This is a genomic window from Mucilaginibacter sp. PAMC 26640 (genome assembly GCA_001596135.1).
Lineage (GTDB): Bacteria > Bacteroidota > Bacteroidia > Sphingobacteriales > Sphingobacteriaceae > Mucilaginibacter.
Genome location: CP014773.1, coordinates 461,372 through 692,057 on the forward strand (window position 1 = coordinate 461,372; position 230,686 = coordinate 692,057).

205 protein-coding genes, 2 tRNA genes, 3 rRNA genes and 1 pseudogene (2 of these 211 cut by a window edge) are annotated in these 230,686 nt (G+C 44.3%); 117 read left to right on the plus strand and 94 right to left on the minus strand.

Features of this window, described 5'->3' with window-relative positions:
* Nucleotides 1–145, plus strand: the end of a protein-coding gene (locus tag A0256_02025; GenBank protein AMR30283.1) for a Tat pathway signal protein. It extends 938 nt beyond the left edge of the window; the window shows 145 of its 1,083 coding nt (coding positions 939–1,083); its start codon lies beyond the left edge, outside the window; the stop codon is at nucleotides 143–145.
* A 124-nt stretch (nucleotides 146–269) separates the two neighbouring features.
* Nucleotides 270–1,271 (plus strand): aminoglycoside phosphotransferase, encoded by a 1,002-nt coding sequence (locus A0256_02030; protein ID AMR30284.1) that lies wholly within the window; start codon nucleotides 270–272, stop codon nucleotides 1,269–1,271.
* On the opposite strand, the gene A0256_02035 is transcribed toward A0256_02030, so the two are convergent.
* Entirely contained in the window at nucleotides 1,255–2,079 is an 825-nt protein-coding gene (locus A0256_02035) for a hypothetical protein (GenBank protein AMR30285.1), read from the minus strand. The genes A0256_02030 and A0256_02035 overlap by 17 nt on opposite strands.
* A 107-nt stretch (nucleotides 2,080–2,186) precedes the next feature.
* Between A0256_02035 and A0256_02040 the strand changes: the two genes are divergently transcribed.
* Nucleotides 2,187–3,041 carry a 6-phosphogluconate dehydrogenase gene (locus A0256_02040; protein AMR30286.1) on the plus strand — a complete coding sequence of 285 codons (855 nt, stop codon included), beginning with the start codon at nucleotides 2,187–2,189 and terminating at the stop codon, nucleotides 3,039–3,041.
* Nucleotides 3,042–3,065: 24 nt separating this feature from the next.
* Here A0256_02040 and A0256_02045 read toward each other — a convergent pair whose 3' ends face one another.
* Entirely contained in the window at nucleotides 3,066–3,308 is a 243-nt protein-coding gene (locus A0256_02045) for a hypothetical protein (GenBank protein ID AMR30287.1), read from the minus strand.
* 262 nt (nucleotides 3,309–3,570) lie between these two features.
* Here A0256_02045 and A0256_02050 point away from each other — a divergent pair, with 262 nt between their 5' ends.
* From A0256_02050 to A0256_02065, 4 genes are all read left to right on the plus strand, one after another.
* A complete protein-coding gene (locus tag A0256_02050; protein ID AMR30288.1) occupies nucleotides 3,571–5,625 on the plus strand; it encodes a 1-hydroxy-2-methyl-2-(E)-butenyl 4-diphosphate synthase in 2,055 nt (684 codons plus the stop codon).
* Between the two features lie 186 nt (nucleotides 5,626–5,811).
* Nucleotides 5,812–6,831 carry a hypothetical protein gene (locus tag A0256_02055; protein AMR30289.1) on the plus strand — a complete coding sequence of 340 codons (1,020 nt, stop codon included), beginning with the start codon at nucleotides 5,812–5,814 and terminating at the stop codon, nucleotides 6,829–6,831.
* A 179-nt stretch (nucleotides 6,832–7,010) separates the two neighbouring features.
* Nucleotides 7,011–8,084: a hypothetical protein gene (locus A0256_02060; protein ID AMR30290.1), complete on the plus strand. Its 1,074-nt coding sequence runs from the start codon at nucleotides 7,011–7,013 to the stop codon at nucleotides 8,082–8,084.
* A 267-nt stretch (nucleotides 8,085–8,351) separates the two neighbouring features.
* Nucleotides 8,352–10,253, plus strand: coding sequence for a molecular chaperone DnaK (locus tag A0256_02065; protein ID AMR34398.1), 1,902 nt, complete (start codon nucleotides 8,352–8,354; stop codon nucleotides 10,251–10,253).
* Between the two features lie 1,640 nt (nucleotides 10,254–11,893).
* Here A0256_02065 and rrf read toward each other — a convergent pair.
* The 5 genes from rrf to A0256_02090 all read right to left on the minus strand — a co-directional run bounded on the left by rrf (nucleotide 11,894) and on the right by A0256_02090 (nucleotide 17,394).
* Nucleotides 11,894–12,005: ribosomal RNA gene (rrf, locus tag A0256_02070) — 5S ribosomal RNA — on the minus strand.
* A gap of 299 nt (nucleotides 12,006–12,304) precedes the next feature.
* Nucleotides 12,305–15,188 (minus strand): 23S ribosomal RNA (locus tag A0256_02075).
* 275 nt (nucleotides 15,189–15,463) lie between these two features.
* Nucleotides 15,464–15,540: transfer RNA gene (locus tag A0256_02080), tRNA-Ala, on the minus strand.
* An 87-nt stretch (nucleotides 15,541–15,627) separates the two neighbouring features.
* A tRNA-Ile gene (locus tag A0256_02085) sits at nucleotides 15,628–15,705 on the minus strand.
* Nucleotides 15,706–15,864: 159 nt separating this feature from the next.
* A 16S ribosomal RNA gene (locus A0256_02090) occupies nucleotides 15,865–17,394 on the minus strand.
* Together the 16S, 23S and 5S rRNA genes with 2 tRNA genes alongside form the textbook arrangement of a ribosomal RNA operon.
* Nucleotides 17,395–18,503: 1,109 nt before the next feature.
* Between A0256_02090 and A0256_02095 the strand changes: the two genes are divergently transcribed.
* From A0256_02095 to A0256_02135, 9 genes are all read left to right on the plus strand, one after another.
* On the plus strand, nucleotides 18,504–19,433 hold the full coding sequence (locus A0256_02095; protein AMR30291.1) for a hypothetical protein: 930 nt from the start codon (nucleotides 18,504–18,506) through the stop codon (nucleotides 19,431–19,433).
* Between the two features lie 26 nt (nucleotides 19,434–19,459).
* Nucleotides 19,460–19,795, plus strand: a complete 336-nt coding sequence (locus A0256_02100; protein ID AMR30292.1) for an RNA polymerase Rpb6 — start codon at nucleotides 19,460–19,462, stop codon at nucleotides 19,793–19,795.
* A 157-nt stretch (nucleotides 19,796–19,952) separates the two neighbouring features.
* The gene (locus A0256_02105) at nucleotides 19,953–21,152 is read left to right on the plus strand and encodes a phosphopantothenoylcysteine decarboxylase (GenBank protein AMR30293.1); all 1,200 of its coding nucleotides are present in this window, start codon (nucleotides 19,953–19,955) and stop codon (nucleotides 21,150–21,152) included.
* Nucleotides 21,149–22,042 (plus strand): hypothetical protein, encoded by an 894-nt coding sequence (locus A0256_02110; protein ID AMR30294.1) that lies wholly within the window; start codon nucleotides 21,149–21,151, stop codon nucleotides 22,040–22,042. The genes A0256_02105 and A0256_02110 overlap by 4 nt, the downstream gene beginning before the upstream one ends.
* Before the next feature lie 397 nt (nucleotides 22,043–22,439).
* Entirely contained in the window at nucleotides 22,440–22,715 is a 276-nt protein-coding gene (locus A0256_02115; GenBank protein AMR30295.1) for a hypothetical protein, read from the plus strand.
* 312 nt (nucleotides 22,716–23,027) lie between these two features.
* Complete coding sequence (locus A0256_02120; protein AMR30296.1) at nucleotides 23,028–24,731, plus strand: single-stranded-DNA-specific exonuclease RecJ; 1,704 nt, start codon at nucleotides 23,028–23,030, stop codon at nucleotides 24,729–24,731.
* A 132-nt stretch (nucleotides 24,732–24,863) separates the two neighbouring features.
* Nucleotides 24,864–25,604, plus strand: coding sequence for an ABC transporter ATP-binding protein (locus A0256_02125; GenBank protein AMR34399.1), 741 nt, complete (start codon nucleotides 24,864–24,866; stop codon nucleotides 25,602–25,604).
* Between the two features lie 113 nt (nucleotides 25,605–25,717).
* A complete protein-coding gene (locus A0256_02130; GenBank protein ID AMR30297.1) occupies nucleotides 25,718–27,253 on the plus strand; it encodes a hypothetical protein in 1,536 nt (511 codons plus the stop codon).
* Between the two features lie 55 nt (nucleotides 27,254–27,308).
* Nucleotides 27,309–27,692 carry a hypothetical protein gene (locus A0256_02135; protein AMR30298.1) on the plus strand — a complete coding sequence of 128 codons (384 nt, stop codon included), beginning with the start codon at nucleotides 27,309–27,311 and terminating at the stop codon, nucleotides 27,690–27,692.
* A gap of 55 nt (nucleotides 27,693–27,747) precedes the next feature.
* Here the strand turns inward: A0256_02135 and A0256_02140 are convergent, their stop codons facing one another.
* Nucleotides 27,748–28,605, minus strand: a complete 858-nt coding sequence (locus A0256_02140; GenBank protein AMR30299.1) for a dihydropteroate synthase — start codon at nucleotides 28,603–28,605, stop codon at nucleotides 27,748–27,750.
* 139 nt (nucleotides 28,606–28,744) lie between these two features.
* Here A0256_02140 and A0256_02145 point away from each other — a divergent pair, with 139 nt between their 5' ends.
* The 3 genes from A0256_02145 to A0256_02155 are packed head-to-tail and all read left to right on the plus strand — an operon-like array spanning nucleotide 28,745 to nucleotide 30,884.
* Entirely contained in the window at nucleotides 28,745–29,227 is a 483-nt protein-coding gene (locus tag A0256_02145) for a hypothetical protein (GenBank protein ID AMR34400.1), read from the plus strand.
* Nucleotides 29,224–30,375 (plus strand): DoxX family protein, encoded by a 1,152-nt coding sequence (locus A0256_02150; protein ID AMR30300.1) that lies wholly within the window; start codon nucleotides 29,224–29,226, stop codon nucleotides 30,373–30,375. The genes A0256_02145 and A0256_02150 overlap by 4 nt, the downstream gene beginning before the upstream one ends.
* Nucleotides 30,372–30,884 (plus strand): shikimate kinase, encoded by a 513-nt coding sequence (locus A0256_02155; protein AMR30301.1) that lies wholly within the window; start codon nucleotides 30,372–30,374, stop codon nucleotides 30,882–30,884. The genes A0256_02150 and A0256_02155 overlap by 4 nt, the downstream gene beginning before the upstream one ends.
* A gap of 282 nt (nucleotides 30,885–31,166) precedes the next feature.
* On the opposite strand, the gene A0256_02160 is transcribed toward A0256_02155, so the two are convergent.
* The 7 genes from A0256_02160 to A0256_02190 all read right to left on the minus strand — a co-directional run bounded on the left by A0256_02160 (nucleotide 31,167) and on the right by A0256_02190 (nucleotide 35,699).
* Entirely contained in the window at nucleotides 31,167–31,403 is a 237-nt protein-coding gene (locus A0256_02160; protein ID AMR30302.1) for a hypothetical protein, read from the minus strand.
* A gap of 16 nt (nucleotides 31,404–31,419) precedes the next feature.
* Entirely contained in the window at nucleotides 31,420–31,929 is a 510-nt protein-coding gene (locus tag A0256_02165; protein AMR30303.1) for a phosphoribosyltransferase, read from the minus strand.
* 121 nt (nucleotides 31,930–32,050) lie between these two features.
* Nucleotides 32,051–32,452: a hypothetical protein gene (locus A0256_02170; GenBank protein ID AMR30304.1), complete on the minus strand. Its 402-nt coding sequence runs from the start codon at nucleotides 32,450–32,452 to the stop codon at nucleotides 32,051–32,053.
* Nucleotides 32,453–32,485: 33 nt separating this feature from the next.
* Nucleotides 32,486–33,562 (minus strand): hypothetical protein, encoded by a 1,077-nt coding sequence (locus A0256_02175; protein ID AMR30305.1) that lies wholly within the window; start codon nucleotides 33,560–33,562, stop codon nucleotides 32,486–32,488.
* A 65-nt stretch (nucleotides 33,563–33,627) separates the two neighbouring features.
* Complete coding sequence (locus tag A0256_02180; GenBank protein ID AMR30306.1) at nucleotides 33,628–33,843, minus strand: hypothetical protein; 216 nt, start codon at nucleotides 33,841–33,843, stop codon at nucleotides 33,628–33,630.
* 86 nt (nucleotides 33,844–33,929) lie between these two features.
* Entirely contained in the window at nucleotides 33,930–34,655 is a 726-nt protein-coding gene (locus tag A0256_02185; protein AMR30307.1) for a transcriptional regulator, read from the minus strand.
* Between the two features lie 93 nt (nucleotides 34,656–34,748).
* Complete coding sequence (locus A0256_02190; GenBank protein AMR30308.1) at nucleotides 34,749–35,699, minus strand: NAD-dependent epimerase; 951 nt, start codon at nucleotides 35,697–35,699, stop codon at nucleotides 34,749–34,751.
* A 360-nt stretch (nucleotides 35,700–36,059) separates the two neighbouring features.
* Here A0256_02190 and A0256_02195 point away from each other — a divergent pair, with 360 nt between their 5' ends.
* Nucleotides 36,060–37,067, plus strand: a complete 1,008-nt coding sequence (locus tag A0256_02195; protein AMR30309.1) for an aspartate-semialdehyde dehydrogenase — start codon at nucleotides 36,060–36,062, stop codon at nucleotides 37,065–37,067.
* 200 nt (nucleotides 37,068–37,267) lie between these two features.
* Here the strand turns inward: A0256_02195 and A0256_02200 are convergent, their stop codons facing one another.
* Nucleotides 37,268–38,506, minus strand: a complete 1,239-nt coding sequence (locus tag A0256_02200) for an ABC transporter (GenBank protein AMR30310.1) — start codon at nucleotides 38,504–38,506, stop codon at nucleotides 37,268–37,270.
* A 142-nt stretch (nucleotides 38,507–38,648) separates the two neighbouring features.
* Here A0256_02200 and A0256_02205 point away from each other — a divergent pair, with 142 nt between their 5' ends.
* Entirely contained in the window at nucleotides 38,649–39,365 is a 717-nt protein-coding gene (locus tag A0256_02205) for a hypothetical protein (protein ID AMR30311.1), read from the plus strand.
* Between the two features lie 52 nt (nucleotides 39,366–39,417).
* Here A0256_02205 and A0256_02210 read toward each other — a convergent pair whose 3' ends face one another.
* The gene (locus tag A0256_02210) at nucleotides 39,418–39,771 is read right to left on the minus strand and encodes a [Fe-S]-binding protein (protein ID AMR30312.1); all 354 of its coding nucleotides are present in this window, start codon (nucleotides 39,769–39,771) and stop codon (nucleotides 39,418–39,420) included.
* A 93-nt stretch (nucleotides 39,772–39,864) separates the two neighbouring features.
* On the opposite strand from A0256_02210, the gene A0256_02215 reads away from it, so the two are divergent.
* From A0256_02215 to A0256_02225, 3 genes are all read left to right on the plus strand, one after another.
* Nucleotides 39,865–40,392 carry a hypothetical protein gene (locus A0256_02215; GenBank protein ID AMR30313.1) on the plus strand — a complete coding sequence of 176 codons (528 nt, stop codon included), beginning with the start codon at nucleotides 39,865–39,867 and terminating at the stop codon, nucleotides 40,390–40,392.
* 8 nt (nucleotides 40,393–40,400) lie between these two features.
* On the plus strand, nucleotides 40,401–41,948 hold the full coding sequence (locus tag A0256_02220) for a methylmalonyl-CoA mutase (protein ID AMR30314.1): 1,548 nt from the start codon (nucleotides 40,401–40,403) through the stop codon (nucleotides 41,946–41,948).
* Nucleotides 41,949–42,255: 307 nt separating this feature from the next.
* Nucleotides 42,256–43,680: a chromosomal replication initiation protein DnaA gene (locus A0256_02225; protein ID AMR30315.1), complete on the plus strand. Its 1,425-nt coding sequence runs from the start codon at nucleotides 42,256–42,258 to the stop codon at nucleotides 43,678–43,680.
* Between the two features lie 172 nt (nucleotides 43,681–43,852).
* On the opposite strand, the gene A0256_02230 is transcribed toward A0256_02225, so the two are convergent.
* Together A0256_02230 and A0256_02235 are read right to left on the minus strand one after the other, a co-directional pair.
* The gene (locus A0256_02230; protein AMR30316.1) at nucleotides 43,853–44,062 is read right to left on the minus strand and encodes a hypothetical protein; all 210 of its coding nucleotides are present in this window, start codon (nucleotides 44,060–44,062) and stop codon (nucleotides 43,853–43,855) included.
* On the minus strand, nucleotides 44,062–44,280 hold the full coding sequence (locus A0256_02235; GenBank protein ID AMR34401.1) for a hypothetical protein: 219 nt from the start codon (nucleotides 44,278–44,280) through the stop codon (nucleotides 44,062–44,064). Before A0256_02235 ends, A0256_02230 begins: the two co-directional genes overlap by 1 nt.
* An 88-nt stretch (nucleotides 44,281–44,368) precedes the next feature.
* On the opposite strand from A0256_02235, the gene A0256_02240 reads away from it, so the two are divergent.
* Both A0256_02240 and A0256_02245 read left to right on the plus strand, forming a co-directional pair.
* Entirely contained in the window at nucleotides 44,369–44,824 is a 456-nt protein-coding gene (locus A0256_02240; protein ID AMR30317.1) for a hypothetical protein, read from the plus strand.
* A gap of 428 nt (nucleotides 44,825–45,252) precedes the next feature.
* The gene (locus tag A0256_02245) at nucleotides 45,253–46,131 is read left to right on the plus strand and encodes a hypothetical protein (protein ID AMR30318.1); all 879 of its coding nucleotides are present in this window, start codon (nucleotides 45,253–45,255) and stop codon (nucleotides 46,129–46,131) included.
* 195 nt (nucleotides 46,132–46,326) lie between these two features.
* On the opposite strand, the gene A0256_02250 is transcribed toward A0256_02245, so the two are convergent.
* The gene (locus A0256_02250; GenBank protein AMR30319.1) at nucleotides 46,327–48,009 is read right to left on the minus strand and encodes an energy-dependent translational throttle protein EttA; all 1,683 of its coding nucleotides are present in this window, start codon (nucleotides 48,007–48,009) and stop codon (nucleotides 46,327–46,329) included.
* Nucleotides 48,010–48,672: 663 nt separating this feature from the next.
* Here A0256_02250 and A0256_02255 point away from each other — a divergent pair.
* The 5 genes from A0256_02255 (at nucleotide 48,673) to A0256_02275 (ending at nucleotide 54,059) form a co-directional block, all read left to right on the plus strand.
* The gene (locus A0256_02255; GenBank protein AMR30320.1) at nucleotides 48,673–51,216 is read left to right on the plus strand and encodes a Clp protease ClpC; all 2,544 of its coding nucleotides are present in this window, start codon (nucleotides 48,673–48,675) and stop codon (nucleotides 51,214–51,216) included.
* A 488-nt stretch (nucleotides 51,217–51,704) separates the two neighbouring features.
* A complete protein-coding gene (locus tag A0256_02260) occupies nucleotides 51,705–51,974 on the plus strand; it encodes a hypothetical protein (protein AMR30321.1) in 270 nt (89 codons plus the stop codon).
* The gene (locus A0256_02265; GenBank protein AMR30322.1) at nucleotides 51,975–52,454 is read left to right on the plus strand and encodes a hypothetical protein; all 480 of its coding nucleotides are present in this window, start codon (nucleotides 51,975–51,977) and stop codon (nucleotides 52,452–52,454) included.
* A gap of 3 nt (nucleotides 52,455–52,457) precedes the next feature.
* Nucleotides 52,458–53,069: a hypothetical protein gene (locus A0256_02270; GenBank protein AMR30323.1), complete on the plus strand. Its 612-nt coding sequence runs from the start codon at nucleotides 52,458–52,460 to the stop codon at nucleotides 53,067–53,069.
* Between the two features lie 453 nt (nucleotides 53,070–53,522).
* Nucleotides 53,523–54,059, plus strand: a complete 537-nt coding sequence (locus tag A0256_02275) for a hypothetical protein (GenBank protein ID AMR30324.1) — start codon at nucleotides 53,523–53,525, stop codon at nucleotides 54,057–54,059.
* A gap of 133 nt (nucleotides 54,060–54,192) precedes the next feature.
* On the opposite strand, the gene A0256_02280 is transcribed toward A0256_02275, so the two are convergent.
* On the minus strand, nucleotides 54,193–55,896 hold the full coding sequence (locus A0256_02280; GenBank protein AMR30325.1) for a hypothetical protein: 1,704 nt from the start codon (nucleotides 55,894–55,896) through the stop codon (nucleotides 54,193–54,195).
* 312 nt (nucleotides 55,897–56,208) lie between these two features.
* Between A0256_02280 and A0256_02285 the strand changes: the two genes are divergently transcribed.
* The 3 genes from A0256_02285 to A0256_02295 all read left to right on the plus strand — a co-directional run bounded on the left by A0256_02285 (nucleotide 56,209) and on the right by A0256_02295 (nucleotide 58,896).
* Nucleotides 56,209–57,060, plus strand: a complete 852-nt coding sequence (locus tag A0256_02285; protein ID AMR30326.1) for a 4-hydroxy-3-methylbut-2-enyl diphosphate reductase — start codon at nucleotides 56,209–56,211, stop codon at nucleotides 57,058–57,060.
* Nucleotides 57,061–57,088: 28 nt separating this feature from the next.
* Nucleotides 57,089–57,802: a fatty acid desaturase gene (locus A0256_02290; protein ID AMR30327.1), complete on the plus strand. Its 714-nt coding sequence runs from the start codon at nucleotides 57,089–57,091 to the stop codon at nucleotides 57,800–57,802.
* A gap of 68 nt (nucleotides 57,803–57,870) precedes the next feature.
* Nucleotides 57,871–58,896 (plus strand): ferrochelatase, encoded by a 1,026-nt coding sequence (locus A0256_02295; protein ID AMR30328.1) that lies wholly within the window; start codon nucleotides 57,871–57,873, stop codon nucleotides 58,894–58,896.
* 55 nt (nucleotides 58,897–58,951) lie between these two features.
* Here the strand turns inward: A0256_02295 and A0256_02300 are convergent, their stop codons facing one another.
* The 9 genes from A0256_02300 to A0256_02340 all read right to left on the minus strand — a co-directional run bounded on the left by A0256_02300 (nucleotide 58,952) and on the right by A0256_02340 (nucleotide 66,806).
* Nucleotides 58,952–60,430 (minus strand): phytoene dehydrogenase, encoded by a 1,479-nt coding sequence (locus A0256_02300; protein AMR30329.1) that lies wholly within the window; start codon nucleotides 60,428–60,430, stop codon nucleotides 58,952–58,954.
* Entirely contained in the window at nucleotides 60,430–60,861 is a 432-nt protein-coding gene (locus A0256_02305) for a hypothetical protein (protein AMR30330.1), read from the minus strand. Before A0256_02305 ends, A0256_02300 begins: the two co-directional genes overlap by 1 nt.
* Complete coding sequence (locus A0256_02310) at nucleotides 60,858–61,088, minus strand: hypothetical protein (GenBank protein AMR30331.1); 231 nt, start codon at nucleotides 61,086–61,088, stop codon at nucleotides 60,858–60,860. The genes A0256_02305 and A0256_02310 overlap by 4 nt, the downstream gene beginning before the upstream one ends.
* 80 nt (nucleotides 61,089–61,168) lie before the next feature.
* The gene (locus tag A0256_02315; protein ID AMR34402.1) at nucleotides 61,169–61,723 is read right to left on the minus strand and encodes a protease; all 555 of its coding nucleotides are present in this window, start codon (nucleotides 61,721–61,723) and stop codon (nucleotides 61,169–61,171) included.
* 75 nt (nucleotides 61,724–61,798) lie between these two features.
* A complete protein-coding gene (locus A0256_02320; protein ID AMR30332.1) occupies nucleotides 61,799–62,707 on the minus strand; it encodes a LysR family transcriptional regulator in 909 nt (302 codons plus the stop codon).
* A gap of 199 nt (nucleotides 62,708–62,906) precedes the next feature.
* On the minus strand, nucleotides 62,907–63,650 hold the full coding sequence (locus tag A0256_02325; protein ID AMR30333.1) for a capsular biosynthesis protein: 744 nt from the start codon (nucleotides 63,648–63,650) through the stop codon (nucleotides 62,907–62,909).
* A gap of 4 nt (nucleotides 63,651–63,654) precedes the next feature.
* A complete protein-coding gene (locus A0256_02330; protein ID AMR30334.1) occupies nucleotides 63,655–64,707 on the minus strand; it encodes a dTDP-glucose 4,6-dehydratase in 1,053 nt (350 codons plus the stop codon).
* A gap of 73 nt (nucleotides 64,708–64,780) precedes the next feature.
* Nucleotides 64,781–65,800, minus strand: a complete 1,020-nt coding sequence (locus A0256_02335) for a UDP-glucose 4-epimerase (protein ID AMR30335.1) — start codon at nucleotides 65,798–65,800, stop codon at nucleotides 64,781–64,783.
* Between the two features lie 19 nt (nucleotides 65,801–65,819).
* Nucleotides 65,820–66,806: an NAD-dependent dehydratase gene (locus tag A0256_02340; GenBank protein AMR30336.1), complete on the minus strand. Its 987-nt coding sequence runs from the start codon at nucleotides 66,804–66,806 to the stop codon at nucleotides 65,820–65,822.
* 142 nt (nucleotides 66,807–66,948) lie between these two features.
* Between A0256_02340 and A0256_02345 the strand changes: the two genes are divergently transcribed.
* From A0256_02345 to A0256_02375, 7 genes are all read left to right on the plus strand, one after another.
* Nucleotides 66,949–68,169: a 3-deoxy-D-manno-octulosonic acid transferase gene (locus A0256_02345; GenBank protein AMR34403.1), complete on the plus strand. Its 1,221-nt coding sequence runs from the start codon at nucleotides 66,949–66,951 to the stop codon at nucleotides 68,167–68,169.
* 124 nt (nucleotides 68,170–68,293) lie between these two features.
* Nucleotides 68,294–69,112: a hypothetical protein gene (locus A0256_02350; protein ID AMR30337.1), complete on the plus strand. Its 819-nt coding sequence runs from the start codon at nucleotides 68,294–68,296 to the stop codon at nucleotides 69,110–69,112.
* Nucleotides 69,109–69,735 (plus strand): hypothetical protein, encoded by a 627-nt coding sequence (locus A0256_02355; GenBank protein AMR30338.1) that lies wholly within the window; start codon nucleotides 69,109–69,111, stop codon nucleotides 69,733–69,735. Before A0256_02350 ends, A0256_02355 begins: the two co-directional genes overlap by 4 nt.
* An 11-nt stretch (nucleotides 69,736–69,746) precedes the next feature.
* A complete protein-coding gene (locus tag A0256_02360; GenBank protein ID AMR30339.1) occupies nucleotides 69,747–70,373 on the plus strand; it encodes a hypothetical protein in 627 nt (208 codons plus the stop codon).
* Entirely contained in the window at nucleotides 70,374–71,468 is a 1,095-nt protein-coding gene (locus A0256_02365) for a glycosyl transferase family 2 (protein ID AMR30340.1), read from the plus strand.
* The gene (locus A0256_02370; GenBank protein ID AMR30341.1) at nucleotides 71,441–72,100 is read left to right on the plus strand and encodes a hypothetical protein; all 660 of its coding nucleotides are present in this window, start codon (nucleotides 71,441–71,443) and stop codon (nucleotides 72,098–72,100) included. Before A0256_02365 ends, A0256_02370 begins: the two co-directional genes overlap by 28 nt.
* Before the next feature lie 261 nt (nucleotides 72,101–72,361).
* Nucleotides 72,362–72,703 (plus strand): hypothetical protein, encoded by a 342-nt coding sequence (locus A0256_02375; protein ID AMR30342.1) that lies wholly within the window; start codon nucleotides 72,362–72,364, stop codon nucleotides 72,701–72,703.
* A gap of 163 nt (nucleotides 72,704–72,866) precedes the next feature.
* Here the strand turns inward: A0256_02375 and A0256_02380 are convergent, their stop codons facing one another.
* From A0256_02380 to A0256_02395, 4 genes are all read right to left on the minus strand, one after another.
* Nucleotides 72,867–73,679 carry an enoyl-ACP reductase gene (locus A0256_02380; protein AMR30343.1) on the minus strand — a complete coding sequence of 271 codons (813 nt, stop codon included), beginning with the start codon at nucleotides 73,677–73,679 and terminating at the stop codon, nucleotides 72,867–72,869.
* A gap of 112 nt (nucleotides 73,680–73,791) precedes the next feature.
* Nucleotides 73,792–75,504, minus strand: a complete 1,713-nt coding sequence (locus A0256_02385) for a DNA repair protein RecN (GenBank protein AMR30344.1) — start codon at nucleotides 75,502–75,504, stop codon at nucleotides 73,792–73,794.
* Nucleotides 75,505–75,692: 188 nt separating this feature from the next.
* Nucleotides 75,693–77,735: a hypothetical protein gene (locus tag A0256_02390; GenBank protein ID AMR30345.1), complete on the minus strand. Its 2,043-nt coding sequence runs from the start codon at nucleotides 77,733–77,735 to the stop codon at nucleotides 75,693–75,695.
* 77 nt (nucleotides 77,736–77,812) lie between these two features.
* On the minus strand, nucleotides 77,813–78,187 hold the full coding sequence (locus A0256_02395; protein AMR30346.1) for a transcriptional regulator: 375 nt from the start codon (nucleotides 78,185–78,187) through the stop codon (nucleotides 77,813–77,815).
* A gap of 345 nt (nucleotides 78,188–78,532) precedes the next feature.
* Here A0256_02395 and A0256_02400 point away from each other — a divergent pair, with 345 nt between their 5' ends.
* A complete protein-coding gene (locus tag A0256_02400) occupies nucleotides 78,533–79,306 on the plus strand; it encodes an MBL fold hydrolase (protein ID AMR30347.1) in 774 nt (257 codons plus the stop codon).
* Here A0256_02400 and A0256_02405 read toward each other — a convergent pair.
* The 3 genes and pseudogenes from A0256_02405 to A0256_02415 all read right to left on the minus strand — a co-directional run bounded on the left by A0256_02405 (nucleotide 79,290) and on the right by A0256_02415 (nucleotide 83,012).
* Nucleotides 79,290–79,712 (minus strand): histidine kinase, encoded by a 423-nt coding sequence (locus tag A0256_02405; protein AMR30348.1) that lies wholly within the window; start codon nucleotides 79,710–79,712, stop codon nucleotides 79,290–79,292. The two genes, A0256_02400 and A0256_02405, sit on opposite strands and share 17 nt — an antisense overlap.
* A gap of 249 nt (nucleotides 79,713–79,961) precedes the next feature.
* The gene (locus A0256_02410; GenBank protein ID AMR30349.1) at nucleotides 79,962–82,439 is read right to left on the minus strand and encodes a hypothetical protein; all 2,478 of its coding nucleotides are present in this window, start codon (nucleotides 82,437–82,439) and stop codon (nucleotides 79,962–79,964) included.
* Nucleotides 82,440–82,598: 159 nt separating this feature from the next.
* Nucleotides 82,599–83,012, minus strand: a pseudogene (locus A0256_02415) (hypothetical protein).
* Between the two features lie 182 nt (nucleotides 83,013–83,194).
* On the opposite strand from A0256_02415, the gene A0256_02420 reads away from it, so the two are divergent.
* Both A0256_02420 and A0256_02425 read left to right on the plus strand, forming a co-directional pair.
* Nucleotides 83,195–84,214, plus strand: coding sequence for a fatty acid desaturase (locus A0256_02420; GenBank protein ID AMR30350.1), 1,020 nt, complete (start codon nucleotides 83,195–83,197; stop codon nucleotides 84,212–84,214).
* A gap of 159 nt (nucleotides 84,215–84,373) precedes the next feature.
* Entirely contained in the window at nucleotides 84,374–85,312 is a 939-nt protein-coding gene (locus tag A0256_02425) for a hypothetical protein (protein AMR30351.1), read from the plus strand.
* Here the strand turns inward: A0256_02425 and A0256_02430 are convergent.
* On the minus strand, nucleotides 85,309–86,199 hold the full coding sequence (locus tag A0256_02430) for an AraC family transcriptional regulator (protein AMR30352.1): 891 nt from the start codon (nucleotides 86,197–86,199) through the stop codon (nucleotides 85,309–85,311). The genes A0256_02425 and A0256_02430 overlap by 4 nt on opposite strands.
* A 212-nt stretch (nucleotides 86,200–86,411) precedes the next feature.
* Between A0256_02430 and A0256_02435 the strand changes: the two genes are divergently transcribed.
* From A0256_02435 to A0256_02455, 5 genes are read left to right on the plus strand one after another with little or no spacing between them, the layout of a single operon-like run.
* A complete protein-coding gene (locus A0256_02435) occupies nucleotides 86,412–87,044 on the plus strand; it encodes an RNA polymerase subunit sigma-24 (protein ID AMR34404.1) in 633 nt (210 codons plus the stop codon).
* Entirely contained in the window at nucleotides 87,041–88,303 is a 1,263-nt protein-coding gene (locus A0256_02440) for a hypothetical protein (GenBank protein AMR30353.1), read from the plus strand. Before A0256_02435 ends, A0256_02440 begins: the two co-directional genes overlap by 4 nt.
* Before the next feature lie 6 nt (nucleotides 88,304–88,309).
* On the plus strand, nucleotides 88,310–88,852 hold the full coding sequence (locus tag A0256_02445) for a polyisoprenoid-binding protein (protein ID AMR30354.1): 543 nt from the start codon (nucleotides 88,310–88,312) through the stop codon (nucleotides 88,850–88,852).
* Nucleotides 88,853–88,879: 27 nt separating this feature from the next.
* Entirely contained in the window at nucleotides 88,880–89,809 is a 930-nt protein-coding gene (locus A0256_02450; GenBank protein AMR30355.1) for a hypothetical protein, read from the plus strand.
* A gap of 10 nt (nucleotides 89,810–89,819) precedes the next feature.
* The gene (locus A0256_02455) at nucleotides 89,820–90,257 is read left to right on the plus strand and encodes a hypothetical protein (GenBank protein ID AMR30356.1); all 438 of its coding nucleotides are present in this window, start codon (nucleotides 89,820–89,822) and stop codon (nucleotides 90,255–90,257) included.
* A gap of 138 nt (nucleotides 90,258–90,395) precedes the next feature.
* On the opposite strand, the gene A0256_02460 is transcribed toward A0256_02455, so the two are convergent.
* From A0256_02460 to A0256_02485, 6 genes are all read right to left on the minus strand, one after another.
* Nucleotides 90,396–91,640 (minus strand): amino acid dehydrogenase, encoded by a 1,245-nt coding sequence (locus A0256_02460; GenBank protein ID AMR30357.1) that lies wholly within the window; start codon nucleotides 91,638–91,640, stop codon nucleotides 90,396–90,398.
* A gap of 131 nt (nucleotides 91,641–91,771) precedes the next feature.
* Nucleotides 91,772–92,770 (minus strand): hydroxyproline-2-epimerase, encoded by a 999-nt coding sequence (locus A0256_02465; GenBank protein ID AMR30358.1) that lies wholly within the window; start codon nucleotides 92,768–92,770, stop codon nucleotides 91,772–91,774.
* Nucleotides 92,771–92,855: 85 nt separating this feature from the next.
* Nucleotides 92,856–94,433 carry a 2,5-dioxovalerate dehydrogenase gene (locus tag A0256_02470; protein AMR30359.1) on the minus strand — a complete coding sequence of 526 codons (1,578 nt, stop codon included), beginning with the start codon at nucleotides 94,431–94,433 and terminating at the stop codon, nucleotides 92,856–92,858.
* A gap of 152 nt (nucleotides 94,434–94,585) precedes the next feature.
* Nucleotides 94,586–95,533 (minus strand): dihydrodipicolinate synthase family protein, encoded by a 948-nt coding sequence (locus A0256_02475; protein ID AMR30360.1) that lies wholly within the window; start codon nucleotides 95,531–95,533, stop codon nucleotides 94,586–94,588.
* A 91-nt stretch (nucleotides 95,534–95,624) separates the two neighbouring features.
* Complete coding sequence (locus A0256_02480) at nucleotides 95,625–97,829, minus strand: hypothetical protein (protein AMR30361.1); 2,205 nt, start codon at nucleotides 97,827–97,829, stop codon at nucleotides 95,625–95,627.
* Between the two features lie 5 nt (nucleotides 97,830–97,834).
* Nucleotides 97,835–99,841 carry a six-hairpin glycosidase gene (locus A0256_02485; GenBank protein ID AMR30362.1) on the minus strand — a complete coding sequence of 669 codons (2,007 nt, stop codon included), beginning with the start codon at nucleotides 99,839–99,841 and terminating at the stop codon, nucleotides 97,835–97,837.
* Nucleotides 99,842–100,082: 241 nt separating this feature from the next.
* Between A0256_02485 and A0256_02490 the strand changes: the two genes are divergently transcribed.
* From A0256_02490 to A0256_02535, 10 genes are all read left to right on the plus strand, one after another.
* The gene (locus A0256_02490) at nucleotides 100,083–100,265 is read left to right on the plus strand and encodes a hypothetical protein (protein AMR30363.1); all 183 of its coding nucleotides are present in this window, start codon (nucleotides 100,083–100,085) and stop codon (nucleotides 100,263–100,265) included.
* A gap of 79 nt (nucleotides 100,266–100,344) precedes the next feature.
* A complete protein-coding gene (locus A0256_02495) occupies nucleotides 100,345–100,701 on the plus strand; it encodes a glycoside hydrolase (protein ID AMR30364.1) in 357 nt (118 codons plus the stop codon).
* Between the two features lie 98 nt (nucleotides 100,702–100,799).
* Entirely contained in the window at nucleotides 100,800–101,168 is a 369-nt protein-coding gene (locus A0256_02500; GenBank protein ID AMR30365.1) for a hypothetical protein, read from the plus strand.
* Between the two features lie 374 nt (nucleotides 101,169–101,542).
* Nucleotides 101,543–103,900, plus strand: a complete 2,358-nt coding sequence (locus A0256_02505) for a hypothetical protein (GenBank protein ID AMR30366.1) — start codon at nucleotides 101,543–101,545, stop codon at nucleotides 103,898–103,900.
* A gap of 1 nt (nucleotide 103,901) precedes the next feature.
* A complete protein-coding gene (locus A0256_02510) occupies nucleotides 103,902–105,338 on the plus strand; it encodes a hypothetical protein (protein AMR30367.1) in 1,437 nt (478 codons plus the stop codon).
* Nucleotides 105,339–105,343: 5 nt separating this feature from the next.
* The gene (locus A0256_02515) at nucleotides 105,344–105,556 is read left to right on the plus strand and encodes a hypothetical protein (GenBank protein AMR30368.1); all 213 of its coding nucleotides are present in this window, start codon (nucleotides 105,344–105,346) and stop codon (nucleotides 105,554–105,556) included.
* A 309-nt stretch (nucleotides 105,557–105,865) separates the two neighbouring features.
* Nucleotides 105,866–106,234 carry a hypothetical protein gene (locus A0256_02520; GenBank protein AMR30369.1) on the plus strand — a complete coding sequence of 123 codons (369 nt, stop codon included), beginning with the start codon at nucleotides 105,866–105,868 and terminating at the stop codon, nucleotides 106,232–106,234.
* A gap of 66 nt (nucleotides 106,235–106,300) precedes the next feature.
* Nucleotides 106,301–106,711, plus strand: a complete 411-nt coding sequence (locus tag A0256_02525; GenBank protein ID AMR30370.1) for a hypothetical protein — start codon at nucleotides 106,301–106,303, stop codon at nucleotides 106,709–106,711.
* A 184-nt stretch (nucleotides 106,712–106,895) separates the two neighbouring features.
* On the plus strand, nucleotides 106,896–107,633 hold the full coding sequence (locus A0256_02530; GenBank protein AMR30371.1) for a hypothetical protein: 738 nt from the start codon (nucleotides 106,896–106,898) through the stop codon (nucleotides 107,631–107,633).
* Entirely contained in the window at nucleotides 107,611–108,108 is a 498-nt protein-coding gene (locus tag A0256_02535; protein AMR30372.1) for a hypothetical protein, read from the plus strand. The genes A0256_02530 and A0256_02535 overlap by 23 nt, the downstream gene beginning before the upstream one ends.
* A 359-nt stretch (nucleotides 108,109–108,467) precedes the next feature.
* On the opposite strand, the gene A0256_02540 is transcribed toward A0256_02535, so the two are convergent.
* Nucleotides 108,468–109,670, minus strand: coding sequence for a hypothetical protein (locus tag A0256_02540; GenBank protein ID AMR30373.1), 1,203 nt, complete (start codon nucleotides 109,668–109,670; stop codon nucleotides 108,468–108,470).
* 186 nt (nucleotides 109,671–109,856) lie between these two features.
* Between A0256_02540 and A0256_02545 the strand changes: the two genes are divergently transcribed.
* Together A0256_02545 and A0256_02550 are read left to right on the plus strand one after the other, a co-directional pair.
* On the plus strand, nucleotides 109,857–110,561 hold the full coding sequence (locus A0256_02545; GenBank protein ID AMR30374.1) for a disulfide bond formation protein DsbA: 705 nt from the start codon (nucleotides 109,857–109,859) through the stop codon (nucleotides 110,559–110,561).
* A 268-nt stretch (nucleotides 110,562–110,829) separates the two neighbouring features.
* Entirely contained in the window at nucleotides 110,830–111,978 is a 1,149-nt protein-coding gene (locus A0256_02550) for an MFS transporter (protein ID AMR30375.1), read from the plus strand.
* Here A0256_02550 and A0256_02555 read toward each other — a convergent pair.
* From A0256_02555 to A0256_02565, 3 genes are all read right to left on the minus strand, one after another.
* Nucleotides 111,975–112,244: a hypothetical protein gene (locus tag A0256_02555; protein AMR30376.1), complete on the minus strand. Its 270-nt coding sequence runs from the start codon at nucleotides 112,242–112,244 to the stop codon at nucleotides 111,975–111,977. The genes A0256_02550 and A0256_02555 overlap by 4 nt on opposite strands.
* A gap of 239 nt (nucleotides 112,245–112,483) precedes the next feature.
* The gene (locus A0256_02560; GenBank protein AMR30377.1) at nucleotides 112,484–112,984 is read right to left on the minus strand and encodes a hypothetical protein; all 501 of its coding nucleotides are present in this window, start codon (nucleotides 112,982–112,984) and stop codon (nucleotides 112,484–112,486) included.
* Nucleotides 112,959–113,432, minus strand: a complete 474-nt coding sequence (locus A0256_02565) for a hypothetical protein (protein ID AMR30378.1) — start codon at nucleotides 113,430–113,432, stop codon at nucleotides 112,959–112,961. Before A0256_02565 ends, A0256_02560 begins: the two co-directional genes overlap by 26 nt.
* A gap of 236 nt (nucleotides 113,433–113,668) precedes the next feature.
* Here A0256_02565 and A0256_02570 point away from each other — a divergent pair, with 236 nt between their 5' ends.
* A complete protein-coding gene (locus A0256_02570) occupies nucleotides 113,669–114,382 on the plus strand; it encodes a hypothetical protein (GenBank protein AMR30379.1) in 714 nt (237 codons plus the stop codon).
* 2 nt (nucleotides 114,383–114,384) lie between these two features.
* Here A0256_02570 and A0256_02575 read toward each other — a convergent pair whose 3' ends face one another.
* Nucleotides 114,385–114,861, minus strand: a complete 477-nt coding sequence (locus A0256_02575; protein ID AMR30380.1) for a hypothetical protein — start codon at nucleotides 114,859–114,861, stop codon at nucleotides 114,385–114,387.
* Nucleotides 114,862–115,106: 245 nt separating this feature from the next.
* On the opposite strand from A0256_02575, the gene A0256_02580 reads away from it, so the two are divergent.
* Complete coding sequence (locus A0256_02580) at nucleotides 115,107–116,714, plus strand: hypothetical protein (protein AMR30381.1); 1,608 nt, start codon at nucleotides 115,107–115,109, stop codon at nucleotides 116,712–116,714.
* On the opposite strand, the gene A0256_02585 is transcribed toward A0256_02580, so the two are convergent.
* The 5 genes from A0256_02585 to A0256_02605 all read right to left on the minus strand — a co-directional run bounded on the left by A0256_02585 (nucleotide 116,711) and on the right by A0256_02605 (nucleotide 121,865).
* A complete protein-coding gene (locus A0256_02585; GenBank protein AMR30382.1) occupies nucleotides 116,711–117,628 on the minus strand; it encodes an AraC family transcriptional regulator in 918 nt (305 codons plus the stop codon). The two genes, A0256_02580 and A0256_02585, sit on opposite strands and share 4 nt — an antisense overlap.
* An 8-nt stretch (nucleotides 117,629–117,636) precedes the next feature.
* A complete protein-coding gene (locus tag A0256_02590) occupies nucleotides 117,637–118,530 on the minus strand; it encodes an NAD-dependent dehydratase (protein AMR30383.1) in 894 nt (297 codons plus the stop codon).
* 543 nt (nucleotides 118,531–119,073) lie between these two features.
* Nucleotides 119,074–119,529 carry a hypothetical protein gene (locus A0256_02595; GenBank protein AMR30384.1) on the minus strand — a complete coding sequence of 152 codons (456 nt, stop codon included), beginning with the start codon at nucleotides 119,527–119,529 and terminating at the stop codon, nucleotides 119,074–119,076.
* A 9-nt stretch (nucleotides 119,530–119,538) separates the two neighbouring features.
* A complete protein-coding gene (locus tag A0256_02600) occupies nucleotides 119,539–120,375 on the minus strand; it encodes a cytochrome C (protein AMR34405.1) in 837 nt (278 codons plus the stop codon).
* Nucleotides 120,376–120,941: 566 nt separating this feature from the next.
* Nucleotides 120,942–121,865, minus strand: coding sequence for a 2'-hydroxyisoflavone reductase (locus tag A0256_02605; GenBank protein ID AMR30385.1), 924 nt, complete (start codon nucleotides 121,863–121,865; stop codon nucleotides 120,942–120,944).
* A gap of 297 nt (nucleotides 121,866–122,162) precedes the next feature.
* Here A0256_02605 and A0256_02610 point away from each other — a divergent pair, with 297 nt between their 5' ends.
* The gene (locus A0256_02610; GenBank protein AMR30386.1) at nucleotides 122,163–122,555 is read left to right on the plus strand and encodes an HxlR family transcriptional regulator; all 393 of its coding nucleotides are present in this window, start codon (nucleotides 122,163–122,165) and stop codon (nucleotides 122,553–122,555) included.
* A gap of 854 nt (nucleotides 122,556–123,409) precedes the next feature.
* Nucleotides 123,410–123,949, plus strand: coding sequence for an AraC family transcriptional regulator (locus A0256_02615; GenBank protein AMR30387.1), 540 nt, complete (start codon nucleotides 123,410–123,412; stop codon nucleotides 123,947–123,949).
* Between the two features lie 397 nt (nucleotides 123,950–124,346).
* Here A0256_02615 and A0256_02620 read toward each other — a convergent pair whose 3' ends face one another.
* From A0256_02620 to A0256_02640, 5 genes are all read right to left on the minus strand, one after another.
* Entirely contained in the window at nucleotides 124,347–125,429 is a 1,083-nt protein-coding gene (locus A0256_02620) for a hypothetical protein (GenBank protein AMR30388.1), read from the minus strand.
* A gap of 134 nt (nucleotides 125,430–125,563) precedes the next feature.
* The gene (locus tag A0256_02625) at nucleotides 125,564–126,553 is read right to left on the minus strand and encodes an ABC transporter permease (GenBank protein AMR30389.1); all 990 of its coding nucleotides are present in this window, start codon (nucleotides 126,551–126,553) and stop codon (nucleotides 125,564–125,566) included.
* Nucleotides 126,554–126,567: 14 nt separating this feature from the next.
* The gene (locus A0256_02630) at nucleotides 126,568–127,341 is read right to left on the minus strand and encodes an ABC transporter ATP-binding protein (GenBank protein ID AMR30390.1); all 774 of its coding nucleotides are present in this window, start codon (nucleotides 127,339–127,341) and stop codon (nucleotides 126,568–126,570) included.
* Nucleotides 127,342–127,346: 5 nt separating this feature from the next.
* Nucleotides 127,347–128,156, minus strand: coding sequence for an ABC transporter permease (locus A0256_02635; GenBank protein AMR30391.1), 810 nt, complete (start codon nucleotides 128,154–128,156; stop codon nucleotides 127,347–127,349).
* Nucleotides 128,157–128,655: 499 nt separating this feature from the next.
* Nucleotides 128,656–130,194, minus strand: coding sequence for an alpha-N-arabinofuranosidase (locus A0256_02640; GenBank protein ID AMR30392.1), 1,539 nt, complete (start codon nucleotides 130,192–130,194; stop codon nucleotides 128,656–128,658).
* A gap of 172 nt (nucleotides 130,195–130,366) precedes the next feature.
* On the opposite strand from A0256_02640, the gene A0256_02645 reads away from it, so the two are divergent.
* Nucleotides 130,367–130,759, plus strand: a complete 393-nt coding sequence (locus A0256_02645) for a hypothetical protein (protein ID AMR30393.1) — start codon at nucleotides 130,367–130,369, stop codon at nucleotides 130,757–130,759.
* Between the two features lie 164 nt (nucleotides 130,760–130,923).
* Here the strand turns inward: A0256_02645 and A0256_02650 are convergent, their stop codons facing one another.
* A complete protein-coding gene (locus A0256_02650; protein AMR30394.1) occupies nucleotides 130,924–132,150 on the minus strand; it encodes a Bcr/CflA family drug resistance efflux transporter in 1,227 nt (408 codons plus the stop codon).
* A gap of 103 nt (nucleotides 132,151–132,253) precedes the next feature.
* Entirely contained in the window at nucleotides 132,254–132,631 is a 378-nt protein-coding gene (locus A0256_02655; GenBank protein ID AMR34406.1) for a glyoxalase, read from the minus strand.
* A 188-nt stretch (nucleotides 132,632–132,819) separates the two neighbouring features.
* On the opposite strand from A0256_02655, the gene A0256_02660 reads away from it, so the two are divergent.
* The 3 genes from A0256_02660 (at nucleotide 132,820) to A0256_02670 (ending at nucleotide 135,359) form a co-directional block, all read left to right on the plus strand.
* Nucleotides 132,820–134,130, plus strand: a complete 1,311-nt coding sequence (locus A0256_02660; GenBank protein AMR30395.1) for a gluconate transporter — start codon at nucleotides 132,820–132,822, stop codon at nucleotides 134,128–134,130.
* Between the two features lie 12 nt (nucleotides 134,131–134,142).
* A complete protein-coding gene (locus tag A0256_02665) occupies nucleotides 134,143–134,946 on the plus strand; it encodes a hypothetical protein (GenBank protein ID AMR30396.1) in 804 nt (267 codons plus the stop codon).
* Between the two features lie 95 nt (nucleotides 134,947–135,041).
* Complete coding sequence (locus A0256_02670) at nucleotides 135,042–135,359, plus strand: hypothetical protein (protein AMR30397.1); 318 nt, start codon at nucleotides 135,042–135,044, stop codon at nucleotides 135,357–135,359.
* 91 nt (nucleotides 135,360–135,450) lie between these two features.
* On the opposite strand, the gene A0256_02675 is transcribed toward A0256_02670, so the two are convergent.
* The gene (locus tag A0256_02675; protein AMR30398.1) at nucleotides 135,451–137,298 is read right to left on the minus strand and encodes a hypothetical protein; all 1,848 of its coding nucleotides are present in this window, start codon (nucleotides 137,296–137,298) and stop codon (nucleotides 135,451–135,453) included.
* A 336-nt stretch (nucleotides 137,299–137,634) separates the two neighbouring features.
* Between A0256_02675 and A0256_02680 the strand changes: the two genes are divergently transcribed.
* The 4 genes from A0256_02680 to A0256_02695 all read left to right on the plus strand — a co-directional run bounded on the left by A0256_02680 (nucleotide 137,635) and on the right by A0256_02695 (nucleotide 140,641).
* On the plus strand, nucleotides 137,635–137,994 hold the full coding sequence (locus A0256_02680; protein AMR30399.1) for a hypothetical protein: 360 nt from the start codon (nucleotides 137,635–137,637) through the stop codon (nucleotides 137,992–137,994).
* Between the two features lie 52 nt (nucleotides 137,995–138,046).
* Entirely contained in the window at nucleotides 138,047–139,075 is a 1,029-nt protein-coding gene (locus A0256_02685) for a hypothetical protein (GenBank protein AMR30400.1), read from the plus strand.
* 200 nt (nucleotides 139,076–139,275) lie between these two features.
* Nucleotides 139,276–140,115: a hypothetical protein gene (locus A0256_02690; protein ID AMR30401.1), complete on the plus strand. Its 840-nt coding sequence runs from the start codon at nucleotides 139,276–139,278 to the stop codon at nucleotides 140,113–140,115.
* Between the two features lie 52 nt (nucleotides 140,116–140,167).
* Nucleotides 140,168–140,641, plus strand: coding sequence for a hypothetical protein (locus tag A0256_02695; GenBank protein ID AMR30402.1), 474 nt, complete (start codon nucleotides 140,168–140,170; stop codon nucleotides 140,639–140,641).
* A gap of 116 nt (nucleotides 140,642–140,757) precedes the next feature.
* On the opposite strand, the gene A0256_02700 is transcribed toward A0256_02695, so the two are convergent.
* From A0256_02700 to A0256_02715, 4 genes are all read right to left on the minus strand, one after another.
* Complete coding sequence (locus A0256_02700; protein AMR30403.1) at nucleotides 140,758–141,570, minus strand: hypothetical protein; 813 nt, start codon at nucleotides 141,568–141,570, stop codon at nucleotides 140,758–140,760.
* A gap of 46 nt (nucleotides 141,571–141,616) precedes the next feature.
* Nucleotides 141,617–142,939: a hypothetical protein gene (locus A0256_02705; protein AMR30404.1), complete on the minus strand. Its 1,323-nt coding sequence runs from the start codon at nucleotides 142,937–142,939 to the stop codon at nucleotides 141,617–141,619.
* A 43-nt stretch (nucleotides 142,940–142,982) separates the two neighbouring features.
* Nucleotides 142,983–144,197 carry a hypothetical protein gene (locus tag A0256_02710; protein AMR30405.1) on the minus strand — a complete coding sequence of 405 codons (1,215 nt, stop codon included), beginning with the start codon at nucleotides 144,195–144,197 and terminating at the stop codon, nucleotides 142,983–142,985.
* Nucleotides 144,198–144,348: 151 nt separating this feature from the next.
* Nucleotides 144,349–145,314 carry a radical SAM protein gene (locus A0256_02715; GenBank protein ID AMR30406.1) on the minus strand — a complete coding sequence of 322 codons (966 nt, stop codon included), beginning with the start codon at nucleotides 145,312–145,314 and terminating at the stop codon, nucleotides 144,349–144,351.
* 208 nt (nucleotides 145,315–145,522) lie between these two features.
* On the opposite strand from A0256_02715, the gene A0256_02720 reads away from it, so the two are divergent.
* Nucleotides 145,523–146,095: a hypothetical protein gene (locus A0256_02720; protein ID AMR30407.1), complete on the plus strand. Its 573-nt coding sequence runs from the start codon at nucleotides 145,523–145,525 to the stop codon at nucleotides 146,093–146,095.
* Nucleotides 146,096–146,113: 18 nt separating this feature from the next.
* Here the strand turns inward: A0256_02720 and A0256_02725 are convergent, their stop codons facing one another.
* The gene (locus tag A0256_02725; GenBank protein AMR30408.1) at nucleotides 146,114–149,512 is read right to left on the minus strand and encodes a methylmalonyl-CoA mutase; all 3,399 of its coding nucleotides are present in this window, start codon (nucleotides 149,510–149,512) and stop codon (nucleotides 146,114–146,116) included.
* A gap of 161 nt (nucleotides 149,513–149,673) precedes the next feature.
* Here A0256_02725 and A0256_02730 point away from each other — a divergent pair, with 161 nt between their 5' ends.
* The 8 genes from A0256_02730 (at nucleotide 149,674) to A0256_02765 (ending at nucleotide 159,424) form a co-directional block, all read left to right on the plus strand.
* Nucleotides 149,674–150,990, plus strand: coding sequence for a polysaccharide biosynthesis protein (locus A0256_02730; protein ID AMR30409.1), 1,317 nt, complete (start codon nucleotides 149,674–149,676; stop codon nucleotides 150,988–150,990).
* The gene (locus A0256_02735; GenBank protein AMR30410.1) at nucleotides 150,987–151,640 is read left to right on the plus strand and encodes an FkbM family methyltransferase; all 654 of its coding nucleotides are present in this window, start codon (nucleotides 150,987–150,989) and stop codon (nucleotides 151,638–151,640) included. The genes A0256_02730 and A0256_02735 overlap by 4 nt, the downstream gene beginning before the upstream one ends.
* Before the next feature lie 4 nt (nucleotides 151,641–151,644).
* Nucleotides 151,645–154,650 (plus strand): hypothetical protein, encoded by a 3,006-nt coding sequence (locus A0256_02740; GenBank protein ID AMR30411.1) that lies wholly within the window; start codon nucleotides 151,645–151,647, stop codon nucleotides 154,648–154,650.
* Nucleotides 154,647–155,645, plus strand: coding sequence for a hypothetical protein (locus A0256_02745; protein AMR30412.1), 999 nt, complete (start codon nucleotides 154,647–154,649; stop codon nucleotides 155,643–155,645). Before A0256_02740 ends, A0256_02745 begins: the two co-directional genes overlap by 4 nt.
* Nucleotides 155,646–155,809: 164 nt before the next feature.
* Entirely contained in the window at nucleotides 155,810–156,583 is a 774-nt protein-coding gene (locus A0256_02750) for a methyltransferase type 11 (protein ID AMR30413.1), read from the plus strand.
* Nucleotides 156,584–156,813: 230 nt separating this feature from the next.
* Entirely contained in the window at nucleotides 156,814–157,731 is a 918-nt protein-coding gene (locus A0256_02755; GenBank protein ID AMR34407.1) for a sugar transferase, read from the plus strand.
* Nucleotides 157,732–157,962: 231 nt separating this feature from the next.
* The gene (locus A0256_02760) at nucleotides 157,963–158,205 is read left to right on the plus strand and encodes a hypothetical protein (protein AMR30414.1); all 243 of its coding nucleotides are present in this window, start codon (nucleotides 157,963–157,965) and stop codon (nucleotides 158,203–158,205) included.
* A gap of 109 nt (nucleotides 158,206–158,314) precedes the next feature.
* Complete coding sequence (locus A0256_02765; GenBank protein ID AMR30415.1) at nucleotides 158,315–159,424, plus strand: AI-2E family transporter; 1,110 nt, start codon at nucleotides 158,315–158,317, stop codon at nucleotides 159,422–159,424.
* A gap of 136 nt (nucleotides 159,425–159,560) precedes the next feature.
* On the opposite strand, the gene A0256_02770 is transcribed toward A0256_02765, so the two are convergent.
* The 4 genes from A0256_02770 to A0256_02785 form a co-directional block, all read right to left on the minus strand.
* A complete protein-coding gene (locus A0256_02770; protein ID AMR30416.1) occupies nucleotides 159,561–160,286 on the minus strand; it encodes a DNA repair protein RecO in 726 nt (241 codons plus the stop codon).
* On the minus strand, nucleotides 160,276–160,644 hold the full coding sequence (locus A0256_02775; GenBank protein AMR30417.1) for a diacylglycerol kinase: 369 nt from the start codon (nucleotides 160,642–160,644) through the stop codon (nucleotides 160,276–160,278). The genes A0256_02770 and A0256_02775 overlap by 11 nt, the downstream gene beginning before the upstream one ends.
* Nucleotides 160,645–160,677: 33 nt before the next feature.
* Nucleotides 160,678–163,629: a hypothetical protein gene (locus A0256_02780; GenBank protein ID AMR30418.1), complete on the minus strand. Its 2,952-nt coding sequence runs from the start codon at nucleotides 163,627–163,629 to the stop codon at nucleotides 160,678–160,680.
* A gap of 164 nt (nucleotides 163,630–163,793) precedes the next feature.
* Complete coding sequence (locus A0256_02785; protein ID AMR30419.1) at nucleotides 163,794–163,991, minus strand: hypothetical protein; 198 nt, start codon at nucleotides 163,989–163,991, stop codon at nucleotides 163,794–163,796.
* A gap of 77 nt (nucleotides 163,992–164,068) precedes the next feature.
* Between A0256_02785 and A0256_02790 the strand changes: the two genes are divergently transcribed.
* Nucleotides 164,069–164,845, plus strand: a complete 777-nt coding sequence (locus A0256_02790; GenBank protein ID AMR30420.1) for a 3-oxoacyl-ACP reductase — start codon at nucleotides 164,069–164,071, stop codon at nucleotides 164,843–164,845.
* Nucleotides 164,846–165,111: 266 nt separating this feature from the next.
* Here A0256_02790 and A0256_02795 read toward each other — a convergent pair whose 3' ends face one another.
* The gene (locus A0256_02795) at nucleotides 165,112–166,764 is read right to left on the minus strand and encodes a peptidase M28 (GenBank protein AMR30421.1); all 1,653 of its coding nucleotides are present in this window, start codon (nucleotides 166,762–166,764) and stop codon (nucleotides 165,112–165,114) included.
* Nucleotides 166,765–167,087: 323 nt separating this feature from the next.
* Between A0256_02795 and A0256_02800 the strand changes: the two genes are divergently transcribed.
* The 5 genes from A0256_02800 (at nucleotide 167,088) to A0256_02820 (ending at nucleotide 172,567) form a co-directional block, all read left to right on the plus strand.
* Entirely contained in the window at nucleotides 167,088–170,471 is a 3,384-nt protein-coding gene (locus tag A0256_02800) for an isoleucine--tRNA ligase (protein ID AMR30422.1), read from the plus strand.
* Nucleotides 170,472–170,855, plus strand: a complete 384-nt coding sequence (locus tag A0256_02805; protein AMR30423.1) for a molecular chaperone DnaK — start codon at nucleotides 170,472–170,474, stop codon at nucleotides 170,853–170,855. It begins immediately after the preceding gene.
* Nucleotides 170,856–171,461, plus strand: a complete 606-nt coding sequence (locus A0256_02810) for a peptidase A8 (GenBank protein AMR30424.1) — start codon at nucleotides 170,856–170,858, stop codon at nucleotides 171,459–171,461.
* A gap of 168 nt (nucleotides 171,462–171,629) precedes the next feature.
* Entirely contained in the window at nucleotides 171,630–172,061 is a 432-nt protein-coding gene (locus A0256_02815) for a hypothetical protein (protein ID AMR30425.1), read from the plus strand.
* 8 nt (nucleotides 172,062–172,069) lie between these two features.
* Nucleotides 172,070–172,567: a hypothetical protein gene (locus A0256_02820; protein AMR30426.1), complete on the plus strand. Its 498-nt coding sequence runs from the start codon at nucleotides 172,070–172,072 to the stop codon at nucleotides 172,565–172,567.
* Nucleotides 172,568–172,892: 325 nt separating this feature from the next.
* Here A0256_02820 and A0256_02825 read toward each other — a convergent pair whose 3' ends face one another.
* A complete protein-coding gene (locus A0256_02825; protein ID AMR30427.1) occupies nucleotides 172,893–174,329 on the minus strand; it encodes a pyruvate kinase in 1,437 nt (478 codons plus the stop codon).
* Nucleotides 174,330–174,398: 69 nt separating this feature from the next.
* Complete coding sequence (locus A0256_02830) at nucleotides 174,399–174,818, minus strand: hypothetical protein (GenBank protein AMR34408.1); 420 nt, start codon at nucleotides 174,816–174,818, stop codon at nucleotides 174,399–174,401.
* Nucleotides 174,819–174,969: 151 nt separating this feature from the next.
* Here A0256_02830 and A0256_02835 point away from each other — a divergent pair, with 151 nt between their 5' ends.
* From A0256_02835 to A0256_02845, 3 genes are read left to right on the plus strand one after another with little or no spacing between them, the layout of a single operon-like run.
* Nucleotides 174,970–175,206, plus strand: a complete 237-nt coding sequence (locus A0256_02835; GenBank protein ID AMR30428.1) for an acyl carrier protein — start codon at nucleotides 174,970–174,972, stop codon at nucleotides 175,204–175,206.
* A gap of 20 nt (nucleotides 175,207–175,226) precedes the next feature.
* Nucleotides 175,227–176,480: a beta-ketoacyl-[acyl-carrier-protein] synthase II gene (locus A0256_02840; GenBank protein AMR30429.1), complete on the plus strand. Its 1,254-nt coding sequence runs from the start codon at nucleotides 175,227–175,229 to the stop codon at nucleotides 176,478–176,480.
* Between the two features lie 8 nt (nucleotides 176,481–176,488).
* Nucleotides 176,489–177,214 (plus strand): ribonuclease III, encoded by a 726-nt coding sequence (locus tag A0256_02845; protein AMR30430.1) that lies wholly within the window; start codon nucleotides 176,489–176,491, stop codon nucleotides 177,212–177,214.
* A gap of 82 nt (nucleotides 177,215–177,296) precedes the next feature.
* Here the strand turns inward: A0256_02845 and A0256_02850 are convergent, their stop codons facing one another.
* Nucleotides 177,297–177,962: a hypothetical protein gene (locus A0256_02850; GenBank protein AMR30431.1), complete on the minus strand. Its 666-nt coding sequence runs from the start codon at nucleotides 177,960–177,962 to the stop codon at nucleotides 177,297–177,299.
* 225 nt (nucleotides 177,963–178,187) lie between these two features.
* On the opposite strand from A0256_02850, the gene A0256_02855 reads away from it, so the two are divergent.
* The 6 genes from A0256_02855 (at nucleotide 178,188) to A0256_02880 (ending at nucleotide 184,013) form a co-directional block, all read left to right on the plus strand.
* Nucleotides 178,188–179,054 (plus strand): hypothetical protein, encoded by an 867-nt coding sequence (locus A0256_02855; protein AMR30432.1) that lies wholly within the window; start codon nucleotides 178,188–178,190, stop codon nucleotides 179,052–179,054.
* A gap of 94 nt (nucleotides 179,055–179,148) precedes the next feature.
* The gene (locus A0256_02860; GenBank protein AMR30433.1) at nucleotides 179,149–179,727 is read left to right on the plus strand and encodes a guanylate kinase; all 579 of its coding nucleotides are present in this window, start codon (nucleotides 179,149–179,151) and stop codon (nucleotides 179,725–179,727) included.
* Between the two features lie 79 nt (nucleotides 179,728–179,806).
* Nucleotides 179,807–180,379 carry a nicotinate-nicotinamide nucleotide adenylyltransferase gene (locus tag A0256_02865; protein ID AMR30434.1) on the plus strand — a complete coding sequence of 191 codons (573 nt, stop codon included), beginning with the start codon at nucleotides 179,807–179,809 and terminating at the stop codon, nucleotides 180,377–180,379.
* 660 nt (nucleotides 180,380–181,039) lie between these two features.
* Nucleotides 181,040–181,900: a hypothetical protein gene (locus A0256_02870; GenBank protein ID AMR30435.1), complete on the plus strand. Its 861-nt coding sequence runs from the start codon at nucleotides 181,040–181,042 to the stop codon at nucleotides 181,898–181,900.
* 229 nt (nucleotides 181,901–182,129) lie between these two features.
* Complete coding sequence (locus A0256_02875) at nucleotides 182,130–182,714, plus strand: tRNA hydroxylase (GenBank protein AMR34409.1); 585 nt, start codon at nucleotides 182,130–182,132, stop codon at nucleotides 182,712–182,714.
* A gap of 180 nt (nucleotides 182,715–182,894) precedes the next feature.
* Nucleotides 182,895–184,013: a hypothetical protein gene (locus A0256_02880; GenBank protein ID AMR30436.1), complete on the plus strand. Its 1,119-nt coding sequence runs from the start codon at nucleotides 182,895–182,897 to the stop codon at nucleotides 184,011–184,013.
* A 75-nt stretch (nucleotides 184,014–184,088) separates the two neighbouring features.
* Here the strand turns inward: A0256_02880 and A0256_02885 are convergent, their stop codons facing one another.
* Entirely contained in the window at nucleotides 184,089–184,382 is a 294-nt protein-coding gene (locus A0256_02885; GenBank protein AMR30437.1) for a hypothetical protein, read from the minus strand.
* A 68-nt stretch (nucleotides 184,383–184,450) separates the two neighbouring features.
* Here A0256_02885 and A0256_02890 point away from each other — a divergent pair, with 68 nt between their 5' ends.
* Both A0256_02890 and A0256_02895 read left to right on the plus strand, forming a co-directional pair.
* The gene (locus A0256_02890) at nucleotides 184,451–184,828 is read left to right on the plus strand and encodes a hypothetical protein (GenBank protein ID AMR30438.1); all 378 of its coding nucleotides are present in this window, start codon (nucleotides 184,451–184,453) and stop codon (nucleotides 184,826–184,828) included.
* Complete coding sequence (locus tag A0256_02895) at nucleotides 184,825–185,805, plus strand: hypothetical protein (GenBank protein AMR30439.1); 981 nt, start codon at nucleotides 184,825–184,827, stop codon at nucleotides 185,803–185,805. The genes A0256_02890 and A0256_02895 overlap by 4 nt, the downstream gene beginning before the upstream one ends.
* Before the next feature lie 111 nt (nucleotides 185,806–185,916).
* On the opposite strand, the gene A0256_02900 is transcribed toward A0256_02895, so the two are convergent.
* Complete coding sequence (locus A0256_02900) at nucleotides 185,917–187,515, minus strand: hypothetical protein (GenBank protein AMR30440.1); 1,599 nt, start codon at nucleotides 187,513–187,515, stop codon at nucleotides 185,917–185,919.
* Nucleotides 187,516–187,521: 6 nt separating this feature from the next.
* Complete coding sequence (locus A0256_02905; GenBank protein ID AMR30441.1) at nucleotides 187,522–188,232, minus strand: SAM-dependent methyltransferase; 711 nt, start codon at nucleotides 188,230–188,232, stop codon at nucleotides 187,522–187,524.
* Between the two features lie 55 nt (nucleotides 188,233–188,287).
* Here A0256_02905 and A0256_02910 point away from each other — a divergent pair, with 55 nt between their 5' ends.
* Nucleotides 188,288–189,004 carry a hypothetical protein gene (locus A0256_02910; GenBank protein ID AMR30442.1) on the plus strand — a complete coding sequence of 239 codons (717 nt, stop codon included), beginning with the start codon at nucleotides 188,288–188,290 and terminating at the stop codon, nucleotides 189,002–189,004.
* A gap of 90 nt (nucleotides 189,005–189,094) precedes the next feature.
* Here A0256_02910 and A0256_02915 read toward each other — a convergent pair whose 3' ends face one another.
* From A0256_02915 to A0256_02945, 7 genes are all read right to left on the minus strand, one after another.
* Nucleotides 189,095–190,351: an aminotransferase gene (locus A0256_02915; GenBank protein ID AMR30443.1), complete on the minus strand. Its 1,257-nt coding sequence runs from the start codon at nucleotides 190,349–190,351 to the stop codon at nucleotides 189,095–189,097.
* 156 nt (nucleotides 190,352–190,507) lie between these two features.
* Nucleotides 190,508–191,242 carry a fatty acid desaturase gene (locus A0256_02920; GenBank protein AMR30444.1) on the minus strand — a complete coding sequence of 245 codons (735 nt, stop codon included), beginning with the start codon at nucleotides 191,240–191,242 and terminating at the stop codon, nucleotides 190,508–190,510.
* A 149-nt stretch (nucleotides 191,243–191,391) separates the two neighbouring features.
* Complete coding sequence (locus tag A0256_02925) at nucleotides 191,392–191,853, minus strand: aldehyde dehydrogenase (GenBank protein AMR34410.1); 462 nt, start codon at nucleotides 191,851–191,853, stop codon at nucleotides 191,392–191,394.
* A 256-nt stretch (nucleotides 191,854–192,109) separates the two neighbouring features.
* On the minus strand, nucleotides 192,110–192,745 hold the full coding sequence (locus A0256_02930) for a hypothetical protein (protein ID AMR30445.1): 636 nt from the start codon (nucleotides 192,743–192,745) through the stop codon (nucleotides 192,110–192,112).
* Between the two features lie 258 nt (nucleotides 192,746–193,003).
* Nucleotides 193,004–193,774 (minus strand): Ku protein, encoded by a 771-nt coding sequence (locus tag A0256_02935; GenBank protein AMR30446.1) that lies wholly within the window; start codon nucleotides 193,772–193,774, stop codon nucleotides 193,004–193,006.
* A 64-nt stretch (nucleotides 193,775–193,838) separates the two neighbouring features.
* Nucleotides 193,839–195,173 (minus strand): hypothetical protein, encoded by a 1,335-nt coding sequence (locus tag A0256_02940; GenBank protein ID AMR30447.1) that lies wholly within the window; start codon nucleotides 195,171–195,173, stop codon nucleotides 193,839–193,841.
* A 99-nt stretch (nucleotides 195,174–195,272) separates the two neighbouring features.
* A complete protein-coding gene (locus A0256_02945) occupies nucleotides 195,273–197,078 on the minus strand; it encodes a peptidase M61 (protein ID AMR30448.1) in 1,806 nt (601 codons plus the stop codon).
* 317 nt (nucleotides 197,079–197,395) lie between these two features.
* Between A0256_02945 and A0256_02950 the strand changes: the two genes are divergently transcribed.
* The 5 genes from A0256_02950 to A0256_02970 are packed head-to-tail and all read left to right on the plus strand — an operon-like array spanning nucleotide 197,396 to nucleotide 204,210.
* The gene (locus A0256_02950; protein ID AMR30449.1) at nucleotides 197,396–198,484 is read left to right on the plus strand and encodes an efflux transporter periplasmic adaptor subunit; all 1,089 of its coding nucleotides are present in this window, start codon (nucleotides 197,396–197,398) and stop codon (nucleotides 198,482–198,484) included.
* 5 nt (nucleotides 198,485–198,489) lie between these two features.
* On the plus strand, nucleotides 198,490–201,618 hold the full coding sequence (locus tag A0256_02955) for an acriflavin resistance protein (protein ID AMR30450.1): 3,129 nt from the start codon (nucleotides 198,490–198,492) through the stop codon (nucleotides 201,616–201,618).
* Between the two features lie 7 nt (nucleotides 201,619–201,625).
* Nucleotides 201,626–202,942: a transporter gene (locus A0256_02960; GenBank protein ID AMR30451.1), complete on the plus strand. Its 1,317-nt coding sequence runs from the start codon at nucleotides 201,626–201,628 to the stop codon at nucleotides 202,940–202,942.
* A gap of 36 nt (nucleotides 202,943–202,978) precedes the next feature.
* Nucleotides 202,979–203,362, plus strand: a complete 384-nt coding sequence (locus A0256_02965; GenBank protein ID AMR30452.1) for a hypothetical protein — start codon at nucleotides 202,979–202,981, stop codon at nucleotides 203,360–203,362.
* On the plus strand, nucleotides 203,359–204,210 hold the full coding sequence (locus A0256_02970; protein AMR30453.1) for an N-acetylglucosamine kinase: 852 nt from the start codon (nucleotides 203,359–203,361) through the stop codon (nucleotides 204,208–204,210). Before A0256_02965 ends, A0256_02970 begins: the two co-directional genes overlap by 4 nt.
* Before the next feature lie 199 nt (nucleotides 204,211–204,409).
* Here A0256_02970 and A0256_02975 read toward each other — a convergent pair whose 3' ends face one another.
* Nucleotides 204,410–206,041 (minus strand): apolipoprotein N-acyltransferase, encoded by a 1,632-nt coding sequence (locus tag A0256_02975; protein ID AMR30454.1) that lies wholly within the window; start codon nucleotides 206,039–206,041, stop codon nucleotides 204,410–204,412.
* 128 nt (nucleotides 206,042–206,169) lie between these two features.
* Nucleotides 206,170–206,904 carry an rRNA (cytidine-2'-O-)-methyltransferase gene (locus A0256_02980; protein ID AMR30455.1) on the minus strand — a complete coding sequence of 245 codons (735 nt, stop codon included), beginning with the start codon at nucleotides 206,902–206,904 and terminating at the stop codon, nucleotides 206,170–206,172.
* Between the two features lie 115 nt (nucleotides 206,905–207,019).
* Between A0256_02980 and A0256_02985 the strand changes: the two genes are divergently transcribed.
* Nucleotides 207,020–208,291, plus strand: coding sequence for a serine--tRNA ligase (locus A0256_02985; GenBank protein AMR30456.1), 1,272 nt, complete (start codon nucleotides 207,020–207,022; stop codon nucleotides 208,289–208,291).
* Nucleotides 208,292–208,481: 190 nt separating this feature from the next.
* Here the strand turns inward: A0256_02985 and A0256_02990 are convergent, their stop codons facing one another.
* Nucleotides 208,482–210,314, minus strand: a complete 1,833-nt coding sequence (locus A0256_02990) for a beta-N-acetylglucosaminidase (protein ID AMR30457.1) — start codon at nucleotides 210,312–210,314, stop codon at nucleotides 208,482–208,484.
* Nucleotides 210,286–211,917, minus strand: coding sequence for an amidohydrolase (locus A0256_02995; protein AMR30458.1), 1,632 nt, complete (start codon nucleotides 211,915–211,917; stop codon nucleotides 210,286–210,288). The genes A0256_02990 and A0256_02995 overlap by 29 nt, the downstream gene beginning before the upstream one ends.
* 135 nt (nucleotides 211,918–212,052) lie before the next feature.
* Between A0256_02995 and A0256_03000 the strand changes: the two genes are divergently transcribed.
* The 7 genes from A0256_03000 to A0256_03030 all read left to right on the plus strand — a co-directional run bounded on the left by A0256_03000 (nucleotide 212,053) and on the right by A0256_03030 (nucleotide 220,041).
* On the plus strand, nucleotides 212,053–213,909 hold the full coding sequence (locus A0256_03000; GenBank protein AMR30459.1) for a DNA mismatch repair protein MutL: 1,857 nt from the start codon (nucleotides 212,053–212,055) through the stop codon (nucleotides 213,907–213,909).
* 29 nt (nucleotides 213,910–213,938) lie between these two features.
* Nucleotides 213,939–214,655: a rhomboid family intramembrane serine protease gene (locus A0256_03005; GenBank protein ID AMR30460.1), complete on the plus strand. Its 717-nt coding sequence runs from the start codon at nucleotides 213,939–213,941 to the stop codon at nucleotides 214,653–214,655.
* 33 nt (nucleotides 214,656–214,688) lie between these two features.
* The gene (locus A0256_03010; GenBank protein ID AMR30461.1) at nucleotides 214,689–215,567 is read left to right on the plus strand and encodes a rhomboid family intramembrane serine protease; all 879 of its coding nucleotides are present in this window, start codon (nucleotides 214,689–214,691) and stop codon (nucleotides 215,565–215,567) included.
* Nucleotides 215,557–216,666 carry a hypothetical protein gene (locus A0256_03015; protein AMR30462.1) on the plus strand — a complete coding sequence of 370 codons (1,110 nt, stop codon included), beginning with the start codon at nucleotides 215,557–215,559 and terminating at the stop codon, nucleotides 216,664–216,666. The genes A0256_03010 and A0256_03015 overlap by 11 nt, the downstream gene beginning before the upstream one ends.
* A 4-nt stretch (nucleotides 216,667–216,670) precedes the next feature.
* Nucleotides 216,671–217,513 carry a hypothetical protein gene (locus tag A0256_03020; protein AMR30463.1) on the plus strand — a complete coding sequence of 281 codons (843 nt, stop codon included), beginning with the start codon at nucleotides 216,671–216,673 and terminating at the stop codon, nucleotides 217,511–217,513.
* 71 nt (nucleotides 217,514–217,584) lie between these two features.
* A complete protein-coding gene (locus A0256_03025; GenBank protein ID AMR30464.1) occupies nucleotides 217,585–219,075 on the plus strand; it encodes a cysteine--tRNA ligase in 1,491 nt (496 codons plus the stop codon).
* A 165-nt stretch (nucleotides 219,076–219,240) separates the two neighbouring features.
* A complete protein-coding gene (locus tag A0256_03030) occupies nucleotides 219,241–220,041 on the plus strand; it encodes a hypothetical protein (protein AMR30465.1) in 801 nt (266 codons plus the stop codon).
* A 69-nt stretch (nucleotides 220,042–220,110) separates the two neighbouring features.
* On the opposite strand, the gene A0256_03035 is transcribed toward A0256_03030, so the two are convergent.
* Both A0256_03035 and A0256_03040 read right to left on the minus strand, forming a co-directional pair.
* Nucleotides 220,111–221,073: an AAA family ATPase gene (locus tag A0256_03035; GenBank protein AMR30466.1), complete on the minus strand. Its 963-nt coding sequence runs from the start codon at nucleotides 221,071–221,073 to the stop codon at nucleotides 220,111–220,113.
* 5 nt (nucleotides 221,074–221,078) lie between these two features.
* Nucleotides 221,079–222,422, minus strand: a complete 1,344-nt coding sequence (locus A0256_03040) for a peptidylprolyl isomerase (GenBank protein ID AMR34411.1) — start codon at nucleotides 222,420–222,422, stop codon at nucleotides 221,079–221,081.
* 244 nt (nucleotides 222,423–222,666) lie between these two features.
* On the opposite strand from A0256_03040, the gene A0256_03045 reads away from it, so the two are divergent.
* Both A0256_03045 and A0256_03050 read left to right on the plus strand, forming a co-directional pair.
* Nucleotides 222,667–223,299 carry a hypothetical protein gene (locus A0256_03045; protein AMR30467.1) on the plus strand — a complete coding sequence of 211 codons (633 nt, stop codon included), beginning with the start codon at nucleotides 222,667–222,669 and terminating at the stop codon, nucleotides 223,297–223,299.
* Between the two features lies 1 nt (nucleotide 223,300).
* Complete coding sequence (locus A0256_03050) at nucleotides 223,301–223,885, plus strand: non-canonical purine NTP pyrophosphatase (protein AMR30468.1); 585 nt, start codon at nucleotides 223,301–223,303, stop codon at nucleotides 223,883–223,885.
* 1 nt (nucleotide 223,886) lies between these two features.
* Here A0256_03050 and A0256_03055 read toward each other — a convergent pair whose 3' ends face one another.
* Nucleotides 223,887–226,520 (minus strand): hypothetical protein, encoded by a 2,634-nt coding sequence (locus A0256_03055; GenBank protein ID AMR30469.1) that lies wholly within the window; start codon nucleotides 226,518–226,520, stop codon nucleotides 223,887–223,889.
* Between the two features lie 51 nt (nucleotides 226,521–226,571).
* Between A0256_03055 and A0256_03060 the strand changes: the two genes are divergently transcribed.
* Both A0256_03060 and A0256_03065 read left to right on the plus strand, forming a co-directional pair.
* Nucleotides 226,572–227,906 (plus strand): tRNA(Ile)-lysidine synthetase, encoded by a 1,335-nt coding sequence (locus tag A0256_03060; protein AMR30470.1) that lies wholly within the window; start codon nucleotides 226,572–226,574, stop codon nucleotides 227,904–227,906.
* Nucleotides 227,903–228,388 carry a hypothetical protein gene (locus tag A0256_03065; GenBank protein ID AMR30471.1) on the plus strand — a complete coding sequence of 162 codons (486 nt, stop codon included), beginning with the start codon at nucleotides 227,903–227,905 and terminating at the stop codon, nucleotides 228,386–228,388. Before A0256_03060 ends, A0256_03065 begins: the two co-directional genes overlap by 4 nt.
* 301 nt (nucleotides 228,389–228,689) lie before the next feature.
* On the opposite strand, the gene A0256_03070 is transcribed toward A0256_03065, so the two are convergent.
* Nucleotides 228,690–230,297, minus strand: a complete 1,608-nt coding sequence (locus A0256_03070; GenBank protein ID AMR30472.1) for a gliding motility protein RemB — start codon at nucleotides 230,295–230,297, stop codon at nucleotides 228,690–228,692.
* Between the two features lie 20 nt (nucleotides 230,298–230,317).
* Nucleotides 230,318–230,686, minus strand: the 3' end of a protein-coding gene (locus A0256_03075; protein ID AMR30473.1) for a GDP-mannose 4,6-dehydratase. It continues 768 nt past the right edge of the window; only the last 369 of its 1,137 coding nucleotides appear in the window; its start codon lies beyond the right edge, outside the window; its stop codon occupies nucleotides 230,318–230,320.

Here is a 230,686-nt window from a genome sequence, read left to right on the forward strand (position 1 = left end):
ATATCTTTCAGATTTTAAAAACGATGAAGAGATCCGCATGGGCATTCAATACGCTTTAAAAAATGGCGCCGCAGGTATTTCCTTTTTTGGCCATGTTACGCAAAGTGTGCTGGACCTGTTAAAGCAGGAGACGAGGGTAGTTTAGAAAAATTGTTCAGAACTATCGTCAACTATTGTGGACAAAATAAAATTCAATTAAGAGGAACTGACCAACTTTGTAATCAAAGGAAAAATTAGATTTGCCGCCCGAACAAATTTGCCTATCAACCATGACCCATTTGCCTGTCACTTGCTCAATACTTTCTGCAGATCATCTCGCGTCCCTTATCAAGGAGACGTATAACTTGAAGCCAGGCACTATTGGCAAATTGCTAAAAACAGGTATTAATCACAGTTATTTAATTGAGGACGCCGAACACAAATACATATTCCGGGTCTACAGTTTAAACTGGCGTACGCGGCTGGAGATCAACGAAGAGTTGCGGTTGCTAAACCTGCTTAAAGATGAAGGCATATCCGTTTCATACCCCATCGCTGCTGAAAATGGCGAGTATATAAACGAAATACCTGCACCTGAGGGTACGCGATACGGGGTGCTGTTTTCTTTTGCTGATGGCGAAAAACACTTGAATTTTCCGGCTGATCTTCATTTTAAAGTAGGGCAAACGATGGCCGGGATCCATCAACTCACACAGCATCTGGAGCTGCAGCGTATTACGTATACGCCAGAAGTAATCCTGCAAAATTCGATGCAGCATCTCAGCAGGTATCTTCCCGCAGCAACCAGCGAAATGGACTGGATGCTATCCACACAAAAATATTTACTGGCAGCAATTCAAAATGCCGATACAGCAGGCATCAGAACAGGTGCAGTGCATATGGATATCTGGTTCGATAACTTTAACATTACCAAAGATGGGCAGGTAACTATTTTTGATTTTGATTTCTGCGGAAACGGGTGGTTATGTTACGATATAGCTTACTATGTATTGCAGCTGCACAGCACCGAGAAAGATCCTACTGAACGTGATACCAAACTGCAAAGCTTTATGGATGGCTATGAATCCGTATGCCCTATAAGCGCCGAAGAGAAACGGCTATTACCATTGCTGGGGGTTAGCCTGTATTTTTTCTACCTGGGCATTCAGTGCGAAAGATTTGAAAACTGGTCAAACGTGTTCCTGAACGAAACATATCTTAAACGCTTCATTAACCTGCTGGTTAAAAAATATTTCGATGACCAGGTGGCATCGGCTAATTTATCCGCTTAAGCTTATACTTTAATTTTCCTAAAACCAGTAGCGTGTTTTTAGCATTGGGTTTCACCTCATATAGTTCTAACACGTCGTTCCTGAAAACGTAAGAATAGGCTTGCTGCTGATTGGTGAAGGAATCGAAGGTAACCAGGTCGAGATTTTGTAAAGCGTCGCGCTTCAAATCGCTTTCTGCCACATACTTCTTAAAGTGGTCCAGGCCGGTAACTGTTCCATCTTTACTAAAAGTAACTTTTGTATTTTGGGGCAAGTCCTTTAGGGTATAGTCTCCGGCAAACAGCACACTATTGATCGCGTAATTGAGTCCGTCGCTTACCGTTTCATCGGGATTGGTATGCTTTGCTTTTTGAAACACCGTTTTAAATAGCACTTTATTAAATACCTGGTACAGGATCAAAGTGGTGTCCTGTTTTGTAATGTTATAACCCAACTCATCCTCCCCAAAAACTACAGTTTTAGGTTTTTTACCGGGACGAAACCGCAACGTTATCCGGCCCGGCACATGATTGTCCCAGCCAACCGCAACCTGCAGACTATCACCTGAGACTTTGGCGGTATCTATCTGGATACCGTTTACACCCGGCACCAGGTCCACCGCTGCCAGCACAGAATGGGTTTGCTTCACCTTTTCGATATAATTGCGGCGTACCCACACTCCCTCATAAACAGGCTTTAGATGCTTTATCAGTTGTTGAGTTGGTGAAAAAGTTCCTGCTGGACTACCTTTTTTTAACGGCTTTTGAGGTGCCTGTGTGCACGATACAATGGCGATCAATAAAAAGCATCCAAAAAAAGCTCTTTTCATTTATGGGGAATTGGCGCTGCTAAAATACAGTAAAATATTACTGCATAAATAGCGATTAGTTACATCCTTTTTAAGTTTACTTTGTTAAGGATAACATAAGGACTAATATGAACACAACAAAAATTGGCTGGATAGGCCTCGGTTTAATGGGGATCCCCATGTCGCAGCAATTGGTGAAAGCAGGTTACCCCTTAACGGTGTATAACCGTAATAAAGATAAAGCGGCATCGCTTACAAAACAGGGTGCCGATATAGCAGGCACGCCCGGCGAACTCATCCAGAATACGGACGTGGTCATCATCATGGTAACGGATGATAACGCAATCAACGAGATCTTTAATGGTGATAGCGGACTGTTAAACGCAAAAACAAGCGGCAAGATTATTATTAACATGAGCACGGTATCACCGGCTATCAGTAAGCAAATGGGGGCATTGTGCAAACAGCAGGGCAACCATTACCTGGATGCACCGGTATCCGGCAGCGTTAAGCAAGCCGAAACTGCTGCCCTGGTTATTATGGCAGGTGGCGACCCTGCAACTTTTAACAAAGTGAAGCCAATTTTAGATTGCATGGGTAAAATGGCGCTCAATATAGGTGACATAGGTGCAGGCAACGCGGCTAAACTGGCCATCAACTCCTTGCTGAGCATTCATGCCCAAGCCCTGGCAGAAGCGCTGATTTTAGCCAAACGCAATGGCATAGCCCCGGAAACTTTATTGGAACTACTGAACAACGGCGCATTGGCTAATCCATTTATGAAAATAAAAGGAGAGGCTATCCTCTCGGACAATTACAAACCCGCTTTCTCTTTAAACAACATCGTTAAAGATCTTAAACTGGCTAAAGACATTGGGTTAACCACACCAATGGGACAAACAGCCTTAGAAACTTTCTCAGCCGCGCAGGGTGAGTTTGGCGAAGAAGATTTGATAGCGGTGATGAAGCAGGTGGAGAAATAGCGGTGGTCAATTAGATTTGATCAGCTAGACGTGCCTTTCAAAATTTAGTTGATAGATGGCGGTGCGGTGTTTCTTAATATGTTCTTTCGATACGTATTCAATCTCACCTCTTTCTTCCTGATCGAGCATTTTATCTATCATGAGCTTATACTCATTTGTTAGCTCCAAATCGATATGATGAGAATGAATTAAATCTTCATATTCATCAATGGGGATTATTACCGAAGTCTTTTCCCCGCTTTCGTTAGTAATAAACTGAGTTGCCATATTCAAATTTAACAAAATCTCTTTAAATTCAATTTATATATAGGAGGCATGAAAAGACCGTAATCATAGAGGCTCTTGATTCGTTAGAAGATGATTTTGATCCGGAAAAGCTCATCGAACGGATTTTAAACATATCTGAGATTAGATTTATCCATGGTTCCATATTGTTGGATATCAAGATATAGTTTATCCGCCATAATCCAAAATTCCATCCTTCCAACTATTTCCGTATTTTTGCAGCTTATTAATTCCATATCTGCAAATGAATGCTGATGCCTTAAAAATGCTGCCAGGCCGTTACTGTAATTCGTTAACCGAATACGCCCGCTTTGTTACCCGCGAGGTATTTATCGGCGATGTGCCCATGGGTGGCAACAACCCTATCCGCATCCAAAGCATGACGACTACCGATACCATGGATACCATTGGCACGGTAGAGCAGAGCATCCGCATGGTTGATGCCGGTTGCGAATACGTTCGCATAACTGCGCCCAGTTTAAAGGAAGCTAACAACCTGGCCGAAATAAAAAAGCAACTGCGCCAGCGTGGCTACACCGTACCATTGGTAGCTGATATCCACTTTACGCCAAACGCTGCCGAGGTAGCTGCCCGCATCGTAGAAAAAGTGCGCGTAAACCCTGGCAACTACGCCGATAAAAAGAAATTCGACACGCTGGACTATACCGATCTGGAGTACAAAGGCGAACTGGAACGCATCTTTCAGAAATTCACCCCGCTGGTAAAAATCTGTAAGGAATATGGCACGGCCATGCGGATTGGCACTAACCACGGCTCGCTGAGCGACCGCATCATGAGCCGCTATGGCGATACCCCGCAGGGCATGGTGGAAAGCGCCATGGAGTTTATGCGCATGTGCGAAACATTGGGCTATTACAACCTGGTGGTATCTATGAAAAGCAGTAACCCGCAGGTAATGGTGCAAGCCTACCGCCTGCTGGTACAAACTATGGTAGCCGAAGGTATGAATTACCCGCTGCACCTTGGTGTAACCGAAGCCGGCGACGGCGAAGACGGGCGTATAAAATCAGCCGTTGGTATAGGCACTTTACTGGAAGATGGCCTGGGCGATACCGTCCGCGTTTCCCTTACCGAAGAGCCGGAAGCGGAAGCGCCAGTGGCAATAGCCTTGGTGAACCGTTACACACAAAGGAGTGAGGTTTTCGGAGCGAAGATCGGCCTTGCTAGTGTTCCGATCCACGCACCGGAATCTTCGCACTTTGAAAAACACTCTCCCTACGAATACAAAAAACGCGAAACCTACGAAGCCAATGCTTTTATTGGCGGCCATATGGTGCCAAGAGTAGTGGTTGACCTGTCACGCGAAAATTTGAAGGATGCTGCGGTGATGAATGCCGCCGGTTACCTGTACTCACCACTGCTGGATAAGTACAACATGGCCGAGCAATCGGTAGATTTTGTTTACCTGGGCGATAGCCTGCCATCTTTTACTTTGCCTGGCAACCTAAAGCAGCTATATAATTATGCTACATGGTTAAAGCTGACTAATAAAACGCTTTGCCACCCCCTGTTTACAATAGCAGAATATATAGATAAAGATGCCGACCGCAGATCTGCCCTTAACCTGGTTACGGTAAAAAACAGCGATCTCGATACCGAATCGTTCGGACTGATCACCATGGATAGATCGCTTGTGTTTGTTTTAGAGACAGACGAACTCCACGGCATGGCCGATCAGCGTACCTTCTTCCTCAAATTGCAGGAGCTGGAGCTGGATGTACCCGTGATCATCAAGCGGAGTTATCAGTTTGAGTCGGATGGTCTGCAGCCCGAACGTCCGGAAGATAACTCCGGTCTCACATCTCACATCTCCTATCTCACATCTCAACTGCAGCTTTACGCAGCTACTGATCTCGGCGCCTTGCTGGTAGATGGCTTTGGCGATGGCGTTTGGATCGATGCACCGCAGATAGAAACCGCGGTGATCACATCAACAGCGTTCGGAATTTTACAGGCTACACGCTCACGCATCTCTAAAACAGAATATATCAGCTGTCCCAGCTGTGGCAGAACGCTGTTCGACCTGATGATTACTACCCAAATGATTCGCAGCAGAACCAGCCACCTGAAAGGCCTGAAGATAGGCATCATGGGCTGTATTGTAAACGGCCCCGGTGAAATGGCCGATGCCGATTATGGTTACGTAGGTTCTGGTACGGATAAGGTTACACTCTATCGCGGCAAGGAAGCGGTGAAGAAAAACATCAGCTCGGCTAATGCATTGGATGAATTGATCGGTATCATTAAAGGTGACGGTAACTGGTTGGAGCCTGCTTAAATTTGTTGCTAAAACAGGTGATAAGTTGTAGCTTTATTTCACTATGTCAGCCGGAATCATCCTTCATACCATCACCTGTATTGTATTTTTTCTGCTGGCATTTATTGCCCTCGTAAACCCTTTAAAAGTAAACGTAGTTGCCAACCGCTGGCTGGGCGTATTTTTCGTATCAGTGGGCTGCATGCTTTGAATGCGGTTTTATACGAAGCGCAGCTGGATCTGGCCTATCCCCGGTTAATTGGTTTCAATGAGCTGTCGCGTTTTGCCATCGCCCCGTCTTTGTACCTGGCTATCGTACAGTTCACTACACCGGGCAGCAAACTACCTGTTAACAGCTACCTCCATTTCATTCCGTTCGCAATTTTTTTTATATACATGGTGCCCGCCCTGTATTTTCCTGCTTACCAATTAATTGGCGGCCATTTTAGCTTGCCGCCAAGACTCAATTTTATAGCCGGACTGAGTATGCGGTGGTCGATAAATATACAATTGCTAGTATACTGGATACTTGCCTTTAATTGTTTGCGCCAGCATCAAAATCATATTCAACTGGTGGCATCTAACCTTTCACCGGTTAGCTTAAACTGGCTCAGGTATTTGCTGTTAAGCATTGGCGGCATGCTGCTTGTATTTTTTATTTCGATCATTTTTCAGGTCCAGGTAGGCCTGTCGGCTATTGCAACAGGATATCTGGCGGGTGCATTGATCATATTGTACTATGCAATTGCCCAAAAAGAGATCTATCCTTTTGAAGTAGCCGAACTAAAAGCCATCAATCAAATAATAATAGCATCCCATCAACCATCAAAACCTATTACGCAACGATTCGATGATGACCGCGCAACCCAGCTCCGAGCCAGGTTAGAAAAACTAATGACTGTAGACAAATTATATCTCGATAATGAGTTAAGCCTTCCTCAGCTTGCGGTGGCTGTTAATCTGTCGGTGCACGATCTTTCTTTTTTATTGAACGAAAAAATAGGCAGCAATTTTTTTCAGTTTGTGAACAGTTACCGGGTAGAAGAAGCCAAGCAGCTTATGCAATCCGGCAAGCACAAAAACTTCAATATTCTGGGTATAGCCTACAGCGCTGGTTTTAGTTCTAAAACCACTTTCAATACTGCATTTAAAAAAGAAACCGGCTTATCCCCCAGCCAGTTTATCGCTCAGCATAATAAAGTTGCTTCGGCTCTTTCGCAGTCTTAACCTGTTTTCTTCCCGGTAGCAACGCAACACTTTGCGTACCATACTTGCATTGTCGATTTGCGATTGGGCGACGAAAAATATTGCGTCTCTACATCACAAACACGTTCTGTTGGATAAATCCGAACGACGTACATTGCCCAGGTGCTTAACATTGTGCCAACCAATCAACACAATGTATTATGGAACGAAAACCTTTTTCCTCCCTTGCCTGGGCAACATTTATTGCTGCCGTACTGGGCGCTATCGTTTTCACCCGCGCAATCAGGGTCGCCCTGGGTGAGGATATATCACCGCTGATATTGTATGGCGTAGTGCTTATATATTTGCTTACTGTTTTTATATTAACCTTTGTTTGGAAAAGCAAAGCCAAAAAGGGCGCTATGGATAATACCAATCATACCGCTTTTTGGCAAAATGCTGTGCGTTACACACTCGCGCTGGATATGGTGATGTTTGGCGGACAAAAGTTTTGCCACCTGCAGTTTTACGTGCCATTAGGCATGCTCGACGATCCTTTTACAGCCATCCCCAATGAAATGCTGATGTGGGCATTCATGGGTCGCTATCATTCTATGGTGGATATCATAGCCTCGATAGAAATTCTTGGCGGCCTGCTGCTGCTGTTCCGAAAAACCCGGCTGGTGGGCGCTTTCGTGTTACTGCCCATGCTCCTAAACATCCTCTTGTTGGATCTCTACTACCTCAACTTACTGGTTCAGGTATATGTTACGCTCGAAGTGCTTGCATTAATTTACCTCATCCTGCTGGAGTACCGCAGACTGGTCGAATTCTTCCTGATCGCCAGCGGTAGCGCTCCATTGTATAATTTTCGCAGGCAAGGTGTTGGTTATGCCATAAAAGCATCAGTATTACTTATCCCCGCGCTCGCCCTGTCCATGCACCATTACCCAACCAACTACTCCGAAATAACCGGAAAATATGAAGTGAAGCGGGTAATCATCAACAATATCGATCAGACCCAGGCAGTTTGCCGGGACAGCGTGCTCACCCATGTCTTTATCGATCGCTACGACCTTGTTTTGGGCTATCCAGATTACAGAAACAAATTAATCGGAGCGTATAAGTACAACCCAAACACCAAAGAAATCTATGTAGCATTTCAATACCCCAGGAAAGATACGCTTAGTGCTACGATCACTCCAGGCAATGGCGAAATGAAAACGCTGTTTGGAAAATTAGGGGGTAAGGAATTGAAGTTGGAGATGGAAAGGGTAGCGCCGGTAAATAATTGAGTTTTTAGACATCGGCGAATTTGCAAGTAGAGATGCAAAATATTGCGTCTCTACGTTTTTATCTTCTCTTAACATCTGCACATCTGAAATCTGTACATCTGAAATCCGCACACCAAGTCTTCTGCCAACCTGTCACCACAGTGTAACACCCCCTGACTCCTTGTAACTTTACTGCCAATTCCACCTTTTTTTACTGCCATTAAGGTATTGGCACAACCATTGATAAATACGGTTAAGCACTTAATTAGTAAAAAATCAATCAATAATATGTCTAAAATAATTGGAATCGACTTAGGAACAACCAATTCCTGCGTTGCTGTAATGGAAGGCAACGAGCCTGTTGTTATAGCTAACAGTGAAGGTAAACGTACTACGCCGTCAGTAGTTGCTTTTGTAAACGATGGCGAACGTAAAGTTGGCGATCCGGCAAAACGCCAGGCTATCACCAACCCAACAAAAACTATATCTTCTATTAAACGCTTCATGGGTAACCAGTTCAACGAGGTTACTAAAGAAGCTGAGCGCATGCCTTACAACGTGGTTAAAGGTGACAACAACACCCCTCGTGTAGAAATCGGCGACCGTAAATATACACCACAGGAACTTTCTGCCATGATCCTTCAGAAAATGAAGAAAACTGCAGAAGATTTCTTAGGCCATGAAGTTACTGAAGCGGTTATTACTGTACCTGCTTATTTTAACGATGCACAGCGCCAGGCAACTAAAGAAGCCGGTGAAATTGCTGGTTTAAAAGTTCGCCGTATCATCAACGAGCCTACTGCTGCTGCCCTTGCTTACGGCTTGGATAAAGCACATAAGGATATGAAAATTGCCGTATTTGATTGCGGTGGTGGTACACATGACGTTTCTATCCTTGAATTAGGCGATGGCGTGTTCGAAGTAAAATCTACCGATGGTGATACACACTTAGGTGGTGATGACTTTGACCAGGTAATTATCGACTGGATGGCAGATGAATTTAAAAGTGACGAAGGTGTTGATCTGCGTAAAGACCCAATGGCTTTACAACGTTTAAAAGAATCTGCTGAGAAAGCTAAAATTGAATTATCAAGCTCAACTCAAACAGAGATCAACCTTCCATACATTACTGCTAATGATGGCGTGCCTAAGCACTTGGTTAAAACTTTAACCCGTGCTAAATTTGAGCAACTGGCCGACAGCCTGATAAAACGTACGATTGAGCCTTGCCGTACCGCATTGAAAAATGCAGGTTACAACGTTTCTGATATCGACGAAGTGATCCTGGTAGGTGGTTCTACCCGTATCCCTGCTATCCAGGATGCTGTACAAAAATTCTTTGGGAAATCGCCTTCAAAAGGTGTTAACCCGGATGAAGTTGTAGCTATCGGTGCTGCTATACAAGGTGGTGTATTAACTGGTGAGGTTAAAGATGTGTTGTTATTAGATGTTACCCCATTATCATTGGGTATCGAAACAATGGGTGGAGTAATGACCAAACTGATCGAATCTAACACAACTATCCCAACTAAAAAATCAGAAACTTTCTCAACTGCCAGCGATAATCAGCCATCAGTAGAGATCCATATATTACAGGGAGAGCGCCCAATGGCACAGGGTAACCGTACCATAGGTCGTTTCCACCTGGATGGTATTCCACCAGCACCTCGTGGTGTACCACAGGTAGAAGTAACCTTTGATATTGATGCTAACGGTATATTGCATGTATCTGCAAAAGATAAAGCAACCGGTAAAGAGCAAAAGATCCGTATCGAAGCTTCATCAGGCTTAACTGATGCAGAGATCAAAAAGATGAAGGACGAAGCAGAAGCGAATGCTGATTCGGACAAAAAGGCTAAAGAAGAAGTTGAAAAACTGAACGGTGCCGATGCCTTGATCTTCTCTACAGAAAAACAACTGAAAGAGTACGGTGATAAGATTCCTGCAGATAAAAAAGGCGCTATCGAATCTGGCTTAGAGAAATTGAAAGCTGCTTACTCAGCGAAAGATTTCGACGCTATCGAAACCGCACAGGCAGAATTAAATACTGCATGGACAGCTGCTTCTGAAGACATGTACAAAGCATCAGCAGATGGTGGCCAGCAACAAGGCGCTCCTGACGCAGGCCAGCCACATGCAGAAGGCAATGCTGACAACGTAACAGATGTTGACTTTGAAGAAGTGAAGTAATTCCCTTCAGTAAGATAACAATACCACAGAACCCCGGTTGAGCAATCAGCCGGGGTTTTGTGTTTAAATTAAATGGTAAAGATGCTGTTGTGAATGATAGGTTAGGTTCCGCCCCGCTTTCCGCTCATACTGCGCAGGCCTTAAGCACAAGGGCCGGTATCCGCTGCAATCAGGTTTATAGTGAACGGAAGGCTCCGATAGTCGCAGAGCAACTTTGGCAGAAAGACGCCTAATAATAGGGCTGACGAGGAATGGTACAAATGCTATTTCTGCGCGGCAGGCGCGAGCCAACAATCAGTTTCCGAAATGCAATGTTACACGATGTTTACAGCATGTCAGCAGAATAGGTTCGGCCGAAAGCGGGCAGAATAAAGTGGACTGAAGAATGGTAGGGGCATAGCAAACTTGCAGAAGCGAGGGGTTTGCGGGAACGCAAGTGGGGCAAGAATTTGCAGCCCGTGATGCTGCCCGCTTTGCAGGGTAAAGGCCCGTCCGCAAAGAAGCCTCTCTGCTGAAAGCACTTTTTGTTACTTTTTGGTGCAGCAAAACGGCGCAACCTTCTTGAGCACTTTTTTAAAATAAAACAGCGAAAAACTGGTAGCCCCCGCGGCAATGAGCGGAACTTGTTTAGTTAATTTACGAGAATATAATAAAAGACGGCGATATGTCCTGTGGGGTCCCGAAACAAGTTCGGGATGACGGCGGGGATAGGGAATGTATGCTGGGGGCGTGTCCTGTGGGTTCCCGAAACAAGTTCGGGATTACGGCGGGGGTATGTATGCTGGCTACCTGTCCTGTGGGGTCCCGAAACAAGTTCGGGATGACGGAGCGGGGGTAGGTATGCTGGGGGCCTGTCCTATGGGGTCCAAAACAAGTTCGGGATGACGGCGGGTGGTGTGCATGCTGGGGGCCTGTCCTGTGGGGTCCCGAAACAAGTTCGGGATGGCGGCGGGGGGGTGCATGTCGGCAACTTGTCCTGTGGTGTTCCGAAACAAGTTCGGGATGATGGCGTGGGTGTGTATGTTGGCAATATGTCCTGTGAGATTGCCACGCTATCGCTCGCAATGACATGGTGGTGAGGAGGACAGTTGATGCATGCGCGATTGCTGCCGGGTAACTTGAAACACGCGCGAGCCAGTAATCGGTTCCGAAATGCAATGTCACGGGATGTTTATAGCATGTCAGCAGAGCAGCTTCGGCCGAAAGTGGGCAGAATAAGTTGGACTGAGGGGTGGCTAGTTCATAGCAAAACTTGCAGAAGCGAGGGGTTTGCGGGAACGCAAGTGGGGCAAGAATTTGCAGCCCGTGATGCTGCCCGCTTTGCAGGGTAAAGGCCTGTGCGCAAAGAAGCCTCTCTGCTGAAAGCATTTTTGTTTCTTTTGATGCCTCAAAAGAAATAGCCCCCGCGGCAATGAGCGGAACGGGTTTAGTTAATTTACGAGATATAATTAAAAGACGGCAACCTGTCCTGTGGGTTCCCGAAACAAGTTCGGGATGACGGCGGGAGTAGGGAATGCATGCTGGGGGCGTGTCCTGTGGGGTTCCCGAAACAAGTTCGGGATGGCGGCGGGGGTATTAGTTGGAAAAAGGGGTATAAATAAAGAAACCCCCAAGCTTACGCAAGGGGGTTTAACTTTAAGATTGGGCACCGACCTACTCTCCCACATTTTACTGCAGTACCATCGGCTCTGGCGGGCTTAACTTCTCTGTTCGGAATGGGAAGAGGTGGACACCGCCGATATAGGCACCTGAATACCTTTTTGTTAGTATCAAGTAGTTAGTATCAAGTATCAAGACTTGATCTTAGCTACATCGCTAACGGTTTTTTATTTGTTTCTATCCATGCAGGGTAGTTATATCTTGATACTTGATACTAACTACTTGCTACTGATAGCAAACAATGACATATTATTGAAAGAAGTAAGTTTTAAGAGAAAACAACAGCTTTGTGTTGAGGTGTCAGAGGCAAGAGATCGGATTTCGGTCTTAGGATTGCTCCTGGTTCCCGGATCTTACGGTCTTGTATCTCTAACACCTTTAATTACCTGCTATGAGAAAGCTTCGGATTATTAGTATTACTCGGCTTTGATGTCACCACCTTTATACCTGTAACCTATCAACGTAGTAGTCTGCTACGATCCTCAATGGAAGTCTCATCTTGTGGCTAGTTTCGCACTTAGATGCTTTCAGCGCTTATCTATTCCCAACGTAGCTACTCTGCAATACAGCTGGCGCCATAACAGATTCACCAGAGGTTAGTCCAACCCGGTCCTCTCGTACTAAGGTCAGCCCCACTCAAACTTCCAACGCCCACAACAGATAGGGACCGAACTGTCTCGCGACGTTCTGAACCCAGCTCGCGTGCCACTTTAATGAGCGAACAGCTCAACCCTTGGGACCTTCTCCAGCCCCAGGATGTGACGAGCCGACATCGAGGTGCCAAACCTCCCCGTCGATATGAGCTCTTGGGGGAGATCAGCCTGTTATCCCCAGCGTACCTTTTATCCTTTGAGCGATGGCCCTTCCATGCAGAACCACCGGATCACTATATCCGTCTTTCGACCCTGCTCGGCTTGTCTGCCTCACAGTCAAGCAAGCTTATGCTATTGCACTCCGCGTACGGTTACCAAGCGTACTGAGCTTACCTTTGAAAGCCTCCGTTACCTTTTTGGAGGCGACCACCCCAGTCAAACTACCCGCCAAACAATGTTCGCCGTTTCCAGCGTTAGACACCAAATACAGAAAGGGTGGTATTTCAACGTTGACTAACATACTCCTGGCGAAGCATGATCACAGTCTCCCACCTATCCTACACATCCTGTATCCGATATCAATGTTAAGTTGTAGTGAAGGTGCATGGGGTCTTTCCGTCCCGTTGCGGGTAACCGGCGTCTTCACCGATACCACAATTTCACCGAGCTCATGGCTGAGACAGCGCCCAGATCGTTACACCATTCGTGCAGGTCGGAACTTACCCGACAAGGAATTTCGCTACCTTAGGACCGTTATAGTTACGGCCGCCGTTTACCGGGGCTTCGATTCAATGCTTCGAATTGCTCCTAACATCCCCTCTTAACCTTCCGGCACCGGGCAGGTGTCAGGCCATATACGTCATCTTTCGATTTTGCATAGCCATGTGTTTTTGTTAAACAGTCGCCTGGGCCTTTTCACTGCGGCTGATATTGCTACCAGCGCCCCTTCTCCCGAAGTTACAGGGCCATTTTGCCGAGTTCCTTAGCCATGATTCACTCGAGCACCTTAGGATCCTCTCCTCGACTACCTGTGTCGGTTTACGGTACGGGTTTTTATAACCTGAAGCTTAGCGGGTTTTCTTGGAAGTCTGATTACCTGAACTATTACCTTACCCGAAGGCTCAGTATACTATCAGCTTTCAGCAAGTCTGGCGTACTTAACTACCAAACCTATACCTACGGCCTTTAACGAACTATTCCGTCAGTTCGCGTCAGTGTCACTACTCCGTCACCGCATCGCAGTTATAAAAAGTACTGGAATATTAACCAGTTGTCCATCGGCTACGCCCTTCGGCTTCACCTTAGGCCCCGACTAACCCTGATCCGATTAGCGTTGATCAGGAAACCTTAGTCTTTCGGTGGGCGGGTTTCTCTCCCGCCTTATCGTTACTTATGCCTACATTTGCTTTTCTAATTCCTCCACAGTCAATTGTCTTTCCTGCTTCACCGGCAATTAGAATGCTCCCCTACCAGTATATCGTGAGATATAATCCATAGCTTCGGTATAACGCTTAATGCCCGTTTATTATCCATGCCCGATCGCTCGACTAGTGAGCTGTTACGCACTCTTTAAATGAATGGCTGCTTCCAAGCCAACATCCTAGCTGTCTGTGCAATCGGACCTCGTTAGTTCAACTTAGCGTTAATTTGGGGACCTTAGCTGATGGTCTGGGTTCTTTCCCTCTCGGCCATGGACCTTAGCACCCATAGCCTCACTGCAGTGTATATTATACAGCATTCGGAGTTTATCTGGATTTGGTAGGATTTGACTCCCCCGCACCCAATTAGTAGCTCTACCTCTGTATAACTTTACCACCACGCTGTTCCTAAAAACATTTCGGGGAGTACGAGCTATTTCCCAGTTTGATTAGCCTTTCACCCCTACCCACAAGTCATCCGGAAACTTTTCAACGTTTATCGGTTCGGTCCTCCAGTACCTGTTACGGCACCTTCAACCTGCTCATGGGTAGATCACAAGGTTTCGCGTCTACCTCCTCTGACTATACGCCCTATTCAGACTCGCTTTCGCTTCGGATCCGTGTCTTAAACACTTAACCTTGCCAGAGAAGAGTAACTCGTAGGCTCATTATGCAAAAGGCACGCCGTCACGGAACATGTCCGCTCCGACCGCTTGTAAGTACACGGTTTCAGGTTCTATTTCACTCCCCTGTTCGGGGTTCTTTTCACCTTTCCCTCACGGTACTGGTTCACTATCGGTCTCTCAGGAGTATTTAGCCTTACCGGATGGTGCCGGCAGATTCCCACAAGGCGTCTCCGACCTCGCGGTACTCAGGATACCACTATCCTATCATTCATTACCCGTACGCAGCTCTCATGCTCTATGGCCGGGTTTCCCACCCCGTTCCGGTTTTGTTTGATATTCATGTTGTGGTCCTACAACCCCGGATATGCCGTAACATATCCGGTTTGGGCTTCTTCCCTTTCGCTCGCCACTACTCAGGAAATCATTATTATTTTCTCTTCCTCTGCTTACTTAGATGTTTCAGTTCAGCAGGTTTGCGCATATTTGCAACTAATCTTCAATTAGTTAGGTTTCCCCATTCAGAAATCTGCGGATCAATTCATATTTGCTGATCCCCGCAGCTTATCGCAGCTTATCACGTCTTTCATCGCCTCTGAGAGCCAAGGCATCCCCCGTGTACCCTTTCTTACTTTCTTCTATACTTGTGATGCTTTTGCTCACCACTGTATGCTTTTTGATTATGCTGCCGTTTATCGTATCAAGTAGTTAGTATCAAGTAGCAAGACCGAAGTCCTGGTTACCTTTCAACCTTCCGTTGATCTTTTAAAGCCTGCAACAGTCCTCTACTGTTGTTTTCTCTTTAATTTACTTCTTCCAATATGTCAAAGAACGTTTTGCTTGTTCGTATCAAGTCGTTAGTATCGTATCAAGACTTATCTTGCTACTTGATACCAGCTACTTGCTACTGCGAAGCATCGTGGAGAATAACGGATTCGAACCGTTGACCCCCTGCGTGCAAGGCAGGTGCTCTAGCCAGCTGAGCTAATCCCCCTTTCAGATTCGTATGCAGTGCCTCGTATTGCGTATTCACACCTGTTGGTGTCTTGATACCTGATACTTGCTACTTAATACTCGCCTATCGTAGTCCCGAGCAGATTTGAACTGCTGACCCCTACATTATCAGTGTAGTGCTCTAACCAAGCTGAGCTACAGGACTGTTTTTTACCTACAATACTGCCACTCTAATGGCTGAACCACTGATGGCTTCATCTTCCGGGTTGTTTTTTAGAGTTAATAAGAAAATAATCATGCAGGTAACAATTCGTTACCGTTTACTTCTGAAAAAAGATTTTGTTGCTTTAGATCTGCGGATAATGCTCCAGAAAGGAGGTATTCCAGCCACACCTTCCGGTACGGCTACCTTGTTACGACTTAGCCCCAGTTACCGACTTTACCCTAGGACGCTCCTTACGGTTACGCACTTCAGGCACTTCCAGCTTCCATGGCTTGACGGGCGGTGTGTACAAGGCCCGGGAACGTATTCACCGCGTCATTGCTGATACGCGATTACTAGCGAATCCAACTTCACGGGGTCGAGTTGCAGACCCCGATCCGAACTGTGAATGGCTTTACGAGATTGGCATCCTGTTGCCAGGTAGCTGCCCGCTGTACCATCCATTGTAGCACGTGTGTAGCCCCGGACGTAAGGGCCATGATGACTTGACGTCGTCCCCTCCTTCCTCTCTATTTGCATAGGCAGTCTGTTTAGAGTCCCCACCTTAACGTGCTGGCAACTAAACATAGGGGTTGCGCTCGTTGCGGGACTTAACCCAACACCTCACGGCACGAGCTGACGACAGCCATGCAGCACCTAGTTTCGTGCTCCGAAGAGCTGATCCGTCTCTGGATCATTCACTAACTTTCAAGCCCGGGTAAGGTTCCTCGCGTATCATCGAATTAAACCACATGCTCCTCCGCTTGTGCGGGCCCCCGTCAATTCCTTTGAGTTTCACCCTTGCGGGCGTACTCCCCAGGTGGAATACTTAACGCTTTCGCTTAGACGCTGACCGTATATCGCCAACATCGAGTATTCATCGTTTAGGGCGTGGACTACCAGGGTATCTAATCCTGTTTGATCCCCACGCTTTCGTGCCTCAGCGTCAATCACACTTTAGTAAGCTGCCTTCGCAATTGGTGTTCTGTGACATATCTATGCATTTCACCGCTACTTGTCACATTCCGCCTACCTCAAGTGTATTCAAGCCCGTCAGTATCAAAGGCACTGCGATAGTTGAGCTACCGTCTTTCACCCCTGACTTAACTGGCCGCCTACGCACCCTTTAAACCCAATAAATCCGGATAACGCTCGGATCCTCCGTATTACCGCGGCTGCTGGCACGGAGTTAGCCGATCCTTATTCTTACCGTACATTCAGCTCTCTTCACGAAGAAAGGTTTATTCCGGTACAAAAGCAGTTTACAACCCGTAGGGCCGTCTTCCTGCACGCGGCATGGCTGGTTCAGGCTTCCGCCCATTGACCAATATTCCTTACTGCTGCCTCCCGTAGGAGTCTGGTCCGTGTCTCAGTACCAGTGTGGGGGGTCATCCTCTCAGATCCCCTAAACATCGTAGCCTTGGTAAGCCATTACCTTACCAACTAGCTAATGTTCCGCATGCCCATCTTAATCCTATAAATATTTGATCACTCTGCAATGCCGCAATGTGATGTTATGCGGTGTTAATCTCTCTTTCGAGAGGCTATCCCCCAGATTAAGGTAGGTTACATACGTGTTACGCACCCGTGCGCCACTCTCATCAGGAGCAAGCTCCCAAATCCCGTCCGACTTGCATGTATTAGGCCTGCCGCTAGCGTTCATCCTGAGCCAGGATCAAACTCTCCATTGTATAATGTTGTTGTTTGCTCCAAGCCCTATTAAACTCAATCAATAGAAACTTGTAAAAAAAAATATTCTCTTACATTATCCGCTATTTGATCTTTTAAGCTTCTTTTTTCTTCAGCTAACCGTCTCTCAACCGTTACGCTGCATAATTTTATTTTCTATCTCTTTTAAGAACTTGTTGAGTAGTCTGTCGCAGACTCCCTATATGTCATTACATCATTGCGATGCTTAAACTTTCATTATTTTGTTACCAGGAATTGCTCCCGGCCCCTAACTCCTTTTCCAAAACCGCTTCCGATTTTTTCTCCCTCGTTTTGGGATTGCAAAGGTAGAAAAGATTTTGTGTTTCGCAAACTTTATTTTTTATTTTTTGTTTGCCCCTTTTCTAACTCTTTTCAATGTACTACCGCTTCCTCGTTACCTCGTTTGCGGGGTGCAAAGGTAACAACCACAACCGTATTTCCAAACTACTTACTACTCTTTTTTTTGGTGTATCTTTAACACACTGTATATCAATAATAAAAAAATGAAACAATACCGGCGGGCAAGCGATGATGGCGATAGATAAGGGCAACCCATAAAAGCAAGACTACCTTAAGTTATACAAAATGGTATTTTCCCACCCTCATTCAAGTAAAGCAGCCTGGTGTATAAATTAGCTCACAGCTATCTTTTATAACCTAAAATGTCGCTCAACCGGTTTTTGCAGCGCCGCGTTAGCGATTGTAGCGGAAACCCCGCAGTGTAGTGACGCTTCTTTCAGCGGCACGAAACGAGGAGTTGCAGCGGAAAGCGCGGGCCGAAGGCAACGCCATAGCAATACGCATAGTACCTTATATATAATGATCTGCACAATTACATGCTCCCCATTCGTACTTTATATATACTATATACAGATATACTATATATCACATACCACCATTCATCAGATAGACCACCCGGCCTGCTCCTGCTCCGCTAACAGCTGGCAATAGTAGACTATCGCCATTACCCTCCACAACGTTAAAAGATGTTAAATCCACAGTCCTTATATATAAGGTACGAAAACCTCGTTATATATTCGTCCACTAAATAAATAATTGACTGATTTATAATATTCAACTATCTTTGCAAAATGTTTAAAAAACAACTACACATAATTTCGGGCGTACTGATACTTTTGATGATTACGCTTGGCAGTTGTAAAAGCAAATACGAAAAGCTAAAGGCCAGTAACGATAACGCCAAGAAATATTCTGAAGCGGTAAAGTTTTACAATAAAAAAGATTACAGCAAAGCACTTGGTTTATTTGAAGACCTGGTTACCTTATACCGCGGCCGTGCCGGTGCTGAAGACCTTTATTACTACTACGCTTATACTAATTATAAACTTAAGGATTATACCAGCGCACGTTATCACTTTAAAACATTTGCAGATACCTATCCTACCAGCCCAAGGGCAGAGGAGTGCCGCTTTATTGCAGCTTATTGCTTTTACCTGGATTCGCCGATATATTCTCTAGACCAGGAGAACACCACCAAAGCGATTGAGAGCCTGCAGTTGTTTATTAACCTTTACCCTAAAAGCGACCGTGTTACGGAAGCCAGTAAGCTGATCCAAAATCTGCGTGATAAACTGGAACGCAAAGCTTACGAAAATGCCAAGCTATATTTAACCATCGGTGATTTCCAATCAGCCGTGATTGCGTTTAACAACACCTTGCGCGATTACCCCGATACAAAATATGCTGAAGAGCTTGACTATTTAACGATACAGGCCCAGTACCGGTATTCGCTGGTGAGCAGCGAGCAGCGCCAGGAAGAACGGTTTAACCAGACCATTGGTTATGCAGACCAGTTTGCAGAGAAATACCCAACCAGCAAATGGGCAAAAGAAGCCGCAACGTACAAAAGAGACAGCGAACGCGGTATTGTTACAGCAAAACGGATTTTGGCCGAAATTGCCTACAACCCAAAACTGGCAGAAAAGGTTGCTAAAAAGGATACTACCAAAACCCAGCCACCAAGCATTAAGGACAGGGATAACCAGAAAATACCATATTAATATATAAAGCATTTTAATTAACAGACATGACAACCAACAACACAAATAAGCCAGCTGTAGCCAGCAGCACCGTAACACGTGACCTGCGTGAACTGGATGTGAAAACCGACAATATCTATGAGTCGCTTGTAATTATGTCAAAAAGGGCAAACCAGATATCAAACAATATAAAGGAAGAGTTACACCAAAAACTTTCTGAGTTTGCATCAGCAAATGATAACCTGGAAGAAGTTTTTGAAAACCGCGAGCAGATAGAAATCTCTAAATATTACGAAAAATTACCTAAACCTACCCTGGTAGCTGTGCAGGAATTTTTAGATGACAAGGTTTACTACCGCAACCCGAACAAAGAACAGCAATAAGCAGGGCAGGGCCCCCAACCCATTAAAGGGGGAGCTTTTGATTTGCCAGATATTTTAAACTCCCCCAAAGGGAGTTTTTTTTTGTTAATTTTACTTTTGTTTCGCTTTAGAAGCATTCAACTTCAACTCCCCCTTCAGGGGGTTGGGGCTCGATAATATGTTAGAATCTAAAAAGATTATCCTTGCAGTTTGTGGCAGCATAGCGGCTTATAAGTCGGCTACGCTGGTGCGTTTATTGGTTAAGGCCGGCGCGCAGGTGCAGGTGGTTATGACGCCGGATGCGACTAACTTTATCACGCCGCTTACTCTATCTACCCTTTCTAAACGCCCCGTATACAGCGAATACTTTAAGCCTGAAACCGGTGAGTGGAACAACCATGTAGAGCTGGGCCTTTGGGGCGATATGATGATTATTGCCCCGGCAAGCGCGAATACAATGGCCAAAATGGCTGGCGGATTGGTAAACAATTTACTTACAGCAGTTTACCTTTCTGCTAAATGCCCGGTATATTTTGCACCGGCAATGGATCTGGATATGTGGAAGCATGATGCTACACAACAAAACATCCTCCACATTAAATCCTTCGGTAATATATTGATCCCGCCCGGTAGCGGAGAACTGGCAAGCGGACTACACGGTGAGGGCCGCATGGCCGAACCCGAAGAGATTATATCCTTTATAGAAGCTGACATCATACAAAAACTTCCGCTGGCTAATTACAAAGTGCTGGTTACAGCCGGCCCAACTTATGAGGCGATAGACCCGGTGCGCTTTATCGGCAACCACTCCTCGGGCAAAATGGGCTTTGCCATTGCCGATGAACTGGCTTCACTGGGTGCAGATGTTATTTTGATTGCCGGGCCAACCGCACAAAAAAGCATATACAAGAGCATTACCCGTATAAATGTAACCAGCGCTGCCGATATGCTGTTAGCGTGCGAAACCAATTTTGCCCAAGCCAATGGCTGTATTATGTGTGCCGCTGTAGCAGACTATACCCCCGCTGATGTGGCTTCGCAAAAGATAAAAAAGCAAGATGGCGATTTGAACATCCAGCTAAAAAAAACGACCGATATTTTAAAAACCCTCGGCACTAACAAACGCGATGAGCAGGTACTGATAGGTTTTGCGCTGGAAACCAATAACGAAGAAGAACACGCTATTGCAAAACTGAAAAGTAAAAACCTGGATCTGATCGTACTGAATTCATTAAACGATGCCGGCGCGGGGTTTCAAACCGACACGAACAAGATCACCATGATTGACAGGAACCTGAACAAAACAGTGTTCGGACTGAAAAATAAAAATGAGGTAGCAAAAGATATTTGTGCTAAATTTATCCAACTGCTAAAATGATAAAACGCTACCTGCTTGTTACCACTTTGATATTTGCCTGCTGCCTGGCAAAGGCCCAGGATTTAAACGCGCGGGTAAAAATACTGGCGCCCAAAATACAGGCTAGCAACAAGCGCATTTTCGGCACACTGGAAACCGCCATGAAGGATTTCCTTAACGGCCGCAAATGGTCGGCAGATGTGATTGGTCCGCAGGAGCGCATTGCCTGTAACTTCGTGCTTACCGTTAACAACTGGGATGGCGGCAGCAATTTCAGCTGCGAACTGCAGGTACAATCATCACGCCCGGTTTATAATGCCAGTTATTCCACTACGCTGCTCAACATTAACGACCGCGATGTTGATTTTAGTTATACCGAAGGACAAACAATTGATTACAGTGACCAGAATTTTCAAAGCAACCTCAGCTCCATCATGGCGTTCTATGCCTATATCATCGTAGGGCTGGATTATGATTCGTTCTCGCGCTATGGCGGCAGCAATTATTTTCTGGCGGCCCAAAACGTGGCCATTACCGCGCAAACCTCATCCTTTAAAGGCTGGAAGGCTTTCGATAGCAATATCAATCGCTACTGGTTATCTGAGAATTTAAACAACAAGATCTATAATAACCTGCGCAGCATTATTTATGATTACCACCGCAATGGATTGGATGTAATGGCAGACAATAAACAGAAAGGGCGCAAAGCCATTCTCGCGGTTTTGCCCCAGCTTATCCAGGTAGACCGGAAGCGGCTTGGCTCTTATTTCCCGCTTGCTTTTTTCACCGCTAAGGATGACGAAATGGTATCAATTTTTAGCGGAGCGCCGCCGCAGGATAAAGCACAGGCCCGTAATATACTATCCCAAGCCGACCCAAGTAACGGTAATAAATACGAAACGCTGAAGTAAAGAGCAGCCCCACAGCCCCCTGAAGGGGGAGCATAATTTTACGTGTGGGGTAATTGAGTTTCATCCATTTTATTTTAATGGCGTTGCCTCCGGCCCGCGCTTTACGCTTCAACTCCTCATTCCGCGCCGCCGATAGAAGCGGTGCTTCATTCCGGGGTTTCCGCTGCAATCGCTAACGCGAAAATTACTCTTCGTCATGACTCTTAACAATACTCACTAGTTACGGGTTGATTTTCAAGACATTCCCGATCATTTCTTTGCTTCCATCGTACATCACAGGTAACGCTAAATCATATCAGGCAAGGTAAATCCATAATTGGTCTTGTAACAATTCGATACCTAGTGCACTCTAAATCAAAATATTGACATCATAAACCACAATACAAACCTGTAAATTATGGCAACAAAAGAATCATTCTCTATAAACGGTGAAAGCATCGTAAAAAAGGTAAAAGAACTTATTGCCGAGGGCAACGTTACCAAGATCACAATCACTGATCATTCAGGCAAGGAGATCATGAGCTTCCCTGTAAATTACGGGCTGGTAGGCCTGCTGGTCGCGCCGGTATTTGCCGCGATTGGTGCCGCTGCGGCATTGCTAACCGAGTGCACAATTACCGTAGAACGCGAAGGGGATAAACCGGGTGAAAAGGAAGAACTTACCAAGTTTTAGAAAGCCATCGCCCGGCTAACGCTACCAAATCAAAAATAACTTTGAGGCTTTAGTAAGACTTACCAGGTTTTGCTAAAGCCTTTCGCTTCCCATTCCTAATGGTTTAAAAAGACGGCTGATACATCGCCGCTGGGCTTAGCCTAATTCATCCTTCATAACGCTGTCCCCTCAATTAAAATCGTGTTCTCTATTAATGGTTCCTTCATTTCCATGTAGGCGGATCGATTCGCGTCTTTGTAAGAAATCTGTCAACCCTCCTTCCCCTTTCGGCCCAAAGCCCTATCTTTACCTAATTAAAACGGATACTAATTTATGGCTAAACGGTGGGTAATTAAAGATGCGGCAGATGCGTCTGTAGTAGAGCAATTGACTGAGCAGCTAAGTATTAGCCCTGTTTTAAGTAACATGCTTGCCCACCGCGGCATTAACGATTTTGAGGAGGCCCGTTACTTTTTCCGCCCCAGCGAACTTCACCTGCACGATCCTTTCCTGATGCAGGATATGGAAAAGGCTATTGTACGTATCGATGAAGCCATCGCTAAAGGCGAAAAGGTAATGATCTACGGCGATTACGACGTGGATGGCACCACCGCTGTTGCATTGGTATACAGCTTTTTTGCCAAACACCACGCTCATATTGCATACTACATTCCCGACAGGTATAAAGAGGGCTATGGCATTTCAACCATCGGCATCGATTACGCGGCCGCTAACGGGTTTGGGCTGATCATCGCTTTAGACTGCGGTATTAAATCGGTAGATAAGGTTGCTTATGCCAACACGCTGGGTATAGATTTTATCATCTGCGATCACCACTTACCGGGCGAAGAATTGCCGGCTGCCGTTGCAGTACTGGATCCTAAAAGATCAGATTGTCAGTATCCGTACAAAGAACTTTCCGGCTGCGGTATTGGCTTAAAACTGGTACAGGCTTATGTAGAAACGCATGATTTACCCTTTGAGGAAGTAAGCCAGTACTTCGACCTGGCCGCAATTAGTATTGCCTGCGATATTGTGCACATTACCGGAGAGAACCGGGTGATGGCCTATTTTGGATTGAAAAAGATCAACGAAAACCCCTGCATCGGTGTAAAAATGCTGATGGAGGTTGCCGGTCGCGGTACCACCTATACCATCAGCGATGTAGTATTTTTATTAGGTCCGCGTATCAATGCAGCCGGCCGGATAGATGATGCCAAACATGCAGTGGAACTGTTGATTGCCTGCAACGAGGACCAGGCCAAGGAAAAAGGCTTGCTCATCAATATCAAAAACCAGGAACGTAAAGGGCATGATAAGCAGATCAGCGAGGAAGCTTTAAGTATGATCGATAATGATGCAATACTCATCGGCCGTAAAAGTACAGTGGTTTTTAACGAAAACTGGCACAAGGGCGTAATCGGCATCGTTGCCTCCCGCCTTACCGAAAAATATTATCGCCCAACCATTGTGCTTACCCGGTCTAACGGGCATGTGGCGGGTTCGGCGCGCTCGGTGTTAGGGTATGACCTGTATGAAGCATTATGCGGATGCAGCGATTTGCTCATCCAGTTTGGCGGACACAAATACGCAGCTGGCCTTACCATGCGACCAGAGGATGTACCAGCCTTTATAGATAAATTTGAAGAAGTGGTGGGCAGCACCATAACAGATGAGCAGCTAATTCAGCAGATCCTGATAGATGCCGAGATCGCTTTAACGGATATCGACTCCAAATTCTTCCGGGTGATGAACCAGTTCTCACCGTTCGGGCCCGAGAATATGGCACCGGTGTTCCTAACCAAAAATGTGTATGTTAGCGGCAATCCGGGCTTAGTGGGTGGCAGTCACCTTAAAATGAGCATTATGCAGCCGGGTTCGGCCGCGTTTAGTTGCATCGCTTTTAACCATGGCGAATACCTGCCCCTGCTGAAATCTAATGTACTTTTCGACGTTTGCTACAGCATAGAAGAGAACATCTGGCGCGATCAGCGGAGTATCCAGTTGAATATAAAGGGAATAAGGTTTGGCGATTAGTGAATGGAGAATAGCGGTTAGTTAGCACTATAACCGGATATTAAGCGTTTATGCACACAAAGACCTCCGCATTTACAAATACACATTAATCACGAAAATCCATGAATCAGGAGAATCATGGTGCAGACAATTATGATCCTAAGAGCAGAAAACTTAGTTAAAAAATATAAGCAGCGCAGCGTTGTTAACGATGTTACCTTTAATGTAGCGCAGGGCGAAATTGTGGGTTTGCTTGGGCCAAATGGTGCCGGTAAAACCACCTCCTTTTACATGATCGTAGGATTGATTAAACCCAACGAGGGCAAGATCTTTTTAGACGACCAGGAGATCACCGGCGACCCGATGTACCGCCGTGCCCAAAAAGGCATTGGCTACCTGGCACAGGAAGCATCCGTTTTCCGTAAACTTTCCGTGGAAGATAATATTAAAGCCGTGCTGGAAATGGGCAAAATGCCAAAAGATCAGCAAAGCGACAAACTGGAGGAGCTGATAGATGAGTTCAGCTTACACAAGGTACGCAGAAACCGCGGCGACCTGCTAAGCGGTGGCGAGCGCCGCCGTACTGAAATTGCCCGTGCTCTTGCGGCCGAGCCCAACTTTATCCTGCTGGATGAACCCTTTGCCGGCGTAGATCCTATTGCCGTGGAAGAGATCCAGGCAATGGTAGCTAAATTAAGGCACCGCAATATCGGCATCCTTATTACCGACCACAACGTACAGGAAACGCTCTCGATCACCGACCGTGCCTACCTTTTATTTGAAGGAAAGATCTTGGAATCCGGCGTGCCGGAAATACTGGCCGCTAACGAAATGGTGCGTAAAGTTTACCTCGGCGCAAATTTCGTTTTGAAGAGAAAAACTTTTGCTCAATAATTTTATTTAGCTTTAATCCGCATTTTGTTCGGGCTTGTTCGGGCTTGTTCGGGGCATTTACAAAATCACGCTCCGCGAACAGTAAACACTAACCAAAAGAGAAAAGGGCAAACATGACCATCATTAATTCTGTATTTACCTGGTTCATGAAAAAACGGATCCACCAGATCGAGCTTTTCATGAAGTACCCAAACGAAGTACAAGAAGAGTGGTTTGAACGGCTGATAGCCGGTGCCGAAAATACCGAATGGGGTAAAAAGCACCATTATAAAAGTATTGAAAGCCTGGCTGATTTTAAACGCCAGGTGCCCATCCAGAATTATGATACCCTGAAACCTTACATTGAGCGGATGCTGAAAGGCGAGCAAAATGTACTTTGGCCCTCAGAGATCCGCTGGTTTGCCAAATCATCTGGCACCACCAGCGACCGGAGCAAGTTCATCCCGGTGAGCGAAGAATCATTGGAGGAGTGCCACTTTAAAGGTGGTAAAGACATGCTTACCATCTACTTTAATAACCGGCCCGATGCCCGCATATTTACAGGTAAAAGCTTAACCCTCGGCGGCAGTCACCAGATCAGTCAGCTAAACGCAGATGCGTCCTTTGGTGATCTTTCTGCGGTAATTATGAAAAACCTGCCCCTTTGGGCAGAATTCTATCGTACCCCACACCTGGATATTGCTCTGCTGGAAAACTTTGAGGAGAAGATAGAGAAAATGGCCTATGCCACCAAGGATGTAAATGTTACGAGCATTAGCGGGGTGCCTACCTGGAATATCCTGCTATTTAAACGCATTCTCGAAATCACCGGGAAAAAGAACCTGCTGGAGGTTTGGCCCAACCTCGAGCTGTATTTCCATGGTGCAGTAAACTTTACCCCCTACCGCGAGCAGTTTAAAAAACTGATTCCCGATGATGACATGTATTATATTGAAACCTATAATGCTTCCGAAGGCTTCTTCGGGATTCAGGATCTGGAAGAACCTGGAGATATGCTCCTGATGCTGGATTACGGGATCTTCTACGAATTTATGCCGCTGGAATATTTAAACCACGAGGATCCGATAACACTTACCCTGGATGAGGTAGAGTTGGGGAAAAATTATGCGCTCATCATCAGCACCAATGCCGGCCTTTGGCGCTATATGATTGGCGATACGGTTAGATTCACTTCACTGCTGCCCTACCGCATCCAAATTACCGGCCGTACCAAACACTTCATCAATGCCTTTGGCGAAGAACTGATCATAGACAATGCCGAACGGGCACTTGCCGAAGCTTGCGCGCAAACCGGTGCCATCATCCGCGATTATACTGCTGCCCCCGTTTATTTTAACGACGACGAATGCGGATCGCATGAGTGGTTGATAGAATTTGAAAAACAACCCGCCGAGTTTGAGCGCTTTGTGGATCTGCTGGATAGCACCCTGCGCCGGGTTAACTCCGATTATGATGCCAAGCGGTTTAAAGATATGGCCCTGCGCCGCCCCATAGTGCATAAAGTTGCGGAAGGCACATTTTTTAACTGGATGAAACAGAAAGGCAAACTGGGCGGCCAGCATAAAGTACCGCGACTGGCCAATAACCGCGATTACGTGGATGCCATATTGAAAATGCTGGAAACACCTGTGGCACTTTCAAAAAATTAATATTTATCAGTAGCGTTTTGTCTGCGTTGCCCGTAATGGTATAAAACCAACCACGATGAAAAAAGCTTTATTCTTTTTTACCGTAGCAATTTGCCTGGCAGCTTGCTCTAAAGATTATTTACCAAGCCCTGAAGTAGGTACCTGGGAACTCAGAAATCTGTCCCCCGGATGGGGAATCCCTCAAAATTTTGCCACCGGCAATGGCAACAAATACCAGTTCTTTAATAAGGGAACTTATCAAAAATATACTGAAAATAAAGTGGTTAACCAGGGTGACTACCGCATCAGCATTACCGGCAGTTACAACGGTTACAATAATGGCACTATTATTTTCACCAACCCCGAATACCAGGATGCTTTTGCCATAAAGGGCGATACGATTTTGATAGGCACCTCTGTTGCCGACGGCCCTACTTATACCTATGTCCGGATCAAGTAAACATTAGGTAATCTATTCGCTAGGGCTGCTCTGTGGTTAATAGGATAGCTATAGATTACCGATTTGTGGCTTGCCAGATCTTTACTGCTTCCACCGCTTCTTTTACATCGTGTGCTCTTAGTATATCAGCCCCTTTGGTTAAGGCGATGGTATTTAAAACCGTGGTTCCGTTTAACGCATCTGCGGCAGTGGTGCCTAATAAACCATAGATCATTCGCTTACGCGATATGCCGGCTAAAACCGGCAGCTGTAGCAAATTGAATTCGCCCATCCGATTCATCAGGGCATAGCCCTGCTCTGCAGTTTTGGCAAAACCAAAACCCGGATCGATGATGATATCGTGAACTCCAAGTTGTTTCAGCTGGTAAATTTTTTGCACGAAGTAATCAAATACCTCGGCAAAAACATTTTCATACTGCGCTTGCTGTACCATGTTTTGCGGGCTGCCCTTCATATGCATTAAAATATAAGGCACCCGTAATTTTGCAACCATGCCAAACATCCCTTCATCCAACGCCCCACCGGAGATATCGTTAATGATATGCGAGCCGGCATTGATTGCCGCCTCAGCTACTGCCGCTCTAAAAGTATCTATCGACAAAATTGCATCAGGAAATTCCTTCGAAATAGCGCTCACAGCCGGGATCAGCCGGTCGGTTTCTTCCTGCGTTGATATATCTGTGGCACCCGGACGGGAGGAATATGCGCCAAGATCTAAAAAAGCTGCCCCGTCAACCAACATCTTTTCTGCCTGCTTTAGTATACTTGTCGTATCTATCGCACGGCTGCCGGCGTAAAAAGAGTCGGGGGTAATGTTAATGATGCCCATCACGCTTGGAGATGAGAGGTCGATCAATTTACCGCCAGCATTCAGCGTAACTTTTTTCTGAAAAAATGTATCTTTAGCGGTCATTAAGTTCTAAGGATTGTAAATGTTATAAGTATCAAATTTACAACATCCGCAACCCTTACAACAACTATAACTTGTACAAACTTTGAGCAACACCGCAGCAGAATATGAAGCCGTTATTACCGTTTGCAAAGGCCTTTTCATGAAAAAGACCCGCGATTACGGTACCGCATGGCGCATTTTAAGGCCACAATCCATCACCGACCAGATTTTTATTAAGGCCCAGCGCATCCGCACACTGGAAGAAAAGAAGATCTCTAAAGTAGGTGATGACATTACCGGCGAATACATAGGCATTGTTAACTATTGCGTTATTGCGATGATGCAACTGGAGAGTACACCCGAAACGGCCTATGAATTGAAGCCAGATCATGTGGAGCATATGTTTGATGCGAAAGTTATTGAAACTAAGGAGCTGATGTTTGCCAAAAATCATGATTACGGTGAAGCCTGGCGTGATATGCGGATCAGTTCGCTAACCGATCTGATTTTGATGAAGATCCTTCGCGTTAAGCAAATTGAAGATAACGACGGGCATACCCTGGCATCCGAAGGGGTAAAAGCCAACTACCAGGATATGCTGAACTACTCGGTTTTTGCACTAATCAAACTGGGCGTAAAATGAAGAACGGATTAATTTGGTTTTGCAGGTTGGCTGTCGGCTTACTGTTCATCTTCTCGGGGCTGATCAAAGCGAACGACCCGCTGGGTTTTTCTTACAAGCTGGAAGAATACTTTGAGGTATTTCACCTTACCTTTTTAAATGGCTTTGCACTTGGCATGTCCATTATATTATGCGGGCTGGAAATGCTGCTGGGATTTGCTTTACTGGTGGGCACCCGTTCGGTAAAAGTGGTTTGGGGCTTATTGCTGCTCATCGTATTTTTTGGCTTCCTTACTTTTTACTCGGCCTTTTTTAAGGTAGTTCAAACCTGCGGTTGCTTTGGCGATGCCATACCGCTTACGCCGTGGCAATCGTTCGGTAAAGATATGGTGTTATTGGCTTTGGTGCTGGTGCTTTTTGTTAACCGTAAGATCATCCCCGCGCTGGTTAATCAAAAAACAGGGGATAAACTCCTGGTTACTGCCGCCGCACTTTCCATCGGTTTTGGCTTATACACTTACAACTTTTTACCAATAGTAGATTTCCTGCCTTATAAAGTTGGTGCTAACCTTCCGGATGAAATGAAAACTCCGCCCGGCGCCATACCTGACGAATATGAAGTTACCTATCATCTGAAGAATAAAAAGACAGGCGATACCAAGGTAATGAGCGATAAAGAATACTTAAAGACCGCCATTTGGAAAGATACCAACTGGCAGATTGAGGGCAACCCGGAAAGCCGTTTGATAAAAAAAGGCTTTCAGCCAAAAATTGTAGATCTGGCTATACAGGATGCGGAGGGCAATAGCTACAACCAGGAACTTTTATCCAGTCCTTTTTACAGTCTGTTTATTGTTGCTTACGATCTGGATGAAACAAACGCTGACGCAATGGGCAAAATCAACGCCTTAGCAGCCAATCTCATCCAAAACTATAATACCCGGGTGGTACTTCTTACGTCTAATGTACCGCAAAGTGCCCAGGCATTTGCCAAAAAATACAAACTGGTAAGCGAGCTGTTTTATGCAGACGGCGTACCATTAAAATCAATGGTGCGGGCTAACCCCGGAATTATGTTGATGAAGAATGGCACGGTAGTAAACAAATGGCATTATCATAGCCTGCCCGAATATGATGACCTGGTGAAACAATATTTTAGCAAGCCATGAACCGGATATACTTAATTGGCTTCATGGGCTGTGGCAAAACTAGCTGGGGCAAAAAACTGGCGGCAGGTTTGGGTTACGATTTTATTGATTTGGACCATGCTTTGGAGGCAAAGGTGGGCATGACCATACCCGAATATTTTTCTACCCATGGTGAAGATGCATTCAGAAAACTGGAGTCGGAAGTATTAAAGCAAACAGACTACGCCGAAAATGTGATCGTATCTACCGGTGGTGGATTGCCCTGCTTTTTCGATCATATGGAGTGGATGAACAGCAACGGCCAAACGTTGTATATCCAGCTATCGCCTAAAGCACTGGCCTCCCGGTTAGAAAATGCAAAAACACCGCGCCCGGTTTTACAAGGTAAAAAGGGGGAAGAACTGGTCGCTTTTATTGAACACAAACTGGCAGAGCGCGAGGGATATTATGCACAGGCAACACACCTGGTAAGCGGGATAGATATGAGTGTGGAGGGGCTGATGGAGATTGTGGGACTCAAGGCCATTTAGTATAATCCATACGGTTATCAATTCATACCGATAATGAAAATGGTGTCATCGGAGATGGCATAAAAGACAGAAAGTGGCTTACTGAGCACTGCCCTATGAACATCATTATTCAGCATGCTTTTAGGGTACATTAGCGGGAATGCTGATACTACTTTCTCAAAACGCTCCAGAAGTTTATAAAAATTGCGTACTTCCCGTTGCGTAAAAAATTTAGCAAAATGTACTCGCTAATATTAATCGAGTCCTCTATAGCTTCGTCTGTATCGTAAGCTAAATAGTTTGTCAAGCATTTTTCAGACGCTTCCAAAACTCTTCAGAAGATACGGTCTTGCCATTTTTGGCACTTTCAAGGCTTTTTGAGAGTCTGCCCCTTTGTGTATCGCTTAAGTCTGCCCACCAATCGCTATCGGATGTTGATTCTTTAACGCCGTCTAACATTGAAAGCATCTCTAAATCCGATAGTTTTTCTATCCAAGCGATCAGGCCTTTCCTGGTTTCTTGTATTTCTGATGCTGACATAAACAAATTTAACAATCTACATCAAATAAACCGCATCCTCTTCACCCGCTACATCTAATACAACATTAACGTGTTCTTTTATCACGGTAGAAAGTGCGATGCCGGCATAGTCGGTAGTTACCGGGAAGCTCTTATGATTTCTGTCGACCAATACTACCGTTCGCAATTTTTTCAGTGGTACATCCAGAAACACGCCGAAACCATAAGCGAGGGTTTTGCCGCTGTTCAGAACATCATCTACCAGCACAATTACCTTATTGCTGCATTCCTCAATATCAAAATTGATTTTTGCACTTAAACTTGTGCTTTGTTTTTCCAATTCGATGGTGAGCAGGCGACTTTTGAAAGGAGCTATCTCATCCAGTACAGCCTTTAACCGTTCAGCCACTTGGTTACCACGGGGCAAAATGCCGGCAATCAGGATCTCGGTCTCGTCGAAATTATCCTCCAGCACCTGGTAGGCAATACGATCTATCTTTTGCTGGATCTGCTTACTGTTTAATATGAGGAGTTTTTTATCTGGCATCTTTCTCTTGTTGGGAGGTTGTAAAGTTGGAGGTTGAATGTTTGTATTTGCAGCTTTGGTTTACAATTTAAAGGTAGAAATAACCCTATAAATTTGCAATTGTAAATCGCTTACAATAAAGCTACCCCTTCACATACGGATAATACACAAAATTTGCACCCTCCGGCACTACTACAAACAGACACATGAAATCATGCGGGTTTTTGTAGGTGGTTAAAAAGCGTTCTTTAAGTTCTTTTTTAATAATACCCCGCTCGGTAAATTCTTCTATTGTGGAGGCATGGATGCTCCACTCTGTGTTGAGTTCGTTGCGGTCCAGGATCACTTCACCCAGTTTGATCTCGTGCTGATGAGCTACAAAAATAGGGTGCAGTGACAAGCCTTCCAGCATGATCTCTACGGCTACCTCACGAATGCTTTCGTTAAACAGCTTCAGGTCGCGTTCCAGGCTTACCAGCGGACTTTCCTTTTTTGCTTTATTGGGTTCTCCGCCGGTTTCGTTCAGCAGTTCTTCAGGATCCATATCTTTATTAGTATGATGTTCTTAAATAGGTAATTATTCCTGCGGCGGCTTGGGCTTCATTTTTGCCGCATTAAATCTCGGCTTAAAACCTGCAGGTTTTATTGCTGGTTGCTCAACACCGGTACTTTCGTCAGCTGGCGTTTCAGTTGTTGGGGTCACGGGTTCAGCAGTATGATCAGAAACCGGTCCGGCAGTTGCATCTTCCGCTTTTTCCGCTGCCTCAACCTTGGGCGCTACCATTTTCATATTGAAACGTGGTTTAAAGCCCGCGGGCTTAGGTGCAGCCTCCGCTGGTTCTGCAGGTATTTGTTCAACCGGTTCTTCTGCTGTCTTAACTTCTTCCTTTTTAGAAATACCCTCCTCAGGTTTTGGAGTAACCATCTTGGCGTTGAACCGTGGTTTAAAACCCGATGGTTTAGCAGTAGGCTCTGCCGGTTGCACCTCTTCACTATCCACGGGTGCCGGCGGCTCCGCTGTTTTACCCTCTTCTGCGGCAATCGGTTTTGGAGCAACCATCTTCGCATTAAACCGAGGTTTAAACCCGGCTGGTTTTGCTACGGACGCTTCCGGTTGTTCCGGGGCGGGCGTCTCAGTTTGTACCTCTTCGTTTAAAAAAGTATCATCGGGTTTTACAAATTCGTCAACGGCTTTGGCCGTAACCATTTTTGGGTTAAACCTTGGTTTAAAGCCAGCCGCCTTAGCTGCAGGTTTTTCCGCTACTGCTGAATTTTGATCCGGCGTTTCGGCAGCTGCGTTTTGCCCAATTGGTTTATCCGCATTTTGGTCGGTAGTTTCATCCGCCGGCTTAACCACAGCGGCACTAAATTTTGGTTTAAAGCCTACTGAAGGTGTTGGGATGGTATCCGTAAGCGTATCTACTATAGTTTGCTCGGCCAGGCGGTTCTCCAGGTGCATTTTTTCCGGCTTTTGTTCCGGTGGCAGGTGATAGGTCTGCCTGAGTTTGTTGAACCAATATTTCTTGGTATGGTCGAAGCTTTTCTCGCCCATCTTCTCGAAGTGGATTTTAAATTCAGCAAACAAGTCTGGCTCACCCGCTTGCAAAGCAGTCAAGCTGATCCTCTTTTTCTGAAAAAACTCTTCGAAAGTCATATTTTTAAATTTGAGATTGGAGAATTGAGACAGGAGACTGCTGCCTCTTCCATCTCAACCCGCCTCTACAGTGCAACGTCAACGTCCAGCAGTTTAAAGCGGATCCCCTTATCGGTTTGATCCCACTCTTCGCGCTCCTCGTCGGTTGCATTCAGCAGTTTAGGAAACCATTCCAGTGGGAAAGCCTGCTGCTTACCGTCTGCTTTTTCAACAAATAGCAAACCGTTGGCAAAGGTTACTTTTACTTTCTTTTCCTGTTTCCGGGTTGATAGTAGTGGCATGATGTCAATTTAATAATGAAATGATTTGAGGATTTGAAAAGGAATACACTCATGAAATTATCCCATTTTCAAATCTTCAGATTAAATTATTCCGCCATATTATGGTATACCGCCTGCACGTCATCGTCTTCCTCAAGCCGGTCGATGATCTTAAACACATCAACAGACTGCTCTTCGGTTACAGCGATGTTTGACTGTGCAACGCGCTCCAGTTTGGCTGATTTGGTTTCGATGCCCAAGCCTTCCAGAGCCTTTTGCATCTTACCGAAATCTTCATAGGCGGCATGCAGTACCGCTATTTCGTTACCTTCTTCGTCAGCGTCAACAAAAAGATCTTCTAATCCGGCATCTATCAGTTCAAATTCCAGCTCTTCCAGGTCGCGGTCGCCCGGATCAAAGGTAAATACCGATTTGCGGCTGAAAATAAAATCCAGCGAACCTGTTTTACCCAATGTGCCGCCATACTTGGTAAAATAGCTGCGTACGTTGGCCACGGTGCGGTTAAGGTTATCGGTAGCGGTTTCTACCAATATGGCTACACCGTGCTGTGCGTAACCCTCGTATACAATTTCTTCGTAATCCTTTTCATCGCGACTGGTGGCGCGTTTAATAGCTGCCTCTACCCTATCTTTAGGCATGTTAACCGCTTTGGAGTTTTGGATAGCCGTACGCAGGCGCGAGTTAGAATTCGGGTCGCCGCCGCCGGCTTTTACCGCCATTACAATTTCTTTACCCAAACGGGTAAACTGCACCGCCATTTTGGCCCAGCGCTTAAACTTTCTTTCTTTACGGAATTCAAATGCTCTTCCCATATTGCCCCCGGCGCCCTAAAGGGGGAGCCGGATTTTTATTATTTTGTTATACCATTAAGCTCTTTATTCCCCCTTCAGGAGGTTAGGGGGCTTCTAAATTATTTTCTTCAAATTATCTAGCATATCGCTGGTCATTTTGCTGAGGTCGTATGCTATTTGCCAGCCCCAGTCTTGTTGTGCCTGGCTGTCATCTATCGATTTTGGCCAGCTGTCCGCAATTGCCTGGCGCGGATCGGTATCGCTGTAACTTATCTCAAAATTAGGCAAATGCTTTTTAATTTCGTCTGCTAATTGCTCTGGTGTAAAACTGATGCCGCCCAAATTATAACTGCTGCGGATGGTGATATTTTCTGCCGGTGCATCCATCAGGCTTAACGTGGCGCGGATGGCATCCTCCATGTACATCATTGGCAGTGCGGTATTGGCTGATAGAAAGCTTTGATATTTGCCTTTCTTTAATGCCTCATGAAATATATGCACGGCATAATCGGTAGTGCCACCCCCAGGTGAGGCGCGCCAGCCAATTAAGCCCGGGTACCGGATGCTCCGGACATCCAGGCCATGTTTACTGTGATAATATTCGCACCAGCGTTCGCCCGCCAGTTTACTAAAACCATACACCGTGTTTGGATCCATCACGCAATATTGCGGGGTATCGTACTGTGGCGAATGCGGACCAAATACCGCTATGGAACTCGGCCAGAAAACTTTGGCAGTTTTAAATTCAACAGCAAAATCAAGAATGTATAACAGGCCGGTCATGTTCAAGTCCCAGGCCATTTTGGGCTTTTGCTCCCCTACGGCAGATAATATAGCTGCCAACAGGTAAACCTGTGTTGGGCGGTGTTTATCAAACAGGTGGTGTAGGTTATCTTTATCCAGTACATTGGCAAATTCAAAAGGCCCGCCATTGCGGATAGCATAATTAGGGCTGTTGATATCAGATGCTATTACATTTTCGGCGCCATGAATGTTCCTCAAAGCGGTAACCAGTTCGGTACCGATTTGGCCGTTGGCGCCTATCACTAAAATCTTTTCGCTCATGCAGATGCAGGTTTAGGTACAAAGGTAAAAATTTGAGCGTAAACCGGAATTTTTTGTCTGCACACCAATCAAACCAACCAATACCATTCAGTGCCCGACTACCTATAAAACCAACGTTGTAAACTCTGCTAACCCTCAAAGTCGAGATCAGGCTACATTTGCATACCAGTTTGGTAGACATTCCCAAAAAAAATCGCATATTTGGAATTTAGTTAACACACCCCGGCTAGGTAACGCTGGCCGGCCATCTCTGCTTCGCAAAGAAGGTAAATACAAAGAGGACATACGCCTCTTTCACTGGGTAATTTAACTTTGCCGGATAAGCAAACAACAAAATAGTATATATTTAATAACTTAAAAATGAAAGTCGCAGTAGTAGGTGCCACCGGTTTGGTAGGCACTAAAATGTTGCAGATCCTTGAGGAACGCAACTTCCCCGTTACAGAATTAATCCCCGTAGCTTCCGCAAAAAGTATTGGTAAAGAAATTACTTTTAAGGGTAAGCAGTATAAGGTGGTTTCTGTTGAGGATGCGATAAAGCAAAAGCCGGATGTTGCCTTATTTAGTGCTGGCGGTAGCGCTTCTTTAGAGCAGGCTCCTATGTTTGCCGAAGCCGGCACTACCGTGATAGATAATTCATCTGCATGGCGTATGGACCCTACCAAAAAACTGGTAGTACCAGAAGTAAATGCAGCTGTATTAACTGCCGATGATAAGATCATCGCTAACCCCAATTGCTCCACCATACAAATGGTAGTGGCTTTGAAGCCCCTGCACGATGCCTATAAAATTAAACGTGTAGTAGTTTCTACCTATCAATCGGTAACCGGTACCGGCGTAAAAGCAGTTGACCAATTATTTAACGAGCGTAAGGGTATTGATGGCCCAATGGCTTATCCATATACTATCGACTTGAACGTGATACCCCAAATTGATGTATTCACCGAAAACGGATACACTAAAGAGGAGATGAAGATGGTGAAAGAAACCGTTAAAATAATGGGGGACGATAGCATTAAAGTTACCGCTACCACCGTGCGGATCCCGGTTATGGGCGGCCACTCGGAGTCGGTTAATATTGAGTTCCTGAATGATTTTGACGTGGAAGAGGTGAAAGCCTTGCTGGGCAAGTCACCGGGGATAGTGGTTACAGATGATATTGCTAACCTTAAATACCCAATGCCTTTGGATGCGCACGACAAGGACGAAGTTTTTGTAGGTCGAATCCGCCGCGACGAAACCCAGCCGAATACCTTAAACTGCTGGATCGTATCAGACAACCTGCGCAAAGGCGCTGCAACCAATGCCGTGCAAATTGCCGAGTATTTGGTGGCTAAACAGTTGATTGGACAGGCTGTAGAAGCTTAATACCAGCATCAAGATTCAAGACATCAAGAATCGAGAAATCAAGATTCAAGACATCAAGAATCAAGAAATTAAGATTAAAGACATTAAGAATCAAGATTTTGTAAATAAAAAAGGATCAGTTGTACTGATCCTTTTTTATTTACAATTGTGGACATACACAATTTCTTATCTCTTGATCTTACCGTCCTGAGTCTTATTCGTTACTCATACCTCAGCGCTTCCACCGGATCCAGCTTGGAGGCTTTTTTTGCCGGATAAAATCCTGACGATAAACCGATAATGGTACAAAGCAGTATGGCAGAGAACAGCCATAACCATGGCACAACAAAAGACCCGCTAATATTTACGGCTATCAGGTTCCCTGCTGCCATGCCCAATATGATGCCGCCAACACCTCCGATGAGGCAAATTACGATTGCTTCTATCAGAAACTGCTTACGGATAACCGAAGGCGTAGCGCCTAAGGCTTTGCGCAAACCAATTTCGCGGGTACGCTCTGTTACCGATACCAGCATAATATTCATTAAACCAATAGCTGCACCTATTAAAGTAATAAAGCCAATGGCAAAACCGGCAACGGTAATCCCCGCCAGTTGTCCGGAGAGTTCCTGCTGGATGGAGTCGCTGCGCGAAATCTCGAAATTATCGGCCTCACTGATCCGCAGGCTGCGGATGTTTCGGAATAGTGAAGTTGCCTCGCCAATGCTGGCATCCAAAACCGTTGGGTCTGATACCGATAATACCACCTGGAATGACGGTTTTGTGGTGGCTACGATCTGCCTTGCCTTTACCACCGGGATAATGCAAAATTTATCACCGCCAAAGCTATTGCTGCCCTTCGGCTGAAACACCCCGATGATGCGGAATTTGCTATTCCCCAATAGGATGGATTTGTTGATCGGGTCCTCGCTTTTAAAAAGTTTCAGCCTTATCTCGTCACCTATGATCACCACATTTGCACCATGTTCCAGTTCGGTTGCCGAGAAGTTACGGCCATAGGCCATTTTGTGCCCCGTGGTTGCCAGGTAATTTTCATTGGAACCGGTTACCGTAATATTGGGGTTGGTTTTAATACTGTTGTATTTGGCAACAGCAGTACCGGTAACATTCAGATCTATCCTGATCCGGGCCGGAAGCTTAAATGTTTTCTCAAATTTTGCGGCCTGTTCGTAGGTGATCACCGGGTACATTTTACGGTGCCCGCCATTACCGAAGCTGATACCTGAGCCCCTGTTTTGTATGGTAAAGGAGTTGGCACCCAGCCCTGCAAAGGCATCATTGGTATACTGCCTGATCCCTTCAATAGCAGTTAAGATACCTACCAGCGCCATAATGCCGATGGCAATAATTAATGCCGTTAGCGATGTGCGTAGCCGGTTACCCGCTATGGATTGTAAGGCAATGGCTATATTTTCTCTGTAGGTGGTTTTTACCGGCATGGCTTAAATTTAAGAAACTCGCAGGGATTTGACTAAGCAACACCCCCTTTTGTTACAGCGCGCAGCCGAATTAGTTACTCGGCAATAAATTTCGTTTAGTGCAAAACAAGTGCTATTTTCACGCAACCAAACACTTATTACTATGGGTAAAAAAACTTTGCTCCTGCTACTGATGATGATAAGCATCACATTGACCAGGGCACAAAACCCTGGCATCCGAACGGTGATCCGCCGAAATGTGAACCTGGACAATAAAATCATAAAAGATTCCAGCGGCGTTGTTGTACCCGCCGATGAATGGCACAAACGTATGGCAAGCGGAATATATAAACTGAGCAGCAATGCATTATCCGGCGACACGATGGTGCTGGTGCGGATGACCGAAGAAGATATAGCTAGGCGCCATGAGTGGATGCCTCCTCCACCGCCAAGTCCGGCCTTCCCGGTAGGTGAGAAAAAGGAACTTCCCAAATTGAAGGACATCAACGGAAATAAAATAGACTTTAAAGCATTGGAGGGAAAAGTAGTAGTGCTTAACTTCTGGTTTATCGCCTGCGAACCCTGTAAGATGGAGATTCCGGAGTTAAACAAGCTGGTGACAGAGAACCCGGAGGTAGTTTTTATTGCCGTGGGTTTGGATCTGAAATATGAGATCAAAGATTTTCTGAAGGTTACTGCCTTTAAATATCAGCAAACGTATGACGGGCGTGAATATGCCAGAAACCTGAGTGTAGGCAGTTACCCTACTAATGTAGTGATCGACAAAAAAGGCATCACCCGTTTCAGCAGTTCGGGCTATGGTACCAGCTCGATAATATTTCTGAGGAAAGCGCTTAGCCAGGCTAAAGCCGAAAACTAAAAAAGCTCCATTAGGAGCTTTCATATTCATTCTGCAATTATAATTTATAACCCTATACCGAAAACGATGTACCGCAACCGCAGGTGCTGGCAGCATTAGGGTTGTTAAAGGTAAACCCACGGGCATTTAAACCGTTCTGGAAATCAATTTGCATCCCTGCTAAGTACATGCCGTGTGCCTTATGCATATAAACTACAAGGCCTTCTATCAGGTAAACCTGGTCGCCATCTTTCTTTTGGTCGAAACCCAAAACGTAGCTCATGCCGGAGCAACCGCCGCCCTCAACACCTATGCGCAGGCCAAAATCATCATTAAGTTCTTGCTGATCTCTTAGTTTAAAAAGTTCGGTAACGGCACCTGGTGTAAAAGTTACAGGTGCAACAAGGGTTTCAACAGTAGCGCTCATCTTATTTTTAATTAACTATACAAATATAAGGTAAAATGCGGATTTTTGCAGCGCCATATTATTTATGACCCCTGCCTAACATTATAAAACTTTATGCTTTACAGCCTACTAACAGATATATTAAAATATACCGTTGCGGGTATTGGTGTTATTTACGTAGCCTTTTACCTGTTTAAGCCCTACCTTGATAAAACACAAAACTTACAGATCCTGGAGTTTAAAAAAGCGGTAAGTAATCAAACACTGCCACTGCGCCTGCAAGCCTACGAGCGACTGGTACTGTTTGTAGACCGGGTGAACCCCGCCAATTTGTTGATCCGCTTAGCAGGCAATGGCCTCTCTGCTGCTGAATTACATGCTGTTGTGGTAAACGAGATCCGTAATGAATTTCAGCATAATGTTACACAGCAAATTTACGTGAGTGCCAGGGCATGGGCAGTGATCAAACGTGTAAAAGATGACACCCTGAGTGTAGTGAACAGTGCGCTGCAAGCCCTGCCTGAAAATGCAAGCGGGTTGGATCTCGGCAAGATAACCCTTACCCATTTAGGCAAACTTGAAGAAAACCCATATGATATTGCCATCAACCTGATCAGGCAGGACCTGGAGGACCTGTTTTAAAAGCGACCATGGCCGATAAAAAATTCGTCAACAGCTCGGGCATTGAGGTAAAAGAGGTTTATACCGAACCCTCCGCCATGGATGAATTGCCGGGGCAGTATCCTTATACCCGCGGCATTCAAAAGGACATGTACCGCGGCAAACCCTGGACCATGCGCCAGTATGCTGGCTTCTCCACCGCCGAAGAAAGCAATAAACGCTATCATTATCTGTTGAGCCAGGGAACTATGGGGCTTTCCGTAGCTTTTGACCTGCCCACGCAAATAGGATACGACAGCGACCACGAATTAGCAGAAGGCGAAGTAGGCAAAGTAGGCGTTGCTATAGATTCCTTAAAGGATATCGAGATCCTTTTTGAGGGTATCCAATTAAAGGATATTACTACCAGCATGACGATAAATGCTACGGCATCCATCCTGCTGGCCATGTATATCGCGTTAGCAAAAAAACAGGGGGCGGATCTGAAGCAGATCTCGGGAACCATCCAAAATGACATATTAAAGGAGTACGCCGCCAGGGGTACCTATATTTATCCGCCTGTACCATCAATGCGGCTCATCACCGATATTTTTGAATACTGCAGTACGGAGGTACCCAAATGGAACACCATTTCCATCTCCGGCTATCATATTCGCGAGGCTGGTTCTACTGCGGTACAGGAACTTGCTTTTACCCTTGCAAATGGCAAAACCTATTTAAAAGCGGCTTTAGATAAAGGGCTTGATATCAACATATTTGCAAAACGCCTTTCCTTTTTCTTCAATTGCCATAATAACTTTTTTGAGGAAATAGCCAAGTTCAGAGCAGCGCGCCGTATGTGGGCGCATATGACCAAAGAATTGGGTGCAACAGACCCCGGCGCTCAAAAGCTGCGTTTCCATACCCAAACGGGTGGCTCTACCCTAACGGCACAGCAGCCCATGAATAACATTGTGAGGGTGGGGATGCAGGCAATGGCTGCCGTATTGGGCGGCACACAATCTTTACATACCAACGGGTTTGATGAAGCGCTTTCATTACCCACCGAAGCTGCCGCCAAAATTGCGCTACGTACCCAACAGATCATTGCCTTTGAAAGCGGTGTTACCGATACGGTTGACCCACTTGCCGGATCATATTTTATAGAAGCGCTGACAAATGAGATAGAAACCCAAGCCCAGGTGTATATTGACAGGATTGATGCTATGGGCGGATCTGTAAAAGCAATAGAGCAGGATTACATGCAGCAGGAGATAGCTGCCGCCGCTTACCAATACCAAAATGATATTGAAAGTGGTGAGCGGGTGCTGGTTGGGGTAAATAAATTTATTCAGCCTGAGGCTGTGGCAGATAGTGTTTTTAAAGTGGATGATTCCATCCGGCAGAAACAAATTGAACAAAAAATCCGTTTAAAGGCCTGGAGAAACAACGAAGAGGTTAGTCTGGCCTTGCAAAAATTAACAATTGCTGCCAAAGGAAAGGATAACCTGATGCCTTTTATTTTAACGGCTGTTGAGTGCTACGCTACATTAGGCGAAATAGCCGATGCGATGAGGGATGTATTTGGTGAATATTAACTAGCATATCGTTCTAGTTAATAATGTGTCCAATCTCATACTAAAAAGTATTCCACAAAATATACAAATACTAGGCTATAATTTTAAAAAGTGCGTTACAGCGATTCTGACGCATAAAATGCCCTTCTGCATGCGAAATATAGTGTTAATAACTTTAACACTTGCAATCAAAAGCGGTAATATTTATAAATATATTTCTCGGATTGTGTTTTATAATCCGAGATTTTTTAGAATCTTCGATGTTCCGAAACGGCCGAAACTATTGCACGCTGGGACACTGAAAATCAAATAATTACTAATACGAACTATGGAAAAAACTTGTACTACCGTTTGGAATAGCTGCTTGCTGATCATCAAAGACAACATACCGGCCCAGAGTTTTAAAACCTGGTTTGAGCCGATAAAAGCTTTGCGGATGGAAGGAAGCGTATTGACCATACAGGTACCGAGTTTATTCTTTTACGAATGGCTGGAAGAGCATTATGTTGGCCTGCTGCGTAAAACGATAAAGAAACAACTGGGTGATGAAGGAAGGCTGGAGTATAACATAGTAGTGGAGCAATCTTCTGCCAAACCTTATACCACTAACATGCCATCCAACGGCAATGGTGCCGAATCGAAGAATCAATCAATGCCGATACCCATTTCTATTAACAAGGACATCAAAAATCCGTTTGTAATACCGGGTTTGAAGAAACTGAATGTAGATCCGCAGCTTAATCGCAACTACACTTTCGAAAGCTTTGTTGAAGGTGATTGTAACCGGCTGGCCCGCTCTGCCGGTTATGCTGTTGCTGCCAAACCTGGCGGTACCTCATTTAACCCATTAATGATATATGGTGGTGTAGGTTTAGGTAAAACTCACCTTGCGCAAGCTATTGGTAACGAGATCAAACGCAGCCTGCCGGATAAGCTGGTATTATACGTAAGCTGTGAGAAGTTTACACAGCAGTTTGTTGATGCCCTTAAACACAATAACATAAACGATTTTGTGAATTTTTACCAGGCAATAGATGTACTCATTATGGATGATGTACATAACTTTGCCGGAAAAGAAAAAACACAGGATTTCTTCTTCCATATTTTCAATCACCTGCACCAAAGCGGCAAACAGCTGATCATTACATCAGATAAAGCCCCTAAAGACCTGGCTGGTTTAGAGGAGCGCTTGCTTTCACGTTTCAAATGGGGCCTTTCTGCCGATCTGCAGATCCCTGATCTGGAAACACGTATGGCTATCCTGAAGAACAAGATCTACCAGGATGGTATCGAACTATCTAATGATGTAATAGAATATGTTGCACATAACATAGATAATAATGTACGTGAGCTGGAAGGCGCTATGGTTTCTTTATTGGCGCAATCTACCTTAAATCGGAAAGAGATCGACCTGAACCTGGCTAAGCAGATGCTTAAGAATTTTGTAAAGAATTCCGCTAAGGAGATTTCGATGGAATATATCCAGAGCCTGGTTTGCGAGTACTTTGAAGTGCCTATTGATATGGTAAAATCACAAACCCGTAAACGCGAGATTGTGCAGGCCCGCCAGATCAGCATGTACCTGGCCAAGGCGCACACCAAGAGTTCACTCAAATCAATCGGTAATTTCTTCGGTGGACGCGATCACTCAACCGTGATCTATGCCTGCCAAACGGTAGAAGACCTCATCGATACCGATAAGAAATTCAAAGGCTACGTAGCCGATATCCAGAAGAAATTAAAGATGTCGTAAATTCGGCGTTGAGCATATTTGGAAGCCTCGCGATTGCGGGGCTTTTTTTGTTATGCATGTATTTCGTAGATCCCAATTTCAGCATCATCTACAAAGTTTGATATAGCAATTTCATGTTTTAAAAGTATTTCGGCTATATATGTGGTAGTCACATTCCCAGTACGCAGCCATATTATTTTTGGTGGAAAGGAATACAAGTTCTGTAACTCAGAAAATCCTCGTCGAAAGTCAATATAGTCAGCTCATTTGCTTTGGCAAATTGAAATATTGTAAAATCACTAGCGCGAGATGATAAGTCGATTTCGTCTACCGGGAAAATATGCCAGTAAGGCAAAAGCTTTTTTAAACGCCAGGAAATATTTGCGTCAGCCAGCAAACGCATTACGCAACCTTTACTATGCGCTCTTTATTCGCAGCATATGAAAGACAGGCCAAAATTTGCCCTTCATTCAATTGAGGAAAATCTTCAATTATTTCCTGGTGGCTCATCCCAGAGGCCAGCCAATGTAAAACATCGTATACAGTAATTCTAGTACCAATAATAACAGGCTTACCAAATCTTATGTTGGGGTCAACTTCGATATAATCTCTGTAATCAATCATATACGAATTTATGCAAAATTATACATTTACACACAATGAACTTATTTCCAATATTTTGTAATTTGCATCATCAACTCCGTCCACTATGAAAAAGCTAATCCTGCTACTGATCGCCATTGCCTTCGCTACCCGGGCTTTTTGCCAAACCGAAAAGGAAGAGATCAAGAAAAGCATCACCACCATGTTTGATGCCATGCGCAAAGGAGATAGCACTATGTTGCGCTCGGTGTTTGCGCCGGGCCTGGTATTCCAGGGTTTAAAGCCCCAGAAGGACGGAACTGTGATATTGATGAACGAAAACCCCAACGACTTCCTGAAATCCATCGGCACACCACATAAGGAAGTTTACGATGAACGGATTACCTGGGGCGACATTAAGGTTGATGGTCCCCTGGCGAGCGTTTGGACACCCTATAAATTTTATCTCGGCGGCGTTTTTAGCCATTGCGGTATTGACTTTTTCCAGCTGATGAAAACGCCGGCCGGCTGGAAGATCATTTATGTGATAGATACCCGCCGCAAGGATGATTGCCCGGAGTGAAGCAGGGAATCAAGCAAAATCCTTCGCTTACAATATTCAAGTTTTCTTTTTTTAATTTAACAGTTGCCATCCGATAGCTTCTAATGATTGATAGGCTTTGCCTGTAAAATTCGGCCACCATATACATAAAGCAGTTTTACATGTCGTTTCTCTCCTGATTTTTGCACCTTGCCCATCCCGCCTCTACCCATTTGTAACATTTTCAATATCAGCCGAAAGTAGGGTTACTATTGAGTGATGTTGCGTATCAATAATAAACCGATTCGGGTATTTCAATCCAAGCCGCCGGCAAGTATGCCGTTGGCTTTACTTGTTTCATAAAATATTGATTATCAAATATTTAAGTTGATAAATATTTGATAATCAATCGTAAAACAGGGTTACTATTTCATGGTCTCGGGTATCAATACCAAACCAGATAGATCATTATGAAAACAAAAATCATTATTATACTTGCGGCTATTGCTATGCTGGCCGCCTGTAAAGGAAAAATGCGTACCGATTATGAAGCGATCAACAACAGCAATGCGCAATCGGGCAGCGCCGATTCCACAAGTGTAGATGCAGACAGCCTGCTGTCTAAAGCGCCAAAATTGGTAAAGAGTGCTGATATTAGTTTTAAAGTGAAAAATGTGCAGCAAACCGGCGACTCCATTTCATGGCTCGCTACCAAATACAATGGTATGATCATGCACCATCAAATGACTTCCAATATTCAGAACAGTCAGGATATCCGCATCAGCGATGATTCTTTGATGAGGGTAGCTGCATTTAAAACAGTTGCCGACATGACCATTAAAGTACCCAGTACTAAGCTGGAAGAGTTTATGACGCGTGTAAGTCGCCTGGGCATTTATGTTACCTCCAGGCAGATGGATATTGAAGATCTGTCGCTGGATTATCTTTCCGATAAGCTAAAGCTCCAAAGCCGTGCAGAACTGGTGGCACAACAAAAGAAAGGCAAGATCACGATCAAAGATCCTCAAAAAGTGCTTTGGTTGAAAGACGACCTGGTAGACGGACAGATCAATAACCGCCGCATAGATGCCGCTGTAAAATACAGCACCATCAGCCTTGACTTTTACCAAAGCAATACTATTGTAAAAGAAATGATAGCCAACGATGATCCTTCGGCTTATCAGCTGCCATTTTTTAAACGTCTGCTGATGGCTGTAACGAATGGCTGGATGATCTTTACCGAATTAGTATTGGGCATCGCAAACCTGTGGGTGTTTGTGCTAATAGGTATTGGATTGTGGATGGCGTATAAGGTTTACAAGAAGAGGTTTGTGGAATTCAAGGCCTAGCAAAAAACCGTCATTGCGAAATACGACCCTACCTCTATGCGATGAATTGAAAATTGCAAGGCCGCTTGTCCAATGTAGAGATTGCTTCGTTCCTCCCATCGACAGAATAAAAAAACAACAAAGCCTGCGACTGCCGGCTTTGTTGTTTTTTTATTCTGAAAATTCTATACTTCTGAAGATTCTAATTCAGACATCCTAGCCCACCAGTTTCTTGTACCTGATCCTTTTCGGTGCTACATCACCTAAACGTTTCTTGCGGTTCTCTTCGTAATCGCTGTAGTTTCCTTCAAAGAAGTAAACCTGTGAGTTACCTTCAAAGGCAAGGATGTGGGTACAGATCCTGTCGAGGAACCACCTGTCGTGACTGATGACTACCGCACAGCCGCCAAAGTTTTCCAGCGCTTCTTCCAGGGAACGTAGTGTGTTTACGTCGATATCATTGGTAGGCTCATCCAGTAACAAAACGTTAGAGCCTTTTTTCAGCGTAATGGATAAATGCACCCGGTTTCGCTCACCGCCAGATAGTACGCCAACTTTTTTCTGCTGATCCGCACCGTTAAAGTTAAAGCGAGACACGTAGGCGCGCGAGTTGAGCGGTCGGTTACCAACCATAATGGTTTCCAGTCCGCCTGTTACGTTTTCCCAAACAGATTTATTAGGATCCAGGTCGTCGTGCATCTGGTCAACATACCCTAAAGCAACCGTTTCCCCTACGCGGAAAGTTCCGGCATCAGGTTCGTCCTGCCCGGTTATTAAACGGAATAACGTGGTTTTACCCGCGCCATTGGGGCCGATAATGCCCACAATACCCGCGGGGGGCAAGGAAAACGTCAGATTTTCAAACAATACTTTATCGCCATAAGCTTTGGTAACATTATTGGCTTCTATAACGATATTACCCAAACGCGGGCCCGGCGGAATAAACAATTCCAGCTTTTCTTCCCTGTCCTTTGTTTCCTCTGATGCTAACTTGTCATAGTTGGATAAACGTGCTTTCGATTTGGCATGTCGGCCTTTGGCACCCATGCGAACCCACTCCAGCTCGCGCTCCAATATTTTCTGGCGTTTGCTTTCGCCTTTTTCTTCCTGGGCTAAACGCTTGGATTTTTGATCCAGCCATGAGGAATAATTTCCCTTCCATGGTAACCCTTCGCCACGGTCAAGCTCCAGGATCCAACCCGCCACGTTATCCAGGAAGTACCTGTCGTGCGTTACGGCAATAACGGTTCCTTTATATTGTTTAAGGTGCTGCTCCAGCCAGTCAATGGATTCTGCATCCAGGTGATTCGTCGGCTCATCCAGCAACAGCACATCCGGTTCTTGCAAAAGCAGTCGGCATAAAGCCACACGGCGGCGCTCGCCACCCGATAATACCGATATTTTTGTATCCGGATCAGGGCAGCGGAGGGCATCCATGGCACGCTCCAGTTTAACATCCAATTCCCAGGCGTTAACGGCATCTATCTGGTCCTGCAGTTCGCCCTGGCGGCTCATCAGCTTATCCATTTTATCGGCATCGCTGTAATATTCTTCCAGTCCGAATTTCTCGTTGATATCTTCGTATTCTTTTAACAGGGCCGATGTTGCAGCCACGCCTTCCTCCACAATTTCCTTAACGGTTTTGTCGGGGTCAAGCTCCGGCTCCTGGCTCAGGTAACCTACGGTGTAACCTGGCGAAAAAACCACCTCGCCAATATTGGTTTTATCAATACCGGCAATGATCTTGAGCAGGGATGATTTACCCGAACCGTTTAAGCCAATAACGCCTATTTTGGCACCATAGAAAAACGACAGGTAAATATTCTTGAGCACCGTTTTTTGCGGGGGATAAACTTTGCTTACCCCAGCCATAGAAAATATGATCTTTTCGTCAGCCATTTTTCAGAATTGCTTTATAATGTATAAGATTTCAAATATCTCTTAATAAGATTTGAATACAAAATTAATGTAAAGGGAAATTTAAATACATCCGAGTTCTAGTGAGGCTATCCTTTGCGTTGTACCATTCAAACCCGTTATATCGCTTTGGGATCAAAACATAGGATTTATTTTACTTTACCGAACCGCATATGCAAAGTGTTTCTTCACTTTATAATATGGAATGTTTCAAATATGAATTTTTTCATGTAAAATTCATCCAATAACTTGTATATTACAATGCAAATCGTTTGGTTTGTGAGAAAGCGCACGTACGGTTCAGCGCAGTACCCCTACCATGCCGTATTGTCATAAAAAGTGACTAATTGCCCTGCGACTTACCTATTAAATGTTTATTTGGTGCCTAAATGAATATTTATCGAACGAACGAAGCATCCGGGAAGCAGGTATTAGCGTAATTGCAATAATAATCAGGTGGTTCCAGGTTTGGTATCTGAGTTTAAAAACGATTATTATGTTTGTTAAACAGTCGGCTTATCATTAAAGTGTCTGTTTATAGGAAAGCCAAAAACTTGGCAACATTGTTGATAAATCTAAAAACTATCGCCTTGACTAATAGAAACAAATTTATAGTTTAGGACGATCATAATCAGAAAGGTATATATGGAAGCTAAATTCTCGCCGCGGGTTAAAGATGTGATACAGTACAGCAGGGAGGAGGCATTACGCCTTGGCCATGATTATATTGGTACAGAGCACCTTTTGCTTGGCCTCATCCGTGATGGTGATGGCGTGGCAATCAAATTATTAAAAGGGCTAACCGTTGATACTGCTAAATTACGCCGCGCTGTGGAAGATGCCGTGAAAGGCACCATTGGCACCAACGTACATATAGGCAGCATCCCGTTAACCAAACAAGCCGAAAAAGTATTAAAAATAACTTACCTGGAAGCCAAGATCTTTAAGAGTGATGTGATAGGTACCGAGCACTTACTGCTATCTATCCTACGCGATGAAGATAATATTGCTTCACAGATTTTGATGCAATTTAACGTGAATTACGAAGTATTTAAAAGCGAAGTTGAATCGCATAAAAACGATGTTACCGACGAAATGCCGGGATCATCAACCGGTGGCGACGACGACTTTAAAGAAGATGATTCTTTTAGTCAGCCGAAAAAAGTGTCAGATATCAAGTCAAAAACTCCGGTACTTGACAATTTTGGCCGCGACCTGACAAAAGCTGCCGAAGAAGGTAAGCTTGACCCTATCGTTGGCCGTGAAAAAGAAATTGAACGCGTATCGCAGATCCTGAGCCGCCGTAAAAAGAATAACCCTATCCTGATAGGTGAGCCGGGTGTTGGTAAAAGTGCCATTGCAGAAGGTTTAGCTTTACGTATTGTACAGCGCAAAGTGTCTCGCGTATTGTTCAACAAACGCGTGGTTACACTAGATCTTGCTTCATTGGTTGCGGGTACTAAATACCGCGGTCAGTTTGAAGAGCGGATGAAGGCTGTGATGAACGAATTGGAAAAATCTCCGGATGTGATCCTGTTCATCGATGAGATCCACACCATAGTAGGTGCAGGTGGCGCATCTGGCTCGTTAGATGCATCCAACATGTTTAAACCGGCACTGGCCCGTGGAGAGATTCAGTGCATTGGCGCAACTACGCTTGATGAGTACCGTCAGTATATTGAAAAAGATGGTGCTTTAGATCGTCGTTTTCAAAAGGTAATGGTAGAACCTGCCACACCGGATGAAACCATCGAGATCCTGAACCGGATTAAAGAAAAATACGAAGAACACCACGGTGTTACTTATACGCCGGAAGCGATCAATGCCTGCGTTGCTTTAACAACACGCTACATTACCGACCGCTTTTTACCTGATAAGGCTATTGATGCTTTGGATGAATCCGGCTCACGTGTGCATTTAACTAATATCCACGTTCCGCAACAGATTCTGGATATCGAGCAGAAGATCGAACAAATCAAGATAGAAAAGAATAAAGTTGTACGCAGCCAGAAATACGAAGAAGCTGCCAAACTACGCGATACCGAAAAGCACCTCTTAGAGGAGCTGGAGCAGGCTAAAGCCGTTTGGGAAGCAGAAACAAAATCTAAACGCTACACCGTTTCTGAAGACAATGTTGCTGAAGTGGTGTCTATGATGACCGGCATCCCGGTACAACGGGTAGGCCAGGCCGACAGCCTGAAACTGTTAACGATGGGTGATACCATGGCTAATAAAATCATTGGCCAGGATGACGCGATCAAGAAACTGACCCGTGCTATTCAACGTACACGTGCCGGATTGAAAGATCCTAAAAAACCAATCGGTTCATTCATCTTTTTAGGCCCAACCGGTGTTGGTAAAACTGAGCTTGCTAAAGAATTGGCCCGCTACATGTTTGATACCGAAGACGCGTTGATCCAGATAGATATGAGTGAGTACATGGAGAAATTCGCGGTATCCCGTTTAGTGGGAGCGCCTCCGGGCTACGTAGGTTACGAAGAAGGCGGGCAGTTAACCGAAAAGGTGCGCCGCAAACCATACGCAGTTGTATTGCTGGATGAGATTGAGAAAGCCCACCCGGATGTATTCAACATACTGTTACAGGTATTAGATGAAGGCCAGTTAACTGATTCTTTGGGCCGCAAGGTTGATTTCAGGAACACTATCATCATCATGACATCTAACATCGGCGCACGCCAGTTGAAGGATTTTGGCCAGGGTGTTGGTTTTACTACAGCTGCCAAAACTACTCAGGCAGACGCACACTCCCGTGGTGTGATAGAAAACGCTTTGAAACGCGCTTTCGCTCCGGAGTTCTTAAACCGTATAGATGATGTGATCGTATTTAACTCTTTGGGTAAAGACGAGATCTTCAAGATCATCGATATAGAATTAGCGGCCTTATTTGGCAGAGTGAACAGCCTTGGGTACAAAATCGAATTAACCCTGGAGGCAAAAGAATATATTGCTGAGAAAGGATACGATTCACAGTTTGGTGCCCGTCCGTTAAAACGTGCGATCCAGAAATATTTGGAAGATCCAATTGCAGAAGAGATCCTGAAAGGTGATTTAACTGAGGGAGATACTATGGAAGTGGATTACGATAAAGAAGCTGACCAGATTAAGATCCTTGGCCGTAATAAACCGGAAGGTGAAGACAAAAAACCGGAAGAAGAGCAAAAACAATAAGCTAATGCTTTAACAATATCCAAACCCGTTTACGAAAGTAGGCGGGTTTTTTTGTTGGATTAAGATCTTGCTAAACTTTGTTGCCCTCCGTGCAGCACACCTGGCTAAATTAATACTGTAAGCAATAATTGATATATTGGTGCACCGTTAAAAAAAATAAATTTAAAATGGGCCTTAGATCTTATCAGATAGAACATAGTTTCAATCAGAAATATACGCTAAAGCCCAAAGCTGGCTTTAGAAAATGGCTTCGCAATCAACGGAACCGAAAAATCAGGCGGATAAAAAAGTCTGAAAAGCCTAATATTAAATATGAAGGATGGGAATATTAATTGACCCATGCTCAAAAGATCAAACATAAGGGGATTTCTTCAGCAACCCTGTACATCCAAAACTTAGATTCGTGGAGAATAACGATAAGGGCACAATTATTTCACGGCAACTGTAATAAATCCACTTTTCATTATACTCATTATAAAAATGATTAGATGAAAACTTTACTCACCCCATCAGAGCAATTACGATCTGTAAAAATTAACCGGATAGCTTACACCAGCCTGCTATTTGCGGCAATTGTTTTCTTAATTTTAAAAGACTGGCAAAGCGGCTTCATGATGCTTGGCATTAGCCTCATCGCCGACCCGTTTGATTACCGGGTTACCTGGACTAAACGGCCGCTGTGGCAGCGCAGCTGGCTTATTGTTCACCTGGTTATTTTGTTTGCAGCGATGTTCTATCTCATTATATCTAAACTTTAATTGGGCGAAAAAGAATTTTTAGGGCAGGTAAAGCAATGCCACGGGCTTATCTTAAAACTGATAGGGTTGTACGCCTATTCGTTAAACGACCGCAACGACTTATACCAAGAAATTTTACTGAACGCATGGAAAGGACTGGCGGGTTTTCGCAAAGAGGCAAAATTCAGCACCTGGCTTTACCAGGTAGCCATTAATACCATTTTTACAGCCAACCGCAAAACAAGGCCACTTAGTTATACAGACACGCTGGAGGATTTTATTATACCTGTAAATCAACAAACCGAACAAAAAGAGGATATACAACGGCTGTACAAAGCCATACGGCAGCTGGCAGAGGTGGATCGGATTATTATAACCATGCACCTGGAAGGATACGATAACCCGGAAATAGCAGATGTACTGGGGATCAAAGCCAACTATACAGGGGTTAAGCTGCATCGGATAAAAAGTCAACTGCAAACGATTTTAACACAGGACTAAATAATGGATATTGAAGAAGTTTGGAAAGCGCATAAAGCTGCAACTGCGGGAATTAACGATGTACACAGCGTAGATCAATTAAAACTATCAGGACAGGTGACCACTTTAAAGAAAATAAAGCGGGCATTGTTAACCAATATGTTATGGGGTGCACTTTGTATTATTTCGTACGTTTTAGTTATCTGTTTCTTTGCTTTTTGGCAGATACGGGTGCTATTTGCTATAACGCTGATATTTAGTTTGTGGGCAGTAGCAAGTGCACTTAAACTTTACCTGTCTGTGAATGATCATGTATCAGGAAACAGCCTGCTTGCCGAGCTTACGCGTAACCGCGATGCACTTAATTCGTGGATGCGCATGCAAAACAGGGTGGCATTATGCATTTACCCTTTTAGTGTAAGCGCAGGCTATATATGGGGCGGTGTGATGGGTTCGGGCAGGGATGTGGCATTTTTTATGAATAAGCCTATAGTGTGGCTGGCCCTTATTGTTTGTATTATAATGATGACGCCACTTGCTTATAAACTGGGAAAATGGTTGTTTAAAAAATCGTTTGGCAAAATAATTATTCAGCTGGATAAAGATATTGCAAGCCTTTCAGCAGACGCTGTTTAGCAGTTGTAAATGAACATAACAGGGAGAAAACCGAGTAATTTTACAGATGGATACGATGATTGGCTTTACTATCCAAACAGGTTTATTTTGGGAGCTGGATAACAAGATGGATTTTATATTGCCTTTCATCATCATCGCTTCGTTGGTTTTCGTTAGTATGAATCTTTTACTTACCAGCCGAAATGCCACCCCGCCAAAATGCTGATGATTTAAAAAGCCACTGCCGCTGATGGAATGGTAAGTTGGATTGAAAGTATACCGGTATCAAATCTGCCATTTTATATACAGTCTGGAAATATAATATAAAATCCGTTTGAATAAGAAACTGTTTTACTGTGATTCAGGCGATTTACCGGGTAGACAAAGGGTAAAAATACGGTATTGGGCAAATAAGTTTAGTGCTAGCTTTACAGTGTAATTAACCAATTCTTCACAATTTAATCCACAAATAAAATGGCAAAGCTTGATGACCTGATCCCTATCCCGGCTAAGGAAATAATGAACAAAGGATTGAGCTCCGCAGCTGAAACTACTATGCTGGCAGTCCTTGGAACACCCGGCTCACTTACCAAAGATTGTTCTAAGGGTGATCCGGTATACAACAAAAAACTTCTGACTGGTGTAGACATTGGCCCCTTTAAAGTTACCGGTTTGGCGTATGCCGTTGAATCTTTAAAGCAGATCTTCGCCCAGGTAAAGACCGAGCATCCGGATGTTTACGCTGGCGTAAAAACTGCAGGCATGTGGTGCGTAAGAAGTCGCCGGGCTAACCCCCATAAATTTTCAAACCACAGTTTCGGAACGGCAATAGATCTGTATTTCGGCAAAGGCGTGGTTGACCAGGGCGTACATCAAACGCACAGAGGTATCTATATTTTATTCCCTTATTTTAATGCCCACGGCTGGTATTGGGGTGCCGAGTTTTCGGGCGATTATGTAGATTCGATGCATTTTGAGCTGGCAGAAGAAACGATTTTGAAACATAAATAATAGCTTGCGGAGACTCGCTATCCTATATTGGCAGCATATTGTTGATATAGTTCTTAATAAACGAGCGTGTTCGGGCATATTCGGGCTGTTCGCGCTTGTTTTTATTAAAATGTAGCGCGAACAGAAACAGGTTTTAGTACCGCCAGCTTTTCAGATCAGCGCCTTTTGGTGCCCTGCCCCCTATTTCGTCCACCCATCGTTTAATAAACATTTGGTGATACCGCAGGCGGCTAATATAGTTAGGCTGGGTATGGTCGCCATTCCAGCAATGCTCGGCGCGGTCGCCGTAGTCAACCTGGCAGTTACAAACTGGGTTGCTCAGCTTTTTCAGCATATCCTCGGCACTATAAACAGCATTGTTTAGATAATAGGTGTCCATATCGCCCACGTAAATATGAATTTTTCCTTTTAACTTATCGCCAATTTTGGGCCAGTCGCGTTTTATGATATGGGTAAGGTCGAAATGTTCTTTCCAGTAATTCGCCACGCTGGTGTCAATAACACCTGTGTATTTGTCGTAGATCCGCTTGGGGTAGCCATCCTTATCCATCGGCGAAAACACAGCCTCCCAAATATCAAACTGGTCGCCACTGCGGCTGCGGGTGCCTAGTGCCAGTTCACGCTGATTGATCTCTTTCAAAGTAGCCTGAACATGGCCTAGATAATCGCGCTCGCCGGGGCGGGGCGTTTTCTTAAAGTCGCTTTCGGGGTAGTAGGCATTCTTGTCCTCATAAATATTCATGGTGGTGTAATGGTGAAAATCAACCGGATCAGGGCAGGCGGCATAACTGCCATTATATTCATCGGGATACAGCACCTGCACAGCCAGGGCCTCCCAGCCGCCGGTAGAGCCTCCATATACAAAACGCGCCCAGCCTTTACCGATTCCCCGGAAGCGCCGCTCAATCTCCGGGATCAGCTCATAGGTTATCGCATCGCCATAGGGACCAAGGTTCTCTGAATTCACTGCATAAGAGTCGTCATAATAAGGGTTGGCATGCTGGATCTCTATCGCCAGCACCCTCGGGAACTTGGGGCCGGTCCACAGCTTATAAAAGTCATACGCCTCCTGCTGCACAATACGGTTATAGCCCGTTATATGGAAACGGGCAGAAGTATCAGGCTTCAAACCAGCATCAGGTGGAGTTGCGCTAAAACCCTCAAAATCTGCCGGGAAATGTCCGTGGAATATAGCCAGCGGATATTTCACTTTAGGATGCTCCTCAAAGCCGCCTGGCAACAATATGTTTGCGCCGATATACATCGGCCTGCCCCAAAACTCGGTAAGCAGTTTACTTTGAATGCGGATATGCTTAATATATTTGGTATCGGCAGGTGATTTGATTGGCGGGATGATCTGGCTGATGTTTAGGGCGATCTCCTTATTAGCCATCGGGTCGATGTGCAATTTTACCGGCAGGGAATAGATATTACCCGGAGCCACGTTCCAGTGCTGGCCTTCGCCGCGGTCCATCGACAGCTTCACGGTTTGCCCCGTTTTTAGGTGAAAGGTTTCATACTTGTGCAGCAATACTTGTAGGTAGTAATCGCCTGCGGGCAGGTCCTTCAGTCGCTCAACCGGGTAGCCGAAGGCTTGCACATCTATAGTTTGGCTGGTTGCCGGCTGCCAATTCTCTACATCCACACCGAAAACCTGCTGGGTATTTTGCGCATCGCCTACCTGGAAACGGGGTTCGGCCAGGTTATTTTTGGAGACCAGTAAGAGTAACCGGCCATCAAGTGCCACCTGGTGCAGGGCGGGAGATATGGTAACTCTGAAAGTTTGCGCGAAAGCAGGTACGTAAATTAAAAGCAGCAGGTACAGGAATTTTTTCATGTGAGGGCAAGTTTACCCAAATATATAAAAGGATCTTAATGAACGGCCAATGGAATTTTCAAAGACAAGTTTGACTGCTTGCACCCGTTGGTTGCAACCAACGGCAGTGAAGTTGCACCTCTGGCGAGTTTACCAGCTTGGTACGGACCAGACCGATAGCACTAAAAAGCAGTAATACTTCATTACCGTCCCTTTAAAGGGGCGGCCGGCAAAAAGATGGAGGTTTTAGCTACAGTTTAATCCGCCCCTCTCTATATCCATCTCACCTTTTCTCTTTTACTATAAATATTAATAGCGTATTTTTGTATCCAAATGGGTGATTATCAGTTAAAGGTTACTATCGATCAGGATTCGGGCTTTTGTTTCGGTGTGGTATACGCTATCGATATGGCCGAAGAAATTTTGGCCGAAGATGGGTATTTATATTGCCTTGGTGATATTGTACACAATGACGAAGAAGTTGACCGGCTAAAGGCACAGGGCCTGCGCATTATTGAACATGCCGAACTGTTAAACCTGCGCGATGAAAAAGTATTGATCCGTGCACACGGTGAAGCACCCGAAACTTACCGGATTGCTTTAGATAACAACATTACCCTGATAGATGCCAGCTGCCCCGTAGTTTTAAAATTGCAAAACCGAATCAAAACATCTTATGATAAAGATGAGAAGATCCTGATCTTTGGTAAACATGGCCACGCCGAAGTGGTGGGTTTAGAAGGGCAAACCAATGGTAACGCACTGGTATTCCAGGACATTGCAGAACTGGATGACGTAGAACTTCCTGCCAGTTTTACCCTGTACAGCCAAACCACTAAAAGCATGGAGAAGTTTTACAATGTAAAGGATGAGTTGATCAGCCGCGGTTATGAAGTGAAGGCAAACGATACGATTTGCCGCCAGGTATCCAACCGGGACAAAGATCTGCCGGCGTTTGTAGCTAAATTTGATAAGATCGTTTTTGTATCCGGCAAAAAATCATCTAACGGTAAAGTGCTTTATGAGGTTTGCCGAAAACATAACCCCAACAGTTATTTCGTCTCCAGCGTAAGCGAATTGCGCACGGACATGTTTGCCCCAAATGACAGGATAGGTATAGCCGGAGCAACATCAACCCCCATGTGGCTTATGCAACAAGTAAAAGCAGAACTGGAAACGTATTAACTGCACGCTATTTGCTGTATACCAATTAGTGGAAAAATCACCTTCATATACCGGCCTGTTGGTTGCCATTCTGGTGATTGGCACTTGGATAACTGCCATCATTTTACTGATGCAATGGCAAGTAAACTTTGCCAACCCTTTGCTATACCTCTGCATACTGGTGCAAATGCACTTGTATACCGGTTTGTTCATCACCGCCCACGATGCGATGCACGGAACAGTAGCGCCGGATAAAAACATTAACAACGCTGTGGGGTATATCTGTACGTTTCTTTATGCCACTTTCTGGTATAAGCAACTTTATGGAAAACACCATATGCATCACAATAGCGTACACACAGCGGATGATCCGGATTACCACAACGGAGGATTCTTTTCCTGGTACGTGCGTTTCATCCGAAATTACCTCTCTATTTGGCAAATTGTAGTCATGGCAGCCTTGTTTAACATCTTGAAGCTTTGGATTCCACAAGCTAACCTGCTGCTTTTTTGGGTTGCACCCTCATTGTTAAGCACGTTGCAACTATTCTACTTTGGCACCTATTTACCTCACAAAGGCGAACACGACAATAAGCATCAAAGCCGCAGCTTTAGGCGCAACCATTTCCTGGCATTTTTCAGCTGTTACTTTTTTGGCTATCACTACGAACATCACGAAGCGCCCTGGGTACCGTGGTGGAAATTATGGCAAACCCCGCTGCCACCGGTACAGCATCGCACCGAGATTGCCCCTCATCATTAATTTGCAATAATAGGCGGCGGCTCAAGCCAATAGGGCCTATTTTTCTTACATTTGCGCACTTGTATATTATGGCAAAAAAAGGAGTTTTAATTGTAAATTTAGGCACACCGGATAGTCCGTCTACAGCGGATGTACGTAAGTATTTGGATGAGTTTTTAATGGATCCGCGGGTAATCGATGTAAACGCTGCATTGCGTACGGTATTGGTAAAAGGTATTATCGTACCTTTCCGCGCACCAAAATCAGCCAAACTCTACAGGGCAATTTGGGATGAGAAAACCGGATCACCGCTAAAACACTACAGCATTTTACAGCGGCAGCTTTTACAGGATCACCTTGGCGACGAGTATATGGTGGAATTGGCTATGCGTTACCAAAGCCCGTCTATTGAATCTGCACTGCTACGATTTAAAGAAGCCCTGATCAGCGAGATCCAGGTGATTGCGTTATTCCCGCAATATGCTTCTGCAAGTACAGGGTCTGTTTATGATAAGGTAATGAGCCTGGTGAAAGACTGGCAAACCATCCCTACCATCTCATTCGTAAACTCTTTTCATGATAACGAGCTGATGATAGAAACGTTTGCGGATAACGGCCGTAAATATCAGCCCGAAACGTACGATCATATTCTATTCAGCTTTCACGGCTTACCGCAGCGCCAACTAAAAAAATGTGACCATACCGGCAATTATTGCCTCAAAACCGATGGCTGCTGCAACACCTTAAACGATACCAATAAACTTTGTTACTCCGCACAATCGCATGATACGGCAAGACTGATTGCTGAGAAGCTGAACTTGCCTAAAGATAAATATTCAGTTTGCTTCCAATCCCGGCTGGGAAACGATCCATGGGTAAAGCCATATACCAGCGAAGTAATTGCCCAATTGGCTAAAGAAGGCAAGAAGCGCCTGCTTGTTTTCTGCCCCGCTTTTGTTGCCGACTGCCTAGAAACGGTTTTTGAAGTTACCGAAGAATATGGCGAAGAATTTAAAGCGCTTGGCGGCGAGCACATACAGCTGGTAGAGAGCCTGAACGATTCTCCGAAATGGATAGAAGCGATGGCACAGATGGTGAAGCCTGCTGCTCGTTAAACAGTAAGCGTCTTTACAAGCTGCGGCATTTCAACATCTGTTCGCCTTAACGGAATTAGGGGGCCGGGCTTAATTCGCTTACGATTTTAGCCGATAATAAGCATAACGGGATACCGCCACCCGGGTGTACGCTGCCCCCACAAAAGTAAAGGCCTTTAACGTTTGATGATTTGTTGGCATGACGCAGGAAGGCTGCAAACTGGCTATTGGAACTGGTTCCATAAATGGACCCCTTATAAGACGAGGTTTTACTCTCGATGCTTCGCGGATCGAGGATACTTTCGCCAACGATCAGCTTATCGATGTCCTCACTTAAAATACCCGTTAATTTTTCCAATATATTTTTCCGGGCCGATGAGATAAGCTGATCCCAATCCTGCCCGTTATTGGCCGGCACGTTGATCATCACAAACCAGTTTTCGCAACCGGGGGGTGCATCATCAGATTTGTATTTGGAACTGATATTGAGGTAAACGGTTGGGTCCCGGTAAATATCCTGCCGCTGCCAAATATGGTCGAACTCCGCTTTGTAATCTTTACTAAAAAAGATGTTGTGCAAATCCAGTTCCGGAAAACTTTTGTTAATGCCCCAATAAAATATCAAAGCCGAACTACTGCGTTCCTGACTGAGGATCTTGGCCGGGTGTAATTCGGGGTGTTTGTTCAAAAGGTTTTTATACGTGAACCAAACATCCATGTTAGATATAACCAGGTCTCCCAAAACATCTTTCGCCTTTATCTTTAAACCCTTTACCTGCTTGTTGATCACCACAATTTCCTCAACACGGGAATTATAATTGAACCTTACACCTAATTCCGCTGCCAGCTTAACCAGGCTTGTAGTAATGCTGTACATTCCTTCGTTAGGAAAATATGCACCGTAATGATGTTCCAGGTGTGGAATAACGTTTAATGTCGCCGGTGCCTGGTACGGATTTGAACCATTATAAGTGGCGTATCTATCAAAGAACTGTACTATCCGTTCGTCCTTAAAATAGGATGTATTAGCTTTGTGCATGGTACGAAAGGCATCGATTTTCGGCAACTTAAACACCGAGCGTATCGTATCCCAGCGCAGATAGGTTTGGAGCTGATGTAAGGATCGCTCTAAAAAAACATGGTTGGTAATGGTATAGATGCCGCTGCTATTGGCCAGGTATTTTATAACATTAATTTCAGGCTCAGCAGTTGACCGGTTAATTTCCCGGGCAAATTTTTGCGTATTCGCGTTGGCATCTATGCGCGTGCCGTCCTCATAAAAGTACCGGCACACTACGTCCAGTTTTTGGTACCGGAAGTAGTCGGATGGCTTTTTACCGGCCAGTTCAAAAATTTCCTCTACATATTGCGGCATGGTAAACAGGCTGGGGCCTGCATCAAAACGATATCCGTTTTGATCTATTTCGGAAAGTTTGCCACCAGCATAACCATTGGCTTCAAAAACCTCAACAATATAACCTTTTACTGCCAGCCGGATGGCGGTGGCGATGCCCGCGATTCCGGCACCAATGATTAAAGCTTTTTTTTGCGGCATTAAAAATCACAATTAAAGTTTTCTGCAATGAGCAATTGCTTTAGTAAGATATCACCAGTTAAAGCGAGGTGAATTATTTGCTTTTGGGAAATTGCCGAGGCTAATTGAATTGCATCCAAAGTTCGTAAACCCCTGGTTCCGTATTTTGCTACCAAGCGTTGCGCCTGCTTTAAAAGCAGTGTATCAATTTCAATTATATTAAAGTTCTTAAAATCCTTGTCAACCAGTGATAGAAACATTTCCGCCTCGGGGAGAACCAAATGCCCCATCCTCACTTTTTTAAAAATTGCTGAATAAATCTCAACCGTAGTTAATTCAGAAATATAGATACCAAAGCCAGGATTCGCGTTTAAGAAATTCAGAAGTTTATTCGTATCATCTTCCTGATGATATAATTTGGTAAGTGATGAGGTATCAAAAAAAACATTCACAGTGCACTTGTTCTCTCTTCAATTACAGCATCGGCCAAACTTCCTTTTAATTCTTTGAGTATCTCCCGACCTTTGGCGAAAGAAAAATCATCGACCGTTAAACGTTTTCCCTTATTTGAAATATCTTCATCCAAAAAAGTGACAACAACCTTTACAGGTTTATCAATCGTCACTGGTTTATCCAATGTCACGGTGCCATTTTCGTATGTTCCACTTAATTGAACCATAATCAAATTTAACAAATTGCATGTGAAATAAAAGGAGGAACTTTTTAAATTCCTCCTTTTTAATTAATGAAACCATAAGCTTACGCTTCTTCGTGTACACCTTCTCCAATTTCCTCAATCGTTTTGCGATTAAAGGCATCAAGATCCTTTGGTGTGCGGCTTGTTATCAAACCATTATCTACCACTACTTCTTCATCTACCCATTCTGCACCTGCATTTTTCAAATCAGTTTCCAAAGATGGATAAGAGGTAAGGCGGCGACCGCTGATCATGCCTGTCTCAATAAGCACCTGCGGACCATGACAAATTGCTGCCACCGGCTTGCCTTCGTCTAAAAATGCCGATACGAAGGCTACCGCGTCTTTATTTTGACGCAATTTGTCAGGATTTAAAACGCCGCCAGGTAATACCAAAGCATCATAATCATCCGGGCTTACGTCACTCAAATTCTTATCCACATCAACCTCAATACCCCAATCGGTTTCGTTCCAGGCTTTTATCTTGCCACTTTGTGGCGATATGATGTGTACTGTTGCACCCGCTGCTTCCAAAGCCGCTTTAGGGCTGGTAAGTTCTACTTGTTCAAAGCCCTCTTCTGTCAGAAGAGCTACTTTCTTGTTATTTAAATTTGCCATAGTAGTTTTTGTTTTGCTATACATTAACTACAGGGTAACAAAATAATAGTTTTATGAAAATGAAAGCTGATATTTTTATGACTGACCGGCAGCTACATGATGCACCGCGTAATTGATAAAATTACTGGTGAGCCCATTGTCCTCGGTTCCCTTTCTGCGGATAAAGTAAAAATCACGGGTGATCTTGAGTCCTTCTATCGGCACTTCCACGAGCTCGCCCTCCGCCAGCTGGCGCAAGATAGACGGGCGCGGCATAAACCCTAGGCACTGATCTGCCAACAGAAAATTCTTTAGCGCCTCTGTACCCCCCAGGCGAATCTTCACTGCCAGATCTGCAGGTTTTATATTAAGAGCGGAGATGGCCTTTAATAGCGCTGTTAATGTTCCGGAGCCCCGCTCGCGCAGTGCGACAGGTGTTTTAACAAACTGCTTTAACGTTAATGATTTCCCGGCCGGCGGACTTTTAGCTGAACAAACAGGGATCACTTCATCACTCATAAAGTGCTTGTAGGTAACGGTAGTTAATTTGCTGTCGGCCTCAATAATACCCAGGTCAACTTCGTGGTTCAGCAGGGCATTCAAAATATATTCTGAATTACGGTTAACAAGCTGTACACCCACATTGGCGTATTCCCGCTGAAACCCCGAAAGGATATAAGGCAGAATGTAAAGCGCTATGGTAGTACTGCCCCCCAGGCGCAAATGCCCGGCGGCATTAGAGGTGTTACTGAGGATAGAAAGATCATACTCTATCTTCCGCTCAATTTCCGTAGCCTGCTGCAGGTATTCATTTAATTTGATGCCTGCTTTGGTAAGCAGGATACTGTTACCCTTCCGCTCGAACAGAGGCACTTTATACTGATCCTCTAACGCTTTGATATGCTTACTGATGGCCGGCTGCGTAACAAACAGCACATGTGCTGCTTTACTGAAACTCAGGTTGGCAGCAACTTCCATAAACACACGATGAGCGAAAGAGATCATTCGGCTAAGTTAATAAACGATACGGTTTATTACAGGAAGATTAGCCAGTCTACATCTGGTTGCTTTTAAACAGCCGCTACCTTTTAGGAGTTGCCACCCCGACGAAATACAATTTGAATATTCAATAAAAAAAGGGAATCAACGATGCTGATTCCCTTTTAAAGGTTAGTTAAACTTTAACGATAGACATTGGTTGCTATCAAAACAGCATCTTATTTTTGAGCGGATAATCATCAAGGAGTTTCTCCAGGTATTCAGTAGTCAGCGCGTCTTCAAAGGCCGCGGCGTGGCGCGGGTGATGCATATCACTTGCAATAAAATCAACCATTTGCTGATCTACCAACTCTTCGGCCATCTTCTTTGTTGGCTTGCCGTAGTATCCGGTTAATGAAATTGTATTGATCTGGAGATTGCAACCCCAGCTACGGATCATCCTTAACCGGTCGATATCCATGTAAGGGTAACGTTCCGGATGCGCCAAAATTGGTTTATAACCAGCGTCCCGCATTTTTTGAATAAGTTGGATCACATTTGGGGCCTCATTAATGAACGACAACTCAAAGAGTACGTAATTATCTGCACCCATCGTAAACAACGTTTTTTCGTCTATCCGCTTTTCAAATGTTTCATCCAGGTAATGCTCGGCTGCCGCTTCCACCTGTATATCAATGTTTTGTTTTTTTAATTCCTCTTTAAGTATAGCAAGTGCATTAGATATCGATTCCCTGTCATTACGGTAATAATCTACCATGACATGTGGCGTGGCAATGATCTTTTTTATTCCCAGCTCCATCATCTTTTTTATCAGCACGATAGATTCTTCAGGAGTTTGGGCACCGTCATCAATTCCCGGCAAAACATGCGAATGCATATCTACCAAAAGAGGCCCGTAATCAAGGGTTCTTACTTTTTTTACTTCCTTTTTCTTAAAAAAACCAAACATTTATCTAGCGGTTATTATATTGTTCACTGTAATACTCCTGGTAGTGGCCGGATGTTACATCGCTCAGCCACTGTTCGTTCACCAGGTACCAGTCAACCGTTTTTTCCAGTCCTTCTTCAAAAGTAATAGATGGTTCCCAACCCAATTCATTCTTCAGCTTGGCAGCATCGATAGCATAACGCAAATCGTGACCTGCGCGGTCGGTAACATAAGTGATCAGTTGTGCCGATTCGCCATCTGCCCTGCCTAATTTTTTATCTAATATACTGCAAAGTAATTGGATCAGGTCGATATTTTTCCATTCGTTATGCCCGCCGATATTATAAGTGGTACCGGTGGCCGCTTTATGGAAAATCAAATCGATGGCCCTTGCATGGTCTTCTACCCATAGCCAATCACGAATGTTTTCGCCTTTTCCGTATACCGGAACAGGTTTTTGCTGCTTAATATTATGAATTGCCAACGGAATGAGCTTTTCCGGGAAATGGAATGACCCATAGTTGTTAGAGCAATTGGATATAACGGTATTCAGCCCGTAGGTATCATGATAAGCTCTGACAAAATGATCTGAACTTGCTTTTGAGGCCGAGTAAGGGGAATGCGGATCATAAGCGGTTTTCTCCGTAAACATATCGGTATCGCCTAGCGTACCATACACCTCATCGGTGGATACGTGATAGAAACGCTTATTTTCCAGGTCGTCCTTCCAGAGGTTTTTAGCCGCATTTAATAAGTTTACCGTCCCGACAACATTGGTCATTACAAATTCCAGCGGATTGGTAATTGAACGATCCACATGCGATTCTGCCGCCAAATGGATAACTGCATCCGGCCGTTCTGTCTCAAATAAATTATTGATGTAGCCAAGGTCAACAATATCACCTTTTATGAAACGGTAATTAGGCTCATTCTCTATATCTTTTAAGTTGGCCAGGTTACCGGCGTAGGTCAATTTATCCAGATTGATGATCTGGTAATCCGGATAGTTTGTAACAAAGCGCCGCACAACATGCGAACCGATAAACCCCGCCCCACCGGTGATAATGATTTTTTTCATTTCGAAAACTTATTTAATTAAAGCGCAGTACCTGCATACTGCAAGTACCGTGCTAATGTTGTTATGTTGGAGATTAAACAGGGTTTTGCGCCAGGTAGTTTTCCCACTTCCAGGCCGATGACATCATCGCATTGATGTCCAGCTCTGTTTTCCATTTTAATTCGTTGGTGGATTTGGTTACATCACCCCATACCTGCTCCACATCACCCGCGCGTGCAGGCCCAATCTGGTAGTTAAGTTTAACCCCGGTTGTTTGTTCAAAGGCCTTTATAACTTCCAATACCGATGTTCCGGTCCCTGTTCCTATGTTAAATACATCAAAACCTTTAAAGCTATCCTTTTCGGCCAGTTGAAGTGCTGCAACGTGGGCCTTACCAAGATCTACAACGTGGATATAGTCGCGGATATTGCTACCATCCGGCGTATTGTACTGGTCGCCAAAAACGGTTAGTTTTTCGCGCTTACCGATAGCTGTCTGCGTAATAAAGGGAACCAGGTTCTGTGGCACACCAATTGGCAGCTCGCCAATCAGCGCTGATTCGTGCGCGCCAACAGGGTTAAAGTAACGAAGCGAAATAATTTTGTAACTACTGCCTGCAGCAATAACATCTTTTAAAATCTCCTCGGCTATTTGCTTGGTATTGCCATATGGCGATTGGGCAGCCTTCACCGGTGCATCTTCTGTTACAGGCAACGTATCGGGCTGGCCGTAAACGGTACAGCTGGATGAAAATACAAAATTAAGCGCCTTACCTTCGTAAGCGTTAAGGATGTTAATAAGCGAATAGAAGTTATTCCGATAGTATTTTAACGGCAATTTTACCGATTCGCCCACCGCTTTGAACGCAGCAAAGTGAATGATACCACCAACTTCCGGCTCCTGTTTTGCAAAATCTAATACAGCTTGCTCGTCGCAAAGATCCAAATTGTAAAAAGCAGGCTTATAACCGATTATCTTGGCAAGCTGATCTAAGATCTTAATGCTGGAGTTAGACAGGTCATCAATAATTACCGGTTCGTAACCTGCATTTACCAATTCTACTACCGTGTGCGAACCAATAAAGCCTAAACCGCCTGTAACCAATATTTTCATGTTATTGTGTTGAAGTTACTTAGTGTTTGTTAAAATAGGTAAAATCCTTGTGCTGAATTTCCGAATCAGGCAACGATTTAAAATATTCATAGGTGATTTTCAAACCCTCACTGCGTGATACCTTTGGCTCCCAGCCTAAAATAGCTCTTGCTTTGGTAATGTCCGGGCGGCGCTGTTTAGGATCATCCGTAGGCAAAGGAAGGCTGATCATCTGTTGATCGGTTCCCGTCAATTTGATGATCTCTTCACCAAATTCGCGAATAGTGATCTCATCCGGGTTACCGATATTCATTGGCTGCGAGTAGTCGCTAAACAACAACCGGTAAATGCCTTCAATCAAGTCGTCAACATAGCAAAACGCGCGTGTTTGCGATCCGTCACCAAACATGGTTAATGGTTCGCCACGCAAGGCCTGGCCTATGAACGCAGGCAGCACACGGCCATCATTTAGGCGCATGCGCGGGCCGTAAGTGTTAAATATTCGCACGATACGGGTTTCCAAACCATGGAATGTATGGTAAGCCATGGTGATGGATTCCTGAAAACGCTTAGCTTCATCATAAACACCACGCGGGCCAACCGTATTCACGTTACCCCAGTATTCTTCAGGTTGCGGGTTAACGGTAGGGTCGCCATAAATTTCTGAAGTGGAGGCGATGAGCATGCGGGCATTCTTCGCTTTAGCTAATCCCAACAGATTGTGGGTACCCAGCGAACCAACTTTTAAAGTCTGAATAGGTATTTTTAAATAATCAATGGGGCTTGCCGGTGAAGCAAAGTGCAGAACATAGTCTAACTCACCCGCAACATGCACAAATTTTGACACATCATGATTATAAAACTCGAAATTCTCCAGTTTAAACAAATGTTCGATGTTTCGCAGGTCCCCGGTGATCAGATTATCCATCGCAATTACATGAAAATCTTCTTTAATAAACCTGTCGCAAAGGTGCGATCCCAAAAAACCGGCCGCACCGGTTATTAAAATACGTTTACGTGTTGCCATTAATTATGTTTTTTGTTGATATGTGATAAGTTACAGTTTGAAGTAGCCAGGTAGATCCTTTCGGAATTGCCAACCTGTTACTATTTTGCAATTAATGTTATTACTTTTACCGTCCGACGAAGATAATAATTACAAATTTAAAATGCTTGTACTATATAACATTGGTATTACATTATATTACTGGCTGGTATATTTTGTTTCGTTTTTCAATACTAAGGCAAAGTTGTGGGTATCCGGCCGGCAAAACCAGCAAATACAACCCCTTACTTCAAGCATTTGGTTTCATTTTGCCTCACTTGGCGAATTTGAACAGGGTCGCCCGGTTTTGGAGCAAATGCGTATCGCTTATCCATCTAAACCTATAGTTGTCACTTTTTTTTCTCCTTCGGGTTATGAGATCAGGAAGAACACACCACTGGCCGATGCAGTATATTATTTGCCTCTGGATACCGAAACAAATGCCAATAAATTCATAGCGACTATTAACCCTGTATTGTCTGTTTTCACCAAGTATGAATACTGGTACCATTACTTCAATGAGTTACATCATCAACATGTGCCACTCTATCTCATCTCGGGGATTTTCAGGCCCGAGCAGGTTTTTTTTAGATGGTACGGCGGCCTGCACCGCAAAATGCTTAAACTGGTTACCTGGTTCTTTGTACAGGATATCCCCAGCAAACACTTACTGCAAAGCAGGGGAATTACCAACGTAACCATCAGCGGCGATACCCGGTTTGATAGGGTTTGGGCCAATGCACAGCAGCCAAAAGCATTGCCGGAGATCGCCGGATTTAAGAACGGCCAAAAACTATTTATAGCCGGCAGCACCTGGCCGGCGGATGAACAGCTGATTGCTGCTTTAATAACCAAACACCCCGACTGGAAATTCATCATTGCCCCACATGAAATTGGCGAAGTACGAATAGGCAACCTGGTAAACCTGCTATCACAGGAAACAACCGTAAAATATTCACAACTCACAACTCACAACTCACCACTCACCACTTTGGTTATCGATAACATTGGTATGCTTTCCTCGCTCTACCAATATGCAGATATCGCTTATATAGGAGGCGGCTTTGGCGCAGGCATCCATAATACCCTTGAAGCTGCGGCCTTTGGTATGCCCGTGATATTTGGGCCGAAATATGCGAAATTTAAAGAAGCAAAAGATCTGGCAGAACTGAACGCCGGGTTTAGCATCAGTAACGAGGAGGAACTATTTAATATAGCAGACAAACTAATAGCGGATGAAGCATTCAGGCACCTTACATCTGCAACAGCCAGAAAATACGTGGAAGAGCATACCGGGGCAACAGAGGCCATTATGAAATACATTATAGGGAAGCACCCATTTTAAACTGATTTCTTTTTAAATTATCGAGGTACATTTCTGAATTCTTTACGCCAATCATCTGCGCACACGTTAGTTAAATCAACAGCCAACAAACCTCCATACCCAATTTTTACTTAATATTGCCATTATGGGCTTTTTACATCTTCCCGGTATCGGCACAGCACATTATCATGAGTACGGCAGCGGCTCAAAACCTATGCTGGCTTTTCATGGTTATGGCATGACGGGGAGGCAGTTTCACGTTTTAGAGCAGTCGGTTTTGCAGGCGTACCATGTTTATGGCTTTGACCATTTTTTTCATGGTGAAAGCAAGCTAACCAACTGGACCGAAGCGCAGATCACCGCCGGCATGCCCAAAGCCCTGGTTAAGCTTTATGTAGAAGAGTGGTTTAAACAATATGGCAGACAGCGGTTTTCGGTGATGGGTTATTCTATCGGAGCCAACATTGCGCTGATCCTGGTAGAAGAATACGCCGAACTGATAGACAATATTATCCTGATGGCGCCTGACGGCCTTTCGGTTTACAAAGGATTTCATTTTTTAACGCACAAAACAACCGGCCGGTTCTTCTTTAAAACCGTAACCAAAAGCAAGTGGCTGGCACCATCGCTGATCAAAGGCCTGAAAAAAGTTGGCTTTATAGATGATAGCTTGTTTAATATTGCTTACAATGAGATCGACACCGAACAAAAACGGCAGGATGTATACTATACTTTAAACCTTATCCGCTTACTAAAACCCGATACCGCCAAAGTTGCGCAGTTGATTAACCGGCACCACATCCATTGTAGGCTGGTTTTTGGAAAGGATGATAATTTATTTCCCAAGAGTGCTGCAGTGCCCTTTTTAAATACACTGGATAAAGCCGATGTGCACGAAGTATCCCTTGGCCATTGGCTGGTGGTGAAAGAGTTGGATGACTATTTAGTAAATTTACCGCAATGATAGCCGCCCGCCGCAAAAAATTCCTGGCCAACCTGTTTGCCAAATACATGCATTACCGCATGCGTAAAACATTTCACAGGCTGGTGGTGGTTAATAAAATTACGCCGAAACCGGAGCACTCAGTATTATTACTCTGCAACCATTTTGGTTGGTGGGATGGATTGTGGGCTAATTACCTGGCCTACTGGCACCTCTTCCGTAACTCCTATATCATGATGCAGGAAGATCACCTGCAAGCCCGCATGTGGCTGAACCATTGCGGTGCATTCTCTATTAACCGCAGTTCGCGGGAGATGATCAGATCGCTGCAGCATGCCGCGGAGATACTGAACGACCCGGAGAACCTGGTGATCGTTTTCCCGCAAGGCGAACTGATCTCTAACCATACGACTGAGATAAAAGTTGAAAAAGGAATTGAGCGCCTTATTAAAAACATTAAGGGCCCCTGCCAGATCATTTACAATTGCGCACTGATAGAATATTTTGAAAGCCTGAAGCCATCGGTATATTTCCACATGGTGGATTGCGGTTTGGCAGGAGAACTCACCTTTGACGAACTGAGCGAAAAGATTAATTCCGCACACCGTGAGGCCTTAAAGGCACAATTAACCGTAGCACATTAGGAAAGCATAGCATGTTATATCCAAAAAAAAATGCGGTTGTTAAATGGGTATTTGATACCTATGTGAAGTGGGCGGTAAGCCGCCAGTTTCATGAATTGCTGTATGATGAAATTGCTGTAGATAAAAACCGGTCGGTACTTTTGGTGGGCAATCACTTTAGTTTTTGGGACGGGCTGATCTTGTATTCCATCAGCAAAAAACTGTTCCGTAAAAAATTCCATGTGATGATCCTACAGGAAACAGCAACTCGTTCGGGAATACTCAGGTATGGTGGTGCGTTTTCGGTAAGCAAAAATTCGAAAGATCTAATTCGTTCGCTGGATTATGCAGCGGAATTGCTTGCCGAGCCAGGAAACCTCGTGCTAATGTTTCCCCAGGGAAAGCTATATTCGAATTTTGTGCAAAAGGTTAATTTTGAAAAAGGTATCCTGCGGATCATTAAAAAAGCTGAAGGCAAATTTCAATTGATCTTCGCTGCAACTTTTATTCAATACTTTAAACATAAACAACCCAACGCAACCGTTTATCTTAAAGCAGAAAGTACCAGCTATGCTAATAAAACCATTGACGACCTGCAAACCGCCTATCAACAGCACTATGACATCTCCAAAAAACACGAAACTGAAATTGAAATCTAAGTGATCATAGCCCTGCTCGTCTCCTTTATTTTTTTGATCCTGCGGTTTACGGTAACCCTGTTCAATTTTTTATCAAACCCAAAACTAACCCGGGTCAGCAAACGGTATGCTGATAAAATTTCGATCCTTATCCCCGCCCGTAACGAGGCGGAAGATATTTTAACACTGCTGGAATCTATCCACCAGCAGGAATACAGCAACTACGAGGTGCTGATCCTCGATGATAACTCATTTGATAACACTTACCAGGTTTGCGCCGACTTTGTGGAAGACCACCCCCGCTTTAAAATTATTAAAGGAGAAGCGCTCCCTCCCGACTGGCTGGGTAAAAACTATGCCTGCTACCAATTGGCGCAGCAAGCTACCGGCCGCTACCTGCTTTTTTTGGATGCTGACGAGAAGGTAAGCAATGGGGTGATCAACAGTACCATTCACCGGATGCAACTACGGAGACTGTCCCTGCTCAGCCTTTTTACCAATCAGGAGATGCGCAGCCTTGGCGAAAACATGGTTGTACCACTAATGCATTTCATTTTGCTGAACCTGTTGCCCCTGCGTTTGGTTTATTTGGTAAAAAGCGCATCCGTATCTGCCGCCAGCGGGCAGTTTATGCTTTTTGACAGCCAAACCTATCAGGAATACCAATGGCACCAATTGGCAAAAAACAAGGTGGTGGAAGATGTAGAGATTATGAAGCTGGTTAAAGCTTCGGGCTTGAACGGTGAGGCTTTGCTTGCTAATGGTATGATCAGTTGCCGGATGTATAAGGGCTATAATGAGGCCATTAACGGTTTTGGTAAGAATTTCCTGGCGGCCTTTAATTACAATATTTTTGGCTTTATGATCTATCTGCTGCTAATCATGGGCGGCCCGGTAGTGATTTTAATGGCAGCCAACCTTAATTTAATTTTTATCATGACCGGACTAATTATACTTACCCGCATCATGATCTCATTATCTGCCGGGCAAAAAGCTTGGAAAAACGTAATTTTACATCCTGTACAAATGATGAGCCTATTGCTTATAGGGATCACATCCATTCAAAAACACCTCAGCAAAACCACCGTATGGAAAGGCCGAAAGATCTCAGTATAACACCCCGCGCCGCCATTGCTGTAATTGTGCTGTTCCACATAGTGGGCCTTATGGGATTGGTGCTGCCCTTAACCCGCCCATTGTTCCTGCAAATAGTGCCCTGGCATATTTTGCTGATGCTGCTGGTAATCATATCAGGTCATAAAAATTTTAATGGTAAGTTTGTTTTTTTCATCTCCCTCATATTTATATCGGGCGTTGCGCTTGAATGGATAGGCGTACACAAAAACTGGATCTTTGGCGTGTATGATTATGGCTCCACGCTGGGCCTCAAAATCTTCGACATTCCCCTCACCATTGGTATTAACTGGTTCCTGCTCATATATGCCGCAGGGATAACTATGCAGCGCAGTAGACTGAAAGGTATATTACCAAGAATTGCTGTAGGCGGCTTAATGCTGGTTGCGTTGGACCTACTGATAGAACCGGTTGCCACCCGGTTTGACTATTGGCACTGGGCGGGAAACACCATTCCCTTCAAAAATTATTACTGCTGGTTTTTGGTGAGTGTTGCAATGCTGTTCGTATTCGAAAAATTTCAGTTTAAAAAGCAAAGCATTGCCGCCCCTGTGCTGCTGGCAACACAATTTATCTTCTTTGGCATCCTTGCAGCTATTATTCTCTTCTTTTAACCAACGTTTGCTGTGTGGGAGCAAGACCTGCTTAAATAAGGATAATAGAATTTAGATATAAGGCACCTTAAAATTTGATCAAACTCGAAAACAAAACACCTCTATCCAAGGCTTTGCGTTGCATTTTTTTTACGTAAGAAGTCTGAAAAAAAGTATTTAAAAATTTTGATTAAACCTTTCCATGGTAAAACAGTTCTATAAGAATATACATAAAACCATATGAAACGAATTCTATCTATTTTATGCCTTGCAATATTGGTATTGACAGCGGCATCATGCAAAAAGGAAAATGTAGTAGCTCCGGGAGCTATAACTTTTTTCACTAAAGCCAATAATTGGACAACGGCAGATAACGGTATCACTTACACAGCGGATGTTCCTGTTCAAGCCATCGACAGTTATTATGATTCAAATGGCGCCGTATTGGTTTACAACGATTTAGGATCGGGCGAATATGAGCAACTTCCTTCCGTTTACGGCGGCATCACCTACAGGTTCACGTATACCTTAGGGCATGTGTACATTGATGCTCAAAACAGTGATGGCGGTTCAACTACCCCAATCCCCCCAAATTTGAATTTGAAAGTAGTATTGATTGACTAACAGTATAAACAGGAAAGGCGCCAAATAGGCGCCTTTCCTGTTTACAGAACTCATCGCTGCGGGTTACGAAGCAATCTCTAAAGCTTTGCATCACCGCTATACTTATCTAGAGATTGCTTAGTAACTCGCAATCACGATTTAGTGATCGCGGTTGAGCGTAAATTTATTTCTCCATTTGCTCTATCACGGCAGCTGTTACGCCGGTAAAAGAAAATCCACCATCGTGGAAAAGGTTCTGCATGGTAACCATTTTGGTCAAATCGCTAAATAAGCTTACGCAGTAATCAGCGCACTGGTCTGCATTGGCATTTCCCAGCGGACTCATCTTTTCTGCGTAGTTGATAAATCCATCAAAGCCTTTAACACCGTTACCCGCAGTAGTACGGGTTGGCGACTGCGAAATGGTATTTACACGTACATGTTTTTTAACCCCATACTGGTAACCAAAGTTACGGGCAATACTTTCCAGGTAGGCTTTGTTGTCGGCCATGTCATTATAGTCAGGGAATACACGCTGAGAAGCAATGTAGGTTAAGGCCAAAACAGAACCCCATTCATTAATGGCATCCATTTTCATAGCCACCTGCATAACGCGGTGAAAACTTAAAGCTGATATATCTAAACCCTTGTGCGTAAAATCGTAGTTATTTTCTGTATACGGGATGTTTTTACGCACGTTCACGCTCATACCGATTGAGTGCAGTACAAAATCTACACCGCCGCCAAAATGCTCCATGCTTTTGGTGAACAGGTTGGTTACATCCTCGTTGCTGGTTACATCAGCAGGAATAACAGGGGCATTACATTCCTCTGCAAGTTTATTCAGTTCGCCCATACGCAATGCAAGCGGCGAGTTGGTTAAAACTATCTCGGCCCCCTCGGCTACGCAACGCTGTGCTACCTTCCATGCGATAGACTGCTCGTTCAACGCCCCGAAAATGATCCCTTTTTTACCTTTTAATAAGTTGTAAGCCATTGTTTTTAGTTTTATAGTGCGCCAAAGTTATAAATTAGTTCCAAGTTTGCAGTTGGCAGTTTGCAGTTGCCCATAGTTTTCTGTTAACTGCACGCTCTTATCTGCAAAATATCTAGCCTGCAAGTAACTCCCTGGCATTTTGGAGCGCACTTTCGCCCGGCTTATCACCGCTCAGCATTTTGGCTATTTCAGTAACGCGCTCTTCGTCGGTTAGTTTTTTAATGCGGGTTTTGGTTATTGCTTCCGTATCATCTTTATAAACAAAGTAATGGCTTTGGCCTTTGCCTGCTATTTGCGGCAAGTGAGTTATGGTGATCACCTGCAGATTCTGCGCAAGTCGTTCCATCACCTGGCCAACTTTATTGGCCACTTCACCGCTTACACCCGTATCTATCTCATCAAATATTATCGTTGGCAAGGCGGTATACTCCGCAATGATAGATTTGATGCTCAACATTAACCTGCTCAATTCACCGCCAGATGCTACCTTGCTCATATCAGCCAGTGTATGGCCTTTATTGGCGGAGAAAAGGAAGCGGATCACGTCTAAACCGTTGGCCCCCAGCTCCGCTGAAGTTGAATTGCCCTGACTGTTTGCAATAGCTCCCCCTTTAGTGGGTTGCGGGGCCAGCGAACTTTGCTCAATTTCCAAAACGGAATTGACCATACCCATTTCGGCCAGGTTCGCCAGTACTTTTTTAATGATCACCGGGATAACCTTTTTGCGGTTGGCAGACAATTGTGCCGCTAGCTTGTCCAGTTCAGCCTTGGCAGCGCTGATCTGTTTCTGTAACTTCTCAACCGCTTCGTCGCCAAACACCGCCTGCGCAATTTTTTCAGACAGGTCATTTTGGATCTCCAGTAGCTCCGCATTGCTATTTACGCGGTGCTTTTTCTGTAAATTATAAAGCAGGCTTAACCGTGTATTTACTTCTTCTGCGCGGGCATCGTCGGTTAAAGTTTTTTGTTCGATGCCTTCAATTTCAGCAGCGATATCTTTCAGCTCAATAAGTGCGCTTTTGAGTCGCTCATGTAAGTCTTCTACTTCGGTATTAAATTTTTCTACAATAGATAACTGCTGACCCGCCTCTCTTAGTTGTATAATGGCACATGTCTCTCCTTCGTTCATCAGGAAGTGGGCACCCAGCAGGTTACGCTTTATCTCGTCGGCATTATTTAAAGTAGCAAGTTCCTTCTCCAGCCCATCCTGCTCGTCGGCAGCGATGCCGGCTTTATCCAACTCATCAAACTGGAACTGGTAGTAATCCAGATCGGCCTTAGCTTTATCGTTCTGCTCTATCAACTGCTGCAATTGCGTAAGCGATTTCCGGTAAGCTTTGAACTTTATTTGATAGTCTGTTAACAGATCCTGATGACCAGCTACGCCATCAACCACTAAAAGCTGAAACTCGGGGTCGTTAATCTCCCGGGTGGCATGCTGCGAATGGATATCGATCAGTCTTTCGCCAAACTGCTTAAGCAGTGTTAAATTAACCGGCGTGTCGTTGATGAACGACCGGGATTTACCATCGCTGGAAATCTCGCGGCGCAGCACGGTATCGTCCTCGTGGTCGAGGTCGTTATCCTCAAAAAATGATTTTAGATGAAAACCATCGATCCTGAACGAACCTTCTATCACGCATTTTTTTTGCTGGTTAAAAAAATAGCGGCTCTCGGCACGCTGACCAAGAATCAGCGAAAGTGCACCCAGAATAATAGATTTACCTGCACCTGTTTCACCGGTTAGGATATTGAGCCCTTTATCAAAGCTGATCTCCAGGTTATCAATCAGTGCGTAATTTTGTATGGTTAGCTTTTGAAGCATAAAAAAAGTGCCCTCTTTTTTAAAAGCACTAAATTACAAAAAGATACTTACCTAAAAGTTTTACTCTTTAAAAATGCTAAAAAAAATAGCGAGGCATTGGAGCAGTTGCTGTTAGCAGAAGCAGTTCATAACCGCAGGCTCCCTTTGCGAAAGCCTGCGGCAACAATTTCATATAGACTGAGTGTTATTTACGGTTTAACCGGTGCTGGTGGCGCGTCAATCTTTACTTCGGTATTGTTATTATTATTGTTGTTGTTATTATTGTTGTTGTTGTTGTTGTTATTATCATTCTCCAAGCGGAAAGTTTTATGGCTGCTGCTATATTGTTTCATCTTGGCTTTAAATTGCGGTGAGTTAGTGTAAGTGTGCAAACGCTCAGTTGCTTGTTTCAACAATTCCTTTTGCTTTTTAATCTCCGGATTGTCGGCGTAGGCCCGCATCTGGCCACCTAGTCTACGCATTTCTTCCTGCTGCTGCTTTATCTGCGGATTATCGTAGGCCTGGCGTATGCTGTCGCCCATGGCACGTAATTTTTCACTCTTACCCACAAACTCGTCCGATTGGTAGAAGCTTCTCATTTTTTCACCTAAATCGCTCATTGCTTTTGTTTGCGATTTGATCTCTGGCGACAGGTTGCTTTGTAATTCGTCCTGGTATTTGCGGTAGTTCTCGTTGCGGTCGTCGTTATAATCGCTTTTGATGCCGTACTTGGCTTTTAATTTAGCGTTCATATTCTTAAACTCGGTTGAGTTAAAGTATCGCTCTATTTTTTTGCCCAGTACTTCCATTTGCTTGCCGTAACCCTCCACATCCGGATTTTTACTGATCTTCTCAAAGTCAGCACCCAGCTTTTCTTGCTCTGCCGTAATCTTCTTAATCTTATCACTGTTGTAAAAAGCATCAATTTCTTTACCCCGTTTATCTATGTCGGCACTGAAATTCTTAAACTTATCGCTGTCGTAATATTTGCTGATCTCGGCAGCATGTTTGTTTACTTCTGCAGTCAATTTGTCCAGCTGCGGATCGTTGATACTAAAAGTTTGGTAAACATCACCGCTATTGTTGTACAGATGCTTTTTAAGCTTTTGAGTTTTGAATGCGGTTGTTTTAAATTTTTTATTATCTGATTTGTCAGCCTTTTTTAGGGTAGTATCAGCAGGGGTGAACAGGCTTTTCATTGCTTCTGCCGGTTTTATGGCTTTAACAGTAATTTTGCCGTTCTTAATTTCGGGGTTTAGCCAGGCAATGCTGCTTAAGCTACCGGCTAATAATAATATGGCAAGCACCAAATGGCGTATGTTGCCTGTTTTTTGTTGAGTTTTCATGATGCGTTCAATTCGGGTTAATAAATAATGTTTTTGGGTGCTGGCGGCCAAAGCCAGCTGCAGGTTGCTTCGCCTGCTTTCTTCGAGCTTTAAAAGGGCCCGGGCATACACCAGCGGCTTATTTGTGGTTTGTACCACCAGGTCATCGCAGCAATTCTCTCGCTCTGTGTTTATTAAACCACTGATGACTTGTGCAAAAGGATTAAAGAACAATAAGGAATTGATTACCTGCTGCAGCAGGTTGATTAAATAGTCATTGCGTTTAATATGAGCGAGTTCGTGTAATAAAATAGCTTCCGTTTCTGCAACAGAAAGGTTGGCAGCCAGCGAAAATGGTAAAAGGATGATAGGTTTAAGGTGACCGATCATACAGGGTACATCAACAAGCGAACTAAAATTAACCCTGACGTAGCGGCGTATGTTCAGTTGCACCGAGAAATCGTCTACCAGCCATTGCAAATCCCCCGCCGGGAACAAGGCCTTTTTAATTTGATGCAACTTTAGCCTGCAATAACTCAATTTAAGCAGGTTCACCATTAAACCTGCGGTATAAAGGATAGAGATGTAGGGCAGATAGGCTTCAATTACATAGTAGTATCGATCTGCCTGCGCCGTAAAGGGCGAAAAATGATTTTTTAGGTCTGCCATAGAGATAACACCTGCTCCGGGCGTTTTAACAGCCGGGTGCCAGTTTAAGTTAACCGCCTCGTTAAACAGGGTAACCAAGAACCAGGCTGCAATAGCCAGCATAGCGGTTGCGGCCAAATTATACTTTTTTATAGCCGATAAATCAGGAAGACTGCTTAGTGCTGCACGCAACAGTATCCATATCAATAAACCCTGCCATAAAGAATGTAAAATGGCAATACCTAAAACCTGGCTGATGTTGTAAAGAAGAAACTGCATAAATCTTAAATGCTAAATCCTAAAATCTAAACGCTAAAAACCTAAAACTCCTAAATCGCTAAAACCAAATCCGAAAGCTATTCCCCTTCCCCAAACCTGGTCAGGAAATTCTTGATGGCGTCGATCTCATCTTTCGATGCCCGGTGCTGTCCCAGCGCCTGGATCACCAAATCGCTGGTAGAGCCTTTAAACACGGTAGATAAGATCTTATCCAGCGCGCCCTGTTGTGCCTGTTCGCGGCTGATCAATGCCTTGTACAAATGCGTTTTCGCTTCGGTGTTGCGTTCCACCAAACCCTTTTCATGCATAATCTGCATAAGTTTCAGGGTAGTCGTGTACCCCGCTTCTTTGTTTTTGGCAAGTTCCTCGTGCACGTCGCGTACCGTACACTCGCCCTTTTTCCAAATAACCTGTAAAATTTCCAGCTCGCTTTCTGTTGGTTTCAGTTCCATTTTTCCCTATTACGAATTCCTTCGTACAAATATCTACGATAACTTTCGTATATGCAAATTTTATTTTATTCTTTTTGGTATGATGTTGATTTAACACATAGAGAACAGAAATCTACATTTTGTTTAGCACAGAGCAAGGCAAAGCTTGGTCGAGTTATTGTTTTTTCAAAACGCAATTATTAGTTCACTAACTTTTGAACGTTTTTATTGACTATTGTTTTATTGCCGCTGCGGTAAATTGGTTTCCGACTAATAGACATCAACCATCTCCCCGCGTTACAGCTTATTGTCATTATTATCCCCTTATTTTTCAAAACCCTTTATGCCCCGTATATTTGCAGCACTATGGAAATTTTTGCATTGGGTGAGGGCTCCTATTCGGTTGATGTTACTAAAAAGTTTATTCCTTTTAACCCGGAAACAGAAAACCGGCGCGACCGCCCGGGATCGTTATTTATCCATGTGAATCCTTTCCTCATCAAAACCAATGATGACCTTATCTTGCTAGATGCCGGCTTGGGGTATAAAGACACCCGCGACGAATTATTACTTCATCAGCACATTCGCAATGCCGGTTTTGATCCGGAGGATGTTACCCTTGTACTCATGAGCCACCTGCATTACGATCATTCCGGCGGACTAGTGGTAGAGCGCAACGGTAAACTGGAGCCCAGTTTTCCGGATGCAGAACACGTGATCAACAAACAGGAGTGGGAATTTGGCCTTACCGGGGCGTCTTCTTCCTATCACAAAGAAATTTTTGAGGCTTTACAAAATAAGGTAAAGCTAACCCTCATTGAAGGTAGCGGCGAGTTTAAACCCGGCATTAGCTACGAACACAGCGGCGGTCATAGTAAATTTCACCAGGTATTTTGGTTTGAATTTATTAATGGAAAGGTGTTTTTTGGGGGAGATGAGCTGCCGGAACCAGAACAATTGATCAGGAAGTTCGTAGCTAAATATGATTTCGACGGCCAGCGGTCTGCCGGGTTAAGAATTGAATATGGGCGAAAAGCTGCTGCTGAAGGGTATACCTGCTTATTTTATCATGCGAGGGCCAATGCAATTGGTACCGTAAGCAATACCGATGAACAGTTTATCGTTACGCCTGTTCTTTAACCCCAAATAGTTCTTTTATCTTATCCACATTAAGCGGCTTTGAGATAAAATCTTTCACAAGGGGATAAGAGCGCGCTTTGTTGATATCGTTACTAAACACCGATGAAGAAATAATATAGATCTTGCTTTTTCCTAGCGGATCGATATTTAAACGCTTGTATTCGTCTAAAAATTCCCAGCCGTTCATAATCGGCATATTAATATCCAGCAAAATATAATCTGGCAATTTAGCAGGGTCGTTACGCTGAATCTCCGCAAGCTGATCAATAGCAAATTTCCCATTAAGGCAGGCCATGATGTCAGTACTGGTTAATGCCTTCTTGATTAACTTTATAGATATAAAGTTATTAATCTCGTCGTCATCAACCAATAATACGCTTACGGTTTTAGTACTAAAAGGGTTCATATATACTTCTTATACGCAAAAATGACGAAAAAGGTTTTACCACTGCCGGTTTGTATTGGGAAAAACGTGAGATGTAAAACAAGTAATTAAAGATAAATAGATTACAAATTTAATTTTTAAACTATTGGTTTAAAACAACAGATTTCATTTTGTATTTTAATCCGGTTCGTAAACTTAAGTAATATACGCAAAAAATCCACATATTATTACAAACTATCAAACCTTGCGTTTCCAGAAGTTAATTACCAGTTAACGCCCCTCTGATGATGGCATAGCGTTACCACCATCCTGGTTATCCTTTTCTTTCTCTTTGTCTTTAGAAAACTCCAATTTGCCAAATTTGTAACTCAAAGTTATCCCGAACGATTGCAACGGAACCTGGCGGATATTTACCTGATTAAAGGTTGGCCCGTTAGTGGTACCGCGTTGTGTTACATAATGTGTAAACGGATTTGCTGATACCAAACCAACGCTTGCCTTTTTGTTCATGAACTGTTTACGAATGGCAATATTATAGAACACAAAATAAGGCCTTGTACCCTGTAGTGTTCTCTGCGATGAGTTGTAATTAACAAACCCTTCTGCCAGCACATCATGCGGAAACTGGTAACTGGCATTTAAATTTATCCTGTACCCTACCCCTGTTACTTTAGCAATACCCGGGTTGGTATTGGTACGGCTTGCAATAAACATATTGGTACGCAGATTAAGCTTACTGCTTACCGGTACCGAGGCAAAAAGGTTACCGCCAATGGTTGTTTGGGTGCCAATGTTACTGCGCTGATTAAGCAGCACATCAGGATAATCTACACCATTGATGGTTAGCACATCATAGGGGATAGTGTATTGCTGTATATCATCAATATTATGGCGGTAAAAACTCCCCAGGTAAAGGTTGGCGCCTCCGTCAAAAGACCGGTTATACCCCAGTTCAACGCCATGGCTCAACTCGGGTTTTAAGTTAGGATTACCGGTACTGATATTATGTGGATCGCTGATGTTATAAAAAGGATTAAGATCGCCATAATCAGGGCGCTCTATCCGGTAGGAATAGCTCGCCTTGATGGATTGGGTAGGGCTAAGCTTGTGCGATAGGGTAACCGACGGCACAAATGTATTGTAACCGGGGATCACCACGCCAGCAAAATCTGCTGATGTATTGGTGTATTCATCTCTTAAGCCTGCTTTGACATCCAGAAAACTATTAAACAGAGAAGTAGATACCGACAAGTACCCTGCGTAAATCTGGCGCTTGTAATTAAACCCGTAAGATTGGTTGGCGTTGTTGATGTAACTGCCATCATTTAACAAACTATCGGTGTTCACCACATTTTTCAAATTTTGAAGAACCGCCTTGGCACCTGCTTCCAGCGTAAACGTTTTGGTAAACGGGTGCGAATAATCAATAGAGATGTTGGTTTCTCTATCGTTGCCCGGGTTATTACTGCGCGATCCGCTGGTTGGGTAATTACCCGTTAAGTAGTCTTGCTGGTTAAAATAAGAGAAGGTGTTTTTTCCATAGCTGGTGCTGTACAATATATCCAGGGACTGCCCTTCCTTCTTAAATGTTTTTTTGTAGGCCAAACTGAAATCAGTTGCATTTACATTGAAACGGCTATCTGATGTGCGGTTGCTTGATAATTGCGAAAACAGATCACCGCCGGGACTAAGGCGATCTTGTTGCTGGTTAGTAAACCCGTTGTTATGATTCCCAAAATGATTAAAATTTACCGAGGCTGTCAGCTCATCCATTTTACTTATGCTCCAGTTAAAACTGATGCCAGATTGGTAACCACTGCGCCGCGTGGTATTATCGCCGCTTTGCAAAAGATGGGTAAGGGTATCGCCGGGTATATTTCGCGATAGCCTGTCGTTACTGTTTAAACCTGTAGTTGCCAGCTGCGCATTACCGCTAAAAAAAGCGTTCACCCCAAAATTATTTTTCCGGGCATTTAAATTGAACGAGCCATTCTCCAAACGGGTGCCGGCAGACAGGTTGACACTTCCATTAATGCCTTGTACCTTGCTATCCTTTAAAATGATATTGATGATACCACCTGTCCCGGCTGCATCATATTTAGCACCGGGGCTGGTAATTACTTCGATGCTTTTTATCTGGCTGGCGGGTATAGCCTGCAGCGCGTCTGCTAAACTTGCGCCAAAAATACTGGAAGGCTTGCCATTGATCAGGAAACGCACATTGGCATTACCCTGCAGTTCAACATTTCCATCCAAATCTACAGAAACCATTGGCACCTTCTTTAAAACATCCAGCGCAACACCACCCTGCGCCGTAAGATCATTGGCCGCATTATAAACCATTTTATCTATCTTATTTTCTATCACCGGTGCCTTAGCGGTAACAACCACGCCTTTCAGTTGGTTCTGCGCCGGCTCCATCAACACGTTGCTTAAGGATGGGGTGGTACCGCCGTCGGAAACAATAACATGGTCTATAGTGGTACGTTTATATCCTAAAAAATCAATGGTTACCCGGTAATCACCAGCAGGAACATTATCAATACTAAAGGAGCCTTTAGCATCGGTGCTCATGCCATTGAAAGGGCTGGTTGCCGCTTGTTTATATACAGAAATGGTAGCATAATCTACCGGCTGCTTGCTTACGGCATCTATAACTTTACCGGCAATTTTGCCTTTTCCGGCAGTTTGCGCAAAGGTATTAACAGAGAAAAGAAGTATCAGCAATACAAAAGAAAGAAAACGCATAAAAAAGTATGTTATTAGGACACTACAAAACTGTCAAGAAAGTTTGGATTAAATTTGAGTTTTACTCAACGTGTCGGAAATGTTACAGAGAAGTTAAGAAATTTACTTAACTAAAAATGGTAATGCCGTATCATTTCAAAACCTATTGCACAGGCATTTTTAAAAGATCAATACCAGCGTGCCGCCGATAATCAACAACGCGCCGGATGCGGTTTTCAGCGTGAGCGGTTCTTTCAAAAATATAACCGACAATATAATGGCCAATGCCACACTCAATTTATCAACCGGTGCTACCTGTGATACTTTCCCTAATTGAAGCGCTTTAAAATAGCAGATCCATGAAAGGCCGGTTGCACAGCCAGAAAAAAACCAGGAACGCCCAGTTTTGTTTAGTTAAACTACCAAACCCACTACCGGCACCTTTGCAGGCTACAATTGCCCACGCAACAGCAGGATAACAACCGTACGGATCCCCGTTGCCAGATCAGTATCTACCCCCTTAATGCCAATCTTGGCAAATACTGCGGTAAGCGCCGCAAACAGGGCCGAATGCAAAGCATACATCCACCACATCATAAAAGCTTAGTTATCGCAATAATTCAGCCTAAAAATCGGTACGAAAACTGAATTAATTCTGTTAATTTTCTGTCGTTCTAAGTAATCATTTTTCAGAAAGCGATTGAAATTAAAATAAATAATATCGAAAAAAAAGTTTTTATGGTACGTTATTGTTATCTTCACCGTTTTAACCCTATATGAAGAAAACTGATTTTGTATACTCACAGGAGTCCGAGCCTCACCGTATCCGAACAAAAAAAATCTTAAAGCAGTTTCCACAATTGCGGAAATTGATCGGCAAAAATCCTAATACCATTTTTGCTATTGTTGGTTTAGTTGCTTTCCAGATCGTACTGGCCTGGTTCCTGCGCGACCAATCATGGTGGCTGGTTTTTGGGGCAGCATATTTATTAGGCGCCTTTGCAGATCATGCTTTGTTTGTGATGATCCACGAATGCACACACCAGTTGTTGTTCAAGAATCGTAATGCCAACCGCTTTGCATCCATGTTTGCCAATTTGCCGCAAATACTTCCCAGCGCGATCTCTTTCGAGAAATACCACATCAAACACCACTCGTTCCAGGGCGTACACGAATTAGATGCCGATTTACCAAACCGTTGGGAAGCAAAACTGATCAGCAATTCGTTTTTCGGTAAAGCTTTGTGGCTTTTGTTTTTCCCGGTATTTCAGTTATTTCGTTTATCACGTTTAAGAGAAATTCACCCTTTTGATGGCTGGATAGTAACCAATTTTTTAATTCAGGTGGCATTTACTGCAGCTATATATTATTTTATGGGATGGCACTCTTTGGGCTTTTTGCTGCTTAGCTTCTCTTTCTCGGTTGGTTTACACCCGCTGGGAGCCCGCTGGATTCAGGAACACTACCTTACCCATAGTGTTGAACAGGAAACGTATAGCTATTACGGCGGCCTCAATGCGGTTGCATTTAACGTAGGCTTCCACAATGAGCACCACGATTTTCCATCTATCCCCTGGAACAAATTGCCAGAGATCAAAAAAACGGCTCCAGAATTTTACGAAACGCTTTACTATCATACCTCATGGACCAAATTATTCCTGCAGTTTTTGTTTGATAGGGAGATCTCATTATTTAACCGTATCCTTCGCCGCGATCGTGGCCGGGTTGCTATCACCGATGTAAGCAAACCTGATATAGAAATGACCTCAAATGTTAAAACAGAAGCTGTAGCGTAAACAAACGGCTAAACTTGTATAACATAAAAAAGCTGTTAATTAACGTTAACGGCTTTTTTTATGTTATTGAGCAAGCGCATACAAACCGTTACATAGAATTGCCGCTTTTATGCTACTTTTGTTAAACAATTGCAACTTTTAATAAAATATTGATAATATATGAAACGTTTCTATGTTATTGATACTTATAAAAGAATGAGCCGGCGCCGAAAATTAAATATACTGTTACCCATTGTTGTGCTGATGTTTGTCGGCGCCTTTGCCAAACACAGGCTTATCGACAGCAAATTGCAGGCAGATTCCCGTCTGCAAAACAAAGAGATGGATGAAACCTCCGGCATAGCAGCATCCACCATTAACCCCGGATTATATTACGTTCATAACGATAGCGGAGACACCAGTCGCTTTTTTGCCATAACGCCCGATGGAAAGCTCCGTACTACTGTCTACTTTAAAGCCGAGAGGCACCGTTTGGGTGTGCTGGATTGTGAAGACATCAGTGTAGCGCCCGGCCCGGTCAAGGGTAAAAACTATGTGTACATTGGGGATATCGGTGATAATGGATCAACCAGAAAGTTCATAACCATTTACCGAACCGAGGAAAAAAAATCATGGTATAAGGACAGTATTGCTAATGTGACTTCATCTCCAATCAACCTGCGTTACCCGGATGGACCCAAAGATGCCGAAACAATGATGATAGACCCCATAGAAAAACTCATCTACATCGTAACCAAACGCCATGATACCGTGGGGGTTTATACCTCTCCTTTGATCTATAAAAATGATGACACCGTTACCATGACCTTGCGTACCAAGCTCTTTTTTAAAGGCATTAAGCCGTTCAAGTGGATCACGGCGGGAGACATTTCTAAAGACGGTTCTAAAATTTTATTGAAAAGCTACGAAAAGGTTTACTATTGGCAACGCAAACCCAATGAGCCTGCCTGGCGTGCTATGCAAGCCCCGCCACGAGAGTTACCTTATAAGCAGGAAAGGCAGGGAGAAGCCATTGGCTTTACGCCAGATGGGAAAGGTTATTATACCACCAGCGAAGGCGTGTATGCCCCTATCTATTACTACCAGGTGCCTAATTAAAGTTGCCCATTCTTTAATGCGTGCGAATAATCGCTGGTGTATTCACGGGGAGATTTGCCAGCCACATTTCTAAAAACATAATTAAAGTTTGTGATACTGCTAAAACCGCAGCTAAAAGCAACATCAGCTATATTATTTAAGCTGCCGTTGACCAGCATTTTACAGGCCTCATTCACCCTTACTTTATTTACAAATGCCACAAAGGTAGTACGGGTATGTTTTTTAAAATACCTGCAAAATGCGTTAGGCGTTAAATGGGCAATGCGGGCCACATCATCAAGCGTTAATGCATCGCTGTAATTGTGCATAATATAATTATACACAGCGGCAATACGCTCTCCTTCCGGATCAGTCATGGCATAGGGTTGCCCGCTCGATGACATCGGTAATAAACCTTTAGTTGCGTTCAATCCGCTCAGCATATCAATAAACAAGGCCAACTGTTCGGCGCCGGTAGCGTGCTGAATTTTACCTGTGAGTTCTGAAAAGGCAGGATAAGCCGATTCCGGTATCTTGAACCCGCCCTGCCATTGGGTAACAAAACCCAGCAAAGCTTTCATCTCCGGCAAATTGAACAATGCCGAAAGCTTGCCGTTTGGATTAAAAAAAATGCTCACCGCACGCACATTTTTTTTGCTTCCTTCCATAAAGTATTCCGGACTGCTTTTAAATAAATGGGGTTGGTTAGCTCCCAATACATAAATTTCAGCGCTTTTAAACACATGCATACTATTACCTGCCAGCAAGGTTCCTTCGCCTTTTTGTACCCAGGTAATTTGCACTTCGGCATGGCGGTGAAGGTGTGGATAAAAATACGGCAGGATCTCCTCCTGGATAATAATGGTTTTGTCGTGCGAAACCGGGATCGTAAACGGTAATACCTTCATGTGCTATCAGCTATTTAAGGGGGTTACTGATGTTGTTGACGGCCATTGTTTTAAACAATTGCCCCCAATTCTTTTAGAAACATAATTATAGCTAAATTTCTGCTGATTATCGCATAAACGCTTTTTTTTATCCCCGCAGGCAACCGATGGGATATTTACCTCGTGTTGTATGCAGATAAGGTAACATTTTAAGGCGAAGCATGACCCCTGCTATGGGCGAAAAAGAATTACTCCATCTGTTAACTGGTTGTTTGAAAAGCGACCGGGTCAGTCAAAAATTGCTCTATAAAGCTTTTTATGGCTATGCTATGGCTATTTGTTTGCGCTATGCAAACAACCGGTATGAGGCGGCTGAAATTTTGAACCAAGGATTTTTAAAGGTCTTTACAAATCTGAACCGGTACGAAAATAATAAGCCTTTTAAGGCATGGCTGGCCCGCATAATGATCAATACATCGATAGATCATTACCGGTCCAATTTAAAAACAGCGCGGACTGATGACATTGAAAATGCGCATCATTTAAGTGATGATAATTTTGCCGACAAGAATTTAAGCTATAATGAATTAGTAGCAATAGTACAGCAGTTATCACCTGCCTACCGGGCAGTTTTTAACTTGTATGCGATAGAGGGCTATACACATGAAGAGATTGGTGATCTGCTGGATATAAGCATTGGTACATCAAAATCAAACCTGCATAAGGCCCGGGAGAAATTAAAAAAAATAATAACTGACGAAAATTCGCTGCCCCATAATATGGGCGAACAGCAAACCATAAGAATGGTACCCATACAAAAGGGAGATATGAGTTTATCATATATGAACAATGGGGCTAAGCAATGAAAGAGGAAGATAAAAACGATATAGACAGCCTGTTTAGAAACGGTTTTAGCAACGCCGGAGAAAACGCCCTGCCAACAAACGAAGATTGGGCTGCAATGGAACGCCTGCTTGAAGGCGGCACTCAAAAAAGCTTGTTTTTGCAGAGGCTACCCATCATCATGAGTGGTATTGCTGCTATGCTGCTGCTATTACTGGGCTGGTTGTTTTTTAAACCCGGGGGGCAAGAAATAAGCACAAAAATGCAACAGGTTAAAGTGAAACCAATTATAAAAAAAGATACCGGTACTTACGGCCAGCGCGTGCAGTTACTAACCCAATCTACCAAGATTAAACCGCTTTCGGCAACTATGAAAAAGGCAAATAGTGAAATTGGAAGAAGCCGCAATAGCAAATCGTTCTTCACCTTATCTACTGTCGCTGCTGGCCGTACAACTACCGGCAACGTACCCGGTAATCATAACTATGCAGGCGAAAGCACAACGATAGCTATGCAGGATACAGCCATGCAGAATGGAAACAGCACTGTAAATACAGTTGATACAATTGCAACACAAAACATTGCCGCTTCAACCGACAGGGATACTAACCAACCTGTTATAGCTAGTGCAGAAGCACCTGCTGCAAAAATAAAAAAGACGAACACCGCCAGCAGGTTCAGGCCAACGTTTGCCGTAAGTGTATTAGCGTCTTCAGATCTCAACAGCGTCCAATCTTTCTCACAAAACAAGTTGGGCACCAGTGCAGGTCTTGGATTAACAATAGGTTTATCAAAAAAATGGAGTGTTACCACAGGCGCTTTTTATGCCGACAAACCGTATATGATACCATTTTCAGGTTATAAAACATCTTTCAAATTCAGTACAAACCCCTTAACGGTTAGTGCAAATTGTATCGTGTTGGATATCCCCGTTAACGTTGGTTATCAGGTTTATCACCAAAACAGAAACAAACTAAGCCTGGGTGCCGGGCTATCGTCATATTTTATGCTGCGCGAAAATTACACTTTCAATTACCCTGGCACCTACGGTGGCTCTGCCTACACCTCTAACTATGATATCCGCAACAAAAACCGGCATTTATTCGGGGTGGCAAATATTAATGCTACTTATCAGCGGCAAATAAACTCCAGGTTTGACCTCGGTATACAGCCCTACTTAAAACTGCCGCTTACCGATATCGGTTACGGGCAGGTAAATCTTAAATCTGCCGGGGTGGCAGTGGGTATAATTTGGAACCTTAATACAAATACGAAACCTTAATAAAAGATGAAAATTTTTGGCTTAATGATACTTGCCTGGTTTGGGATAAACCAGGCGGGGCAGGACATCTATGTGTGTAAAAATGCGGTTATTAGCATTTACTCCAAAGCGCCTATAGAAGACATCGCCGCCGAAAGCAATAAAGGCGTGTCGGTTTTTAATGCTGCAACCAGCGAAATTGCATTTAGCGTCCCCATCCGTTCATTACGCTTTGATAAAGCCCTGATGCAGGAGCATTTTAATGAAAACTATATAGAGAGCGATAGATATCCGCAGGCAACCTTTAAAGGCAGACTAACGGAGAAGCCCGACCTCAGCAAAGATGGCACCTACCCTGTCACCGCTACCGGTACTTTTGAGATTCATGGAGTAAAGCAATTGCGCACTATCCGTGGTACACTTTCCGTAAACAATGGCGCGGTAAGTATCTCGGCAGAATTTATGGTGGCCTGCAAAGATCATAAAATCGAGATCCCTACACTGGTATTTCAAAACATTGCCGAGACTATCCAGGTAAAGGTAGTCGCTGCCTACACCCTAAATCACTAAAACGCTAATCTTAAACAACTCACAAATATGCAACGCTATTTTTACTTAATTATCCTTTGCATTGGCTGCATTTCGCTGAAGGCACAAACCAGGGCCGATAGTTCATCCACCGATTCGCTGATGAAAACGTTGAGCGGAGTACCTGCCCGCGAACCTGTTATTGCAACCTTTAAAGCTACGCGGCTCATCCTATCGCAAACCACCGAAACGGTAAAAAAGAAAGAGCTGAACTTTTTGGTAATTCACCGATTTGGCGATATTGGCGGCGCAAGCGGGGGCGGCAAAACGCTTTGGGGCTTAGATAACTCTTCAGATATCTACATTGGCTTTGAATATGGCCTCACCGATAACCTAAATATTGATTTTGGCCGCAGCAAGTTTGAGCAACTTTTAGATCTGCAGCTCAAATATTATCTGTTGCACCAAACTACTAATGATGAGGTTCCCGTTGCTTTAACCGTTTTAGGCAAAACTGGTTTTAAACCTTACCATGTAAACACCAATATTTTCGATAATTACGGCAATCGCTTCTCTTACCTGGCACAAGCCATTATTGCCCGTAAATTTTCGAGTAAACTCTCCCTGCAGATCAGCCCATCGTATATCATCAATAATGTTCCTTACCCATTTATTGCCGGTAACGAAAAAAACTTCTTTGCACTCTCCGCTGCCGGCCGCTTAAAGTTTAGCAAACGCATGGGTATTGTATTAGATTATTTCCACCCTTTCTCCTCCTTCAGGCAAAATAGTGCCACGCCGCCTTTTTATGACGGATTTGGTGCCGGTATTGAAATAGAAACAGGGGGGCACGTGTTTACCATATATTTCACCAACGTACAGGCCATCTCCGAGATCAATTACTTCAACGATACCGAAAGCAGCTGGAGCAAAGGCCAATACCGGCTGGGCTTCACCATATCGCGCATATTTAACTTCAATAAAAAAGTAAAAAACTAAACTAAACATTATGGAAAGGCAAGAATTTTTAGCAAAATTAGGCATCAGCCTGGCGGCTGTTTGTACCGGTTGCAGCCTGGTTGGCTGCGGATCAAAAGGAAACGACCCAAGCCCTACACCGCCACCCCCCGCTCCGGGCGGCGGAGCAATGGTCACCGCAAATCTGGCAACCGAACTTACTGCTATCGGTACTTCAAAAGTATCCAACGGGGTAATTTTGGTAAGGATTGCAGATGGCAATACGCCGGCCTCATTTACAGCCGTACAGGTTGCCTGCACACATCAGGGCACAAGCATTAACTTTAATACCACACAGGGAATCTTTATCTGCCCTAATCATGGCAGCCAGTTCAGTACCGAAGGTGCCGTATTACTCGGCCCGGCGGCATCACCCTTAAAACACTATACCATTAGTGTTACCGGCACGTCTCTTACCGTAAACGCATAAAAACATAACAGCACTGTAAATTTACTTACAGTGCTGTTGTCCTTATTTTTTAGCGTATTCGCTGTTGCGAATCGCACTCGAAGCTACAAAACCGGGGCTTTTCAAGCTCCCCCCTTTTGTAAATGCCAGGGCTAATGATTAATATCTGTTTGGCGAAAATAGCTCTATCCCTGCCGACACCTTGTTTTCATTTAAAACTTCCTCTACCAATTTGCCGGTGGCTGGTGCCAGGCTCAGGCCCATCATGCCGTGGCCGGTTGCAATGGCCAGATTACTGAATTTAGCCGATCGCCCGATATAGGGTAAACCATCTGGTGAGCAAGGCCGGAAACCGAACCAAATATCCCGTTGCTGTGGTGTGGCGGGTTTAAAACCAGGGAAATATTTAGGAATTGATTCCACTATTCCGGCAACACGGTTCATGTTGATCTTATTATTCACTTTACCAATTTCCATTGTACCGCCAAAGCGGATACTACCGTTCATTGGGGTTACCGATACCCTGGCCTCGCAAAGCAGCGATGGGATACTCATGCGATGCTGCGGCTCGGGCACCATAAAAGAATAGCCCTTACCAGGCATCATAGGAATGTTTAACCCCGCCATTTTAGCAATTGCCGGAGACCATGCCCCACCTGCAAAAAGATAGGCATCGCCCGTGAAGCTTTTATCATTACTAAATACCGATTTAATTTTGGCGTAATCGCGCTCTATATGCGTTACTGCCGTATTACGATGGATCTTTACGCCATTAGCCTCCAGGTATTTTACCAAACCGGCAACCAGCTGATTAGGGTATAAGTGCCCGTCACAATGATAATGTACGGCACCCAAAATATCCATATCAACATCGGGCTGCAATTTTCGGCATTCGTCGGCCGTTAGGTATTCTGCATTTAACTCAAGCGACCGTGCCTTTTCGGCAGTATGGCGTTCTTCGTCTTCAAATTTAGGTGTTTTAAAAAGCATCAAAATACCCTTATTCTTCAAGCCGAAATCAAACCCGGCCTGTTCATCAAACTCCTTGTACAACTTACTGCTCAAAAGCGACAGGTCCCGCAGGGCGGTTGCTGACCGCTCAACATGTTTCTTATTGGCCGCTTTTAAAAACTTCAGGCCCCAGCCTATCAGTTCCGGGTTAAGTGATGGCTTTACATAAAAAGGGCTCTTACTGTCGAACATCCATTTCACGCCCTGCTCTATCATTCCCGGCGCTGCCAAAGGCACAAAGTGGCTGGGAACAATCATTCCGGCATTGCCAAAAGAGGCATTATCGCGCAGATCGCCTTGCTCCAAGATCTCTACTTCCCAACCCGACTTTTGCAGGTAGTAAGCCGAGAACAACCCGATAATACCGCCGCCTACTATTATTACTTTACTCATGTTGGCTCCCTACCCCTCTGAAGCGGGTTCGTTTAGTTTGAATTTTTAAATTATTCTTCGTGTGTTCCTAAGATACTTATCTGTATACTTTCAAGTTCAACCCTTTAGGTGGAGGACTTGAGTGGCGGTGCTTATATCACCTGGAAACCATGTGCATACGGATCGTCATCATCAATCTTAATGGTGTTGTACCCGTACACTTTTGCCCAGCCTTCTATACCGGGGATGATCCCTGTTTTGCCGCCAATGCTTACTTCATCCTCTACCGTGCCGATAAACTGGCTGCCGATGATACTTTCATGGATAAATTGATCCCCTTTCTTCAGCTTGCCTTTTGCATGCCATTGCGCCATCCTTGCAGAGGTGCCTGTACCGCAGGGTGACCGGTCTATCGCCTTATCGCCATAAAAAACCGCATTGCGTGCAGTTGCTTCCGGTGAAATGGTTTTGCCCGCCCAAAGGATATGTGTGCAGGTATTAATGGTTGGGTTTTCAGGGTGAACAAAGGTGTACTTTTCGTTGATGCGTTTGCGCAACTCCCTGCTCCACGAGATCAGCTGATCGGCAGTGTGATTTTCCAGTCCGCCGAAGTTTTCCTGCGGATCTACAATGGCATAAAAATTCCCCCCATAGGCAACGTCGATAGTCAGCATCCCCAGGTCAGGGCATTCAATCTCCAATCCTTCCGAATCGAGGTATGAAGCAATATTAACCAGCTTAACCGACTTCACTTTTGCACCTTCCTGCTTGTAGGAGATGAATACCAGGCCTGCAGGTGCTTCCATCCTGACTATGCCCGGTGTTTTAGGTGTGATCAATCCTTCTTCTATGGCAATGGTGATGGTACCGATAGTACCGTGCCCGCACATGGGCAGGCAGCCGCTGGTTTCAATGAACAACACGGCCACATCATTCTGCGGATCATGAGGCGGGTACAAAATACTGCCGCTCATCATATCGTGCCCGCGTGGTTCAAACATCAACCCTTTACGGATCCAGTCGTACTCTTTTAAAAAATGCTGGCGCTTCTCGCTCATGTTAGCGCCAATCAAATTGGGGCCTCCACCGGCAACTAATCTTACCGGGTTACCACAAGTATGCGCATCTACACAAAAAAATGTTTTACTCATGCTATTATTGGTGGGTGTAGCGCATTAAGGAGTGAATGGTGTAATCGGCTATGCCAACACTCACCACTCACGCTTTACTGTTCAACTACTTTGTCCATTCATTATTAAATAAACGCCAGATGCCAAGCGGGTTGCCATCTTTCAACGCATCGGGCAACAGGTCGTTGTCCCAGTTTTGGTATGCCAGCGGGCGCACAAAGCGCTTAATAGCACCGGTACCTACCGAAGTAAATCTGCTATCGGATGTAGCCGGAAACGGGCCGCCATGCTGCATAGCGTTGCCAACTTCCACACCGGTTGGCGGGCCATTGAGTATTACACGGCCTGCCCTTTCAGATAGCTTATCAATAATTGGCTTGTGTAACGCTAACTCTTCGCGCTCGGTCATTATAGTAGCGGTTAGCTGGCCTTGTAAGGCATCCAGCACCTGCTCCAGTTGTGCCATATCATCGGCAACAACCAGCATGCTGTAAGGACCAAACACTTCTTCCCTGTATTTTTCGTCGGCCAGAAAATCGGCAGCGGCTATTTCGCTTACTACAGCCAGCGCCTGGTTAACGCTTTCGGTATTTAACTTATCCGATTGGCTGATCACCGTTACGACATCGTCTGTAAGTCGTTCTGCGGCCAGTTTGTCAAAGTTTTTGCAAATGCCGGGGGTCAGCATCGTAGCAGAACCCACATTGGCAATTGCCTCGCTTAAAGTCTGTTTAAAACGATCGAGCCCATCAGACTTTACAGCCAGCAGCAAGCCCGGATTGGTGCAAAACTGACCCGCACTCATGGTGATGGATTCGCCATATGTTTTAGCAAGTTCTTCGGCACGGTTTTGCAAAGCCTGTGGTAACAATACCACCGGGTTAATGCTGCCCATTTCGGCAAATACCGGGATCGGTTCATCGCGCTCGCGCGCCATTTTCACCAATGCCATACCGCCTTTAAGTGAACCGGTAAAAGTCACAATTTTTGTTTTGGGGTGTTTAACCAGTGCTTCACCAACGGCATAGCCATCATCAAACAAATGCGAGAAAACCCCTTCCGGCAAGCCATGCTTTTCAGCGGCGTTTTTAATTACTTCGGCAACCAACGCACTCGCGCCGGGGTGAGCCGGGTGAGCCTTTACCACCACCGGGCAACCTGCAGCCAAAGCAGATACGGTATCACCGCCGGCAACAGAAAATGCCATAGGGAAATTGCTGGCACCAAACACCACAGCCGGGCCAATCGGTACCATCATCCTGCGCAGATCTACGCGTGGTAAAGGTGTCCTGTCAGGGATAGCCGTATCAATTACGGCATCCAGCCATGAACCCTCCTCTAACAGATTGGCATACATATTTAATTGCCCAACAGTACGGCCGCGTTCACCCGTTAAGCGGGGAATGGGTAAGCCGCTCTCTGCAGCGCAACGTTGAAGTAAAGCATCGCCCAAAGCCGTGATGCCTTCTGCAATACTGCGTAAAAAGGCAGCTTTGGTTTTGCTGTCGGTATGGCGGTACGTGGCAAATGCCTTATCTGCCAGTTTCATGGCGGCATCAGCATCTGCAGCGCTTGCAGGATAAAAGTCGCCTTCTACTTCGGTGTTGCTTGCAGGGTTTATGGCCCTGAAACTTTTACCGCTTTGCGGAAGGAACTGAGATCCTATTATATTTTTTGTGTTCATAGATAAATTTTAAAGCAATAATCGGGCTGTTTTCATTAACCGGCAAAACGCACCCGTTTACAAAAGTTTTTCATGTGGAGGAACGAGGGACCTACCAGTGGCATAAATGTAACACCACTGGCAGATGCCCCGTTCTTTAGCTTCACAAAATACTAGCTAACTCCTGTTACGTCAACTTCTGCTTCGATACCCCAGCTGCCGGCAGGTAGTTCGGGGCGATTTTTTACTGCGGTGTTAATTAAGCCTAAAACCCGCTCGCGTTCTGCACCGGTAATTTTCATACGTGGTAAACGCACGTTTTCGGTACCTAATCCGGTAACGCTTTCGGCTAACTTAATGTACTGTACCAATTTTGGGTGAATATCCAGCTCCAGTACCGGTAAAAACCAACGATAAATGGCCAGGGCTTCTTTCATCCGCTCGGCTTTGGCCAGGCGGAAAATAGCAACCGTTTCCCTTGGGAAAGCGTCAACCAAACCTGCAACCCAACCGTCCGCACCCATAAATAAGCTTTCTAAAGCCAGGGTATCTACACCGGTTAAAATAGCGAAACGATTGCCGAACCTGTTGATCATACGGGTTACGTTGCTTACATCTCTGGTAGATTCTTTCACCGCCTGGATGTTTTTGTAAACCGATAAACGATCAAACATATCCAACGTAACCTCTAATTTATAGTCAAAAGGGTTGTTGTAGATCATGATCGGCAACTCGGTGCTTTGCGCAACCGCAGCAAAGTACTCAAATGTTTCTTCCGTATCGGCCAGGTAACGTAACGGCGGCAACATCATTAAACCGTCTGCACCATATTTAGCAGCATTTTCGGCACAAAGCAATGCAGCTTTGGTAGTTTGCTCGGCAATGTTTAAAATAACATAAGCGCGTTTAGCAACCACCTCAACGGTGTGCTTCAGCAACTCAATCTTTTCAGCATCATTTAAAACGCTGGCCTCGCCTAAAGAACCACCGATTATGATACCACTGGCACCAGCTTCTAACTGCGCTTCGATGTTTTTATCAAATGCATCAAAATCAAACTCATCATTGTCAGTAAACTTGGTTGTTACCGCGGGGAATACCCCTTTCCATACTATGCTCATATTATTTTAGCCCCCAATCCCCCTGTGGGGGAATTTTTATTTGTTATTTGTTATTTAATCTCTTGCACTCCTCTAAAAGGGAGGGTCGGACTTACCATACCCTCAGCAGCATCACCCCGTGCGGGGCAACACTTGTTTTAAAATCGACGGCACTTTTCGCCAGGTCTTTTTGCTGCCAAACGTTGCGGATGCGTTTGTAAGCACCTGCTGTTTCAGCAGGCAGCGTAATGCTTTGGTATTTATCGCTCAGGTTGAACAGACCAATAGCCTTACTGCCGTCTTTCATTTCTTTTACCCAGATCTGGTAATCATCACCCTTTACTATTTGCCGTGCAGCTTTGCCTAGTTCATCCTGGTCTATCGCCAGCACTTCGGCGTTGGTCAGCAGGTTCAGCGTGAATTTATCCAGGGTACCCATATCGCAGCCGATCAATAAAGGAACAGCCTGCAGGCTCCATAAGCTGATGTGCGTGTACTGCTCATCTGCGGTAAGCCGGCTATTGTGCAATTGCGGCCCCCAGCCTACTTTTCCTACTACCAGCATATCCGGATCATTGAAATGGCCGGGCTGGGCAAATTTAGCGGCCTCGTCCTGGCTAAAACCAATTCCCGACATGCTTTTCCAGGTATCTTCTATATCTCCGGTTGTGCGCCAGCTGTTACCACCAACTGCGGCCCCCCATTCCCATACTTTACCCCAGCCATACTGGCAAAAACTCAGCATGATGTCGCGGTGTACCTTATCCAGTGATGCACGGATCACCTGGTAAGGTTTCTGATAATCTGCCAGTGTAGCTTGTTTAGGAGATACCTCGGTATAAGAACACCAGTCGTATTTTAAATAATCTATCCCCCAGTCGCCATAGGTTTTGGCATCCTGGTCCTCATGCTGCCAGCTCCCTAAAAAGCCACCGCAGGTTTGCGGGCCGGGCGAAGAATAAATGCCCATTTTAAGGCCAAGGCTATGTACAAAATTGGTGAGCCCCTTCATATCCGGAAACTTGGTGTTGCTAGTGATCTCGCCGCTTGGTAAACGTTTGTCTATTTCCCATCCGTCGTCGATGTTCACATAGTTCCAGCCGTAGGCAGAAAGTTTATCTATCATGGTTTTGGCAGCAGTGCGCACACGGCCATCATCCACACTTAATCCGAAGGCGTTCCAGCTATTCCAGCCCAAAGCGGGGGTTAAACCAATTTTATCACCAATGATAATGCTGAGCTTTTTAGTATTGGTACCGAGCGCATTGCTTACCGTTAGCGTAACCGGGTATTCGCCTTTAGCGGCAACGGTACCGCTAATAATGCCTGTTTTAGTATCCAGTGCTAAGCCTTTTGGTAAACCCGCAGCTTTATAAGTCAATGGTTTTTGCCCGCTTGCCGGGATGAGGTAGAGGAAGGGATTACCTGGGCGCGCACCGTAAACCTCTGCACCGTTTATTTTGGGCTGTGGCGCCGCTGCAGGTGTGAGGATGTAAGGCGTACTTTCGCTTTTAACAACCTGCATACTCGAAAGGCTATCGGTAAAAGTATAACTCAGGGTGTATGATTTTTTCTCCAGCGCCGCTGCGTTAAAGGTATAAGTAAAGGGCTTGCCGCCTGCAAAGGCTGCGTTATTGGTTTTTTGATAAAGCACGGTGCCGGTCTCCGGATCGGTTACTTTAAAATCCAGCTTGCCTTTGTAGTTGTAATTGCTCCCTTTTGAGATGAGCTTTATCGACTTGCCTACAGCATTTTTATCGCCGTAAATAAAATTTGCCTCAGTATTGATGGTCACGTAATCCATAATATCATTCATGCTGATACTGAATTTATCCCCATACAGACCACCATCGCCGCCGGTATCAAAAATGCGGATAGCAATAACATTTTCTTTATCCCACAGAATAGCGGGATTGCTGGTTGCCAGCACATAACGCCGCTGACCGTAATGGCCCTCCGTTTTGATATCTTTCCCGCTTTGGGCGATCAATTTACCGTTTAAGAACACTTCGTCGTTATCATCTACATTCTGCAGATCAAACCTAAGGCTGTCTTTTAAATAAGCTTTATCTTTTAATGAAATTGGGATTACCACATGCAAACGGTACCAGCCAAAGCCGTTGAGACCCGGGTAACCCTGGTTTTCCCAGCTTTTAGAAACATCTATCGGCTTCCACTGGCTGTCGTCCAACGTTGGAGATGACCAAGAGACGGTATCACCGGGTTTAAATTTCCAGCCGGAAGCAAGAGAAACTTCCTGGGCCTCCGCTTTACAAAAGCAGGCGGCAAATAATATCAGTGAAAATAGCTTTTTCATATCATTTATTTTGCCTGCAGATCAACATATTTTACCTGCTGCGGAAACCAAACCATCATTTCCCCTTTGCCGCGGTTGGCCCAGGCATAGTAAGGTATTGCGGTAAGGGTTTTTGTTTGCGTGCTTACATTCTGCCCGTCGTTATCAATGTTCACTGCCCGTACTTCACCGGTTAAAACAGTAACGCCATTGAGCAAACCAGCCTCATATTGCGTTTTAAACTCCGTAGTTTTTGGGATGATAATATTTGCGGCTTTGCCATCGTTATCTTTCCACTCGGCGCAGTACATCAGGGGGCCACGCTGCAAAGCTACTTTGCCGGCATCATCAGGCAATAGCTGGTTAGCTACTACACGCTGTATATCCATCGGTAAGGTCATTTCCACCTTATCGCCTTTTTTCCATTTCTTGCTGATCACCGCGTAGCCTTTGTCAACCGTATAAGCTACGGGTTTGCCGTTCAGTTTGATCTCAATTTTTGATGCAGATGATTGCTGATAGCTGTACAGATCTGACGGGATAGCCTGGTTGTTAGCCCAGCCCGGGATGCGGATCTTCAGGTTGAGGTCCATTGCCGAAGCAGGGTTAATATTGAACACCAAACCACCATCCCATGGGTAGTTATTTTGCTGGGTGATATTCAGTGTTTTGTTATTCACCTTCAGGTTTCCGCTGCCGCTGATAAACAGGTTTACAAAAACATCCTTACCGTTTTGGGCGTAAATGTAGCCGGGAATTGAAGGGATCAGCCTCGCTACATTGGTAGGGCAGCAGGAACATACAAACCAGCCCGAACGCTCACGCTCAATATCCGGGTGGGTAAAATCATCCTGGATCTGCATAGCATTGGTATAAAAGAAAGATTTACCATCCAAACCAACGCCAGAGATCAAACCGTTGTATAAAGTTTTTTCCAGCACGTCGATGTATTTTGAGTCGCCATGCAGCAGGAACATCCGCTGGTTCCAAAAAACGTTGCCAATGGCCGCGCAGGTTTCGTTGTAGGCAGTCGTATTTGGCAATTCGTAATTAGCGCCAAAACGCTCGCCATCGCCAACCGCACCAATGCTGCCCTGCACGTACATTTTTTTGGTAACCATGTTGTCCCAAATTTTATCTATTGCTGAAAGATATTCCTTATCGCCGGTTAAAGCGGCAACATCTGCCATGCCCGAGTACAGGTACATGGCGCGTACGGCATGCCCTTCTGCTTCATCCTGTTGAACAACAGGTTTATCATCCTGGTAATAGGTACCGTTCTCGTATACGTTCTTACTCTTTTTATTATAAACCTTTTGGCCACGCTGATCGATAAAGAACTTGGCCAGATCCAGGTATTCTTTTTTGCCGGTGATGCGGTATAAACGCACCAGGCCCATCTCAACAATCTCGTGGCCCGGGGCCACATGTTTTTTATCGGGGCCGAAGGTGCGAACCAATAAGTCGGCGTTTTTAATCGCTATATTTAAAAAGTTGCGCTTGCCGGTTGCCATAAAGTGAGCCGCGGCACCTTCGTACATGTGGCCGGCATTGTATAACTCGTGACTGGCTTCCTGCTCTTTTACCCAACGCTCGGGGCCGGCCCATGAGCCAGGGTGCAGCGGATCAATCGTACGGGAAGTATACAGGTAACCGTCTTTCTCCTGCGCCTTGCCAACAACTTCAATCAACGAATCCAGGTAAGCATCCAGTTTCTTATCAGGATGAACGGCAAGTGAATATGAAGCGCCTTCTATCGTTTTATAAATATCTGTATCATCAAATGGGTAGGCCGTACAAAATTTGCCTTTACCTTCTGCTGCCATCTCAAAGTTTTTGATCCTGCCGGTAGTTTTACAACGATCGAACGAGGCCGGGATGGTTACCGTTCGGTTGGTTTCAATGCGCGAGGTCCATAAGTGATCCGTCAGTTTCACCTGCGTAAATGCAACAGGTTGAATAGGATAATCCTGTTTTTGCGCAAGGGCAGAAACACTGTAGCAAGCGAAAATCAAAAAGCAGATCTTTTTCATAAACAAAGAAATTTGGTTAGCTGGCTTAAATGTAAAACTATTCAAATGTAAATGTAAATACCAAGCAGTAATAATTGATTTTTACCTGATTGTAACTATATATTACCCTTATAAGAAGTTATTTTACCATGTTATGGGATAAAATACCGTAAATATTAAAAGTTTAAAATATTATATATTCCGTTAAGCAGGTATTTATTTTAAATAATTTCAAATAAATAATATTATAATTCACTTGAAGATGGTGCTGAAAGATATGATTATCAGGGTTGACCAAAAAACAAATGCCGAGGATTTCGATCAACAACGAAAAAAGCTGCCAAAATCAAAAAAGAAATCATTGAGCGATTTTTACGGAAAGCTTAAGGGCGTTTCGGTGAAGGACGTTATTACCAACAGAAAATTAAGAAATGAATGGAAATAGGAACAAATATTTAATATTCCCTTTACATTTCTTAATTAATTAAATTGCTACATTTATTACTTGAAAAATTAACACCATTATGAAAAGAAAGATCTTTACTACAGCTTTATTATCCTGCTGCTTTATGATATGCCTGGCAGCATTCGCAACCCTTGACGGCAAATGGGTGGGCAACATTAACACACCAGATGGACAGGCTTTGGAAGTAACCTACAACTTTAAAGCAGATGGCGACAAGTTAACAGGTACCGCCGTATCTCCAATGGGCGAAGTAAACCTTGAGGATGGCAAAATAAACGGTGATGAGTTCAGTTTCAAAGTAAACGTTAGCGGCACCGAGTATCCTCACAAAGGTAAAGCCTACGCAGATTCATGCGCCATGGATATTGATTTCGGCGGCAGTTCTTCTCACTTCGTGGTGAAACGCGCCAAGTAATCCGGTAATTCCGACTTATAAACCACCCCCAAAAAGTTAAACACTTATTGGGGGTGTTTTTATGTTGTTAACCTTGTATATATTACCTTTGCGGCCAAATGCAACGTATAACCGCATACTTTCTCATCGTTTCACTTATTACAGTGAACTTTACCCGCCTTTTTATTTACGCGGGCTTTGAGCTGAACCGGGGTTATATTGCTGCCAAACTTTGCGAAAACCGCGATAAACCCTGGATGCACTGTAACGGCAAGTGCTACTTTATGAAAAAGATAAAGCAAGCCGAAGACAGTAAGAACTCCGAAGAAAAACAGGCCCAAAAAAACCTGTTCCAGGAGGCCGGCACCGTCCGCCAGGTGACTATCCAATTTCACTCCGTTGTTTTGGCAGTGATGCAAATTCCCCGTCAGCAGATTAAACTGCCTGTGCAGTCGCGCACTATCTTTCAGCCACCACGGCTCTCATAAATACCCATTCATTTCCTGATCAGGTTTTAAATAATGGCATCGCCCATCGTTTAAACTAATGCATTTTATTTTTTTGAATGCGTTGTTGGCCTGCTTACCGGTAATCCGCTGAATCGACTCCCCCCCCTTCTCTGCTTGGCAAAGGCGAGGAGACATAGCGCTAGTTTTATTTCCACCCTCTTTGCGAAGCAGAGAGGGTCGGGCAGCGTAGCGAACCCGGGGTGAGTGAACTCTTCGTGCGATTGCCACGGGTGTAGATGCCTGGATTAGTTAGCAATGGGTTTGAAACCATGCTAACCTGAAATCTCCGGTTTAACATCGCCTAACAACCACTCAATATCACCACATTGGCTTGCGCCACTTTAATGTACTTTATGAAACTATTTACCTTTATATATATACTATTCACATCCTTTTCCATCGTAACATATGCTCAAACCAGCCTGACTGGCACAGTAACGGATGCCCGTACCCACGAACCGATTCCAGGTGTAATGGTGTGTACTGCCGACGATGCTGCCAATCCGAAAGACCTTGCGCATACTAATGCCAAAGGTTGGTTTACCATCAACGCCGCGGGCATTAAAATTCTTCGCTTTTCCATGGTGGGGTATAACAGCCAAACGTTCACCATCAGCGGTAAAAATACAACAGTGTCCATCCTGATGGAGCCTTCTACAATTGATCTGCAGCAGGTAGTGGTATCTGCCAGCAGGGAAAAGCAGGCCAGGCAGGATGCGCCGATTGCCATCAGCAAAATAAACGCTACCCAAATTCATGACACCAAAGCCACCGCCCTTTACCAATTATTGAATAAAGTTGCCGGTGTTTACATGGTTGATCTCGGCAACGAACAGCATACCATGGCCATCCGCCAGCCGATCACCTATAATGCCCTTTACCTGTATATGGAAGATGGTTTGCCTATCCGCCCCACGGGCATCTTCAATCACAACTCCTTGTATGAGATCAACATGAGCGGCGTTAGGGATATCGAGGTGATCAAAGGGCCGGCTTCTTCCTTGTATGGCAGTAACGCTATCGGGGGTGCGGTTAATTTTATTACACAAGGCGCACCATCCGGTTATGCGGCCAATGTTTCATTGCGTGGAGATAATTACCATTACCGCCGGGTAGATGCCGATGGTGGCTTTACGTCGGGTAAATTTGGCCTGTATGCAGGAGGCTATATTGCCCATCAAAAAGATAGCTGGCAGGATTACAGCGACTTTGATAAATACTCGGGCAATTTCAAAACCACTTATGACTTTGATGCAGCAACCCGGTTAACTACTTCTGTAACTTATAACTACTTAAACACCCAAACACCCGGCAGTTTAGATAGTGCGCATTTTTATAGCCGCAGCTATGGGGCCAACCAGCGTTTTACCTATCGTAAGGTACAAGCCTTCCGGGCAAATGCCAAACTGGAACACGCCTGGAGTGAAAAAAGCAACACCTTTTTAACGCTGTTTTACCGGGATAATTCTACAGCACAGCTGCCCAGCTATTATATCAGCGACGTAAGGGACAACACCGGTCAATACATCAGCTCTAACGGACAGGTGAACGATCAAAGCTTTCACAGCATAGGCCTTTTGGCCCAGCACCGCACAGATTTTGATTTCCTGCGGTCGAGGTTAATTGTTGGCGCTTATTTAGATAACAGCCCCAGCAGCTATTACGCCAAGTACCTGGAAGTGCAAAAAGATGTAGCAAATAACTATTACACCGGCTTCACCAACACCGGCCGCTACATAGATGATTACCGCATTAAACTATTTAACACCGCAGCATACACCCAATACGAGATCAGACCGGCTGATGCCTTGCGCGTGGTAATGGGTTTACGGTATGACCGTATTCACTATGCCTTTAGCAATAACATCCCCGCGGGCAGCAGCAAGTACAAACAACAGGAAACAAACGATTTTAACATCCTTGCCCCAAAACTGGGCCTTACTTACAATATCGGTAATAACAAAGGTTTCTATGCCAACTACAGCGTAGGTTTCCAGCCACCGGAAACAGGCGACCTGTACAGCTCCAGGCAATTAGTCCCGTTAAAGCAGGCAACCTTTAACAATTATGAGGCTGGCGGCTGGTTTAGCGCACTCAGTAAAAAAATGTATGTGGAAGTAAGTTTGTTTGATCTGGAAGGACGTAACGAGATCATTAATCAGCTATTGCCGGATAATACCACGCAGAACCAAAATGCCGGTGCTACCCGCCACCGCGGTATCGAGTATTCGCTTGTTTACGCACCGGTAAGGGAGTTCAGTTTCCGGTTTAGCGGCACGAATGCCCGCCATACTTATGTTGATTACAGCGAAGTAAGCACCAATTTCGCCACAGGCACCAATACGGTGTTCAGCTATAATGGAAAAAGGATGAACAACGCCCCGGCCTGGATAGCCAACAGCGAGCTTACCTACAAACCGGCGTATGTTGATGGGTTAAGGCTCTCTACCGAGTGGCAGCACATTAACCGGTATTACACCAACCCGGCCAATACCAAAACCTATTCGGGCTATAATATTTACAACGTGCGGGTTGGTTACGATGTAAAAAGCAGCGTGCTAAAAGGTGCGGGCATCTGGCTCAACGTATTGAACGTTACGGATAAACTGTATGCTACAACCGTAACCAGCAACCAATATGGTGATACCTATAACGCCGCCCCTCCGCGCACTTTCACTTTAGGCATTAGTTATTCTATAGCAAAACACTAACATGGCAACAGCAAAACAAAATTTCTATAAATGGCATCGCATCCTGGGCTTAATAGCCCTGGTACCGGTGATCTGCTGGACGCTCAGCGGACTGTCGCACCCCTTCATGTCTAATTGGTTCAGGCCATCTATCGCGCTGGAAGTTTGTCAACCGCTTTCACAGGGCGAGCTGAAACCTGCCTTATCGTTACAGCAGGTATTGGCTAAAAACGGCGTTGCGGAATTTAGCAACTTTGGGATGATTAGCCTTGAAGGACAAACGTGTTACCAGATCCTGGGAAAGGACAGTGTGATGAATTACTACCTGGCAAGCACCGGGCAGTTGGTACAAAATGGCGACCAAAAGTATGCCCAATATTTAGCCCGGTACTTTACAAAAGATACGGTATCCCGCATTAAAAGCATCACCCTCCAAAATAAATTTGATGCCCACTATCAGCCCATCAACCACCTGCTGCCAGTTTGGAAAGTAGCTTTCGACCGTGCGGATGGTATGGATGTGTATATAGAAACCGGGCAAAGCCGCATGGGAACTTTCAACAATAATACCCGCAAAACCATGCTGGTGTTTTTTGAACAATTGCACACCTGGGCATTTCTGGCCGATTTTGGGGGCGAACAGTTCAGGCTCATCATCCTGCTGATCGTTGTAGGTATCATGTTTCTTTCGCTGGTAAGTGGCTTAACGGTTTATGGTTTCTTTTGGAAGAAATTTAAAACGATACAGCAAAAGCGCAAACTCACCGGCAGGGAAGATCAACGGTTTTTACACCGCTTTCACCGGAAACTGGGGCTTATCGTATCTTTTGTGCTCTTTACTTTTATCATCAGTGCAGCGTTTCACCTGATAGTAAAACTGCACAATGCCGGTCCGAACGCAAAAACCTACCGCCAAGTGATAGCAGCCAAAGAAATAGCGGTTTCTAATTTAAAGCTGCCCATTGCAGATAGCAGTATGGTTAAAACCGGGTTGGTTAAGTTTAACGGCAACAATTATTACCAGGTAAGTACCCGCGAAAAGGAGCTGCTTTATTTTGATGCTGCTACCGGGGCTGAACTACCTGGAGGTGATGCGTCCTACGCAACTTATCTTGCAAACTTTTACCATACGGGCACCCCGCCGGTTCAGGGTAAACTGAAGACAACCCAGATCCGCCAGTTTGATAATGAATACGGCTTCATCAATAAGCGCCTGCCGGTAATGCAGGTGGCTTATCCTGGTCATGAAAATTGGTATATCGAAACCACTACCGGCCAGTTAGCCACAAAAGTTGCGGGAATAGACCGCGCAGAAGGATTTTCCTTTATATTTTTGCACAAATATTTCGGCATGACCTGGGCCGGTAAAAACTTCAGGGACATTGTAAGTATGCTGGCCGCACTGGGCGTGCTGGTAGTTTCGCTATTTGGCTTTGCCGCCTTTATTAAAAACAAATAATTATCATGAAGATCCGTATCACATTATTCGCATTAACAGGCCTGCTGGCTTTAGCCGCCTGTAATACCGCTGCAAAAAAAGACGCAGCGACAACCGAAGCCGCTAAACCAAAGGGCAAATACTATTGTACAATGAATCCGGATATCACCTCCGATAAACCGGGCACCTGCAGTAAATGCGGAATGGATTTGGTAGAACGGGATACAACGAAGAAGTAAACTGTTTGTCTGAATCAGAATTTGCAGCTAATAAGCCGAATTGGCTTGTTATTTATGCAAATCCTGGTTCAGAACTTTTAAGCGATAGGGATGGTAAGGGTTTAACCACTGTGCGGCAGGATTTACCAGCAATTGGCGGTTAGCGGAATGCTGGGAACTAATATTTATAGATCCCGAGGCTATTTGTCTGGCGATTTAGGCGTATATACTGTGATAGACGCTAAAGGTAATATCGTTAGCCAAATGACAAACGCCTTGGGTGATGATTCTTATAGTTGTTAAGCGGCTTTGTACGAATATTTAAATGACTTGACGATAGCTCATCGTTCAGAAATACCACTTTCTGCGATTTTTCGACATCAAATTGATTTTGCAGATGGATTCATAAACGCTCCTTTTGTTGGATTTTCGCCGTCCACGGCTGTATCAAAAGGATTACTTACGGCAGGAATAGCCGAAAGTTTCTTAAAGGTGCCTGGGAAAACTCCCGAATCAATAGCTGCAGTTATTACAGGACGGGCACTAGGAATAGCTGGAGTCGCGTTTACTGCTTATTCGGCCTACAAACAAAATGGGTATATTACGATTGAGGATGGAGCAAAATTAATTATTGGAGTGGCTTTAATGGCATGGTCAGTTGGTTGGGTCACGTTAGGATACGCGGGCTTGGATATTTGAACAGAAACAATTACTGGAACATCAATCACTGTCAGATCGGTAATTTATTGATGAAGCGATAAAAAGATGGTAGTTTTAAGTATGAAATCAATTTTTGATTATAGCTATTATAGGCTAGCCAAATTATTTTATTCTTACGAGGGGGGGGAGAGTTCCCGAGCTATAGTAATCCTTAGTGCGCTGCAAACGATGCCAATTAGTGCCACCGTAGAGTACTTGATTACTGTCATTCTTAATAAAAAACAGATTTATGTTAATTCTATGGTAATCTTTCTAGTCTTGTTTATTTTTCCTTTCGCTGGGTTAACAGTTTATAACACATTAAGATATTTAAAAAATTATGAAAATTTGAAATTATACTGGGAACCCCAAAGTGTGGAAAGAAAAATTATCTATGATGTTATCTTTTTGGGCTCTTCAGTTTTGCTAATTTTTTATTTTGCTATAAGTACAAAATATTTATTCCTACTTAAGTAAATTTTACAAACTTACAGCGGTTGCCGATAACGCAGCTAATGCTGCTGCGGGTGGTTTTAAGGTTTTTGCGGGCGGTAGTGCCGCGGGGGCTTATGATTATGATGCAAGCGGCAATCTTAAAACCGATCCGTATAAATATTTGGGCATCACTTACAATATTCTGAACCGTACGGATGTGATCACCATGAACAGTGTTGCCGGGCGTAATATCAAATATACGTACGATGCGGGCGGCGTGCTGATCAGGAAACAGCAGTACGATGTGATTAACGGCACAACGACATTAAAAACGACGGATTACATCGACGGGTTTATTTATACGTACGGCGTGCTGGCTTATTTTGGTATGCCGGAAGGCAGGGTACTGAACACCGGCGGAACATTGAAGCCGGAGTATGTGATCACCGACCAGCAGGGCAACGCCAGGATCAGTCTCCAAGAGAATAATGGCGTTGCAAAGGTTACGAAGGAGAACAGTTATTACGGCTTTGGCATGACACTCGCCAATAGCCCGGTTGCGCTGCCAACCACACCCAATAAAAACCTCTATAACGGTGGCAGCGAGTGGCAGAACGATTACAGCAACCTGCCGGACCTTCAGCAAACCTTTTATCGAAACTATGACGCAGTTTTAGGTAGATTTGTTGCGAGTGATCCAATGGCGGAAAGTACCGCTAATTTGAGTGGCTACCAATATGGGAATGATAATCCCATTATGTATAATGATCCGTTAGGTGATAGAGCGGATTATGTTCTTGGCACATTAAATGATTTGACATCTTTTATAGTAATTGAAGGCAATGTTAGTTCTGTAGTCGGGTTCTTAGGAGCAACAAATGGGATAGATAGAGCAGCAAATGCTATTTTATACGTAAGTAACTATTACACAAACTATTTAGATGCAAGCACCTATAAAAAGTAAGATTACACAAGGGTTTCTAGAGCGTATTCTTAAGATGGAAAAAAGTTTCACTTTTGAAACAATTTTCTATATATTTTTAGGAATATGTGTCGGCTTATTGATGTGGGGCAGAGACACTAGCGGATTATTCTTTTTCTGGGTGATAGGTCTATTCGGAATAATTACGTTTTTCATTTATTGGAGTGCGTTCCGAACTTCCGATATCGTTAATCGAACTATAGTTCAATTAGAATTAACTGATGATGAAGTTATATTTACAACGGCAAATTTTACTTTGTTTTCATTTTATACCAAAAAGGAAATAAAATTGACAGTGAAAAAAAATGAGCTTAATTTGAAAGTCACGTACTATCCTTTAGAGAAAGTATTTAATTATAACGGTCGTGTTTTAAAAGTGATGCTTTATGAAAAAGAATTGTATCTTCTCAATGGATTTTTTGATCAGGAATTGCATGAAATTTTAAAGGGAATATAAATTAGGTTTTTCAGATGCAGGGTAAATATATCCCTAAGCTGGCGCACGGCTGTGGCATGTGTTAAGAAAGTGTTCGAGAGTTTATGCTGCCGCTACCGCAAGCGTTTTTTCGCTGCCGCAAGCCTCCCGGCTTGTGGCCCGCATGCAAATTATCCGTCTCTGCAAAGGCTTCGCATGCCCGCGCAGCTCAGCGATAGGGATGGTAAGGGTTTAGCCACTGTGCGGCAGGAAGCGAGCCGGGTAAAGTGGCCGGAGCAAAGCGGAGCCCTGAACAGCCCGGGCCGGAGGCATCGCCATTATTCTCTGAAACGATAACCTGCTTTATCTGCACATCTGAAATTTGCACATCAGCACATCCACTACTTTCCTTTCCAAAACGCGGTGCCAGGGTGGAACTGCTTCCACGAACGCCAGTATTCCTGGTAGGATTGTATAGCGGTGAGTTGTTTGCCTTTATTGGGGCCGCTTATACAAGTACCGGTGCGATCCCATACGGACGAGGTTTCTTCATCGGCAAGGCAATTATTCTTATACATTTTAAAATGCAGCAGCTTGCCGTCTACCCGGCGGCCCCAGGTATGAAAGCTGAGCTGGTCATCTTCAACGGCGATGACGAGCGAGGCGCCGTTCACCGTATCATTTAAAACCCGTTGCTTCACCAAATGCCGCCAATCGTAGGCCTTGGCTTGTCCGTTGGCGATTATGCCCACCATCCAGCTTTTGTTTATAAGCGAATCCTTGTTTTTAAGGCTACTGTCCTTATCCACAGCCTGCTTGCTGTCATAGTCTTTCAGATCGTTGTAGTCTTCGGCGTACTTACCGTCTGGCTGCATAATTAGGGAGGCCGGATATTTGTTTAGCCAGGCTTCCAGCGCCATTTGTTCATTGGGTATCTCCTGTAAGTGCTGCCCTTGCAGGGGACCAACAGCAGCAACCCCGGTAGCCTGGTACCACCATGACCCGGTAGTTTCATCTTCTATAATCGCATTGTAGTGCCGTGCGCCTACCAGCCGGAAGGTTTGCGCCGTGCCTTCCATAACCGGGTCATAAACCCGGCCGGTGCGGCACATAGTGCAATAAGTTACCAAAACAGGTTTGCCACCTATGCTATCCTGCACTTTATGGTGATAGCCCAGGTAAACAATTGGGTAGGCTTTTGCTACACCGTTGTGCACCACGCCAATAACCAGGTACCGCTGCGGAACCTTACTTTGCAAACCATTGGCAAACCGCGGTTTCAGCGTTTCTTTAAACATAACCTCAGCCTTAAACAGGTAGTCAGTAAAGTAAAAGCTCAGCAGGCACAAGGCCAGCACGCTCAGCTTTACGATCTTGTTCGTCCGGGTATTTCTGTTAAAAAAAACAATGATATAGGCAGCGATGATAACCACGCCGATAATCCGCAGGGGCAGCACCGCCGCCTCTAAATAATAGCAAAGGGTAATTGCTTCTATATTTTGACTGCCGGGAAACGGCATTAACAAATAAGCATGCACCAGGCCAGGAAAAACAAGCAACAGGATGCCAGTCCAAAAAAGCCATGGTTTATTTATAGTGTTCATTGATGGGGTAAGGCTTATCTAAGTATTGGTTAACTAGGTTTCAGTGACTAAGTTATAAAAAATAGCCTACCTTTCAACATCCCGTGAGGAGCTGGCAGTAATTAGTACATTCTGCGATAATTTTACGCTACCCTTACCCCAATTTTGCCAACATACTATACCTTTAGCCTGTAAAATTAAACGAGCATGAAAGTTGAGATCTGGAGCGATGTGATGTGTCCTTTTTGTTATATCGGCAAACGCCGTTTTGAGGATGCGTTACAGCAGTTTGATCATAAAGAACAGGTAGAAATTGAATGGAAAAGCTTTCAGCTGAACCCGGATATGCAAACGGACCCGTCGGTAAACATTAGTCAGTATTTGGCCGATGTAAAAGGCTGGACGCTGGAATATGCCCAAAACATGAATGCCCATGTTACCGAAATGGCTGCAGAAGTTGGCCTGACCTATGATTTTGACAGGGCTGTAGTAGCTAACAGCTTTAAGGCGCACCGATTTACACACTTTGCCAAACAACACGGCCTGGGTGATGCGGCAGAGGAGGCCCTTTTTAAAGCTTATTTTACTTTGGGAAAAAATACCGATGATATTGACACGCTGGCAGGCTTGGGAGAAGAGATAGGCCTTGATCGCGATGAGGTGATAGGCGTGCTGGGGAGCAATGCTTTCGCCGATGACGTGAAACATGACATTGCTGAAGCCGGTGAGTTAGGTATCCGCGGCGTGCCTTTTTTTGTAATGAACGGTAAATACGCAGTATCTGGCGCCCAGGCGGTGCCGGTGTTTACACAAACACTTGACAAAGCTTTTGAAGAGTGGACACAGGAGCAGAAAACAACTGGATTTGAAACCATTGAGGGCCCAACCTGTGGCCCGGATGGCGACTGCTAAACCTATTTTATATTATTGCCGGCACATTTTAATTGTTACGAAATAATTTCCATAATTTAGGGCAAGAACGACGGAACCTTTCCGCTTTTGCACGAAAGATTGGAAGATGACGATGGTGTTTTGCACAAAGATGTAGTAAGCTCATTTAACATTAAAAAGTAATACCTGCCATTAAAGCTTATTTTTAAATGCTGTAATTTTAATTATTTAAATTTAGATGCTACATTTGTACCTTAGTGTTAATAGTACACTTTGATAATTACAGAATTTGGAAACCGCAGCGCCCCTATATAATCATTCCCGAACCACATTACGTATTGCCGTAGCCGCTATGTTTTTCATGGCCGGGCTCAGCTTTTCCAGCTGGGCATCGCGTATAGCAACCGTTCAGCAAACACTCGACCTGTCGGATGCTGCTTTGGGCGGTGTGTTGTTTGCCCTGCCGGTTGGTTTAATGTGTTCCCTGCCTTTTTCCGGCTGGATCATCACCCGGATCGGCAGCCGGAATTTGCTCATTTCGGCATTAATTGTATATGCCTGCTGCCTGGTTACTTTAGGGCTGGCCCAAAACACCTTTCAACTTATTATTTGCCTGCTCTTTTTTGGCTTTAGCAGCAATGCGGTAAATATCTCGGTAAACACCCAGGCGGTTGCCGCCGAAGAATTATACGGTCGGCCCATTCTTGCGTCGTTCCACGGCTTATGGAGCCTGGCGGGCTTCACCGGGGCGGGGATCGGTACCTTTATGATCAGCAGAGGTATCATCCCGCTGTATCATTTTACGTTAATACTAGCAATCATCGTAGTAGTTACAATCATCACCACGGGGTATTTAAAAAACGACAAGGTAGCCAACTCGGGGCCGGTTTTTGTAATGCCGGATAACTCGCTCATCAAATTGGGAGCTATTGCTTTTTGTTCGATGATCTGCGAAGGTGCCATGTTCGACTGGAGCGTGATCTACTTTAAAAAAGTAGTGATGGCCGATGTGGCATGGGTAGGTACCGGCTTCACGGCTTTTATGTTTACCATGGCCGGCGGCCGCTTTATAGCCGACTGGTTTGCAAACAAATTCGGGCTAAAGCGCACCATGCAGCTTAGCGGGATGCTGACTGCTATCGGCCTGCTAATCGCGGTGATCTTCCCGCACCTCTACACGGCGCTGATTGGCTTCCTGTTTGTTGGAGCAGGGGTATCATCGGTTGTGCCGATGGTGTATAGTGCCGCAGGTAAATCTAAAACCATGTCGCCGGGTGTGGCGCTGGCTGCGGTATCTACCATCGGTTTTATGGGCTTTCTAATTGGCCCGCCAATGATTGGCTTCATTGCCGGTTTAGCCAGCTTGAGGGCATCATTTACGCTGATCGCCATGATGGGGGTTTGCGTAACCATTGTATCAACCAAGGCAAAGATCTAAGCCTTATTTAAATCATCATTCCCGGGATTTAAAATGTATTCAAAGTTTTCGTGACCGTTATGGAAATGAAATTTAAGCCGCTCTTTTGGTACTTCGATATCCAGCGATATGGCAGCAAGGGTTTGCGGCAAATTATCGCGGATCAGTTTCAGATCGGTAACATTGGGCATGGTGATATTGATATCATCGCCGCTTGGCTCAATTTGCCAGTCTTTTAAATTAGCGGCATTTAAAACATCGATCCATTTTTGCTGATAGGTATTCATAAGCTCGTAGATAGTTATGCTTAGGGAACAGCCTTATTGGGAGAAAGTTTTGGATCCGTTTAATGCATGGCCGTTTATTGTATCAAAAAGGACGCTAAGAAGGACACGGAGTGCACAAAGCTTTTAGTTAATATAAGCAATGCAGTTTCGTTTTAGAATTAATAAATCCCATACCCAATCTTTGTGCTCCTTTGCGAAAACTTCGTATTCTTTGCGTTACTGGCGCGACAGTCAACCCGCTACTTATTCAGCTGTCTCAGCTCGGTTTTGAGCTCCTGCACCTGCTGCTGTGCCTGCCTGTTCTCCAGGTAAAAGTAAATGGCACAGCCTAAAAAAATCTTGCCTAAAACAAACACGGCTGCAAAAACCCATTTCCATGCTTTATGCACTTTCATGTGGTTCGATTCTGCCTCTACCTCTATAAAATGGGGCCCGCTGTTCTGATTAAAATTATTGTGGTTGTTATCTTCTTTTTCTGCGTTAAAGGCTTCGGGGTTGTATTCTGGGCGCAGGATGAGTTCGTCTATCGTGTCAGAGATCTTATCCCAGGTACGGGCGGGCGGTGCCACAGCCATGTGCCGGGCCAGGTTTTCCATATCCAGCTCCAGCTGCTGCAAGGCAAAATTCACCTCAGGATATTTAACCTTCATGTACATCAGTTCACGGGTCTCCGCTTCGGTTGCAGAACCCGTTACATAGGCTTCTAAAATGCCGCTATCTATGTATTCTTGCTGTATCATTACGCTGGTTTCTGATGATGTTAAAAGATTCCTTTAAAATCCGCCTGATTGCGTCCTCAGGTTTGTTGAGTTCTGCAGCCAGTATTGCCGTGCTTTTACCGTGGTAATGCATCCCGCAAAAAACATGCTGCTGCTCTGGTGCCATCTGTTCGATGAATCTGTTGCCTTGAATCACCGCTTTCGCCGGTGCGGTATCTTCATTGGTACATTCTTCAATGGTAGCCGTGAATTTGGCCAGTTTCTTCCGGGCAATCTTTTGTAAGTTACAGAACGTGTTTGCACCCTGCTTTGTTATCGCCTGGATGTCGTCGAATTGCAATTCATTAAAAATATCTACCAGGTATTGCTCTGCTATGGCTTTCGTTTTTACAACTTCAAGCAAGTAGCCTAGCAGCATATTAGCGTAACTATTATACAAACTTTGTTTAGTTTGCACACCAGCCGGCATCGTTTGGTTTAAGTTTGGTAACTGCGGTTTCAAATTAGATGAGATAATTATATGCAGGGATCTAACGCAAAATATAAAAATATTTACCGCCTAATATATTAACAAAACACAACAATTTAGTTAAAAATTTTTCGCAGAAAATATTATATAGGTATCTGCTAGGGTAATTACCTCTCCTCAACGTTAAAAATAGTTAAATTTATAAGCACCCGCCCAAAATTTATTAGTTTTAAACCATGCTGAAGTATCTCTGCCTGCTCTTGTTTCCCTTTGCTATTACAGCCGCTCATGCGCAGGGAATTTTTAAAGGCAAGGTCATGGAAGATAAAACCCGCATTGGCCTGGCCAATATCTTCATCCAAAACCTTAACAATAAAAGTAACACTACATCTGATAAATCAGGATCGTACAGTCTGCCGGCAAAAGTGGGTGATCTGGTTTTGTTCAAGGGCTTCTCATACCTGCCAGATACCGTACTGGTTACCAGCCTGAACAGTACCGAGATCTTTCTGAACCCGCAGAAGTTTCCACTGCAGGAGGTTACCGTTACCGCAACGGAACTTAAAAAACCGCTGAAAAACATTTATGATCCTGAATTTCACGGGCAAACCGTTGTGAAGCACCGCGACCGGGAAGGCAATATCGACGGTGGTATCACCATGCGCTTGCATTACTGGAAAAAAGGCGAACATGACCAGGCCAAACTGGAGAAGAAGCTAAAGGATTTCGACACCATGGACGAGATCCATGGCCTATTTGTGCCGGAGAACATCGGCAAGTATGTGCCCTTAAAGGGCGAAGAACTGGATAACTTTATCGGGCTGTTTACCCCCGGGGTAAAGGAATACACCCGTAAGGATTTTAACCTCCTCAATTACCTCAACAGCAGTTACAAAAAGTACCTGGCCCTCCCGCCCGATCAGCGGAAGATCCAGCCCTTTTTGCAATAGCGTTATGCTTTCAGTATAGAAATGCCCGTGCCTAAGGCCACCGCATCTTCTACCACACCTGCTACCTGGTCTTTAACAAAAGGCAGTTTATCGGCATACTTGCGCAGGTAAAAACTGGCAAATGTTACCGCAAACGCAGACGCGCCCCCCAGCAGCATACCTTCTATAACACTCTGGCGGTTGGCCTTATATATGGTTGCGCCCACCAGTGCCCCCGATGCTACCCTTGCCATCAGTTGCGCCGGTATGATCCTGTCCGGGCCGCCCGGCACCTTATCGCCCGTAACTTCCGCGGCCGACATCAGCTTCGTAACGAATGCAGTTACCGGCATTTGGATAAACCTGAACGCCGTTCTGGACAGCGCCGGGTTGGGATGATTGCTTAAATAATGACTGGCCACCATTGGCGCCATAGATGCGCGCATCCCGGCCACTGCCCCCAGCCCTATCGTTTGTAATATGATGTTTCCCCTTTTCATAATGGTATCAGCTATTTTGTATGCCGATACAACATTGCAGACTCTTGATAGTTTGTTATTGCCGTTAATCTGATGAACAATTCCGGAAAAGGGTATGAATTCCCCTCAAAAACTAAGGCAGGGAAACCGTATTTACAATCAGGTTGTTACCTTTGGCACTATCTATAAGGCATAAACCCAATAAAATGGCGATCAGCAGCACACCATCAGCAGAAACACTAAAGGCCTTTGAAACCGTGCCGAACATGTACCTCGTGCTGTCGCCCGACTTGTACATCATAACGGCAAGTAACCTTTATCTCCAGGCGGTTTCCGCACGGAGGGAAGATATTACCGGCAAACATATCTTTGAAGCCTTTCCGGATAACCCCGACCTGCCGGATGCCGACGGCGTTCAAAATATCAATGCATCTCTGCAGGAAGTGTTGCGCACCCGCAAACCACACTTCATGCCCATTCAGCGGTATGATGTACCTGACATTGCTAACCCCGGTAAATTTATTGCCCGCTATTGGGACCCAAGCCACACGCCGGTATTGAACGAAGCCGGCCAGGTGGTTTATATCATCCAGCTGGCCACCAACATAACTGATCAGATCCTCACCAAACAGGCACTGGCGCAATCCAGATCGCGCCTGACGGAAGCCTATGAAGAGGTGCAGGTGCTGAACGAAGAGCTTACCGCATCTAACGAGGAGTTAATGCGCACACAGGAAGGACTGAATGACCTGAACAATGAGCTTGAACAACGCATTGTTACCCGCACGGCCGCACTCTCCGAAAGCGAAAACCAGTTTAAACAGCTGGCCGACTCCATCATCCAGATGATTTGGGTTACCGATGCTGAAGGTTACCATGAGTACTATAACAAACGCTGGTACGATTTTACGGGCACCACTTATGAGCAAACGCAGGGCGAGGGCTGGAACGAAATATTCCACCCGGATGACCGCGAACGGGCATGGAAAATATGGAACCATAGCCTGCAAACCGGCGACCCCTACGAAATTGAATACCGTTTAAGAAAATACACCGGCGAATATGCCTGGGTACTGGGCCGGGCCGCCCCTTACTTTGATGTTAACGGCCGCATTGTTAAGTGGTTTGGTACCTGTACCGATATTGACGAACTTAAACAGCTGCAGCAGCAAAAAGATGATTTCATCAGCATTGCCAGCCACGAATTAAAAACACCCCTCACCAGCCTGTCTGCCTGTATACAGTTGCTGTACCGGGTTAAAGATAACCCGCAGGCGGGCACACATGCCAAACTGATAGAACAGGCCAGCAAAAGCTGCCAAAAAGTAAGCAGCCTGGTCAATGATCTGCTTAATGTAAGCAAGCTTACCAACGGGCAGTTGCATGTAAACTATACCACTTTTAACATTGCCGCCCTGGCTACCGATTGCTGCCAGCATTTCCTGGACGATGGCAGGCACCAGGTGATCACAACCGGCGATGTGCACCTGCAGGTAACTGCCGATGAGGACCGCATTAAACAGGTGCTGGTCAATTTTATTAACAACGCCATCAAATACGCGCCGCAGTCGCCCAATATTGCTATCCATATTCAAAGCGTTGCGCAGGCTGTTAAAGTTTCTGTTACAGATGCCGGGCCGGGGATCCCCGCCGACAAGCAAAAGCATTTGTTTGATAAGTATTACCGGGCCGATAACAGCGGCATCCAATATTCGGGCCTTGGCCTGGGCCTCTATATCTGTTCGCAAATTATACAGAAACACGATGGCGAAATTGGGGTGGAGAGTGAGATGGGCAAAGGCAGTACCTTCTGGTTTACCATACCCCTCAGCCCCGGGGACGATGGACTACCACAAAACCAAAGCCCCCTTTAATTAAATGAGGCCCTGAACTCCAGCGGCGACTGGCTGGTTTTTGTTTTGAACAGCTTGCTGAAGGATTGCGGATGCTCAAATCCTAGTCCGTACGCTATTTCACTTACCGAAAGCCCGGTGGTGCTCAGCCGTTCCTTTGCTTTTTCTATCAGCGCCTCGTGGATGTGCTGCTGGGTGCTTTGCCCGGTAAGCGTTTTAAGCAAACTACTGAGGTAGCCCGGTGAAACGTTTAGCGCATCGGCTATGTATTGCACCGTGGGCAGGCCCTGCCCCGCTAACTGATCGCTGTTGATATATTCGGCCAGGATCTCTTCCAGCCGGTTGAGGATGCTGTGGCTGGTTATTTTACGGGTGATGAATTGCCGGTGATAAAACCGGTCGCAGTAGTTGAGTACCAGTTCCAGCTGGGCAATAATAATATCCTGGCTAAACTGATCGATGTTGGCCTGGTATTCCTGCCGGATGTTGTGCATAATACCCGTAATGATCGTTTCCTCCTTGTCCGACAGGAAAAGCGCCTCGTTCACCGCATAATCAAAATAGGCGTACTGCTTTATGTTTTTGGCCAGCGGCGTGTTCCATAAAAAGTCGGGATGGAAAAGCAGCATCCATCCCGACTGTTTTAATTTACTTACCTTTTCCACTTCCAGCTTAAGCACCTGCCCCGGTGCCATAAAAAACATGGTCCCCTCGTCAAAGTCATAGGGCTGCTGGCCGTACTTCATCTTTACGTTAAAGTTCCGCTTCAGCGCAATAGAATAAAAATCCTTCACCACGCTGATCTCACCCGGTGGCATTTCCTCCACATCATCTAAGCTGATCACGCTGATCAGCGGATGCTCGGGCTTGGGCAGGCCCCTGAATTTGTGGAACTCGCTGATTGTTTTACACCTGATGGGTTGCGTAACGGCCATAGCACAAATTAGTTATTATTTATCGCGGCAGCAAATTCCCCGGCATAAACCGCCATTTTAGTTTTGCCCAATACCGGCCGGTGTGCAAAGTAATCTTCAGATAACAGGCCCGTGTGCAGCCCGGCAAACATCTCTGTAAGGCCGGCCGCTATCCGCGGGTTCATACCCACCTTTACCAGGCCAGCCAGGTTTTCCTCATCGCTGATCAGCACCCACTCCAGCGGCTTTCCCAGGGCAGTGCTCAAAATAGCCGCCGTTTGCGGGCCGCTCAGCTCCTCGCTGCAAACATAACGGATCTTTCTGCCGGTAAAAGGCTGCCCAATCTCCTCCGCAATGGCCGTAGCGATATCCACAGGCGATACCCAGGGAATAACATCCCCCACCCCGTAATTGGCCGCAATGCGCCCCTGGTTTTTAATGCTGTAGGTATGCGCAAACAGGTTATAAAAGAAGGACGTTGGCCGCATGTGTACAATAGCCACTTCCGCAGGCAGCGCATTTAAAATGCCCTCCACATCATGCGCGCCAATCAATATGCCCGACCCTTTTTCCAGATGAGCGCCAATGGTGCTTAGGTTCACCACCTGCTTTACACCCGATGCCCCGATAGCCGCAGCATAGTTGTTCCCCAGGCGATGGTAATAGGCGGTGAGGTCCAGTTCCTGGTCAAAGTAGTTGGCGGGCGGCACCATGGTATACACCGCATCCGCACCGGTAAAGGTTTGGGTTAAAAAGTCGCGGTCCTCCAATGAGCCAATGGCTGCTTTGGCACCCAATGCCTCAATCTCCGCCTGTTTACCGGCTTTGCTGCTGATCACCGTAACCTCGTGCCCTTGCTCAACCAATTCCTGCGTTAGCGGCCTGCTGATGTGCCCCAACGATCCTGACAATATAATCTTCATAACGTTTTGTTTTTGTTGCTACAAAGATGCAGGGAAGCGGGCCGCCGCATGTAGCCGAATCTACTGAGCTTGTAGCCGGATATGGGGAGTGAGGAGCGGGGAGTGAGGAGTGAGGTGTGGGGGGTGGGTTTGGGAGTGAGGTGTGGGGGGTGAGGTGTGGGGAGTGAGGATTGGGGAGCGGGGTGTGAGGATTGGGGAGCGCGGAGTGGGGTGGGAGGAGTGAGGAGCGCGACTGTCCGCTCCCCGCTCCCCGCTCTCCGCTTCCCCGCTCTCCGCTTCCCCGCTCCCCGCTCCCCCGCTCCCCGCTCTCCCTCTCCCCGCTTCCCCGCTCCCCGCTCTCCGCTTCCCCGCTCCTCATTCCCCGCTCCCCCGTAGTAATCAGAAAAGCAAAGCCAGTGCTTCGATGGCCCTGATAGTCCCGCTGTACACCTGTCCTGATGAACATCAGGATGCAAGCCGCTGATAGAAGCGGCTTGCCGGGAAAGCGGTTTTAGGTGGGTTGCGCTTGTGGATTTAACCTGAGAAACGAATGCTTACCATGTACTACGGATGCACCGAAGCCCAGCCTTCCGCCTGCCGGATGATGATCTCGCCGTTACCGCTGGGCACATAGGAGATAAAAGGGAACAGGTCGTTTTTATCGATCTTGCGCTCGCGCACCGTATTGCTGCATTCTGCCAGGATCACCCCTCTGGCCTGCAGCTTCTTCAAGGTTTCTTCATACGCGCCCGATTTCATGTAAACCGCAACCCCATCGCCAAATACCACCAGTTCTATGGTTACTTTCCCCTTCAGCCGCGGGTCATCCAGCACGTTGCCAATATTGCGCAGCGTCCCCGTGATCTTTTTATCATCGGCAGAATTAAGAATATAAACGGCCTTGTAGCTTTTAAGCGTAGCCTCGGCACCGGTAAAGGCAGCCGGATCGGTTTGTGCCTTTGCGGGTTTAGCCAAAGCCAGGCATGCAAACGCGGTTAACATCATCAGGTACTTTTTCATTTTTGCTATTTAAATTTTTAGGATAGATGAATTTTTATGTGCGGCCACTATCGGCTTAAAGGGCCCGTACTTGTGCTGCTGCTCACTGTAGGGATCAGCATACGGACCAAACGGAAAGTCGATAGGTTTGGTATCCAGGTTTTGCCAATCGGCCTGCTGGTTGCGGTGCGGCCGGGGCTGCGAATTCACAAATGCCGCCACGTTCCAGCTTTCGGCATCCGTTAGCTGCGGGTTTTTGTAAGTAGCACCGTAAGGCATATTGTTTTTTACAAAGCCGGCAAAATTACCCAAGCGGTACATCCCCGCACCATCGGTATAGCTGCCCTTGCCCCATAAAGGCGGATAGGTATAGCTGCGCTGATCGGCGGCTAACAGTCCCTCCCCGTTTTGGCCATGGCAGCTTTGGCATTTGGCCACATACACCACTTTCCCTTTAGCGGCACTAGCGGCCACATCCATAAAAGGCAGCCGCGCTACCGACCGGCCATATAAAGCCCGCCCCTTAGCTACCCCTGTACCAACCCATTTCATATAGGCCAAAATGGCCTGCACCTCCCTGCCGGAGGTATCGGGCACCTTCCCCGCCAAACTCCTTTCAAAGCACTCGGCTATGCGCAGTGCCGGCGTGGTTGCCCTGCCCGACCGGTTGCTTCGCTTTGGATAACCGGCCACAAACTCCGCATAATTATTGCCGAACAGCCTGGTCCCGGCATCCAGGTGGCAATTTTGGCAATTCATGCCGTTGCTGATCTGCGCCACGCTGCCCTTTGGCCCCAGGTATTGGGCGGTATGGGCAATCAGCTCCCTGCCATAGCGGGTCATGTCGCCATATTTACCTGCCGGGATGCGCTGAACATCCGGAGCCTGCCAGTTTTGAGCAAATTTATCCGGAACTGCACCGGCAGCCTCTTTTCGCTGATCACCACCGGCCTCGCCACCTGTATTACAGGCAAAGCAGACCAGGCTAACCAATAACATCGCCAGGCCTGCCGAAAACAGCAAAGCTCTACTGGCTAGCTTTTTGGCTTCGCCCTTGTTTGATGATGTATTTGATGGCATTTTTGAACGATCGATTTTTTGGGGCAAACTATTTATTTGCGGATGGCCCGGAATTGCTTAGCCCGGAACTACCCGGCTGTTAAACAAAAATAGCGATGAGTTTGGTAGGGGCACTATGTGAGGGTGAAAATATTTGTTGGGGAGGATGGTTGGGTTATTATCCCACCATATTCTTGCGAGCGATAGCGCGGTTTGCCCGGGGGTGAAGGATCAGATAAGCTGGAATCAGTTAGGCGAATTTCGCGAGCGTGGAGGCTGAATAGCAAACCCGACCAAGTGTGAATACCTGGCCGGGCTGATTGCATTAGCATTTCATAATAAACTCTTTATGTATCTGTCAATTCGAGTGGCACCTACTGCCATTTAATATTTTGCTCTGCCCATTGTTTGGCAGACATGGTCGCTATTCCTTTTTGGACATTGAATGTTTGATCCAAACGCCAGGATACACCCGCACCATTTCCGAAAATATGCTGGTACTTTTTTACAAAATTTTCCGGATCATTTTTTAAGCCATCGTTCAATTCGCTGATGGTTATCACCTCGCGTTTAAATTTTTCGCCGGCCAATGTTTCTGCCAGATCAGCTAATTGTCCATAGGTTATCGTGTCACCACCGATATAAACAATACGGTCTGCTATCTGCGGTTCATCGAAAAATATCTCTGCGGTAAGTTTTCCTATATCTTCAGGCGTTGTTACCGTAACAGCTGTATCCCAGCTGCCTAAAGCGGTAATCGTCTTGGTGTCTAAATTAACAACACCGAAAAAAGGTTCAAATAAGTAACTCGTAAATAAACCGGTAGAAACAATAACCCACCGGGTAGCTTTTTGCGATCGAAGAAGTTCCCGTACATCCAGTTGCTCATCAAAAAGATCCTGGGCACTACCCCGGCCAATTATCTCAAAATCAACCCCGAATTGCCATGGGAAATATCGTTTCACCCCAGCCTCAAGTACGGCTCTTGTTAGTTTGAGCTGAAATCCGCCGGCACCACTGCCATAACCGGTACAAGAAACAACTGCATCGAATTCTTTAAAAATCCGAACAAGTTCAGCAGACGGAGCCGTCAGATCTCCTGCCAGCAATGTTACCTTTAATTCCTTAAGCTCGTCAATATTGCGCTTTTTTTCAATCTCTGTCGAACTGATGGTAGACTGGCGAAGCAGTACGGTGATTTTTGTATGGGGTAAGTGTTTTGACCTTTTAACTAAGCTGCGGATCACCGGCATGCCCAATTCGCCTGCGCCTAACACTAAAATTGATGTATTTTCCATTTTAATATGTTATTATTCCATCATCAGGATAGATTCCAAATGACTTGCATTCGCAAAGGTAAAGCATAAAAAAAGCATTGACAATGAGGCACCTACAAGTGGGTTAGTTACCTGCAGGTTAGTTTTCTTGTACTAAGGCGATTAATTTTTAAATAATCTAAGGTGAGCAGATTTGCCGATTCCTGAAACACATCCCATGGATAAAAATTATCCACAATTTCAAACCCGCTAATCCTTGAGAAATTTGATCACCTTTGAAAAATAATACTTTTTTTAAATTAAAAAGCTGGATTTTATATGATCGATGAGGAACTTAACAAGGCCTGGGATGACATTTGCAAGGTTTTAAACAAAGATCAGGACGAGCTTAAAAGAGATATTTTGAATCATGTTGGTAATAAGTGGTCCCTATTTATCATACATGCTTTAGGAGTGGATGGACGAATGCGTTTTTCCACCTTACAACAGCATATCAAAGGCATAAGTCAAAAAATGCTGACCAAATGTCTCCGCGAACTGGAACGGGACGGATTGATCAGCCGGAGTATCTATCCAGAAGTACCTCCAAGAGTAGAATATGAATTAACACCTTTGGGTAAAGGTTTGCTGGTACAGGTAACCCCGCTTTGGTTTTGGATCGCCAGTAACGTCGATGCTTTCAAAGAAGCACGAAGCCACTATATGAAATAGGATTTTCATTTTGTAGTTACAGCCAAATTAAAAAAAGCGATGGATTTGTAGAGGCAATGCATAGGCGGGAAAAGTTTGTTGGGGAAGGTGTAGAGGTATCGCCCTGTCCTTGCAAGCGATAGCGTGGCAACTTCAGCCGAAAGGTAGACGACATACCGAAATCGCTCCAGCAGCCATTCGCAAGCGTGGACGCTCACTAAAGAATCGACCAAGTGTGGACACTTGGTCGGGCGGGGGAGCATAGTGTAGAACGCATTCCCCCACCATGTCCTTGCGAGCGATAGCGCGGCAACCTAAGCATAACCGTAGCCGACATTCCGGACTATCACTCCACCATGTCCTTGCGAGCGATAGCGCGGTAGGCTACGCATAAAGTAGACGACATGAACCGCCATATTTCTCCCACCGTGTCATTGCGAGCGATAGCGCGGCAATCTCAGTATAAAAGTAGACGACGTGCCGAAATCGGTCAAGCAGCTTTCAGCAGCGTGGACGCTCAGCAGAAATTCGACCAAGTGTGGACACTTGGTCGGTCGGGTAGCCGACATGCCCGAATCGGTAAAGCAGACTTTCGCGAGCTAGGACGCTCAAACTAAGAATTGACCAAGTGTGGACACTTGGTCGGGCGGGGGAACATTTGCGAATCGAAGAAGCAGACCTTCGCGAGCGTGGACGCTCAAACTATGAATCGACCAAGTGTGGACGCTTGGCCGGACGGGGCAGGAGATTTATTGCAGTAAGACATACAGGACGGGCGAGTGTTGATAACCTGTAGCAACTTTGTTTAATAAATTACGTATAACGAAATATATCTGCACATCCTGCTTGCATTGCAAGAATAATTAGCCCATCCTATGATCCTCTCTATTAAAAACATGTCAACTATTAGTTGTAAGGTTGTTGTAAAACTCGAATTAGAACGACTTGGGTTCCACTGCAAAGCAATAGAACAAGGAAGCGCAGAAGTTGCAGGTGAAATATGTCCTAAAAACATCCAAAAAATTCGTATAGCGTTAGCACGTTCCGGATTAGAACTAATAGACAATAAGAAAGATATCCTGATTGACAAAATCAAAAGTGTTATTATCGAAATGGTTTATCATACGGATGATCATTTAAAAATAAATTTCTCCGATCATTTAACGTTTAAGTTAAAATTAGACTATACGTACCTCGCTAATACGTTTTCGCTTAATCAGGGCCTAACTATCGAGCGGTTCATCATACTTCATAAAGTTCGGCGGGTAAAAGAACTGATGATTGACAATAAACTTAGTTTAACCGAAATTTCGTGGAAGATGCATTATAGTAGTGTGGCGCATTTATGTACTCAATTTAAAAAGATTACAGGTGTTACACCCTCCCATTTTAAACACCAGGATCACCTAGCCTAAAGCCTTTCTTAAAGCTCAGACTGACAGCCGCACTATCGCCGGGACACGGAGAAACCGTCGAAATCCCGCCTTGATTGTGACCCATTCTGCAAAGCCAGCACAAGCCATTGCAGGAAAAACGGGCGCCCACCAGGAGCCAAATAGGCAAATGGAGCTGATTCACTCCAAGTGTTTCACTGCCGTTTGCCAAAAAGCTATTTATTTGATTATGAGGCAGTAAACCATTTCAGGTTGATTCAACAAAAAACACAAACCACTGATTATGAGCTAGATTAGTGTTTCACCCGATTCAATTTCGCGCAGTGAAACACCGGGTAAAAAAACCGCCACCGGGCGGTTAGGAATTGCTCCGGTTTATTCCCCCCGCAGCGCCGGGGTTGTGCGTTACATTGCGGTTTTATATGCCCTGTACAATCATTTTTATTTTCTCGTCGAGCTCGTCCACTGCCCTTTCCAGCATCTGCCACTCCTCCAATCCCTGGTTGCGGCCGTCCATCCGGATCAGCTCCATCAGCCCGAGGATAGATGCCACAGGCTTGCGTAACTCATGCGATTGGATAAAGGCGATCTCGTTAAGCTGTTCCGTTTGCGCTTTTACGGTAGTTTCGTGCGCTACCCTTTTGTTGATATCCGCCGTATTTACCGAAACGCCGATGATGTCGCCGGCAGGGTTAAACGCCGGTTCAAATTTTACAAGGCGCCAATTGTCCACCCCGTCTTTGCTCAAATTGCGTTCGTCATAAACGGCAGTACCCTTCAAAGCAGTGGTATAGTCCTTATAAAATAAGGCGAGGTTCTGGCTCGGCATAAACGGCGCCATAGACTGGCCTTTTTCCATCTGCAAGCCGTAGCTATTCTTCACATAAATTTCCCATGCCCGGTTAAAGGCGAGGATCTCAAAATTGCGGCCCAGCAGCATGTGGTGATCTATCGAGCTCTCAAAAAACGACCGCAGTTCGATCTCTGAACGTTTAGCGATAATAAACTGCTCTTTTAGCAGGTTTAAACTCTCGTGAAAATTCATCAGCTGCATAGCCTGTTTAGCCAGAGCCATTAACATTTCCTGCTGATGCTCATTCAACTGCCCCGGCTCCTGGTTGATGACACACAGGCTGCCAAGTTTAAGACCGTCTGCCGTGATGAGGGGGGCACCGGCGTAGAACCTGATATTGGGATCATCCAGCACCAGGGGGTTTTGTACAAAGCGGTGGTCCAGCGTTGCATCGGGCACCACCATTACCTCTTCCTGCTGAATTACGTAGTTGCAAAAGGCGTCGTTACGGGGTGTGGTTTCGAAGTTAAACCGCTCTCTGATCTTAATATGCTGGGTATCTTTATCTATTAACGTGAGCAAGGCGGTGGGGGTACCGCAAATTTTTGCTGCCAGCTTAACCAGCTCCTGAAGTTCTTTTTCCTTGCTGAAGTCGAGCTTTAAAAATCGGTTCACGGCCTGCAGCCGTTCCAGTTCTTTATAAGGCATAGTTATAAAATTTCAAATCGTTTGGATCTAGCGCGTCTGAGTGGTTATACGAATTAACAGCTTAAGTGGTTTGATAAAAAAAAAGCGATGAGTGTAAATCCCATCGCTATTTTCTCATAAACGCCTAAGCTCCTTTACATGGCAGCTTTGATGCTGTCTTGTTTGGCTTTTTCTTTTTTCTTGAAGAAGCCTTTCAGCAGGAAATTATGTTGTACAGCCTCCAGGTCATCATTCAGTTTAATAGAACTTTGCTGGAGGTAGTTAAGGGTACTTTGCACTTTTACGGCACCTTTGGGGTCGTTAAGCAATACGCCCAGGATATTATCGGTACTGTTGAGCTTGTTGCTGGCCTTGTTGAGGTTATCGGTAAGGATAGTAGCATTGTTAGCTGCTTCCTTTAGCTTGGCAACCGACTCCTGGATACGGGCATAGGCAACGGTATCCGTTAACAGTTTATCGGCAAAGCCGCCCTTGGTATTCATTTTATTGCTGAAGGCATCCAGCTGGTAGGCCATCCGCGATGCCGTTGCTGTTGTTGCCTGCAGGTTACGCATTGCGGCACGCAGCTGCATAGCCATGCTGCTATCAGCCAGTAAAGCCCCAACGGTACCCTTACCCGCCAAAATCTGGTGACCCAAGGTTTTAAAGTCGCCGGTGATGGCCAGCAGGTTTTCGTTATTCTTTTGCAGGGTAGCCATAATATCATCCGTAGATAAAAGTTTGGCAGCCTGTAGCACGTCGCCGTCCTGCACGATGGGTGCCTGTGGGCTACCTCCGTCAATCACGATGATCTTGTTACCAATTAAACCATCGCTGCTGATGTGGGCCACCGCGTTGCGGTGAATGTATTGCTGGGTAGCAGCGTCGATACTCATATCCACATCTACCTGCGCGCCGCCGGTGAAACGTACAGCTTTAATGGTACCCACTTTAACCCCCGAGAACCATACGTTGTTCCCTTTTTTCAAACCCGCAACATCGCTGAATATCGCGCTGATCTTGAAGCTTTTTACAAAGCTTTTATTTTGGCCGCCGAGGGTCAGTATGCCAATTACAAATACGGCCACTCCAAGCAGTACAAATACGCCTACCGTGATCGATTTTCTATTTTCTGATGCATCCATTTTGTATGGTAATATTATTCTGTAAAATTATAATCGTAAAAAGGTTTCACCCTTGCGTCGTCTGTGTTAAACACTTCTTCAAAAGTCCCCACCCGCTGAAATTGTCCGTCTAACAGCATCGCTACCCGGTCGCCCACTTGTTTGGCGCAGGTTAAATCGTGCGTGATAATGATAGAGGAGGTGTTATAGTTTTGTTGTACTTCGTTAATCAAGTCGTTGATCTCGATACAGGTGATGGGGTCCAAACCGGCAGTCGGCTCATCATACATCATGATCTCTGGGTTAAGGATCAGCGTACGCGCAATACCGATACGCTTGCGTTGCCCGCCCGAAAGTTCTGAAGGCATCTGGTTAATGGCCTGGAGCAAACCAACGGCATCCAGCACACTTTCTACATTCTTATCGATCTCCGCCCGCGTAATACCCTTTTTGTTCCGCACCAGCGGGAACTCAAGATTCTTACGCACGGTCATGCTATCATACAAAGCACTGTTCTGGAAGGAGAAGCCGATCCGGATTCTCAGGGCCTGTAATTCTTTTTCACTGATAGCGGTTACGTTGTTGCCCAATACTTCGATGGAACCGGCATCCGGCATCAGCAGGCCCGATATAAGTTTGATCAGTACGGATTTACCCGTACCCGAACGGCCTAGCACCACCAGGTTTTCGCCCTGGTACAAGTCAAGGTCGATGCCGCGCAATACATCATAATCGCCAAAGGATTTCTCCAGTCCGCGAATCTTCACGACTTCGTTGCTCGTATCAACATTTACCTTTTTCTTTTCCATAGCAATTAGCGGAACCAGCCGGCTATCTGTACAATTAAAACCTCTTCAATAAATACCAAAAACATGGCGGTTACTACCGCACCATTGGCTGCTTTACCAACACCCTCGGTACCTTTGGTAGAGTTATAACCCTGGTAACAGCCAACTATACCAATTGTAAAGCCAAAAACAACGGCTTTGCTCAACGAGGCCCAAAAATCAACAAATGTAAGCGGCTCAAAGGCCTGCTCCATAAATGTGGTATAAGTAGTGCCCTCATTCTGGCTTACATTTAAGTAGCCACCTATGAGTGCTATAAAGGCCACATAAGTGGCCAGCAAGGGAATAGTGATCGTAGTTGCGATTACCCGCGTACAAACCAAAAATTTAAAAGGCTTTGTTCCCGATACTTCCATGGCATCTATCTGCTCGGTTACCCGCATCGAGCCAAGTTCGGCACCGATACTTGAACCTACCTTACCGGCAGCAATAAGTGCGGTTACCAGCGGTGCAAGCGCTTTCATGATAGCGATGGATACCAGTGATGGCAGCCATGATGTTGCCCCAAAACCGGTTAACGACGGGCGGCTTTGCTTGGTAAAAATAATCCCTACGATAAAACCGGTAAGGGATATCAGCGTGAAGGATTTTACCCCAACTTCGTAACACTGCCGCATCACTTCTTTAAATTCGTAAGGAGGCAAAAACACTTCCTTGAAGAAACGGATGATGAATGCATAGATCCTATGCAGCATTAAAAAAAAATCTGCAACGCTGTTTACAGCTCTCGCAAAGCGCGATGGGGCAGGTTTTATGGTGCTTTTTTGGGTGCTCATTTAAGTGGGCAAAGGTATAATTAATACAAGATATAGAATAGGTTAGCGGGCAAATTGTTTTTAGGAGCTCACAAATTATTACATATTAAAGACCGTTAATTTCCCGGCTAGCACCCACGGTTGTATCACTTTAAATTTTGTAAACTTTTTTTACTGTTGATGAGTTGTTTAATAAACCAATATCCACATGACAGCCCCGAAACAAACAGCCTCCGACAAAACCGCCAGCGAACAAAAGCCTGCGAAAGAATTAAATACAGAGCAGCCTTTAAGCGAAAAGGACGAGGTGAAAAATGCTGAGCAGAAAACCAACAAACCGGTTAGTAAAAAAACTAACTGAGTGAAGCCGCTGCAGATAGCAGGTTAGCTTAAGAAATAAATTTGCGTACATCAGCGATTGGATTTGCTATGCCAAATGATACCGACTTCTTTTATACAACAACGCTGCCATTGGTCTGTTAAACCAATGGCAGCGTTAAATAGATCTTAGCAATAATTTTTAATTCAGCTCCAGTGTCACTACCGATTTGGCGGGCAGGGTAACTACCAGTTTATCGCCATCTTTTTTGGCACCATTAAAGTTTTGCAGTTGCAATTTCAAAGGCTGCTCAAAAGTATTTATATCGGTAATATTGGCCGACGTAAGAATGTTGCCTTTTACACTCTTCCAAACCAGTTCCTTCAGGGTAGTGCTGATGGTAACCGAATTGTGCAGGTCAAGGTTAACCAACGAGATATGTGTCTTACCGCTTGCATCTTGCGAAGCGGAAACGTTTACGGCATCAATCTTCTTGCCGTCCACTGCATACTCAGGCGAGTTCAATTTAATGTTTAAGTATTTGGCATCCTGATGCACCTTGTACATATCAAAAATGTAATAGGTTGGTGTAAGCAGCATTTTATCTTTTTTGGTAAGGATAAGCGCCTGCAAAACGTTTACAGTTTGTGCAAGTTCTGCCATTTTCACCCTGTCGCAATGGTTGTTAAATATATTTAGTGTAGTGCCGGCTATCAGTGCATCGCGCAAGCTGTTTTGCTGGTATAAAAAGCCCGGATTGGTGCCCGGTTCAGGATCTGTCCAGATACCCCATTCATCAACCACTAACCCTACTTTCTTATCAGGATCGTATTTATCCATCACAGCGGAGTGCTTGGAAACCAACTCATCCATCCGCAAGCAGTTAACCATGGTTTTAAAATACTCTCCTTCATCAAAACTGGTGGCAGATCCTTTTTTGCCCCAACTACCAGTAGGGATAGTATAATAGTGCATAGAAACACCCCACATCATTCCGTGAGGGATATTTTTCATTAGGGTTTCGGTCCAGTTGTAATCATCTGCATTAGCACCACTCGCTATTTTACGAAGTTTAATACCCGGGTAATCTTTGGCAAACGAAGCATAACGCCTGAATTCGTTGGAGTAGAACTCTGCCGTCATATTACCACCGCAACCCCAGTTTTCGTTGCCTACTCCCCAAAAGGAAACCTTGTAAGGCTCCGGATGGCCGTTTGCCTTGCGCTGCTGTACCACAGTGCTGGTGCTGTTGGAGTTAAGGTACTCCACCCATTTACTCATTTCATCAACCGTTCCGCTACCTACGTTACCGGCAATATATGGCTCGGTACCAATAAGTTTACTCAGCTCCAAAAACTCGTGCGTGCCAAAGCTATTATCTTCGGTAACGCCGCCCCAGTTACTATTCACCATCCGCGGGCGTTTGTCGCTCGGGCCAATGCCATCGCGCCAGTGATACTCATCTGCGAAACAGCCGCCCGGCCAGCGCAGATTGGGGATCTTGATTTTTTTCAGCGCAGCTACTACATCCAGCCTAATCCTGCCCTGCTTTTGCACCGGCAGGCTTTTATCAACCCAAAAACCATCGTAAATACCGCGCCCAAGGTGCTCGGCAAACTGCCCGTAAATGTGTTTGCTAATGGTCTCTTTTGAATTGTTGGTAATGGTGATGCTGCCGCTGCTTTGGGCAAACGCGGCAGAATTGCCGGCAAGCATCAGGATGAGTAGGTACTTCTTCATATTGGTTATTAATAAGTGTAGATTTAACGCTTATAAATCTATAACACTTTTTTTAATTATTGGGATGGTTGTAAAAAAAATGTGCGTTGCGCCCCGTTTATGCTTCAACAGCTTGTTAAACATATACCTAATGACCAATAAAACAACCATCGCTCACATCAGTTACTAAATTATGAAGAAAATCTTCCTCTTATTACTCGCCTGTCTGCTCCTGTTTGCCGCCTGCAAATCAGGTATCGAACCGCAAGGTTTATATGGTAAATGGAACTATATCCGTGTTGAGAAGCCAGCTTCGCCGTCGGATAGTTTAAAATCCTACGAGATAGATGAGCAAAAGCCCTATATCGTTTTTAATAAAGACCATACATTGCAGATATTTTGGGGCGGTAAATTACTATCACACGGTAAATTCAGCACCGCCGGGCAGGATATTAAATACAGAGAAGAACTTGGTGACGGCAAAGTGCGCGACTTCCCCTTCTCTGTTAATAAGCTTACGGATAAGCAAATAATTTTTGAGACGCTTGGCGAGGATGGGTCCCGGGTTACTGCCGTAAGGGAGTAGAGCGCCAGCTTGAAGAACCGGGGCATTAACTTTATGGCGCCCCCTGCGGGCCGGGCTTTGCAGGGCTACGCTTCGCTACGGCCCTCCGGGCTAAACCCTTACAATCCCTGGCGCAAAATCTGAAAATAATTTGTTTTGGGGATTATCCGGATTAACCAGTGCTGTTAGTGCACAGCAATACCGGCTCCCGCTTTCGCTTCCACTTTTGTTTTGATAGCCCGCCGGCCTATCAGCAATACCAACAGGCCCAGCGCGGCAGATACTACAATAACGGTAGCCATGGGCAACGTGGATTTTGATTTAAACAGACTTATACCAACCGACACCAGGGCTCCTATGGCCATCTGTGATGCGCCTAATAACGCAGATGCGGTACCGGCATTTTTTTCAAAAGGTGCCAGTGCCAGTGCAGATGTATTGGGACTGATGAGCCCTACGCAGCAAAGAATTAAAAATATCATAACGATTGTGCCACCCAGGCCAATCCAGCCCTGCAGCGATCCGGTGATAAATACCAGGGCTATCAGCACCATGGCAATCAATACAGTACTTACTATCTGTTCGCTTTTATAACGCTGTATTAAAAAACTGTTCACCTGGCTGGAGCCTATAAAACCAACTGATAGGCCAGCAAATATCCAACCGTAGTTTTCTTTGCTTACATCAAATACTTCCATAAAAACAATGGGCGATGCCGATATATAAGCAAACAGGCCCGCAAAGGCCAGCGAGCCGCAAAAGGTGTAGGTATAAAACTGAGGTGTTTTTAAAACGCCCCAAAATGCACTGATGATAGGTGCCGGCTTGAGGGAATAAGACGGGTCGGGCTGGTAACTTTCGGGCAGGAGAAAAATCACTGCCAGAAAAATGAACACAGCAATTACCGCAAGAATAATAAATATCACCTGCCAGCCCAGGTGAACGGTTACATAGCCGCCAACCGTAGGGGCAATCAGCGGCGATGCCCCCAAAACCAATATGAGCAGGGCAAACACCTTAGCATTATCTTCAATAGGAAAAATATCGCGCACCATAGCCATAGCTGCCACACCGGCCGCGCAACTACCTACCGCTTGTATAAATCTTACAATGATCAGCATCTGGATACTATCTGACAGGTAACATCCCAGCGAGGCCACGATATATAACGACAGGCCGAAATACAAAGGTTTTTTGCGCCCGAATTTATCCAGCAAAGGGCCATAAAGCAACTGCCCGGCAGATATCCCTATAAAAAAACTGGATAACGACAGGGCCACATTCTCCGTAGTAGTATGTAGTGACGCGGCAATTGCAGGGAAACCCGGCAAATACATATCAATAGAAAAGGGCCCCAAAGCAGTAAGCGAACCAAGGATCAGGATCAGTAAAAAATAGCGCTGTTTAGTCATTTGCAGTAAAGAACGGAGTTTTATTCCGGCTTAAAAAAACCAGTATAGATTATTACAATAAATAACAGCTCGGTAAAATAGTAGGGGTATTAACTTTATAAGCTTAATCCTTGGGTTCCCAAAGTTCTATTTTATTGCCTTCAGGGTCCATAATATGTACAAATTTGCCATAATCATAGCTTTCAATTTTATCGGTAACGGTTACCCCATCTGCGCGCAGTTGCTCAACCAGTTCTTCCAGGTTCTCTACCCGGTAGTTGATCATGAATTCTTTGGCAGATGGCTCAAAGTATTTTGTATTAGCAGCAAAAGGGCTCCATTGGGTAGATCCTTTTTGGGTTCCGTCTGGGTTTTGGTACCATTCAAAGTTGGCGCCGTACTGATCTGCGGGTAGCCCGAGGTTTTTACTGTACCAATCCCGCATTTTTTGCGGGTCGTCGCACTTAAAGAAAACACCGCCGATACCAGTTACTTTTTTCATGTTTTTATGTGATTTGATTGATTTAAATGCCCACCCCAGTGCGAAAGATGCGATGAAACCTATTGTCAACAATATTTTTTTCATGATACGGACTTGCCTGCCTGGTTAAAACTCGTTTTCCCATGCCAATTTACACAAATGTTATTACTTTTAGCTGCATCTTCATTAATCTCTAAAAGACTCGAATAATGCTGGTAATATTACTCTGCATCATATTGCTTATCCTGCTTGTAAGTTGGGCAAAACTCAACCCTTTCCTGGCTTTTTTAATCGTATCCTTAATCGCCGGTTTATGCCTTGGCATCCCCCTGGAAAAGATTAGCACATCAGTTCAAAAAGGCCTGGGTGATACACTCGGCGCATTGACCATTATCATTTGCCTTGGCGCCATGTTAGGTAAACTGGTTGCTACCAGCGGTGCAGCTCAAAAAATCGCCGAAGTGCTGGTGCGTGCTTTTGGCATAAAATACATTCAGTTTGCACTTGTGGCCGCGGCCTTTGTTATCGGAATACCATTATTTTACGGTATTGGCTTTGTATTGATGGTGCCGCTTATATTTTCAATAACCTATAAGTATAAATTACCCACGGTGTATATTGGCTTGCCAATGCTTTCCGCATTATCAGTCACCCACGGCTTTTTGCCCCCTCACCCCTCGCCATCGGCGTTGGTTGTACTGTTTCATGCCAATATGGGCATTACATTAATGTATGGCTTAATGCTGGCTATACCTGCTATTATACTTGCAGGACCGGTATTTGCGCAGTTTCTAAAGAATATCCCTTCAGAGCCGCTGGCTACATTCCGCGCCGCAGAGATAGCAGCGGACAAACTTCCCGGTTCAGGAATAAGTTTTTTTACTGCCTTGCTTCCTGTGTTGCTGCTGGGTATCACCGCAGCGTTTCCTTTTATCGGGAATGCCCAGGATCATTTGCATAAGTTAATTGCATTTGTTGGCGATCCATCTGTTGTAATGCTTATCGCCCTCATTATTGGCACTTACACATTAGGAATTAAACAAGGGAAAAAGCTAAGTCAGCTCGGTTCACTATACGGCGATGCTATTAAGGATATTTCTTTAATTTTATTGATCATCGGCGGTTCTGGAGCTTTCAAACAGGTACTTACAGATAGCGGCGTCAGTAATCAGATAGCTGACGGACTAAAATCTTTTAACCTGCAGCCATTGTTTTTAGGTTGGCTTATTGCTGCAATTATTCGCATCAGTCTTGGTTCAGCCACGGTTGCAGGTTTAACTGCAGCAGGTATTGTTGGGTCGATGCTTATAAAAGACCCTACTATCAATCCTAACCTGATGGTTTTATCCATTGGAGCAGGTAGCCTAGCCTTTTCGCATGTTAACGATTCGGGCTTTTGGCTTTACAAAGAATATTTCAACCTGACGATAAAAGATACGATACTATCCTGGTCTTTAATGGAGACGATAGTCTCATTTGTTGGACTGGCAGGAGTATTATTGCTAAACGTGTTTGTTTAAACTTCCGGGCAGATGAAAAAGTTATTTAGCCTTTTAACCTTGTTTTGCGCCATTGCATGCAGCAATATTTTTGCCCAATCTGCGGCCGGTCAAAGCTTTTACACTTCGTTCGATAGTACTAGGATTTATTATGAAGTGAAAGGCGATGGCTATCCTGTGGTATTGGTGCACGGCTTTACAGGAACCAGCCAGGGTTGGAAAAACGGCCTGCTTTATGCCGACTTATTAAAAGATGGCTATAAGGTGATCCTGATGGATCTTAGGGGCAATGGGCGCTCTGATAAGCCACATATTGAGAATGCTTATGAAAATGATGCGGAAGCTAAAGATGTAATAGGATTGGTAAACAAGCTTGGCATTAAAGCTTATGACGCAGTAGGCTACTCGCGCGGCTCTATAGTAGTATCGCGGCTAATGGTACTGGACAATCGCGTACACAAAGCCGTGATGGGCGGCATGGGTGCCGATTTTACCAATCCAAACTGGGAACGCCGCATCCACGCATATAAAGCCCTTGCGGGTGATACAACACTCCACGATGTAGATGACATGATGGTTTGGATCAATAAAAATCCTTTTGATAAAGTTGCATTAATGTACCAGCAAAAACATCAGCCGGTAACAAGCCCTGCCGAGTTAGCTGCGATTAAAATGCCTGTTTTACTGATAGATGGCAGCGAAGACAAAACCAACGGCGATGTAAGAAATTTACAAAAATTAATACCAGGATCGCAGATTAGGGTTGTACCGGGCGACCATAACAATGCAGGGAAAACTGTACAGTTTTCTGCAGCTATACGCAGCTTTTTAAAATAAGCTATTAAACCTTTACCCTTTTACAGCCTCTATTAGTCAGCAAGCAATGTGGCTTGCTATTTGTTTATATATTAACAAATTTAGATACTATCACTATGAAAAAGATACTCATATATGGCGGCCTCGCAATGGCTTTAACATCGTCGGTTACTTTCAATGCAGAGGCTCAAAAAAAAGGAATAAGCAAACAAGGTAAAGGTGCGATTATTGGGGGTGCTGGTGGTGCTGTTGCCGGTGGCTTAATTGGCCACAGCGTGGGCGGTGCCGTCATAGGCGGTGCAATTGGCGCAGGCGGCGGTTATATCATAGGGAATGAAGCCCGCAAGCGGGAAGAAAAACGAAAACATGCTGCATGGTTAGAACGCCGCCGTGCCTGGAAAAGGAATCACCCGGGTAAGGCATACCCATACTAATAAAAAATACTTATTTATATTAAGCCACAGCTTTACCAGTTGTGGCTTTTTTGGTAATATAATTTCAGGACAAACCATTGATGGATAGCTGCTATACAGGGATAGTAAAATAAAATACCGATCCATTACCATCGCTGCTTTCAACGCCTATGTGGCCGCTATGTAGCATGATGATCTCGGCAGAAAGATAGAGCCCAATACCAAAACCCGAAAAGCCTTTGGTGCTATCATCCTCTACCCGGTAAAAACGCTGAAAAATTTGTTGCTGTTCTTCAGGCTTTATGCCAATACCGCTATCCTTTACCGCTACTTTTACGTGATTGTTCTCTATCCCCGCTGATATTAAAATATCTCCGCATTGGGGTGAATATTTCACCGCGTTGCTGACGAGATTATCAATTACCTGCCCTATTTTTTCCCGGTCAGCTTTAATATTCAAAACACCATCCGCTTCAAACTTAATCTGATGATTGATGGCAGTTTGCCTGCTATCGCCCACCAGTTCTGCAATCAGCTCATTAAGGTCAAAAACCGCCGTTTGCAATTGCAATTTACCAGATTCTAGTTTGGCCAGATCCAGAAAGCCGTAGATCAGTTTGGTCATTTTGTTAACCTGGCTTTCCGTTTTTTGCAGCGCATTCATTGTAAATGAATCGCTTGCCCGCAATGCTTTACTAAGTAGTAGTTGGGTATACGCCTTGATGGTTGTAAGCGGAGTTTTTAGCTCGTGGCTGGCCATAGCAATAAAATCGTTCTTCCTCAGCTCGTTCTGCTTTTTTTCGGTAATATCCAGGATGGCTCCTGTAAGCCGCACCGGTTCATCAAATCTGTTGAAAATAATTTTGCCTTTGGCGCGAATCCAGCGCAGCCTTTTATCGTCGATACCTATGGTGCGGTACTCCACATCGTAATCACCATTACCAGCCTCTTTATTCCGCGCCAAGGCCATTGCAGTGTCTATATTGGCCATATCATCAGGGTGCACCGCTTCAGGAAAAATAGTATTGTAATCAACTACCCTGTCGTCATGTACCCCAAACAACTCTCGATGCCGCTTATCCCATACAGAATCCAGGGTATTAAGATCCATTGCGAAAGTGCCTAATTCTGCAGCGGTAGTAGCCAGGCGCAGGCCTTCTTCACTTTTTTGCAGCTTATCAATAATTTCCTTTTGTTCGGTTATATCTAAAATGGTGCCCAGCAAACGCAACGGATGCCCGTTATCGTCAAAACTTATTTTCCCGGTTGTGCGCACCCAGCGCATGTTACCATCGGGCCAAAGCACCCTTGCTTCGTAAATATAAATTCCAGTCACCAACGCATTTGCAAACGCTTTTAAAACAATAGGAAGATCCTCCGGCAAAATAAAATGCCTTAATTCAGCATGGCTTATTTTTGAAATATTAGCCCTTCCGAAGATCTCTAACAACCGCGGCGAATGAATAACATTGCCTGTTTGCAGGTCTAGATCAAAAGTACCTAATCCCGTAGCTTCAGCGGCCAGCCGCAGGCGCTCTTCTGCATCTTCCAATTTACGCCGTGCGGTTACCTGTTCGGTTACTTCAGTAGCCACTACCATTATCCCGTCCACCTTACCGTTAGCACCGGTTATGGGCTGATAAACAAAATTGAAATAATATATTCCGGGAACGTTATCACGTATCAGGGTAACCCTTGCCTCGCAACCGTAGTGTGCAACACCTGTATGGTAAACATTCTTTAACAGGCCTATAAATGGCTGGTCTTTTATTTCTGGCAAGGCATCTGCCAGGGGCAACCCAACAATATCCGGGCCTTTGCCCCATACCTGCAAAATTTGACTGTTGGCAGATTTGATGATAAAATCACTACCAAGCAGCACGCTTATTGCCACAGGAGCTTGGGCCATTAGCATATGAAAATCCTGTTCCCCGGTATTTTGCCGCATTTTATTATCCACCTTAATTACTCCAATAATAATACAATTATCAAAGTAAAATAAAGTAAACGAAACAGGACAAGGAAAAAATTGAAAATTCTCTTTACATCCGATGTTAGAAATATTTAATCGCAAATGCATGGGCTGCGCCACTGGCGGCGATTAGGATAGACTTAAATAGCCAAAAAATTATCGGAAAACGATAGCGATTTATTTAGGGCAAAAAATATTAGAATTTATATTATTTTTGAAACTTTAAGTAATCAATTATTAATTCTTCCTGGGAGTTATTATCACGATAAAAAAACAGATACTTAAAATACCTTTTTCGGCTCATTTTAGTTTATTAAATATTATATGTTAAAGCGTATTTTAGTACTGGATGATAACCAGGATATTCTCGATATTGTGCACGAAACGCTCACGTACGAGAATTTTGAAGTAAAGAGCACCGGAGATAGTGAGGATGTAATTCCATTGGTAGAATCTTTCGACCCAGACCTGGTGATACTTGACTTTAGGGTGGCTGGCACTAATGGGGGCGAGCTTTGCAGGCAAATTAAATCGCACCCAAAGTTCAGTAATGTTCCCGTGATCATTTTTTCGGCTTACATTAGCCGGGATTCAGAATTGTTGGCCTATGGCTGCGACGCCATCATTAACAAACCTTTCGATTTAACCGAACTGGTTGAGAAAGTAAACAGTCTTATCTCTTAGATTTTTATTGCTTCGGATACTTTAAAGCCTGTATTAAAGTTTATACTTTAATATGCTGTGCCGATACTCTTTTTTAGCCCTGCTTTATTTTTTATTATTACAATTACCTGCCTCCGCGCAAAGCAGCTATATCAGTACCGATTTTTTTGTACCGAGTGGAGAATTAAGTCTCCACGTTCGCAAGATTACGGAAAACACTTATTCTTCGCATCGCAAAGTCCCCCTGCTGGTGATCAATGGCGGCACAGGGGCCACAACCTCTTTTGACCTCGACGCGCCAGACGCTTCCTTTGCTAAATCGCTCGCATTATCTGGCTTTGCCATATATCTGATGAATATTCGGGGTTGGGAACGTTCTACTGCTCCTGCATACGCGTTAACCGATACCTCCCTCGTAGCTGGTTCATGTGTAGAGGCCGCATTAGATATAGATGCGGTAGTGAATTATATATTAAAGGATAGCCCGAAAGGTAAGATCAGTCTTTTTGGCTGTGAAGCCGGCGGCCACTGGGCATCTTACTACACCACACAACATAGTAACCGGGTTGCAAATTTAATTGTGCTGAATACCCTTTATGGCGTAAAAGCGCCATGGGCATTAAACGCTGAATTTGCAGACCCGGGCGATTCAACCAGATTTAATAATAGTATCCCAGTATACCGGCAATCGTCGGAACAGCAAGTGGCAGACATTTGGAAAACCGGCGATACAGTCAGCGATACATTGAAAGCCGATTCGGCGATAATAAAAGCTTTCGCCAAAAGCGCGGTTAGCTTTAATAACGAGCATTTGCTAAAAGTACCGGGGGGATTTAGGAAAGAGGCTTTTTATATGGCAGCAGGGCATAAATATTGGGATGCAAAAGATATTACCGTGCCTACATTGGTCATCAGGAGTGAAAATGATTTCTGGTCGCGACCTGTTGATTTGGATAGCTATTACGATGAACTAAAAAACACGCCCATCCGCAAAAAACTCATCATCGCGAAAGCTAATCATTTTGTTTTTTTAGACTATAAGGGCAGCGGCAGGCGGAAGCTGCTAATAGCAATTAACAATTTTGTAAAAAAAGGACTGTAGGCAACAACGAGGAATGCGCTCGTCCGTCTCCACATTATTACGGATTTGCTTGAAGATCTGACAGAACAAATGAGCACCTAGAGTCGCTCATCAATACTGCTACAGCTTACCTGGCCTGTATTTACCAGCTATTTATTTTAACAATTTGGTAGCTATTTTTTAATCAACCTCGTTATATTTGACGTACAAACATATCGGCTATGTCTCCACTAATTGAAATTACCGACCCGCATATACTTGATAACACTGCCATCCTGATAGATGTACGAGGTGGCGCTGATGCTTATGAGCGTTATCTTGCCGGGCACCTAAACAATGCAATTTTTGCCAGCCTGGATGCTGATCTTGCCTCAAAACCGGTTGATGCTGCCATTGGCGGTCGTCACCCACTTCCCTCGCTGGAAGATTTTGCTGCTACACTATCCCGCTGGGGCGTTACACCGAACAGCCACGTAATTGTATATGACGATAAAGCAGCAGCCATGGGTGGTGCACGCCTTTGGTGGATGTTACGCTCGATAGGGCATACCAATGTGCAGGTGATTAATGGTGGTTTAAAAGCCGCTATTGATGGAGGCATAGAATTGGCTAAAGGTGAATACAGCAATTCCCCTGCAGCCGCACCTTACCCTATCCCGGCAGAGTTTAGCAACACAGCTGAGATAGAAGAAGTGAAAAAAGCTGCAAAAGATGAAAGCCGTTTAGTGATTGATGTGCGCGAAGGAGCACGCTACCAGGGCATAACTGAACCGTTAGATTTGGTAGCCGGCCATATTCCTGGTGCAGTGAATTTATTTTACAGTAACAGCATGTCGCCGGAAGGGAAGTATCTAACGTCGCAGGCTCTGGCTACCTTGTATAATGAAACCATAGGGGAGGTAAAGCCGGAAGATGTAATAGTGCACTGCGGCTCTGGTATTACAGCCTGCCACACCCTGCTTGGCATGGAGCACGCGGGTATTACAGGGCCAAAACTGTACGTAGGCTCATGGAGCGAGTGGAGCAGGCGCGACCTGCCAATTGGTACGGTTTTGAATTAAATAAATTACACTAGCACGATTTTATACTAAATTTTTATATGTTACTTGCACTGTGAAAACATATGCAATAAAGTTCAAACAGAAGTTACCTATCAGCCTGGAACAGGCATGGGACTTTTTTTCTTCGCCATTAAACCTGGCAAAAATCACCCCGCCGCAGATGAAATTTGTGGTGACTTCTGAATATAACGGCGATACCAAAATGTATCCCGGAATGATCATTACTTATAAAGTATCTCCCGTATTTGGCATCAAAATGAACTGGATGACAGAGATTACGCATGTAGAAGACCACCGGTATTTTGTAGACGAACAGCGCTTTGGACCCTATACACTCTGGCACCACCAGCATCATTTTAAAGAAATTCCCGGCGGCGTGGAAATGACCGACATTTTACATTATGCTATCGGTTATGGTATTATCGGGCGCTTGGGTAATTCGGTATTAGTAGCCAGAGAAATTCAAAAGATCTTTGATTACCGTACAAAGGCTGTTGATGAAATGTTTGGTAAGTATAAGGGATAAATAACCTATTGTTGGATAGCTGTTGATTTATTTACCGGTTTTTAGATAGATCCATGTTTATAAGAAACTTTACCAATTCACTTATAAACATGGATTTCCCCGTTAATTTAACTTCTTTATATCTTTAATATAGCCTGTAGTGAACCTCCGTACCCAACACCGGCATTTCTGCCCATGAAAGTGTAAAACCCACCTCCAAATAAGGAGAATCGGCGGTTAAACGTGTGTCCGTAATTAACGGCCCCTTTGGTAAACGCAAAATCGCGGTTGATACTTAAATTAGTGCTAACAAACGATTTATTGTAACTGGAAGAATTTTGTCCGCCTACTTCGAAGCTTACCTGGTTGCGTTTATCAAGCGGCACGCCAAACAATGCCGAATAAACAATTACACTGGGGCCAGGTTTAGCAAAATACCTGCGAAAGCCAGCCTCTAAGTTATAATAGCACCCGCGTAAATGATTGCCGTTAATACTACCGGTATACATCAACTTAACTTCAGAACCAAAAGCACCGTAACCAAAGTCGAGTTGCTGATCGTCGTGCTTATAAAGCGGTGCAATTCCTGATACCTGAACCGATAGATAGGATTTGTAACCAAAGTTCACCAGTGCATAGCTTAAGCCGGCCTGGAGATCTCCAAACCCAAAACTTTGCTGATATGTGGTACCCGCAGAGGTAGTAAATTGACTTTGCTGATTAGGAGCCAATACGTTCACAATCAAATCTAAACGGCGGGTAATGCCATAGCCAAAATAAAGGCCAAATGCGTAAGATGAAAATGAACTGTTATTAGCAGGTTTTACCTTTTTACCGCTACTGTTGTAAACATCCTTGGCGGTATAATAATTAAACGACGGCACAACAATATTGCGATACTTGCCAACAGGAAAGCCTGCAAAAGCCTGCTGCCCGGCGGAAGTTATCATTGTTAGAAACAAACAAACAGTAAATAATTTTTTCATACTTTAAATGTTAGGGGATTCTTAGTTTTTCGCGCAGCCAAAGGTTTTGAAACATGAAATAGTTAAAGTCTACCTCGTGCGTTGAGTTTGGTACGCAAATAAACTCTTTGCTTTGTGTCCCTAAATGGTTAAACATGGCGAAGCTACAGCGTGGCGGGCAAAACTTATCAAGCAGACCCACGCCCATCAGTACCGGACATTTGATCATAGGAGCAAAATTTTGCGGATCGTAGTAGTCCCACACAGAGAAAAATTTATCCCAAGTGTAACCCGGATTTTTAGCTTTGTAACTCCGAAACATTTTAAATGGGAATACCTGATCGTCATAAAGCGATGAAATATGTTCCGCATCTCTTATATCAGCGTAGAGTGGCACTTGAACCGTCAATGCTTTTATTCGCTTATCAAGCGCAGCCGTAACCACGCCCAAAGCACCTCCCTGGCTACCCCCTTCAATATAAATCTTAGAGGTATCAATGCCCAAGTTGCTATGCGATGTTAAAAAATCTAAGCCTCGGATGCAATCCATATAAACACCGCGATAAATGTACTTGTCCCGGTCTTCCAGATTCAATAGGCAATAAGTATCTGTAGAAACTGACACGACGTCCCGGCTGTTGCCATTCCCCCTAACATTTATATCAAAGGCTATAAAATCGTCATTATCCATATTGGGCTTCAGTTCTACTACGTAACCTGGCAGCCGGTAATGCACCGGAAACTTTTTACCATAAGTTGGCACCACTAACCAACCACGGATTACAAGGTTATTATAAGAGTGCATTTCAACTAAATAAACTTTTTTGCTTTTAGTTGAAAGGTCCTTGCGCTCTGTAACTTTATACTGCGGTGCAACCCCTGCCAATTCTGTTTTCGTTTTATTCCAAAAAGCTTCAAAATCAGCAGGTTTAGTAAGCTTACTTTTTATTTTTAACGGGTCAACACCGAAAACTTTCTTAATCGTATCATCATATGAGGTAAGATTTAAACGCATGTGCAACCTGTAAAATCCTGCAGGTTTAGGCGGTATGGTGATGCTATAGCTATCAGATACGTTTTTGTTCAAATGAACCATGATCGTATTTGTATTGCCTATCTTTTTATAATCATCGGTAAGAATATCATAGCTAAGCTTACCGTCTTGATTTTCATCATAGGTGCTCTTCACTTTCAGCTGATACGTCACCATATCACGGCTTGTAAAAACAGCCTGCTTATTACCCGGCTTGACGTCGATAAAAACCTCACCGTCCGCGGGCTTATCTTTTTGCGCTATCGCACTAAAGCAGCCTGCAAGGATAATGCTTACCGTAATTACATAGTGTTTAAACATTTTTAGTAACTGCATTTTTTATATTTCTCGTTTTAGAAACGTCTTATACGGAAGCAGTGCGATTTTTGTTCTTGATTAAAAAATCAGATTTGCGGATATAATTATTTAGCGGTTCTTCTATTGTTTTATATAATAGTATAGAGACTGCATTAAGAATGAAAAACGCATACAATACGTTCAAAGAATCGTATTCAAAAGGCGAATGCCAATCTACCCCCCATTTATCGTACAGGTTAAAAACGCCTTCGTTGAGCCAGTTAAAACTAAAGTGCAGACCATCGTACATCCAGCCGAGATGGATAAGGTAAAATATATAAGAACTCTTACCTAAAAGCTCAACAAACTTATTGGAAAGGATCTTTTTCAACAGCGATCTTTCGGTAAGAAGACCGTAAAAAAACAGGGATATGGCAACGCACAGTATATAATTATTGGTTAATATACCAAGAGGATTATGGAGGCCGGCAACTTCGCCTTTGGGAATAACAAGCAGGCTCATGAACCAAACGCAGGCAAATATCAGCACAAAACCCAGGTAAGTAAATTTCTGCCTGTTTTGCCCATCAAGCTTTTTTTTGCGAACAATAAGTGCCAATTTAATCCCTACAAAAAATTCAAAGCAGCGGCCCAGAAAGGTATACAGCATCATAAATGTAAAATTGCCAAAGAAACCGTACCAGTTTACATGACGGAAGATGAGTACCAGCAACACACCGATTCCGGTAATGATGAGCGGCTGGATATAAAATTTACGATATTTCTGCGCAAAGTAGAACGCAAACGGAGCCGAAAAATAAAAGCATTCCTCCACGGTTAAACTCCATCCCTGGGCAATACCGGTAAACTTAAACTGGTCAAAAAAGCCCCGTAAAAAGGTAATGTGCATCAGCAACAAACCTATTGGGCTACCAAAACCGCTGGTTACTTTTTCATCATGGGTAAAATAGAAAGAAATAAAAGCAGCCAGCGTTAACAGGAAGTACATAGGGTAAATACGCGCCACCCTGTTTTTTAGATATTGTTTGAACCAATCGGTGGTTAGCTCAAACGTGTCATAATACCTGAAAGCAATTAAAAACCCGGAGAGTGTAAAGAATATGGTTACCCCAATATGGAACTCGTTAAGAAACCGTTGCACAGCATGGGGAAAATCCTCATCAAACACATAAGCATAATGAGAGATAAAAACCAGGTAAGCAGCCAGTGCCCGCACACCTGTAAGAGCCGGAATATAGTTAAGTAAAGGTTTTTGAGCCAAAACGGATCAGTGTTTAGTCGTTCCTAAAGATAAATTATATTAGAGGATTTGCAAAAACTAAGCCGCCGGAATCGGAACCGGAGGAGGCAGCATTTTTCAGAGCACCGATCTTCCTCCATGTTGCTCATCTTATCATTCTAAGCTTTTGGGCTCAAACAAGTGCCGAGCCTTGCACTACCCCTCTGCTGAGGATCTTTTGATCTATGTAGTATTGAATTTCGCTTTTCTTCAACCCCCAGTTAGGGGCAATAAGCAGTTCGCGGTCGCTTAGGCCAAATAGGCGCTGGATAATAATATCCGGGCGAACCAAGGGCAGCAGATCACATAAAAAATCGGCATACTCCTCCAGGCTGAAAAGCTTGAATGGTTCGCGTTTATATTTTACCCCCATCACGCTGCCCTCCACGATGTGCAGGTGATGAAATTTAACAAATTTAATTTGTGCGTGGCGGTTTATCTCGTCGGCATATTTCAGCATCATGTCATGCGTTTCCCAGGGGAAACCAAAAATGGTGTGCACGCAAACATCCAGCCTGGTATTTTCCGTTAATTTAAGCGCCTTCAGCAATTCATCATGGCTACAGCCGCGGTTAATCTGGTTTAGCGTTTCGTCATAAATGCTTTCCATTCCCATTTCCAGGTCTACATCAAAACGATCGGTATAGCTTTCCAGCAGGGCGATTTTTTCAGCGTCTATGCAGTCGGGGCGGGTGCCTACGCTTAGCCCAACAATATCTTCGGTACCATAGCTCAGTGCCTCGTCATACATCATTTTTAAATAATGCGCTGGTGCGTAAGTGTTGGTATTGGGCTGAAAGTAGATGATAAATTTATCGGCTTTATTGCCATTACGGGCGCGTTCCATCCCCTGCATTACCTGCTCGCGCACAGTAGGCGCATTACGACTAACCGACGGCGTAAATGAATCTACATTGCAATAAGTGCAACCGCCGTAGCCCTTGCTGCCATCACGGTTGGGGCAAGTAAAGCCACCATCAACAATCACTTTAAACACACGGTGGCCGGGATACTTTTCTTTAAGCCACGGGCCGTAGTTGTTATATCCTTTTTCCCACTGTGGCACCTGTGTTTGCCCCGATTGAATGATTGACTGCACCTATTAATTTATTGTGGGGATTTCAAATTTAGTCCTGCGACCTCCCCCGATTTGATTACTGTTTGAAGTTGATATGCTTAAAAACCAACAGGCTGCAAAGATACGAAAGATGTAGAGATGTGCACCTATACAAATCCGCCTGGACTGTCATGCTTTGATATGGGCTCAATTAAAACAAAACACTACCCCCGCTCCTTTTCTTCATACGATGAAAAGAGAAAAATTATTAATAGCACTTGCTGCCGGTGCCGGGTTGGTTGGCGCAGCTGCAGTAATTTATAGCTTAGTACATAAAGATAATCTGCCAAAAGGCGCTACGGCTGTTACGCCGTTCGATCTTGACCGATTCATGGGTAAATGGTACGAATTTGCGAGGTTGCCCAACAAGGTAGAAAGAAACCTAGCCGATTTAACGGAAGAATATATTAAACAGCCAAATGGCTCCATAAAAGTAATTACCAGCGCATGCAACCTAAAAACTGGTAAGTGGACCGAAGTAACCGGCACCTTAAAACCAGCCGGCCCTGAAGATACTGGTATGCTGAAAGTATCTTATTTTAAACCTGTTTACTTTGCCTATAACATATTAGATGTGGATGACGATTATCAATATGCGCTGGTATCGGGCAGTAGGATTGACACACTATGGATCCTGTCGCGCGGCACAACCATTCCTAATGACATCAAGGCCAGGTTCCTGTACAAAGCAGCAAGTATCGGTTTTGCTATCGACCGGATAGAATGGCAGTATGGCGCTTTATCTACCACGCTTGAGGTATAGCCAGTACAGCTAAAATGGCTACATATTGCGCCTATACTGACCGCCTACCTCATACAATGCGTGGCTGATCTGTCCGAGTGAGCAGTACTTGCAAGCCTCCATCAGACGCTCGAAGATATTTTCACCTGCAATTGCTTTTTGCTGGAGTTCGTTTAATAAATCCGGCGCTCGCTCCGCGTTGCGCTGCTGAAATAAATGTAACGCTGTGATCTGATATTGCTTTTCTTCTTCTGTGGCACGGATTACCTCTGATGGAATTAGCGTAGGTGACCCCTTTTTATTCAGGAAAGTGTTGACACCAATTATGGGGTATTCACCGGTGTGTTTCAGCGTTTCATAGTAAAGCGATTCTTCCTGAATTTTACTGCGCTGGTACATAGTTTCCATCGCGCCTAATACGCCACCACGATCGTTTATAGCTTTAAACTCTGCAAGTACGGCCTGCTCAACCAAATCTGTCAATTCTTCAATGATGAACGCTCCCTGGATCGGGTTTTCGTTCTTAGCAAGGCCCAGTTCACGATTAATTATTAATTGGATGGCCATCGCCCTTCTAACCGACTCCTCGGTTGGCGTAGTAATGGCTTCATCATATGCATTGGTATGCAAAGAATTGCAGTTATCATAAATAGCATACAAAGCCTGCAAGGTGGTACGGATATCGTTAAAATCAATCTCTTGAGCGTGCAGCGAGCGGCCGCTGGTTTGAATGTGATACTTCAACTTTTGCGATCGATCATTGCCTTTATATTTATTCTTGATCGCTTTGGCCCATATGCGCCTGGCAACCCGGCCAATAACCGAGTATTCGGGATCGATACCGTTGCTAAAGAAAAAGGACAAGTTCGGCGCAAAATCGTCAATATCCATTCCGCGGCTCAGGTAGTACTCCACATAAGTGAAACCATTGCTGAGTGTAAATGCCAATTGGGTAACCGGGTTAGCCCCAGCCTCTGCAATATGATAGCCCGATATAGATACGGAGTAAAAATTGCGTACTTTTTGATCAATAAAATATTGCTGAATGTCGCCCATCATCCGCAGGGCAAATTCTGTGCTGAAGATACAGGTGTTTTGTGCCTGATCCTCTTTTAATATATCTGCCTGCACCGTGCCGCGAACGGTGGCGATTGCATAGTTCTTTATTTTTTCGTACACATCCGCAGGCAACACCTGATCACCAGTTATGCCGAGGAGCATCAGGCCAAGCCCGTTGTTTCCCGGAGGCAAGCTCCCTCCCTGATACGAGGGTCTTTGTAGTCCCTTATCGTCGTACCATCCTTTGTACCGGGCCTCAACCAGGTGCTGCAGGTTATTTTCGATGATGTACTTTTCGCATTGCTGATCGATAGCAGCATTCATAAAAAAACCGAGCAGCATAGGTGCAGGGCCATTGATGGTCATGGATACCGAAGTGCTGGCATGGCATAAGTCGAACCCCGAATACAGTTTTTTGGCATCATCCAATGTGGCAATGCTTACGCCGGAGTTTCCTATTTTGCCATAAATATCAGGCCGAACGTGCGGGTCTTCACCATAAAGTGTAACTGAATCAAAAGCGGTAGACAGCCTATGCGCCGGCTGCCCCAACGAAACATAGTGAAAGCGTTTATTGGTACGTTCGGGGCCACCTTCACCGGCAAACATGCGGGTTGGGTCTTCGCCTTCGCGCTTTAGCGGGAACACGCCTGCTGCATACGGGAATTCACCGGGCACGTTTTCGGTAAGCAGCCAGCGAAGGATATCGCCCCAGGCCTCATACTTAGGCAAGGAGATTTTCGGGATGCTTAACTGCGACAATGACGTATAATACAGTGGCTGTTTGATCTCCTTGTCGCGCACTTTATAAATAAAATTTTCGGCCTTGTATTTGGCTACCGTTGCAGGCCATTCTTTCAAAACTCGTTTGCAATCGGCATGGAGGTGATCTTCCAGATGGGTGTAAATGTTCTGCAAGGCCGTCGTCCGGTCTGCTCCTTGAGTAGGTGTTGGGGCCTGTTTTTCCAGGATGTCCATCGTTCCGCTTAACTGGAACAACTGTTGCGCTATTTTGCACTGCGCGTTAACCCAGTCGTTATAAGCGGCACTACTTTCGGCAATTTCTGCCAGGTAGCGGATCCTGTCCGGAGGGATAATGTAGATCTTTTCGGATTCATCCGCCTTTCCTTTTAAACTATAACCCCTTCCGTCTAAAAGTTCAACACCTGTTTTAGCCTTAACGGCAGCCATTATCGCTGTAAACAAAGTATTCATTCCCGGATCATTAAACTGTGATGCCATAGTGCCATAAACCGGCAGGTCATCATCCTTGGCATCAAAAAGCTGGTGATTGCGCTTGTATTGCTTACGCACATCGCGAATAGCATCCAGTGCGCCGCGCTTATCAAACTTATTCAGGGCCACCAGATCGGCAAAATCAAGCATATCTATCTTTTCCAGCTGGGTGGCGGCACCAAACTCAGGTGTCATTACGTAAAGGGAAAGATCGCAAAAGTCGGTGATCATAGTATCCGACTGGCCAATGCCTGACGTTTCGACAATAATGATGTCATAGCCCGCTGCTTTACAAATATCGATAGCTTCCTGCACATGTTTACTCAGGGCGAGGTTGGCTTGCCGGGTAGCCAGTGAGCGCATGTAAACCCGCGGATTGTTAATAGCGTTCATCCGGATCCTGTCGCCTAATAAGGCGCCACCCGTTTTACGTTTGGCTGGATCTACAGAAATAATGGCCAGGGTTTTATCAGTCTCCATCAAAAAACGTCTTACAATTTCATCTATCAGAGATGACTTGCCCGAGCCACCGGTACCGGTGATACCAAGAACGGGTATTTTTGAGTGGTAAGCAGTGATTTGTGAATGGTGGGATATGGTTGAACCGGCCAAACTTTCATTTTCTGCCAGCGTAATGAGGCTGGCGATAGATCTGATATTTTTTTCGGGAAGCTGCTCAAGTTCACCGTTTAATTGGCCCACGGTTGCAAAATCGCAAGCCTGCATCATATCATTGATCATCCCCTGCAGACCCATGGTGCGGCCATCATCCGGCGAGTAGATCCGGCTGATACCGTAAGCGTGCAAGTCCGCAATTTCATTGGGCAGAAAAACGCCGCCGCCGCCGCCAAAGATTTTGATATGTGAGCCACCGCGTTCGTTCAGCAAATCGCGCATGTATTTAAAATACTCCACGTGCCCGCCCTGGTAGCTGGTTAATGCAATGCCCTGCACATCCTCCTGTAACGCGCAGTTTACCACCTCGTGTACGCTGCGATTATGCCCCAGGTGAATTACCTCCGCCCCGGTGCTTTGCAAAATACGCCGCATAATGTTAATGGTAGCGTCGTGCCCGTCGAACAAAGAAGCCGCGGTGACTAAACGAATTTTAAAGACAGATTTATATGGAGCTATACTTTCCATGCAGGCAGAAATTGGTTGGCCTAAATTAGCTTTTTTTGCAGAGGTAAAAGCTATGCATGCATAATATTAAAATCTTCGAGTAGCCTTTTAGCGGATAAATACTATCGGTTTATTCAAGCCCAATCAGTGTAATCCAAAAATAAACTACATTTGCGCAAACTATGCGCCTACCCAACATCCCCGGCTTTGATCAGCAAGCTTTAGAAAAGTATTTTAAGAATACGGGGATGAGCTTTATTGGTAAAGTAGGTAGTCTGCTGATAAAGATGTTGGTGGGTATTACGGTTGCCCGCTATTTAAGTAAAGATAAACTGGGAGTAATTACAGGTGGAATTACTTACATCTACTTATTTTCTGCTGTTGCAACCCTTGGTCTTGACCAGTTTATTGTTAAAGAGTTGCATCAATTCCCTGAAAACCGCGACCGTATTTTAGGAACATCTTTCTGGATGAAAGTTTTTGCGGGTTTTGCCTGTATACCGCTGATATGGCTATGCTACCAGGTTTATCCTGCTCATGGCACACCGTACGAATATGTGTTGATTTTTTCGTCTATAGGCATTGTCCAAGCATTTAATGTCATCGATTCGTACTTCCAAAGCGAAGTGCAATCCAAATACATTATGCAGGTGCAGGTTACCGGCAATTTATTGTCGGCGGCTATTAAGCTTATATTGATCTACCTCAAAATGCCGCTTATCGCTTTTGTATATGCGTATGCTTTTGACTTTATATTATTAGCTCTGGGATATTATTTCACTTACCAGCGTAAGGGACGCAATCTTTTTAACTGGGCTTTAGATTTGGCACTTTCCAGGAAACTCCTTGCACGGTCGTGGCCGCTTATTATCTCCGGAATAATGGTTTCGCTATATATGAAGATAGACCAGCTGATGATCCAAAACATCTCGGGTACAAAAGAAGCCGGTGCCTATGCCACGGTCGCCTCTTTGAGCGAAGCGTGGAATTTCATCCCTACGGTTATTGTAACTACGCTTTTCCCCGCCATTTTAAATGCCCGGAGGGATGATATAGCGCGTTACAAAAAGCGCATCCAAAACCTGTACGATCTGATGGTTTACCTGAGCCTTCCGGCAGCAGTAATTATTACTTTTACTTCGCATCTGATTTACAAATTGTACACGCCTGAATTTGCCTACGCAGCACCCGTTTTATCGGTGCATATTTGGTCTGGAGTGTTTGTGTTTCTAGGAGCGGCTAATAGCCAGTATTTAATTGCCGAGGGGTACGTTAAGCTTACCTTTTTGCGTACAGGCTTTGGCGCTATCGTAAATATAATCCTCAATATTATCCTGATCCCCAAAATGGGTATGATGGGTGCTGCAATAGCTACGCTTGTTGCGTATGCCTGTTCGGCGTTTTTTGTTTTACTGATCCCTAAAACAAGCAAGCAGGGTATTATGATGTTACAATCATTATTATTATTTTCACTTTTCAAAAAATCATCCAGGCCTTGAGTACATTTTCTTCATTAATAAAAATTTTGAGCAATCCATCACATTTACGTGCGTTGCTTTCTTTTGACAACAAAGGTTATCTGAACGATATCGGTTGGTTCAAGGCTTACGACACTAAATCACCTGTGGATAAGCATGGTAATCCTATCCCCTGGGTTACCTATTCTTTCATTGATTTTATAAAAGAGCGCATCAATAAACAGCATAGCGTTTTTGAATTTGGTTCGGGCAATTCTACTTTTTTTTATGCAAAATATGCCCGAAAAGTAGTATCTGTTGAACATGATAAGGAATGGCTGGAAAAGATCGACAAATCTCCTGAAAAGACAACAAATTCCGAGATGATTTACTCCGAGTTGCAGCGCGATGGTGAATACTGCCGCATGCCGCTTAAGCTGAATGAAAAATTTGATATTATTATTGTTGATGGCCGCGATAGAGTAAACTGCTGTAAACAAGCAGTGGATGCCCTAACAACAGTCGGTGTGGTGGTGCTGGATGATTCGGAACGCGAGTCCTACCAGGAGGGTGTTAAGTTTTTAGTTGCGCAAGGATTTAAACACTTATCCTTCAGTGGCATTTCACCAGGCTTATTCTATTTTAAATCAACTTCCCTTTTTTATAAGGCCAATAATTGCCTGGGGATATAAAAAAATGCACTCTAAACCGATAGTCTTGCTATTCGTGCTGCTATTGCTGGGCGTTGCTTACGGGCGCAACTCTCCGAGGATAAGATATGCTTTAACTCACTTAGGAAATTCAGCCGTCACTAACAAAAAGTCTGTTAAGAATAAGCCCCAAAAGGTAAAAAAGTTGCGTACCCGGGAATTTGCCGGAAATTGTTACGATATCAATTGGGCTACGTGGACCAGTTTTTCTGACGTAAAAACTACCACGGGCAGCATTATCGATGCTGATGGTACCTCAATTGGCATAACGATGTCTGCCAACTACAAATTTGGCTCTACTCCGTCAATTTATACTTACGCCAGGTTTAGCACCTATCCTGCAACAATTCCTAATTCAACCGTGCCAAAAACAACTTGGGCTGCCGGCGCAGGTGGTTCTACTGAAATGTGCTTTTCAAGGCCAGTAACTAACCCTGTACTATTATTATCATCATTGGGAAGTTCCCTGCCTCAAAGTGCAACGTTGGATTTTTCAATTCCTTATGTTGTGCTGTATGATGGTGGAGGTATGGTATATAATAACAGCACTAAGCTAACGGGTACTGAGGGCTACGCTATCATTATGTTTCCGGGTGAATTTACCTGTGTTACTATAAATTCATCCACACCTGAAAACTATACCAACTTAACCTGGGGAATCAGGCCACAACCTTTTACTGTTAACGTAATAGAAAATAGTGCTATATGCGGCAGTACAACCGTTACAGCTAGTGGAGGAACTACCTACCAATGGGATGGCGGAGATACGCCTGAGAAGGCAACCAATACCTTTCATCAAAGTGGCACATACCTGGTAACGGTAACTAATGCTGCCGGATGCGTTACAAGCGCATCTAAAGCAGTTACCGTAAGGAATTTAATTACCCCAACTATCTCATCGTTCACTATACCGCAACAACTGAATGCTACTGTTATTGATGAAGCTAATAAAACGATAACACTTACTATGCCAGCCGGCACAAATTTAGCAGCCCTGCAACCAGTTATAGCAGTATCGGGTGGAGGTATTGCAGTACCGTCATCGGGCGCTACACAAAATTTCACTAATCCGGTATTGTACAGTGTCACCAATACTTGTTCCTCGGAAATTTATAAGGTGACTGTGGTAATAGAAAAACAGGTTACGACTTGTTCCGGCTCAGCAAATATATTAACCGGAGATACGCCTGCACCCGCGGGTACTTATACCTGGCAAACTTTTGAGGGAAACAGCTGGGTAAACGCCCCCGGTACTTTTAATACTGCAAATTACCAAACCGCAGCACTTACTAATACCATAGCAGCGAATTCCATTTTTAAAATTCGTCGTCAAGTAACTGTTGGTGCTAATGTAACTACCGATTCGTATTACCAGTTAACCGCTCAGCTAACCACAGCAATAACAAACAACAAGGCCAACGCCCCAGCGGTTATTAGCTTTTGTGATAGCGGCGACCCTGCTTTAATAACTGGCAGCATTCCAAACGGTGGCACAGGGACTTTCACTTATCAATGGCAGGCATCAGCAGATAATATAACGTTTAACAACATTACAGATGCTACAGCTAAAGATTTTGACCCAACGGTTTTAACCGCTTCTACCTACTATCGCCGTACTGCAACATCCGGAATATGCACATTACCGGTTGTTAGCAATGTAGTTACTATAATTATTTTGGGGACACCTTTAAATGCCGTATTAACACCTGTATCCCCTATTTGTGCAGGCAGCGTGGCTGCTCTTTCAGTTAAGTCTCCAATCGCAGGTTTAAGCTACAATTGGTACGATTCTGCCGCGAAAAACAATTTGCTTTTTTCAGGTCCAACATACATCACTGGTCCGTTGACTACCAACAAAAATTATTTTGTAGAAGTTTCCAATGGCACCTGTACAAACGCACGCTTAGCCAACATAGCAGTATTGGTAGTTAACCCGCCTCCTGCACCAACTTTAGCGTTAATCCCAAGTTCAATTTGCCAGGGGGCTACCGCTACTTTAAATGTTTCCAGTCCGCAGGGGGCACTAAAATATAATTGGTACACCAGTGCGGCGGGTGTCACTCCTGCTTTTACAGGTACGCAATTTAACACAACAGCTACGGCGGCAAACGTCGCCTATTACGTGGAGGCAGTTAATGCTAGCGGATGTGCTTCTGCACGCACAGCGGCAAACATAAGCGCTACTGCAGCGCCGTCTATCACTACCCAGGGTGCAATTGTTTGCCCCGGAACGGGCACTACGCTTACCGCCACCAGCACGGACAATAATGTTACTACAAGGTGGTATTCATCAATGACGGGCGGCATTAGTGTATATACCGGAGCATCGTTCCCAACTCCTGTTATTAATACGGCAACAACTTATTATGCAGAGGCAATTAATAACGCAAACGGTTGTGTTTCCGTTACACGTGCCGCGGCGGCTATCCAAATCAGAACGCCGCTGCCTGCTCCATCAGTTGCTGCCGATGTGATAAAAGAAACAAGCGTAAGCTTTAAATGGGCTGCTGTGCCTGGCGCAACCGGTTACCAGATAAGTACGGATAATGGACAAACATTTAACAGTCCAAGTTCCGGCCCTGCCGGCTTATCCCATGTTGTTACTGGTTTAACCAATGGAAAAGGCGCCACTATAATTGTTCGGGCTAGCGGCCTTTCCGGTTGCGAATTAAGCGGTACTTCGGTTGCGGTTACCGCAATCGCTATTAATCCCTTCGCTGATCAAATTTATGTAGCCAACGCTTTTACACCTAATGGCGATGGTAATAACGATGTGGTTTATGTTCACAGCGAAAACATAACAACCGTTAAATTTTATGTGTACGACCAGTGGGGCGAACTGCTGTTTGCATCGACGAGCAAGCAAGGAGGCTGGGATGGAACCTATAAAGGCCAACCGGAGCCTGCAGGTGTGTACGTTTACTATGTGCAGGCTGTGATGACAGATGGCAAGCAAGTGAATAAAAAAGGGACTATTACGCTAATCAGGTGAAAAAAATAATATTACTCCTTTCATTTATACTCCAATTAGGAGCTATCACCGGGATTAGGGCACAGATTGATCCTCATTTTTCGCAGTATTACGCCTATCCGCTATGGCTTAATCCGGCCCTAACCGGAGTTATGGATGGCCAAACCCGTATAAATGCCAACTTCAGAGAGCAATGGGGCGGCCTACCAAAAGGCTATAAAACCGGCGGCCTTTCTATGGATTTTAAATCGGGAGATAAATCGGCCCTAGGCTTCAATGTTATCAACCAGAACGCCGGTACTGCAGGGTATAATTATTTTGCCGCTTACGGGTCATTTGGCTACAGTATTGCTGTTTCTGCTGATGGCACTCAAAAATTGCACTTCGGTGTGCAAGCCGGTTTAATTAATCGCAGCTTCGACCCCAACAAGCTGCAGCTGGATAATCAGTACAACCCGGGCAGTGGTTTCGATCCAAATTTGCCCAACTTCGAGAATTTTGCTACAACAAATGCTACCATATTTGATGCCAGCGCCGGGATGTTCTATTTTGACGGGAACCCGACGCACGCTGCCAACGTATTCGCCGGAGTAAGCCTTGCCCACCTTACCGCCCCAAATGATCCATTTGCTACTGCCGGCCTTAGCAGCAAGCTGCCTTACCGCTTCAACGCACACGCAGGTGTTAAAATTAAAGCATCGGATGGTTTTGATATTACGCCACATGCGGTGTTTATCCGCCAAAACAAAAATGATATTAAAGCTATGGGCGTGTACTCTGAATTAAAAGTTGACGATGAGAATGGGTTATTGCTGGGTGGCATGTACCGGATAGGCGACGCAGCAATAGTCAATGCAGGCTATCACATACAAAGCCTGGTCATTGGTCTGAGTTATGATTTTAACACGTCAGCGTTACGCAGCGCAACTAGCGGCCAAGGTGGTTTTGAATTATCTATCAGCTACGTGTTCCGCAAACATATTGCAAATCCTGCAGAAGTGTGCCCAAAGTTTTAATGTATAAGATCGGTAGCCTTATATTCGTTGCGTCTTGTATTTTACGACTCACTTTCCAGTCGACTTAATCGGAGCACTGACTTTACCATCCTTGATTAATAAAACATTTTAAAGGTGTGCCCAATAAACTAACTTTACACCCGTATTACACTCAATTAATATTAATGCAACAATCTGCTATAAGCGGTAATGTAAAAACCGCCTACGATGAATTTTACCAGAAGCATGATGAGGCCTGGCGCATGCTGGGTGCCAAATATAAAGCGGAACACATCATTGCTGTTTGCGCAGGCAAAAGCTTCGCAAAGGTGCTGGAGGTTGGTGCGGGCGACGGCAGTATTTTAACTTATTTGGCCGATCATGACTTTGCGGCGGAGTATCACGCTGTGGAAATATCAGATAGCGGAGTGGCCCACATAAAAAGCCGGAATATAAAAAACTTGATCTCTGTACAGGAGTTTGATGGTTATAAACTGCCATTTGACGATAATAGCTTCGATCTCATCATTCTATCCCACGTATTGGAACATGTAGAACATGAACGACTATTGCTTCGCGAAATAAAAAGGGTAAGCCGCCATTTTGTGATAGAAGTGCCACTGGATTACAAAGCCGGAGTGGATAAAAAAATTAAACATTTTTTGGCGTATGGGCATATTAATATGTACACCCCAACTTCGCTGCGGTATTTACTGCAAACCGAGGGTTTTGAAGTAGAGACAGATCTTACATCGATGATAGAACCGGAGGTAACCAGGTTCAATACCTACATTAATCAGAAGAAGGCTAAAAGTTTGTTAACCAATTTGAAAATTGCAGCAGAATATACCGTTAAAAACACACTAGGCAAATTGGGCGGAGATAAAGTAAACGAACGGATGGCAAATGCCTACACCGTACTCTGCAAAAAAACCGATAGGCAGGCAGATATATTTTAATAATAATTGCCGTTTTTATACCGCGGAGACAACAAAGCTTTTGCAAAAAACTTAAGCGTTTTTAATATTAGAAGCTCCCCCTGGTAAAATTAGTGTTTAACGGTTTATATAATTATAACTAACCCTTTAACGCCAATATCGTAAATTAATATTCACTTTACCCCCGGATCGCGCTGCATTACGTTGTAGATTCTTTGAGCGATCAGTGGTTAAAAAAAGTAAAATCTCCATTGCAAAACCCTGCTCCCATCGCCCTTTTTGTATATAACCGGCCAGACCATACCCGCCGCACCATCAATTATTTGCAAAAAAATTTATTGGCTGGTGAGTCACGCTTATTTATCTTCAGCGATGGGCCCCGAAAAGACTCAGATAAGGCAAGTGTGGAACAGGTTAGGCAAATAGCCCTGGAAACCACCGGTTTTAAGTCTATTAAGGTAATAGAGCGACCAAGGAATATGGGATTAGCTAATTCCATCATTAGTGGGGTAACGCAGCTAATAAAAGAATTTGGCACAGTGATCGTTTTTGAAGACGACCTAATCTCTTCGCCTTACACACTCCAATATTTTAATGAGGGCCTGCAACGCTATGCGGATACCGAAAAGGTAATGCACTTAAGCGCCTACATGTTCGATCTCCCCGACAAAACGCTCCCGGAAACCTTTTTTTTCCGCGCGGCTTTCAGTTGGGGATGGGCCACCTGGGCAAGAGCCTGGGATAATTTCGACCCGGATATTGATCAATTGATCAAACAATTTGATAAAAATAAGATCGACCAATTCTCCATCAACGGCACTATGAATTTCTGGAAACAGATGCTTGACTTTAAGGCCGGGCGAAATAATTCCTGGGCAATTCGCTGGTACGCGTCCATCTTTTTAAAAGGTGGTTTAACGCTCAACCCATCACATTCGCTGGTACACAACATCGGGCATGATGGCAGCGGCACACATTCCAATATCGAAAATACCTACCAGGTACAAATAGCCGAAACCCCGGTTAAATATTTTCCGGAGATAATTCAGGAAGATACTAAAGCATATGCAACGATAAGGCACTTTTTAAAGAACCGTAAAGGCAGCCTTGTAAAGCGTGGAATGAATTTATTTAATCAATTGAAAAACAAGTATCTTAAAAGAAATTAGCAATGTTGATAGATGAGTACTTGTTAATAATTATAAATAAAAAAATTAGTCTGGTAAACCTATAGACATTATACTTGTATATTATTAAACCAATTATAAACCAATCCGTTCTTTATGATTTAATAATAAGATCAGTTAAAAGCATCGAAAGAGAGAACCAAAAGTTTTCTCTTTTTTTGTTTACAGAAACAGGATCACTCTTTTAGTGTTATACCTAAAAATAGCTAAACCATGATTGACGAGAAAGACACCAAACCCGCAGATAGAGATGGCAAACACGAATTTTTGCTCCATTACTCCGGCAGAGAAGTACCCTGCACAGTGGTAAAAGAACAAAATAAGCTTACAGTATGCATTGACGATAATATTAATGCAGAGTTAACTGTAAATGAAGACGGTACCGTAGTACAAACTGGTGGAACCGAAATGGCAGAATCTGCTGTGGAATTCATTAAAAAAAGAATTTTAGGCTAATACCTTATGCTTACTAAACGCCGCGAAGCCTGTTAATAGCTTTGCGGCTTTAACAATTTGTTACCATGCGGTAAAATCAGGCCCCCGATAATCCGCTAATTTAACCGTGATGACCGTTCCATTCCTTAATCAAACGCTGCGGGTTCTCCTGCTATTCGTACTCACTTTTGCAGTACTGTATTTTGCTGCACCGGTGCTCATCCCTTTAACCTTTGGTGCCATACTGGCTATGTTGTTATTGCCTGTATGCAGGTGGCTTCAGAGAAGGGGACTAAACAATGCATTTGCGTCTATTTTAAGCATTATAGCATTGCTTTTACTTATAGCAGGCATTGTTTTCCTGATGCAAACACAATTAAGCGATCTTGGGAAAGACCTTGGCAAAATAGAGCAACGGGTTAACGGGATGCTAACTCAGCTGAAAGATTACGTACAGCAAACGTTTGGCATCTCGCAAAGGGAGCAGCAAAAAATGATTAAGGACCAACAGGGCGGCAGTATGGAAAAAGCCGCCGGCATGGTGACCACCCTCGTTGGATCGCTGGCCGGGATTTTAGTAGACGCAATCTTGGTATTAGTTTACACCTTTCTGTTCATTTACTTTCGCAGTCACTTCAAGAATTTTGTGTTAAGATTATTAAGCCGGGATAACCGCGAAACCGGCAAAGATGTATTGCAAAATGCCAGCACCGTAACACAGCAATACCTTGGCGGCCTAGGATTAATGATCGTGATGCTTTGGGTGATGTATGGCATAGGCTTTACCATAGTGGGCGTAAAAAACGCCATATTTTTTGCCGTGCTTTGTGGTATTTTAGAGCTTGTTCCGTTTGCCGGTAATATAACCGGTACTTCTATTACTATGTTGATGGCGCTGGCGCAAAGCGGAGATAGCCGTGTAGTTATCGGCGTTCTTATTACTTACGGTTGTGTTCAGTTGATTCAAACCTACATCCTGGAACCCCTGGTAGTGGGCGACCGGCTCAACATCAACCCCTTGTTTACCATCCTCATTATTGTTATTGGCGAAACCGTGTGGGGGATACCCGGCATGATACTGGCCGTGCCCCTACTTGGCATCTTTAAAATAGTGTGCGATAATGCCGAACCTTTAAAAGATATCGGTTTCCTGATTGGGCCACCGAAAGAGAAGAAGCAAAGTAATGAGGGTAACTTTTTTACGAAATTGTTTAAAAGCAAGCCTGCAAAGGTTGAGTGATCACAGGATTGGATTTAGGTGGTAGTTGCTTAATTAAACTTAGATAAACCGGAAACCTGTGGAATTAGCAGGGGTTTAGGAAAAGTGGCATCGATTTCGGTGATTCCATCAAATTTTCGTTTGTGCTAAATTGTCTTTATCCCAGCACCTCTTCCAGCACCTCATGCGACCGGATATAGCCGAAGCCCTCAATGTGCATGGCATAGTATTCCAATATTTTATTGATGAGGTAACGACGTTCATCATTACCCAGTTTAATGCTTTCTATTTTACCGAACCCATTTTGCAGCAGGTCGTAAAAATTTTTGGTGTGGGGTGGCGAGAGGTAAGATAAACTATCCGGCTTGAAATTGCTGAATACGCCATCTTTCATATCAAAGTAATTAGTGTTTGATGCGGTTGTCCCATGCGGATAAAAGCCCAGGTAACGTGTAAGCTGCACCAGGAACACAAGATGAAAATTCGCTAGTCCGCGGGTACTGTGATCCAGCCATTCTACCGCATTAAAAATGAAATCGAAAATATTTTCATCGGGTGTTTGCTGCTTTACGGCTTTATACAGCACCTCGTTTAAAAACATTACCAGGCTGCTTTTAATAATGTCATAAGGGATGGTAAGCAACGCCGGCGCGTTTTTCAATTCGGAGATCCGCTGTATGTTTCCGGCTGTTTTATGATAAACAACCATATCAACCAGGTGCAGCGGCTGCAGCATGTTGCGGCTTATTTTAGCACGGGGCTTTTTTACACCATTGATTAGATACGATTGAAGCCCAAATTTTTCGGTAAATATCTGTACCACTACGCTACTTTCGCTGTAGTCGGTAGTTTTAAAGACAATGCCGCGGGTTTTATGCAGCATAACCCAGAAGTGCTAAAATTTTGGGCAGATAAATTATAATACCGGTAATCAATGCAAAAAAGGCAACTACCAACACCGCTGCTGCACTGATATCTTTAACGTGCCCTGCCAGTTTATTATACCCTGGCGATACCAGGTCTGTAAGCGTTTCTATCCCGGTATTCAATAATTCTGTAAGCAAAACCATGGCAATACAAAGCAATATCCAGTTCCATTCGGCTGCGTTGATCTTCAAGCAAAACCCCATCGCAATAGCCGCTATTGCCGCAAACACATGCACCCTAAAATTGAGTTGTGTGCTAAAAGCATATTGTAAGCCTTTAAAGGCAAAGCCAAAGCCGCGAATAAATTTTTTCATTGATCAGCCGTAAATTACGCAAATCTGCACAAATTAATTTACGGGTAGTGTAAAGTAAAAAGTTGAACCTTGCGCCTTTTCACTTTCAACCCAGATTTTCCCATGATGGCGCTCTACAATTTCTGCACAAAGATAAAGCCCGATACCGAAGCCTGAAACCGTTTGCGTGTGCGCGCTGTCTACCCGGTAATAACGTTCAAAGATCCTGTCGATATCATTTGGTTTTATACCCATACCTTCATCCTTTACCGAAACCATTGCATCCCCGCCGTTTATTCTGCATTCCAACGATATATTTTTCCCCCTGGGCGAGTATTTTACCGCATTGCTCAGCAGGTTGGAAATCACCGAACCTATTTTGTCCATATCCGCAATCAAAGTTACAGGCTCGCTATGGATGAAGGTGATCTGGTGGCTATTGAAAGTAAGCCGGGCATCGGCTATCATTTCTTCAACAAGTTCATCCAACCGGAATTGTTCTTTATTTAAAAAGATCTTACCCGATTCCAGCCGCGAAACGTTGAGAAAGCCATTGATCATCGTACTCATCTTTTTTACCTGGCTATTCACCTTTTCCAGCGCGCCAATTGTAAAAGGGTCGCCGCCATTACGGGCTTTGCTATACAACATTTGCGAATAGGCGCTAAGCGATGTCAATGGTGTTTTTAACTCGTGGCTCACCATACCAATAAAATCGTTTTTGCGAATTTCGTCATGTTTTTGTTCAGTTATATCCATGATAATACCCGAGAAATGCGAAAGGCTGCCTTCCGAATCCGGATACAGTTTGCCATATGCACGCACCCATTGAATCTTTTGATCAGCGTGACTGATAACCGGGTGTTCCATTTCATAATTTTTGCCGCTGGCAATTGCCTTATCAACCGCGTCGGTAACGTTACGGCGATACTCCTCCGGGATAGCATTCGCAATCATATCGTAGCTTACCTCATCATCAGGTTTATAACCAAACTGTTCCTTTAGCCGTTGCGATACCACAAATTCCCGGGTATTAATATTTAGAAACCAGGTGCCTACATTTGCGGCTTCAATTGCAAAACGGGCTTTTTCTTCCGCCTTTTCTATTTCGCGGCGGGCAATCACCTGTTCTGTAACCACATTTGCTATTAGTATGATGCTGGTGGTTTGGCCCGCACTATCTTTTAGCGGGTGGTATACAAAATTAGAGTATACTTCTTCCATTTTACCATTCTGCTCAAGCCGGGCTTTCACTTCATTTCCGTAGTACGCTTCGCCTGTTTGGTAAACATTGAGCAACAAATCTATAAATGCTTGTCCGGCAAGTTCAGGCACGGCTTCTGCCAGTGGCAAACCCACTATATGGCTATCTTTACCCCACGCTTCTAATACTTTCTTGTTAGCTGCCTCCACAATGAGTTGCGGGCCTGTTAATAACGCGATTGCTATCGGGGCATCCGCAAGCATATATCGTAACCGGCCTTCGCTGGTTTCCAAAGCGTCAATTATCCTCCTTAGATCTAACTGGGTTTCGCTCAACTCTTCGTTAGTAGCGTGGAGCTCTTCATTTGTGGCTGCCATCTCCTCGTTGGCGGCCTGTATCTCTTCGTTGAGCGCCTGCTGTTCTGCCTCGCTTTCCTCCAATTGCTTTCGCGCATGCACAATATCGGTTATCTCAATAACGCTAACTAATATGGATTCAACATTGCCGGATTGATCGAACAGCGGGTCATAAGAAAAATCAACATAAATATGCTTTAGTCCGGCAGGGGTAGCAATATCTGCCGCTATCTCCCTTATGGCTAATTTTTCCCCGGTTTCAAAAACATCATTCAGTAGTTTAGGGAACGGCTGGTCCAGCAATTCTGGAAATACAGCTATCAAGCGTTCGTTGATCACCTGCTCCTCTGTACGGCCCCAAATATCCAGCATAGATTGATTAGCCACCGTTATGACCAATTCGCGCCCCTGCAACACGGCCATGCTAATAGGAGTACTCATGATCATGGTACGAAGGCGGTGCTCGCTATGCTTCACCTTATTGCCGGCCAGCACTTGTTCTGTAACTTCGCCGGCGACAACAATTACTCCGGTAATTTTGCCATAAGCATCTTTAAAGGGGTGGTTAACAAAATTGTAGTACCCTTTTGATAACTGCCCGCTCCGGTTCAGCATCACTTCGGCCTCAACGCCAAAGTATGGCCTACCGGAATTAAATACCTCCCCGATGATTTGCAGATAAGGCTGATCTTTAAGTTCTGGCAAAGCCTCCACAAGAGGTTTCCCAACCACAGACCTGTCTCGCCCCCAAAGCTCCAGGAAAGTACCATTGATCATATCAATCACCATATCCGGTCCTTTGAACAAAGCCATAGCAACCGGAGCCTGCAAGATCATATTTCGAAAATTAGCCTCGCTTTCGGCGAGCGCTGCAGTACGGCGGAGCACCTTTTCTTCCAGCTCCAGATTTAAATTACTCAGCTTTAACTGTATATCTTTTAGCTGTTCGTTTGTGGCATTAAGTTCTTCGTTTGTTACCTGCAACTGTTCATTTAATGCCTGCTCACGGTTAAGCTCGTCTTCTGTTTTACTCGCATTCAGCAACTTTTGGCGGTTTTTATACCGCTCGGTTACATCAGTTGCGGTATGTAAAATGCAATACACGTTACCTGCCACGTTTTTTATTGGCCGATAAACAAAATCGAAATAATAGGTGTTTAAGCGGCCTGTTAAATTAAGAAGAGCAGGCGTATCATTAGCGGTGTAAATTACACCTGTGTCCCAAACTTCTTGCAGGATAGCGATGAAGGGTTGCCCCTCTAGCTCAGGTACTGCTTTTTGCAGCGGTTGGCCTATAGCTTCCCGACCACGCCCCCATAGGCCAAGCATGGCATCGTTTGCAGTTTGAATAATTAGATCCCTGGTACTATAAATAGCTGTGGCGTTTTGTGATAGTGCCAAAACCTGCAGCAATTCATCGCTACTGAAACGGTGAATGTTATTCATTTAGTTAAATATGGAAAGCAAAGTAGATACTTAAACTATGTTTATTGTAAATAGCACACGCTGTAAAACAGGAGCTGTTTTATATAGTGCAACAATAGTTTACTTAGGGGAAAGTGTGTAAATATAGTATACTTAGCGGAAAAGAAGCAAATTGCTTTAAATTCTTAATTTTTAGCGCTCTTTAATTGGTTGACCAATAGAATAATAAAGCTGATGCAGCCCGCCAAACCTAAACCAGCCGAAGCACCTCTGATAATATCAAAATAAACCGGATTTTTAGGCGCGGGTGCCCATAAAATAATGGCAAACAACAGAATTGATACCGCTAACAATAAAACAGTGCGGGTTACCTGATTTTTCATTGCCGAAAGGTATCAACTTTTAGGGACATGGCAGGTTTACACTTTATAATTTATTCATAATAACTAACATTGCACTTATGGACCTGCAATTACAAAACAAAGTAGCGGTAGTTTTGGCGGCAAGCAAAGGCTTGGGCAAAGCAATCGCGACAGCATTATCTGCCGAAGGCGCAAAGGTGATCATCGGCTCCCGTAATCGAACCGAGCTGGATAAAACTGCTGCTGAAATTAGCCTGCAAACCGGCAACCCTGTTGTAGCTATTACGGTAAATGTATCGGACGCCGAAAACATTAACAGCTTTATAAAAGCTGCTGCTGAAACCTTTGGCGGGATAGATATACTGGTAAACAACGCAGGCGGGCCACCTTTTGATAAATTTGAGAACTTCGACGATCTGCAATGGCAGCAAGCCTTCGATATGAACCTGATGAGCGTTGCCCGAACCTGCAAACTGGCGCTGCCTTACTTGAAAACAGCGGGCGGCGGGCGCATTATTAACGTTATCAGCGGCTCGGTAAAATCAGTTTTGGCAGGCTCGGTGCTTTCTACTGCTATGCGCCTGGGTGTTGTGGGCATGGCTAAACTAATGGCCGACGAGTTTGGGCCTTATAACATTACCGTAAACAATGTGGCGCCCGGATTAATTCTTACCGATCGGATCAAACATACGCTCCCCAAAGATACCGACCCGGAAGAAGCCATGAAAGAAAAAGCCAAAGCCATTCCACTGGGGCGCATAGGAAAACCAGAAGAATTTGCAGCAATGGTAACCTTCCTGGCATCTGCTCAAGCCAACTACATTAGTGGTACTACTATACAGGTTGATGGCGGTGCAAGCAGGGCGATATATTAAAAGGACTCGCCTGCTTCAATTAATTACACAGCAGCCACTCCCTCTTTCTCCTGCTTGAGCTTAATAGCAAAGGTAATTATGCCGAGAAGAGCTCCAAAGGCTATTCCGCCCGAAAAACCCTGCATAAAATCTGATATTTTCCAATGCTGAAAGTACCCGGTAAAATTAGTAAGCAGGCATATAGTAGTCGCCACTATGGTGACGATTATGCACAGATATAATCTTGTTCTTGTTGTCATGATGAGTAACCTATTTTTATATCAACACTATTTCCCCATTGATTTTTCCCTGATCAATTTAAATTCCGAACCCTTCTTCCAGCCGGGAAAAGTTGTTTCGCCCGCCAGTTTTACACCCAACTGATACATCAAATCAGAGGTTTGTGCCATCCCCAGCGTGTTCATATCATCACTGTATTCATCCGATGGCTGGTGATAATGCTCGTCGTTATATTCCTTCAGCTTTGCCGTACCAAATGCCTCGCCCTTTTCAATAGATGCAGCACCATTATGCAGATCCAGCGCAGGCACACCTACCTTGGCAAAGTTAAAATGGTCCGACCGGTAGTAACTGCCCGATCCCGGCGTTTTATCGCCCACTACCTTCCAGCCCTTGGGTGTCGTTAAAGCCATCACATAATCATCCAAATCATTCTGCCCCTTACCTGTGATTGAGAAATCGCTGGTTTCGCCAAAGTCGGATAAAGCGTCCAGGTTAAGGTCGGCCACTGTTTTGTTCAAAGGATAAACCGGGTGGGTTCCGTAATATTCAGACCCTAATAAACCCTGCTCTTCAGCCGTCACTGCTAGAAAAACGACCGAGCGTTTTGGCTTGTCTTTAACTTGTGTAAATTTCTTAGCGATAGCCAGTATAGCCGCCACACCGCTGGCATTATCTACAGCACCATTATAAATGCTGTCACCTTTAATGGCAGGGCTCTTCACACCAAAATGGTCCCAATGAGCGCTATATAAAACATACTCGCCCGGCGTGGTGCTGCCTTTAATTGTGGCGATTACATTATGAGAGGTAGAATACTTCAGGCTATTTTTCAACCTTACGGATACAAAGCTGTTCAGCGGAACAGCTTTAAAATCTTTTTTGCGGGCATAAGCGCGCATATCGTCGGTGATACCGGCACCTGCTAAAAGCTTTTTGGCCGCTGCTTCACTTAGCCAGCCTTCTACTTTACAGCGATTCATGTGTTTATCGGCTTGCTGCAGGTATAGTTTAGATCCTGTAAAACTGTTCTGGATCACCTGCCAGCCATAACTTGCAGGTTCGGTTTGGTGAACAATCAACACGCCTGCGGCACCCTGTCGAGCGGCCTCTTCATACTTGTACGTCCATCGGCCATAGTAAGTCATGGTATCGCCTTTGAATAATTTCTCCGGCGATTTAAAGCCGGGGTCATTCACCAGCACTACTACCGTTTTACCTTTTACATCCAAATCTTTATAGTCGTTCCACTTAAATTCGGGCGCTACTATGCCATAGCCGGCAAATACAAGAGGTGAATTCTTCAGATCAACTGATGGAAGTTCCTGCCTGGTAGCGGCTACAAAGTCTTCCGCCATTTTAAGGCTCAGCGGCGTTTTTCCGGTGATTTGCATAGTTGGGGCAGCGGCGGCACCAATTTCAACCATGGGCACATCCTGGTAATAGCTACCCTTGTTACCGGGCTCCAGGCCCAATTTTTTAAACTGGGCAGAGATGTAGGCGATCGTTTTATCCTCACCGACAGTAAAAGGTTTCCGCCCTAAAAGCGAATCATTAGCCAGAACGGCAATGTGGTGTTTGATATCTGCCGCCATGGCGGTATCACTATCACTGGTGGCTTTCTTTTCTTTATCCGATGAACAGCCGGGCAATAAAGCGACGGCTGTTATAGTAATAAGGGCAATGGATTTGATTTTCATATCAGGGCTTTGTAAAACCAAATATAGTAAAGGGGAGGGAATGTTTTGATAGCAACCAGCTACTAATTGCGTGAACACGAATTTCACGAATTAATTTAAATTTTTAGTAGTGCTGGCGGTGAAATGTAATGCTCAAAAATAGGTTTATGTAACTCGTTTCAATTCGAAAAAATGATATTAACTCATTATATCCATAATTTGCAAAAATATATTTCAGGAGTGCTATTCCCGGTTAGTACAATAAATCAACTACCCACTTTCCCCCTTTTTAAATATAAATTCCTTATTTTTGCAACCTTTAAAATTCGACGCTAAACATATTGATGTACAAGGAATATAAGCAGTTAAATCTGGCGCAAACAGGTAAGGAAGTACTGGAATTCTGGAAGCAGAATGGCATATTTGAGAAGAGCATAAGCAGCAGGCCGGCAAGCAAGCCGTATACCTTTTATGAAGGGCCGCCAAGTGCAAACGGAATGCCAGGCATTCACCACGTTATGGGCCGCTCTATTAAAGATATTTTTTGCCGTTACAAAACGCTGAAAGGCTACCAGGTTAAACGCAAAGGCGGCTGGGATACCCATGGCCTGCCTATTGAGCTTGCTGTTGAAAAATCTTTGGGCATCACTAAAGATGATATTGGTAAAAAGATCTCCGTAAAAGAGTATAACGATGCCTGCCGCAAGGAGGTAATGCGCTACACCGACGTATGGAACGACCTGACCGAAAAAATGGGTTACTGGGTTGACCTGGAAAACCCTTACGTAACTTACGAAAACGAATATATTGAAAGCCTTTGGTGGATACTGCAGCAGCTTTATAAAAAAGGCTGGTTGTACAAAGGTTACACCGTACAACCTTACTCGCCAAAATCTGGTACCGGCCTTAGCTCGCATGAGCTAAACCAGCCCGGCACCTACAAAATGGTGAAGGATACCACCATTACCGCGCAGTTTAAAGTAAAAAGGGATAGCGATTCTGAATTTTTGTTTGAAGGCGTAAATACAGATGTTTTTATCCTGGCCTGGACAACTACTCCATGGACCCTGCCATCTAACTGTGCCTTAGCGGTTGGCGAAAATATCACCTACGTAAAAATCAGCACCTTTAATCCTTACACTTACACTCCTGTAGCGGTTGTATTGGCGAAGGATCTGGTTAAAAAATATTTTAAGGCTGAAGCCGAAGGCGCCTCTTTTGAGGAATATAAAGGCGGTGATAAGATCATCCCGTACCGCATTGATGCAGAAATAAAAGGCAGCCAGTTGCTTGGCTTACATTATTACCAGCTAATGCCATACGTTACAAATGACGACCTGGAGAAAAACGCATTCCGCGTGATCCCTGCTGATTTTGTGACCACGGAAGATGGTACAGGCATTGTACATACTGCATCTGTTTTTGGTGCGGATGACTTTAGGGCATGTAAAGAAAACAACGTGCCATCGGTAATGGTAAAGGATGAGAATGGCAAAGAAGTACCGCTTGTAAACAAGCAGGGCCGCTTTGTTGACGAAGTTACCGACTATGCCGGCCGGTATGTAAAAGAAGAATATTACAGCGATGAGGAACGCGCAGCAGATGGTTTTAAACCAACGGATGTACTTATCTCTATTAAATTAAAAGAAGAGAACAAAGCTTTCAACGTTCAGAAGTACGAGCACAGTTACCCTCACTCCTGGCGTAGCGATGAACCGATATTATATTACCCGCTGGATAGCTGGTTTATCCGCACCACAGCCGTTAAGGATAAAATGGTGGAGCTTAATAAAACCATTAACTGGAAACCGGAAAGTACCGGTACCGGTCGTTTTGGTAACTGGCTCGAAAATCTGGTAGACTGGAACCTTTCGCGCTCCCGTTACTGGGGCACCCCGCTGCCGATCTGGCGCGAGGAAAACAGCGGTGAGGAAAAATGCATTGGCTCCATTGCCGAGCTCAATGCAGAGATCAAAAAATCTATAGCCGCTGGCTTTATGCCCGAAGGTTTTAAGCTGGAAGATATGCACCGCCCCTATGTGGACGATGTGATCTTAACATCTGCCACAGGCAACAAAATGCTGCGCGAGCCCGACCTTATCGATGTATGGTTTGATAGTGGCGCCATGCCTTATGCACAATGGCATTTCCCGTTTGAGAACCAGGATGATTTTAAAGCGGCCTACCCTGCCGACTTTATCGCCGAGGGTGTTGACCAAACCCGTGGCTGGTTCTTCACCCTGCACGCCATTGCGGTGATGCTGAGCGAAGCCAGCGACGAGATCAAAGAAATCAATGCTGAAGTAGGTAATAAAGGGATAGCCTTTAAAAACGTAATAAGCAACGGCTTGGTGCTGGATAAGAACGGCAACAAGATGAGCAAGCGTTTGGGCAATGGTGTAGATCCGTTTGAAACCATTAACCAGTACGGTGCAGATGCCGCCCGCTGGTACATGATCAGTAATGCAGCGCCCTGGGATAACCTAAAGTTTAACATAGAAGGTCTGGATGAGGTACGCCGCAAGTTTTTCGGCACACTATACAATACCTATTCCTTTTTTGTGCTTTACGCCAATATAGATAAATTCAAATACGACGAGGCTGAAATAACCATAGCCGACAGGCCGGAGATTGATCGCTGGATCATCTCCCTTTTAAATACCTTGAGCGGAGAGGTAGATGCTTTTTATGCCGACTTTGAACCCACTAAAGCTGCCCGTGCTATACAAGAATTTGTAGATGTGCATTTCAGCAACTGGTTTATCCGACTGAGCCGCCGCCGTTTCTGGAGATCAGACAGCACAGCAGATAAGTTATCGGCCTACCAAACATTGTATACTTGTTTAATTACCATCAGCAAACTGATGTCGCCTATTGCGCCGTTCTTTGCAGAGCGTTTATATACCGACTTGAACTCAGTTACCGGTAAAGAAGAATTCGAATCGGTGCATTTGGCTTACTTTCCGGAGTATAATGCCGATTTGGTAGATGTAGAACTGGAACAGCGGATGGGTTTAGCGCAGGATATCTCGTCCCTTGTACTATCTCTACGTAAAAAAATAGAGATCCCGGTACGCCGCCCGCTTGGGAAGATCCTGTTGCCGATATTAGATAAGAACTTTAAGGAACAGGTTGAAAAGGTAAAAGACCTCATCCTCTCCGAAACCAATATTAAGGCTATTGAATATATTACCGATACTTTAGGTTTCGTTAAAAAGAAGATCAAACCAAACTTTAAAGCACTTGGCGCCAAGGTGGGTAAGGATATGAAAGAGGTAGCTGCGGTGATCAATGCGTTTGGCCAGGAAGAGATTGGAAAATTAGAGCTTGAAGGTTCTATCCTGATACTTGATACTAAATACTCGATACTATTATCTGACGTGGAGATCATAGCAGAAGATGTACCGGGCTGGCAAGTTGCAAATCTAGGCAAACTAACCGTTGCTTTGGATGTTACGATAACCAACGAGTTGAAAGAGGAGGGTATTGCAAGAGAGCTGGTGAACCGTATACAAAACCTGCGTAAAGACAAAGATTTTGAAGTTACAGATAAGATAAACGTTCGCATTGCCGAACATACCTACATCGCAGAAGCACTGAAAAATAATTTATCCTATATTTGCGCCGAAATTTTGGCAGAAAGCCTTGTGCTTGATAGTCAGGTTACTGAAGGTGACGAAGTGGAGATAGATGGACATAAAATATTAATAGTAATTACAAAAAACTAGATGACACCTGAAAACGCAAAAACAAGATATTCTGATGCAGAATTGAAGGAATTTAAAGACCTGCTTTTAGAAAAATTGCGCAGCTCTAAAGAAGAGCTGGCTGCATTAGCCACATCACTAAGTTCACCAAATGCCAACGGTACCGATGATACCGCCGGTACTTATAAAACACTGGAGGATGGTTCTGCCACTTTGGAGAAAGAACAAATCAATCAGCTAGCTGCCCGCCAGAAGAAATTCATAGAGCAACTGGAAGCCGCTTTGGTACGAATTGAAAACAAGACCTATGGAATTTGCCGCGAAACAGGCAAGCTGATCCCTAAAGAGCGTTTGCGTGCTGTGCCGCATACAACGCTAACTATGGAAGCAAAATTAAGGCAATAGATGAAGGCAGCTTACACTAAACCATTCTTAACCGCTGCATTTATTGTCCTCCTGGACCAGATCATCAAAACATGGGTGCATAATCATCTGGCTCCACAAGGCGAGATTAAACTCCTTGGTGACCGTGGTATGCTGCATTATACCGAAAATAACGGTATGGCTTTCGGGATGGAACTGGGCGGCGAATGGGGTAAACTGGCTTTAACACTATTTCGTATTGTTGCAGTGTGTGGTATTGGTTACGGATTGGTGCACCTGATCAAACATAAATACCACCGTGGCTTGATCATGATGGTTGCGTTTATCCTGGCTGGTGCCTTAGGTAATATTATCGACTCAACCTTTTATGGTATTATATATGGGTACGCGCCAATTTTTCATGGCCGGGTTATCGATATGTTTTACTTTCCGCTGCTTACGGGGCATTTCCCGCCATGGGTGCCGATCTGGGGAAATGAAGAGTTTATCTTCTTCCGCCCGGTTTTTAATTTTGCAGATGCAGCAATTTCTGTGGGTGTAATATTTATCCTGCTAAACCAAAAACGTTATTTTAAACACGAAGAGCCTGAACTGAGTAGCCCAAACAGCGAAATGGTGGAGGAATAGATCCCACCCTATTTCCTCAGGAAAAAATAATTTAAAAAGCCGCTTATGCGGCTTTTTTCATTTTGCCTTAGCTAACCGGCAATAGACCCAGGGCAACAAACAATATCGTAAATTGGATCGAACGCAAAATTTCATACCTTTAAATATCTAACTATCTAAATAAAACCTGTGAAAAAAGCATTTTTGTTAACAACCCTAGTTGTTGGGTTACTGAGTTGTAAAAAAGAAAAAATGGAGCCCGTTACCCTAATTGGTAAGTGGCACCTGGTTGCCGATACTGTGCTGACCTTTTCCCGCGGAGCATTAATTAAAACGGATTACAATACCAATACAAAAGCCAGCCTGAGCGATCTGGAATTTGCCCTTGGTCAAATGTTATATTTATATAACAATGAAACTTATGAAATTCAGCCCACTTATGATAGCGCAGGCTCCTCGGTTACTTTAAATTTGCCGGCATCAACGGGCGGAACAGCAGCAAAAACCAAAACAGCCTCGATAAAAGTATTGACCGCCGGTAGGCTGCTGCTTTATTTTCCACCGGTAAGCACCAATGGAACCAGTTCGACCATGGACTTTGTTAAACTATCAACCCAATAATTATCACGATGAAAAAGCTCTTTGTAATCCTATCTGTATTTGTACTCATTAATGCGGCCAAAGCGCAGGAAAAGCCAAAGCTGTACAATCCGGCTGCCGATGCAAAGGCAGATATAGCGGCAGCGGTGAAAAAAGCTGCAGGTGCGCACAAAAATGTGCTGCTGCAAATTGGCGGCAACTGGTGTTCCTGGTGTATTCGTTTTAATGGAGTGGTTACGCAAAACGACACGTTAAATACCTACCTGAATGCGAATTACGAAGTAGTACATGTAAACTGGAGCCCCGAGAATAAAAACGAAAAACTATTGGCCGAATTGGGTTATCCGCAACGCTTCGGCTTCCCGGTGTTCGTTATTCTGGATGCAAAAGGCAACCGATTAAATACACAAAACTCTTCCTACCTGGAAGAAGGAAAGGGTTACAGTAAAGAAAAGATAAAGGAATTTATTGAGAACTGGGCACCCGCTGCACTGGACCCGAAGAGCTATGTGGAGAAGGCCAAGTAAAAATAAACCTGCCTGGCGGCACTTACCAAGCTGGTAAACCGGGCTGTGAATTAAGGCTTGCACCTTAGCATAAAATCAGCGATGTAATTTCTTCACAAAGTAAAAGGGCTATATACTACCCGCCAAAATACCCAATTTAATACTTAAACAGGCTATGTTCGGGCTTGTTCGGGCACGTTCGGGCACGTTCGGGCTGCTCTCAAAATCAAGACACCGCGAACACGAACAAAAAACAGCATAAAAATAAAAGGGTTATCGCTCATCGCGATAACCCTTTTATTTTTATAAAATCATAAGGTATGGTACCTCTTACTTATAACTTCGATTATTCAACAACACTAATACGCAGCATGTTGGTTTTGCCTTGTTTAACAATTGGTACAGCAGCAGTATTGATCACCACATCACCAGTTCTAATCAGGTTTTCTGATTTCAGGATTTCGTTAACATCTATTATCGTTTGATCTGTGCTCTCCAATTTATCGTAAAAAAAAGCGCGTACACCCCAAACCAAGCTCAAAGAATTCAACAATTGCCTGTTAGAAGTAAAGATATAGGTACCGGCTTTAGGCCTGTAGCTGGAGATTTCAAAAGCAGTGTAGCCAGAAGTGGTCATGGATACGATCCCGGTTGCTTTAGTATGCTCTGCAAGGTAAACAGCGCTACCGCACAAATTATCGCTCAGGAAATTTGGAGATGCCGGATCAGGATTCTCCGCTTTGGAAGCATTGAAAGGATACCCCAGATCTTCCACATTACGAACGATCTTAGCCATTGTCTCAATAACGATAACCGGGAACTCACCAACAGATGTTTCACCACTCAGCATCACCGCATCAGCACCATCCAGTACGGAGTTGGCTACGTCATTCACCTCGGCACGTGTCGGGCGCGGGGTGGTGATCATAGATTCCAGCATTTGGGTAGCAACAATTACCGGTTTGGATGCATCACGGCATTTGCGCGCTATCATCTTTTGCAGCAGTGGCACTTCTTCCAGCGGGCATTCAACACCCAAATCACCACGTGCAATCATCACACCGTCGGTTGCAGCTATGATCTCATCTATGTTATCAATCGCCTCAGGTTTTTCAACCTTGGCAATTACGCGGGCGGTTTTACCGCTTTCGCGAATGATTCGTTTTAAATCTATAATATCAGCGCCGGTACGAACGAATGAAAGACCGATCCAATCTACATCCCAAGCTAAAGCGTATTGTAAATTCTCCAGATCTTCCGGCGTAAGGCTTGGGATAGAAACTTTGGTGTTTGGCAGGTTAACACCTTTACGAGATGTTAAGATACCGCCATGTACCACCTCACAAACAACAGTATCCTGGCGGTTGGTTTCAATAACCTTTAGCTGCAATTTTCCGTCGTCTAATAAGATAATCTCATTAGCCTGTACATCCTGCGGAAATGTTTCATAAGTAATGTAGATCTGGTTATCATCACCAATACATTCTTTTGTAGTGATGTTGATGCGTGTACCATTAATTAAATGGATGCCACCATCTTTTACCAGTCCAATACGGATCTTTGGGCCCTGTAAATCGGCCAGGATGCCAACATTAGTTTTGTATTCTGAATTAATTTCGCGGATCAGGTCGATAAATTTCTTGTGATCCTCTGGCTTACCATGCGAAAAATTAAGGCGGCAAACGTTCAATCCGGCGCGTATCATGGCCAATAAAACGTCTTTTTTAGCCGATGCCGGCCCCATTGTTGCAACAATCTTGGTGCGGTTATAATAAAAATTCATATTCTCAGGTTTAATCGGGCTGTATTTTATACTATATAATAGTGTAGTATTGACACATCTAAATTTCCGCTAAAATAAGAGATTTTCCCTTGATTTTATTTTTTTCGGATCAATCTTTACTGCCGTTACTACTTCCGGTATCTTATTCAGGGCCGAAATTATGCTTTCAAGATCGGATTCGTCTATATAATTTTTAATTAACATGAAATAATCCGCCCGCCGCATTTCGGGCACAAGGTAACCCTCTGATCCTTTATTAGCAACAAAAATAAAATCTGTTTCGGTGGCTTCCCAACTGTAGAGGAACATGGAGAACAAAACTTCGGTCCCGGCAGGCCCGATATCAAGCTCCAGATCGTTTTGACGTGTAAAATTAAAATTTAAACACTTGTTAATTAAGTAGCAAATACGGTAATCTTTTAATGATGTGGTGACCGCAATTAATATAAAATCAAAATCGATCTCAAACTTTAAATTTTTCCTGTTCAAAATCATTACTTTTACGGCGTTAAAATTACTAATCCAAACCTTTGCATTAAAATATTGTTCTATAAATTATGCTAAGTTTTTAGATTTGATATTTAACATTATTTATTTTTCTTTGCACTGAAAATTTATTAATCATTAAAAACGTAAGACTATGTCTGATATCGCTTCAAGAGTAAAAGCTATTATCGTAGAAAAACTGGGTGTTGACGAAAGTGAAGTTACACCTGAAGCTTCCTTCACCAACGATCTTGGTGCTGACTCTTTAGACACCGTGGAACTAATCATGGAGTTTGAGAAAGAATTTAACGTTGCAATTCCTGACGATCAGGCGGAAACCATCGGTACTGTAGGTCAGGCTGTTGCTTACCTTGAGAAAAACGTTAAATAAGCTCCTTTTAAAACTATTAAATGGAGTTTAAGAGAGTTGTAGTAACCGGGCTTGGAGCGCTTACTCCAATTGGTAACACTGTCCCCGAATATTGGGATAGTTTGATCAATGGGGTAAGCGGCGCTGCCTTTATTAAGAGTTTTGACGTTTCTAAGTTCAAGACCAAATTCGCCTGCGAAGTAAAGAATTTTGACGCGGAAGGCTTTCTGGGCAGAAAAGAAGCCCGTAAGCTTGATCCCTTTGTGCAATATGCTTTATTCTCTACAGAAGAAGCGGTTAAGGATGCAGGCCTTGATTTTGAAAAACTGGATACCAGCCGCATCGGCGTTATCTGGGGATCGGGCATTGGCGGTTTAAAAACATTTTTGGATGAAGTAGTGAATTTTGCTAAAGGTGATGGCACCCCAAAATTCAATCCTTTCTTTATCCCCAAAATGATAGCGGATATCGCCCCTGGCCATATTTCTATCAAATACGGTTTAAGAGGGCCAAACTTCACTACTGTGTCTGCTTGTGCTTCGTCTAATAATTCACTTATCGATGCATTTAACTATATCCGTTTGGGTAAAGCTAATATGTTTATCAGCGGTGGGTCTGAAGCAATCATAAACGAGGCTGGTATCGGTGGTTTTAACGCAATGCATGCGCTGTCCACACGTAATGACGACCCTGCTACTGCCTCACGGCCTTTTGACCTTGATCGTGACGGCTTTGTTGCCGGTGAAGGTGCAGGCACCATAATTTTAGAAGAATTAGGCCACGCCATAAAACGCGGTGCCAAGATTTATGCTGAAATGGTTGGCGGCGGCATGAGTGCTGATGCATATCACATGACGGCTCCCCACCCTGATGGATTGGGTGCTTCATTAGTGATGAAAGCAGCGTTGGAAGATGCGGGCTTAACCCCTGCAGATATCGATTATGTTAACGTACATGGCACGTCAACCCCAATCGGCGATCCGCAGGAAGTAAAAGCTATCCAGGATGCCTTTGGTGAGCATGCTTATCGAATTAATATCAGTTCAACTAAATCCATGACGGGCCATTTACTTGGTGCTGCTGGCGCCGTTGAAGCTATCGCGTCTATTTTAGCGCTTAAAAACGATATTATACCGCCAACAATCAATCACTTTACAGATGATCCAACCTTTGATCCTAAAATCAACTTTACCTTTAACACTGCTCAAAAGCGAGAAGTTAATATAGCGCAAAGCAATGGTTTTGGTTTTGGTGGCCACAACGCATCAGTGATATTTAAAAAATATCAGCAATAAAATTCTGGATGCCTATTAGTCGCTTCTACAAGCTATATATATCCCCAAACAGAAAATATGTTAAGGTTTTAAAGAATTTGCTCGGTTTCGTACCGGGCAATTTGTCTTTATACCGTTTGGCATTCCGGCATAAATCTGTAGCCCAAAACATAAAAAAAGGCGTAAAGAATAGCAATGAGCGTCTTGAGTTTTTGGGTGATGCCGTATTAGGCAGTGTTGTAGCCGAGGTGCTCTTTAAACTTTATCCCTACGAGGACGAGGGGTTTTTAACCGAGTTGCGATCAAAAATAGTAAGCCGGGTTAACCTTAACGCATTGGGTAAAAAACTGGGTTTTGATAAACTGATAGAGTTTGATACCAAAATTCTAAATTCCGGCAGGCAGGGTTCTTTACTCGGCGATGCTTTTGAAGCGCTGATAGGCGCTGTTTACCTGGATAAAGGTTATGATTTCACGAAGAATTTTTTGATTAACCACATCATCAAATCCCATATTGATATCCACACCCTGGAGCAAACCGAAACAAATTTTAAAAGTAAGCTGATTGAATGGTGCCAACGGCATGGTAAGGACATTAGCTTTGATGTGGTGATTAATCAGGAGGGCGAAAGCACAAAACTATTTACCGTACAAGCTACCGTAGATGGAGAAGTAATGGGTAGTGGTAAGGAATTCAGTAAAAAGAATGCTGAAAAGCTGGCGGCCGAGAAAGCTTGTGCAGCCTTAGGGATCTAAAGTCTACCGACACCTGAAGCGGGTATAAAAGTAAAATACTCATGGCTAAAAGCTGTTCTCCTTTCAACAGATCATGAGGAGCTTAATACAAGTTAGGTAAACTTACCCTGTCCCCTTCTTTACGGTAATATTCAAACTTGGCTTTTATTTGTTTAATGAGATCGTAGTCTCCCCAAACTTTTAGGTCCTCATAGGATGGGCGCCAAAAATCCATGAATTTTAAAACCTCGGTAGTATCTTTTGCCCCGGTTACCCGCATCACCACTAATTTATTGTAACGCCGGTCAACTTCGCTAGCTTCCAATTCATTTTTCTGAAACTTTGCAAAACGGCGTAAATTCTTTGCATCCTTACTAAACAATTCGCGTAAACCGGTAAGTGGCGAACCACCAATCGGCAAAAACACAGTTACGGGAGGTTTTCCATCATAGTAAAGCCCTTTGCTACGGTAGGCCTGCATAATTTCGCTTAGTTCCTGTTTTTTTGTCTGGCCCCGTACGGTAACCTCTCCCAGCTTTATTTGCGGTTGCATATAAACAATCATACTGTATCCGGTATACATCTGCTTTTGAGGCGTATAATCGTTTGTGGTAAACTGCAGGGTGTCGTTTAAGGCTGCCTTAATGGAAAAATTACCATAAATATCAGTCATGGCTATTGCCCGGTTGTTAAGGTTTGTCACCACAACATTGGCCAATCTATCGTTAGAGATCTTACGGTACAAGGTACCTTTTGCATCTTGTGCCATGGCAAAAGCCGAGCAAAGTAACAGCAGCAACGCGAACAATATGGTTTTGGTAAAGGGCATAAATATATATGCTACAAACTTATCGCTATTAAATGACTTGAATTGTGAAAAAGTGTTAAAAGCGGATGTACAGATTCCAAATGTGCAGATATGCAGATAAATGCTACCTCAAATCTCATTTCTCACATCTTTCTAAAAAGGCTATCTTTGCACATGATAAAATCCATGACAGGGTATGGAATTGCCAGCTTCGATTCGGGCAGAACAAAATATACCGTCGAAATTAAATCCCTGAACAGTAAATTCTTAGAACTATCCTTACGCTTACCTAAAATTTTTTCCGAAAAAGAATTTCAGCTCCGTAACGATTGCAGTAAACAAATTGAGCGCGGTAAAGTAAATTTATCTATCAATACCGAGCAGGCCAATGCTGCCGATGTAAAGGCAGCCGGTATTGACCGCGAATTGCTGAAACATTATTACAATCAGTTGAAATCAGTAAGCGACGAATTGAACGAACCAACCGGCAATTTATTACAACTGGCTTTGGGTTTACCAGAGGTAGTCAAGTTTGAAGAGGAGTCGGTTTCGGAAGATGAATGGAAGCTGGTAGAGAAAACATTTAACCAGGCTATGTCTGCATTCCAACAGTTCCGCAGTGATGAAGGGAATGTGCTTGAGCAGGATATCAAAATGCGGATCGGTATCATTCTGAAAAACCTGGAACTGGTTGAGATAGAAGAACCAAAGCGTGTGCCGGTCATCCGTGAGCGTTTAAATAACTTTCTAGCGGAAGCGGTGGGTGCAGAAAGCATTGATAAGAATCGATTTGAGCAGGAATTAATCTATTTTATAGATAAGCTGGATATCACTGAAGAAAAAATCCGCTTAAAAGCGCACTGCGATTATTTTATCGAAACGTTGAAAAATGCAGACGCAAACGGTAAAAAGCTAGGTTTCATCTCCCAGGAAATAGGCCGCGAGATAAATACGCTAGGCTCCAAGGCCAACGATGCCAACATGCAGAAATTAGTGGTAGGCATGAAAGAAGAACTTGAAAAAATTAAAGAACAACTTTTAAACGTATTATAGTTAGGTGGTTTAATATTTTATTAGTTAATGTTCTGCGTAGCGAACTTATCACCAATAAACTATTACCAAACTGAACTAACGAATTCATAAACTAATGACCGAAGGTAAACTCATTATATTTTCAGCTCCATCGGGCGCGGGTAAAACAACTATTGTACATCATTTGCTCGGCAAGGTGCCGAACCTGGAATTTTCAATTTCGGCCACTACAAGAACCGCACGAGGCGATGAGGAGCACGGTAAAGACTACTACTTCATAAGTTTACCCGAGTTTACACACCGCATAGCCAAGAAACAGTTTGTTGAATTTGAGGAAGTTTATACCGGTACGTTTTACGGCACACTTCGTACCGAAATAGAACGGATCTGGGCAAAAGGGAAAACCGTAATTTTTGATATTGATGTGGAAGGTGGCATGCACCTAAAGCGCAAATATCAGGATCAGGCCCTGGCGATTTTTGTACAACCCCCTTCTTTGGAAGTTTTGATAGAACGCCTTACCGGCCGTGGCACCGATAGTGCCGAAAAACTAAAAGAACGGTTTGAAAAAGCAGAAAAAGAATTAAACTACGCTCCTCAATTTGATATTATCCTTAAAAATTACGATCTTGAAACGGCGTGCGCGGAAGCTGAGAAGCTGGTGACCGATTTTATTAACTCCCCGGCCCCCTGAAAGGGGAGCTCCTGATACTCGTTAGGACCCGGGGCTTTACAATCACATATTATTTCCCCTTTAGGGGGTTAGGGGGCACATGAAAATAGGCTTACTATTCGGTTCGTTCAATCCCATACATATAGGGCATTTAATAATTGCCAACTATATGGCTAACCACACCGCCCTCGATAAGGTTTGGCTGGTGGTATCTCCTCAAAATCCCTTGAAAAAGTACGGGGATCTAATCAATACTTACGACAGGCTGGAAATGGCCAAACTGGCTACTGAAAATGCCTCCAATATTGGTGTTAGCGATGTGGAGTTGAAGCTCCCGCAGCCATCTTACACTATTGATACCCTGGCTCATTTAAAGGAGAAATTTCCAGAGCATGAGTTTGTCCTCATAATGGGTTCTGATAACCTGGGCACTTTACATAAATGGAAAAACTATCGCCTCATCCTCCGCGATTACCAAATTTTTGTTTACCCTCGCCCCGGCTATGAAAATGCCGAATTTGCCTCCCATCCCTCCGTTACAATTACGATGACCCCGCAGATGGAACTATCGGCAACATTCATTCGTAAATCCATCGCAGAAAAAAAGAACGTGCAATATTTTGTACCAGATCCTGTTTTGAAGTTTATAGAGAGCAAGAGTCTGTATAAGTAGTTTGTAGTTTTACACAAATATGGATGAGTTATGTTGACAAAAGATAAGGTATAAGCGCTCGTTAACGATATGCGGGATACGTTTGTGGTAGATGATATTGTGGGAGAAATACTTTTGCTAAAGAAAATCGAAATTCCCAAAGAACAATTTAAAAAGGGGGAGTTGTTAACCTAGGAAGAATTAGATGCAGAAATTGATAATTGGAGTTGAATTAGTTTACTCAAAAATCGCATAGCGAGATTTGAAAGAAATTTATGATTAACAATAAAAGATTCTAAAAGATTTGCACTACGAGAAATGCAATTAAATTATAATATAATAGAAAACTTAATTAAGACCACTTTCTTTGCCCAGAAAATTTACTATTATCTATTTATTATCATTTGCGTAATAATACGGCATTGAATACGAGTTATATCAACTTAGTTTTGCCGGGTTATATATTAAGACTAAATATGGATATGTGTATAGAGTAGTTTATTGAACGCTAAATTTGATACTCGTTTATACTAACCTTTAAAAAAAACAATGTAAAAAACTTGGTCTGAACAATCGATTTTTTATTTTTAATTATTACTAATTAATTATTTAATATTTAATTAATCTTCGTAACCTATATTTTACTTATGTTTATAAGGTTATCCATAAATTAAATATTATATGAAAAAAAACCTATCGTTCATCTTATCCACAATGATTGTTGCACAGCTTTTTACAGCATGCAAAAAAGAAGATCAGAAATCACAAACTTCCTCCGCTACCGCACTTGCAAATTCGCCTAAAGAACAAATTACTGCCATATCTTTGTCAACTGATAACTGGACGCAATTACCTGGGTCAGGCACGGATATTGGAATTGGAGCCAACGGATCTGTTTTTATAACGGATACTGTGACAGTTTCAGCTACCGGGGGATTCAGAATTCTAAAATGGAGTGGAAGCGAATGGGCAGTAATGCCTAGCGCCGCTGGGGTCAATATTTCTGTTGATCCTCAAGGCACACCATGGGTGGTAAATAAATCGCATTTAATATATAAATATAATGGCAGCACATGGACGCCTATGCCGGGCACTGCTACAGACATCGGTATTAGTGCCAATGGTTCGGTTTTTATAACTGACACGACTACCGTATCACCTACTGGCGGTTTCAGAATTTTAAAATGGAATGGAAGTGCGTGGGTGGTAATGCCTGGTGCTGCCGGTGTTAGGATAGCTGTTGATGCGAACGGGACACCCTGGGTAGTAAATAAATCACACTTAATTTACAAATATAATGGTAGTACATGGACACAAATGCCGGGTACAGCCACTGACATTGGAATTGGCGGAAATAACGTTGTATATATTTCAGGAACTACTATTTCATCTCCTACAGGGGGTAGTAAAATCTCGAAATGGAATGGAACCGGCTGGACAGATACAGCATCAGGTACTGGCATAAATGTTAGTGTTGACCCTAACGGCCATCCTTGGACGGTTAACGCCTCACATCTAATTTATAATAATCTAAATTTATAACTAGTTAAACTACGACAATTTGGGTAACGTTAAGCCTAAACGAATATTTCGTTTAGGCTTATTTATTATCTATAATTAAAGCCATTAAGGTGTATTAACGGATAAGCGCTAACGGCGCAATCTTCACCGACTAACAGCCCAAATAAAAAGCATTTGTCCTAGCCTGTTTGCCCTTAATCTTTTACCTCTCGCCTCCATATCTTATCTTTGCGCTGTGAGCGATAAAACCATCCTGAAACTACAACTCCCAACCGATCCGCTGTGGGTTAAGAATGTAGTAGAAAGCAATATTGAAGAGCTATTAACCGATCATGCCTATTGCGAGCAAAAAGCGGCTACTAATGCTATAACGCTAATTGTACAAAACCCCAACCTAAGCGATGTTGTACAGGAAATGATAGCCCTGGCACAGGAGGAAATGGATCATTTCAAACGCGTGCACGAGATCTTATTACAGCGTGGCTTTACTTTGGGTAAAGAACGCAAGGATAATTATGTGAACGAACTTCGCAAATTCATCATCATAGGTGGTGGCCGCGAAGCACAACTGATCGACCGGCTTTTGTTCTCGGCAATGATCGAAGCGCGTAGCTGCGAACGTTTTAAAGTACTGTCTGAAAACATCAACGATAAGGCCCTCTCAGAATTCTATTACGAACTGATGGTAAGCGAAGCTACTCACTACGCTATGTTTCTGCGCCTGGCTAAAAAACATGCGGTAGAAATTGATGTTGACAAGCGCTGGAAAGAGTTCCTGGCTTTTGAAGCGCTGGTGATCCAAAACTACGGTAAAGGCGAAACCATTCACGGCTAAACAAATTTTCAAAACAGGCTCTCTTAGCCCGCCGTCATCGACACAAATTCCCTGTTTACCGATACCCTAATAACGTTACCTCCATCACGCTTTACTTTTAGACGTAGTAAATGTAAAGAGTACCATAGTCTGTCATAAAATACAGCTATATAACTCTTTACACAATTACTGATGAAATGTATGAAAAAAGCGGCTACCTTTTATTGCTTCATTTTTTTTGTGGCTGCTACCGCGTTTGCTCAGCAAAAACGTGGGGGCAGTTGGGAGCCGTTTGTTACCAAAAACAAAATTGCGGGCCGTAGCGAATGCAGCCTGGCCAGTTCTGACGGGATATTGTATCTGTTGGGCGGCGACGGACCAGCAATAGAGGTAGAAGCGTTTGACATGCTCCCAAAGACCTGGAATAAAAAAGCTTTAGCGCCGATTGCATTAAATCATTTTCAATCGGTTGAATTTCAATATAAATTATATGTATTGGGCGCATTCACAAGCGGCAGCTTCCCTGATCAGATACCGATAACAAACATTTACACTTATGATACGAAGTATGATGTTTGGGAGAAGGGCATAGAAATTCCTGTAGACCGGCGGCGGGGCGGAGCAGGCGCTGCAGAATATAACGGTAAACTGTATTTGGTGGGTGGCATCACCAATGGGCACAGCAGCGGCACCAATGCGATGTTTGATGAATATAACCCGGTTAAAAAAACCTGGAAGAAGCTGCAAGATGCTCCTCATATCCGCGATCATGCCACGGCTGTAGTAGCAGGCAGTAGGCTTTATGTAATTGGTGGGCGAAACACAAGCTACCATGAGCCAAATAACTTTATGGCTTTTTTTAGCAAAGTAGAACTTAGTGTTGATTGCTATGATTTTAAGAGCCGGATGTGGAGCACATTACCAGCCAGGTTACCAATGGGTACCGGCGGCGGCACGGCAGTTAACCTCGATGGTAAAATTTACTACATTGGCGGCGAGCGGGCCACTGCCAACGAGCCAAATGCCGCCCGGAAAGATACCTACTGTTACGACCCTGCCAAAGGCGGAGAATGGGTTAAAACCGGCGATTTAAACGAAGCGCGGAATGGTGCAGGCGGCACCGTTTACGAACATAAAATTTATATAGCCGGGGGCGCAGGCGGAAGCATGGGTGTTCAGCCGCTTGGTGGGCCAAGCGTAGCGCCACCCCAAGTTGGTAACCAACCAGCTTTATCAACAAATAGTGGCAAACTGCCGGGGCCTTCATCGGGTAGACAAGGCACCAAAGATATAGCGTTAGAGGTATTTACTTTAAAATAACCAGGAAGGCAATACGGAGACAGGGAGGGCAGAATTTATGTAGGTGTTTTAAATTGCCTCTCCCCCCCTCCTATTTTAACAATGAAGTGTTCTCTGTTTTATAATAGTTCCATAGGGGTTCCGCGTGTGCTGCGCGGGCCCCATTTTTAAATTTAAACTCCAACAGATCAATTCCCCCTCTTGCAAAGCATATCGTTTATTTATCTGTCCGGAGCCAGCAAAATGGTATAAAAGACTCCCTGATTTAAACTTCCTATTAAAAAAAGATTTTAAGATTGTTAACATTATGATTGTCTGGCTATTACTGCATCGATAAAGAAATTTCACTGCTTTTTTAGGAAAGACAATTAGTCGATACATTACAGCCATTTAACGACACTCTACAACGCCGCACTGCGCAAAACTGCAACTTAGCCACACAAATTAATTAAACGATTATGAAAGGCTTTGAGGACAAAAAACACATTCTTGTGCTGGATAAGGATAACCGGCTGCTATCAGTTGTAGATGACCTGGCTTATCTGGGCAACTTCGAGATCCACGTTACCTATGACCCTAATGCGGTTTACGACAAAGCCAAAGACCTTAAACCCGACCTGATTATTTTAGATTACCTGCTGCTAAATAACGAGTGCCTGGAAATTTGCGAGGATTTTAAACAAGACCTTAACCTTACCAGCGTCCCCATCATTGTGGTTACGGCCTATAAATCTAAAAAGATCCGCGCCGAAGCTTACAAGTGCGATGCCCTATTTGTAAAGCCCCTTGATATTAGCCTGTTTGCCTCACGCATGGACTATTTAATGGCCTCGTGATAACGCGTAAAAGATCATTGAATAAGGAAACCAATAACAACAAATTAATAATCATGAAAAGCAAAATTATCTATTACAGTTTATTGATGCTGGGAGCCGTGAGCATGCTGGCATCATGTACAAAAGATGCCGTTAAAAGCACCACTACGAACACAGCAAGTAATGCCTTGGCGACAGCTGTAGCTTCAACAGGCGCTATCGCAATCGCAGCTATCAGCGCAAGCGGAACTACGGATAGCCTCTATGTAGTGGGCTGCATGGGCAAGCATGGCAAAAAGGATTCCGTTGCATTGAGCGCGTTACCTGCGGCAATTGGCACCTATCTAACAGCTAACTATTCGGGTTATACGTTTTCCAAAGCGTTTTCGGTTAAGGACAGCCTGAGTGTTGTAACCAATTACATTGTAGTTATAAAATACAATGGAAATTTCGTTGGTCTGAAATTTAAAACAGACGGCACATTTGTGAGCGTATTAGAACAACGGATAGGCGATGATTTAAAACACGACAGGCGTTTTCATGCGGGCGGCCCATTTGGCGACAGAGGCGGACCGGGTAAAGATACCCTGGCGTTATCGGCTATCCCTGTAAAAGTGAAAACCTTCTTTACGGGCAGTTACGCAGCCGATACGCTGTTGCATGCATTCGTAACGCACGATAGCACCTACGTATTAGTTAGCAAAAACAATGGCTTGTACGCAACCGCCATTACTTCCGCAGGCAGTTTGATTAAACGCGCTTTGATAGATGATCATCATGGAAAAGTAGCCTCAATTACAGAAGCTGCTATCCCTGCTTCCGTAACTAATTATTTGACCACTACTTATGCCGGCTATGTATTTAACAAAGCTTTTGCCATCAGTACTAAGACAGGTGCTTTACAAGGTTACGATGTGTTCATAACGGTAAACAACACCAAATATATGATAGCATTTGATGCTGCTGGCACCTTCCGCATGGCCCGGACTATTCATTAATCAAATCAATATATTATAATTCCCCCAAGCCCCGGTTTTTGGAAACAGAGCCGGGGCTATTTTTATTGAGATCAATTGCAACTTTTCCTAGCTAGCTTGAGAAAGCTATGGCTATCCCACAAACCCTACCACATCCACGAGGTAGTTATCCATTAGTTCGATATCTATCGCATCATTAATATAACCGATATACATATCCGGGCGTATAATGAGTGCTTTTCGATGACCGGGACGGACCTCAAATTTATCAAGAATATGCTGATTTTTATCAGAAGGCGGCAGGTGAAAAAAATTGATAACCCCATTATGCCGCTGTGTTATCCACTTAGCCAGGGTAAACAGGTATTGTTCCTGGATGATGCCGATAGTAATTAAAGTAAAGCCAGGCTTGCTGCACCAGGCATGAATATCGGTCGTCTCTTGTTTCTTTTCGTCATAGATCTCCAGGTAGGGCAGGCGATCTCCCGCTTTTATTTGCGTATTATGGCTGAGATGCAAATTAAGCCTGCTATTCCGGTAATTAATGCCAGTTTGCGAGATCCGCTTAAAAAATTCAGTTCGGAATTTCTCTTTCTTCCAAACGTAATTCAGCGCCGCGGGCATTACAAATCGTTTAAACAGGTTGCTGAAAAAGTTTCTCGAGGTGATGACATTAAAGATCCGGTCGGCAGAGTTTAGTAAGTCTTTAGCCAGGGGCATTCGCTCATCCGCATAACTGTGTAATATTTTAGGCGCTATTTGATGATGTAACACGCCGGCCAGTTTCCAGGCCAGATTGTATGCATCCTGCAAACCGGTATTCATTCCCTGCCCGCCAACTGGCGAATGGATGTGTGCGGCATCTCCAACTAAAAAGCACCGGTGATCAAAAAATTTCTCGGCCACGCGGTGGTGCAGCTTGTATAGCGTGAACCAACTATTATGCAATACAGCTATTTCGATACCGGTGATTTTGTTTAAGTGTGGCAAAACATCCTCCAGCTGCAGGTCTTCCTTATTCTCCAATTCATCGGGAATACTGCCCACTATCCTGAACGATTGTTCCTCTGGCATTGGAAAAAAACCAGCGAAATATTTTTTCGACATAAATAGCTGCACATAGTCGGGACGAAGCGTACTGTTTATCTGAACATCTGCCAGGTAAAATTTATGCTGATACGTATCACCGGTAAAGGGGATGCCTAATTGCTTACGAACAACGCTGTGCGCACCATCTGCACCTACCACATAATCGCAGGTAATTGTTTCATTGGCATCAACTGTTTGCAGTTGTGCCTCTACACTACCAGGATTTTGTTTAAAAGAAATAAGTGTAGTTTGCCAGTAAACCGGGCAACAATTAAGCGTCAGAAAATCCAGCAGCAGGCGTTCGTTTTTACTTTGCTGGTAAAAAAACACAAACGGAAACGGAGTTTCGGTTTGTTGGATACTGTCCCATCCAAGTGTTGCAAAGGCTTCACCATCGAGACTAAACGAAGCCCCGGCGGCTCTTTTTCCTCCGCTGATAACCTTATCAATCACCCCCATTTGGCGGTAAATCTCCAGTGAACGCGCCTGTACCGCTAAAGCCTTTGATTGATTAGTTGGCCCTTTTCTTGTATCTATTATAGTGGGTATAATACCATAACGCAACAGTTGAGCAGCCATCATCAGGCCGGACGGGCCGGCGCCAACGATGAGAGCAGATGTATGTTGCGGCAGTGCTATCATCTATGATCAGGGATGAAAGATCAGAAAAATAGCCGGGCGTTTCCGCAGATCAGGCACCTGCTTTTTCCATTCGGCAATAGTCATTGTTTTAATAAATTCAGTTGGAGCGGTAATATCACAGGCAATACAAAGTTTAGTTTGCGGCTTTGCGGCTTTTAACACGTTATCCAGCATGCTATCATTACGAAATGGCGTTTCTATAAATAGCTGTGTTTGTTTGTTATTTTCGGCCAGGCTCTCCATTTCCTTTATCTTTTTGGCCCGCTCAACTTTATCGATAGGGATGTAACCATGAAAAGTAAAACTTTGGCCGTTAAAGCCGGATGCCATCAAAGCCAGCAATATCGAGCTTGGCCCTACCAAAGGCACTACTTTAATGCCTTTGCGGTGTGCTTCGGCAACAATCTCGGCACCTGGGTCGGCAATACCAGGGCAACCCGCTTCGCTCATCAAGCCTACATCCCGGCCTGCTAATAAACCGGTAAAAAACTCTTTTAAACCATTTTCACGATTGTGCTTACCATAATCATGGATCAGCAATTCGCTTTGCGGGCTAATAAGCCCGGCCAGCTTTAAAAAGCGGCGAGCGGTTTTCTCATTCTCTACAATATATTCTTTTACCACATTAATGGTATCTACCAGGTAAGGGGTAAAAGATTTTGCGGCGGCCTCATCGGCAAGGGGTACGGGGATTAAAAAAAGCGTTCCTGGTTGCATTTTACAAATTGACGTTTTTTATTTAATTTAAGCTAATTGTAAAATCGTTTTAAATATGGGATCATTAGGCATTAACTGGTTCATAGAAGGTTCAATAGATTTTGAACACAAAAAATACATTTTGCTAAATTACCTGCAAGAGATCAACCGCCATTTTGATAAAACCAAGCTATACCCTAACCTAAGCGACCTGGTATTTCACTACAATAACCTGCTGGATTTTAAAAACAATAAATCAGCAATACAGCAGGCATTTCCGCAACGGCTTACTCAGGCAGATATAGCCGCAGTGAAGCTTACTTACCAAAAAATTGTTCAGGATGATAATTCTATGCAAGAGATTGAAAGCATTATCCATTATGCTTTGGATAAGATGAGCCCTGCAATGCAAACCGGTAGGGAGATCTATGATTTTGTAGAGAGCCAATTAAAAATTGGCCCGGTTGGGCTGGTACCACTCATGCCGCACCATGGCTATTTCGCATTGCGCAATGGACGCGAACGAACCAATTTAATTTATGAATACCAGCTAACCATTTTTGAAAATAAAAACGATCAGTTCCGGGGTATTAACGTGCAATTTGTAAATAGTTATGAACAAAGCATCACCACCACACCAGAATCGGTTAAACTGGATCTCATCCGGCAACGCAGGCACTTGCCAAACCTAGCTGTTTATTATGTGCAAAGCGATATCAGTTTCCCGTTGGAGCAAACGTTGTTGCCGGTAGCAAAAAGGAGCCTGGTAAAGTATCTTTCGGATGCGGCGTAGGTTTGCCCCACACAATTCTCCTACGAAAGAAAGGCCTTAATGGAGTATCTTAACCAGTTGAGATCCGATCGCTATGGGATTGGAGTGGGCTTACACCAATTTTGCCAATGCGGTTCTTACTCTCGGCAACAGCTCCTGTATATCCTGAAGGGTACTCGCCCCTACTGATGCGCGGAACCAGCTAATTTCATCGCCCGTGCCAAATGCAGAGAATGGTACTAATGCAACGCCTGCCTCTTTTATCAGATAAAAATTTACATCGGCAGAATTTGCCAGCACCTTGCCTTCAACTGTGGTTTTGCCAATATAGTCAACTTTTACAGTTAAGTAGATGGCGCCCATTGGCTCGATAGAATCGATGCTAAAACCATCGGCCTTTAGCTGCTGAATGCCTTCGTGTAATGTGCTTAAGCTGGCCTGAATATTTGTTTTAAGCTGATCTAAGTAGGCATCAACAAAGGTTTCATTCTTCAGATACGCGGCCATGGCAACTTGCTCGGCTTTTGGGGACCAAGCGCCCATGTGGCCAACAATTGCTTTCATATTATTAATGATACCTGCAGGTCCGAATCCCCAGCCTACCCTAACGCCTGTTGCAGCAAAGCATTTAGAGCCTCCATCAACAAATACGGTATAATCCTTTAGTTCAGGGCGCAAGGTAACCGGATCATAATGCTGGTAAGATCCGAAAGTAAGTTGAGAATAGATTTGATCGTAAAGTAAGTATAATGGTTTTTGATCAGCCGGACGGCTAGCATTTTCGGCTATTACCAAATCACAGATCTCCTCCAGATCCTTTTTACTGAACATGGTCCCTGTCGGGTTTAAGGGAGAACACAATGCCAGCAATGTAGCGCCTTTTAAATGCGGACGCAGTTCGTCTGCTGTGGGCATAAAATTATTTTCTGCACGGGTAGGCACAATTATGGCCTCGGCCCCTGTCAAATCGCAATAGTGATTATTGTTCCATGATGGCGCAGGGAATACCACCCAGTCGCCCGGATCAACCAGAGCCAGATAGGCTGAATAAATTAGTGGCCGTGAACCGCCTGAAATTAAAATTTGATTAGGATCATAATCCAGCCCCATCCTGTTGTTAAGGAAGCCCGCAACACTCTCGCGCAGACTTAACATACCATCAGCAGGTGGATAATTAGTTTGGTTATTGTTATAGGCTTCTATAATACCTTCTTTCAGTTCGGCAGGGATCGGATAAATATTTGAATCAAAATCACCGATAGTCAAATTTGCAATATTCTGTCCCTGCTTTTTTAACTCATTTATTTCACCGGCTATCTTGATGATCTCCGACCCGCTTAAATTTTCCGCTAATACCGATACTTTCATTATAGATTTTTATAAAGTGCAAATATAGGCCTTTTACGAGAAGATAAAAGTTGGTAAGAAACAACATGCAGCAAACAAATTAAACTGGTAAAGCAAAAAAGACGGGACCTCTTCCGAAGTTCCGTCTTTTCAGTTATTTAAACATTGTGTTTGAATCTATAAGTATGCCTTTCGTAGCCTGATTATTCTCGCCCAGTGCATTAGTTTCATTACCGGATAAACTGGATCTATCTCAAACCACTTTGCGCCAAAATTGGCATTGTTTGGGCGCTTGTGATGATTGTTCTGAAAAAGTTCGCCTAACATTAAAAAATCAAATGGGGTAGTGTTTTTTGATTTGTCGTTGTTATCAAAGTTAGCATAACCATACTTATGGCCGCACCAGTTGACAATAGCACCATGGATAGGCCCCATCATAAAATGGATTGGCAATAATAAAAACATCCACCATTGTGTTGCAAAAAATACATAAAAGGCGATATATAAGCCGCCAAAAATTAAACGGGATACGATAGATGATCCTATATAATCCAAAAACTTCCATTCAGGATAATTGCCCATGAAACGTTCCTCCGGATCTTTTAACCGCTTTTCATGCATTCTATAGCTAATAGCAGTATACCAGCTCATCTGAAACACATCAGTAAAAAAGTGTGGTGAATGTGGATCTTTTTCGGTGTCGCTATATGCGTGGTGTTCGCGGTGCATTATAGCATAAGCACGTGGATTTAAAAACGATGACCCCTGGAATAAATACGTCATGAAGTAAAACAGGCGTTCAAAAACTTTCGGCGTGGTAAACATCTTGTGCGAAGCATACCTGTGCAGAAAAAAAGTTTGAAAAAACAATGATAAAAACCAGTGTGCGAGAAAGAATATTAATATGATCACAGGATTCTAATTAGTATGGGAATATTATTTATAACCATTACAAATATACGATTAAAACGTAATTGTAGTTTTAAAATTACACACATTTATGCAATAAAAAAGCCGCTCCGTACAATAACGAAGCGGCTATTTTTATCTAGTGTTGGATATTATACTTGCGCATCCCTTAAAGCTTTGATTTTATCATGGCCTTCATTGATAGCTGTTTGCTGTTGAGCAATTAACTGGCTCTGCGCCACTGATAAACCGTTAACTTCTGATAAAGCATCGCGGTATGCTTTTTTAATTGCATCTTCACCACGCTCGCACTCTGATAATACAGCCTTACGATCATGACCGCTAAAAGTAGCCTTAACATCTAACCAAGCACGGTGAATAGTGCCGGATGCAGAGTTACCAGTTTCAACTTCGCCACCTGCCTGGCCAACAGCGCTGCTTAATTCCTGTACATTTTGGCGGCTATCGCTCGCAAATTTGTCAAATACAGCTTTTAAATCAGCATCGCCTTCGCCTAAGTCCTTTGAAGCACGGTTAAACCCGTCTATCCGGTCATTATTGATTTCTATTAAGTCGTTTAATACTTCGATTGCTTTTTCTGATGTAGTTTCCATGGTAGTTTTGTTATTGTTTGGTAAACTACATACAACCACCATGCCAACGTTTAATTCTTAATTAAAAAACTTACGAACCACCGCTCCTTTAACTGTCTACCCTTAAAATTTGTAATCAATGAAGCTTATTTCTCCTTAGACTGTAGGATTTTTGAATATTGACGAATGAAAAACAGTACAAGTTTAAGCAGTACGGTGCTGAACTGACGTTGAGACTAGGTTAGCCGATGATGGCCTTTAAAGCATATCTGGCGCTTCATTTAATCGAATAGTCGTAAATACGAATTTTTCCAAGGTCCGTACCATCGGCTTGTACTCCCACGTTCTCAATTACGCCTATACCCATGTTCATATAATAGTCATAGGTTGCGAAGGTTTCCCAGCCTTCTCCCCAGTCTTGCTGTAGCAGCAGCCTTGTATGTGCGACTCTGGGAAAATTTATGCCATGGACAGTGCGGGTTAAATCTTTAGCTACCAAGGTACCAATCATTCTGGCCGGGACGCCATTTAGCGTTCCATCATCGGTTATATTTTCTTCCCAACTACCGCCAACTGGAATAGTATCATCGTAATACTTAATTTCCGTTACTTGCCCATTGTAGGAAACGTTAGCCTGCCTCGTAGTGATTATATTCTTATCGGAGTAACAATAACCATTACCCTTTCTATGCTTAGTATCTGCGTAAATTGTATGGTATTCTTTGCCATTAAATACAGGTTTGTCGCCGGTAACTGTAAGCACGGAAGAATCCTGAGCCACTCCGGCCTGATCTATTGTGTATTTCCAATAAGATCCATTACTTACGGGCTGATAGCTTAAGGACCAATCTTCTTTCGGTGGCGGCCCATACAAAGGCGGATCCAGCTTGCAGCCCTGCGCAAAAAAAGCCATTATCATGAGAATGAAAAGAAGCCGTTTATTCATACTGTACTGATACGAATATTTAACATTTAAGGTTGCCGAAATTTTTTTTCTATAGTTCGACTTATAAATGAAAAATTAAATTTCGAATTAATTTAGGCACGGCAGTACTTAATTAATTACGAAAAAATATTACTCGTTCAACATGAGCCGGATATTTTAAGACTTAAACGGCAGTGTATCAAGCTTTACCTGACAGCACCAAATTAGAAATGGATATTGGCAGATCTAAGCTCCTTTTTTTACTTTAAGACTACTCATTAACTGATCGTACAAATCGTCACTTTTGGTTACGTGAGGTTTTAGTTTTTTAACTGTAGCCCGCTTGCCTTTAGCTTTCGCATGGATGATTTTGAGCAATTCGTCGTTATATTCGTCCTTAAATTTAGATACGTCAAATTTTTCCGCATACTGATTAATTAGTGCCAGCCCCACATCCAGCTCCTTTTTACTCACAGTTACATCTTCGGCAATATTAAGGTCTTCCGTATCCCTTATCTGCTGGCCAAAGCGTATGCGCGTAACAACAAGCACATTCTTCTGCGGATGAACAATGCAAAGGCTTTCACTGCTGCGGAGAACAAATCTTGCGAGCCCAGCTTTTTTAGATTGCTGCAATGCTTTTAACAGCAATGCGTAAGCTTTGTTGTTTTTAGTATCAGGTTCTGTATAATAAGAAGTTTCGTAAAACATCGGGTTTACCTCATCAATATCTACAAAACTTTCTATTTCTATTACCTTACTTTTTTCGGGCGCTGCGTCTTCAAAATCTTTGGCATCAACGATAACGTAATCGTCGTTCATTTTATAGCCTTTAACGATCTTGTCGAAAGGGACTTCTTTTTTGGTATTTTCGTTTACCCGCTGATATCTTATTCGGGCATGGTCCCTTGCATCCAGCATATCCAGATCAATAGAACTTGTTTGCACAGCAGAAAATAGTTTTACGGGGATACTTACTAACCCAAAACCAAGTGAACCCTTCCAGATAGATCTCATATGTACAATAATTTACTACCTGTTATAACTTTAAAGCATCAAAAGGGTTTTAATAAACAGGGAATTAAGCATTTGCTTTTTTAGCAAGCCACCGCCTGCGCAACCGTACAGATTGCCAGGATACTTCAGCCGTAGAAAGCACTAGTAAAGCGAATATAGCAGCCACTACCCCCCTTTCTTCGGACGCAAAGGCTCCGGCAAGCGCAGTAAAGTATACACCAAATGGCAAAATAGCGGCAATACAAAGCCCAGTTGTATTCAAGGGTATTTTAAATGGCCGGTAGGTGTTTGGTTCAGAAATACGGAGTTTGATGAGCGTAATGTACTCCAGCGAAAGCCCTGCTCCGTAAACCGTAACATCGATAATCAGCAGCTCGGCCAGCGGCCATAAAATCATTAAGCTTACCACCATTGAACAAAGAATGATAGAAACATACGGTGTGCCGAACCGGGGATGAAGATTATTGAGCCTTTTGGGCAGTAAGCCATCATCGGCCATTGCTTTAGGCACGCGCGATACGGATAACAATACCGCTGAGTAAATTCCAAGTGAACTGGCCATACCGCCTATGGCCAAAAGCACTCCCAGCCAATGCCCGGCTGTTAATTCACCTAACGCCGGAAAGCCATTTTTGTAAAACATACCGTGATTAATTCCCGACTGGATAGCCACCATAATTGCAAAAAAGTATACCACCATAACCAGTGCAAAAGCGATAAAAGTAGCTACCAGGTAAGAGCGCACCGGCTTTTCCACCTCTTCGGCATAGGTGGTTATATTGTCCCAGCCCAGGCAGTTCCACATTACAAAATAAAGCGCCATACCAAACGAGGGGAATGGCAGCCCGCGCAATGTTTGATGTGGCACGGTAATACTGCCACCATGATGGTAAATGGCAATAACAAACAAAATAATAAGCGGAGACAGTACAACCGCCCCCAGGAATAGTGAAACCCTCCCCACCGGAACGATACCAAAAATATTCAGCGTGGCTGACGCCCAAATAATACATAGGCACACGGGAATCCGGTAGGCCTCTATCCCGGGGAAAAAGAAAGATGCATAACCGACAAACAAAACCGGGTAAATTGCCAGATCGACAAAGGTGTAGAGCCAGGTCCACCAGCCCTCGTAAAAACCCCATCGCGTGCCCAGCGCATGCTTAACCCATTTATAGTAGCCGCCGGTAACGGGCATCATACTATTTAGCTCTAATACTGTAAATACGGCGGGTACATCCCAAAGCAAAGGCGTAACCAGTAGTATTAAAATGGCGGCATGATCACCGGCATAAGCTAGTAATTGCTCCAGACCATAGGGCCCGCCGGATACCGTAAAAAATATTAGCGCTACCAGCTGGTAAGGTTTAATCTTGTTGTTTATTGCAGACTGGTGCATAAGCCCTAAAAATATTATAAATGTTGGGAAAATGACTTCTTAATATAAAAAAAGCCCCTTCTGAATAGCAGAAAGGGCTCATCTATAAAGTTCAGAAACTTACAGTTTCAGCCATTTAGTCCGTACGGCCAGCTGCTGTGCGCTGGGTGTACCTGCGTCCTCTATTTTGTATTGCACCCTGTTGTTACGCAACAGGGTTACCGGCAAATTATAGGCTTTACCATCACGGTTAACGGTAACGGTAATTTTATCACCTATTTTGTGCCCGTTCATTATTGTAGTCATATCGGTTACGGGTGTGCCATCTACAGATACGATTTCGTCACCTACGTTAATGCCATCTTTCCAGCCGGCACCATCACGAACTACCAGTGATACAATTTTTTTGCCTCCAGGCTGGTTGCTCGCGCCTATTCCCAATGTAGGCTCGTTAGTTGCAGCCAATTGGTCGGTAATTTTATAGCCAGCATAGCCTAGGTATTTATTATAATCTATCGGTGCTAACCCGTTGATGTATTTAGCATAAAAATCATCCAGATTTTTGCCAGCAAATTTTTCAAAGCCCGCTTTAAATTCAGCATCGGTATATCCACGCTTCTTACCTTTATAATAGGTTTCGTACATATACTTCATCACGTCGTCCAATGAGTTTTTAGCGCTGGTATTGTTGATGATCTCCAGATCCAACAGCATACCAACAATAGCGCCTTTGTCATAATAGGAAATACCGGTATTGTAAGAGTTTTCGTTAGGGCGGTACGATTTTATCCAGGCATCAAAGCTTGATTCGGCTAGTGGCTGAACTTTGGTACCAGGCTGGTTTTCTACTGTATTAATATCGCCAACAGCGTCGGCTAAATAAGCATCGGCAGAATAAATATCCGCATGGCGCCGAGCTATATTTTGGTAGTAAGCAGTAAAGCCTTCGGCTATCCATAGGTTGGTTGTATAATTCTCATTATCATAATCAAACGGGCCTAATACAATTGGACGCAAGCGTTTTACATTCCAAAGGTGAAAATGCTCATGTGCAACCAAACCTAAAAAGCCCATGTAGCCGCGTTCTGTCGCATACTGATCGCGGGCGGCACCCAACACAGTTGAGCTTAAATGCTCCAGGCCACCACCACCGCGTTGCCGGTTGTGTACAATAAAAGTATAATGCTTATTAGGGTTTTCACCAAAAACTTTGGTTTCGGCCTCTATGATCTTAGTCATATCCACTTTAAGCTTTTCTTTATCATAATTACCGCCACCATACATGGCAACTTCATATTTAACACCTGCTGCGTCAAACCCAAAAACATCCTGGGTACCAACTTCAATAGGCGAATCATATAGAATATCAAAGTTTGGGGAGGTCAGCGTAAATTGATCGCCGCCTACCTTCTCTAAACTAGTAGATACAGTTGTCCAATCTTTATACGGAATTATCTTAACGGTTGATGGTTGGTTCAGCATCCCTTTAGGATACAGAAAAATCCCGGTGGTTGACAAAAAGCCATGGGTAATATCTACAAAACTAGTGCGTACAGACACTTCGAATGAATACACTTTATATTTAACCGTTACGGTGGTGACACCTGCCGTTGCAATGTGCCACGTATTTTTATTGATTTTGGGTGCCAGCACTGCTCTGCCATTGGCAGTTGCAGTAAAACTTTCTATATTTTTAGCAAATTCGCGGATAAGGTATGAGCCAGGGGTCCAAACCGGCATCTTCAGATCAAGGGTAGGCTGAGCCAACCCACTAATGGTCATTTCTACATCCGCATAGTGGGCCTGAGCTTCAGGAAAAGTTACTTTGTAGGAAATTTGAGGAGCTACCACAGCTGCGCCGGCCGTTGAAATGTTCATAATTAACAAAATTAAATAAGCCAGGGCTATTGGTTTAAAATTTTTCATGGCTGCAATTTATAAATTTTATCTTTTTAATTTGAAGCTACCAAAACTGCGGCGGTGTAAAATGGTTGATACATGCAATCAATTTTTACCATAAGCGGTTAGTTTTGCGAACATTACCAATAAATACTTATATTATTGACAGATTTTTTGACTGAGATGAAGAAGCCACAAAACAATTTGACTTGTTTTTGTGAGCATACCCAAATGAACGCTCATCGGAAGTTAAAATACTTGGTTGTGCAAACTGTCCTGTTTAATACTGTCTATACTATGCTTGATTTAACTACCTCCATTTCTTACAACTATTTACGCCTGATATGAAGATTAAATACATTATATATACCTTACTGGCTCTACTCGTAGCCTTTCTCATTTACAATAAGTTCTTTAGCAAACGGGCGAAAGAGAATAGTGCAGCGATCAGTGGCGGTGGCAAAGGCGGAAAGGGTGGCAAAAAGAATGGGCCGGTATCGGTAAATCTTATGATTGTAAAAGATACGGCCGTTAATAACCAGATAGATATCACCGGAACGATAGATGCTAACGAAAAGGTAAGCCTCATCAGCCAAACGGCCGGAAATATCACTGGTATTTATTTTACCGAAGGCACGCGGGTTACCAAAGGCCAGTTATTGGTTAAAGTTTACAATGCAGATCTGCAGGCGCAATTACAGCAGATCAACGCCCAGATGATCCTGGCAAAGGATATCAATAACCGTAATAAAATTTTGCTGGAGAAAGAAGCAGTGAGTAAAGAGGAATTCGAAACATCACTGTCGTCTCTCAACGCTATGAAGGCCCAGGCCGATGTAATAAGGGCGCAAATGACGCGTACCGAGGTTCGTGCACCATTTTCAGGTACTATCGGCTTGCGTAATGTTAGTCCGGGTGGTTATTTATCACCTTCTACGGCTATAGCTACCCTGGTCAATATCGATCCGGCAAAGGTTACCTTTTCTGTACCAGAGCGTTATCTGGAGATTATTGGTAAAGGCAGCAAGGTTAAGTTTACCATAGAGAGTTCTCAAAAAGTATTTGATGCAATGGTCTACGCCATTGAGCCTGCCCTTGATGCCACATCACGTACCATCACGGTGCGGGCTAAAGCTCCAAATCCAAACAATCTGCTTACTGCGGGTGCTTTCGCCAAAATTAACCTCACGCTGGATCAGATCCCCAAAACGATTATGGTACCAACAGAGTGCGTTATTCCGGATATTAAAAGCAGTAAGGTTTATGTTTATCACAACGGCATTGCGGTAGCAAAAGATGTAAAAACAGACCTGCGTACCGATACCAAGATACAGGTGATCAGCGGGCTTAAACAAGGTGACAGCATTGTGGTTTCTGGCCTTATCCAGATCCGGCCAAAATCGCCGTTAAAAATTCTAAAAGTTATCAAATAAGCAGTATGAGTTTATCGTCGGTAAGTATAAAACGCCCTGTGCTGGCAACGGTAATGTCTGTTGTTATTGTTGTATTTGGTGTAATTGGTTATACCTTTTTAGGGGTAAGGGACTTCCCTTCGGTAGATCCACCGATAATCTCGGTGTCAACCAGCTACTCGGGAGCCAATGCAGATGTAGTGGAATCGCAGATCACCGAGCCATTGGAGAAAGCCATCAACGGCGTTCCCGGCATCCGTAATATATCCTCCACCAGCTCGGTAGGTTCCAGCAATATCACTGTTGAGTTTACTTTGGATGCGGATCTGGAAACTGCAGCCAATGATGTTCGCGATAAGGTAAGCCAGGCTCAGCGCCAGCTGCCGCAGGATATTAATGCCCCGCCGGTTGTTACCAAGGCTGATGCAAGTGCCGATAACATCATCACCCTTACTGTTAGCAGCGATAAGCGCAATATTATGCAGGTGAACGATTTTGCCGAAAACGTATTACAGGAAGGTTTGCAAACCATCCCGGGTGTAAGTACCATCAACATACAGGGGCAGCGCCAGTATGCAATGCGTTTATGGATAAACCCTACAAAGCTATCGGCACTTGGCCTTACGGCCACCGATATTGGTGCGGCACTCACCCGCGAAAATGTAGAGCTGCCGGCCGGTAAAATTGAGGGAAACAATACAGAGATCACCATCCGCGCGCTGGGTAAGCTTACAACAGAAAAGGATTTTAATAACTTAATCATTCGTGCGGATAGTAACCGGGTGGTAAGACTAAGTGATATCGGTTACGCCGTGTTGGGTTCGTCCAATGAGGAAACCTCTTTGAAGGAATCTTTTGTACCGATGGTGGGCCTCAACATTGTGCCGCAGCCTGGTGCCAACTATGTACAAATAGCCAAAGATTTTTATATAAGGCTGAAGCAGATTCAAAAGGACTTGCCTCCGGATATTAAAGTAAAAGTAGCACTTGATAACACCAAGTTTATCAATAACTCTATTAGCGAAGTAAAGGAAACCCTGCTGATCTCGTTCATATTAGTGGTCATCATTATTTACCTGTTTTTCCGCGATTGGCTCATCGCTTTCCGCCCGTTGATTGATATCCCGGTATCGCTCATCGGCGCGTTCTTTATTATGTATGTGTTTGGCTATTCCATCAATATCCTTACCCTGCTGGGCATTGTACTGGCAACCGGTTTGGTGGTAGATGATGGTATTGTAGTAACCGAAAACATATACAAAAAGGTGGAGAGTGGTATGGCTATTCGCCAGGCAGCATTTGAAGGCTCCGCAGAGATCTTTTTCGCGGTAGTTTCCACGTCAGTTACGCTGGCCGCTGTGTTTTTGCCTATTATGTTTTTACAGGGCTTTACCGGCAGGCTGTTCCGCGAGTTTGCGGTAGTTGTGGCTGGTTCAGTGTTGATCTCGGCTTTCGTGTCTCTCTCGCTAACCCCGATGCTGAATGTAAAACTGATTCGTAAGGATCAGAAGAAATCCAAATTCTACGAAAGAACCGAGCCCTTCTTTGAAAACATGATTAGCTCGTACACGGAATCGCTTGTAAATTTCATGAAGAAAAAATGGATGTCATTTGTGATTTTGGGTAGCTCACTTGTATTAGCGGCAGTTCTGTTCAAGGTTATCCCCTCAGAGCTAGCCCCGCTGGACGACCGCAGTTTACTACGTTACCAGGTAACCGGCTCTGAAGGTGCCACCTACGAATACATGACCCGCTATATGGATAAAGTGGCCCAAATTGTGGCAGACTCTATCCCGGAAGCGACTGTAAATTTGGAGATTGTTTCACCGTCGTTTGGCGGTGGCGGTTCGGCAAACTCGGGCTTTGGCCGTATCGGGCTGGTAGCACCTGATGAGCGCACCCGTACCCAGCAGCAACTGGCCGATTTTATGAACAAAAAACTGAGCCGCATGCCAGATGCACGGGCCATTGTGGTGCAGGAACAAACCATCAGCGGTGGGGGTAGTGGTGCGCGTACCTCGCTGCCAGTACAGTTTGTTATTCAGAACCAGGATTTTGAAAAGATCCGTAAGGTGTTACCTGAGTTTTTTGCTGAGGTATCTAAAAGCCCGGTTTTCCAGGGAACGGACGTCAATCTTAAATTCACCAAACCCGAACTGCGTGTAATTACCGACCGCGACCGTGCCCGCGATTTGGGGGTGGCTGTGGAAGATATTGCGCAAACCCTGCAGTTATATTATAGTGCCGGCCGGTTAGATTATTTCCTCATTAATGGTAAGCAATACCAGGTAATTGCCCAGGTAGATCGTGCCAACCGAGATCAGCCCCTTGATTTGAAATCCGTATATGTACGTAGTACTAAAGGCAATTTAGTGCAGCTGGATAATGTGGTAAAAACTGAAGAGAGCGCTACGCCGCCTTCCATTTACCACTTTAACCGATACAAATCAGCTACTGTGCAGGCTGGGCTTGCTCCCGGCAAAACTGTAGGCGATGGTATTGCGGAAATGAACCGCATCTCTAAAGAAATGCTGGATGAAACATTTAGCACCGCACTTAGCGGCCCGTCGAGGGATTTTGCTGAGGGCTCGTCCAATATTATTTTCGCTTTTTTATTCGCATTGTTGCTGATCTACCTGGTGTTGGCTGCGCAATTTGAAAGTTTTGTAGATCCTATTATTGTAATGCTTACCGTACCCCTGGCAATAGCCGGAGCATTGCTTTCACTTTGGTTGTTTGATCAAACCTGGAACATTTTTGCCCAGATAGGTGTAATTACACTGGTAGGCCTGGTAACAAAAAACGGAATCCTGATTGTAGAATTTGCCAACCAGCGGATGGAACAAGGACTGAGTAAATATGAAGCTGTAGTAGAATCGGCAACATCGCGCCTGCGCCCTATTCTGATGACCAGCTTAGCAGTAGTTTTGGGTTCGGTACCTATTGCACTGGCTTTGGGTGCCGGTGCAAAAAGCCGCATATCATTGGGTATCGTAATTATCGGGGGGATGTTGTTTTCGCTGGTGCTTACACTTTATGTTATCCCCACCATGTATATGGTACTTGCATCCAAAACACGTAAGGACCCGGATGAAGAAACTCGGGAAGAGGCAAGTGCTATTCACCCTACCCCTATTATTATCCAAAAGCATTAAGCGATATATGAAATTTAAAACGATAATTAGCTTAATTTTTTGCTGCCTGGTCTATGGTGCTGCCAGCGCGCAGGATACTGCCCGACTTACATTGAAGGATGCTGTTGAGCTCGCCTTAAAGAACAATTATAACATTAAGCTGTCGCAAAATAACACCACCATCGCAGCCAATAATGTCACCCTTGGTAATGCCGGTTTTTTACCGCTGGTAACTGGAGATCTCACTTCAAATAACAGTATCCAAACCACTAAACAAACCCGGTCAGACGGTACAGTGAATAATATTGCCAACGCGCACAACAGCAATCTAAACTACGGCGTTAACCTTAACTGGACGATCTTCGATGGATTTAATATGTTCGCCACGTTTGATCAGCTGAAACAGCTGGATAAGCTGGGCGCCATCCGCCTGCAAGATACCATCCAGTCTACCGTAGCTAATGTGATCAATACTTATTACAACCTCATCAGCCAAAACGAACAAATAAAGGCTTTACGCGGAGCAATAGAGATCTCGCGCACGCAATTACGGTATGCTAATGACAAGTTTACGGTAGGCCGGGTATCCCGGTTGGATGTTTACAACGCGCAGATCCTGTTGAATACCGATACGGCAGCGTTGATCAGCCAGTTACAACAATTTAAAACCACCAAAATACAGCTAAACCAACTGATGGTGCGCAGCCTTCAGACGGACTTTACCGTGGCCGACACCATCATTATCGACCGCTCCCTCGTTCTTGGAGATGTCATCAGCAAGGCGCAAACGCAAAACCCTACTATACTCTCATCGCAGATCAACAGGCGATTGGCCGAGATCAATCTCAAACAGATCCGTAGCACCCGCTACCCCACCCTCGGCATTACATCAGGCTATACGTTTACCCGTAATAAAACCCCGGCTGGCTTTACTTTGCAGCAAAATGCACAAGGTTTTGCCTATGGCGTAGTAGCATCTGTAAATATTTTCGATGGTTTGAACCAGTGGCGGCGCGAACGCAATGCTAAACTACAGATAGCGAATGCAGAGATTGGGTATAAACAAACGATGCTGGATATAGAAGCGCAGATCAGCAATTTTTATGTGGCTTACCTTTCCGGGCTCGATCTGATCAAAGTAGGGGAAAGTAACGTAGAACTTACCCGCAAAAACCTGTTGATCTCACTGGAAAAATATCGCATTGGCAATATCACGCCGCTGGAAATCCGCGAAGCGCAACGTAACTATCTGAACGCACAATCCATATTTTTTAATGCCCAATACCAGAGCAAAATGGCCGAGGTTACCCTCAAACAAATAACTAATAGTATAAATATCCAATAAAGTATTTATTCTTACTTTAAAAGATTATTTTTGGGCATGCCCGTGCACTACGAAACTTGTTTGCTGATAGACGATAACTACATCGATAATTTTGTTACGCGCAAAATTTTAGAAAGCGGTAACTTTGCAGATCAAATTATTGTAGAGCAATCACCACAAGCGGCATTAAAGGCGCTAAGCGCAGGTACCATTAGCCCGGATGTAATTTTCCTTGACATCCGTATGCCACAAATGAGCGGCTTTGAATTTCTGGATGCCTACGAGAAGATAACGTTTAATAAAAAAGGTGTTGTAAAGATCTATATGCTTTCCTCCTCGCTCGACCCAAACGACATGAGCAAATCCATGGGCAGTAAATACGTTGCCCAGTTTATCCATAAACCCCTAACCTACGAATCGATCGAAGAACTGAACGCATGATATTAGTAGCAGACAGCGGATCCTCTAAAACAGACTGGCTGCTTTCGGCTCCTGATGAGCAGCCCAAAGCCTTTCGTTCAGTTGGATTAAACCCATACTTCCTTACCGAAAAAGAAATTACCAAGATACTGCAGGAACAGATCATGGACTTGGTGGCTTACGCAGACGAAATCACCGAGATCTATTTCTTTGGCGCAGGTTGCTCAAGTCCCGATAGGCACGAGATTATATCCAATGCCCTTAGCATACTGTTCCCAAAATCCTACATCAGCGTAGATAGCGACTTGCTGGCCTCAGCCTATGCTACCTGCGGGCATGAAAAGGGCTTCTGCTGCATATTGGGTACCGGCTCCAATATCTCCTTTTTCGATGGAGAAGAGATTCACGACGGGCAGCATGGCCTCGGCTACATATTAGGCGATGAAGGTGCAGGTACCATCATTGGCAAAACCCTGGTAACTGATTTTCTTTATGGCAATATGCCGGCAGATATCCATTCGCAGTTTAACGAAGAGTACCACCTCACCAAAGAAATCGTTATTAAAAACGTGTACCAGATGCCCAAAGCAAACACCTATTTGGCATCATTTTCAAAATTCCTTTTTGATATTCGCCAAACCGATTATGTACAATCGCTGTTGCGGACTATCTTCCAAGAGTTTGTGGATACCAATATCAAATCGTACCAGCAGTACGGCAAGTTCAAGTTCCACTTTGTTGGCTCCATAGCCTTCGTTTTTGCAGATGAGCTAAAAGCAGTTTGCGAGGAGAACGGGGTTCACGTTGGAAAGATCATTAAACAGCCCATTACAGATCTGCTTGATTTTATCATCAGCAGGGACAAATAGGGCGGGAACAATTTGGCTATTTGGGCGTTCCCTCCGGTCGGGCTTTCCGTTCATACGGCGCGGGCCTTAACCACCTGGCCGGTATCCACTCCAATACCTAACGCAATTTTAGTCAACAAGCCTTGTTCGTGTTCGCGCAAACTACAAACCCATACATGTGAAAACAGCCCGAACATGCCCGAACAAAAAATGCAGGCTTTTAAGCGGCAGTTTTCCGCCCCCGGGCCTTTGCCTGCAAACTCAAAACCACAATAACCACAATCCAAAGCACCGCTAAAACGCTCCCGGCCTTGGGCAGGTAATCGCCATATTCCACATAAAAGGTAATATCACTATTGAGGTTGATATCCTGTTTTAGCGCTGTTTTCACCCACCAGCCACTGTGTTGCACCACATCACCGCGCTGGTTAATAAATGCTGAGATACCGGTATTGGCTGAGCGGCAAACCCAGCGCCTTGTTTCTATGGCGCGCAACTTGGCATAATCCATGGCCTGGTCTTTTCCTGAAGTATTTTCCCACCAGCCATCATTAGTTATGATCGCTATAAATTGCGACCCCTGTTTTACAGATTTGGCCACCCATCCGCCCCAAAAGGCATCGTAACAGATCATTGGCGTTACACCGATACCGCTTTGCGCGTAAAATACGCTGGGTTCAGTTTGCATAGTATAGGCCCCGGTTGCGCCGCCTAAATGAGCAAATACGGGTTTTAAAAACGCTAATACGTTGCCAAACGGTAATGATTCTGCTCCAGGCACCAGTCGTGATTTATGATAGAGCTGAACTTTTTGCGAATTCTCAATATCGATAGCAGCGCTATACCTGTCCAGGTACCGGCCATCGGGCAACTGGCTTGCCGTTTCGTTGCTCAGTTGATCATAAAGGCGATAGGTTTCACCGCCGGTTATTACATTGCCATTTTTATACCGGTTAAGAAATTGCTTTACCTGTAAATAGTGGTTGCTGACCAATATATGGTCTTCATCTATTGGGTCCACTATGGCAGTTTCAGGCCAAATGAAAAACTCGGTATTCCGTTGCCCTAAAGAATCGGATAACTTGGTCAGCGTTTCTATCTGCTTAAAAACTGGAATGGTGCCCTCCTTATCGTAGGGATCGATATTAGGCTGCGCCACTATTACATTGGATGGATTAACCTGCTCCACATAACTGTAGTACCTATACAAAGAAAATCCCATTGGCAGCACCAAAACCAGGGTTACACTGATAACTAATTGCTTTCTTAGCTTTTGAGTTTGGGCTTCTCTTAGTCCAACATATATCAAAAAAACAAGGATATTGATGGCCCAAACCCAAATGCTGCCGCCGTAAACGCCGGTATATTCATACCATTGTACCCATTGATGCGACATAGCGAATCCGTTGCCCAAAGTCATCCAAGGAAAGTTAAGATCCCAGCTTTGGTGCAGGTATTCATACCCTATCCAAAAACAAACGAGACCCAAAAGGCCTATAGTACGGTTGGTTCTCAATCGTAAATGATAATACAGCCAGCAGGCAGTAGCCGTCAGCAACGGCCCAAGCGCATAAGGAATTAACGTTACCGGCACAGCGATAACGGCGCCAATGATCTTTAGCGAGTTATATACCCAATAAATACAAAGCGTGTTCCAGATAAAAAATCCGATAAAAGTGGTATTGAAAATTTTTCTCCCTTTTTGCAGCGTGTTGGAGTTAATAATTTGCTCCATCGCCAGCAACATCGGCACCAGCCCGATAAACAGGAAGAATGTAGTGTAAGGGGTAGGTGGCCAGGCCAGCCAAAGCAATAAGCCTGAGAATATGGAAAGTGGTATGTTTTTTTTCATTTAGTAATAATCAACCGTCATTGCGAGGCACGAAGCAATCTCTAAGATTTGCAAACCGCTCTGCCTGGGTAGCGATTGCTTCGTTCCTCGCAATGACGTGGTGTGGACAAAAGTTGTACACTTAGAATTTAATCTTCTTCATCATCCCCGTACTTCTTTTTCTTTTTATCTACCTCAACAGGTGCAGCGCCGGCTACGCACATTACAAACTCACCCTTCATGGGGTGAGTTTCAAAATAGGCTTTCACCTCTACAACCGTACCACGCACCGTTTCTTCAAACATCTTTGTCAGCTCGCGCGATACGGAGATCTGGCGGTCGGCACCCCAGTAAGTAGCCATTTCCTCCAGCGTTTTTAATAAACGGTGCGGCGATTCGTAAAGTATCAGCGTACGTTCTTCTGTGGCCAATTGTTTGTAGCGGGTTTGTCGTCCTTTCTTAAGCGGCAAAAATCCTTCAAAACAAAACTTATCGGTAGGGAATCCGGAGTTGACCAGTGCCGGCACAAAAGCGGTAGCGCCGGGCAGGCATTCTACCGCTATATTGAATTTCAATGCCTCGCGCACCAGGTAAAATCCCGGGTCGGAGATGGCAGGTGTACCCGCGTCGGAAATCAAGGCAATGTTTTGCCCCATCAGTAAAAATTTAATGATCTCGTTGCTACTCTGATGCTCGTTATGCTGATGATGCGCAAAAACCTTGTTCTGGATCTCAAAATGCTTCAGCATTGGTGCCGATGTGCGGGTATCTTCGGCCAGTATCAGGTCGGCTTCTTTTAAAATACGGATGGCACGGAAGGTCATGTCCTCCAGGTTGCCTATGGGTGTGGGTACTAAGTAGAGTTTACCTGGTGTTGGGTTCATGCTTCGCTTCTTGGTCCATAGTCTTTGGACGATAGACCATAGCTTTACTCAATTATCTATGGACTATGGTCTATGGACTATCGACTTATTTATATCTTTGCCTAAAATTAGAATAATGCTGCAAGTTAGTTATATCCGTGATAACAGGGAACAGGTTTTAGAACGTTTGGCTGTAAAAAATTTCAAACAGCCGGAATTGATAGATGAGGTGATTGGCCTGGACGAGAAACGCCGCCAAACCCAAAACCAGCTTGATACTGTTTCATCGCAAAGCAATACCGCTGCCAAACAGATAGGTGAGCTGATGCGCACGGGTAAAAAAGACGAGGCAAATGCCATAAAAGCCAATACCGGTAAATGGAAAGAAGAAGGCAAGCAATTGGCCGAGCAGCTAAGTGCCATTGAGCAGGAACTGCAGGACAAGATCATCTTACTTCCCAACCTGCCACATTCATCTGTACCCAAAGGCATCACGCCCGAAGAAAATGAAGTAGTTTTAGAGAATGGCAGCATTCCTGAATTGCATGCCGGTGCCTTACCACATTGGGAACTGGCTACCAAATATAATTTGATAGATTTTGAACTCGGTGTAAAAATCACAGGTGCGGGTTTCCCGGTATATAAGGGTAAGGGGGCCAAATTACAGCGCGCCTTAATCGCTTTCTTTTTAGACGAAGCAGAAAAAGCAGGCTACAGCGAGGTAATGCTGCCTTTGTTGGTAAATGAAGCATCCGGTTTTGGAACCGGACAGCTGCCGGATAAAGAAGGGCAGATGTATTTTGTTGGCCAGGATAATTTGTATTTGATCCCGACTGCAGAGGTGCCTATTACCAACCTGTACCGTGATGTGATCTTAAAAGCTGACGAACTTCCGGTACAAAACTGCGGTTACACACCATGCTTTCGCCGCGAGGCCGGGTCTTACGGTGCCCATGTACGTGGCTTAAACCGCCTGCACCAGTTTGATAAAGTGGAACTGGTACAAGTGGTACACCCGGATACCTCATATGATGTATTAGAACAAATGAGCAACCATGTGCAAAGCCTGCTGCAAAAGCTGGGTTTACCATACCGCGTTTTGCGCCTTTGCGGTGGTGATATGAGTTTCACAGCTGCATTAACTTATGATATGGAAACCTGGAGTGCTGCACAAGGCCGTTGGCTGGAAGTATCTTCCGTATCTAACTTTGAAACTTACCAGAGTAACCGCTTAAAACTGCGTTTCCGTAACGCAGAAGGCAAAACACAGTTAGCGCACACGCTGAATGGGAGCGCGTTGGCATTGCCAAGAATAGTGGCTACTTTACTGGAGAATTATCAAACCGAAAAAGGGATCAAGATCCCGGAGGTTTTGGTACCTTATACTAAGTTTGATTGGATTGATTAAACCTACGAATTGGTCATCCTGTAAAACGAAGCATCTAATTAACCTCATGCATTATTCAAATGCTGGTTGGTTAACAGATGCTTCGTTCCTCAGCATGACAGTATGTTTTATGGCGTCATGGCCATTACGAAATTATTAAACAAAAACGGCCGGCATATGCCAGCCGTTTTTGTTTAACCTTTATCATTCCCTACATCCCCTTTCCTATCGCATCATAAACCACATCCAGAATGCGTGGGCGGATATTGAGACTACCGAGCTTACTGCTTACATCCGGGTGTACCCGGTTAGAAAGGAACACATAAACCAAATTGTATTTAGGGTCTACCCATACGCAGGTGCCTGTAAAGCCGGTGTGCCCGTAAGTTTGCGGCGATGCCTTTTCTGACGGGTATTTTCGATCGGGGATAGGGTCCCATCTGTCGAATCCTAAACCACGGCGGCTAATTGCCGACTGCTTAGTAGTAAACAGATCAACCGTTTCGGGTTTGATATATTGAACGCCACCGTAACTGCCACGGTTCAGCATCATCTGGTAAAGTATCGCTACATCGTTAGCGCTGGCAAACAGACCGGCATGCCCGGCAACACCACCCATCAGGGCCGCAGTGGGGTCATGCACGTAGCCGTCAATCAGTGTATGGCGATCAGCTCTGTCGTTTTCAGTTGGTGGGATCCTGTTCAGAGGGAAGCGGTTCAGGGGCAAAAAGCCGGCTGTTTGCATGCCCAACGGATCGTAAAAATTCTTTTGAACATAGTTATTAAGCGGCGTTGCCGTGATGGCCTCCGTAATCTGCTGCATAAAAAGCATCCCCACATCGCTGTACACATACTGGCCGCGCGTTTTGATAGGAGAGTTAAGCATATCCCTCCACATCACATCTTCAAAATAATTCTTCCTCAGGTAGTAATTATCGTTCACCTTGGTTGGGTAAGCGGCTGATGAATCCACGCTGTAGTCAGCAGGTTTAATTTTACCGAAGGTTTGAATATCCGGAATAAGGCCAGACTGGTGTTGTAGCAACTCGCGAACGGTCAGTGTATTTTTATTTGATTTCCGAGCCATGGGGATATAAGTACCGATGGTGGAATCAAGCGCCAGTTTACCCTGGTCATACAACTGCATGCTCTCCATAGTGGTGGCTGAGATCTTGGTCATGGAGGCCAGGTCAAAGATATCGCTGATCTTGTCGGGGATCTGGTTATCATAGGCATGATAACCGTATGCCTTATTAAAGATCACCTTACCATCTTTAATAACCAAAACCACGCAACCCGGCGTAGCACGATTGCTGATCGCCTCTTTGGCAATAGCGTCGATCCCGTTCAGATTGTCCGCCTTGATGCCTGCATCTTCAGGCACGGTATACTGCAACCGGGTTTTAACGGTTATGAAGCCAGTACCGCTTGCGAATTTCGGTGAATAGGTTTTGTTTAATTTCTGCGTGATGGCCACACCGCCGAATAAAGCCTGAGCAATAAATAATGGCGCGACTGGTGACAGCCTCGTCGACCAGATTATCGGTGCGGTAATATCGTTTAGTTTGGCCAGCCCGGCTCCCGACCCAGCAAAACAAACTACCAGGTTCTTCATCTTCTGATTATTGGTAATGAAGCTGATGATCTGCGGATTATTTACGTCTACATCGGTAAGCTGTACAATAAGTGTATTGTAGAACCTGGTATCCATGGTCAGCATGTCCGGTGTCTTCGAGCCCAGATATTCGTTACCGTTAAAGGATGACACTTTGGTGTATTTATTCAGCAGGCTATCAAAACCGCCAGCATAATTATTAGCAAAATGAATACTGGCTAGATTTGCACCATCCAGATTTTGCAGGGGGATAACCTGTTTCTCATTATTTAGAAGAACTGTATTGAGTTCTACGGTTTTTTCCTCCTGAACATAGCCGCTTCCGCTAAACGGTGGGTTTTGTGCGCAGGCTGAATTGAATAAACTAAAACCCGACAAGAGCAGAAAATATATGTTCCGCTTATTTATTCTGATAAACCTTAACACCATTTATATATGTCTTTACTACTTTAACATTGGGCAATTCGCTGCCATCCACCTTCATAATATCTTTATCCAGTATTACAAAATCGGCATATTTGCCCACTTCAATACTGCCCTTTTCTTTTTCCTCAAAATTTGCTTTAGCCGCCCACGTGGTCATCCCTCTTAAAGCTTCCACCCTGGTTAGCGCATTCTCCATCTGGAAACCGGCAGAAGGCCAGCCTTTCAAATCCTTGCGGATAGTTGCGGCATAAAAAGTATACATCGGGTTAATGTTTTCTACCGGGAAATCCGTCCCCAGCGGGATCCATCCGTTTTGTTTCATCAGGCTTTTATAAGCATAGGCGGTTTTAAGCCGATTTTGCCCTAACCGTTTAATAGCCCATGCCATATCGGATGTTGCATGGGTGGGCTGCACCGACGGAATAATGTTGTCATCGCCAAAATACTTTACATCCTCGGGGGATACGACCTGCGCATGCTCTATCCGCCAGCGTTTATCATTCTTGCCTTTCAAAGCGGCTGCATATATTTTCAGAATCGTACGGTTAGCTGAATCACCAATAGCATGGGTACACATCTGGAAACCTTTAGCTGCTATTTTTTTGGCTACTTCTTCAAAATGGGCTTTGCTGCTCAGTAAAAACCCATTCCATTTAGCCGAGTCGGCATAAGGTTTTAAAAGGCAGGCTCCTCTTGATCCGAGTGCACCATCGGCATAAACCTTAAATGACCTTACATTTAAACCGGGGGTTTTGTAGGCGCCGCGTTTAAAAAGGTATTCATAATTTTCTTCCTTATCAGCCAGCATTACATACATGCGCATTTTTAAATCGCCTTTGTGCTGCAGGGCGGCAATAGTACTAACCATTTGGTAAGGCAGGCCGCAATCGTCAACCGTAGTTAAACCAACTGCAACGCAATTTTTTTGGGCACCCAGCAAAGCCGCCTGTACCACCTGCTCGGTTGGTTCGGGGATCTTACGGGTTACTATTCCAACCGCGTTATCCACCAGTATGCCGGTAAGCTTGCCGTTCTTAGTTTCTATAGTACCGCCAATAATTGTTTGCCCGGGCTTAATACCTGCAATGTTCAATGCAGCCTGGTTTACAATGGCGGCATGCCCGTCTACCCTACTTAAAATTACGGGGCGCATCGGGAACAGAGAATCGAGTTTTGCTTTATTGGGGAATTCTTTATTTGCCCAAATATTTTGGTCCCAGCCATTACCGATGATCCAGCCTTCGGTATTGGTGCGCGAAAAAGAATTTACCGTATCTAAAACGGCCTGCCAGCTTCTACTGCCTACCAGTTTAACCTCCTGCAGACCCATACCATATTCATAAAAATGCGCGTGGGCATCTATAAAACCCGGGTAAACCGGTTTGCCGCCTGCATCGATAGTTTCCCGGGCGAAGTATTTCCGTTCTAGCGTATCGGCTTTGCCTACTGCTATGATCTTTCCGTTGCTGATAACAAAGGCATCGGCTGTTGAAAAAGTACTATCGACTGTATAAACGAGGGCATTTTTAACAAGGGTGTCGGCATTATATTCTTTTTGCCTGCAGGCTGCGAAAAGTACAAATAACAGGGGCCATAGTTTCTTCATATAATAACAGGTGGATGTAAATATGATAACGTAAATACTATATACAAGTATTCAAAGGTAAAGTTATGCAATCAAATAATTAATTTAGCATCGAAAATGATCCCGCTGAAACCGGGAGAAGGGAAATACTGATAAATGCCAGATATAATACAGCTTTTACCAGATTCGGTAGCCAACCAGATCGCCGCAGGCGAAGTGGTGCAAAGGCCCGCATCGGCAGTAAAAGAATTGATAGAGAATGCGATAGATGCCGGGGCAGATAAGATTCAGCTGATATTAAAAGATGCGGGCAAAAGCCTGATCCAGGTTATTGATAACGGCTGCGGCATGAGCCTTACTGATGCACGCATGTGCTTTGAACGCCACGCCACTTCAAAAATCCGCAAGGCGGAAGACCTTTTTGCGATCCGTACCATGGGTTTCCGCGGCGAAGCAATGGCTTCAATAGCAGCAATTGCGCAGGTGGAACTAAAAAGCCGACGCCATGAAGATGAATTGGGTACCTGTATTTGTATTGAGGGCAGTGAGGTAATTACACAGGAGCCATGCAGTGCTAACACCGGTACATCCATCTCCATTAAGAATCTTTTTTACAATACGCCGGCCCGCCGCAACTTCTTAAAGAGTAACCCGGTAGAGATGCGCCATATTATTGACGAATTTCAGCGCGTGGCTTTGGCCAACCCCCAGGTTTTTTTAACCATGCATCATGACGGGCAGGAAGTTTATCACCTGCCCTCGGCTTCGCTGAAGCAGCGCATTATCCATTTACTGGGGAACAATTACAACCAGCGACTAGTGCCTGTAGAAGAAGACACCACGATCATCCGGCTTAACGGCTATGTAGGCAAACCCGAATTTGCCCGTAAAACCCGTGGCGAGCAGTTTTTTTTTGTAAACAACCGCTTTATTAAGGATGCCTATTTAAACCATGCGGTGCTGACGGCTTTTGAAGAACTATTACCGGACGAAAGCTATCCCCTGTATGTTTTATTTATAGATATCGACCCTTCCAAGATTGATATCAACGTGCATCCTACCAAAACGGAGATCAAGTACCAGGACGAAAAGGCTATTTATGCCATTATTCGCTCGGCTGTAAAACGTTCGCTCGGGAAATATAACATTACACCCACCTTAGATTTCGACCAGGAAAACAGCATTGGCCACCTTATTACGCAAAAACCTTTTGAGGAAATTATCCAGCCAACGATTGCCTTTAACCCGGACTTTAATCCCTTCGCGGCAGAAAAACGACCTGAACGTGAATATCCGTCATACATGCGCAGTGCCAGCGATCACCGTACCGCTATCCCTAAAAATTGGGATACGCTTTACGAGATAGCCAAAAAAGAAGAAACGCTGCAACATGAAATGCATAATACCCCAATTGCGGCAATCAACGAAACTGAGATTAGCAAAGGTGGTGAAAAACAATTTTTTCAGGTACATAACCGGTTTATCCTGTCGCAGATCAAATCGGGCTTTATGCTGATTAACCAGCAAAGCGCTCATGAGCGCATTTTATATGAGCGTTACCTGGTTCAGCTGGAGAACCATAGCGGGGTGAGTCAGCAAAGTTTATTTCCGCAATCGGTAACACTAAACAGTGCCGATTATGAGTTATTGAGAGAGCTTTTGCCTGATATCCGCGCGCTGGGATTTGATATCCGCGAATTTGGCAAAAACACCGTGGTAGTAGACGGTGTGCCCGCCGACATCACCAATGCCAACGAACACGAATTACTGGAACAATTGCTGGAAGGCTTTAAAAACAACCTGGCTATTTTAAAGTTAGATAAGCGTGATAATCTGGCCCGGTCGCTCGCGCGTAATGCCGCTATCAAAACCGGCACTAAATTATCTATGGAAGAGATGAACCAATTAATAGACCAGCTTTTTGCCTGCCAAATGCCAAATTTAGCCCTTAATGGCAAGCCTGTAATTACTACCTTTACATTAAACGAATTAGCCGAGCGCTTTGACAAATAAATAAAGCTTAAAATACACGATAACTAAACATGCAATCACCATTTGCCAACTTAACACCGGTTGTAAAAAACCTGATAATTATAAATGTTATTTTTTTCATTGCAACTTACGCGCTTGGTCAATACATAGATCTGGGAAAATATTTAGCAGCTTACTACCCGACAAATCCGCTATTTAAGCCTTGGCAACCTATTACGTATATGTTCATGCATGCTGGCTTTACTCACTTGCTCTTTAACATGTTTGCCGTATTCATGTTCGGCCCGCTATTGGAGCAATTGATGGGTTCAAAAAAATTCTTCAACTACTATTTTATTACAGGACTCGGGGCATTTGCATTATATATGATTGTGCAAGCAATTCAAATACATGCAATTACCGGTAGCTTTACAGTGCCTAATCCGATGATAGATAGCTCTTATTTTCAATATGGGGGAGGCCAGGCGCAAGCAGAAAAGCTCTATGGCTTATTCAATGGCCCCATGGTTGGTGCTTCGGGCGCAGTATTTGGTATCCTGGTTGGATTCGGCCTGCTATTTCCGGATCTGGAAATGATGATAATTTTTATTCCGGTTCCGATCAAAGCTAAATATTATGCATTGGGTTATGTTGTACTGGAGCTATTTTCGGGCGTACGGCAAGCATCCGGTGATAATGTAGCCCACTTTGCACATTTGGGTGGAGCGCTCATCGGCTTTATTTTAATTAAGATTTGGGGGCTCAAAAAAACAAACAATTTTTACTAGCAATTGGTAGTTATCGTATTATAAACTAGCTATATGAACACGCTTTGGAAAGATATTCAATACAAAATGTTACGGTCGGGTAATAAACTTACACTGCTGATCGGCATTAACGTTGTTGTTTTTTTAGCGATAAACATTCCGGCTGTTATTGAACAGCTTTTTTCCGGCTTCGGCAATAGCGTTATCTCCTCTTTGGCCAGCGATTATCTTTTACTGCCAGCATACCTCCCCAAACTGCTTTATCGTTTCTGGACACCCATCACCTACATGTTTATGCATGCGGGTGTGTTCCATATCTTGTTCAATATGCTTTGGCTGTACTGGATGGGCCAAATATTTGAAGAATATTTGGGCAACAAACGCACCATTGGTCTTTATTTACTTGGCGGCCTTACCGGCGGGCTCTTATTTGTAGCTGCATACAACCTTATCCCGGCTTTTACTGCTGTTAATGCTGCGCAGGGTGGCGTAATAGTTGGCGCTTCGGCAAGTGTTATGGCTGTTATTATCGCTACTGCTACCTTTCTTCCCGACTACACGATTTCAATGATGTTCATTGGCCCGGTTAAACTGAAATGGATAGCGGTATTTTACATCGTTATAGATTTTTTAGGCATCGCCGGCGGAAACGCTGGTGGTGAAATTGCTCACCTTGGCGGGGCGTTGTTCGGGTTTGTATATATCAAACAACTGCAAAAAGGGAATGATTGGATAGGCGGCATCACCAAATTGTTTGCACCTAAACCCAAGTTAAAGGTGGTTAACTTTGAAAACAGTTCTCAAAAAAAATCATCCAATAAACCCCGGCAGGAAGATATTGATCGTATCTTAGACAAGATTTCCGTTTCGGGATACGATAGCCTGAACAAGCAGGAAAAAGAAATTTTGTTCAGAGCAAGTAATGAAGGATAAAAAAAAGTTAGGCTTTTTTGGAAAACTTATTCTATGGTTTAATTATGGGTTCTGCCTGGCATTGCTCATCAGTTACCTTGCTCCTTACATTGATCCGAGAAAGGCTTGGTTAATTGCCTTCTTTGGCCTTGCCTACCCACCGCTTTTGTTGTTCAACTTAATTTTAGCTGGATATTGGTTGCTCCGCGGCCGCTTACACTTTTTACTTTCGGCATTAAGCATTGCCATTGGCTACCAGGTCTTGTTCAATAACATTGGCTTTCGCAGCCAAACTGATATTGCCAAACCCACGCAGCCGAACGCCCTTCGTATTATGACCTACAATGTACATGACTTTAAGCGGTATGGGGCCGGCAATGATATTTCTACCAAGCACGAGATCTTGGAACTCATTGCCCAAAACAAACCGGATATCATCGGCATCCAGGAATTTTACACCCGCAAACGCGGCCAGTATGCAATGATCGATTCTATCAAAAAGATCTTGAACAGTGAGTTTTATTATTTTGAACCCTTCGAGGTAAATTACGATCAGGCTTCGGGAATGGCGGTTTTTTCCAAATACCCTATTTTCAATTTCGGGATGGTACAGCTTTCCGGCAAAACCACCGGCAACCAATGCCTGTTTGTAGATATTCAGAAAGGTGATCAAAAAATAAGACTTTACAGCATGCACCTGCAGTCGATAAAATTTGAACCGGAGGATTATAGATATCTGGGCGAGGTATCCAAAAAAGGCAAAACCGATATGACAGCCACCAAGCGACTCGGCAGTAAACTTAAAATTGCTTTTTTAAAACGTGCCGAACAGGTTTTTACTGTAAAAGCCCACGCGCGGGAATGCCCTTATCCTTATATTTATTCTGGTGATTTTAATGATACACCTGCGTCCTTTGCAGTTACACAGATGTCTGCCGGGATGAAAAATACTTTCCGGGTAAAGGGTTCAGGCCTGGGGCGTACTTACAATGGCGATTTCCCTAATTACCAGATAGATTATATTATGACCAGCCCGCAGTTTGAAGTTCTGAACTACGAGATCATTAAAAAGAAACTTTCCGACCATTATCCGGTCTGGGCAGATGTATTGCTAAAGTAACCCCATGCAAGTTTTAGTGACAGGAGCTTCCGGCCAATTAGGTAAAGTAACGGTTAATCATTTAAGGATCCACGGCCACACTGTAATGGGCATCGATCTTAGCCCATCGCCTGCTACAGACCATATCATAGATATCAGGGATCAACAAAGTGTTGAACATATCGCTATCGGTTTTGATGCTGTTATTCATACCGCCGCCGTTCACGGCAAACATTACGAATTGAACTATCCCAGGGAAAGTTTTATTCACACCAATATTTTGGGGACATTAAACCTGCTAAATGCGTGTGTAAAGAACGGCATTAGGAAATTTTTGCATACCAGCACAACCTCTATTTACGGCCAGGCTTTGGTTGATATCAACAAAGCGGTTTGGGTAGACGAAGACCTGCACGTGTTGCCCCGTGATATTTATGACATCACCAAACAAACCACTGAACAACTCTGCCGCGACTTTTTCTATAAGGAAGGTCTCCAAACATTGGTATACCGTGTAGGCCGCTTTTTGCCGGAAAATGAAAACCTGAAGCTTAACCATAGGCTTTATCGCGGGTTGGACGAACGTGATGGCGCAGAGGCGTTCCGGCTGGCGCTAGATGTTAACTCCCCCGATTTTGAAATATTTAATATTAGCAGTGGTTCGCCCTTTAAACCAACGGACCTGGTGCAATTGAAGCAAAACCCCAAAGCTGTAATTCTAAAGTATTATCCCGAAGCGGCCGAGTATTATCGAACCAGGAATTGGGTATTTCCTGAAAGTATTGACAGAGTTTATGTTTGTGATAAGGCCAGGCGACTGCTAAACTACCAACCTAAATACACTTTTGAATATCTGTTGAATAGTTAGACCTAAGTAAAATCAGGCGGATAGGAAAGGATTTGTTATACTTCAATCCTAAAAATTGTAAGTTTGCGCTCATGGAACAAAAATTATTTGTTTACAATACATTAACACGTAAAAAAGAGGAGTTTATCCCACTGGATGCACCACATGTTGGGATGTATGTTTGCGGCCCTACCGTATATAGTGATGTCCATTTAGGCAACTGCCGCACCTTTATCAGCTTTGATCTTATCTTTCGCTACCTGCTGCATTTAGGCTATAAGGTACGTTACGTACGTAATATCACCGATGCAGGTCACCTGGAGGGCGATGCGGACGAGGGTGAAGATAAAGTTTCGAAAAAAGCAAGATTAGCGCGCCTGGAGCCGATGGAAATTGTACAGAAATATACGGTTGATTTCCATGATGTGATGCAGATCTTCAATGCCCTTCCGCCAAGTATAGAACCAACCGCCACCGGCCACATTATTGAGCAAATTGAACTAGTTAAAGAGATCATGGCCAAAGGTTTTGCTTATGAGGTTAATGGCTCGGTGTACTTTGATGTAGAAAAATACAATGAAACCCAGGATTATGGTATTCTGAACGGCCGGAAACTGGAAGATATGCTGAACAACACCCGCGCTTTGGGTGGTCAGAACGAAAAGCACGGCAAACTCGATTTCGCCCTTTGGATAAAAGCTAAACCCGAACACCTGATGAAATGGCCTTCGCCATGGGGTGTTGGATTCCCGGGCTGGCATCTGGAATGTTCTGCCATGAGCAATAAATACCTGGGGCATAAATTTGATATTCACGGTGGCGGTATAGATTTGATGCCAACTCATCATACCAATGAAATTGCACAAAGTGTGGCGTGCTGTGGTACCAATCCGGCAAGCTACTGGCTGCATACCAACATGCTGACCACTAACGGGCAAAAAATGTCCAAATCATTAGGCAACAGTTTTTTACCGCATGAACTTTTTAACGGTACACATCCCCTGCTGAAAAAAGGTTATAGCCCAATGACCGTGCGCTTCTTCTTTATGCAGGCCAGTTACCGCAGTACGGTAGATTTTTCTAACGAAGCAATAGACGCTGCGGAGAAGTTTTATAAGACACTGGCAGAGACGGCTAAAAAGTTAACCACACTGCAACAAAACAGTTTGATTGCTGTTGATGCCGAAGCCGAAGGCGCTATAATTGCCGCCTGCCAGGATTGCTATAACGGAATGAATGACAATTTTAATTCGCCTAAAACGTTAGAAGCACTAAATAACATATCTAAACGTGTAAACTCGTATGCTAACAACACCAGGAACTCCGGCGAACTCACAGCGGAGACCTTTGAACAAATGAAGAAAACTTACAACGACTTTTTCTTTGATGTTTTAGGATTAAAACTGGATGATAACCAAAATGCGGATACCGATGACCTGCTGGGCTTAATTATCAACCTGCGCAACCAGGCCAAAACAAATAAGGATTATGCTACTTCAGATAAAATAAGAGAAGGTTTGAAAGAGATAGGTTTCCAGCTGAACGACAATAAACAGGGAACAACAGACTGGATTAAGATTTAACCAAATTTAACTTAAATAATACCTAAATATAAGCCCGGCATACTTACATTTATCACAATCAAAAATAATAAAACTGCCATATACCCATTCTACTATACCATGAAGAAATTATTAATAGCGACTGTGATTTTTGCCGCTTTCGGCCAGTCAGTATTAGCTCAATCAATGCCTGTACAGGTTAGCAAAATAGTAAATACCGAAATTGATTTTAATAAATTAGTGGAGCGTAAAGGCATAAAAGCGGGTTTTTTAGCTGTAGCCGATCCGGAGGGTATTGTTTTTAAACCGAATGAAATTAAGATCTCCGAATTTTACAGCACTATTGATAAACAACCCGGCAAATTAAGCTGGCAGCCAAAGATTGCCCGGATCTCCGCAAATGGTGATATTGGCTTCACAGCAGGCCCTTATGTTTACCAAAACGGAAAAACTGAAGACGATAAAGTTTTCGGAGAATATCTTTCCGTTTGGAGGTTGGATGCTGCTGATAACAAATACAAATTACTTATAGACCTGGGCATTCAGCATCCAGAATCAGAGCAGGAAACCGGTACCGATTTTAAAGAACCCGATCTGTCTAAGCAAAAAGCACCTAGCAAAGATCCCTTTAACGGAAAACTGCTGATCACAAATACCGATAAAATTTTGAACCATTCTTTAGAACTGTCGGCCCTGGCAGCTTATAAAGAGTTTATGAGCCCTGAAGGAATGTACTATTTCCCGGGTTTCGAACCCATGACTGGCCGTGATAAGATTTCAAAATTCATCGACAATGAGGGCATTAGTATATCTGCCACTACTGTAAATGCAGGCCGCTCAACAAGTAATGATCTGGCCTATACTTACGGGACAGCGCGAATCCGCAAGGGTAATATTGTGAACAATTACAACTACGTTCGCATTTGGGAAGTTGATACCAACCATAAATGGAATGTATTCCTGGAGATATTTTCCACAGTAGAGTAAAAATTCTGATACAAATAAAAAAACCGCAGCCTTAAAAGCTGCGGTTTTTTTTATTTACAAGTAATACTTTTAAAATAATTGCTCAATGATATCAGCAGCGGATAATCCTTCAGCTTCTGCATGGTAGCTGCGAACAATACGATGGCTCAGTATAGGCTTTGCAACCGCTCTAACGTCTTCAATATCCGGAGAGTACTTTCCGTTTAGTACAGCATGACATTTGGCCCCCAGCACCAGGAATTGCGATGCACGCGGGCCAGCGCCCCAGTTTAATAAACGCTTGATCTGCGGCGTGGCAAACTCGCTGTCGGGCCGGGTTTTAGATACCAGCTTCACCGCGTACTCCAATACGTTATCTGCTATTGGGATATTGCGGATCAATTGCTGAAAATAAATGATCTGCCCGGCGTTTAACTGTTTATTAATGGTCACCGTATTGGTACTGGTCGTGTTCTTCACAACCTGCAGCTCCTCTTTAAAGGAAGGATAGTTTAGAGCTACATTGAACATAAACCTGTCCAGCTGTGCTTCCGGCAAAGGGTAGGTACCCTCCTGCTCTATCGGGTTTTGGGTTGCCAGTACAAAAAAAGGTTTAGCCAGCTGATGGGTAATGCCTGCTGCCGTTACCGATTTCTCCTGCATAGCTTCTAACAAAGCGGCCTGCGTTTTTGGCGGGGTACGGTTAATTTCGTCTGCCAGTATGATGTTAGAAAAAACCGGGCCGGGGATAAACTTAAAGTTCCTGTCCTCGCCCAGGATCTCCGAGCCAATGATATCAGAAGGCATCAGATCGGGTGTGAACTGGATGCGTTTAAAGTCGAGATCCAACACCTGTGCAACGGTTTGTACCAGCAATGTTTTTGCCAGCCCCGGTACACCAACCAGCAGGCAGTGACCGTTGCTGAAGATAGAGATCAGTACGAACTTGATAACTTCATCCTGCCCGATGATCACTTTCCCAATTTCTGCACGGATTTGCTGATAGGCGTTCTTAAGCGCGTCAGCAGCCTCTACATCAGACCGGTGTTGCATATATGTTATGGTTTAACCTGTGCAGTTGTTACCGGAACTACCCATTTTTGTAGTACCGGGCAAACCTGGTATTCAGCATCAATTTTAATAAAGGTCTCTCTACGGCGTTTGTCAAACCACTGGCTTACGGTGCGGTTAAGCTTGTCATCATTAGCCATTTCTTTCAACTTTGCAAAATCCTGCTCCATATTAGCTTTATGGGCATCGGTTACAGATTTAAGGTATAATATCTTATATGATTTTTTACCTGATTGTGCATCGGTGAATAGTGTCGGCTTAGAAAAACTACCAACTTTTAGGGTGTCTACAACCAGCGCTATTTGCGGGTCGAGCTTATCAGTTGGGATATAGGTAGACCTTGTCTGTACGTTTTCCGCATTCAACATCATTCCGCCGTTGTACTTGGTTTCTTTGTCGTCTGAGAACAACGACGCTGCACTTGAAAAATCAATCAGCTTGTTAGTTTTCATTACAGTATACAAACTATCAGCACTAACCTTGGCCCTGTCTAAACTTTCCTGGGTTGTTACCGGCACAATCAAAATATGGCGGGTATGCACCTGCTCTCCGCGGCGTTCTATCACCTGCAAGAAGTGAAAGCCAAAATCACTTTCAAATACCGGCGATATATCACCGGCTTTTAATTTAAAGGCCTGCGCAGAAAACTCCTTTACAAAGCCCTGCCTGTCGTTAAAACCAAGGTCACCACCATCTGGTGCCGAACCGGGATCCTGTGAATATAAACGTGCTAATGCACCAAAATCTTCTCCTTTTTTTACGCGTGCACGCAGTTCCTCAGATTTGTCTTTATAGTATTGTTTTTCGTCCTTTGTAAGTTTAGGGTTAAAAACGATCTCACCCACCTCTACTTCTTTATTAAATGTAGGTAGACTATCCTTAGGCATCTGGTCAAAATATTTCTTAACGTCCTGAGGGCTGGTATTTACCTTTTCGGTTATTTTAGATCTCATACGTTGCGCGATCATCGATTCCTTAATGTCCGGGCGGATCTCATCTTTATACTGTATAACCGATCGGCCAAGAAACTGTTCCAGTTTTTCCTGCCCGCCTGCGCGTGCAATAAAACTGCGCATCCGGCGCTCTACATCGGCATCCACATCTTCATCCTTCACCTGTACGCTATCAATCACAGCTTGCTGCGCAAGTAATTTTTGGGTAAGCTGATTTTGCAGCAAAACACATTTAAAGTCGGCATTAGGCTGCTGGCCACTAACCAGGTACTGCGCATATTGCAGTTCGATGTCAGATTGCAGGATAACGCTGGCACCTACAACGGCAGCAATTTTATCAATCGTGCGTACGGGCCCTGTTGGGCGATGGGCGGCAATTGTAGTATCTGCGTTTGGCTTTTTTGCGGTAGTATCTGTTTGTGCCTGGGCAATAGAAAGGACCAAAAAAATATTTACTAAGAATATCCCTAATTTTCTCATGAATTTGTTTAAACTAATAATGCGGTTGCTTATGCCGCGAAATGCAAATTTCGGTAAAATTTATTAATAATAATGTATAATTAAGCCGTTGGGCGAATATCCCTATAATGCCTCAACTGCTTTAGTTACTTTTGGTTAAAATATGTTAAATAATATGAAGGTTGATCATCCGCAGGCTTATCGCTTTATACTTCAGGACGAACTTTACCTGCTTCATGCTGATAAAACAGGCATCTTAGCCCACGCTGCTGAACCAGCTATCCAATCAGTACCTGTTGAGATACCTGCTGAAAACGCCGGGCAACAGCCCGCCTCCGCACGCGAAGACGCTGCATCACCGGTTATTTCTACGCCGGCCATAAAGCTTCCGGTACCCGTTTTAAAAACGCCTGAGCCGGCCTTTAATTATCTGGGCGGCAACAATAAAAACTTTGTAATCCTGCTCAACTATGCCGATGAACAATTTATACCGGCCCCCCACCTAACTGCGCTGGAAAGCATCCTCAAACGCAAGGGGCTGGAACTGCCAGATGTGGCCATTGTAAATATCCATACCTATGCACCTGTTACCCTGGCAAAAATAGCAGCAGCTTTTAGCCCGGTGAAACTGCTGATCATGGGTAAAGAGGCCCTGCCACAGGGCATTGGCAATTTACCGCTCAACCAGCCGGTACAAGGTAAAAAAACAAATGTGCTGTATAGTTTCAGCTTTGCCGAAATGATGAGCAGCAACGATAACAAAAAGGCCTTTTGGGACCAGATGAAAACCTTATAATATGCAGCAACTCGTATTCGCTACCAATAACCGCCACAAATTGCTGGAGGTATCGGCCAAAATAAAAGGTCAGCTAGCTTTGCTCACCCTGGATGATATTGGCTGTACCGGGGAAATTGACGAAACCGGCACTACTTTTATAGAAAATGCTGCTATCAAGAGTAATTATATCTGGCAGCGTTACCAACTCAACTGCTTTGGGGATGATAGCGGCCTTGAAATTTCCGCACTGGATGGCGCACCCGGAATTTATTCTGCAAGATACGCGGGTACTCACGGCAATCACAAAGCCAACAACGATAAAGTATTGGAAAACTTAAAGGGGCAAACCAATAGGAATGCACAGTTTCGAACGGTAATATCGCTGCTATGGAATGGCGAAGAACATTTTTTTGAGGGCATTGTAAAGGGTACTATCCGCACTGAAGTATGCGGCACCGAAGGCTTTGGATATGACCCCATCTTTCAGCCGGAAGGCTACGACATTACCTTTGCAGAAATGCCACTGGAGGAAAAAAACAAGATCAGCCACCGTGCTATTGCGGTTGAGCAACTGATCGAATTTTTAAATACCCAGACTTTATAGTTTAGGGCCTCGTCTTTCGCTCAATCGTTGTATCCCCTTGATGGGTAGCCGCCGGGCTGTTTGCCGGCCGGTTTACAATACTATCTAATTTAGATCGCGTTTGTTTTGGCACCGTATCTTTCCCCGTGATTGCAGGCTGCATCATGAGCGGCCGTTTACTCAGCGTAGTATCACCTGTAGTGCGTTTACCAGGCAAAGGTTTTGGTGACATAGGTTTAGCTGCGCCGGGTTTGTTCTTACCCGCAGATTTTACAGGAGGGGCAGCTGCGGCTTCAGCTTTTCGCCGGTATGACGGAATAATTGATTCTTTGGAGATCGGCCTTTCTTTTGGTTTCCAAATAAATCCTTTCAAGATCCTTTCATCTTCCTGGAATTTAGCCAGCGGCCCGTACCGATGCTCGGGTTTAGTAACAAAAAACACATCTGTTGCGCTATTATCCTTAAAAAGGATACGCATCCGGCTGGTTAATGAACGCTGCATCTCAATAGCTTTTGTACTATCACGGGTAAAATAAATACTCTCGGCATTGCCGGATATATACATCCGGTCGAGTTTATCACTCTTAAAAAAGCCACGCATTCTTTTGCCGGATACCTGGTTAAAAGTGGCCGAATCAGTCTTCTCTACATTCACAATAAATGCTGAAGGAAACATCATGATGTTATCCATTTTTTTATTCCGCATCTGCAGGTTAATGGTATCGCCTGATAGCTGCGAGCCTTGCGTCCAGATGATTGGGTTTACGTAGCAGCGCAATGTAGAATCGCTGTAACTGTAAAACATAGAATCAGATTTGGCCTGCAGATCTGATTTAAACAGCTTGGAGTGGTGATAGGCCCGGATGATCCTGATTCGGGCTGTATCTTTTAACTCTATTGTATTTACCTTAAACGCGGGGTCGTTATCATCCTCGTTCGGAGCGGGCTTCCGGGCAGCCTGCCGGGGAATGGGCTTACCATCCTTATCCAGCTTTACCGCTACCGGCTTTCCGTCTTTATCTAACTGAGGTGGCAACGTTTTACCGTCTTTATCTAATGCAGGTTGCACAGGCTGGCCATCCTGCCCCGGTTCCTTTGCGGACACCGTTGTGGTATCAACCTTTAATTTGGATGCTTTGATCTTAACCGGCTTTATCTTTTTACCGGCTTTACCAAGCGGTACAATAGTATCCAGCTTGGGCAGGCCGAAGAATAAAGGCCGGGTAAACAAACTGTCCTTTGGAAACGAATAAGGTACTGCGGTTAAAAACTTACCATCATCTTTTGCGGAGATAGCTTTTTTATCTGCTTTAGCCGTAGTCTTCTCATCCGTACCAGCCTTTACTTTAGTAGTGGTATCGCGCACTACCAAAGCAGCCATACGAGCAGTTTCCTTCATGATCTTCAGATTTTTATAGGTCACCATCTGGGTTTCCAATGTATCTGCTGATATATAAACCGAATCCCGTTTTACCTTTTCAGGCTTTTTAAGTTTCGAAAGGCTATCCGGCTTTACCGATGTATCCCTTTTAATTGAAGAATCCACTGCCGTTACCGGCATGTTTTTTAAGGGTGTGCCCAGTGGTGGAGCTTTAACGGGTGATGCTGCTGGCGAAGTTGATGCCGGGGCACTGCTCTGTGATGAAGCGGGCGATGTTTTCGATGGTGTAAGCAACGAAGGCGCTTTTATAGGCGATGGGTTCTTTTTTGATTTACCTTTACCCGCTAAAACACTGTTCACCGGCACGGTATCGGTTTTAGTAGTATCTTTTTCCTCTGTTACGATGATCACATAAGGGTCCTTAGTCACAACGGTGCGTTCTTCGGCTTTATAATAATTAGCCAAATCGCCCATGAGCGTGATTTTTTGCTCGCTATCAGTAAAGATCACATGCTTTACTGCACGGCCAAAGCCTGCTTTCTTATCATAAAATAAACTGTCTCCTTTCAGCCGTTTGGTACCGGATTTATAAAGGTTCTTCTTACCAAAAAATGCTTGCTCCACTACGGTATTGTACAAACCATTCTCAGTATATAGCGTGTCTTTTTTATCCTTGGTGTCGAAAATATTGGTTGGCCCATAAAAGTACGAGATGCGGCTGCCTGTATTATATCTTAACGTGTCTGTTTTTATCAAGGCGTCGGGTGTAACCAAAACCACATTGTATCGGAAGTAGGCATCACGCGAAAAAGCAAAGTAATATCCGTTTTTACTGGTGATGGTATTATCCTTATTCACCACCTTGCCACTGCCCGTGTAGGTACCAATGCGGGTTGCCGTATTGTATGTAAGGTAGTTGGTAGTCAAAGTGGCATCCTTATCCACCATCTTTACATTATCGGTTAGGATGGCCGTTTTGGTATTACCGTTATAGTTCAGCTTATCCGAAAAAATATTCAGCGTATCGCCCTGGGTTATATTTACATTGCCAAACGCATCAAAGGCATTGTCCTGCACATAAAAGTATGCGCTATCAGACCGCATGGTGGAAAAATCCTGCTGAAAAACGCCTTTATAAACCTTCAGCACATCTTTACCGTTCATCTTGATTCCCTCACTGCTTTGCGACTTGATGAGGTTCACCACAGATTTTTTCTGTGCCGATACGGTAAGGGTTATCAGTATTAATAAAAGGCTTGAAACGTATTTTATCACAATGGCAAAATTAGTTTTTTGCTGGGGTTATTAAATTAATAATTTTGGCTTATGCTCCCTGTTAAACAGTTTATTGATTTTGTTGAACAAAATACGTTATTCGGAACCACTACAAAATTGCTGGCTGCCGTAAGCGGGGGTATGGACTCTGTGCTTATGGCTCATTTACTGGGTTCTGCAGGTTATCATTTCGGTATTACTCATTGTAATTTTATGCTCAGGGGCGATGATGCCAATGCCGACCAGGAATTTACCCGGCAGCTGGCGCAACAACTTGGTGTTAGCTTCCATACGGTTAATTTTGACACCAGGCTATACGCTACCGAAAACAAAATTTCTATCCAGATGGCTGCACGCGATTTGCGTTACCAATGGTTTCAGCAGCTTTGCCAAACCGCAGGTTACGAAGCCGTTGCCCTTGCACACCATCAGAACGACACGATTGAAACAATATTGTTAAACCTTACCCGCGGTACCGGTATAGCCGGCCTGCACGGTATTTTGCCCAAAAACGGCACACTGGTTAGGCCGCTTCTTTTTTTAACAAGGGGTGAAATTGAAGACGTAGTTAGGAACGAGCAACTGGCTTATGTAGAAGATAGCTCCAACGCTTCTACCAAATACGCCCGCAACAAAATACGCCACCAGGTTATCCCCCTGCTAAAAGCGCTTAACCCAAACATCGAGCAAACTTTTGAGAACAATTTACGCAATTTTAGGGAATTGGAGCAATTGCTGAATGATACGATAGCAGAACTGAAACACAAAATGCTGGTGCAACACGGCGAGGACATTCATATCAGCATCCCTTCCATTCACCAGTTATCACCTAAACGTTTACTGCTGTTTAAACTATTGCAACCATTTGGATTCGTAGATAATGTGGTTGACGATCTGCTTACTGCGCTGGATAAACATTCGGGCCGTATTTTTGAGAGTGCGGGACATTTGTTGCTTGTGGATAGGGGCGAACTGATCCTAACGAAAAAGAAAGTAGTAAGCAACGATAACAGGCTGGTAAATGAGAGTGATCAGCAGGTAACATATGGGCAATATAGACTCACTGTTTTACCTAACCATCAATCGCTTATTATTAAGGACAATCCGCTTGCGGTTTCGGTACCTTCGGTAAAATTGATTTACCCACTCATGCTGAGGGCGTGGCAGCAGGGAGATACCTTTAAACCACTTGGGATGAATACGAGGCAAAAACTTAGTGATTTCTTCATCCACCAAAAGGTACCCCTGCACTTAAAACAGCTGGTACCGATACTTGTAAATGGCAATGGCGAGATCATATGGATTGGCGGTTACCGGCCCGATGAAAGATATAAAGTGGATAATAACACTGAAAAAGTTACTATATTCGAATTGATTAAATTATGAGCGATAAAGCCGTTTTCACCGAAAAACAATACCTGGGCCGGGAATGGATCCCCATTACTATCCGCCTGATGCTCGCTATGTTTTGTTTTGCAGCTTACTTTTTTACCGATGAGCGCGAACGGAATGGCGAATTACTGGCTGTAGTCGGCTTTGCTATAATTACTATATCTATCATCCTTGGTTTTTTGCTGCACTTTCGCACAACGGTGGCCAATAAAAGCATATTGCTAAATGGCTTGTGGACAACCAGACTTGTTAAAATAGATTTAAACAGTATTGTGAAAGCTGAGAAGGGAACCTACAGCCGTTATTTATTCAACAACCCTGTCTACAACCTGCATACCAAAGGCACCATACGCTTTTTTACTGCTGGCAACGATGCCATCCACCTTACCGACAGGGACGGATTACTATATATCATCGGGTCGCAGCATGCTAATGAATTTTTGCGTGCCATAAAGGAAGAGATGAACCGCAGGTAGCTCATTGGTGCCCCGGAACTCAGATAAGAACAGCTTCCTTATTTGGCATTTTAAACTAATTTATAAGGGTATCCTCACCATGGCAAACTATCTATAGGTTGCAAATGGGTTAACACAGCTTAACACATTTTAGTGTTAAGAATCCCCAAATAACTGATAATCAACACCCTAATTAAATTCATAAATTATCTGCTATCCCTGATGGTTTTAAGATAACTATAGCCATTCTACGGCAACACGGGCATATAGACTGGCACTTATTGGCTGGCGCGTAAATTACCGGCGCAGCATAAATTTTTGACTAATGTGATCTAAAGCTGGAGATATCCGTATACATCTGCCTGAACGAGCTGCGGATGCCTAATGTTAGCATACCTGTTTTATCATTAAAGGCGGTGTTCTTTTCGGTGCGGTACAGACCACCAAGTTCGATGCGCAAATTGTATTTAGGATTAAGCAGGAATGCGATTTTACCTTGCAGGTAAACCATATTGGTGGTTAAACCCTGGCCTATAAAGTTGCCCTCTACCTTTGCAGGAACGGTATAGTTGTCAAACGGATTTTTACCGTAGTTCATCCCGTTAACATCCAAACCATAGTGGCCAAGATCTACCTCGCCGGAGAAATCAAAGCGCTTGTAAGAGTAGTTCAGCAATCCCACATATTCGCGAAAGTTAGCTCCCCATGGGTGGGCCAGTGGCTCGCTGTTAGCCGTGTAATTTACAATAGTTGATCTTTCCGAATAAGTATACGGCCTGGCACTATTCGTTTCGGCCAGGTAGTTTAGGCCTTTTACGCCAAACAGGTTGGTACCCCTAAAGCCCACCTGGTAACCAAATTTATTGCGGTAATTATCCGGGTGAGAAAAAAAGTTTTTAGATTCAAATTCATCCAAAGAAAACTGACCGTATAAAGTCAAATTGTCCAACACTTCGTATTTGGCAGTAAAACCTATCACGGCATTATCCGGCGACCCGCCGGCTGCCTCTACAGGCCTGAGGAAGATGAAGGGGTTTACATAGTTAAAGTCGAATCCGCGCTTGTGGCCGGAGTCATCCGTATTGGCCTGCACAACAGCATCAAAGAAACCAACCGAAACACGATTGCTTATGTTCCAATCCAAGTAATGGAAAACGCCATATTTTTTTCTTTGTATAAACAACTCGCTCGTGGCGGCAGGGTCATTAAAATAGCCCCACATGGCCATATATTTTACATTGCCAACCGTGGCAGTTACTTTAACGTATGGGTACGGCGACGAATAGTCTGATAATAATAAAGAGCGATACCCGTCACCAATAAAAGTTTTATCCCTGCCAGCACTCAAATTAAAGTACTTGCTTGGTGTGTAAGACACGTTTGCAGTAATGTACGACCAATTGTACGCGTCGGCATCTTTTACCAGTGTACGCGCATAAGCCTGCGATGGTACTATCCCCACCTGCCTGATATAGGTCGACAAATAATCCGGGAACTTGGCGTTATTCAAATACCCGGCTACGTTATAAGATAGCTTGCTGCCCGCTGTACCGCCGATTTGCAAGCCTAATGAATTATAATGCGTTGTTTTGCTGCCTGAAAAATCGCGCCCTATGTTAAAATCGGGCAGCAGATCTGCATAGAAGGTAGAACCTGTGCTCTTATAGTCGACTAAATGCTCGTTAAAGATCTTTGCATAAACACCGTTTTTAACGGTTCCATAGTTCATCAACGAATCATAATGAACGCGCAAAAGTGAATCATCGCCCAGCATAGGTTTTAGAGACGAGTGCACTCTGTTTTTTGTTGAGTACACGTCGGCATTCAGTTTTTGATAAAACTGGTAGGAATATGGTTGATATACCGATTGCGCATTTGCAACCCCAATAGTAACCAGTAACAATAAACTGCTGATAAAAATTCTCTTCATATTTGCCAATTCAGTCAAACTTACTCAAAATAATTTAGTGTAGAATACCCGCTGCGTTGCAGGTGCTCATCTTGTTTGGCCAGGCTTAAATCTGCCATTACCATTTCTGTAACCAGCGCCTGCAGATCATATTGAGGAATCCAACCCAGTTGTTGCCTCGCTTTAGTAGCATCGCCTATTAATAATTCCACTTCTGTTGGCCTGTAGTATTTGGGATCAACCTTTACAACGGTTTGCCCAAAACGCAAAACGTCGGCATTTAAACCAAGTTCGGCAATGCGCTCTTCATCCATATCAATGATAACCCCTTTTTCGTTAGCTCCCTTGCCACTAAATTCAATATCTATCCCCAGGTCGCCAAAAGCCATGCGTACAAACTCGCGAACGGG

Bases quoted from the DNA above. Each gene is read 5' to 3' on its own strand.
- A0256_02030 (AMR30284.1), top strand. From the start codon at position 270: ATGACCCATTTGCCTGTCACTTGCTCAATACTTTCTGCAGATCATCTC.
- A0256_02035 (AMR30285.1), bottom strand. From the start codon at position 2,079: ATGAAAAGAGCTTTTTTTGGATGCTTTTTATTGATCGCCATTGTATCG.
- A0256_02040 (AMR30286.1), top strand. From the start codon at position 2,187: ATGAACACAACAAAAATTGGCTGGATAGGCCTCGGTTTAATGGGGATC.
- A0256_02045 (AMR30287.1), bottom strand. From the start codon at position 3,308: ATGGCAACTCAGTTTATTACTAACGAAAGCGGGGAAAAGACTTCGGTA.
- A0256_02050 (AMR30288.1), top strand. From the start codon at position 3,571: ATGAATGCTGATGCCTTAAAAATGCTGCCAGGCCGTTACTGTAATTCG.
- A0256_02060 (AMR30290.1), top strand. From the start codon at position 7,011: ATGGAACGAAAACCTTTTTCCTCCCTTGCCTGGGCAACATTTATTGCT.
- A0256_02065 (AMR34398.1), top strand. From the start codon at position 8,352: ATGTCTAAAATAATTGGAATCGACTTAGGAACAACCAATTCCTGCGTT.
- A0256_02095 (AMR30291.1), top strand. From the start codon at position 18,504: ATGTTTAAAAAACAACTACACATAATTTCGGGCGTACTGATACTTTTG.
- A0256_02100 (AMR30292.1), top strand. From the start codon at position 19,460: ATGACAACCAACAACACAAATAAGCCAGCTGTAGCCAGCAGCACCGTA.
- A0256_02105 (AMR30293.1), top strand. From the start codon at position 19,953: ATGTTAGAATCTAAAAAGATTATCCTTGCAGTTTGTGGCAGCATAGCG.
- A0256_02110 (AMR30294.1), top strand. From the start codon at position 21,149: ATGATAAAACGCTACCTGCTTGTTACCACTTTGATATTTGCCTGCTGC.
- A0256_02115 (AMR30295.1), top strand. From the start codon at position 22,440: ATGGCAACAAAAGAATCATTCTCTATAAACGGTGAAAGCATCGTAAAA.
- A0256_02120 (AMR30296.1), top strand. From the start codon at position 23,028: ATGGCTAAACGGTGGGTAATTAAAGATGCGGCAGATGCGTCTGTAGTA.
- A0256_02125 (AMR34399.1), top strand. From the start codon at position 24,864: ATGATCCTAAGAGCAGAAAACTTAGTTAAAAAATATAAGCAGCGCAGC.
- A0256_02130 (AMR30297.1), top strand. From the start codon at position 25,718: ATGACCATCATTAATTCTGTATTTACCTGGTTCATGAAAAAACGGATC.
- A0256_02135 (AMR30298.1), top strand. From the start codon at position 27,309: ATGAAAAAAGCTTTATTCTTTTTTACCGTAGCAATTTGCCTGGCAGCT.
- A0256_02140 (AMR30299.1), bottom strand. From the start codon at position 28,605: ATGACCGCTAAAGATACATTTTTTCAGAAAAAAGTTACGCTGAATGCT.
- A0256_02145 (AMR34400.1), top strand. From the start codon at position 28,745: ATGAAAAAGACCCGCGATTACGGTACCGCATGGCGCATTTTAAGGCCA.
- A0256_02150 (AMR30300.1), top strand. From the start codon at position 29,224: ATGAAGAACGGATTAATTTGGTTTTGCAGGTTGGCTGTCGGCTTACTG.
- A0256_02155 (AMR30301.1), top strand. From the start codon at position 30,372: ATGAACCGGATATACTTAATTGGCTTCATGGGCTGTGGCAAAACTAGC.
- A0256_02160 (AMR30302.1), bottom strand. From the start codon at position 31,403: ATGTCAGCATCAGAAATACAAGAAACCAGGAAAGGCCTGATCGCTTGG.
- A0256_02165 (AMR30303.1), bottom strand. From the start codon at position 31,929: ATGCCAGATAAAAAACTCCTCATATTAAACAGTAAGCAGATCCAGCAA.
- A0256_02170 (AMR30304.1), bottom strand. From the start codon at position 32,452: ATGGATCCTGAAGAACTGCTGAACGAAACCGGCGGAGAACCCAATAAA.
- A0256_02175 (AMR30305.1), bottom strand. From the start codon at position 33,562: ATGACTTTCGAAGAGTTTTTTCAGAAAAAGAGGATCAGCTTGACTGCT.
- A0256_02180 (AMR30306.1), bottom strand. From the start codon at position 33,843: ATGCCACTACTATCAACCCGGAAACAGGAAAAGAAAGTAAAAGTAACC.
- A0256_02185 (AMR30307.1), bottom strand. From the start codon at position 34,655: ATGGGAAGAGCATTTGAATTCCGTAAAGAAAGAAAGTTTAAGCGCTGG.
- A0256_02190 (AMR30308.1), bottom strand. From the start codon at position 35,699: ATGAGCGAAAAGATTTTAGTGATAGGCGCCAACGGCCAAATCGGTACC.
- A0256_02195 (AMR30309.1), top strand. From the start codon at position 36,060: ATGAAAGTCGCAGTAGTAGGTGCCACCGGTTTGGTAGGCACTAAAATG.
- A0256_02200 (AMR30310.1), bottom strand. From the start codon at position 38,506: ATGCCGGTAAAAACCACCTACAGAGAAAATATAGCCATTGCCTTACAA.
- A0256_02205 (AMR30311.1), top strand. From the start codon at position 38,649: ATGGGTAAAAAAACTTTGCTCCTGCTACTGATGATGATAAGCATCACA.
- A0256_02210 (AMR30312.1), bottom strand. From the start codon at position 39,771: ATGAGCGCTACTGTTGAAACCCTTGTTGCACCTGTAACTTTTACACCA.
- A0256_02215 (AMR30313.1), top strand. From the start codon at position 39,865: ATGCTTTACAGCCTACTAACAGATATATTAAAATATACCGTTGCGGGT.
- A0256_02220 (AMR30314.1), top strand. From the start codon at position 40,401: ATGGCCGATAAAAAATTCGTCAACAGCTCGGGCATTGAGGTAAAAGAG.
- A0256_02225 (AMR30315.1), top strand. From the start codon at position 42,256: ATGGAAAAAACTTGTACTACCGTTTGGAATAGCTGCTTGCTGATCATC.
- A0256_02230 (AMR30316.1), bottom strand. From the start codon at position 44,062: ATGCGTTTGCTGGCTGACGCAAATATTTCCTGGCGTTTAAAAAAGCTT.
- A0256_02240 (AMR30317.1), top strand. From the start codon at position 44,369: ATGAAAAAGCTAATCCTGCTACTGATCGCCATTGCCTTCGCTACCCGG.
- A0256_02245 (AMR30318.1), top strand. From the start codon at position 45,253: ATGAAAACAAAAATCATTATTATACTTGCGGCTATTGCTATGCTGGCC.
- A0256_02250 (AMR30319.1), bottom strand. From the start codon at position 48,009: ATGGCTGACGAAAAGATCATATTTTCTATGGCTGGGGTAAGCAAAGTT.
- A0256_02255 (AMR30320.1), top strand. From the start codon at position 48,673: ATGGAAGCTAAATTCTCGCCGCGGGTTAAAGATGTGATACAGTACAGC.
- A0256_02260 (AMR30321.1), top strand. From the start codon at position 51,705: ATGAAAACTTTACTCACCCCATCAGAGCAATTACGATCTGTAAAAATT.
- A0256_02270 (AMR30323.1), top strand. From the start codon at position 52,458: ATGGATATTGAAGAAGTTTGGAAAGCGCATAAAGCTGCAACTGCGGGA.
- A0256_02275 (AMR30324.1), top strand. From the start codon at position 53,523: ATGGCAAAGCTTGATGACCTGATCCCTATCCCGGCTAAGGAAATAATG.
- A0256_02280 (AMR30325.1), bottom strand. From the start codon at position 55,896: ATGAAAAAATTCCTGTACCTGCTGCTTTTAATTTACGTACCTGCTTTC.
- A0256_02285 (AMR30326.1), top strand. From the start codon at position 56,209: ATGGGTGATTATCAGTTAAAGGTTACTATCGATCAGGATTCGGGCTTT.
- A0256_02295 (AMR30328.1), top strand. From the start codon at position 57,871: ATGGCAAAAAAAGGAGTTTTAATTGTAAATTTAGGCACACCGGATAGT.
- A0256_02300 (AMR30329.1), bottom strand. From the start codon at position 60,430: ATGCCGCAAAAAAAAGCTTTAATCATTGGTGCCGGAATCGCGGGCATC.
- A0256_02310 (AMR30331.1), bottom strand. From the start codon at position 61,088: ATGGTTCAATTAAGTGGAACATACGAAAATGGCACCGTGACATTGGAT.
- A0256_02315 (AMR34402.1), bottom strand. From the start codon at position 61,723: ATGGCAAATTTAAATAACAAGAAAGTAGCTCTTCTGACAGAAGAGGGC.
- A0256_02320 (AMR30332.1), bottom strand. From the start codon at position 62,707: ATGATCTCTTTCGCTCATCGTGTGTTTATGGAAGTTGCTGCCAACCTG.
- A0256_02325 (AMR30333.1), bottom strand. From the start codon at position 63,650: ATGTTTGGTTTTTTTAAGAAAAAGGAAGTAAAAAAAGTAAGAACCCTT.
- A0256_02330 (AMR30334.1), bottom strand. From the start codon at position 64,707: ATGAAAAAAATCATTATCACCGGTGGGGCGGGGTTTATCGGTTCGCAT.
- A0256_02335 (AMR30335.1), bottom strand. From the start codon at position 65,800: ATGAAAATATTGGTTACAGGCGGTTTAGGCTTTATTGGTTCGCACACG.
- A0256_02340 (AMR30336.1), bottom strand. From the start codon at position 66,806: ATGGCAACACGTAAACGTATTTTAATAACCGGTGCGGCCGGTTTTTTG.
- A0256_02345 (AMR34403.1), top strand. From the start codon at position 66,949: ATGCTTGTACTATATAACATTGGTATTACATTATATTACTGGCTGGTA.
- A0256_02350 (AMR30337.1), top strand. From the start codon at position 68,294: ATGGGCTTTTTACATCTTCCCGGTATCGGCACAGCACATTATCATGAG.
- A0256_02355 (AMR30338.1), top strand. From the start codon at position 69,109: ATGATAGCCGCCCGCCGCAAAAAATTCCTGGCCAACCTGTTTGCCAAA.
- A0256_02360 (AMR30339.1), top strand. From the start codon at position 69,747: ATGTTATATCCAAAAAAAAATGCGGTTGTTAAATGGGTATTTGATACC.
- A0256_02370 (AMR30341.1), top strand. From the start codon at position 71,441: ATGGAAAGGCCGAAAGATCTCAGTATAACACCCCGCGCCGCCATTGCT.
- A0256_02380 (AMR30343.1), bottom strand. From the start codon at position 73,679: ATGGCTTACAACTTATTAAAAGGTAAAAAAGGGATCATTTTCGGGGCG.
- A0256_02385 (AMR30344.1), bottom strand. From the start codon at position 75,504: ATGCTTCAAAAGCTAACCATACAAAATTACGCACTGATTGATAACCTG.
- A0256_02390 (AMR30345.1), bottom strand. From the start codon at position 77,735: ATGCAGTTTCTTCTTTACAACATCAGCCAGGTTTTAGGTATTGCCATT.
- A0256_02395 (AMR30346.1), bottom strand. From the start codon at position 78,187: ATGGAACTGAAACCAACAGAAAGCGAGCTGGAAATTTTACAGGTTATT.
- A0256_02400 (AMR30347.1), top strand. From the start codon at position 78,533: ATGGAAATTTTTGCATTGGGTGAGGGCTCCTATTCGGTTGATGTTACT.
- A0256_02405 (AMR30348.1), bottom strand. From the start codon at position 79,712: ATGAACCCTTTTAGTACTAAAACCGTAAGCGTATTATTGGTTGATGAC.
- A0256_02410 (AMR30349.1), bottom strand. From the start codon at position 82,439: ATGCGTTTTCTTTCTTTTGTATTGCTGATACTTCTTTTCTCTGTTAAT.
- A0256_02420 (AMR30350.1), top strand. From the start codon at position 83,195: ATGAAGAAAACTGATTTTGTATACTCACAGGAGTCCGAGCCTCACCGT.
- A0256_02425 (AMR30351.1), top strand. From the start codon at position 84,374: ATGAAACGTTTCTATGTTATTGATACTTATAAAAGAATGAGCCGGCGC.
- A0256_02430 (AMR30352.1), bottom strand. From the start codon at position 86,199: ATGAAGGTATTACCGTTTACGATCCCGGTTTCGCACGACAAAACCATT.
- A0256_02435 (AMR34404.1), top strand. From the start codon at position 86,412: ATGGGCGAAAAAGAATTACTCCATCTGTTAACTGGTTGTTTGAAAAGC.
- A0256_02440 (AMR30353.1), top strand. From the start codon at position 87,041: ATGAAAGAGGAAGATAAAAACGATATAGACAGCCTGTTTAGAAACGGT.
- A0256_02445 (AMR30354.1), top strand. From the start codon at position 88,310: ATGAAAATTTTTGGCTTAATGATACTTGCCTGGTTTGGGATAAACCAG.
- A0256_02450 (AMR30355.1), top strand. From the start codon at position 88,880: ATGCAACGCTATTTTTACTTAATTATCCTTTGCATTGGCTGCATTTCG.
- A0256_02455 (AMR30356.1), top strand. From the start codon at position 89,820: ATGGAAAGGCAAGAATTTTTAGCAAAATTAGGCATCAGCCTGGCGGCT.
- A0256_02460 (AMR30357.1), bottom strand. From the start codon at position 91,640: ATGAGTAAAGTAATAATAGTAGGCGGCGGTATTATCGGGTTGTTCTCG.
- A0256_02465 (AMR30358.1), bottom strand. From the start codon at position 92,770: ATGAGTAAAACATTTTTTTGTGTAGATGCGCATACTTGTGGTAACCCG.
- A0256_02470 (AMR30359.1), bottom strand. From the start codon at position 94,433: ATGAACACAAAAAATATAATAGGATCTCAGTTCCTTCCGCAAAGCGGT.
- A0256_02475 (AMR30360.1), bottom strand. From the start codon at position 95,533: ATGAGCATAGTATGGAAAGGGGTATTCCCCGCGGTAACAACCAAGTTT.
- A0256_02480 (AMR30361.1), bottom strand. From the start codon at position 97,829: ATGAAAAAGCTATTTTCACTGATATTATTTGCCGCCTGCTTTTGTAAA.
- A0256_02485 (AMR30362.1), bottom strand. From the start codon at position 99,841: ATGAAAAAGATCTGCTTTTTGATTTTCGCTTGCTACAGTGTTTCTGCC.
- A0256_02490 (AMR30363.1), top strand. From the start codon at position 100,083: ATGGTGCTGAAAGATATGATTATCAGGGTTGACCAAAAAACAAATGCC.
- A0256_02495 (AMR30364.1), top strand. From the start codon at position 100,345: ATGAAAAGAAAGATCTTTACTACAGCTTTATTATCCTGCTGCTTTATG.
- A0256_02500 (AMR30365.1), top strand. From the start codon at position 100,800: ATGCAACGTATAACCGCATACTTTCTCATCGTTTCACTTATTACAGTG.
- A0256_02505 (AMR30366.1), top strand. From the start codon at position 101,543: ATGAAACTATTTACCTTTATATATATACTATTCACATCCTTTTCCATC.
- A0256_02510 (AMR30367.1), top strand. From the start codon at position 103,902: ATGGCAACAGCAAAACAAAATTTCTATAAATGGCATCGCATCCTGGGC.
- A0256_02515 (AMR30368.1), top strand. From the start codon at position 105,344: ATGAAGATCCGTATCACATTATTCGCATTAACAGGCCTGCTGGCTTTA.
- A0256_02525 (AMR30370.1), top strand. From the start codon at position 106,301: ATGGTAGTTTTAAGTATGAAATCAATTTTTGATTATAGCTATTATAGG.
- A0256_02530 (AMR30371.1), top strand. From the start codon at position 106,896: ATGAACAGTGTTGCCGGGCGTAATATCAAATATACGTACGATGCGGGC.
- A0256_02535 (AMR30372.1), top strand. From the start codon at position 107,611: ATGCAAGCACCTATAAAAAGTAAGATTACACAAGGGTTTCTAGAGCGT.
- A0256_02540 (AMR30373.1), bottom strand. From the start codon at position 109,670: ATGAACACTATAAATAAACCATGGCTTTTTTGGACTGGCATCCTGTTG.
- A0256_02545 (AMR30374.1), top strand. From the start codon at position 109,857: ATGAAAGTTGAGATCTGGAGCGATGTGATGTGTCCTTTTTGTTATATC.
- A0256_02555 (AMR30376.1), bottom strand. From the start codon at position 112,244: ATGAATACCTATCAGCAAAAATGGATCGATGTTTTAAATGCCGCTAAT.
- A0256_02560 (AMR30377.1), bottom strand. From the start codon at position 112,984: ATGATACAGCAAGAATACATAGATAGCGGCATTTTAGAAGCCTATGTA.
- A0256_02565 (AMR30378.1), bottom strand. From the start codon at position 113,432: ATGCCGGCTGGTGTGCAAACTAAACAAAGTTTGTATAATAGTTACGCT.
- A0256_02570 (AMR30379.1), top strand. From the start codon at position 113,669: ATGCTGAAGTATCTCTGCCTGCTCTTGTTTCCCTTTGCTATTACAGCC.
- A0256_02575 (AMR30380.1), bottom strand. From the start codon at position 114,861: ATGAAAAGGGGAAACATCATATTACAAACGATAGGGCTGGGGGCAGTG.
- A0256_02580 (AMR30381.1), top strand. From the start codon at position 115,107: ATGTACCTCGTGCTGTCGCCCGACTTGTACATCATAACGGCAAGTAAC.
- A0256_02585 (AMR30382.1), bottom strand. From the start codon at position 117,628: ATGGCCGTTACGCAACCCATCAGGTGTAAAACAATCAGCGAGTTCCAC.
- A0256_02590 (AMR30383.1), bottom strand. From the start codon at position 118,530: ATGAAGATTATATTGTCAGGATCGTTGGGGCACATCAGCAGGCCGCTA.
- A0256_02595 (AMR30384.1), bottom strand. From the start codon at position 119,529: ATGAAAAAGTACCTGATGATGTTAACCGCGTTTGCATGCCTGGCTTTG.
- A0256_02605 (AMR30385.1), bottom strand. From the start codon at position 121,865: ATGGAAAATACATCAATTTTAGTGTTAGGCGCAGGCGAATTGGGCATG.
- A0256_02610 (AMR30386.1), top strand. From the start codon at position 122,163: ATGATCGATGAGGAACTTAACAAGGCCTGGGATGACATTTGCAAGGTT.
- A0256_02615 (AMR30387.1), top strand. From the start codon at position 123,410: ATGATCCTCTCTATTAAAAACATGTCAACTATTAGTTGTAAGGTTGTT.
- A0256_02620 (AMR30388.1), bottom strand. From the start codon at position 125,429: ATGCCTTATAAAGAACTGGAACGGCTGCAGGCCGTGAACCGATTTTTA.
- A0256_02625 (AMR30389.1), bottom strand. From the start codon at position 126,553: ATGGATGCATCAGAAAATAGAAAATCGATCACGGTAGGCGTATTTGTA.
- A0256_02630 (AMR30390.1), bottom strand. From the start codon at position 127,341: ATGGAAAAGAAAAAGGTAAATGTTGATACGAGCAACGAAGTCGTGAAG.
- A0256_02635 (AMR30391.1), bottom strand. From the start codon at position 128,156: ATGAGCACCCAAAAAAGCACCATAAAACCTGCCCCATCGCGCTTTGCG.
- A0256_02640 (AMR30392.1), bottom strand. From the start codon at position 130,194: ATGAAGAAGTACCTACTCATCCTGATGCTTGCCGGCAATTCTGCCGCG.
- A0256_02645 (AMR30393.1), top strand. From the start codon at position 130,367: ATGAAGAAAATCTTCCTCTTATTACTCGCCTGTCTGCTCCTGTTTGCC.
- A0256_02650 (AMR30394.1), bottom strand. From the start codon at position 132,150: ATGACTAAACAGCGCTATTTTTTACTGATCCTGATCCTTGGTTCGCTT.
- A0256_02655 (AMR34406.1), bottom strand. From the start codon at position 132,631: ATGAAAAAAGTAACTGGTATCGGCGGTGTTTTCTTTAAGTGCGACGAC.
- A0256_02660 (AMR30395.1), top strand. From the start codon at position 132,820: ATGCTGGTAATATTACTCTGCATCATATTGCTTATCCTGCTTGTAAGT.
- A0256_02665 (AMR30396.1), top strand. From the start codon at position 134,143: ATGAAAAAGTTATTTAGCCTTTTAACCTTGTTTTGCGCCATTGCATGC.
- A0256_02670 (AMR30397.1), top strand. From the start codon at position 135,042: ATGAAAAAGATACTCATATATGGCGGCCTCGCAATGGCTTTAACATCG.
- A0256_02680 (AMR30399.1), top strand. From the start codon at position 137,635: ATGTTAAAGCGTATTTTAGTACTGGATGATAACCAGGATATTCTCGAT.
- A0256_02685 (AMR30400.1), top strand. From the start codon at position 138,047: ATGCTGTGCCGATACTCTTTTTTAGCCCTGCTTTATTTTTTATTATTA.
- A0256_02690 (AMR30401.1), top strand. From the start codon at position 139,276: ATGTCTCCACTAATTGAAATTACCGACCCGCATATACTTGATAACACT.
- A0256_02700 (AMR30403.1), bottom strand. From the start codon at position 141,570: ATGATAACTTCCGCCGGGCAGCAGGCTTTTGCAGGCTTTCCTGTTGGC.
- A0256_02705 (AMR30404.1), bottom strand. From the start codon at position 142,939: ATGTTTAAACACTATGTAATTACGGTAAGCATTATCCTTGCAGGCTGC.
- A0256_02720 (AMR30407.1), top strand. From the start codon at position 145,523: ATGAAAAGAGAAAAATTATTAATAGCACTTGCTGCCGGTGCCGGGTTG.
- A0256_02725 (AMR30408.1), bottom strand. From the start codon at position 149,512: ATGGAAAGTATAGCTCCATATAAATCTGTCTTTAAAATTCGTTTAGTC.
- A0256_02730 (AMR30409.1), top strand. From the start codon at position 149,674: ATGCGCCTACCCAACATCCCCGGCTTTGATCAGCAAGCTTTAGAAAAG.
- A0256_02740 (AMR30411.1), top strand. From the start codon at position 151,645: ATGCACTCTAAACCGATAGTCTTGCTATTCGTGCTGCTATTGCTGGGC.
- A0256_02750 (AMR30413.1), top strand. From the start codon at position 155,810: ATGCAACAATCTGCTATAAGCGGTAATGTAAAAACCGCCTACGATGAA.
- A0256_02760 (AMR30414.1), top strand. From the start codon at position 157,963: ATGATTGACGAGAAAGACACCAAACCCGCAGATAGAGATGGCAAACAC.
- A0256_02765 (AMR30415.1), top strand. From the start codon at position 158,315: ATGACCGTTCCATTCCTTAATCAAACGCTGCGGGTTCTCCTGCTATTC.
- A0256_02770 (AMR30416.1), bottom strand. From the start codon at position 160,286: ATGCTGCATAAAACCCGCGGCATTGTCTTTAAAACTACCGACTACAGC.
- A0256_02775 (AMR30417.1), bottom strand. From the start codon at position 160,644: ATGAAAAAATTTATTCGCGGCTTTGGCTTTGCCTTTAAAGGCTTACAA.
- A0256_02780 (AMR30418.1), bottom strand. From the start codon at position 163,629: ATGAATAACATTCACCGTTTCAGTAGCGATGAATTGCTGCAGGTTTTG.
- A0256_02785 (AMR30419.1), bottom strand. From the start codon at position 163,991: ATGAAAAATCAGGTAACCCGCACTGTTTTATTGTTAGCGGTATCAATT.
- A0256_02790 (AMR30420.1), top strand. From the start codon at position 164,069: ATGGACCTGCAATTACAAAACAAAGTAGCGGTAGTTTTGGCGGCAAGC.
- A0256_02795 (AMR30421.1), bottom strand. From the start codon at position 166,764: ATGAAAATCAAATCCATTGCCCTTATTACTATAACAGCCGTCGCTTTA.
- A0256_02800 (AMR30422.1), top strand. From the start codon at position 167,088: ATGTACAAGGAATATAAGCAGTTAAATCTGGCGCAAACAGGTAAGGAA.
- A0256_02805 (AMR30423.1), top strand. From the start codon at position 170,472: ATGACACCTGAAAACGCAAAAACAAGATATTCTGATGCAGAATTGAAG.
- A0256_02810 (AMR30424.1), top strand. From the start codon at position 170,856: ATGAAGGCAGCTTACACTAAACCATTCTTAACCGCTGCATTTATTGTC.
- A0256_02820 (AMR30426.1), top strand. From the start codon at position 172,070: ATGAAAAAGCTCTTTGTAATCCTATCTGTATTTGTACTCATTAATGCG.
- A0256_02825 (AMR30427.1), bottom strand. From the start codon at position 174,329: ATGAATTTTTATTATAACCGCACCAAGATTGTTGCAACAATGGGGCCG.
- A0256_02835 (AMR30428.1), top strand. From the start codon at position 174,970: ATGTCTGATATCGCTTCAAGAGTAAAAGCTATTATCGTAGAAAAACTG.
- A0256_02840 (AMR30429.1), top strand. From the start codon at position 175,227: ATGGAGTTTAAGAGAGTTGTAGTAACCGGGCTTGGAGCGCTTACTCCA.
- A0256_02845 (AMR30430.1), top strand. From the start codon at position 176,489: ATGCCTATTAGTCGCTTCTACAAGCTATATATATCCCCAAACAGAAAA.
- A0256_02850 (AMR30431.1), bottom strand. From the start codon at position 177,962: ATGGCACAAGATGCAAAAGGTACCTTGTACCGTAAGATCTCTAACGAT.
- A0256_02855 (AMR30432.1), top strand. From the start codon at position 178,188: ATGACAGGGTATGGAATTGCCAGCTTCGATTCGGGCAGAACAAAATAT.
- A0256_02860 (AMR30433.1), top strand. From the start codon at position 179,149: ATGACCGAAGGTAAACTCATTATATTTTCAGCTCCATCGGGCGCGGGT.
- A0256_02865 (AMR30434.1), top strand. From the start codon at position 179,807: ATGAAAATAGGCTTACTATTCGGTTCGTTCAATCCCATACATATAGGG.
- A0256_02870 (AMR30435.1), top strand. From the start codon at position 181,040: ATGAAAAAAAACCTATCGTTCATCTTATCCACAATGATTGTTGCACAG.
- A0256_02880 (AMR30436.1), top strand. From the start codon at position 182,895: ATGAAAAAAGCGGCTACCTTTTATTGCTTCATTTTTTTTGTGGCTGCT.
- A0256_02885 (AMR30437.1), bottom strand. From the start codon at position 184,382: ATGGCTGTAATGTATCGACTAATTGTCTTTCCTAAAAAAGCAGTGAAA.
- A0256_02890 (AMR30438.1), top strand. From the start codon at position 184,451: ATGAAAGGCTTTGAGGACAAAAAACACATTCTTGTGCTGGATAAGGAT.
- A0256_02900 (AMR30440.1), bottom strand. From the start codon at position 187,515: ATGATAGCACTGCCGCAACATACATCTGCTCTCATCGTTGGCGCCGGC.
- A0256_02905 (AMR30441.1), bottom strand. From the start codon at position 188,232: ATGCAACCAGGAACGCTTTTTTTAATCCCCGTACCCCTTGCCGATGAG.
- A0256_02910 (AMR30442.1), top strand. From the start codon at position 188,288: ATGGGATCATTAGGCATTAACTGGTTCATAGAAGGTTCAATAGATTTT.
- A0256_02915 (AMR30443.1), bottom strand. From the start codon at position 190,351: ATGAAAGTATCGGTATTAGCGGAAAATTTAAGCGGGTCGGAGATCATC.
- A0256_02925 (AMR34410.1), bottom strand. From the start codon at position 191,853: ATGGAAACTACATCAGAAAAAGCAATCGAAGTATTAAACGACTTAATA.
- A0256_02930 (AMR30445.1), bottom strand. From the start codon at position 192,745: ATGGCTTTTTTTGCGCAGGGCTGCAAGCTGGATCCGCCTTTGTATGGG.
- A0256_02935 (AMR30446.1), bottom strand. From the start codon at position 193,774: ATGAGATCTATCTGGAAGGGTTCACTTGGTTTTGGGTTAGTAAGTATC.
- A0256_02940 (AMR30447.1), bottom strand. From the start codon at position 195,173: ATGCACCAGTCTGCAATAAACAACAAGATTAAACCTTACCAGCTGGTA.
- A0256_02945 (AMR30448.1), bottom strand. From the start codon at position 197,078: ATGAAAAATTTTAAACCAATAGCCCTGGCTTATTTAATTTTGTTAATT.
- A0256_02950 (AMR30449.1), top strand. From the start codon at position 197,396: ATGAAGATTAAATACATTATATATACCTTACTGGCTCTACTCGTAGCC.
- A0256_02955 (AMR30450.1), top strand. From the start codon at position 198,490: ATGAGTTTATCGTCGGTAAGTATAAAACGCCCTGTGCTGGCAACGGTA.
- A0256_02960 (AMR30451.1), top strand. From the start codon at position 201,626: ATGAAATTTAAAACGATAATTAGCTTAATTTTTTGCTGCCTGGTCTAT.
- A0256_02965 (AMR30452.1), top strand. From the start codon at position 202,979: ATGCCCGTGCACTACGAAACTTGTTTGCTGATAGACGATAACTACATC.
- A0256_02970 (AMR30453.1), top strand. From the start codon at position 203,359: ATGATATTAGTAGCAGACAGCGGATCCTCTAAAACAGACTGGCTGCTT.
- A0256_02975 (AMR30454.1), bottom strand. From the start codon at position 206,041: ATGAAAAAAAACATACCACTTTCCATATTCTCAGGCTTATTGCTTTGG.
- A0256_02980 (AMR30455.1), bottom strand. From the start codon at position 206,904: ATGAACCCAACACCAGGTAAACTCTACTTAGTACCCACACCCATAGGC.
- A0256_02985 (AMR30456.1), top strand. From the start codon at position 207,020: ATGCTGCAAGTTAGTTATATCCGTGATAACAGGGAACAGGTTTTAGAA.
- A0256_02990 (AMR30457.1), bottom strand. From the start codon at position 210,314: ATGGTGTTAAGGTTTATCAGAATAAATAAGCGGAACATATATTTTCTG.
- A0256_02995 (AMR30458.1), bottom strand. From the start codon at position 211,917: ATGAAGAAACTATGGCCCCTGTTATTTGTACTTTTCGCAGCCTGCAGG.
- A0256_03000 (AMR30459.1), top strand. From the start codon at position 212,053: ATGCCAGATATAATACAGCTTTTACCAGATTCGGTAGCCAACCAGATC.
- A0256_03005 (AMR30460.1), top strand. From the start codon at position 213,939: ATGCAATCACCATTTGCCAACTTAACACCGGTTGTAAAAAACCTGATA.
- A0256_03010 (AMR30461.1), top strand. From the start codon at position 214,689: ATGAACACGCTTTGGAAAGATATTCAATACAAAATGTTACGGTCGGGT.
- A0256_03015 (AMR30462.1), top strand. From the start codon at position 215,557: ATGAAGGATAAAAAAAAGTTAGGCTTTTTTGGAAAACTTATTCTATGG.
- A0256_03020 (AMR30463.1), top strand. From the start codon at position 216,671: ATGCAAGTTTTAGTGACAGGAGCTTCCGGCCAATTAGGTAAAGTAACG.
- A0256_03025 (AMR30464.1), top strand. From the start codon at position 217,585: ATGGAACAAAAATTATTTGTTTACAATACATTAACACGTAAAAAAGAG.
- A0256_03030 (AMR30465.1), top strand. From the start codon at position 219,241: ATGCCTGTACAGGTTAGCAAAATAGTAAATACCGAAATTGATTTTAAT.
- A0256_03035 (AMR30466.1), bottom strand. From the start codon at position 221,073: ATGCAACACCGGTCTGATGTAGAGGCTGCTGACGCGCTTAAGAACGCC.
- A0256_03045 (AMR30467.1), top strand. From the start codon at position 222,667: ATGTTAAATAATATGAAGGTTGATCATCCGCAGGCTTATCGCTTTATA.
- A0256_03050 (AMR30468.1), top strand. From the start codon at position 223,301: ATGCAGCAACTCGTATTCGCTACCAATAACCGCCACAAATTGCTGGAG.
- A0256_03060 (AMR30470.1), top strand. From the start codon at position 226,572: ATGCTCCCTGTTAAACAGTTTATTGATTTTGTTGAACAAAATACGTTA.
- A0256_03065 (AMR30471.1), top strand. From the start codon at position 227,903: ATGAGCGATAAAGCCGTTTTCACCGAAAAACAATACCTGGGCCGGGAA.
- A0256_03070 (AMR30472.1), bottom strand. From the start codon at position 230,297: ATGAAGAGAATTTTTATCAGCAGTTTATTGTTACTGGTTACTATTGGG.